The organism is Microbulbifer sp. MI-G (assembly GCF_030440425.1).
Lineage (GTDB): Bacteria > Pseudomonadota > Gammaproteobacteria > Pseudomonadales > Cellvibrionaceae > Microbulbifer > Microbulbifer spongiae.
The window spans coordinates 893,529-1,124,214 of sequence record NZ_CP098023.1; the positions used below are offsets into that span (position 1 = coordinate 893,529).

205 protein-coding genes, 1 other RNA gene, 8 pseudogenes and 1 other annotated feature (1 of these 215 running past the window's edge) are annotated in these 230,686 nt (G+C 53.4%); of the genes and pseudogenes, 137 read left to right on the top strand and 77 right to left on the bottom strand.

All coding sequences use genetic code 11. The features are described from left to right. From M8T91_RS03570 to M8T91_RS03585, 4 genes and pseudogenes are all read left to right on the top strand, one after another. Nucleotides 1-71 carry the end of a hypothetical protein gene (locus M8T91_RS03570; protein WP_301416891.1) on the top strand. It extends 334 nt beyond the left edge of the window, so 71 of the gene's 405 nt are visible here — the last part of the coding sequence; its start codon lies beyond the left edge, outside the window; the stop codon is at nt 69-71. A 70-nt stretch (nt 72-141) separates the two neighbouring features. Beyond that, the gene (locus M8T91_RS03575) at nt 142-1,899 is read left to right on the top strand and encodes a hypothetical protein (protein ID WP_301416893.1); all 1,758 of its coding nucleotides are present in this window, start codon (nt 142-144) and stop codon (nt 1,897-1,899) included. Nucleotides 1,900-2,057: 158 nt separating this feature from the next. Continuing rightward, complete coding sequence (locus M8T91_RS03580) at nt 2,058-2,342, top strand: hypothetical protein (RefSeq protein WP_301416895.1); 285 nt, start codon at nt 2,058-2,060, stop codon at nt 2,340-2,342. A 21-nt stretch (nt 2,343-2,363) separates the two neighbouring features. Next, nucleotides 2,364-2,504 (top strand): annotated as a pseudogene (locus tag M8T91_RS03585) (IS3 family transposase); the annotation flags it as partial. 204 nt (nt 2,505-2,708) lie between these two features. Here the strand turns inward: M8T91_RS03585 and M8T91_RS03590 are convergent. Continuing rightward, nucleotides 2,709-2,903 (bottom strand): hypothetical protein, encoded by a 195-nt coding sequence (locus tag M8T91_RS03590; protein WP_301416898.1) that lies wholly within the window; start codon nt 2,901-2,903, stop codon nt 2,709-2,711. Then, on the bottom strand, nt 2,900-3,424 hold the full coding sequence (locus tag M8T91_RS03595; protein WP_301416900.1) for a hypothetical protein: 525 nt from the start codon (nt 3,422-3,424) through the stop codon (nt 2,900-2,902). Before M8T91_RS03595 ends, M8T91_RS03590 begins: the two co-directional genes overlap by 4 nt. Nucleotides 3,425-4,781: 1,357 nt before the next feature. Here M8T91_RS03595 and M8T91_RS18835 point away from each other — a divergent pair. Next, complete coding sequence (locus M8T91_RS18835; RefSeq protein WP_367317739.1) at nt 4,782-4,904, top strand: integrase arm-type DNA-binding domain-containing protein; 123 nt, start codon at nt 4,782-4,784, stop codon at nt 4,902-4,904. 67 nt (nt 4,905-4,971) lie between these two features. On the opposite strand, the gene M8T91_RS03600 is transcribed toward M8T91_RS18835, so the two are convergent. From M8T91_RS03600 to M8T91_RS03615, 4 genes are all read right to left on the bottom strand, one after another. Continuing rightward, entirely contained in the window at nt 4,972-5,133 is a 162-nt protein-coding gene (locus tag M8T91_RS03600) for a hypothetical protein (RefSeq protein WP_301416901.1), read from the bottom strand. Nucleotides 5,134-5,433: 300 nt separating this feature from the next. Then, nucleotides 5,434-6,209 (bottom strand): IS5 family transposase gene (locus M8T91_RS03605; RefSeq protein ID WP_301413808.1). Its coding sequence is split into 2 segments (ribosomal slippage): nt 5,434-5,894 and nt 5,894-6,209, totalling 777 coding nucleotides; the frame shifts between segments, so codons are not numbered across the junction. A gap of 200 nt (nt 6,210-6,409) precedes the next feature. After that, complete coding sequence (locus tag M8T91_RS03610) at nt 6,410-6,904, bottom strand: DoxX family protein (protein WP_301416903.1); 495 nt, start codon at nt 6,902-6,904, stop codon at nt 6,410-6,412. Nucleotides 6,905-8,092: 1,188 nt separating this feature from the next. Further along, the gene (locus M8T91_RS03615) at nt 8,093-8,461 is read right to left on the bottom strand and encodes a VOC family protein (RefSeq protein ID WP_301416905.1); all 369 of its coding nucleotides are present in this window, start codon (nt 8,459-8,461) and stop codon (nt 8,093-8,095) included. 88 nt (nt 8,462-8,549) lie between these two features. On the opposite strand from M8T91_RS03615, the gene M8T91_RS03620 reads away from it, so the two are divergent. The 10 genes and pseudogenes from M8T91_RS03620 (at nt 8,550) to M8T91_RS03665 (ending at nt 17,740) form a co-directional block, all read left to right on the top strand. Beyond that, nucleotides 8,550-9,230: a helix-turn-helix transcriptional regulator gene (locus M8T91_RS03620; RefSeq protein ID WP_301416907.1), complete on the top strand. Its 681-nt coding sequence runs from the start codon at nt 8,550-8,552 to the stop codon at nt 9,228-9,230. A 1,115-nt stretch (nt 9,231-10,345) separates the two neighbouring features. Then, the gene (locus tag M8T91_RS03625; RefSeq protein WP_301416909.1) at nt 10,346-10,786 is read left to right on the top strand and encodes a RipA family octameric membrane protein; all 441 of its coding nucleotides are present in this window, start codon (nt 10,346-10,348) and stop codon (nt 10,784-10,786) included. Nucleotides 10,787-11,148: 362 nt separating this feature from the next. Next, complete coding sequence (locus M8T91_RS03630; RefSeq protein WP_301416911.1) at nt 11,149-11,484, top strand: PadR family transcriptional regulator; 336 nt, start codon at nt 11,149-11,151, stop codon at nt 11,482-11,484. Then, nucleotides 11,481-11,987: a hypothetical protein gene (locus tag M8T91_RS03635; protein WP_301416913.1), complete on the top strand. Its 507-nt coding sequence runs from the start codon at nt 11,481-11,483 to the stop codon at nt 11,985-11,987. Before M8T91_RS03630 ends, M8T91_RS03635 begins: the two co-directional genes overlap by 4 nt. A gap of 209 nt (nt 11,988-12,196) precedes the next feature. Beyond that, nucleotides 12,197-13,412, top strand: a protein-coding gene (locus tag M8T91_RS03640) for an IS3 family transposase (RefSeq protein ID WP_301416915.1) whose coding sequence is annotated in 2 segments (ribosomal slippage) — nt 12,197-12,480 and nt 12,479-13,412 — 1,218 coding nt in all. Because the reading frame shifts where the segments join, the coding sequence is not laid out codon by codon here. Continuing rightward, nucleotides 12,475-12,590: a sequence feature (AL1L pseudoknot), on the top strand. It overlaps the preceding gene by 116 nt. Nucleotides 13,413-13,807: 395 nt before the next feature. Next, the gene (locus M8T91_RS03645) at nt 13,808-15,055 is read left to right on the top strand and encodes an HlyD family secretion protein (RefSeq protein WP_301416917.1); all 1,248 of its coding nucleotides are present in this window, start codon (nt 13,808-13,810) and stop codon (nt 15,053-15,055) included. 128 nt (nt 15,056-15,183) lie between these two features. Then, nucleotides 15,184-16,342: pseudogene (locus M8T91_RS18840) on the top strand (ABC transporter transmembrane domain-containing protein); the annotation flags it as partial. A 177-nt stretch (nt 16,343-16,519) separates the two neighbouring features. Then, nucleotides 16,520-17,098 carry an ATP-binding cassette domain-containing protein gene (locus M8T91_RS18845; RefSeq protein ID WP_367317755.1) on the top strand — a complete coding sequence of 193 codons (579 nt, stop codon included), beginning with the start codon at nt 16,520-16,522 and terminating at the stop codon, nt 17,096-17,098. A gap of 120 nt (nt 17,099-17,218) precedes the next feature. Next, a complete protein-coding gene (locus M8T91_RS03660) occupies nt 17,219-17,506 on the top strand; it encodes a hypothetical protein (RefSeq protein ID WP_301416921.1) in 288 nt (95 codons plus the stop codon). Nucleotides 17,507-17,572: 66 nt separating this feature from the next. Then, entirely contained in the window at nt 17,573-17,740 is a 168-nt protein-coding gene (locus M8T91_RS03665; protein ID WP_436970317.1) for a transposase, read from the top strand. A gap of 389 nt (nt 17,741-18,129) precedes the next feature. Here the strand turns inward: M8T91_RS03665 and M8T91_RS03670 are convergent, their stop codons facing one another. The 3 genes and pseudogenes from M8T91_RS03670 to tnpA (M8T91_RS03680) form a co-directional block, all read right to left on the bottom strand. Continuing rightward, complete coding sequence (locus M8T91_RS03670) at nt 18,130-18,810, bottom strand: IS4 family transposase (RefSeq protein WP_367317740.1); 681 nt, start codon at nt 18,808-18,810, stop codon at nt 18,130-18,132. Between the two features lie 8 nt (nt 18,811-18,818). Then, nucleotides 18,819-18,989 (bottom strand): annotated as a pseudogene (tnpB, locus tag M8T91_RS03675) (IS66 family insertion sequence element accessory protein TnpB); the annotation flags it as partial. After that, on the bottom strand, nt 18,989-19,279 hold the full coding sequence (gene tnpA, locus M8T91_RS03680) for an IS66 family insertion sequence element accessory protein TnpA (protein WP_301416924.1): 291 nt from the start codon (nt 19,277-19,279) through the stop codon (nt 18,989-18,991). The pseudogene tnpB and the gene tnpA (M8T91_RS03680), both read right to left, overlap by 1 nt. 105 nt (nt 19,280-19,384) lie before the next feature. Here tnpA (M8T91_RS03680) and M8T91_RS03685 point away from each other — a divergent pair. Continuing rightward, nucleotides 19,385-20,107, top strand: a pseudogene (locus M8T91_RS03685) (transposase); the annotation flags it as partial. A gap of 1,248 nt (nt 20,108-21,355) precedes the next feature. On the opposite strand, the pseudogene M8T91_RS03690 reads toward M8T91_RS03685, so the two are convergent. The 5 genes and pseudogenes from M8T91_RS03690 to M8T91_RS03705 all read right to left on the bottom strand — a co-directional run bounded on the left by M8T91_RS03690 (nt 21,356) and on the right by M8T91_RS03705 (nt 27,785). Beyond that, nucleotides 21,356-22,647: pseudogene (locus M8T91_RS03690) on the bottom strand (IS256 family transposase). A gap of 90 nt (nt 22,648-22,737) precedes the next feature. After that, on the bottom strand, nt 22,738-22,923 hold the full coding sequence (tnpA, locus tag M8T91_RS03695) for an IS200/IS605 family transposase (RefSeq protein WP_436970318.1): 186 nt from the start codon (nt 22,921-22,923) through the stop codon (nt 22,738-22,740). Nucleotides 22,924-23,064: 141 nt separating this feature from the next. Then, nucleotides 23,065-23,202 (bottom strand): annotated as a pseudogene (locus M8T91_RS18850) (hypothetical protein); the annotation flags it as partial. Between the two features lie 269 nt (nt 23,203-23,471). Continuing rightward, the gene (locus M8T91_RS03700; RefSeq protein ID WP_301416926.1) at nt 23,472-26,594 is read right to left on the bottom strand and encodes an efflux RND transporter permease subunit; all 3,123 of its coding nucleotides are present in this window, start codon (nt 26,592-26,594) and stop codon (nt 23,472-23,474) included. Between the two features lie 15 nt (nt 26,595-26,609). After that, entirely contained in the window at nt 26,610-27,785 is a 1,176-nt protein-coding gene (locus tag M8T91_RS03705; protein WP_301416928.1) for an efflux RND transporter periplasmic adaptor subunit, read from the bottom strand. A gap of 751 nt (nt 27,786-28,536) precedes the next feature. On the opposite strand from M8T91_RS03705, the gene M8T91_RS03710 reads away from it, so the two are divergent. Beyond that, nucleotides 28,537-29,160, top strand: a complete 624-nt coding sequence (locus M8T91_RS03710) for a MarC family protein (RefSeq protein ID WP_301416930.1) — start codon at nt 28,537-28,539, stop codon at nt 29,158-29,160. A 417-nt stretch (nt 29,161-29,577) separates the two neighbouring features. Here the strand turns inward: M8T91_RS03710 and M8T91_RS03715 are convergent, their stop codons facing one another. Continuing rightward, entirely contained in the window at nt 29,578-30,135 is a 558-nt protein-coding gene (locus tag M8T91_RS03715; RefSeq protein WP_301416932.1) for a hypothetical protein, read from the bottom strand. Nucleotides 30,136-30,441: 306 nt separating this feature from the next. Between M8T91_RS03715 and M8T91_RS03720 the strand changes: the two genes are divergently transcribed. Both M8T91_RS03720 and M8T91_RS03725 read left to right on the top strand, forming a co-directional pair. Next, nucleotides 30,442-30,669: a hypothetical protein gene (locus M8T91_RS03720; protein ID WP_301416934.1), complete on the top strand. Its 228-nt coding sequence runs from the start codon at nt 30,442-30,444 to the stop codon at nt 30,667-30,669. An 825-nt stretch (nt 30,670-31,494) separates the two neighbouring features. Continuing rightward, nucleotides 31,495-31,902 (top strand): hypothetical protein, encoded by a 408-nt coding sequence (locus tag M8T91_RS03725; protein WP_301416936.1) that lies wholly within the window; start codon nt 31,495-31,497, stop codon nt 31,900-31,902. A 397-nt stretch (nt 31,903-32,299) separates the two neighbouring features. Here M8T91_RS03725 and cfa read toward each other — a convergent pair whose 3' ends face one another. After that, entirely contained in the window at nt 32,300-33,445 is a 1,146-nt protein-coding gene (cfa, locus tag M8T91_RS03730; protein ID WP_301416938.1) for a cyclopropane fatty acyl phospholipid synthase, read from the bottom strand. 141 nt (nt 33,446-33,586) lie between these two features. Here cfa and M8T91_RS03735 point away from each other — a divergent pair, with 141 nt between their 5' ends. The 3 genes from M8T91_RS03735 to groL all read left to right on the top strand — a co-directional run bounded on the left by M8T91_RS03735 (nt 33,587) and on the right by groL (nt 36,254). Next, complete coding sequence (locus M8T91_RS03735; RefSeq protein ID WP_301416940.1) at nt 33,587-34,054, top strand: FxsA family protein; 468 nt, start codon at nt 33,587-33,589, stop codon at nt 34,052-34,054. Between the two features lie 215 nt (nt 34,055-34,269). Next, nucleotides 34,270-34,563, top strand: a complete 294-nt coding sequence (locus M8T91_RS03740; protein WP_301416942.1) for a co-chaperone GroES — start codon at nt 34,270-34,272, stop codon at nt 34,561-34,563. A 47-nt stretch (nt 34,564-34,610) separates the two neighbouring features. After that, nucleotides 34,611-36,254, top strand: coding sequence for a chaperonin GroEL (groL, locus tag M8T91_RS03745; RefSeq protein ID WP_301416944.1), 1,644 nt, complete (start codon nt 34,611-34,613; stop codon nt 36,252-36,254). 219 nt (nt 36,255-36,473) lie between these two features. Here the strand turns inward: groL and M8T91_RS03750 are convergent, their stop codons facing one another. Further along, the gene (locus tag M8T91_RS03750) at nt 36,474-37,982 is read right to left on the bottom strand and encodes a M48 family metalloprotease (RefSeq protein ID WP_301416946.1); all 1,509 of its coding nucleotides are present in this window, start codon (nt 37,980-37,982) and stop codon (nt 36,474-36,476) included. Between the two features lie 208 nt (nt 37,983-38,190). On the opposite strand from M8T91_RS03750, the gene M8T91_RS03755 reads away from it, so the two are divergent. Together M8T91_RS03755 and M8T91_RS03760 are read left to right on the top strand one after the other, a co-directional pair. Then, nucleotides 38,191-38,469: a sulfurtransferase TusA family protein gene (locus M8T91_RS03755; protein ID WP_301416948.1), complete on the top strand. Its 279-nt coding sequence runs from the start codon at nt 38,191-38,193 to the stop codon at nt 38,467-38,469. Nucleotides 38,470-38,489: 20 nt separating this feature from the next. Further along, entirely contained in the window at nt 38,490-39,581 is a 1,092-nt protein-coding gene (locus M8T91_RS03760) for an AI-2E family transporter (RefSeq protein WP_301416950.1), read from the top strand. A gap of 81 nt (nt 39,582-39,662) precedes the next feature. On the opposite strand, the gene M8T91_RS03765 is transcribed toward M8T91_RS03760, so the two are convergent. Beyond that, a complete protein-coding gene (locus tag M8T91_RS03765; protein ID WP_301416952.1) occupies nt 39,663-40,250 on the bottom strand; it encodes a DJ-1/PfpI family protein in 588 nt (195 codons plus the stop codon). A gap of 259 nt (nt 40,251-40,509) precedes the next feature. On the opposite strand from M8T91_RS03765, the gene M8T91_RS03770 reads away from it, so the two are divergent. The 5 genes from M8T91_RS03770 to aceF all read left to right on the top strand — a co-directional run bounded on the left by M8T91_RS03770 (nt 40,510) and on the right by aceF (nt 49,448). Continuing rightward, the gene (locus M8T91_RS03770) at nt 40,510-41,613 is read left to right on the top strand and encodes a phosphoribosylaminoimidazolesuccinocarboxamide synthase (RefSeq protein WP_301416954.1); all 1,104 of its coding nucleotides are present in this window, start codon (nt 40,510-40,512) and stop codon (nt 41,611-41,613) included. A 191-nt stretch (nt 41,614-41,804) separates the two neighbouring features. Further along, nucleotides 41,805-44,102, top strand: coding sequence for a marine proteobacterial sortase target protein (locus M8T91_RS03775; RefSeq protein WP_301416956.1), 2,298 nt, complete (start codon nt 41,805-41,807; stop codon nt 44,100-44,102). A 9-nt stretch (nt 44,103-44,111) separates the two neighbouring features. Next, entirely contained in the window at nt 44,112-44,687 is a 576-nt protein-coding gene (locus M8T91_RS03780; RefSeq protein ID WP_301416957.1) for a class GN sortase, read from the top strand. A gap of 442 nt (nt 44,688-45,129) precedes the next feature. Then, nucleotides 45,130-47,799: a pyruvate dehydrogenase (acetyl-transferring), homodimeric type gene (gene aceE / locus M8T91_RS03785; protein ID WP_301416959.1), complete on the top strand. Its 2,670-nt coding sequence runs from the start codon at nt 45,130-45,132 to the stop codon at nt 47,797-47,799. A gap of 17 nt (nt 47,800-47,816) precedes the next feature. Continuing rightward, nucleotides 47,817-49,448, top strand: coding sequence for a dihydrolipoyllysine-residue acetyltransferase (gene aceF / locus M8T91_RS03790; protein ID WP_301416961.1), 1,632 nt, complete (start codon nt 47,817-47,819; stop codon nt 49,446-49,448). Between the two features lie 400 nt (nt 49,449-49,848). Here aceF and M8T91_RS03795 read toward each other — a convergent pair whose 3' ends face one another. Continuing rightward, a complete protein-coding gene (locus M8T91_RS03795; protein ID WP_301416963.1) occupies nt 49,849-50,568 on the bottom strand; it encodes a hypothetical protein in 720 nt (239 codons plus the stop codon). Nucleotides 50,569-51,045: 477 nt separating this feature from the next. Between M8T91_RS03795 and M8T91_RS03800 the strand changes: the two genes are divergently transcribed. The 3 genes from M8T91_RS03800 (at nt 51,046) to M8T91_RS03810 (ending at nt 53,264) form a co-directional block, all read left to right on the top strand. Further along, nucleotides 51,046-52,208 (top strand): IS3 family transposase gene (locus M8T91_RS03800; RefSeq protein ID WP_301416965.1). Its coding sequence is split into 2 segments (ribosomal slippage): nt 51,046-51,301 and nt 51,301-52,208, totalling 1,164 coding nucleotides; the frame shifts between segments, so codons are not numbered across the junction. 72 nt (nt 52,209-52,280) lie between these two features. Next, the gene (locus M8T91_RS03805; protein WP_301416967.1) at nt 52,281-52,661 is read left to right on the top strand and encodes a VOC family protein; all 381 of its coding nucleotides are present in this window, start codon (nt 52,281-52,283) and stop codon (nt 52,659-52,661) included. 141 nt (nt 52,662-52,802) lie between these two features. Next, on the top strand, nt 52,803-53,264 hold the full coding sequence (locus tag M8T91_RS03810) for a YccF domain-containing protein (RefSeq protein ID WP_301416969.1): 462 nt from the start codon (nt 52,803-52,805) through the stop codon (nt 53,262-53,264). A 300-nt stretch (nt 53,265-53,564) separates the two neighbouring features. Here M8T91_RS03810 and M8T91_RS03815 read toward each other — a convergent pair whose 3' ends face one another. Together M8T91_RS03815 and M8T91_RS03820 are read right to left on the bottom strand one after the other, a co-directional pair. Continuing rightward, entirely contained in the window at nt 53,565-53,822 is a 258-nt protein-coding gene (locus M8T91_RS03815) for a hypothetical protein (protein WP_301416970.1), read from the bottom strand. A gap of 640 nt (nt 53,823-54,462) precedes the next feature. Next, complete coding sequence (locus M8T91_RS03820) at nt 54,463-55,053, bottom strand: GNAT family N-acetyltransferase (RefSeq protein ID WP_301416972.1); 591 nt, start codon at nt 55,051-55,053, stop codon at nt 54,463-54,465. A gap of 207 nt (nt 55,054-55,260) precedes the next feature. Between M8T91_RS03820 and M8T91_RS03825 the strand changes: the two genes are divergently transcribed. Together M8T91_RS03825 and M8T91_RS03830 are read left to right on the top strand one after the other, a co-directional pair. After that, a complete protein-coding gene (locus tag M8T91_RS03825) occupies nt 55,261-55,542 on the top strand; it encodes a hypothetical protein (protein ID WP_301416974.1) in 282 nt (93 codons plus the stop codon). A gap of 169 nt (nt 55,543-55,711) precedes the next feature. Continuing rightward, a complete protein-coding gene (locus tag M8T91_RS03830) occupies nt 55,712-56,674 on the top strand; it encodes an AraC family transcriptional regulator (RefSeq protein ID WP_301416975.1) in 963 nt (320 codons plus the stop codon). Here the strand turns inward: M8T91_RS03830 and M8T91_RS03835 are convergent. The 5 genes from M8T91_RS03835 to M8T91_RS03855 form a co-directional block, all read right to left on the bottom strand. Continuing rightward, on the bottom strand, nt 56,671-56,955 hold the full coding sequence (locus M8T91_RS03835) for a high-potential iron-sulfur protein (RefSeq protein WP_301416977.1): 285 nt from the start codon (nt 56,953-56,955) through the stop codon (nt 56,671-56,673). The two genes, M8T91_RS03830 and M8T91_RS03835, sit on opposite strands and share 4 nt — an antisense overlap. Nucleotides 56,956-57,025: 70 nt before the next feature. Further along, nucleotides 57,026-57,361 (bottom strand): hypothetical protein, encoded by a 336-nt coding sequence (locus M8T91_RS03840; RefSeq protein ID WP_301416979.1) that lies wholly within the window; start codon nt 57,359-57,361, stop codon nt 57,026-57,028. A 186-nt stretch (nt 57,362-57,547) separates the two neighbouring features. Continuing rightward, nucleotides 57,548-58,993, bottom strand: coding sequence for a coniferyl aldehyde dehydrogenase (locus M8T91_RS03845; protein ID WP_301416981.1), 1,446 nt, complete (start codon nt 58,991-58,993; stop codon nt 57,548-57,550). Nucleotides 58,994-59,218: 225 nt separating this feature from the next. Then, on the bottom strand, nt 59,219-59,497 hold the full coding sequence (locus M8T91_RS03850) for a PepSY domain-containing protein (protein WP_301416983.1): 279 nt from the start codon (nt 59,495-59,497) through the stop codon (nt 59,219-59,221). A 119-nt stretch (nt 59,498-59,616) separates the two neighbouring features. Then, on the bottom strand, nt 59,617-60,048 hold the full coding sequence (locus tag M8T91_RS03855) for a hypothetical protein (protein WP_301416985.1): 432 nt from the start codon (nt 60,046-60,048) through the stop codon (nt 59,617-59,619). A 151-nt stretch (nt 60,049-60,199) separates the two neighbouring features. Here M8T91_RS03855 and M8T91_RS03860 point away from each other — a divergent pair, with 151 nt between their 5' ends. Genes M8T91_RS03860 through M8T91_RS03870 form a run of 3 tightly spaced genes read left to right on the top strand, consistent with a single transcriptional unit; the run spans nt 60,200 to nt 63,251 of the window. Then, nucleotides 60,200-61,231 carry a Fe(3+) ABC transporter substrate-binding protein gene (locus M8T91_RS03860; protein ID WP_301416987.1) on the top strand — a complete coding sequence of 344 codons (1,032 nt, stop codon included), beginning with the start codon at nt 60,200-60,202 and terminating at the stop codon, nt 61,229-61,231. A 59-nt stretch (nt 61,232-61,290) separates the two neighbouring features. After that, nucleotides 61,291-62,988 carry an ABC transporter permease gene (locus tag M8T91_RS03865; protein ID WP_301416989.1) on the top strand — a complete coding sequence of 566 codons (1,698 nt, stop codon included), beginning with the start codon at nt 61,291-61,293 and terminating at the stop codon, nt 62,986-62,988. A 17-nt stretch (nt 62,989-63,005) separates the two neighbouring features. Then, nucleotides 63,006-63,251: a hypothetical protein gene (locus tag M8T91_RS03870; RefSeq protein WP_301416991.1), complete on the top strand. Its 246-nt coding sequence runs from the start codon at nt 63,006-63,008 to the stop codon at nt 63,249-63,251. A 132-nt stretch (nt 63,252-63,383) separates the two neighbouring features. Here the strand turns inward: M8T91_RS03870 and arsB are convergent, their stop codons facing one another. The 4 genes from arsB to M8T91_RS03890 are packed head-to-tail and all read right to left on the bottom strand — an operon-like array spanning nt 63,384 to nt 65,735. After that, nucleotides 63,384-64,454, bottom strand: a complete 1,071-nt coding sequence (arsB, locus tag M8T91_RS03875) for an ACR3 family arsenite efflux transporter (RefSeq protein ID WP_301419004.1) — start codon at nt 64,452-64,454, stop codon at nt 63,384-63,386. Between the two features lie 20 nt (nt 64,455-64,474). After that, nucleotides 64,475-64,885, bottom strand: coding sequence for an arsenate reductase ArsC (locus tag M8T91_RS03880; RefSeq protein ID WP_301416993.1), 411 nt, complete (start codon nt 64,883-64,885; stop codon nt 64,475-64,477). Beyond that, a complete protein-coding gene (locus tag M8T91_RS03885) occupies nt 64,882-65,355 on the bottom strand; it encodes an ArsI/CadI family heavy metal resistance metalloenzyme (RefSeq protein ID WP_301416995.1) in 474 nt (157 codons plus the stop codon). Before M8T91_RS03885 ends, M8T91_RS03880 begins: the two co-directional genes overlap by 4 nt. A gap of 11 nt (nt 65,356-65,366) precedes the next feature. Beyond that, nucleotides 65,367-65,735 (bottom strand): ArsR/SmtB family transcription factor, encoded by a 369-nt coding sequence (locus M8T91_RS03890; protein ID WP_301416997.1) that lies wholly within the window; start codon nt 65,733-65,735, stop codon nt 65,367-65,369. Between the two features lie 28 nt (nt 65,736-65,763). Between M8T91_RS03890 and M8T91_RS03895 the strand changes: the two genes are divergently transcribed. The 7 genes from M8T91_RS03895 (at nt 65,764) to M8T91_RS03925 (ending at nt 74,339) form a co-directional block, all read left to right on the top strand. Continuing rightward, nucleotides 65,764-66,342 (top strand): hypothetical protein, encoded by a 579-nt coding sequence (locus M8T91_RS03895; protein WP_301416999.1) that lies wholly within the window; start codon nt 65,764-65,766, stop codon nt 66,340-66,342. 20 nt (nt 66,343-66,362) lie between these two features. Then, entirely contained in the window at nt 66,363-66,485 is a 123-nt protein-coding gene (locus M8T91_RS03900) for a hypothetical protein (protein WP_301417001.1), read from the top strand. 856 nt (nt 66,486-67,341) lie between these two features. Continuing rightward, nucleotides 67,342-69,894, top strand: coding sequence for a SpvB/TcaC N-terminal domain-containing protein (locus M8T91_RS03905; RefSeq protein ID WP_301417003.1), 2,553 nt, complete (start codon nt 67,342-67,344; stop codon nt 69,892-69,894). Next, nucleotides 69,843-70,154 carry a hypothetical protein gene (locus tag M8T91_RS03910; RefSeq protein ID WP_301417005.1) on the top strand — a complete coding sequence of 104 codons (312 nt, stop codon included), beginning with the start codon at nt 69,843-69,845 and terminating at the stop codon, nt 70,152-70,154. The genes M8T91_RS03905 and M8T91_RS03910 overlap by 52 nt, the downstream gene beginning before the upstream one ends. After that, the gene (locus tag M8T91_RS03915) at nt 70,151-71,119 is read left to right on the top strand and encodes a hypothetical protein (protein ID WP_301417007.1); all 969 of its coding nucleotides are present in this window, start codon (nt 70,151-70,153) and stop codon (nt 71,117-71,119) included. Before M8T91_RS03910 ends, M8T91_RS03915 begins: the two co-directional genes overlap by 4 nt. Next, on the top strand, nt 71,116-73,644 hold the full coding sequence (locus tag M8T91_RS03920; protein WP_301417009.1) for an RHS repeat domain-containing protein: 2,529 nt from the start codon (nt 71,116-71,118) through the stop codon (nt 73,642-73,644). Before M8T91_RS03915 ends, M8T91_RS03920 begins: the two co-directional genes overlap by 4 nt. Beyond that, nucleotides 73,641-74,339: a hypothetical protein gene (locus M8T91_RS03925; protein ID WP_301417011.1), complete on the top strand. Its 699-nt coding sequence runs from the start codon at nt 73,641-73,643 to the stop codon at nt 74,337-74,339. The genes M8T91_RS03920 and M8T91_RS03925 overlap by 4 nt, the downstream gene beginning before the upstream one ends. A gap of 195 nt (nt 74,340-74,534) precedes the next feature. Here M8T91_RS03925 and M8T91_RS03930 read toward each other — a convergent pair whose 3' ends face one another. Then, nucleotides 74,535-74,732: a hypothetical protein gene (locus M8T91_RS03930; protein ID WP_301417013.1), complete on the bottom strand. Its 198-nt coding sequence runs from the start codon at nt 74,730-74,732 to the stop codon at nt 74,535-74,537. Nucleotides 74,733-75,422: 690 nt separating this feature from the next. On the opposite strand from M8T91_RS03930, the gene M8T91_RS03935 reads away from it, so the two are divergent. Then, the gene (locus M8T91_RS03935; protein WP_301417015.1) at nt 75,423-75,662 is read left to right on the top strand and encodes a hypothetical protein; all 240 of its coding nucleotides are present in this window, start codon (nt 75,423-75,425) and stop codon (nt 75,660-75,662) included. Continuing rightward, the gene (locus tag M8T91_RS03940) at nt 75,655-75,837 is read left to right on the top strand and encodes a hypothetical protein (RefSeq protein ID WP_301417017.1); all 183 of its coding nucleotides are present in this window, start codon (nt 75,655-75,657) and stop codon (nt 75,835-75,837) included. The genes M8T91_RS03935 and M8T91_RS03940 overlap by 8 nt, the downstream gene beginning before the upstream one ends. A 179-nt stretch (nt 75,838-76,016) precedes the next feature. On the opposite strand, the gene M8T91_RS03945 is transcribed toward M8T91_RS03940, so the two are convergent. Beyond that, nucleotides 76,017-76,262, bottom strand: a complete 246-nt coding sequence (locus tag M8T91_RS03945) for a SymE family type I addiction module toxin (RefSeq protein ID WP_301417019.1) — start codon at nt 76,260-76,262, stop codon at nt 76,017-76,019. Between the two features lie 19 nt (nt 76,263-76,281). Here M8T91_RS03945 and M8T91_RS03950 point away from each other — a divergent pair, with 19 nt between their 5' ends. After that, nucleotides 76,282-76,767, top strand: a complete 486-nt coding sequence (locus M8T91_RS03950) for a pentapeptide repeat-containing protein (protein ID WP_301417022.1) — start codon at nt 76,282-76,284, stop codon at nt 76,765-76,767. Nucleotides 76,768-76,778: 11 nt separating this feature from the next. Here the strand turns inward: M8T91_RS03950 and M8T91_RS03955 are convergent, their stop codons facing one another. Continuing rightward, on the bottom strand, nt 76,779-77,120 hold the full coding sequence (locus M8T91_RS03955) for a hypothetical protein (protein WP_301417024.1): 342 nt from the start codon (nt 77,118-77,120) through the stop codon (nt 76,779-76,781). Between the two features lie 161 nt (nt 77,121-77,281). Then, nucleotides 77,282-77,440 (bottom strand): annotated as a pseudogene (locus M8T91_RS03960) (IS256 family transposase); the annotation flags it as partial. A gap of 159 nt (nt 77,441-77,599) precedes the next feature. Between M8T91_RS03960 and M8T91_RS03965 the strand changes: the two are divergent. The 4 genes from M8T91_RS03965 to M8T91_RS03980 are packed head-to-tail and all read left to right on the top strand — an operon-like array spanning nt 77,600 to nt 81,781. Continuing rightward, nucleotides 77,600-78,034, top strand: a complete 435-nt coding sequence (locus M8T91_RS03965; protein ID WP_301417026.1) for a hypothetical protein — start codon at nt 77,600-77,602, stop codon at nt 78,032-78,034. Beyond that, on the top strand, nt 78,031-78,999 hold the full coding sequence (locus tag M8T91_RS03970) for a hypothetical protein (RefSeq protein ID WP_301417007.1): 969 nt from the start codon (nt 78,031-78,033) through the stop codon (nt 78,997-78,999). The genes M8T91_RS03965 and M8T91_RS03970 overlap by 4 nt, the downstream gene beginning before the upstream one ends. Continuing rightward, complete coding sequence (locus M8T91_RS03975) at nt 78,996-81,515, top strand: RHS repeat-associated core domain-containing protein (protein WP_301417029.1); 2,520 nt, start codon at nt 78,996-78,998, stop codon at nt 81,513-81,515. The genes M8T91_RS03970 and M8T91_RS03975 overlap by 4 nt, the downstream gene beginning before the upstream one ends. Further along, nucleotides 81,512-81,781 carry a colicin immunity domain-containing protein gene (locus M8T91_RS03980; protein WP_301417031.1) on the top strand — a complete coding sequence of 90 codons (270 nt, stop codon included), beginning with the start codon at nt 81,512-81,514 and terminating at the stop codon, nt 81,779-81,781. Before M8T91_RS03975 ends, M8T91_RS03980 begins: the two co-directional genes overlap by 4 nt. 68 nt (nt 81,782-81,849) lie before the next feature. Here the strand turns inward: M8T91_RS03980 and M8T91_RS03985 are convergent, their stop codons facing one another. Then, a complete protein-coding gene (locus M8T91_RS03985) occupies nt 81,850-82,074 on the bottom strand; it encodes a SymE family type I addiction module toxin (RefSeq protein WP_301417033.1) in 225 nt (74 codons plus the stop codon). Nucleotides 82,075-82,098: 24 nt separating this feature from the next. Between M8T91_RS03985 and M8T91_RS03990 the strand changes: the two genes are divergently transcribed. From M8T91_RS03990 to M8T91_RS04030, 9 genes are all read left to right on the top strand, one after another. Further along, a complete protein-coding gene (locus M8T91_RS03990) occupies nt 82,099-83,004 on the top strand; it encodes an RHS repeat domain-containing protein (protein ID WP_301417035.1) in 906 nt (301 codons plus the stop codon). A 7-nt stretch (nt 83,005-83,011) separates the two neighbouring features. Next, entirely contained in the window at nt 83,012-83,371 is a 360-nt protein-coding gene (locus M8T91_RS03995) for a hypothetical protein (RefSeq protein ID WP_301417037.1), read from the top strand. Between the two features lie 455 nt (nt 83,372-83,826). Further along, complete coding sequence (locus M8T91_RS04000; protein ID WP_301417039.1) at nt 83,827-84,231, top strand: hypothetical protein; 405 nt, start codon at nt 83,827-83,829, stop codon at nt 84,229-84,231. Between the two features lie 620 nt (nt 84,232-84,851). Beyond that, complete coding sequence (locus tag M8T91_RS04005; protein WP_301417041.1) at nt 84,852-85,292, top strand: hypothetical protein; 441 nt, start codon at nt 84,852-84,854, stop codon at nt 85,290-85,292. A gap of 288 nt (nt 85,293-85,580) precedes the next feature. Then, nucleotides 85,581-85,991 carry a hypothetical protein gene (locus M8T91_RS04010; protein ID WP_301417043.1) on the top strand — a complete coding sequence of 137 codons (411 nt, stop codon included), beginning with the start codon at nt 85,581-85,583 and terminating at the stop codon, nt 85,989-85,991. A gap of 13 nt (nt 85,992-86,004) precedes the next feature. Continuing rightward, nucleotides 86,005-86,484, top strand: coding sequence for a hypothetical protein (locus tag M8T91_RS04015; protein ID WP_301417045.1), 480 nt, complete (start codon nt 86,005-86,007; stop codon nt 86,482-86,484). A gap of 469 nt (nt 86,485-86,953) precedes the next feature. Further along, on the top strand, nt 86,954-87,304 hold the full coding sequence (locus M8T91_RS04020; protein ID WP_301417047.1) for a hypothetical protein: 351 nt from the start codon (nt 86,954-86,956) through the stop codon (nt 87,302-87,304). 61 nt (nt 87,305-87,365) lie between these two features. Further along, nucleotides 87,366-87,656, top strand: coding sequence for a hypothetical protein (locus M8T91_RS04025; RefSeq protein ID WP_301417049.1), 291 nt, complete (start codon nt 87,366-87,368; stop codon nt 87,654-87,656). A 362-nt stretch (nt 87,657-88,018) separates the two neighbouring features. Then, entirely contained in the window at nt 88,019-88,543 is a 525-nt protein-coding gene (locus M8T91_RS04030) for a hypothetical protein (RefSeq protein ID WP_301417052.1), read from the top strand. Nucleotides 88,544-88,619: 76 nt separating this feature from the next. Here the strand turns inward: M8T91_RS04030 and M8T91_RS04035 are convergent, their stop codons facing one another. Next, nucleotides 88,620-88,793, bottom strand: coding sequence for a SymE family type I addiction module toxin (locus M8T91_RS04035; protein WP_301417054.1), 174 nt, complete (start codon nt 88,791-88,793; stop codon nt 88,620-88,622). 121 nt (nt 88,794-88,914) lie between these two features. Then, on the bottom strand, nt 88,915-89,079 hold the full coding sequence (locus M8T91_RS04040) for a hypothetical protein (RefSeq protein ID WP_301417056.1): 165 nt from the start codon (nt 89,077-89,079) through the stop codon (nt 88,915-88,917). A gap of 399 nt (nt 89,080-89,478) precedes the next feature. Here M8T91_RS04040 and M8T91_RS04045 point away from each other — a divergent pair, with 399 nt between their 5' ends. Continuing rightward, entirely contained in the window at nt 89,479-89,838 is a 360-nt protein-coding gene (locus M8T91_RS04045) for a hypothetical protein (RefSeq protein ID WP_301417058.1), read from the top strand. A 353-nt stretch (nt 89,839-90,191) separates the two neighbouring features. On the opposite strand, the gene M8T91_RS18855 is transcribed toward M8T91_RS04045, so the two are convergent. Then, nucleotides 90,192-90,254: a SymE family type I addiction module toxin gene (locus M8T91_RS18855; protein WP_367317756.1), complete on the bottom strand. Its 63-nt coding sequence runs from the start codon at nt 90,252-90,254 to the stop codon at nt 90,192-90,194. 318 nt (nt 90,255-90,572) lie between these two features. Between M8T91_RS18855 and M8T91_RS04050 the strand changes: the two genes are divergently transcribed. The 7 genes and pseudogenes from M8T91_RS04050 to M8T91_RS04080 all read left to right on the top strand — a co-directional run bounded on the left by M8T91_RS04050 (nt 90,573) and on the right by M8T91_RS04080 (nt 98,550). Next, entirely contained in the window at nt 90,573-90,797 is a 225-nt protein-coding gene (locus tag M8T91_RS04050; protein ID WP_301417060.1) for a DUF433 domain-containing protein, read from the top strand. Further along, complete coding sequence (locus M8T91_RS04055) at nt 90,797-91,138, top strand: DUF5615 family PIN-like protein (RefSeq protein ID WP_301417062.1); 342 nt, start codon at nt 90,797-90,799, stop codon at nt 91,136-91,138. Before M8T91_RS04050 ends, M8T91_RS04055 begins: the two co-directional genes overlap by 1 nt. Nucleotides 91,139-91,616: 478 nt before the next feature. Next, the gene (locus M8T91_RS04060) at nt 91,617-92,042 is read left to right on the top strand and encodes a hypothetical protein (RefSeq protein ID WP_301417064.1); all 426 of its coding nucleotides are present in this window, start codon (nt 91,617-91,619) and stop codon (nt 92,040-92,042) included. 259 nt (nt 92,043-92,301) lie between these two features. Further along, the gene (locus M8T91_RS04065; protein ID WP_301417066.1) at nt 92,302-95,994 is read left to right on the top strand and encodes a choice-of-anchor D domain-containing protein; all 3,693 of its coding nucleotides are present in this window, start codon (nt 92,302-92,304) and stop codon (nt 95,992-95,994) included. Between the two features lie 97 nt (nt 95,995-96,091). Continuing rightward, nucleotides 96,092-96,388 (top strand): annotated as a pseudogene (locus M8T91_RS04070) (IS3 family transposase); the annotation flags it as partial. Between the two features lie 826 nt (nt 96,389-97,214). Then, nucleotides 97,215-97,811: a DUF4360 domain-containing protein gene (locus M8T91_RS04075; RefSeq protein WP_301417068.1), complete on the top strand. Its 597-nt coding sequence runs from the start codon at nt 97,215-97,217 to the stop codon at nt 97,809-97,811. Between the two features lie 142 nt (nt 97,812-97,953). Further along, the gene (locus M8T91_RS04080; RefSeq protein WP_301417070.1) at nt 97,954-98,550 is read left to right on the top strand and encodes a DUF4360 domain-containing protein; all 597 of its coding nucleotides are present in this window, start codon (nt 97,954-97,956) and stop codon (nt 98,548-98,550) included. Nucleotides 98,551-98,565: 15 nt separating this feature from the next. On the opposite strand, the gene M8T91_RS04085 is transcribed toward M8T91_RS04080, so the two are convergent. The 4 genes from M8T91_RS04085 to M8T91_RS04100 are packed head-to-tail and all read right to left on the bottom strand — an operon-like array spanning nt 98,566 to nt 104,154. Next, nucleotides 98,566-99,645, bottom strand: a complete 1,080-nt coding sequence (locus M8T91_RS04085; RefSeq protein WP_301417072.1) for an ABC transporter ATP-binding protein — start codon at nt 99,643-99,645, stop codon at nt 98,566-98,568. A gap of 26 nt (nt 99,646-99,671) precedes the next feature. Continuing rightward, nucleotides 99,672-100,943, bottom strand: a complete 1,272-nt coding sequence (bioA, locus tag M8T91_RS04090; protein ID WP_301417074.1) for an adenosylmethionine--8-amino-7-oxononanoate transaminase — start codon at nt 100,941-100,943, stop codon at nt 99,672-99,674. Between the two features lie 38 nt (nt 100,944-100,981). After that, on the bottom strand, nt 100,982-103,432 hold the full coding sequence (locus M8T91_RS04095; protein ID WP_301417076.1) for an ABC transporter permease: 2,451 nt from the start codon (nt 103,430-103,432) through the stop codon (nt 100,982-100,984). Beyond that, nucleotides 103,432-104,154, bottom strand: coding sequence for an ABC transporter ATP-binding protein (locus tag M8T91_RS04100; RefSeq protein ID WP_301417078.1), 723 nt, complete (start codon nt 104,152-104,154; stop codon nt 103,432-103,434). The genes M8T91_RS04095 and M8T91_RS04100 overlap by 1 nt, the downstream gene beginning before the upstream one ends. A 44-nt stretch (nt 104,155-104,198) precedes the next feature. Between M8T91_RS04100 and M8T91_RS04105 the strand changes: the two genes are divergently transcribed. Then, on the top strand, nt 104,199-104,867 hold the full coding sequence (locus M8T91_RS04105) for an arylesterase (RefSeq protein ID WP_301417080.1): 669 nt from the start codon (nt 104,199-104,201) through the stop codon (nt 104,865-104,867). 91 nt (nt 104,868-104,958) lie between these two features. Continuing rightward, the gene (gene ttcA / locus M8T91_RS04110) at nt 104,959-105,873 is read left to right on the top strand and encodes a tRNA 2-thiocytidine(32) synthetase TtcA (RefSeq protein WP_301417082.1); all 915 of its coding nucleotides are present in this window, start codon (nt 104,959-104,961) and stop codon (nt 105,871-105,873) included. On the opposite strand, the gene M8T91_RS04115 is transcribed toward ttcA, so the two are convergent. Continuing rightward, nucleotides 105,761-106,363: a hypothetical protein gene (locus M8T91_RS04115; protein ID WP_301417084.1), complete on the bottom strand. Its 603-nt coding sequence runs from the start codon at nt 106,361-106,363 to the stop codon at nt 105,761-105,763. The genes ttcA and M8T91_RS04115 overlap by 113 nt on opposite strands. 204 nt (nt 106,364-106,567) lie before the next feature. Between M8T91_RS04115 and putP the strand changes: the two genes are divergently transcribed. The 3 genes from putP to M8T91_RS04130 all read left to right on the top strand — a co-directional run bounded on the left by putP (nt 106,568) and on the right by M8T91_RS04130 (nt 109,269). After that, nucleotides 106,568-108,034, top strand: a complete 1,467-nt coding sequence (gene putP / locus M8T91_RS04120; RefSeq protein WP_301417086.1) for a sodium/proline symporter PutP — start codon at nt 106,568-106,570, stop codon at nt 108,032-108,034. A 152-nt stretch (nt 108,035-108,186) separates the two neighbouring features. Further along, nucleotides 108,187-108,699 (top strand): O-acetyl-ADP-ribose deacetylase, encoded by a 513-nt coding sequence (locus M8T91_RS04125; RefSeq protein WP_301417088.1) that lies wholly within the window; start codon nt 108,187-108,189, stop codon nt 108,697-108,699. A gap of 105 nt (nt 108,700-108,804) precedes the next feature. Continuing rightward, nucleotides 108,805-109,269, top strand: a complete 465-nt coding sequence (locus M8T91_RS04130) for an Mpo1 family 2-hydroxy fatty acid dioxygenase (protein ID WP_301417090.1) — start codon at nt 108,805-108,807, stop codon at nt 109,267-109,269. 89 nt (nt 109,270-109,358) lie between these two features. Here M8T91_RS04130 and M8T91_RS04135 read toward each other — a convergent pair whose 3' ends face one another. Beyond that, entirely contained in the window at nt 109,359-109,844 is a 486-nt protein-coding gene (locus tag M8T91_RS04135) for an Lrp/AsnC ligand binding domain-containing protein (protein WP_301417092.1), read from the bottom strand. Nucleotides 109,845-110,044: 200 nt separating this feature from the next. Between M8T91_RS04135 and ald the strand changes: the two genes are divergently transcribed. Continuing rightward, entirely contained in the window at nt 110,045-111,190 is a 1,146-nt protein-coding gene (ald, locus tag M8T91_RS04140) for an alanine dehydrogenase (protein WP_301417094.1), read from the top strand. Nucleotides 111,191-111,465: 275 nt separating this feature from the next. Here the strand turns inward: ald and M8T91_RS04145 are convergent, their stop codons facing one another. The 3 genes from M8T91_RS04145 to M8T91_RS04155 all read right to left on the bottom strand — a co-directional run bounded on the left by M8T91_RS04145 (nt 111,466) and on the right by M8T91_RS04155 (nt 114,726). Then, nucleotides 111,466-112,818, bottom strand: a complete 1,353-nt coding sequence (locus M8T91_RS04145) for a substrate-binding domain-containing protein (RefSeq protein ID WP_301417096.1) — start codon at nt 112,816-112,818, stop codon at nt 111,466-111,468. A 289-nt stretch (nt 112,819-113,107) separates the two neighbouring features. After that, nucleotides 113,108-113,854, bottom strand: coding sequence for a 16S rRNA (uracil(1498)-N(3))-methyltransferase (locus M8T91_RS04150; RefSeq protein WP_367317743.1), 747 nt, complete (start codon nt 113,852-113,854; stop codon nt 113,108-113,110). Nucleotides 113,855-113,880: 26 nt separating this feature from the next. Further along, entirely contained in the window at nt 113,881-114,726 is an 846-nt protein-coding gene (locus M8T91_RS04155; protein WP_301417098.1) for a 6-carboxytetrahydropterin synthase, read from the bottom strand. A gap of 127 nt (nt 114,727-114,853) precedes the next feature. Here M8T91_RS04155 and ffs point away from each other — a divergent pair. Together ffs and M8T91_RS04165 are read left to right on the top strand one after the other, a co-directional pair. After that, nucleotides 114,854-114,951, top strand: an RNA gene (gene ffs / locus M8T91_RS04160) — signal recognition particle sRNA small type. A 227-nt stretch (nt 114,952-115,178) separates the two neighbouring features. After that, a complete protein-coding gene (locus M8T91_RS04165) occupies nt 115,179-117,077 on the top strand; it encodes a M2 family metallopeptidase (RefSeq protein WP_301417100.1) in 1,899 nt (632 codons plus the stop codon). Between the two features lie 124 nt (nt 117,078-117,201). Here the strand turns inward: M8T91_RS04165 and M8T91_RS04170 are convergent, their stop codons facing one another. The 5 genes from M8T91_RS04170 to purM form a co-directional block, all read right to left on the bottom strand. Beyond that, a complete protein-coding gene (locus tag M8T91_RS04170) occupies nt 117,202-118,002 on the bottom strand; it encodes a type IV pili methyl-accepting chemotaxis transducer N-terminal domain-containing protein (protein ID WP_301417102.1) in 801 nt (266 codons plus the stop codon). Between the two features lie 441 nt (nt 118,003-118,443). After that, on the bottom strand, nt 118,444-119,844 hold the full coding sequence (locus M8T91_RS04175) for an OmpP1/FadL family transporter (protein WP_301417104.1): 1,401 nt from the start codon (nt 119,842-119,844) through the stop codon (nt 118,444-118,446). Nucleotides 119,845-120,087: 243 nt separating this feature from the next. Next, a complete protein-coding gene (locus M8T91_RS04180) occupies nt 120,088-120,795 on the bottom strand; it encodes a DUF3108 domain-containing protein (protein WP_301417106.1) in 708 nt (235 codons plus the stop codon). A gap of 98 nt (nt 120,796-120,893) precedes the next feature. After that, complete coding sequence (purN, locus tag M8T91_RS04185) at nt 120,894-121,547, bottom strand: phosphoribosylglycinamide formyltransferase (RefSeq protein WP_301417108.1); 654 nt, start codon at nt 121,545-121,547, stop codon at nt 120,894-120,896. Further along, a complete protein-coding gene (gene purM, locus M8T91_RS04190) occupies nt 121,547-122,608 on the bottom strand; it encodes a phosphoribosylformylglycinamidine cyclo-ligase (protein WP_301417109.1) in 1,062 nt (353 codons plus the stop codon). Before purM ends, purN begins: the two co-directional genes overlap by 1 nt. A gap of 276 nt (nt 122,609-122,884) precedes the next feature. On the opposite strand from purM, the gene M8T91_RS04195 reads away from it, so the two are divergent. The 3 genes from M8T91_RS04195 (at nt 122,885) to M8T91_RS04205 (ending at nt 125,855) form a co-directional block, all read left to right on the top strand. Further along, nucleotides 122,885-123,976 carry a DUF2066 domain-containing protein gene (locus tag M8T91_RS04195; RefSeq protein WP_301417111.1) on the top strand — a complete coding sequence of 364 codons (1,092 nt, stop codon included), beginning with the start codon at nt 122,885-122,887 and terminating at the stop codon, nt 123,974-123,976. Between the two features lies 1 nt (nt 123,977). Beyond that, nucleotides 123,978-124,691: a DnaA regulatory inactivator Hda gene (gene hda / locus M8T91_RS04200; RefSeq protein WP_301417114.1), complete on the top strand. Its 714-nt coding sequence runs from the start codon at nt 123,978-123,980 to the stop codon at nt 124,689-124,691. A 228-nt stretch (nt 124,692-124,919) separates the two neighbouring features. After that, nucleotides 124,920-125,855, top strand: a complete 936-nt coding sequence (locus M8T91_RS04205) for a universal stress protein (RefSeq protein WP_301417116.1) — start codon at nt 124,920-124,922, stop codon at nt 125,853-125,855. A 206-nt stretch (nt 125,856-126,061) separates the two neighbouring features. Here the strand turns inward: M8T91_RS04205 and M8T91_RS04210 are convergent, their stop codons facing one another. The 3 genes from M8T91_RS04210 to M8T91_RS04220 form a co-directional block, all read right to left on the bottom strand. Next, the gene (locus tag M8T91_RS04210; protein ID WP_301417118.1) at nt 126,062-127,099 is read right to left on the bottom strand and encodes an alkane 1-monooxygenase; all 1,038 of its coding nucleotides are present in this window, start codon (nt 127,097-127,099) and stop codon (nt 126,062-126,064) included. 679 nt (nt 127,100-127,778) lie between these two features. Beyond that, complete coding sequence (locus M8T91_RS04215) at nt 127,779-129,662, bottom strand: DUF885 domain-containing protein (RefSeq protein ID WP_301417120.1); 1,884 nt, start codon at nt 129,660-129,662, stop codon at nt 127,779-127,781. A 245-nt stretch (nt 129,663-129,907) separates the two neighbouring features. Beyond that, a complete protein-coding gene (locus tag M8T91_RS04220; protein WP_301417122.1) occupies nt 129,908-130,489 on the bottom strand; it encodes a superoxide dismutase in 582 nt (193 codons plus the stop codon). A gap of 332 nt (nt 130,490-130,821) precedes the next feature. Here M8T91_RS04220 and M8T91_RS04225 point away from each other — a divergent pair, with 332 nt between their 5' ends. From M8T91_RS04225 to M8T91_RS04245, 5 genes are all read left to right on the top strand, one after another. Then, nucleotides 130,822-131,577 carry a hypothetical protein gene (locus M8T91_RS04225; RefSeq protein WP_301417124.1) on the top strand — a complete coding sequence of 252 codons (756 nt, stop codon included), beginning with the start codon at nt 130,822-130,824 and terminating at the stop codon, nt 131,575-131,577. A gap of 151 nt (nt 131,578-131,728) precedes the next feature. Beyond that, nucleotides 131,729-133,237: a fumarate hydratase gene (locus tag M8T91_RS04230; RefSeq protein ID WP_301417127.1), complete on the top strand. Its 1,509-nt coding sequence runs from the start codon at nt 131,729-131,731 to the stop codon at nt 133,235-133,237. Between the two features lie 420 nt (nt 133,238-133,657). Then, nucleotides 133,658-134,344: a sterol desaturase family protein gene (locus M8T91_RS04235; RefSeq protein WP_301417129.1), complete on the top strand. Its 687-nt coding sequence runs from the start codon at nt 133,658-133,660 to the stop codon at nt 134,342-134,344. A gap of 363 nt (nt 134,345-134,707) precedes the next feature. Beyond that, on the top strand, nt 134,708-135,052 hold the full coding sequence (locus M8T91_RS04240) for a 4a-hydroxytetrahydrobiopterin dehydratase (RefSeq protein ID WP_301417131.1): 345 nt from the start codon (nt 134,708-134,710) through the stop codon (nt 135,050-135,052). Between the two features lie 124 nt (nt 135,053-135,176). Further along, nucleotides 135,177-135,644 carry an OsmC family protein gene (locus M8T91_RS04245; RefSeq protein WP_301417133.1) on the top strand — a complete coding sequence of 156 codons (468 nt, stop codon included), beginning with the start codon at nt 135,177-135,179 and terminating at the stop codon, nt 135,642-135,644. Nucleotides 135,645-135,705: 61 nt separating this feature from the next. On the opposite strand, the gene M8T91_RS04250 is transcribed toward M8T91_RS04245, so the two are convergent. Beyond that, complete coding sequence (locus tag M8T91_RS04250; RefSeq protein ID WP_301417135.1) at nt 135,706-136,605, bottom strand: AraC family transcriptional regulator; 900 nt, start codon at nt 136,603-136,605, stop codon at nt 135,706-135,708. 149 nt (nt 136,606-136,754) lie between these two features. Here M8T91_RS04250 and M8T91_RS04255 point away from each other — a divergent pair, with 149 nt between their 5' ends. The 9 genes from M8T91_RS04255 to M8T91_RS04295 all read left to right on the top strand — a co-directional run bounded on the left by M8T91_RS04255 (nt 136,755) and on the right by M8T91_RS04295 (nt 150,190). Then, the gene (locus M8T91_RS04255) at nt 136,755-137,147 is read left to right on the top strand and encodes a hypothetical protein (protein WP_301417137.1); all 393 of its coding nucleotides are present in this window, start codon (nt 136,755-136,757) and stop codon (nt 137,145-137,147) included. A gap of 420 nt (nt 137,148-137,567) precedes the next feature. Next, entirely contained in the window at nt 137,568-138,104 is a 537-nt protein-coding gene (locus M8T91_RS04260) for a gamma carbonic anhydrase family protein (RefSeq protein WP_301417139.1), read from the top strand. Continuing rightward, on the top strand, nt 138,097-138,312 hold the full coding sequence (locus M8T91_RS04265) for a DUF1289 domain-containing protein (protein ID WP_301417141.1): 216 nt from the start codon (nt 138,097-138,099) through the stop codon (nt 138,310-138,312). The genes M8T91_RS04260 and M8T91_RS04265 overlap by 8 nt, the downstream gene beginning before the upstream one ends. Nucleotides 138,313-138,369: 57 nt before the next feature. Then, on the top strand, nt 138,370-141,888 hold the full coding sequence (gene dnaE, locus M8T91_RS04270) for a DNA polymerase III subunit alpha (protein ID WP_301417143.1): 3,519 nt from the start codon (nt 138,370-138,372) through the stop codon (nt 141,886-141,888). 93 nt (nt 141,889-141,981) lie between these two features. Further along, complete coding sequence (locus M8T91_RS04275) at nt 141,982-142,938, top strand: acetyl-CoA carboxylase carboxyltransferase subunit alpha (protein WP_301417144.1); 957 nt, start codon at nt 141,982-141,984, stop codon at nt 142,936-142,938. Nucleotides 142,939-143,955: 1,017 nt separating this feature from the next. Then, nucleotides 143,956-147,006 (top strand): TonB-dependent receptor, encoded by a 3,051-nt coding sequence (locus M8T91_RS04280; protein WP_301417146.1) that lies wholly within the window; start codon nt 143,956-143,958, stop codon nt 147,004-147,006. Between the two features lie 70 nt (nt 147,007-147,076). Continuing rightward, a complete protein-coding gene (locus tag M8T91_RS04285) occupies nt 147,077-148,576 on the top strand; it encodes a tryptophan halogenase family protein (RefSeq protein ID WP_301417148.1) in 1,500 nt (499 codons plus the stop codon). Continuing rightward, on the top strand, nt 148,573-148,734 hold the full coding sequence (locus tag M8T91_RS04290) for a hypothetical protein (RefSeq protein WP_301417150.1): 162 nt from the start codon (nt 148,573-148,575) through the stop codon (nt 148,732-148,734). Before M8T91_RS04285 ends, M8T91_RS04290 begins: the two co-directional genes overlap by 4 nt. A gap of 205 nt (nt 148,735-148,939) precedes the next feature. Continuing rightward, on the top strand, nt 148,940-150,190 hold the full coding sequence (locus M8T91_RS04295; protein ID WP_301417152.1) for a sugar MFS transporter: 1,251 nt from the start codon (nt 148,940-148,942) through the stop codon (nt 150,188-150,190). A 217-nt stretch (nt 150,191-150,407) separates the two neighbouring features. Here the strand turns inward: M8T91_RS04295 and M8T91_RS04300 are convergent, their stop codons facing one another. Further along, nucleotides 150,408-151,256, bottom strand: a complete 849-nt coding sequence (locus tag M8T91_RS04300) for a LytR/AlgR family response regulator transcription factor (protein ID WP_301417154.1) — start codon at nt 151,254-151,256, stop codon at nt 150,408-150,410. After that, nucleotides 151,253-152,425, bottom strand: a complete 1,173-nt coding sequence (locus M8T91_RS04305) for a sensor histidine kinase (RefSeq protein WP_301417156.1) — start codon at nt 152,423-152,425, stop codon at nt 151,253-151,255. Before M8T91_RS04305 ends, M8T91_RS04300 begins: the two co-directional genes overlap by 4 nt. A gap of 580 nt (nt 152,426-153,005) precedes the next feature. Between M8T91_RS04305 and M8T91_RS04310 the strand changes: the two genes are divergently transcribed. The 14 genes from M8T91_RS04310 to rpoS all read left to right on the top strand — a co-directional run bounded on the left by M8T91_RS04310 (nt 153,006) and on the right by rpoS (nt 168,941). Next, nucleotides 153,006-154,280, top strand: coding sequence for a sugar MFS transporter (locus M8T91_RS04310; RefSeq protein ID WP_301417158.1), 1,275 nt, complete (start codon nt 153,006-153,008; stop codon nt 154,278-154,280). Between the two features lie 459 nt (nt 154,281-154,739). Further along, nucleotides 154,740-156,557 carry a carbohydrate-binding protein gene (locus tag M8T91_RS04315; protein ID WP_301417160.1) on the top strand — a complete coding sequence of 606 codons (1,818 nt, stop codon included), beginning with the start codon at nt 154,740-154,742 and terminating at the stop codon, nt 156,555-156,557. Between the two features lie 321 nt (nt 156,558-156,878). After that, nucleotides 156,879-158,189: a tRNA lysidine(34) synthetase TilS gene (tilS, locus tag M8T91_RS04320; protein ID WP_301417162.1), complete on the top strand. Its 1,311-nt coding sequence runs from the start codon at nt 156,879-156,881 to the stop codon at nt 158,187-158,189. Between the two features lie 125 nt (nt 158,190-158,314). After that, on the top strand, nt 158,315-159,949 hold the full coding sequence (gene pyrG / locus M8T91_RS04325; protein WP_301417164.1) for a CTP synthase: 1,635 nt from the start codon (nt 158,315-158,317) through the stop codon (nt 159,947-159,949). A 61-nt stretch (nt 159,950-160,010) separates the two neighbouring features. Beyond that, a complete protein-coding gene (gene kdsA, locus M8T91_RS04330) occupies nt 160,011-160,856 on the top strand; it encodes a 3-deoxy-8-phosphooctulonate synthase (protein ID WP_301417166.1) in 846 nt (281 codons plus the stop codon). A 212-nt stretch (nt 160,857-161,068) separates the two neighbouring features. Then, the gene (gene eno / locus M8T91_RS04335; RefSeq protein WP_301417168.1) at nt 161,069-162,355 is read left to right on the top strand and encodes a phosphopyruvate hydratase; all 1,287 of its coding nucleotides are present in this window, start codon (nt 161,069-161,071) and stop codon (nt 162,353-162,355) included. Nucleotides 162,356-162,606: 251 nt separating this feature from the next. Then, nucleotides 162,607-162,894, top strand: coding sequence for a septum formation initiator family protein (locus M8T91_RS04340; protein ID WP_301417170.1), 288 nt, complete (start codon nt 162,607-162,609; stop codon nt 162,892-162,894). Then, nucleotides 162,891-163,610, top strand: a complete 720-nt coding sequence (gene ispD, locus M8T91_RS04345) for a 2-C-methyl-D-erythritol 4-phosphate cytidylyltransferase (RefSeq protein WP_301417172.1) — start codon at nt 162,891-162,893, stop codon at nt 163,608-163,610. The genes M8T91_RS04340 and ispD overlap by 4 nt, the downstream gene beginning before the upstream one ends. Then, nucleotides 163,610-164,095 (top strand): 2-C-methyl-D-erythritol 2,4-cyclodiphosphate synthase, encoded by a 486-nt coding sequence (ispF, locus tag M8T91_RS04350; RefSeq protein ID WP_301417174.1) that lies wholly within the window; start codon nt 163,610-163,612, stop codon nt 164,093-164,095. Before ispD ends, ispF begins: the two co-directional genes overlap by 1 nt. Then, nucleotides 164,088-165,050 (top strand): tRNA pseudouridine(13) synthase TruD, encoded by a 963-nt coding sequence (truD, locus tag M8T91_RS04355; protein WP_301417176.1) that lies wholly within the window; start codon nt 164,088-164,090, stop codon nt 165,048-165,050. Before ispF ends, truD begins: the two co-directional genes overlap by 8 nt. A gap of 53 nt (nt 165,051-165,103) precedes the next feature. Then, entirely contained in the window at nt 165,104-165,775 is a 672-nt protein-coding gene (locus M8T91_RS04360) for a protein-L-isoaspartate(D-aspartate) O-methyltransferase (RefSeq protein WP_301417178.1), read from the top strand. Beyond that, the gene (locus tag M8T91_RS04365) at nt 165,772-166,734 is read left to right on the top strand and encodes a DUF368 domain-containing protein (RefSeq protein ID WP_301417179.1); all 963 of its coding nucleotides are present in this window, start codon (nt 165,772-165,774) and stop codon (nt 166,732-166,734) included. Before M8T91_RS04360 ends, M8T91_RS04365 begins: the two co-directional genes overlap by 4 nt. 185 nt (nt 166,735-166,919) lie before the next feature. After that, entirely contained in the window at nt 166,920-167,693 is a 774-nt protein-coding gene (locus M8T91_RS04370; protein WP_436970319.1) for a peptidoglycan DD-metalloendopeptidase family protein, read from the top strand. A gap of 201 nt (nt 167,694-167,894) precedes the next feature. Then, a complete protein-coding gene (gene rpoS, locus M8T91_RS04375; RefSeq protein ID WP_301417183.1) occupies nt 167,895-168,941 on the top strand; it encodes an RNA polymerase sigma factor RpoS in 1,047 nt (348 codons plus the stop codon). Between the two features lie 77 nt (nt 168,942-169,018). Here rpoS and M8T91_RS04380 read toward each other — a convergent pair whose 3' ends face one another. The 4 genes from M8T91_RS04380 to M8T91_RS04395 all read right to left on the bottom strand — a co-directional run bounded on the left by M8T91_RS04380 (nt 169,019) and on the right by M8T91_RS04395 (nt 173,450). Continuing rightward, a complete protein-coding gene (locus M8T91_RS04380; RefSeq protein ID WP_301417185.1) occupies nt 169,019-169,345 on the bottom strand; it encodes a YdbL family probable chaperone protein in 327 nt (108 codons plus the stop codon). An 11-nt stretch (nt 169,346-169,356) separates the two neighbouring features. Next, complete coding sequence (locus tag M8T91_RS04385; protein WP_301417188.1) at nt 169,357-169,551, bottom strand: YnbE family lipoprotein; 195 nt, start codon at nt 169,549-169,551, stop codon at nt 169,357-169,359. Nucleotides 169,552-169,754: 203 nt separating this feature from the next. Further along, the gene (locus M8T91_RS04390; RefSeq protein ID WP_301417190.1) at nt 169,755-172,748 is read right to left on the bottom strand and encodes an intermembrane phospholipid transport protein YdbH family protein; all 2,994 of its coding nucleotides are present in this window, start codon (nt 172,746-172,748) and stop codon (nt 169,755-169,757) included. A 519-nt stretch (nt 172,749-173,267) separates the two neighbouring features. Next, nucleotides 173,268-173,450 carry a hypothetical protein gene (locus tag M8T91_RS04395; RefSeq protein WP_301417192.1) on the bottom strand — a complete coding sequence of 61 codons (183 nt, stop codon included), beginning with the start codon at nt 173,448-173,450 and terminating at the stop codon, nt 173,268-173,270. A gap of 323 nt (nt 173,451-173,773) precedes the next feature. On the opposite strand from M8T91_RS04395, the gene pepN reads away from it, so the two are divergent. Beyond that, nucleotides 173,774-176,404, top strand: a complete 2,631-nt coding sequence (pepN, locus tag M8T91_RS04400) for an aminopeptidase N (protein ID WP_301417194.1) — start codon at nt 173,774-173,776, stop codon at nt 176,402-176,404. 107 nt (nt 176,405-176,511) lie between these two features. Here pepN and M8T91_RS04405 read toward each other — a convergent pair whose 3' ends face one another. Continuing rightward, nucleotides 176,512-178,170 carry an acyl-CoA dehydrogenase family protein gene (locus tag M8T91_RS04405; RefSeq protein ID WP_301417196.1) on the bottom strand — a complete coding sequence of 553 codons (1,659 nt, stop codon included), beginning with the start codon at nt 178,168-178,170 and terminating at the stop codon, nt 176,512-176,514. A gap of 958 nt (nt 178,171-179,128) precedes the next feature. Between M8T91_RS04405 and M8T91_RS04410 the strand changes: the two genes are divergently transcribed. The 6 genes from M8T91_RS04410 (at nt 179,129) to M8T91_RS04435 (ending at nt 183,625) form a co-directional block, all read left to right on the top strand. Further along, entirely contained in the window at nt 179,129-179,812 is a 684-nt protein-coding gene (locus tag M8T91_RS04410) for a helix-turn-helix transcriptional regulator (RefSeq protein WP_301417197.1), read from the top strand. 1 nt (nt 179,813) lies between these two features. After that, the gene (locus M8T91_RS04415) at nt 179,814-180,248 is read left to right on the top strand and encodes a CsgE family curli-type amyloid fiber assembly protein (protein WP_301417199.1); all 435 of its coding nucleotides are present in this window, start codon (nt 179,814-179,816) and stop codon (nt 180,246-180,248) included. Continuing rightward, on the top strand, nt 180,248-180,658 hold the full coding sequence (locus M8T91_RS04420; RefSeq protein WP_301417201.1) for a curli assembly protein CsgF: 411 nt from the start codon (nt 180,248-180,250) through the stop codon (nt 180,656-180,658). Before M8T91_RS04415 ends, M8T91_RS04420 begins: the two co-directional genes overlap by 1 nt. 26 nt (nt 180,659-180,684) lie before the next feature. Beyond that, a complete protein-coding gene (locus M8T91_RS04425; RefSeq protein WP_301417204.1) occupies nt 180,685-181,557 on the top strand; it encodes a CsgG/HfaB family protein in 873 nt (290 codons plus the stop codon). 356 nt (nt 181,558-181,913) lie between these two features. Further along, entirely contained in the window at nt 181,914-182,393 is a 480-nt protein-coding gene (locus M8T91_RS04430) for a hypothetical protein (RefSeq protein ID WP_301417206.1), read from the top strand. 53 nt (nt 182,394-182,446) lie between these two features. After that, nucleotides 182,447-183,625 (top strand): hypothetical protein, encoded by a 1,179-nt coding sequence (locus tag M8T91_RS04435; RefSeq protein WP_301417208.1) that lies wholly within the window; start codon nt 182,447-182,449, stop codon nt 183,623-183,625. A 143-nt stretch (nt 183,626-183,768) separates the two neighbouring features. Here the strand turns inward: M8T91_RS04435 and holA are convergent, their stop codons facing one another. The 3 genes from holA to leuS all read right to left on the bottom strand — a co-directional run bounded on the left by holA (nt 183,769) and on the right by leuS (nt 187,992). Next, nucleotides 183,769-184,686, bottom strand: coding sequence for a DNA polymerase III subunit delta (gene holA / locus M8T91_RS04440; protein WP_301417210.1), 918 nt, complete (start codon nt 184,684-184,686; stop codon nt 183,769-183,771). A gap of 99 nt (nt 184,687-184,785) precedes the next feature. Then, the gene (locus M8T91_RS04445; protein WP_301417212.1) at nt 184,786-185,310 is read right to left on the bottom strand and encodes an LPS-assembly lipoprotein LptE; all 525 of its coding nucleotides are present in this window, start codon (nt 185,308-185,310) and stop codon (nt 184,786-184,788) included. A gap of 84 nt (nt 185,311-185,394) precedes the next feature. Next, a complete protein-coding gene (gene leuS, locus M8T91_RS04450; protein ID WP_301417215.1) occupies nt 185,395-187,992 on the bottom strand; it encodes a leucine--tRNA ligase in 2,598 nt (865 codons plus the stop codon). Between the two features lie 159 nt (nt 187,993-188,151). Between leuS and M8T91_RS04455 the strand changes: the two genes are divergently transcribed. The 3 genes from M8T91_RS04455 to M8T91_RS04465 all read left to right on the top strand — a co-directional run bounded on the left by M8T91_RS04455 (nt 188,152) and on the right by M8T91_RS04465 (nt 190,038). Continuing rightward, entirely contained in the window at nt 188,152-188,601 is a 450-nt protein-coding gene (locus M8T91_RS04455; RefSeq protein WP_301417217.1) for a zinc ribbon-containing protein, read from the top strand. Continuing rightward, nucleotides 188,598-189,380 (top strand): YdcF family protein, encoded by a 783-nt coding sequence (locus tag M8T91_RS04460; RefSeq protein WP_301417219.1) that lies wholly within the window; start codon nt 188,598-188,600, stop codon nt 189,378-189,380. Before M8T91_RS04455 ends, M8T91_RS04460 begins: the two co-directional genes overlap by 4 nt. Before the next feature lie 244 nt (nt 189,381-189,624). Then, nucleotides 189,625-190,038: a hypothetical protein gene (locus tag M8T91_RS04465; protein ID WP_301417221.1), complete on the top strand. Its 414-nt coding sequence runs from the start codon at nt 189,625-189,627 to the stop codon at nt 190,036-190,038. A gap of 28 nt (nt 190,039-190,066) precedes the next feature. Here M8T91_RS04465 and M8T91_RS04470 read toward each other — a convergent pair whose 3' ends face one another. The 6 genes from M8T91_RS04470 to miaB all read right to left on the bottom strand — a co-directional run bounded on the left by M8T91_RS04470 (nt 190,067) and on the right by miaB (nt 196,849). Continuing rightward, nucleotides 190,067-190,984 carry a TIGR01777 family oxidoreductase gene (locus tag M8T91_RS04470; RefSeq protein ID WP_301417223.1) on the bottom strand — a complete coding sequence of 306 codons (918 nt, stop codon included), beginning with the start codon at nt 190,982-190,984 and terminating at the stop codon, nt 190,067-190,069. Between the two features lie 130 nt (nt 190,985-191,114). Beyond that, entirely contained in the window at nt 191,115-192,701 is a 1,587-nt protein-coding gene (gene lnt / locus M8T91_RS04475) for an apolipoprotein N-acyltransferase (RefSeq protein WP_301417225.1), read from the bottom strand. A gap of 102 nt (nt 192,702-192,803) precedes the next feature. Continuing rightward, nucleotides 192,804-193,700 carry a CorC family transporter gene (locus M8T91_RS04480; RefSeq protein ID WP_436970320.1) on the bottom strand — a complete coding sequence of 299 codons (897 nt, stop codon included), beginning with the start codon at nt 193,698-193,700 and terminating at the stop codon, nt 192,804-192,806. A gap of 69 nt (nt 193,701-193,769) precedes the next feature. Further along, nucleotides 193,770-194,240, bottom strand: a complete 471-nt coding sequence (gene ybeY, locus M8T91_RS04485) for an rRNA maturation RNase YbeY (RefSeq protein WP_301417227.1) — start codon at nt 194,238-194,240, stop codon at nt 193,770-193,772. Between the two features lie 17 nt (nt 194,241-194,257). After that, a complete protein-coding gene (locus M8T91_RS04490) occupies nt 194,258-195,274 on the bottom strand; it encodes a PhoH family protein (RefSeq protein WP_301417229.1) in 1,017 nt (338 codons plus the stop codon). 207 nt (nt 195,275-195,481) lie between these two features. Further along, on the bottom strand, nt 195,482-196,849 hold the full coding sequence (miaB, locus tag M8T91_RS04495; protein WP_301417231.1) for a tRNA (N6-isopentenyl adenosine(37)-C2)-methylthiotransferase MiaB: 1,368 nt from the start codon (nt 196,847-196,849) through the stop codon (nt 195,482-195,484). Between the two features lie 169 nt (nt 196,850-197,018). On the opposite strand from miaB, the gene M8T91_RS04500 reads away from it, so the two are divergent. From M8T91_RS04500 to olsF, 3 genes are all read left to right on the top strand, one after another. After that, a complete protein-coding gene (locus M8T91_RS04500; RefSeq protein ID WP_301417233.1) occupies nt 197,019-197,354 on the top strand; it encodes a DUF1820 family protein in 336 nt (111 codons plus the stop codon). A gap of 248 nt (nt 197,355-197,602) precedes the next feature. Further along, nucleotides 197,603-197,821: a hypothetical protein gene (locus M8T91_RS04505; protein ID WP_301417235.1), complete on the top strand. Its 219-nt coding sequence runs from the start codon at nt 197,603-197,605 to the stop codon at nt 197,819-197,821. Further along, on the top strand, nt 197,818-199,539 hold the full coding sequence (olsF, locus tag M8T91_RS04510; RefSeq protein WP_301417237.1) for a bifunctional ornithine lipid synthase OlsF: 1,722 nt from the start codon (nt 197,818-197,820) through the stop codon (nt 199,537-199,539). The genes M8T91_RS04505 and olsF overlap by 4 nt, the downstream gene beginning before the upstream one ends. Nucleotides 199,540-199,548: 9 nt before the next feature. On the opposite strand, the gene M8T91_RS04515 is transcribed toward olsF, so the two are convergent. From M8T91_RS04515 to M8T91_RS04525, 3 genes are all read right to left on the bottom strand, one after another. After that, nucleotides 199,549-200,838: an aspartate aminotransferase type Ic gene (locus tag M8T91_RS04515; protein WP_301417239.1), complete on the bottom strand. Its 1,290-nt coding sequence runs from the start codon at nt 200,836-200,838 to the stop codon at nt 199,549-199,551. Between the two features lie 107 nt (nt 200,839-200,945). After that, nucleotides 200,946-201,812 carry a DUF6279 family lipoprotein gene (locus M8T91_RS04520; RefSeq protein WP_301417241.1) on the bottom strand — a complete coding sequence of 289 codons (867 nt, stop codon included), beginning with the start codon at nt 201,810-201,812 and terminating at the stop codon, nt 200,946-200,948. A 197-nt stretch (nt 201,813-202,009) separates the two neighbouring features. Then, nucleotides 202,010-203,098: a LacI family DNA-binding transcriptional regulator gene (locus tag M8T91_RS04525; protein WP_301417243.1), complete on the bottom strand. Its 1,089-nt coding sequence runs from the start codon at nt 203,096-203,098 to the stop codon at nt 202,010-202,012. A 795-nt stretch (nt 203,099-203,893) separates the two neighbouring features. Between M8T91_RS04525 and edd the strand changes: the two genes are divergently transcribed. From edd to M8T91_RS04585, 11 genes are all read left to right on the top strand, one after another. After that, entirely contained in the window at nt 203,894-205,711 is a 1,818-nt protein-coding gene (gene edd, locus M8T91_RS04530) for a phosphogluconate dehydratase (RefSeq protein WP_436970321.1), read from the top strand. Nucleotides 205,712-205,762: 51 nt separating this feature from the next. Further along, the gene (gene zwf / locus M8T91_RS04535; RefSeq protein WP_301417245.1) at nt 205,763-207,223 is read left to right on the top strand and encodes a glucose-6-phosphate dehydrogenase; all 1,461 of its coding nucleotides are present in this window, start codon (nt 205,763-205,765) and stop codon (nt 207,221-207,223) included. Nucleotides 207,224-207,285: 62 nt separating this feature from the next. Next, entirely contained in the window at nt 207,286-207,996 is a 711-nt protein-coding gene (pgl, locus tag M8T91_RS04540) for a 6-phosphogluconolactonase (protein ID WP_301417248.1), read from the top strand. A 21-nt stretch (nt 207,997-208,017) separates the two neighbouring features. Next, the gene (locus M8T91_RS04545; protein ID WP_301417250.1) at nt 208,018-208,647 is read left to right on the top strand and encodes a bifunctional 4-hydroxy-2-oxoglutarate aldolase/2-dehydro-3-deoxy-phosphogluconate aldolase; all 630 of its coding nucleotides are present in this window, start codon (nt 208,018-208,020) and stop codon (nt 208,645-208,647) included. Nucleotides 208,648-208,835: 188 nt separating this feature from the next. Next, nucleotides 208,836-209,870 (top strand): type I glyceraldehyde-3-phosphate dehydrogenase, encoded by a 1,035-nt coding sequence (gene gap, locus M8T91_RS04550; protein ID WP_301417252.1) that lies wholly within the window; start codon nt 208,836-208,838, stop codon nt 209,868-209,870. A 140-nt stretch (nt 209,871-210,010) separates the two neighbouring features. Continuing rightward, a complete protein-coding gene (gene pyk / locus M8T91_RS04555) occupies nt 210,011-211,447 on the top strand; it encodes a pyruvate kinase (protein WP_301417254.1) in 1,437 nt (478 codons plus the stop codon). An 822-nt stretch (nt 211,448-212,269) separates the two neighbouring features. Further along, a complete protein-coding gene (locus tag M8T91_RS04560; protein ID WP_301417256.1) occupies nt 212,270-217,231 on the top strand; it encodes an RHS repeat-associated core domain-containing protein in 4,962 nt (1,653 codons plus the stop codon). After that, on the top strand, nt 217,228-217,560 hold the full coding sequence (locus M8T91_RS04565) for a hypothetical protein (RefSeq protein ID WP_301417258.1): 333 nt from the start codon (nt 217,228-217,230) through the stop codon (nt 217,558-217,560). Before M8T91_RS04560 ends, M8T91_RS04565 begins: the two co-directional genes overlap by 4 nt. A gap of 95 nt (nt 217,561-217,655) precedes the next feature. Next, entirely contained in the window at nt 217,656-217,937 is a 282-nt protein-coding gene (locus M8T91_RS04570) for an AHH domain-containing protein (RefSeq protein WP_301417260.1), read from the top strand. A 1,016-nt stretch (nt 217,938-218,953) separates the two neighbouring features. Next, nucleotides 218,954-219,223 carry a hypothetical protein gene (locus tag M8T91_RS04580; RefSeq protein ID WP_301417262.1) on the top strand — a complete coding sequence of 90 codons (270 nt, stop codon included), beginning with the start codon at nt 218,954-218,956 and terminating at the stop codon, nt 219,221-219,223. A gap of 1,281 nt (nt 219,224-220,504) precedes the next feature. Further along, the gene (locus M8T91_RS04585; RefSeq protein ID WP_301417263.1) at nt 220,505-221,008 is read left to right on the top strand and encodes a hypothetical protein; all 504 of its coding nucleotides are present in this window, start codon (nt 220,505-220,507) and stop codon (nt 221,006-221,008) included. Nucleotides 221,009-221,220: 212 nt separating this feature from the next. On the opposite strand, the gene M8T91_RS04590 is transcribed toward M8T91_RS04585, so the two are convergent. Next, nucleotides 221,221-221,361, bottom strand: coding sequence for a hypothetical protein (locus M8T91_RS04590; protein ID WP_301417265.1), 141 nt, complete (start codon nt 221,359-221,361; stop codon nt 221,221-221,223). A gap of 74 nt (nt 221,362-221,435) precedes the next feature. Beyond that, the gene (locus M8T91_RS04595) at nt 221,436-222,566 is read right to left on the bottom strand and encodes an FG-GAP repeat domain-containing protein (protein ID WP_301417266.1); all 1,131 of its coding nucleotides are present in this window, start codon (nt 222,564-222,566) and stop codon (nt 221,436-221,438) included. Nucleotides 222,567-222,786: 220 nt separating this feature from the next. On the opposite strand from M8T91_RS04595, the gene M8T91_RS04600 reads away from it, so the two are divergent. The 6 genes from M8T91_RS04600 to M8T91_RS04620 all read left to right on the top strand — a co-directional run bounded on the left by M8T91_RS04600 (nt 222,787) and on the right by M8T91_RS04620 (nt 230,667). Continuing rightward, nucleotides 222,787-223,296 carry a GNAT family N-acetyltransferase gene (locus M8T91_RS04600; protein ID WP_301417268.1) on the top strand — a complete coding sequence of 170 codons (510 nt, stop codon included), beginning with the start codon at nt 222,787-222,789 and terminating at the stop codon, nt 223,294-223,296. A gap of 553 nt (nt 223,297-223,849) precedes the next feature. After that, the gene (locus M8T91_RS18860; protein WP_367317757.1) at nt 223,850-223,942 is read left to right on the top strand and encodes an integrase core domain-containing protein; all 93 of its coding nucleotides are present in this window, start codon (nt 223,850-223,852) and stop codon (nt 223,940-223,942) included. 602 nt (nt 223,943-224,544) lie between these two features. After that, nucleotides 224,545-226,158: an FAD-dependent oxidoreductase gene (locus M8T91_RS04605; RefSeq protein ID WP_301417271.1), complete on the top strand. Its 1,614-nt coding sequence runs from the start codon at nt 224,545-224,547 to the stop codon at nt 226,156-226,158. Between the two features lie 61 nt (nt 226,159-226,219). Beyond that, entirely contained in the window at nt 226,220-227,878 is a 1,659-nt protein-coding gene (locus M8T91_RS04610) for an acetolactate synthase large subunit (RefSeq protein WP_301417273.1), read from the top strand. An 807-nt stretch (nt 227,879-228,685) separates the two neighbouring features. Next, nucleotides 228,686-229,573, top strand: a complete 888-nt coding sequence (locus M8T91_RS04615; RefSeq protein ID WP_301417275.1) for an alpha/beta fold hydrolase — start codon at nt 228,686-228,688, stop codon at nt 229,571-229,573. Nucleotides 229,574-229,887: 314 nt separating this feature from the next. Beyond that, entirely contained in the window at nt 229,888-230,667 is a 780-nt protein-coding gene (locus tag M8T91_RS04620) for a DUF1295 domain-containing protein (RefSeq protein ID WP_301417277.1), read from the top strand. Nucleotides 230,668-230,686: the final 19 nt, after the last annotated feature.

Below are 230,686 nucleotides of genomic sequence, written 5' to 3' on the forward strand. Positions count from 1 at the left end.
CTTTAGGTGGCCAAGGTCGAAAAGTTACAAAGCGGATATACCGTTTCACAGGAAAGAGTGAAAACACATAACAAGAAAAGGCAGCCGGACGGCTTCGCCGCCCGCTACTTTTGGCGTTATGCTCAAAGGAAATGACGATTAATGAAGCAAGATTGGATTCTTCAAAAAAAAGAAACGCGCCGAACTTTTTCTAATTCGACTTGGGTGCCTTTGAGAGCATCAATTAATAATGAGCAAGGAAATTGTCATTATACAGGATTCGTTAGCGAGTACTTTGGTTGCGGGTCTGTAGCCTTTCCTCCAAAGCATAGAGAAATAGCAGAGAAAACTAGTTGGAGTGATATTGGAATCGGTTGTACCGCTCAACCCTATGCTTACAAAGATGGTTATTATTCTTCTATTGAACAGTACCAATGGAATGACAAAGAACCAATCGGAATTCACCTTGTTTTTGAACACCCTCAACCAGTAATTGGCGGAAGCTTATGGGTATTAAACCCAGACTTGGTTGTAGCGCTTCGACTTATAAAGGAGGGAAATAACTGGGTAAGACCAGAAGAAAATTTTGTAGTAGTAGCTCGGGAGGTTCTAGATGAAAAAGGTAAGCAGCGTCTGATCGAAATCAAGAGGGAGTTTCTCCTCGACTATTTAGCGGCTAGAAATTTATCACTAAGGCTATCATACTACCGGCAAAGAGTTGAGAACGTAACATCGCTCGAAACTAGTGAGTACTCTGGCTTGAAAGACCATCAAGAAGAGCGAAATGACGGTCGATATGAACTGCTTATTCGCAGTGTAAATGATGTGTTTGGTGGCAGCTGGGCAATGTTTCGTGCTTGGCGCACTGATGTAGATGAAGAGGAAGACGCCCCGGTAATGGGGCCTGAAACAAACGAAAATACTGATCATGAACGCTCTGAAGGAAACAAAGAAGGCTATGATGGCATGCGTGTGGAAGGCGAGTTTTGGCGGGATGAGTGGATTGAACACCAAGGCATAAGCAAGCGTGTCAGAGGGGATGTTGATACAAACTTACCTCAATTTATAGTCGAGACAGATAGTACGCGCATGGCGTCAGCTGAGTTAAACAGTGAAGATGTTGGAAGATGGCTGTGGTTTCGTTCAAACATTGTAAATGAACTGTTGGATCTTCGAGGTTTCTCACTTAAATGGTATACAGCCGAGACAGGTGCTATTCAATCCACTTCCAAATATTTGATCCACTTTGGAATAAATTCAGCCGATCTCATCACCGTATATGCTTATGACATTGCCCGTCTTCCGTCATGGGAACAGCACATATGGGCGGCCCATAATGTTGTCCCTGAAGGAAAGGTTTCCAGTGAATTGTTAGATTCTCAAGTGAAGGCTCAACCAGCATCCACTCATGCTGTAGAGGAGTTACTTTTCGAGATAATGGAAGTGCTCGAGAGCGAGTTTAGGCAAGAGTTTAATGTTTCCCTTTTCTCTCATGATATAGATCGCACGGAAGCCTCAAAGAAGATATCCAGATTCGCAAGTAAGGATCAAGCGTCATTGTTGAGGTTGGCAAAAGAAATTGTACGCGTTTTCTCTGACCGACTTAATGTTCGAGAATTACGGACGTTATCAACACATTCGAATAAAGATAAATTTGGCTCAAACAAGCTCCTACAAGATCTACTATCACAGAAAGTTGGTGATGATACTGCTCGTAAAGCATTTGGGCCAATTGTAGGTGCGTATAATATGCGAGTAGGCGACGCTCATCCGACCAGTTCAACGATTGGCGAAGCCTTAGAGCTTGCTGGAATTGACGATGAAAATTCGTTTTTAGGGCAAGGGCAGCAATTGATTTCCAATTTTGGGCAATCAATTTTGTTGATTAATAAAATGATGTTTGAAAAATCTCAAGAATAACAAGAGTAGAAAGTTGGCATAGCAAGGCGCTGCTGTCGGACAATTTTTCCGCTGCGCTCAAAATTGCTGCAGAGCACGGCGTTAAAGCTTCAATGGAAATGATGTGATATTCAAATACAAAGACTTAGAAGACCTAGAGGACGTAAAAGGGCAACTTGATGACTTGTCTTTTCGGCGTAAAGCGAAGTTTGCTTGGTGGGCTTGATTTTGTTCGTACCTGGCATAGTATTGATAACGCGCTAGGAGAGCGTACGTTTGATCAGCAGATGGCTGAAGCGGGTAAGAAAGCAAAATCCGAACAAGGGGTACGATTATTGGCAATTCCCTCAGATATAGGGAGTGGTGCGGGTATCTTTGATGAATTACATGGGTTTGCTGGTGGTGTTGGTTATCACGTTATATGGTTGAGAAAGCTGAATCACCCCGGGTTTCTCGGAGGCTAACTTTCTTGAGAGAATTAGCCAATGAGCAAACAACCTGGATACTCCCTCGAAGTACGGGAACGTGCAGTTCGCATGGTATTGACCAGCGAACACGAGCATAAATCACGCTGGGCAGCAATCACATCTATCGTCTCCAGGCTCGGCTGTACACCTGAGACTCTATGATCATGGGTCAACAAGATGGAAGTCGATAACGACACTAAGCTCGGCAATAGCAAATGGCTATGTAACATATATTCTTGCTTTTTAACTTAAAAAATACCATATGCTAACTGCAGAGCTTGAGTTCCAAAGTGCAGATTTACCCTTTGGTCCAATTAATACCTAATTTTCGGGGAGGCTATCGAGGCCCCTGTATGAGAGACGCTACTTGACTACCTTCAGGCTTGGCTTCCCATCGGAGTCATCATCACGCATAGTCTCTTTACCACCGCTCAGGAGCCCAGTCTGGTCAACTTCTTCAGCACCAGAAAGCAGCTCTTTAGCGCGCTCCTTAGCCCGCTTTTTCCGCCACTGCTCATATTCTGGAGTGCCCTTTGGGGGCCGCTTTTCATCTGTCATACAATGCTCCTCCAGCAATAGTCGCCACGCGGGTTATAGGTAAAGCCCTTGCTGCTGTAATAGTCACGTACCTTTTCATTCACGGGTTCCATAATCCTAATCTCATGGGCGCCTATCTGTTCCGCATACTCTTCCAGTGCCAGCAAGGTTAGAGCTAGAACCTTTGAGCGGAGTGGGTGGTTATGGGGGGCCGCCTCAAGCGAATCAAGCCGAAGCCGCGCCCCGCTCCAGGTAGGCCGCCCCAGTGATAGCGCGCACAGCTGATGCCGGTGCCAAATACTCAGTTCAAAGCGCTTCGGGTTGGTAAATGAATACAGCTCGTATTCCCTGGACCAGTTCCAATCAACCTTCCGAAGAGGACTGCCCTCCCAGGACTTGGCCTGCACCAGTGCCTGAAATCTGATTTTGTCGAACCTGATTTGGTTCTTTAGCTCCATGGGTATGGCCTCAGCAGCTGAGCGCCTGGCAAGCTCTCTGTAGTGCTCGTATCTCTCTTCTGCTGATCTATGTGTCGCTTTCACTGGACCTCCATTTCCAAGCTCAAAAAACTAACGATACTGAACATTTCTGTTCAGTTAAAAGATTTAGCGCCAGTGTATCGGGAGTGTAATCGCCTTATCAATAGTGATTTAAGGATGGAGGTATACCGAATCTAAAGTTTGGCGGAGAATTGAACAGATAATCCAAGCCTCGCTGGTGTAACACCTTTTTCTGTTACGTTTTTGATGTTACAAAAAGGTGTTACAGCGGAAAGCCAGTAACCACGGGGCCTGCAGCCATGTTGTAACACCTGTACACCTGTAACACCTTTATTTAGGAGGGGTAGAGTTTGGGCGGGCCCCCTACCCCCTGGATTGGGGCAGAGACTGCGAAGCATGAGTGACAATCTGTGTATCAGAGGCGATTGTGGCATACCTCGGCAGTACTTGGATCAGCATCTGGAATATACCGGAAGGGCCTACAGATTGAACAGACCCTTTTCGAAGGGTGGGCACAAGTGTGACTGCGTAAGTCAAACTTACGGGGTGAACGCGCCCTCCCGAGGGGTTATGCACACGGAGAGTTGGGACCGTATGTGCTCAGAAGCTGAGGGAGCAATTGTAGGCAGGGTTCATCCTGAGCTTGGCAGAGGATTAATTACCGAGATCTCGGTATTTCCTTTCAGTGGGTCCTCCTGAAGGAGTATGCACACGGGTAATTCGGACCGTGTGTTTTTTACAGAGATATAATTTTCTCAGGGGGGTTATACCCCCTGGTTACTGTTGCTGAGTGCTACCGTGGTATCCATGGTCAAAGAATGTTGGATACCGCTAAGGGAGGGGTACCTTACATACCTATTGGCTCAATGTATGAACACCGCCGCCCTAAGTCTATTTTTATGTGAGTTGAATTGAATACAAAAAACCCACTCACTGGGGAAATATATCAATCCTCCCCCCTATAGCCCCCCGGTATCTGCTAGCCCTGACCAGCTTCTCTATCTGCTGCTGGACCCAGACCGCCACATTGGCGGCTTGATGTGTATTCAATGGAGGAAACTACACACCTATTACAGGCGACAAAGTGGGATATGTGTCTAGGTTCCTTTTCGCGTCAAAGCTCACCGCTAGAGCGTTCTCAGCAGAGGGCAGGAATAAAAAGTGGTGCTACTTTTGGTGCTACTTTTTATGATCACCATCCTGCAGGCCTTGATATAGCTTACTTTCCGGCCATTTTTCAAGTCCCGCCCTGGCACCACATCAAAGTTCAAAGAAGTCCGAAATCGTCCGCAAAGCCCCGTAAACCGGGGCTATTTGCTCTCTATACAGCCCAAAGTATTCCACTCCCGTTCGTTCTCATCCGATGCTACCTGGTTCAATATAGAATTTGCTAGCACCAATGCCCCTAACAGACACACACATCAAACAGGCTAAGCCGGGTAACAAAGACCAGTGGCTCACCGATGGCCACGGCTTGCGTTTGCTGATCAAATCCAGCGACGCCAGGTACTGGCGACTTTAGTATCGTTTTCAAGGTAAGCAAAAGATACGAGCTGTATGGGTGTAACCCCGAACGAGTCTTGACTATCCTACCGCACCTGATCGCGGTTGGTGGCGATGGAGAGGACAGGAAATAGGGTAACAGGTGGCTTAGAAACACTGCTTACAGGACGATCATCCAGCTTCAAACAGTTGTTAAAAAAGATAGCCAGCAACGGCAAGAAAAGAATGGCATAGCGTTCGACGGTCATCAATGAACAACGTTACACTGAGCGCGCATACTGAGCAGGTTACGGCAAAATCCGCAACCGGGATTAGAACCTCATGGGTAGCGGCTTATATTTGCAAGGAGCTCAAATCTTGCCACCCAATAAGCCTATCCCCGTCACTTTCCTACCCCTTGTCAGAGATACCGGCCACACAGGAAGCTTTTGGTCTGTTGGCCCCGCCCCAGATTGCGGAGAAGCCTGCAGGAGCGGAAGACAGTTTGCAGGGTCAGCTGGTTTGTGTGGGTGCCCATATGGTTCCTGGCTTGTTTGTGTAGAAGCTAACTAGGGCCTGTTCACACTAATTAAAGTATCGGCAATAAGCGCAAAGTGAATAAAAAATGTGAAAACGACATCCAGTTTGTCAAAACGAGAGAAAATTCTTCTGAAGCCCTTCAGGCGTCGAAACAGCCTCTCCACTTCATTTCGTTTTTTGTACGCCTCCACGTCGTATTTCCAGGTGCTCATTCGGTTACTCTTCGGTGGCACGACAGGTTCCATGCCCAGATCGAATACCAACTGCCGGGTTTCATTACCCTCGTAGGCCTTGTCCATGATCACTTTGGCACCATCCCAACCGCAGTTCTCAAGGCTTTTCAGCAGCTTTCGGCCCTCCGGAGCGTCTCCAGCCTGCCCCGGTGACAGAGAAAATACTACGGCGCGGTTGTGGTCGGCTGCAACCATATGAATCTTGGTGGTCCATCCTGCTCGTGATTTGCCGATAGATTGAGGACCGTTTTTTTTAACGCGCCAGTACCATCTGGATGAACTTTAACAGCCGTAGAATCAAGAGAGATATGATCGACCTGGATATTGATCACATTATTTTCCTGGAGGGCCAGAAAGACCCTATCCAGTACACCTTGTTTGGCCCAACGATTCGCCCGCATGTAGACGCTGTGCCAACGGCCGAATTTCATCGGCAGACCTCGCCATTTACAACCATGCTCGGCTATGTAAAGAATGGCGTTCAGCACTTGTAAGTTGGATATTTTCACGTTGCCGCGCTGAAGGGGCAGAAAATCTTCGATAATTTTGTATTGTTGCGCTGTAATTTCCATGAAGGGATTATACAGGATTTAGTGTGAACAGGCCCTAGCCTACAGTCAACTGGTTTCCTTAGCTATTGCCAAGTGTGTCGGTTGTTGTGGAAATCTAGGCTTCGGATAAATACCTTACCCAACCTGCTATAAAGGCAATCACTGCACTAACAATGACAGCAATCCAATGTGCATTTGCTAAGTCCACAATCTTATTTACATTAATTGTTATTATTAATGCCTAATTTATTAGCGATTAGATAATCTAAACTATATCGACCAGGACCCGTAGTCATTAACCATACAAATAAAATAATATATAAAACTTGAGGTAAATAAAGAAACCAGCTCATCCAATCCAATGGCCCAATGCCTTTAGGAATAACATGTTCAATTTCAACAGTGGCGATGGCAACAATCATTGCAATCGTCAATACAATTGCAACAAGTGTCGACAAGAGACCCACGATTAAGAGCAACCCACCAAAAAATTCTACACAAGCCAAAAACAGCGCCATAAGTTCAGGAAAGGGCATTCCTATTTCGCTCATCAAATTTATAAGGTCTGCATGCCTTTCAGGCATAAATAGTTTGTTATACCCAGACACCGAAAAAAACAATCCCAATGATACTCGTGCAACCAAAATAGGTAACCATTCCCAACTACGATTACCAACAAGTAGTTTTTTAATGAAAGGAAAAGATTGTGTAAACATACATACCCTCTTACATGGCTATGTTTTAATTATGAGCTTTATTTCAAATACTTCATATGCCTTTAAGGCCTGTTCTGCACTTTGCATCCAACATTAGCACAACTTCATCTTCACTCATAGAATCATCTGTTGTGACGTCTTTTTTACATTGTAGATAAATCGCATATAAAAAACAGTTAAGCCAATCATTAATAATGCGCCGCCAATAAACTGTGAGTGCATTGGAATTTCATCTAAAACAACAACTGCGGCTCACACCCCTGCTACAGGCGCAAATGATGTTGAAAGTGACACATCGATTGAACGTGGTTTACGCATTCCTGAGCCCCAAATGAGTTGTCCTGTTTAGATGCTCATATTTGAACACGGCAACTAGAGGAGTATCTATATGAACAAAGCACAGCAGAAACGATACAATTCACTATGTCTCAAACATCTTAGCCCACTCAAACGTCAGGGCAAAGCCGAATCGACCATGTTTACAGAGACATGATTTCCCAAGGGGGCTATATCTCCTGGTTAGTATTGCCAGGGGCTGCCATGGTATCTATGGTCAAAGAATATTGGATACTGCTCGGGGAGGAGTCTATTGCATACCCGTGGGCTCAATGTATGAAAACCGCTGTCCTAAGTCTATTTTTATATGAGTTGCATTAAATACAAAAACCCATTCATGGGAGAAAGATATCAATCCTCCCCTCTATAGCCCCCCTGGTGTCTGCTGCTGGACCCAGACCGCCACTTTGGTGATTTGATATGTGCTCAATAGAGGAAAGTACACACTTATTACAAGCGACAAAGTGAATATGTATCTAGGTTCTTTCTCGCGTCAAAGCTCGCTGCTAGAGCACTCTCAGCAGGAGGGATCCTGGGCTGAGAATCATACCGAGCGTGTCTCAGAGCACTGTTGATCCTCACCTTGTCTGGCTTGGTGAGTTGCGCGGTGTGCAATGGGAGGAATTTGATTTTGAGCCCGCTGCCAGGCGTATCCCTGGCTAGCGCATCAAGATGGCAAGGAGCACATCCCGCCTTATCAGGCACTGGCTGTACTTGAAGCGCTGAAGCCTGTGCGTGGGTAGTATTCTTTGATTTTCCTCTCCAAGCCGCTGTATGCCTTTCCGGCCTGTTCAGGAAACGTTAGGTGTTCCAAACTCTGACAGATTTATCAAGACCCGAAGTGATGAGCCATTATTCATCTGGTGTGGACACACGAATACGGTGTCCATCTGGGTCAGTTGCAACAAAGGTTAATCCAAATACGGCCTCATGAAGAGGCTGTTCAATATTGACCGAGTGCGCTTGCCATTTTTCATAAATAGACATAACAGAATCATCACCTTCAACTAAAAATGAGAGTTCAAAACGGTGACCGGTTCCATCCGAGACGAAATTTTTTGCCTTCTTTGACCAGAGACTAAGGTAGAGTCCGTTATCAAACTCAAATGAAACATAATGCGGGAACGTCGTTACGGGGGCACGGTCAAGCAATTTTTCATAGAAAGTAGTGCTTATTTCAAGGTTTCCCACGTATAGGGTTAACAGATTAGGAGTTAACATATCTTACCTCGTTGGCATGCTCTCAAGTATGTGGTTGAGAAGATATTAACCGGTTACACTGTCAGAAAATGGCAGTAGTGTTTCACTTATGCGTACAGAGCGGCTTTTTCACTTGCTACAAATCCTGCGTGGCTACAGTTGCCCCGTTAAAGGACAAGTTTTAGCAGATAGACTCAATATCAGTATTAGAACTTTATATCGTGATATTGCAACCCTCCAGGCGCAGGGTGCTGACATTCAAGGTGAGCCAGGGCTTGGTTATATTTTAAAGCCTGGTTTTTTTCTTCCGCCACTCATGTTATCCAGAGATGAGGTTGAAGCCATGATGCTTGGAATCCGATGGGTGTCAAATTACGGAGACAGCCCTTTGGCTAAAGCCGCAGGGGAAGCATTAGCGAAGATTTCAGCGGTTTTGCCCAAAGAAACGCTGCTTAGTGCAAGCGAGTTGCCTCTGCGTGTTGGGCCTCCCGCATCTGAGGAATTTTCCAGTGAAGATCTCTCTATTTTGAGGCAAGCTATTCGACAGGAACGGAAGATCGAAATTGAGTATCAAACAGGAGATGAAGAAAAAATCCAACATACCATTTGGCCATTTGCAATTGGTTATTTCACGGACTGTCGTATTCTTGTCGGGTGGTGCGAAAACAGTGAGAGTTATCGTTATTTCCAGACCAATAAGTTGCTGAGCATCCATATTTTGCCAGTGGCTTATTCGGGCAGATATAGTCAATTATTCCGGAAATGGAAGTTACAGCAGACCAGTACTTAATCGGGTAAAGGCGGGTTTCTAGCCCGCCCTCGCCATACCACCATACATGTGGAACCGCATAAGGCGCTTATTTAAAGCACGCCGTTCGGATAGTGAAGTATCATCGAGTTACTCCCTACCGAAACAAGTACTGGATACCGGGTGCACGGATTGCTGACGCCTTGGTATACTACAAACCTTTCTGTCAGCCGGTGGGAGCTGAACTCGGTGTCGCTTAAAGCTTCACCTTAAGTGCATCCTTTGCAGATTTACTGGTATAGCACGCAACTGCTAACCCGGCGCAAGCAAAGAATAAATAGATAATAAAGACTACCGCGATCATCATCAACTCGCGCAGTTCCCTGTAACGGAAGCACTCGCGGGAAATCCACAATCACAACGATTCTCTCACAAATCAGAAAGGGCTATCTTCTGCCGCGTCAATGAGACGTAAGCGCGTCAGCGACCCCTACCCGCTCGCCTTATTTTTTCCTACGTTAAGAATGCGGCGTTTGATGACACGGCTATTGTGGTTACGGACGGCAAACACAACACACGTGATCGAATTATGGGGCAAGTGCGTTTTGCAGCACTGCGCCTAACCATTGATTCCTATTGCTTCTAAGGCAGTAATCGGGATAATAGTAGTCACGGTGGCCACTGTATCAAGGCTATGGCGCAGGCCTACCAGATCTCCCCGGGCCTCATCAAACCGAACCTCGTTGTCATAAGTGGGCAGCTCAGCAGAATGAAACAGGCTGTTTTACATTTCAGCAGTTTCGTTCTGGTTCTTTCGTTATAACAAGCAGTATCGGCAACAATATGGTTTTGGCATAGTGTGCCATTAAAAAACGTTAATGGCTACAATTGCGTTATACGTGTGATCATAATTGAGTGGCTGTAGCTTTCTCGGTTGTTCAGGTAAATCAAGAATACGCTTTCCCGTGGCCAAGGTTTAAGCAATTACGCATCAGTTCGAGAAGGCAATAGTAAATCTGCGGATGTATCGCATGCTGGAGATAGAAGGCAGGGAGATTCGATAATGGCTTAAAGTCAGGGAATAACAGACTGTTGGAAAGTCTGGTTACTTTTGGGGGCTGTCCAGATTTTCTATAGTCCGCTAAAGGGATACTAAATTGGAATCTTTTAAATATATTCATAAAGAACTTTCTGATCAGATCGACAGAGAGTTCGATTTGCTTGGGCACAGAATGAACTGGCTTTTAATGAGCAGTGCTTTCCTGTTTACAGTGACAGCCATTGTTTCAGGAAGCAAGCAGGCTGAAATCTACAATGAACAAGTCTTGTCTGTTCTTTCCAAAGCACTTCCAGTTATCGGGCTCATCATCTGTGCGATTGCGTTCATTTCCATCCGAGCTGCTCTCAGAGTAGCAAAGGAGTGGAAAGTTAATCGAAAAACAATAGAGGATCAGCTAAAAAAGGACCTGGAAATCAATTTTGACTTAACCGTTCCCGCAACTTCGAAAAGTAATGATGAAGGGAATATACTGTATCGACTTTTACCTTTATCCATCGGTTTTGTTTGGTGTTTGATAATTTACTATGCATACCGCTAAGACTTGTGGCAGGTCAATCAACTGGATACTTACAGGGCCAATAACCCAAGCGTTGTATGTGAGATTGTATTCCTTGCATGGGCAGAGAAGCATTAGCCGGGATCACTGCACAGGCAGTGTCGCCATTGTGTCGTGTTAAGGGCCGTGATGCTTTAGACGTGGCCCGGCGGCTATTGCAGGATGCGCCGGGCGTTCCGCTGCGCGGCACAGACAGGTCGGATAGCCAATCACTCAACCCCTGACATTCAGTAAAGTGTCCAAAGGGCGCAAGATTAGTAGTGGTCATTTTGGTCATTTAAAGAGGTTGCACAAGGGTTACGTATAACGTACTATATCGCAAAACGTAACTCATGGCCATGCATATGCCGAAACGCAACGACCTTAACCAGTTCGGCCGATTCACCGAACCCGCTGTTCTGATTCTTATCAGTCTGGCGGAGTGTCCTCGACATGGCTATGCGATTGCCCGGGACATTGATCAAGTAACCGGTTACAAGCCGGGGCCCGGGACACTCTACGGTGCACTTGGTCGTCTTGAGACGCGTGGATTTATCCGGCCACAGTCTGAAGATCACATAGATGGACGCTGCGTGTACGAGCTGACCTCGACAGGGCAAAAAGCACTGAGTGAGCGTTTGGATGCAATGGCAGCAGTAGGGCGTATTGGTCGGAATCGACTTGACGGGTGCCCGGTATGAAATGCTTGTTAAGGCTTTATCCACCTGCCTGGCAGCGGCGATACGGCCGGGAACTTGCCGAATATTTAAAAGCTGAACCTGTGAGCTTGCACACTCTATGGGATTTACTTACAGGTGCCCTGGACGCTTGGCTGCATCCTGGTTCAATACCAGTTGCCAGAGAATCACTTGAAATAAACAAGGGGGAAATCACTATGATTAACCATGCCAAAGACAACACGATTGCACTCACCAAAGCGGACGCTCTGCGGGCTGCAGGGCTAATGATAGGGATTACCCTGGTCTTGACAGCCGTTGGAGTCTTCCTTGATAAAACCTTTGGTTCACATCCCCTGATTAATGTACTGCTCCACACATCCTCGATCTTTGCGCTGTTGGTTTCTGGGTGCTACTTGCTGTTTAAACGCCATCCCTTACCAGTACGCCCTCTAGCTATTTTGGGGTTTGTGGCTATTTTCTACTCGCTGTTTTTGACCGCAATTATCGTTGCCGTTAAAACCTAAAGCATGAATTCAGTGATTGGGAATTTTGTCCGTCATTGCCAGTGAATGGTATTTCGGTGGAAGAAATTGAGGGAAATATCCTTAAAGGATATCCATTGGATGAATTGTGGATCTGATTTCTTTACAGAAAACGGCTCTGACAATCCCTTAGTGCCACTTTGAATCCCCCCGGGTTTCTCGGAGGCTAACTTTCTTGAGAGAATTAGCCAATGAGCAAACGACCTGGATACTCTCCCGAAGTACGGGAACGCGCAGTTCGCATGGTATTGACCGGCGAGCACGAGCGCCAATCACGCTGGGCAGCGATCACATCTATCGCTTCCAAGATCGGCTGCACACCCGAGACCCTACGATCATGGATCAACAAGATGGAAGTCGACAATGGTACCAGGCCCGGCACCACCAGCAGCGACGCAGCCCGTCTCAAAGAGCTGGAGCGCGAAGTCCGCGAGCTGAAACGCGCTAACGAGATCTTGCGCAAGGCTGCCGCTTTTTTGCCCAGGCGGAGCTCGACCGCAAACCGAAGTAATGGTGGCATTCATTGACCAGGAGCGTGAGGCGTACGGTGTCGAGTCAATCTGTGAGATTCTGCCGATTGCACCATCGACCTTTTACCGCTGCAAGCATCTACAGGCCAATCCAGAGCAACGCTGTGCGCGCGCTCAACGTGACGATGAGCTGAAGCCTGAGATCCAGCGGATCTACGAAGAAAACCACCGCGTCTATGGTGCATGCAAGGTCTGGAAGCAGCTTAACCGTGAAGACATAAAGGTCACCCGCTGCACAGTTGAACGGCTGATGAAGGTACTGCAATTGGAAGGTGTTCGAAGAGGCAAACGTTGCGTTATGACTATCCCGGATGAGCTGGCCGATAAGCCGCTGGATCTGGTGAATCGCGAGTTTACGGCAGAGCGCCCCAACCAGCTTTGGGTGGCCGACATAACCTATGTCGCAACTTGGTCTGGTTTTGTTTATGTCGCATTCGTTGTCGACGTATTCTCTCGCTACATCGTTGGCTGGCGCGTATTAAAGAGCCTTCAAACCGACATTGTGCTTGATGCTCTGGAGCAGGCACTCTGGGCACGAGGTAAGCCCCGTGGCGTTACCCATCACAGTGATCGAGGTAGTCAGTATCTGTCGATTCGATATACCGAGCGGCTTAGTGAGGCGGGTTTCCATATGTCAGTCGGCAGTGTCGGCGACTCCTACGACAACGCACTGGCAGAAACTATCAACGGTTTATTCAAGGCGGAGGTCATCCACAGGGCAGGTCCCTGGAAAGGGCTGGATGAGGTTGAACATGCAACCTTGACCTGGGTCGACTGGTTTAACCATCGCCGCATTCTTGGGCCAATTGGCGATATGCCTCCAGCTGAATACGAAAACCTGTATTATCAACAAGCCGAGTCTGCCCAAGCGGCATGACTCAAATCAAATTGCCTCCGACAAACTCGGGGTGATCCATAATTCCGGGGCTGTAGCTCTATAAGGGTGTTTATCGCAACTCGCGTCTACCCCAGACTTGTGATAAATACACGTTATTAAAGTGCAGGCTTCGTATTATCAGGGCCTGAACTCAAAAAACTGTCCGAAGTATTGCTTGACAGAGTTTCCATAAAATAATAAAACAATAGTTCGGACAGTTTTTCAGTATGGGTATCGGCGAGCAAGGGGATACTTTCATGTCATTTAGTGTCTACCCGGAGTTTCTATAAATTGACTCTTCCTGTCTGTGGCCAAAGCCCTGTAGGTTCAGGGCTCTAGCACTTTAAAACTATTCTAAGTTTTGATAAAAACTAAGCCATAGTAAGGAGGCTGTAGTGGCAGGGTTGTTCCGTCAGCAAGCCATGGAAAGACACGCAGACCGCCTGCACGGTGAGATTCTGCTCCTGCCTCGCCTTTCACACGGTGTCATTTTGTCATTGCTACTAGTCTGGGTGGCTCTCTCCATCATCTGGCTTTTCAGCAGCAACTATGCTCGCAAGGAAAGCGTAACTGGTTGGCTGGAACCGGCTTCGGGTGTCGTGCGGGTTTACGCTGAGCGCTCGGGAGTTATCAAGCAGGTGCTCGTGCGTGAGGGTGATCAGGTATTGAAGGATCAACCCCTGATTGTGGTCAACGGCGACCGAATATTGGCAGATGGTAAGCACCTCGAGTCCTTATTGTTGGCGGAGTACGAAAGCCAACAAAAATTAGTCACCGAACAGTTGGGGCGTGGCGAGAAAATTTATCGCCAACAACTGCGTGATCTTGACCAGCGCATTGTTGCCAGTGAGGAAGACCTGGCTCTGCTCGAAAAACAGATAAAGACCCAGGTCCGCCGTTACGACTTGAGTGCAGAACAGGCGGGGCGCTATCGACAACTCAAGCGTGAAGGTTATATTTCCTCGGCGGAGCTGGACGCGGTTATTGCCCAGGAATTGGAGCTGCACGCCGAACGTCAGGATCTCGCGCGCAGCCGGGTGAATCTGCGCAACCAGATTCGGCAACTGGAAAGTGATCGCCTGCTGCTTCCCGAAGAGTTTGCCAACAGCGGTGACCAGTTGCGCGCGCGCCTTTCTGACCTCGCCCAGCAGATTGCCCAACTGCATGGTCAGCAGGCCTATATCGTCAAGGCTTCCCGAGCCGGAGTTGTCAGTAATCTGCAGGCGGCTGAGGGCCAGCAGGCACAAGCCGATATCCCGGTTTTATCTTTGGTGCCGGAGAATCACGTACTCACGGCACAGTTGCTGGTGCCGGTGCGCTCTGCGGGTTTTCTCAGTGCAGGCCAGCCCTTGAAAATTCGCTACGATGCCTTTCCCTACCAAAAATTTGGCCTTTACCCCGGTGCCGTGCTGGAGGTATCCGATACCGTACTGCTGCCCGATGAGCTGCTCCGTGTTCCTGTCACAGTGCACGAGCCGGTGTTCAGGGTCACGGCAAAACTGGCACAACCGACGGTTAATGCCTATGGCCGGCACTTTTCCCTCAAGCCGGGCATGACCCTGTCTGCCGATGTGCAACTGGCGGAACGGAGCTTGCTGCAATGGCTGCTGGAGCCCATTTACAGCCTGCGGGGGCGCCTGTGATGGAGGCGACCACGCGCCAACCAGCCGGTCAAGGTCGGCCGGAAAAGCTTCTGCATTTTTCTACAGGCCGCCAACTGCCGGTAATTTTGCAGACTGAGGCTGCGGAATGCGGGCTGGTGTGCCTGGCGATGATTGCCGGGTTTCACGGCTATGATACCGACCTCGCCGGCCTGCGCCGCCGCTTCCATATCTCCAGTCACGGCACCAACCTCAAGACCCTGATGGATATGGCCGGGCGCCTGCACTTGGCCGGCCGCGCCCTGCGCCTTGAGATGGAACACTTGGAAGAGCTACAGCGCCCCTGTGTGCTGCACTGGGATATGACACTTTGTCGTGCTCAAATCCGTACAGCGTAACAAGGTCACCATCCATGACCCCGCAGTGGGGGAACGGGTGCTGACCTGGGAGGAGTTCGGCCAGCACTTTACCGGCGTTGCCCTGGAGCTTACGCCAACGGATGAATTCCAATCGGGGGAAGACCGCCAGCGTCTGAAACTCAGCCATTTCTGGTCGCGTATCAGCGGGTTAAAGCGCAGCTTGATTCAGGTGCTGCTGCTGTCTCTGCTGCTTCAGTTGTTTGCCGTGGTTACGCCATTTTATATGCAAACGGTGGTGGATGACGTCATCCTGCGCGGCGACGCCAACCTGCTGCTGGTGCTGGCGATCGGCTTTGGTCTGTTACTGGTGATACAAACCGGCACCAACGCCTTGCGGGAATGGGTGATCCTGCATATCTCCAGCCGGCTCAATATGCAGATGGCTGCCAACCTGTTCCGCCATCTGATCCGCCTGCCGATGAGCTATTTCTCCACCCGGCATATGGGCGACGTGGTTTCCCGCTTCGGTTCTCTGAACAAGGTGCGCGAGCTGCTCACCACCGGGCTGGTGGCTGCGGTCGTGGACGGTATTATGGCGCTGATCACACTGGCCGCCATGTTTTTTTACGATCTATGGCTAACCTTGATTGTGTTGCTGGTGGTCGTCCTGTACGCAGTTCTGCGTCTGTTACTTTATCGCCCATTACGGCTAATTACTGAAGAACAAATTGTTGCCCAGGCAAAACACGACTCGCACTTTATGGAATCGGTGCGGGCTATCCAGACCGCCAAACTGTTCCAGCGCGAGAACGACCGCCAGGGGCAGTGGCACAACCGCCTCGCCGATGCTATCAACAAGGATATCCGCATTGCCCGCTGGAATATCGGCTACAACACCATCAATCGCCTGTTGTTTGGTTTGGAAAACCTGTTGGTGATCTACTTCGCTGCAACCGCAGTGATGGGAAATATCCTCACCGTCGGTATGCTTTACGCCTTTATGAGCTACAAAACCCGTTTTGTGGGTTCTATGGATGCGCTGATCGCCAAGTGGATCGAGTTAAAAATGCTGGGTCTGCATCTGGACCGCCTGTCCGATATTGTATTTACCCAAGTCGAGGATATAGATCGACCCGACAGCCTGCCAATGAGCGTCGATCAAGCGCATGCGCTGCAGGGCAAAATCGAAGTGCGTAAGCTGGGTTTTCAATTTGGTGAGGCGGAGGCTCCGGCGTTTCAGGATGTCAACTTTACCATTGAATCTGGTGAAACTGTTGCCATTGTCGGTCCCAGCGGCTGTGGCAAGACCACATTGCTCAAATGCCTGATGAGGTTGCTGGAGCCGACCGAAGGGGAAATCCTGATCGATGGCCAACCCCTGAAGAAACTGCCAAATTATCGCAGCCAGATTGCCGGTGTTATGCAGGACGATCAATTACTCGCTGGAACTGTCGGTGACAATATCGCCTGTTTCGAGCCTCAGGTAGATCTCCAACGTATAGTCCACTGCGCGAATATGGCGTGTATCCATGAAGAAATTATGCATATGCCCATGCAATACAACACCCTCGTTGGTGATATGGGCACCAGTCTTAGCGGAGGGCAGAAGCAAAGAATTGTGATGGCGCGCGCCTTATATCGCGCACCCCGCATCCTGTTCATGGACGAAGCAACCAGTCATTTGGATATGGCGAATGAATCGCTGGTTAACCAGCATATTCAGTAGCTTGCTATTACTCGGATATTGGTTGCACATAGACCGGAAACGGTCGCTTCCGCGGGAAGGCGGATTCAACTAACGGCAGGTGAGACTGCCAATCACAATTGATATTTTAGAGAGAAAATAATGCAAGAACTAATTACGAATGAGCTCGAGCAGGTAAATGGTGGTATCCTGACGGTTGCTGGGGGCGCAGTTATTGGCGGACTTGTAACTGGAACTAGCAGTGCTATGAATGGCGAAGGGTTTTGGGGAGGATTTGCCAGTGGAGCAGTAAGTGGCGCGCTGATTGTTGATAGGTTTGGTGGATCAAGGGGAAAATCCTCTACTTCATCAAGCTGCACGGGAGCTTCTGCAACGGCAGTAACAGGGCAGCGCTGTTCAGCTGCGTATGAAGAGTTGGATGCAGCTTAAACTGACTTGAAAAGCTGTCTTGCCAATAGGGTCCACTTAACTCGGCACAGTGGATATCAAGCGAGCATGAAGGTACGCAAGCGAATTGAGGAGGGTTTCGGTTGGGGCAAAACCATTGGCCTGATTCGCCAAGTAAAAGTCCGCGGGTTAGCGCGGGTCAAGGAGGTATTTACCCTCACCTTTATCGGTTGGAATCTAACCCGAATAAGCAATTTACAAAGGGGATCCGCTTAATGGACGGAGAAGCAGCAAAAATAGCGTTAAGGGGGCGTGTATTCAGCCAAAAGCCGATTAAAAATCCATCAAAGTAGAAAAAAGCAGCTTTTCCTCGAGTTTTTTGGCTTGCTAGAAACCTTTTCCAAATAATACTTCCGGATTTCAACAGCCTGCTAGCAGGATGGCCATATTTTCTAATTCTGTCTCTGCTTGACGATCTGGGTTCAGTCAGTAATGGATAAGTTTTTCTCCTTCTCTTCACGCACCGTGGTTCGACCCTGCCTGGTCGGTTGCCTACTACAACGCTCACGAAAAGATCGCAAAGACGATCGAGATCGCTATTATCTCTTCTCGGATCACTGACAAACATCTGCCAGAGCTGCAATGTATGTTTGAAGCTGATATGTTTAGGGTGTATATCTTTTTGTGCTGCTGATCGATTCATTAGCCAGCGAATAAGATTTGTAGGTGAGTAGATATACCCAGATCTCTTTAACAACCATCTCTGGTGTCTTGCAGCGGAGAATATCCATTCCCAGCGTGGTCTTAATCTCTCTCAGATTAAGCTCGACCTGCCAGCGGTTGTTATACAAATTACTCAGCTGCTTGCGAGGTGCTGCTTTATTGGATAATAGCGTGGTAACCAGTACTTTTTTCCCTGCCTGTAGCTCTCGAGCAGGCAGCTTATCTGGAAATTGCTCGTAGTAGTCCCTCTCCATCCACTTGGGTTTTGCTGGCTTGCGCCACTCTACAAGATGATCCCTACTGTCAAGGCGCTGCCCTTTGCAAAAGTCTGTTCGGCGTGTAGCGTGTTGCTGCATAACAATATCAACACCGCGTGACTGTAATTCTGCAATTAGAAAATAGAAGGTGTAATATCGATCAGCAACAACGATGTCACCTTCAGAAAAGTTGTCAAGCATGCTGCGCAGTAGACTGTGCTCTCCAGTCCCCTTGCCTTGAAAAGGGGCGTAAGCCATATCAAGTAAAGCCCCGCTGCCATAAGCTGTGATAGCCACCAACCGCGCAATAGGAAATCCAAGCGCTGCTTCTCCAGGCGTTTGTACCAGACTACGAAGCCGTTGCACTCCCAGTAGAGCAGTTTGATTTTATCGCGACCGCGATTGCAGAACACGAAGAGGATTTCCAGTGCAGGAGAGAGCTCCATCTCTAGCTCGACCAGCGCCGCCAGGCCGTTGATAGACTTGCACATATCGACAGGCTCCATGTACAAGTAGGTCTGCGCGGACTGCTTCGGACGCAGCATCACCTCTGCTCCCGTAGTAGGCGCCAGAGCAAGTGAAGGGTTTGCTCAAGGGCTGATGCTGGTAACTGCATCTGGATACCGCCAGGCAATGCCAGCTCAACCGAGGTTTCCAAAACTGGCATGGGCACCGGTATCAGCTTTGGCTGGAGCCTGTTCTGCTTGTTGCGCCAATAGGTGAAGGTGCTGAGCTTTAGCTCATGCTGCTGGCAGTAGGCTGCTTGGGATAGATCGCTGTTCTTCCAGGCGCTGGTGTGCTGCTGCCAGAAATCGGTTTTACTCTGGGCGGCCATTTGAAAGAGCTATCACCAATTCTGGTGTTTGAGGGTTTGAAAGAAAGCAGCGTATCTGGTTGATTTGTTGTTGCCAAACAGTCAACCAACCAAGTGTACGCCGCTATGGACAAGAATACCGTTGTTGAGTTTACGGATCGACAGGAGATAGCTGACCCACTGACAGAACTACTACGCCAGGGCGCACGAGAGCTGCTTCAGAAGGCAGTGGAGGCAGAGCTGTTGACCTTCATGGAAGAGTTTCAAGGCCGCCACCTGAACGACGGTCGTGCGGCTGTAGTCCGCAATGGCTTCTTGCCGGAGCGCGAGGTTCAGACCGGGATCGGTCCGGTGAAGGTCAGGGTACCGAAGGTCCGGAGCAAGGACGGTAAGCCAGTAACCTTCCGCTCAGCTTTGGTGCCGCCATACGTGCGCAAGACCCACTCGCTGGAGGCGGCGCTGCCGTGGTTATACCTGAAGGGGCAGTGGAAGAATGAATACGATACCTGGCGAACCAAGCGACTTGATAAAGATCGCTGGGTGTACATCTGGGCAGACGGCATATACTGCGGCCTGCGCTCGGTAGAAAGCAAGCTCTGTGCGCTGGTTGTCATTGGCGTAAACGAGCGTGGAGAAAAGCACTTTCTGGCAATTGAAGATGGGGAACGCGAATCGACGCTGAGCTGGAAAGGTGTGCTGGGAAAGCTGAAGGAGCACGGCATGAACACCCCGGAGCTGGCGATTGGCGATGGTGCCATGGGGTTCTGGACGGGACTGGAAGAGACCTACCCGAAGACGCGCCAGCAGCGTTGCTGGGTACACAAGACGGCCAATGTGCTCAACAAGCTGTTAAGAGTTTTAGCGGTTTCTATCTGCGGATTAAGGAGTTTCTTAACATTGGACATTCAAGTGAAAATAGTTTTTACTACATCTGCCATGGGCAGGTTCTGCGTTAATTGGATGTTAGAACCTTATTTTCTCAGCAGCTGCCCATGGTTCCTACCTATTTCGCCTCATAAAATTGTCCGAAGTATTGAGATTACAATGGACCACTGGGACCGCCACCAGCAGCGCTGGTAAACAGTTCACCTATTAGCCCAGGGTGTTCACCTGAATCGATCCGTGCCTGGTTGCTACTTCTGCTTTCCCCTGCAAGCCACCTACCATAACCAATCGCAAGGAATAAGATGCCTCCGTTAACTATCTCTGTTTCATTAACTGACAATTCAGTAATTCCGTTATGCATAATGTATTCCATCTCTTTCGTTTTTGGGTTGGAGCAGGTGAGCCAGTTTAGCAGTCATTCACCTATTTCCTCTGTTTGCAGATACGAACCATTCGTAGCTGCCTTCATGTTGTCACCTGTCTTAATTCCATTGACAACATTGAAGCTCACTAAATTCCTATCTTCTTTAATCGTAACTATACCCATAACGTTTGAAAATTAGGTGTTGAAGACTCTACTTGGTGCAGGTTTTGAAGGCTTTTGTCTCAACTGCCTAAACCTAAATCTCAAACGCTTTGGGTATATTCAGTTCATGCACGAAGCTGATTAAAATTAAGGTGATTTTCTTTTGATTTAAGCACAATCGTGCACATTATATTCAATAAGTGCTATTTCTTAAGCAAAAATTGTGTAATTTGATTGTGTACTGAATAATTATAGTAAATTAAAAAATAAAACCAAAGTCAAGCGTATAACTCTAACTTTATAAATATAAAGTTAGGACTTACGTATTGACAACGTAAATTTCCTATAAATTAGATAGTTACTTTGAATCCTGAAAAATAATAGAGGAAGCCTTTACCTCAGAAAATGATCGATTTGCAACCAAATACACAGCATTGCGCTCAATAAACATCCGGATTCTTAGAACCCGGAATTTCCTTATGCCCCATAAAAGGGGCCTAAAAGCCAGCCCTCTAGAAGGCTGGCCGCAGAGCTGTCCCACTCTATCATTATCGCGGCAAATCCAGCTGTGCTTACCGCTGCTCTAACTTCTCTTGATATTTTACATACTTACGTATCATCACAGCATCAACTCCGATCGTATCTTACGCAGAGTTATTGTCAATTTTGGTGTTCAAAAAGCCAGATTAAGCAGCGCTCTGGTCGGCTGTTGACACCTCCTCTCCATCTTTGAACTTCACTCCGGTGATGACCTTGGCCAGGCAGTCAAAGCCCCGGAGTTTTCTCCACTTTCCCTCTGCACACATTCCCAGCTTGAACAGCATGTGCAGCATTCCTTCTCTCGACAGACAGCCTTTAGAGCGCTTCGTCCTATGTCGTATCGTTCCGAACGTCGACTCGATCGGGTTCGTTGTCCTGATGCTCTGCCAGTGTTTCGCCGGGAAATCGTAGAAGCTCATCAGTTCTTCGTGATCCTTTAACAGGCACTCGGCAACTTTCGGATATTTGGCTTCGTACGTCTTGACGAAAGTGTCGAGTGCCTTCTCCGCTTAAGTGGACCCTATTGGCAAGACAGCTTTTCCAGTCAGTTTAAGCTGCATCCAACTCTTCATACGCAGCTGAACAGCGCTGCCCTGTTACTGCCGTTGCAGAAGCTCTCGTGCAGCTTGATGAGCACATTGGCCGTCTTGTGTACCCAGCAACGCTGCTGGCGCGTCTTCGGGTAGGTCTCTTCCAGCCCCGTCCAGAACCCCATAGCACCATCGCCAATTGCCAGCTCTGGCGTGTTCATGCCGTGCTCTTTCAGCTTTCCCAGCACACCTTTCTAGCTCAGCGTCGATTCGCGTTCCCCGTCTTCAATTGCCAGAAAGTGCTTTTCTCCACGCTCATTTACGCCAATGACAACCAGCGCGCAGAGTTTGCTTTCTTCCGAGCGCAGGCCGCTGTATATGCCGTCTGCCCAGATGTACACCCAGCGATCTTTATCAAGTCGCTTGGTTCGCCAGGTATCGTATTCATTCTTCCACTGCCCCTTCAAGCGAGCCACCGTGCTGGCTGATAGGCCCTTCGCTTCCGGGCCAACCAGTATCGACAGGGCCTCCTCCATCTCACCAGTTGAAACGCCCTTCAAGTATAACCACGGCAGCGCCGCCTCCAGTGAGCGGGTCTTGCGCACATATGGCGGCACCAAAGCTGAGCGGAAGGTTACTGGCTTACCGTCCTTGCTCTGGACCTTCGGCACTTTCACTTTCACCGGGCCAATTCCGGTCTGTACATCACGCTCTGGCAGGTATCCATTGCGGACTACAGCCGCTCGGCCATCATCCAGGCGGCGGTTTTGAAACTCCTCCATGAAGGTCGACAGCTCTGCCTCCACTGCCTTCTGAAGCAGCTCTCGTGCCCCTCGACGTAATAGCTCAGTTAGCGGATCTACTGTCTCATGTCGACCTGCAAATTCAACAACGGTATTCTTATCCATAGCAGCGTATTCCTGGTTGGTTGACTGTTTGGCGACAACAAATCAACTAGATACGCTGCTTTCTTTCAAACCCTCAAACACCAGATTCGGTTATAACTCATCTACTACGCAGTACCCTTTCTCCCAAAAATGATTACCCCAATAGGGCTTCTTCCCGAGATATGGAAATCGTGTGAAAACCCTCAGCGCCGACTTTCTTTTGACCACTCCCAATAACTTCGAGGCCGACACCTTTGGCGGTACTTTCACCAAAAGATGCACATGCTCAGCTTGCACATTCAACTGAATAACAGTACAACGTAATTGGCTACAATAGCCTTGAGGGCACCTCTAAAAATTGCCTAATTTTTGCTAAAATAGGCTCGATGACTCTCAAACCAACAAGATGTAGCTACGTGGACGCATTTCAACAGCCTGCTAAAGGACGAGTATCCCTACGGCCAGACAGCGATACCCCGCCGAAAGAATATTCTCTGCCGCATTTAGGTCGTGGTGATGCTCAACTCCGTATACTGAGCAAGGCCATTTTCTTATTCGCAAGCCTGTTAGTCCTTTCGGACTGCTGTCGGAAAGCGTCCTGCAGCACGAACAGGTTTGGGTGGCGGAGACTGGCTATCAGAGCTTCCCGACAGCAAAGCAAGCCATCAGCGATTACCTCCTTGGCTACTCAACCAGATCCCACCACATCAGAACAACGATGATTGAGCCCCGCACGAGGCAGCAGAAAAACACGGGCAGGCTCAAAAGCCTGTGGCCAAAAATACTTGACCACTACACTATGCGGTGAAAGCCCTGCGCATCCGCTGCCAAAGTGGAACTTCTTTTTATGAAGAATGTGCACGTTGTGTACCGCGCAAAATCAGGTTTCGCAGTCTTGCGCCGAGCGCACTGATATCTTGCCCAATCGCATACAGTGACGGTACCAGCAGCAGGGTGACGAAAAAGGCCACAAAAACGCCCGAGGCCAGCGCTACCACAATGGGTTGCAGAAAGGCGGCCTGGATACTCTGTTCAAGCATCATTGGCAGCAGACCGACAATCGTAGTGACCGTGGTCAGCAGTATCGGGCGGAATCGGGCAACGCCGGCCTCCACAATCGCCTTGAGTGGTTTCATGCCTCCCTCGCGCAGCCGGTTGCAGTGGTCCATTAGTACGAGGTTGTCATTGACCACCACTCCGGCTGCGGCAGCGATGCCAAAGTAGCTAAAGATGGCCAAGGTCATGCCGGTAACTGCGTGGCCAAAGATGGCGCCAATAAAGGCGAAGGGAATGGCGATCAGGATCAGGATCGGCTGGGAGTAACTGCGGAAGGCGATCGCCAGCAGACTGTACATGGCAAAGAAGGCTGTAGTGTAGAGTTTCAGCACATTTGAAATGAATTTCTTTTGGCCCTCCGCCTGGCCCACAGCGCCGCGAATAATGCCTGGATAGCGTTTTTCCCAATTGGGGAAAAAGTTTTCATTCAGGTCCTGCATGATGTCGCCGCGCACATCGTCTTTCAGGTCCGCCATTACCCGCGCAGCGCGATTGCCGTTCCAGCGCTGGATGCGCTTAATGCCCGGTGCGTATTCCAGCTCGGCGATAGCCAGCAAGGGTACCTCGCGCCCGTCTGCGGTGCGCACGCGGAAATCTTTCAGGCTTTCAATGGAGCGACGCGAAGTCAGCGGATAGCGCACCATTACCTTGACGTCCTGGCCGGCACGGGGCAGGCGCTGCACTTCTTCACCGAAGTACGCCTGCCGCACCTGGCGGTTGACCTCCGCCAGCGTCAACCCGAGTTTGGTTGCACCGGGCTTGAGATCAATGCGGATTTCCTCGGAGGCACTTTCGAGATTGTTGCGCACGTCGTAGAGGCTTTCATAAGTGCGCAGCTGAGCCTCCAGGTCGGCGGTGGCGGCGCGCAGCACATCCAGGTCCGGGTGGCGGATGGACAGTTCAAATCCGGGGCCACTGTCATTGAGTGCATAGCGTACTGAAACCTCTTTCGCATCGGGGATCTCGCCGATCAGCTCCCGCAGGCGCAGGGCGGCCTCTTTGGCGGACATATCCCGCACTTCCGGCGGGGCCAGTTGTACTATGGCCATTACACTGTCGCGACGGGAGCGGGTATACCAGTTCTCAATGAGCACACCCTGGCCGTCTGTGCGTTGGTTTACCTCTTCCTCAAGGCGTTTTTCCGCGTCCTGCAGTTGGGCCAGTATTTCCAGTGCACGGCTGTAGGGTGCGCCTTCGGGCATCACGACATTGACAGTCACTTCATCGGATTCAATTTCATGCATAAAGCCTTTCTTCACCCAGCCACTGCCAAACATGCCTATACCGATCATCAGGGTGGTGATAAAAATGCTCAGTGTCAGGTAGCGCCGTTCCACAGCCCACTGGCCAATGCGGCGGTAGTATCTGTGGGCAAAATGGACAATGCCATCGGCAATGCGCTTTTGCACACGCCCAAACCGGCCGAGCCTGGTGCGCGGCTTGAGGTTGCGCAAGTGTGCGGGCAGGATAAACAGGCACTCGACCAGGGAGAATGTTAGTGCAAGGATCACCACCCAAGTGATGTGGCGGGTGAATTCACTGGTGGGACCGGGGAGAAAAATCCATGGCAGGAAGGCAAGGATCGTGGTCACCACGGCAAAAACGACCGGTTTGGCCACCAGCTGTGTGCCCAGTACCGCGGCGCTCAGGCTGCCACCTGGCTTCTGGTGTTCCGGGCGGTGGGATTCGGTATGGATACTCTCCCCCACCACAATGGCGTCGTCGACAACGATACCCAGCACCAGCAGGAAAGCGAAGGTGGATAGCATGTTGAGGGATACCCCTACGCTGGGCAGCAGGACAAATGCACCGGCGTAGGCCGTGGCAATGCCTATCGCCACCCATAGGGCGACTTTTGGCCGCAGGCTGAAAACCAATACCAGCAAGACCAGCAGCAGCCCCTGAAACGCAGAAGTACCTATGGTATTCATGCGGCCTTTGAAGTCCACGGCGTCATCGGTCCACAGGGTCAGTTTGGCTCCGGTGGGCAATGTTTCGCTGCGTTCGGCAATCCACTGGCTGATGGCGTCGGAAGCGGTGACAATATCCATCGTTTCGGTGGTCATCACTTGTAGCAGCACCGCGGGCTCACCGTTCAGTGTGGCGAGGATTTCGTTGTCCACGAAACCGTCTACAACATTGGCGATATCGCCGATGCGAATGGTGCCGCCATCGGCGGTCTGGCGCACGATAATATCGGCAAACTCCCGCTTGGTATCGGCCTGGTTGCGGACTTTGAGTTGGTAGGTGCCCACCTCTGTGCGCACGCTACCGGCGGACTGGTTGAGGGAGCTGGTGCGTATGGCGTCAGCCACTTCCTGAAACGTCATGCCGTAGCGGCGCAGCGCTTGCTCGCTGACCTCAATGGAGACTTCCTCCATGCGGGTGCCGAACAGCTCCACCACCGAGATGGCGGGCAGGGCGACGGCTTCGCGTCGCAATTGCTCAGCCAGGCGCTTCAGCTCACGCTCACCCAGGTTACCGTGTATGGCAACGCGGATGTACTCATCGCGGTTGACCCATTGGCGTACCTGTGGAGGTTCTATGCTGCGGGGGAAAGAGGAGATGCTGTCGACACGGATTTTGACCTCGTTCATAAAACGGGGAAAGTCGACATCACTTTCCGCCAGGATATAGACACCGCCATAGCCTTCGGCCGATGTAGAGCGTACCCAATCGATATTGTCGAGATCGCTGACGGCCTCTTCGATTCGGGCCACAATCTGTTCCTCCACTTCCTGTGGCGCTGCTCCTGGCCAGGAGACTGCGATTTCCAGCCCCGGGAAACGCACCTGCGGGTCCATTTCCCGTTCCATGCTGCCAAAGCTGAGGAGGCCAGTGACAAAAATACCCACCATCATCAGGTTGGCGGCGACGCTGTTGCGCGCCCACCATTCGATCAACTTGTTCATGCGCGCTTTCCGTTTTTATTTTTGGGCCAGTTGGGTGACGGGCTGTACCTGCATGCCATCCACGGCATTGGCAATGGCGGAAGTCACCACTTTTTCGCCGTCGGCCAGGCCGGCGGTGACCACGACGCGATTTTCCGAGGTGGACACTACCTCTACGGTGCGAATATCCAGGCGGTTATTCTCATCTATCACGTATACCGTATCGGCATTGCGCAGAGCCTCCCGGGGCAATACCAACGCCTGGTGAGCCTGTACACCTTCTGCCTGTGCGGTCACAAACAGTCCTGCTGCCAGGGGTACCCCGTCGCTGGCCCCTTTGCCATAGGGGTCGCGCACTTCTGCGATGGCGTATATCAAACGCGTTTGCTGGTCGATGGCCGCCTGGGTGCGCACGATGTGTCCCCGCCACTGGCGCTGGGTCTGACCCACCTGGGCGGACAAGGTGACGATCGGTCCGGGATGGGCCGTCGAGGAGACAAAGCCCATGGGCAGTCCCAGTTCCATCAGTTGGGAATCGGTGAGCGGCAGTCGCACTTCCACAAGGTCAGTGGCAAATACACGCCCGAGCGGCGTGCCGGTACTGACATACTGGCCCACACCTGCGTCGCGGCGGATCACGCGGCCCCGGAATGGCAACTTGACACGGGTACGCGCCAAGTTGCGTGTTGCATCGGCAAGTTCCGCCTTGGCGGAGTGCAGGTTGGCCTCGGCTTCCTTCACCTGGGGTTCATTGACCTGCAAGGGCGTCGGTTCTTTATCCGGGTTGGCAGAAAGCCACTGCTGGCGCTTGATGCTGGCTTGCGCCTGTGCCTGTAGCAGGAGTACTTGGGCCTGCGCTACCCCGGCCTCGGCTCGGGCCAGCGCAAGGCGGTAGTTGGCATCGTCCAGCTGGATCAGGGTTTCACCGGCTTTAAACCCGGCGCCCTCGGCGAAACTGGCGGAAATATGGGTGATGCGGCCGGAAACCTCAGGGGTGAGGTCTATTTCGGTATGTGGGCGCACTACCCCCTGAGTGGTGACGGTAAGCAGAACCGATTCTTCCCGGGCCTCGGTATAGAGTAACGATACCAGGCGTTGCTCCTCCTCTTTTTTTTCCGGCGCCGGTTTGGCGGCAGACATCCATTGTACGACCCCAAAACCCACTGCCAGCACCAGGACCGGTGCCGCAGCTCTCAAGTATTTGTTTTTCATCTATATCTTCTTGTCTGATTGCCAAATTCCACAACGGTCATCGTCGATCGGCCCCGATAACACCACGGAAACCAAAGCCTTGGCCATGGGGTTGGCGCCGGGTTGAGTCCTATCAGCGATGGATGCCGGTTGCCAATGGTTTTATTGACGGATCGGGGAGGGAGTTTGGATGCGGTAGCATAAAATTTTGGTTATTCGGTGTTGCCAGGAAAATCGTTACATGGGTGTCATCATTTTGACTTTCTGATTCACCCGGGTCAATTCTGTACCCGTCCCGGAGAGTTACCTGGTGTGCATCCGCAGTGGCAGGGCTTATTCCGGCTGGCCAGGTTTCCAGTGCCTGTGGTTTGTGCAGCTCTGCAGGCCAGGCAGTCATAGCGCCTTGGCCAGTGCTGCCGCCTTTTCGGGGTACAGGTATGGATTGTGGGCTTTATTGCTGCGGGTGTATGGGTTTCATCGGGAAGGTGCGGTATCAGCGAAGCGGGGTGACTGGCAGGTTTTGCACAACCCCAATACACAGAAACTGTAGGAAGGGCACAGCGAGTCCTGGGCAACTTGCAATGACCAGCCTGTAACCAGGACAACAGTGTGAACAGAGCGTCGCGTTTGAAGAGGAGGAGATTTTTTTGTTCTCAAGGTATGGGCAGCCAGCAGTTTGGGGGTGCGCCTTTACAGAATACGGAGGAATCGGGATAATCAGGCGCACAGCGACCACTGCAGATCTCTTGGTTTTTCGGAAGAGTAATCCCATATGACCCCACTGATTAAACACGCCTTAATAGTTTTTATGGCGTTTTTTGCAATTATGAACCCGATAGCAAATACAACGGTATTTGCGGGGCTGAGCGGGGACAAGGACAAGTTTGAGAAGACTAAAATTGCACTTAAGGCCCTGACCATAACCTTTATCATCATTCTATTATTTGCCCTGCTCGGTAAATCCATCTTTCACATGTTTGGTATCACGCTTCCTGCCTTGCGCATTGCAGGAGGGGTTATCGTCTTTTTGGTTGGCTACCATATGCTCCAGGGAGCAAGTTCCAAGTTACATACGTCTCAAAAGACCGATGGTGCCGATATTGCTGTTTCCCCTATGGCCGTACCGCTCCTGGCTGGGCCGGGCACTATTGCTACAGCAATGAGTTATTCGGCTGCAGATGGATGGCCAGAAATCATTGTGACAATAGTTGTGTTTGCGATTCTGTGTATTATCACTTTTTTCTGTTTTATTTTTAGTTCGAAAATTTTATCGGCAGTCGGTAAGAGCGGACTTGATATTATCACACGTTTAATGGGGCTGATCCTGGCAGTCATTGGCGTGCAAATGATGATAGTAGGTGTTCAGACTGCTATGCAGATCCAGACTCTCAGTTGATACCTGGTTTTATGGTGGTTTGACAGACATTGAAAAAGGTATTTCAGGCCATTGTTCAGTGTAGAGGTTTTTAACCGAACTATCTGTGGAGCAGGGCGCTTTTGCAGACGCTCTGTCAGAAAGGGAGAGCACTGCAGTCGGAAGGGTGTTTTGCCAACCGCTTGGCTGTCTGCTAACCGTTCTCAATATTGCCTGGCAACCTACTTAAACTTGCCATTGCATAGGCCAATTACCTTGCCCCGTGCTGTCGGGCCCCTGAGGTTAAATGCACAGTGTAGAGCTGAAAAAACCACTCGGCCATGCGCGCGATACGCTGGTCGAGTGGGAATCCCACACAACGTTTTACTGCTTGGATATGCACTGCGGGTTTTGTCAGAGTCCGCGGCGGATTGAGGGTCAAGGCTGTGAAAATCCTGCCTACATGACACCGAATGGCGGCGCATAAGCGCGTGTAATGCCCGCACCCATGCGGTATTGTGAGGCGGCACCAGGAAGCACACCGGTCGGATTGGGCAGACAGGGGCCAAAGGGATCCATATAAGCAGCGGCAGGGGGGAGAGGCCCCGCTGGCAAGGGTACAGTTGCCCACTCTGCATTCATCCAAATACCCGCGCGGCCTTCCGCATTCATGGTATCGGCGGGCGCGGGGTCATCCTCGACCACAAAATAAATCGGCCCGCCGCCAGCTGCACAGCCCGCTCCGGTGAAATAGACGCGATTATGGTGGGTGGCCATCATCATATCCGCCACAAACCGGAAGGTGCCGAGCTCGCCCCCCGTGGCAGGATCCACTGCGGTACTCAGCCCGCGTACCCAGCCAGCGGTGGGTGAATTGTGACCCTGACCGCCCACTTTAACTTCTGTAACATGGCCCACCAGAACACCTGCCCCATCAAACACCTCGATCCAGGTGTCTGGCACGGCCAGGGCAAAACCAGGCAGTAATAACGCGACAGTGAGTATTATTTGTTTCATGTTGGTTTCCATTTTTTATTAAATACAATAAGACATCGCATAAGCTCAATTGGCAGTTATGTCCTGACTTTCTTACCTCGAGAAATCAGGCAGGAAGATCGGGCTGCTCGCAATTGTTACGCGACCCCCAGGCAATCCAGACAGCTCGTAAGCAATGGCATATTCCAACCGGTGCCGAATGCTGATTCGCTATTTGGATAACATATCGACAGTCGTTTAGTGCCCACTGGATGGATCGGGCTCAATCGATTGTCAATATCAGTGTGGTTTATACTTGCGAACTGCTGAAAACCACATGTTTCTGAAATGCATCATTTCTTGTTTGATGGCGTTGTCAGTGAAGTTTTTGTCACTCTTGTATTTTTGTTACCTTTTCAGGCCGTCTGGTTTGTTATTTTTCAGCAAACCAATGCACTACAGCCATTCCTGGCATGCTTCAGTTTGCTTGCGTTTTATCTGACTGCTCCGGCAGTTGGTATTGCGGCAGTTCGTCCATCAGCAGCATCGTTTTTCAAGTTGAAGCACTTGGCATAGATACAGGCTTTGAACAGGATACCTTCAACCCCGAAGTGCTCGCGCGATATTCGCTTTTTTATCTTAGCCTGCTGGCCAAGAACATCAAACGTCGACCATCGATAGCATCGATTACTATCCTATTCCAGATTTTTGATCTATACCGTCGAATACCAAGTTTTGGTTTCCGTACTAAAACCAATGAGCCAGCGGAAATTGATGTCCTAATCCGATGGTTTATACGCAGACACTCAGTTTGAAGCTTGAAAGGAATCTGCAAAAGTAGCATTAAATTCTATGGCTTTAATGGCGTAGAACATCTGCCAACACTGGAATACAATTTAAGAGAGGTTATATTCCAATGGCCTGGCACCCAATCAGCGTTTTTCAAATTTACCTGGTTGGATGATTAGGTGCAATGCGAGCTTTCCAATGACTAAAGCTCAACAGTACAGGTTGTTTTGATGATTCGCCAGAAATAATTTTGATTCAGAAAAATGGTGGGAACTATTGTTCCGTTTTTCCGATTTTTCAGTAATTTTCCAGTAGCTCAAGACTGACCATTCTCCCAAAAATGTCATATGGATCCGGCAGTGAGTTCTTCCGGATTAACACCCTATATTGCAATGCCATGCTGGGTCTTGAGAGTGTTGGTTAATGGCGCAGAGGTAAGCTCGTTCGTTTGTACCAGATTAATAGACATTGCAAATAAATGGAGTTCAGATAATCTGTTCGATTGTTCGGTAAATAACGTGATTTAGGATATTCCTCATTGAGGTTCAGTTGGATTTTCAGGTAAGGTTATAGCGCTGTTAAGGTGCTCCATTCATAAAAAGGAAATTTATCATGAAAACTCTATTCAATTTCTTAATCGCTGCTGTTATTTCCGGTTTTTCGATGGCGAGTTTGGCGGATCCTATTCAAGATTTATCCATGAATTTATACAAAGCGGGTTGGTATCCAAACTTTATTCAGGGAGCAGGTCCCTTAACCTGCCCCAGAACCTGTGAAATATGGGTTGGTACCCGGGCTGAGCAGGAAAAAAGCAGCGATATGGACCAGGATAGTGAGCGGGCGGCAGTGTGTAAGGTGACAAGGGATGTATCTATTATTTTCGAAGGGATCAATGACCCTTCTTCCCATTGGATCTATGGAAACCAATTTGATGATGAGCCGGTATGTTATGTGGCCCACCGGAGTGGCTGGGTGGAGCGCAGTGAATACTTTATGTGTCTATGTGTACAACCGGGATAAGGATACACTCTGCTGAATTCCCGGAAATCCGTTTGTGATACTTTGATTTTCCCTTGAGGTACGGATGATACACAATAAACAGTTGTGCACTGACAACCCGTCGGTCGACGGGTTGTCTTTGCCGGAAAACCGCTGAGCATTTTTTTACAGTGGTGTCGCTGATTTCTGCGCAAATACGCATTTACAAGCTGTAAGTCGGCGGGGGATCCTGTCGAGAATGGCAAAACCGGATATCCTGCAGAGAGTAGAAGTTCTTAAGATTGGATTACGGTTACTGCAGACAAGTATTATGTAGGACCGGCACTGGATTGCCTGACGGGTATTTTCTCCTGTGGCGCACCTGCACAGGTTACCCCGGCAATGCGGGTTGCCGGGATAACACAATACCATCTCCCCTTTAGCAGATGCGCTCTACGCCCCGGGACCGGTCATTGGAAAAGATCCACTGCCACAACTGTATTTTTCCCGCGCGGAAGGCACCGGCACAAGAAAGAAGATAGTAGCGCCACATGCGATAGAAGCGTTTGCCGTAGCGGTCGGCAAAGCGCGGCCAGTTTTGTTCAAAATTCCGGTGCCAGGCCATCAGGGTTTTATCGTAGTCCGGGCCAAAATTGTGCAAGTCCTCACAGACCAGCAGCCCCTGTGCAGCCAGGGTAATTTGCCCCGCTGCAGGGATCTCCCCATTGGGGAAGATATATTTGTCGATCCAGGGGTTGTTGGGTGCGGGTTCGATTTTGCCAATAGTATGCAGCAACATAAGCCCGTCTTTTTTCAGGCAGCGCTTGGCGACTTCCATAAAAGTACGATGATTTTTCCGCCCGACATGTTCAAACATCCCCACACTGGCAATACGGTCGAACGACTCGTTGAGATCGCGGTAGTCTTGTAAGTGGACCGCGACAGGGAGATCGGGGTAACGCTCTTTGACATAGGCACTCTGTTCGCTGGATACCGTGACTCCAACACACTCCACCTGGTATTTTTGTGCGGCATAACCGATCAGGCTGCCCCAGCCGCAACCGATGTCGAGCATTTTCATGCCCGGCTGTAAATCCAGCTTGCGACAGATCAGATCGAGTTTTGCCGTCTGCGCATCATCCAGGCTATTGGCACCAGGCCAGTAGCCGCAGCTGTATGTCAGGCGGTTGTCCAGCATGGTGGTATAGAATTCGTTACCGAGATTGTAGTGATGCTCGCCGATCTTGAAAGCGCGGCGCCGGCTCTGCAGGTTGAGTAAATAGCTGCGCAAAACGCGCCAAGCGTTGCGCCAGTTTTTGATACGCCGGCCCAGATCCGCCGCCAAGAGGCGATAAAAGAACTCATCCAGTGCCTGCACATCCCAGTCTCCCCGCATGTAAGTCTCACCGAGCCCCATACTGTGGCGGGCTATGATCTCGTCGAGTGCCTCCTCGCGATGGAGTTGCAAATCCCAAGGTCTGTCCCCGTTTATGCGAATGTCTGCCTCTGCCAGTAAATCGTCCGCCAGATGCCGGCTGCGGCCAACTGCGGGAACATCCAGGCTATTCTGCTGTTCGTTTGCCATCAAACCCTCCTCATTGCTGCTGATGCGATGTTGAAAAAGATGCCCTTGAATTAGTTGCCTGCCCACGCCATTTAATACAGGATGCCAGGGTGCTGAAACCCCTTCGCAAACCCGGTGCCCGGCCAGTTAGGAATTTTTTCTATGCGCCTTTTACTACTGTTATTTATAGTCCTCCCTGTGCTTGAAATGTGGGTGCTCATCACTGTTGGAAAGGAAATCGGCGCCCTACCCACCATCGGTCTGGTACTGTTGACTGCCGTTGTTGGCCTGGCATTGCTGCGTCGTCAGGGGTTTTCAACCCTGATGCGGGCACAAGAGAAGGTGCGCAGCGGCGAAATTCCAGCGCAGGAAATGGCCGAGGGTATCTTCCTTGCCGTGGGTGGCGCTCTGCTGTTAACCCCCGGATTCATTACCGATGCTCTCGGGTTCGCGTGTTTGGTACCGGGGTTGCGCCAACTGCTGCTCGGGCGCTTTCTACGCCATGTAACCATTGTGCGGCCCGGCGGCTTTCAGGGTTCCCATGCGCCCAAACGCGACAGTCATGTTATTGAAGGGGAGTTCTCTCGCAGTGAGCGCGACTCCGGCGAGGATCAGCGCCCGAAACACTAATCTGGCCAAAAAATATACAAAATTGAGTGTCGTCAGTGTTCGCTACAGTTTTTTCACACAAGAGTGTTGAAATCCATTCATGCGCCCATAGATAGGGATCAACTCTGATTTTAGCCCCGGCTCTGCCGGTCAGAGTGGGGGCGAGGTTGCCGGCCAAAGCGGCTGGTACCGCCAATGTTGGAAAACCCTAAAACGACTCAATGGAGAGCTTATCCATGAAAATTCGTCCTTTACACGACCGCGTCGTAGTGCGCCGTAAGGAAGAGGAAGCGATGTCAGCTGGTGGTATTGTGCTGCCAGGTGCTGCTAAAGAGAAGCCGAATCAGGGCGAAGTCTTGGCCGTAGGTGAGGGCAAGCAACTGGACAACGGCGATGTTCGCGCGCTGTCTGTCAAGGTTGGCGACACGGTTGTATTTGGTCGCTATGCCGATAGCAACACCCTCAAGGTGGAAGGCGAAGAGCTGATCATCATGAGTGAAAGTGACATCTATGGCGTGTTGGAAGGCTAATTACGCCTTTAACCTTACTCGCACAAAGAATCTGAGGAATATGAATCATGGCAGCTAAAGACGTAATTTTCGCTGACGACGCCCGTCAGAAAATGCTCAAAGGCGTAAATATTCTGGCCGACGCGGTTAAGACCACTCTGGGTCCGAAAGGCCGCAATGTGGTCTTGGACAAATCCTTCGGTGCCCCCACTGTCACCAAAGACGGGGTCTCTGTAGCGAAGGAAATCGAGCTGAAAGACAAGTTCGAAAATATGGGTGCACAAATGGTGAAGGAAGTTGCCTCCAAAGCTTCCGACACCGCCGGAGACGGCACCACCACGGCAACTGTACTGGCTCAGGCGATTGTAACCGAAGGCCTGAAATCTGTTGCCGCCGGCTTTAACCCCATGGACCTCAAGCGCGGTATCGACAAAGCGGTTGCCGCGGCGGTTGACCATATTGCCAGCCTGTCCACACCTTGTGCCGACAGCAAGTCCATTGCCCAGGTGGGCACCATTTCTGCCAACAGCGATGAGAGTGTTGGTACCATTATCGCCGAAGCCATGGAAAAAGTGGGCAAAGAAGGCGTTATCACCGTTGAAGAGGGCTCCGGCCTCGAAAACGAGCTGGACGTTGTGGAAGGAATGCAGTTCGACCGCGGCTACCTGTCTCCCTATTTCATCACCAACCAGGAAAGCATGACTGCCGAACTGGAAAATCCGTTTGTTCTGCTGGTAGACAAAAAGATTTCCAACATCCGCGATCTGCTGCCGCTGCTGGAGCAAGTGGCCAAAGCCTCCAAGCCGCTGCTGATTATCGCAGAGGATGTGGAAGGGGAAGCGCTGGCCACTCTGGTGGTCAACAGCATGCGCGGGATTGTCAAAGTGGCTGCTGTCAAGGCGCCCGGCTTCGGCGACCGCCGCAAAGCCATGTTGCAGGATATCGCTATCCTGACTGGCGGCACCGTAATCTCCGAAGAGGTCGGTCTGGATCTGGAGGGAACCACCCTGGAGCACCTGGGTACTGCCAAGCGCATCACCCTCTCGAAGGAAAATACCGTGATCGTGGACGGTGCAGGTGAGGTAAAAGATATCGAAGCCCGCGTTGCCCAGATCCGTGCACAGATCGAGGAGTCCACTTCCGACTACGACAAGGAAAAGCTGCAGGAGCGTGTAGCCAAGCTGGCGGGTGGCGTTGCCGTGATCAAAGTGGGCGCCGCCACCGAAGTGGAAATGAAAGAGAAGAAAGCCCGCGTTGAAGACGCGCTGCATGCGACCCGTGCCGCGGTAGAGGAAGGCGTGGTACCCGGTGGCGGCACTGCGCTGATTCGCGCTATCCAGGCCATTTCTGTCACTGGCGCAAACGAAGACCAGAACCACGGCATCGCAGCCGCTCTGCGCGCGATGGAAATGCCCATGCGCCTGATCGTTTCCAATGCCGGTGATGAGGCTTCTGTTGTGGTAGACAAAGTGAAGCAGGGCGAAGGCAACTTCGGTTACAACGCCGCTACTGGCGGGTATGGGGATATGCTGGAAATGGGTATCCTGGACCCGGCCAAGGTCACCCGCGCCGCACTGCAGGCCGCCGCTTCTATTGCTGGCCTGATGATTACCACTGAAGCGATGGTTGCGGAAATGCCGGAAGACAAGCCTGCTGCTGCTCCTGACATGAGCGGTATGGGCGGTATGGGTGGCATGGGCGGCATGATGTAAGCCGGCTTTTACGCCCACCCAAAAACCGCATTTGCGTGAATGCCAGCCAGTTTCTCAACTGGCTGGCATTTTTTTTGAAACAGGGGAAAGTGTCTGAGTTGCTGGCCGCCTGAGGGGTCTCCCACCTAGCGGCAGCGCTGAAGCGGGGCCTTCAGAATGCTTGGCAGCATAGTCTGGCGATTTCCCGCACTTATTGTCGCCGGCTGTGCAGTTTTTTGCTCACAGTTCTTTGGCCTTTTCCTGCATCTTGATGACCTCTTTCATGCGCTGTTCAAGAATCGCGTGGGTCTGATAATCGTTCTTTGTCATGCGGATGCCGTGTCGCAGGTGCTGCAGGGCCTTGTCGAAGACGCCGTTGAGAATATAGTACTCGGCGCGGGCCTCGTGCACACCGACGATATCTCCGGCCAGGCCATGGGTCTCTGCCAGCAGGTACCAGACAGAGGGATCTTTTTTGCGCACGCGGCTGTATTTGGCCAGAATGCGTTCGGCAGCCAGATAGTTGCCAGCCTTAAAGTGCGCATTGGCGAGGCCCATGGTCAGGGCGTGGTCGCCGGGATTTCGGTCGAGGGCGTGTTGCAGGCGCCCCGTGGCGCTGGTGTAGTCTTCACGCATCAGATCGATATCGGTCCGCGCAAGTACAAAAGCCGCTTTTGAAGGTTCATTGTCCAGCAGGGGCTGCAGGGTATCCAGAGCCGTATCCGGTTTGCCGGCGGCGATTTGCGCCAGTGCCAGACCGTAACGGGCGGCGTCGTCGTTATCGCTGATCCCATCCAGTTCCGCCTGGAAGCGTTTGATGGCCTGCTGGGGTGTGGGCTCGGTGGCGAGGCGGATACGGGCGCGCATCAGGTGGAAGTCGCGACTGTCGCTGGGGGGGACATCGGCCATGCGCTGGGAGCGCAGCTTGGCGTCGGCAATCCGCTTTTCGGTCACCGGGTGGGTGAGGAGGAATTCAGGCGGCCGGCGGTAGTAGCGGGTTGCTTTGAGCATCTGCTCGAACATCTCGCCGGCGGCGTTGGGGTCGCGGCCGGATTTGGCCAGGGTTTCAATACCAACCCGGTCTGCCTCCTGTTCATTCTTGCGGCTGAAGCGCAGCTGGCTGTCCAGGGCCGCCGCCTGGGTAGCGGTTATCGCGGCGAGGCCAGCATCGCCGCCAGCGGTTGCGGCAATGACCAGGGCGCCGAGCATTCCGGCGAGCGTGGGAATCGTGCTGTTGCGCTGGGCCTCCAGAGAGCGGGCATAGTGCCGCTGGCTCAGGTGGCCCAGTTCATGGGCGATGACCGAGGCAAACTGGTCTTCATTTTTTGCAAACAGGAACAGGCCGGTGTGCACCCCCATGATGCCACCGGGGACCGCGAATGCGTTCATGGTCTCGTTGTTCACCACAACCACATCGATGTGCTTGTCTTCCAGTGGGCTGTACTCTGCAAGTCCCTTTACGGTTTTTTCCACGTACTGTTGCAGCAGCGCGTCGCTGGAGGTGCGTACCTGGCTGCGGAAGATGCGCAGCCACATCTGCCCCAGTTCCTTTTCGCGCGTGCGGGATACAAGCCCACTGGTGCTGTCCCCCAGTTTCGGCAGGCGGATTTCTTCGCTTTCGGTGCTGGCGGTGATCGGGGTGGCTGCAAGCAGCAGCCCGATGCCCAGTGCCGTGAGGGCGGTGCGAAAGCCGTGCAGAAGGGGCAGTTTATCGCTTGGGTGGGGCAGGGTGGTTTGGGGGTCAGTCATCTCGATTACTGCTCAGTCTGTCCGTGAAGGATCTATAGTCCAACTCTATACGCAACCCCATTGGACTGTCGAGGATTTGACCAAGCGGACCCTATAAGGTTCACCCCAGTGCCATCGGCACGGTAAAAAAGCGTAAAGCGCTGGCGTCTTCTGGCGCGGATTCCGCGCTATAATCCGCAGCAATCCAAAGCCTGTGACCAAGTAACCAATGGCACTGACCCCCGCTGAAACAGCGCCCGCGCAGCCGCCCCCCGAATGGGAAGCGGCTGCGGTTGTGGATGCGCGGGACCTGCCATGCCCGCAACCTCTTTTGGCTCTGCGCCGGGCCCTGGGTGCGTATGAGGCGGGCACCCTGTTGTGTGTGTTGGCCACGGATGAGGCCTCATGGCGGGATTTTCACAGCTTTGCCGCTCTGAGTGGCAGAACCCTGCTGCGCGCCGAGCGGCGTAACGATACGTTTCTATATTGGCTATATGCTGGCAAATGAACAACCAATCCAGAGAGTCTATGTTTTCGATTGTAAAAAGCTGGGTGAACCGCTACTTCAGCCAGGAAGAGGTGGTGTTGCTCGTATTGCTGCTTGCCGTGGCCCTGGTGGTGCTGGCCACTCTCGGGGTGGTACTGGCCCCGGTGCTCACCGCCCTGGTCATCGCTTTTTTGATGCAGGGCATGGTGCAGAAACTGACATCCTGGCGGGTGCCCCACTGGCTGGCGGTGACCCTGTCCTGCGTGGTGTTGGTGGGCACCATTGTGGCACTGCTGTTTGTCGTCCTGCCGATTATCTGGCGCCAACTGGTGCGGCTGGGTGCGGAGCTGCCGAATATGGTGCAGCGCGGCCAGGAGCTGTTGCTGCTGTTGCCCGAGCGCTACCCGCGCCTGATTTCTGCGGCGCAGATAGACGAGATCTTCGATATCCTCGGCAGTGAGCTGGGGGGGATCGGGCAGACATTGCTGGCCTTCTCCCTGACCAACCTGCCAATCTTTGCCGGATTGCTGATTTACGTGGTGGTGGTGCCGATTCTGGTATTTTTCTTTTTGAAGGATTCCGACCAGCTGATCCGCTGGTGTACCTCCCTGCTACCCAAAGAGCGCCCCATGCTGCACCAGATCTGGTATGAGATGAATGACCAGGTGGCCAATTATGTGCGCGGCAAGGTGGTGGAAATCGGTATTGTGGCAGTGGTCAGCTACGTTGCTTTCCTGTTTCTGGGGGTGAATTATGCATTGTTGCTGGCGGTGGCAGTGGGCTTCAGTGTGCTGATCCCCTATATTGGTGCAGCTGTGGTGACCATCCCGGTAGCCGCAATCGGTCTGTTCCAGTGGGGCTGGAGTAACGAGTTCCTCTACCTGATCCTCACTTACGGCATCATTCAGTTGCTCGATGGCAATGTGCTGGTACCGCTGTTATTTTCCGAAGCAGTCAACCTGCACCCGGTGGCCATTATCCTCGCGGTACTCTTTTTCGGCGGCATCTGGGGTTTCTGGGGTGTTTTCTTCGCCATTCCCCTGGCAACCCTGCTCAAAGCCATCATGAGTGCCTGGCCTACCAGTGAACACCAGGCGGAATGGGAGGCCAGGAAGATACCGGAGCAGGGTTGAGCGGAAGCTTGAAACGGCGGGTGCTGGCAGAGACAGGCACCGCTGGCGAACTGGGCTGGATGGTGTGTGAATGGCCGGGCTCTAGCCGGCAAGCTCAGTGGCAGCGTGCTCGGCAGCGAGCATGGCTCTGAATTGCAGCAGCGTGTCCGCTGGCAAACCAGCGGCTTCAAATACCGCTGCGGTAAAGGAAACCGGAGCCGTTCCCGGTGCGGAGATCACCCCCTGATCAGATACGGCAGCGGCACTTTCCCGGTAGTGTTTTTCACCGCGATAGTCCTGGGCGTGTTGCTTTAAGAACGCCGCACTGTTCGATGTGTGGCCTGCGGCATTGAAAATGCCCGCCCTGGCCAGTGCCAGTGTTCCCCCACAAATTCCGGCAACGGTGCCGCCACGTTTATGGTGAGTGCACAGTAGGCTGGTAAGATCAGGTGCTCGTGTGGTTTCCCATAGGGTACCGCCAACCACAACAATGATTGCGGGCTGAAAATCCTTGATCTCGTTCAGTTGGCGGGAGATGACCACTGTCAGCCCGCCCTGGGACAGTAACTGCTCTGCTTGCGGGGCGAAGAACTCAATCTGCATACCGTAAAACGGGCCGCCGGTCCCGGCGATCAGGGCGTATTCCCAATCGGCAAAGCCCTGGGTAAGGATCACCGCAATCTTTGTCATATCCACTCTTCTTCTAAAGGCCCTGCGCACTCGCTGCATGGCATTCCATCGCGATTGAGCGTCTGCTGGATCGTAGCGCTTCCGTTACAGTGTTTCCACGCATTTTTATTACTGTTGTAGATTCGGTCCCAGGTTACCGCAGCGGCCTTATTGCGGAAACTTAGCGCTTGGTGCCGATCTTTTCTTTGTCTGCAAGTGGCGGCATTTGCTAGAATGCCGCGCTTTCCTTTCGTTGGTCCCTTCAAACAGGTGAGCGCCCATGAATCTGGCTGACAAAGTCCTGGCGGTCAATAATGACTTGCCGATCCGTACTGACAAGCCCATCCACAGCGGTAAAGTCCGTTCCGTTTATTGGCTGACCGAGGCTGACAGCCGCCGCCTGATTGAGGAGAAAGGCTACCCGGTAGCGCCGGACGCCCCTCTGGCGGTGATGGTGATTTCCGACCGTATCTCCGCTTTCGACTGTATCTGGACCGGCGAAGGTGGCATGCGCGGTGTGCCCGGCAAAGGTGCGGCACTGAATGCCATCTCCAACCACTGGTTCAAGCGGTTCAAGGAACAGGGCCTGGCTGATAGCCATATCCTGGATATTCCGCACCCGCTGGTGTGGATCGTACAGAAGGCGCGCCCGGTCATGATTGAGGCCATCGCCCGCCAGTACATTACCGGTTCCATGTGGCGCTCCTACCAGAAAGGGGAGCGCATGTTCTGCGGCATCGAGATTGCCGACGGCCTGCAAAAAGACCAGAAGTTGCCCGAGCTGCTGATTACCCCCTCCACCAAGGGAATCCTCAAAGACATTCCCGGCGTACCGGAAGCGGATGATGTGAATATCACCCGCAGGAATATCGAAGACAATGTTGCGGCGTTTAATTTTCACAGCGCCGACGATATCAACCTCTACGAAAAACTGCTGAAAGAGGGTTTCGATGTGATTTCTGCCGAGTTGGCAAAGCTCGATCAGATTTTTGTCGACACCAAGTTTGAGTTCGGTTATGTCACCGATGCCAGCGGAGCGGAAAAACTCATTTATATGGATGAAGTGGGCACCCCGGACTCCTCCCGTATCTGGGACGGGGAGCAGTACCGCGCAGGCAAGGTGGTGGAAAACTCCAAGGAGGGTTTCCGCCAGGCCCTGCTGAATCACTTTGCGGATGCCGATATCCTGCTGAACAAGGACCGTATGCAGGAGCGTCTGGCCCTGGCCCGTGACAACCTGTTGCCAGAGTCCATGCTGATGGATCTCTCCGCCACCTATGTGGGCATTGCGGAAAAGATTACCGGCAGGACGCTCGAACTGTCCGGCAACCCCAAAGCAGAGCTGATCGAGGTTCTGCGCAGGGAGTACGCCCTGGTCGACTGATTTTGTCCCAATCGATAACAACCGGCCTTCGCGCCGGTTTTTTATATCCCAGCATCACCCGCCTGTGTAATCTGCCCCCGCCACAATTCGCCATAATTGTCCCCTGCTTTTGCCCCAATTACTGCCCGGTTTTGCCCGCTTCCCCGGTTTAAATACCTTCTGCAATCAACTAAAAGGATGGAGGGGAATGTGTGAACAGGGTGATATTGTTCGGGCAGCGCTTTCGCAAAGATGACCTGATGTTGCCAGCGGAGGAATACGACCGCCGCCGCCAGCGCAGCGGCGGTCCCGGCCGCTGGCTGTTGTTCATTGTGGTGGTGCTGGCCGTAGTGATCGCGGCCGTTGGTGCAGGGGTGCACGCGCAGGCGCTTACCGGTGAGGTGGGCAATGCTATCGAACCCCCCCTGGAAAGGGTGACCCTGGACGAGGTAAAAGCCGGTGATCTGCTCTTTACCGGTGCAGAATCGGGGCGCTATATCCCCGCGGTACACCTGTCCAGCCGGGTCAAACTGGTCGTTCGTGGTCTGGTTGCAGAAGTGCAGCTGCAGCAGGACTTTCAGAATACCAGCGACAGCTGGCGGGAAGCTATTTACGCACTGCCGCTGCCGGAGCAGGCAGCGGTGACCGGTTTGGAAATCCAGTTGGGTGAGCGCCGTATTGTCGGCAGGGTGCGCGAGCGCACGCAGGCCTCGAGGATATACAGGGCCGCCCGTGCCGCGGGCAGGCGCGCGGCCCTGCTGGAGCAGCAGCGCCCCAACCTGTTTACCAATCAAGTGGCCAATATCGCGCCGGGAGAAACGGTGCAGGTCAATATCCGCTACCTGCAACCGGTCACCTACGATGGGGGGACTTTCTCCCTGCGTATGCCCACCACCCTCACGCCCCGCTATATTCCCGGCAAGCCCCTGCCGCTGCAGGCTCCCGGCGGTGAAGCCTCGGCACTGGTTACGGAACAAAGTGGCTGGGCCCTGCCCACAAGCCAGGTGCCGGATGCAGTGGCGATTAGCCCCTTTATGCAGCCAGCCGGGGAACTGGAGGCTATTGGCAGCCATAAAATTGCCATTGCGGTGGAACTGTACAGTGGCCTGCCACTGGCGCAGATTAACAGTCCGTATCACACCATTGATGTCGACAACAGAGACAGCGGGCACTACTCCATCCAGTTGCGTGAGGGCACTGCGCAGATGGATCGGGATTTTTTCCTGAGTTGGCAGCCGCGTGCTTCCGCATTGCCCCGTGCGGCCCTGTTCAGTGAACGGGTGGAAACGCAAAACAGTGGCGGGGAGAATGCCGGTACCTACCTGCAGGTGATGCTATTGCCACCGGATAGCGGCACCCGCGCTCAACGCCTGCCCCGAGAAGTGGTTTTTGTCATTGATACCTCAGGTTCCATGGCTGGAAATTCCATGCGCCAGGCCAAGGAAGGCCTGGTCCTGGCGCTTGCCCGCCTGCACGCCAATGACCGCTTCAATGTTATCGAGTTTAACAGTACCACCCGGGCTTTCTTTCCGCGCCCGGTAGCGGCGAGCGCGGAGAATATCCACCGTGCGCGCCAGGCAACAGAGCACCTGGATGCAGGAGGTGGTACAGAGATGGTGCCGGCACTGCGCCTGGCTTTGGGGCAACAGTTGCCGGATGACACCAGCCGGGTGCACCAGGTGGTTTTTATCACCGATGGTGCCGTGGGCAATGAGCAGGCCCTGCTTGAGCTGATTCACCAGCACCTGAACAACGCGCGCCTGTTTACCGTGGGCATCGGCTCGGCGCCCAACAGCCACTTTATGCGCAAGGCCGCACAGTTTGGGCGCGGCGCCTTTGTCACCATCGGTGATATCTCCGAAGTGCGCGAGCGCATGCAGGCCCTGTTCACCAGGTTGGAACATCCCATGGCCACCGACCTGCAGCTCAACTGGCCCCAGGGTGTGACAGCCGATGCTTACCCCAAACGCATTCCCGATCTCTACCGCGGCGAGGCGGTGCAGCTGGTAGCGAGGATCGACGGGGATCAGCTGCAGGGGGACATCCAGCTGCGCGGGCGTATAGCGGGTAAGCAGTTTGTGCGCAATCTGGCACTCAAAGCCAATGGCACTGCCGGCTCCGGCGGTCTCGGCAGCCTGTGGGCGCGCAGTAAGATTGAAGCCCTGCGCGACCAGCAACTGCAGGTGGGGGAGGGCAGTGATGCGGGCCGGGTCCTGCGTGCGCAAATCCTGCAGCTCGCCCTGGGCCACCAGCTCGCAAGCCCCTATACCAGCTTTGTCGCGGTCGAGGAAGCCGTGGTGCGCCCCGGCAAAGCGGTGCTCTCGCGCAGTGCGGTGACCAATATGACTGCGAGAGGCCAGCTATTGCAGCGCCAGGCCTACCCCAGTACCGCCACCGGGATCTACGCCCAGCTGCTGGTAGCCGCGGGCCTGCTGGGTTTTGCCGCCCTGCTGGGCGGGGTGGTGCCGGGCCTGCACCGGCGGTGGCATCCGGGCCCGGCCCGGGCCTGAGCAGCCGTGATGCGCACTCTGTGTTGCCTGCTGTGCCTGACGGCGGGCCTGTGGCAGCTGGGATCTGCGGGGTGGCAGCTGGCCAAGGCGCAGCTGGCGCAAATCCTGATCGCCAATGCCTGGGAGGCCCGGCTGCAGGGTGGAGCCGCGCAAAAACCCTGGCCCTGGGCGGATACCTGGCCTGTGGCCAGGCTCCAGCTGGCGGGACAGGCGCCGCTGATGGTCCTCGCCGGTGGCAGCGGCCAGTCCCTCGCCTTCGGTCCGGGCATGCTGGCCGGTTCGGGGCATCCGGGCGAGCTTCGTACCACTGTTATTGCCGCACATCGGGACACCCATTTTGCGGGGCTGGAAAAAGTGCAGCGGGGGAGCGCGGTGTACCTGCAGGATCCCCATGGTCGCTGGCATACTTATCGGGTTGCGGAGATGCGTATCGTGAACAGTGCGCGCGAGCGCCTGCCGATTTTTGCCGAACGCGGCCTGCTGCTGGTGACCTGTTACCCCTTTAATGCCCTCACGGCCGGAGGGCCGCTGCGGTATCTGGTCTACGCTGAATATCAGTCCGCGGGGAAGCCGGTGCAACTGTGACTGATGCCGTTGTTTGGGACTTGATTTTGTAGCTTATTTCCTGCAATTTTCCATAAAATATTCCGGTATTTTTGCAAAATGGCAAATAATTGTTTTGCTTTTTGGTTTTATTTGTTACTAACTGTCCTGTCTGGAAAATTATTTGTAGTAATACTACAATCGCCTCCGCCAACGACCGGGAATGGGGTTTTGTCCGCCATATGGCGTGACGCCCGGCATCGATAATTACAGTCAATGCGAACAATCGCAGCAGCGAAACGGCGCAGCTCCCTCCAGGCTGTGATCAAGTGACGATGCGTACACGGCACTTGCGCCAACGGGACTGACGCATGGGCGGAGCCACCAGAAAGGGCGCGTTTTTGCCTGCAGCCCGGTTTGCCCATATATCGATTGTTCAGACATAGACCGACCCGACGTCGCCTGATTCGCCCAGGAGCACTTGATGCAAGAAGAAACCGATAACCTCGAAACCCAGGAGTGGCTGGATGCGCTGCAGGCGGTGATCCGTTACAGCGGCAAGGAGCGTGCCGCCGCCCTCCTCAAACAGCTGTCCGACCGCGCAACCGATGCGGGCGTGCAGTTGCCCGCGGCAATCACCACCCCCTATCGCAATACCATCCCCCCCGGTGCGGAAAAACGCATGCCCGGCGATCTGTTTATGGAGCGCCGTATCCGCTCCCTGGTCCGCTGGAATGCCCTGGCGATGGTGGTGCGCGCCAACCAGAATCACGACGGCCTGGGAGGGCATATCTCCAGCTTCTCCTCCGCCGCGACCCTGTACGATGTTGGCTTCAATTACTTCTTCCGCGGAGATGACGGTGAGGAGCGCGGCGACCTGGTGTTCTTCCAGGGCCACAGTGCCCCGGGTATCTATGCCCGCTCTTACCTGGAGGGGCGTTTCGACGAAACGCAACTGGATAATTTCCGCCGCGAAGTGAACGGCAACGGCCTGTCTTCCTATCCGCATCCCTGGCTGATGCCGGACTACTGGCAGTTTCCCACGGTTTCCATGGGCCTGGGTCCGATCCAGGCCATTTACCAGGCGCATATCATGCGCTACCTGTCCGCCCGCGGCCTCTCCCCGCGCGGCGACCGCAAGGTGTGGGCTTTTCTCGGCGACGGCGAATGCGATGAGCCGGAAACCCTCGGCGCCATTTCCCTGGCCGGCCGCGAGCAGCTGGAGAACCTGGTCTTTGTGGTCAACTGCAACCTGCAGCGCCTGGACGGCCCGGTGCGCGGCAACGGCAAGATTGTGCAGGAGCTGGAGGGGGTTTTCCGCGGTGCCGGCTGGAATGTCATCAAGGTGCTGTGGGGTCGTCTGTGGGACCCGCTGTTGGAGAAGGACGACAAGGGGCTGCTGCAAAAGGTCATGGACGAAGTGGTCGATGGCGAGATGCAGAATTTCAAAGCCAATGGTGGTGCCTATACCCGCGAGCATTTCTTCGGCAAGTACCCGGAGTTGCTGGAGCTGGTCAAGGATATGTCCGACGACGAGATCATGAAACTCAACCGCGGCGGCCACGACCCCTACAAGGTGTATGCGGCTTACGCGGTGGCTATGGCCCACAAAGGCCAGCCCACCGTGATCCTGGCGCAGACCGTGAAAGGTTACGGCCTGGGTGCCGCCGGTGAGGCGGCGATGGATACCCACTCAGTGAAGAAGCTGGATCTGGATGCCCTCAAGCGCTTCCGCGATCGCTTTGGGATTCCGCTGACCGACAAAGCGCTGGAAGCGGTGCCTTACTACCGCCCGGCCCCGGACAGCCCGGAAATGAAATACATGACCGAGCGCCGCAAGGCCCTGGGTGGCCCGCTGCCGCGCCGCCACACCGAGTGCCCGAAACTGGAAGTGCCGGATCTCGACGCTTTCAGTGCCCTCACCAAAGGCTCCGGCGAACGGGAGATCTCCACCACCATGGCGTTTGTGCGCGCCATCGCCGCACTGGTGAAAGACAAACACATTGGCAAGAACATTGCCCCGATCGTACCGGACGAAGCGCGCACTTTCGGTATGGAGGGGCTGTTCCGCCAGCTGGGTATCTACTCCTCCCAGGGGCAGCGCTATACCCCGGTGGATCACGGCCAGATCATGTATTACAAGGAAGACAAGAAAGGCCAGGTGCTGGAAGAGGGCATCAACGAAGCCGGCGCCATGTCCGCCTGGATGGCCCTGGCGACCGCCTACAGCAACCACGGCGTGGCCATGGTGCCTTTTTACATCTACTACTCCATGTTCGGCTTCCAGCGCGTGGGCGACCTGGCCTGGGCTGCCGGCGACATGCAGGCGCGGGGTTTTCTGATCGGCGCCACTGCCGGTCGCACCACCCTCAATGGCGAGGGGCTGCAGCACCAGGACGGCCACAGCCACGTGCTGTCCTCCACCATCCCCAACTGTCGCAGCTACGACCCCGCCTACGGCTACGAGCTGGCGGTGATTATGCAGCGCGGTCTCAAGGAGATGTACCAAGAGCAGAAAAACCTCTTTTACTACATCACCATTGAGAACGAGAACTATGTCCAGCCGGAAATGCCCCAGGGGGTGGAAGAGGGCATTATCCGCGGAATTTACAAGCTCAAGTCCAATGTTAAGAAGGGCGCCAAAGGCAAGGCCGCGAAGAAACATGTACAGCTGATCGGCGGCGGTGCCATTCTGCGGGAGGTACTGGCAGCGGCGGATATCCTCGCCGACCAGTTCGGTGTGACTGCCGATGTCTGGAGCCTCACCTCCGCGGTGGAAGCGGCGCGGGAGGGCCAGGATGTGGCGCGCTGGAATATGCTGCACCCGCAAGCCGAGCCGCGCAAAGCCTGGATCACCGAGCAGTTTGCGGGCAATACTGCCCCGGTGATCGCCTCCACCGATTACATCCGCGCTTACGTGGAGCCGCTGCGCGAGTTTATCGACGGTGAACTCACAACCCTGGGTACCGATGGTTTCGGTCGCAGTGACAGCCGCGAGCAACTGCGTCGCTTCTTCGAGGTGGACCGCAACTATGTGGTGATCGCCGCGCTGAACGGGCTGGCCAGGCAGGGCGTGATGGATGCCAAAGCGGTTGCAGAAGCCATCGTGAAGCTCAACATCGACGCCGAAAAAGTTAACCCGCGCATCAACTAGGAGAGGGCAGAGTCCTTATGGCAAAACAAGTCATTCAAGTGCCTGACCTCGGTGGCGCCGAACAGGTTGATGTTATTGAAATTGCGGTTGCACCCGGCGATACCGTAGCGCAGGAGGATGCACTGATTGTGGTGGAGGGCGACAAGGCCTCCATGGATGTGCCGGCCCCTGTGGCTGGCAAAATCCTCAGCATCCGCGTAAAGGAGGGCGACAAGGTCTCCGCAGGTGATGTGATTGCCGAAATTGAAACCGATGCGGCGCCAGCTTCCGCAGAGGAACCCCCTGAGCCCCCGGCACAGGCAGCCCAGCCCGAGCCGGTGCAGGCGGAACCCGCAGCCGCTGCTGCCAGTACCGCGCCGCAAGAGGAGCCCATCCTGATTCCGGACCTGGGCGGTGCCGATGCGGTGGACGTCATCGAGATCTGTGTGCAGCCCGGTGACAGTGTTGCCGAGGGCGACTCGCTGATTGTGGTGGAGGGGGACAAGGCCTCCATGGACGTGCCGTCCCCCAGTGCCGGCACCGTGGTTTCCCTCGCCGTTAAAGAGGGCGATAAAGTCTCTTCCGGCGATGCCCTGGGGGTGCTGGCAGTGGTGCCCGCCGCGACCGAAACGGCACCCGCCCCGGCCGCTGCAGAGGCGCCGCCCGCCCCTGACCAGACTACCCCGGAGCCACAGGCGTCCCCTGCCGAGCCCGCAGCGGCCCCGCACAGGGATGACCGGGCGGAGCGGGATCTCACGGCCGGCGACCTGGTGTACGCCGGCCCGGCCGTGCGCAAGCTGGCGCGGGAGCTGGGCGTTACCCTGGGCAGGGTAACCCCTTCAGGGCCGCGCAACCGCGTGACCAAGGATGACCTGCACCACTATATCCGCGACCAGGTGAAAAAGGCCGAGAGCGGTGCGGTTGGTGGCGGCATCGGTATTGCCGAGATGCCGGAGATCGATTTCAGCCAGTTCGGCCCGGTGCGTGTGGCGCCCATGAGCAAGATCCACAAGATCACCGCCGCCAATATGTCCCGCAACTGGCTCAATGTGCCCCACGTGACCCAGTTCGATGATGCGGATATCACCGAGCTGGAGGATTTCCGCAAGTCCATGCAGGACGAAGCGCAAAAGCGCGGCGTGAAATTGACCCCGGTCCCCTTCCTGCTGAAAGCGGTGGCCGCGGCCCTGCGCGCAGAGCCCAGCTTCAATGTGTCCCTGCACAACGATGGCGAGCAGATTGTGCACAAGGAGTATGTGCATGTGGGCATGGCGGTGGATACGCCCAAGGGCCTGATGGTGCCGGTGATTCGCGACGTGGACAAGAAAGGCTTGTACGAACTGGTGGCAGAGGCCAGCGAGTTGGCCCTGAAGGCCCGCGAGGGCAAGCTGAAGCCCAGGGAAATGCAGGGCGCCTGCTTTACCATTTCCAGCCTGGGTGCGATTGGCGGCACCGGCTTCACGCCCATTGTAAATGCCCCGGAAGTGGGCATTCTCGGTATCTCCAAACTGGCGGTGAGGCCGGTGTGGAATGGCGAGACGTTTGCACCGCGGAAACTGTTGCCCCTGGCGCTCTCCTACGACCACCGCGCGGTCAATGGCGGCGATGCGGGGCGATTTTTGACCTACCTGGTCAGCGTACTGGCGGATGTGCGCCGGCTGCTGTTGTAATTGCCCCGGCGGAAAGAAGACCGCCGCTGGGCGCTTTCTGGCTGGCAAGGGCAAAGCCACCGGGGTTTTGCCCCTGAACCGTTTATGTTAATCAGTGCCAGGGGCAAAGACCCAGTTGGCGGTAACGTCATAGAATCCAGCGAAAAATACCCTGCGCCGATCAATGACAGGGTACCGCCAGACGCCCAGCATGGGCATGAATGTATGAGGTGAAAGTCCACTGCAGGAGAGCCTGCTCACCGGTGATCATCACTACTAGACGGCAGCAAAGGTATTATCTTCCCATTTAAACAGCAGTGATAAGTCAGGGTAATACAAGGAATTGTGCGTGTTTACTTTCCTTTGTGGTGGCGAATCTGAGCCCCCTGCACTTGAAGCGCGGCGATGGTGAGAACCCCTTTTATGACTCAATGACCACCTCGAAGCCGATATCCACAGGGCTGGTGCAATACTCAATCATCTGCTTGCTGCTTGCGCAATATCTATAAGTCTCTGCTTCTCTTATGCATTTAGGTGAAAAGCTGACACCATCCGGTATAGTCATAGTCTGGGATCGTTCCCTTACTGCTTCGACCCGAGATTGCTTTTTGCGGGCGTGTGGTGGTCTGTCGGAGACTAAACCGGAGCTATTTTTGAGTACTTCTTGATAATTCGAGCCGCAAATATGGTCTTCTATCAATACTGCCTGTGCTTGAAGCGGCCATGGGTCAACTACAATTATATCGCTTCCTGACTCTACAATGACATATGCATGCTGGAATGATCTGTTGACCACATACTTTACGGATGCGGACTCACTGAAGTGATCTCGACAAAAGCAGTACGCTAAGGAAGCGAGGTCCTGGCAATTTCCAGCTTGATAAGCTATTACCGCGGCGGCCCTCCGTTGAGGTCGGTGCCATTCATTATAAACGCTTTCAAAAGAATTGGGGCCAGTACGCTTCTGCATCCAGGTTGTGTTATTCAAGGTTTTTTGGGTTCGGCATGACGCTTCGCAATCCCCTATATGCGCTTCATGATTATTGCCAGAGCCATATGGCGCGCATTCCTTAACCCAGCCGATAATCCGGTCTCCCAATTCGAGCATTGCCTTCGCGGTTTGACTTACATATTTTGGCATGAAACTTATCTCCTTATGTTTGCTGAAGAGAATTAACACAAATATTTGCCCTGGCAGTATTTAAAGGCTGCAGGCCAGTGTCGTCAATGGGTAAAAATGATAGATCCTGACAAATCACAAAGTGAAAAATTTGGGCAGGAAAAATTGGGGCTCATCGAGTAGAGTGAGATTTCTCCGCCTCATTCCCCCACGGGACCATACGCACGTACCTCGTAGATGGCTTATATCAGTCATTATCCCTTCAAATCACTTGGGCAGAGTTCGCTCTTTGCCAGCTCAGGTCGAAGTGCTCCAGAACATCGTACAACCAGCAATTGGGTATGGCATGATTCACCAATGGACTCTGGGCGTTGCGTCAGATCTGCATGCGGATTGCCTTATGTCTGACTTGTTGCCTAGGGCCTTCTTCTGTAGTGGTCTACTAAACCCGGACACCATTTTAGGTGGTAAAGTCGCCACCTGAGTTAGAGGTGTTCAATGAGTAGACAACGTCGTTCCTTCTCCCTGGAGTTCAAACTGGATGCTGCCCGCCTGGTCGTAGATCAAGGTTATTCAGTACCTGAGGCCGCCCGTTCATTGGATGTGGGTACCACCGCCATCCGCCGATGGGTGAAACAGCTTGAAGCTGAACGTAGCGGGAAGACACCTTCGAGCAAAGCATTTACCTCCGATCAACAAAAGATCCAAGCGCTTGAGGCCCGGATCAATCGCCTGGAACGGGAGAAAGAGATACTAAAAAAGGCTACCGCTCTCTTGATGTCCGACGAGATGAATCGTACGCGCTGATAGACCGATTAAGTGAGCAAGAGTCCGTCGAAGTGGTCTGCAAAGCGTTTGATGTACCTCGATCATGCTACTACGAGTACAAGAGCAGAAAAAATAGCATTGATGTATCGAGGGTTCAGCTTTGTGCCAGGGTCAATGAAGTCTTCAAGCGTAGCCGCAGTGCCGCTGGTAGCCGAACAATTGTGGGGATATTCAACAATCAGGGCATCACAATCGGGCGCTTCAAAGTGCGCAGGCTGATGCGCGAAGCTGGCCTGATCTGCAAGCAGCCGGGCTCTCACAATTACAAAAAGGCAACGGTTGAACGGCCAGATATACCGAATGAGCTTGATCGAGAGTTCAATGTGGAAATGCCAAATCAAGTCTGGTGTGGCGATATCACCTACATCTGGGCTAGCTCTCGCTGGTGCTACCTGGCTACGGTGATAGATCTGTACGCCCGCCGTACCGTCGGTTGGGCGATTTCAGAGCAGCCGGATGCGGCTCTCACGGTGAAAGCTCTGGAAATGGCCTGGGAGCAGCGAGGTAAGCCAAATGGTGTCATGGTCCACTCGGATCAAGGTAGCCAGTATGGGAGCCGTCTTTTCAGGCAGCGGCTATGGCGCTGCCGGATGAGACAGAGTATGAGTCGTCGTGGAAATTGCTGGGACAATGCTCCGATGGAAAGACTGTTCCGCAGCCTGAAAAGCGAATGGGTACCGTCTCTTGGCTACGCCTCCATCGCAGAGGCAAGCCGGGACATCAGTCACTATCTGATGACCTACTACAATTGGGAACGTCCCCATCAGCACAACGATGGTATACCACCCGCAAAGGCGGAAGAAAAACTTAACTTACTGTCCGGAAATAGTTGACCACTACAGTGGATAGCAAAATAGGTATAATTGGGAGCACAACTATCTCTTTTTTGTTTGAAGGAGGAAGATGTGAACCTCAACCAGGTCACTTTACCAGTGAAGGATATGGAATCAGCTTCAGAATTCTATCGAAAACTGGGATTCACACAAATTGTAGATACACCGCATTACGCGAGATTTGAATGTCCTGAAGGCGATTCAACCTTTTCTTTATCACTTATGGCTGAGAATTTTTCGAATGGTGCAGTAATTTACTTCGAAAATCGGGATCTCGATGAATGGGTTTCTGATCTAAAAGCAAAAGGTATAGAGTTCGAACAAGAATTGACTAACGAACCCTATTTATGGCGTGAAGCTATATTAAGAGACCCTTCCGGCAACAAGATCAAACTCTATTGGGCAGGAGAAAACCGCAAAAATCCACCTTGGCGCATCGAAAAACGTGCTTGATAGCGTCAAACTCTAAAAAGGGGCTCTCCTCTTGAGCCTGCAAAACGGTGAAAGTGAGAAGCTTTCGAGGTGATGATGAGTAAGATTATTCCCCGGGTGCCACTCTGGCACAATATACAATTGATTGAAAGAAGGTAACTAATGAGATTAATTGGAAATTTTTTATGGTTTATCCTTGGCGGATTAGTCATGGGTCTTGCATGGTGGGTTGCTGGAATCATCGCGTTTATTACGATTATAGGGATACCATGGGGAAAGGCCTGCTTCGTATTTGGTAAGTTCGCTTTTTTCCCTTTTGGAAGCGAGGCAATCAGTAGAAAAGAACTTACGGGGGAAGAAGATATTGGTACTGGGCCTTTAGGCATTATCGGCAATATCGTCTGGTTTGTTTTTGCAGGAGTATGGCTTGCGATAGGACATTTGATCTCTGCGCTGTTGAATTTTATGATCATTATTGGAATACCATTTGGCATCCAACACTTAAAACTCGCAGGATTTGCCCTTGCTCCAATTGGGAAAACAATTGTCTCTAAAGAAGTCGCCCAAGCAGCAAGAGTCGCGAATGCAGAGTCCACGATCAAGAATATTAGAAAAGGCACCTAGAGGGGGCGATTTCCCAGTTGTTGCTCGGAGTGCGGTATGGCAGGCTACTGAAGCGTCTCTGTCATTCTAATTGTCAAATCAAGTCTGCGGGCAGTTGAAAAACTGCTCGCGGACTTGAACTTACATACAGTACTAGACTTTATTGAAACCTCGAATCAAAACTCACCTTTGAATCAGTGATCAACCGAATTAAGTTTCAATCTTCTCTGTCAAGAACACATCGCGCTCAAAGGGCACTGGCGTTGTTGCCTGGGGCTGCACAGGCTTGCTGGATGCTCACCCTGACCCTCAGGGCCCCGTTTATTTATCGGGTCGCGGCTTGAATGGTCTGATAATGGCTGGGGGCTTTTCGATTGGCCCCTCCTCCAGCGCACAGGCTTCGTCCAGTGGGTAGGTTTCGTCCAACCATTGCAGGAATCGTACAGCCCGCATCACCTGGTTACCGCTACCGGGCGCAATATGCAGGTCTACGGCGTTCTCTTTGATGGCGACCAGCGTGAAGGTAAAATAATCCCCCAGTTCCACTGGCTGAAATAATCGACAGGGTAATATAGGCATTGTTATAGGCTCCTTGAGTCGCCTGTGACGGAAAGGTGCAGAAAAAGCACAGCGCTTTGTGCGGTTTCTCCCGCCGCAGGCGTAGTCCTTGTGGGAAAAAAGCAAAGGGAAATTTTTCGATTGGGTACGCAACCAGAGAGGCGGTGCGCGGCTGAAGTAAAAGACCACACCAATCATCACGCAACGCCACAGCACACTCCGCCGCCGGGGGCCGGAGTGACTCGGAAAATGCGCCTTCAGGGAGACCTTTATTGAAGACGAACGAGTGTATGGCGTATCATTCAAGACAGCCTCGCTAGATACCTTGTTTATCTATTGGGGTTAGCCATTCCTCGGTGTGTGCGCACCGGGGGTGGCGCTTACGCCTTGCTTACACGGTCATGGTGTAGTCCTTGTTTGGTTTTTGTGGTGATGCCCGCAAGCGCTGCGGTTACGGGGCGCTTCGCGGGTTGAGCATTGATCGTTGCGATATTTTTTTATTGTTGATTATTCTTTCACTGCGCCAGTGAAGCAGCTGGGTGCTATGGCAGCACACCTACCGTAATCCCATTTGGCAAGGAATTCAATCAAAGTGAAGCTTTAGGCGACACCGAATTCAGTGCCTCCCAATTGGCGAAGCTGTTTGCCGTGCACCAGGGCATCAGCTTTCCGTGCCCTGGATATCCAGGGCTTGTGTTGGTACCGGTATCTTGTAAATGACTTCATCCAGTGTGCGACCAGAGGCCGTAGTGACTATGGCTTCTTTGAAAATCCTTCCACCAAGGGACTCAGGGATTTTGCGACTGGGTATATTGGATCGATCAACCGGATAAATTGCATACTCAAATACAATGTTTTCCAGCGCCCAGCGAAAAAGACTGGAAACTGCGAGCCGGCCATACCCATTGCCATGGGCTGACTTTTTTACCCAAACCGCCAGTTCCGGTGTGCAACCATGCCCTCTAGCATGTAGCCCAACACAACCCATAAACGCCTCTTGAGTTGAAGTAATGGCTAACACAAGCTCCTGTTGATTGTTCATTCCCTCAGTGGAGCGCGCAATAAAGTCATGGATTTCTGAAATGTTTTTTGCCGGGCTGGGAATCATATAGCGAGTTATTTCTTCCGTGAACTCACGAAAAAGCGCCTCAGCAAATTTCTCGGAGACAGGAACCAACTGAACTGTATCCCCGGGAATCAATAGGTTCTGGAGGTCTATATTTTGATTATTTTTAAACTGGAATTGCTTCATCAATGTTCTCTGGAGGCTGCAAAGTCTTAACCTTTATCAAGTGATCAGCGCGGGCGCTATGATCCTGATTGCCACCCCCGAAAGCCAGTTTGCACCAGCGCTGCAAACTTTCCATGCCATCCGGATCATGACACAGACATGGTTCACTGCGGTAAATCCGATCATCCGGCGCAGCAGCTTACCCGGTCAGTGGATTCCCCCACAATTATGGCAGGACAGCTTCGCTTGCATGCAGTGGGCGTGGCGCGCTTGCGTTCGAGGCGAGGGGCCGCCGATGCCGCTATGGAATCCGGGGTCTCGCTGATCCCCTACTCCAGCTGCGCCGGGCACCCTCTCCCCGATACATTGTGGCAGGGAGCGCGGGCAGGTGGTGGCATCCTCTCACGATTGATTGCCTATTTCTATTGTGCCTGTGCCTGTCGCTTTGAAAGCATCGCTCCGGGAACAGATAAGTTGAACTGTACATATAACGAGGTGTCGATCACATAGGGTCAAAACAGTAGTTGGACGTGAGTTGTACTGATTGTGTGGTTTTGCAGATTACTGCACAGTGATTGCCCAATCCTGCAGAGACCGGTCACGGTTGCCTAAAACTCCATATACTGGCCGCCTTCCAATTTGATGTTGCCCGGTGGGTTACGGGCGTAAAGGGGAATCCATGGGTACAGAACACAGGATAAAAGCGGTATCTAACGGCAGAGACCTGGAATTCACACGCCAGAAGCTGGTCCAGACCCTGCTGCGGGAGGTTCCCGAGCAGGGGATGGTCGATACCGACCTGGATGGCCTGGCCCTCTTTCGCTGCAATGCGCCTGTGACCTGTACTTTCTCGGTCTATACGCCATCGCTCAAATTCATTATCCAGGGCAATAAAATCCTCGAGCTTGGGGACCGGGAAATTGCCTATAGGCCGTTGAGTTACGTGGCCACTTCGGTACACCTGCCCATACTGGGACGGGTGGAGAGAGCCTCGACGGATACCCCCTTTCTCGGCATCAAGCTGGTGATCGATCCCCAGGAAGTGGCGGATCTGGTATTAGAGCTGGGGGATAAAGCCCCAATGGCCGGGGGCTACGACTGCCCGGAGGTAAGCTGCGGGCTCTGTGTCACGCAGATGGACCTGGGCATGCTGGAAGCGGTGAAGCGGCTGGTACAACTGCTGGAAACGCCGGCAGATGCCCCCATACTGGCGCCGTTGGCTCGCCGGGAAATTCTTTATCGCGCCCTGATGGGTGACATCGGCGCACGCATGCGCAAATTTGCCATGACAGACAGCCAGGCAAACCGCGTATCGCGGGTGATCGAGTTGCTCAAAGACCGGTTCTGTGAGCCGCTGCGCATCAGCGAGCTTGCGGAGCGGGCCAATATGAGCGAATCCTCCCTGTATCACAGCTTTAAACAGATCACCCGTATGTCGCCTCTGCAATTTCAAAAGAAACTGCGCCTGCACGAGGCGCGCCGCCTGATGCTCGCGGAGGGATTGGAGGCGGCCTCTGCCAGCTACCGTGTGGGTTACGAGAGTCCATCGCACTTTAGCCGTGAGTACAGCCGAATGTTTGGTTTGCCACCGCGCGCTGACGTCAGTAAATTGCGCGGCGAACAGCGGGGTGTGCCGGCCTAGCCTTGTGTGGCGCCGCCCTGCTTGAGCACGAACAGGCTGCACCAGCCCTCCGGGCTGATATCTCCCTCTACCACAATACAGGCATTGGGCGGCTCGAATAACTGGCAGTCTACGCACTTCTGGCCGTTATTGGGTGTGTCCTGGTAGTTGACCGCCGCCTTCTTTGCCTTGACTTGTGCCCTTGCCCGGTCTGTTGCGATCAGGGCAACAGGCAGTATTGCCAGAGAACAGCCGGTCAGTTTGAGGAATACTCTACGGGAACGATCGTGCTGCTTGTTCATTGGGGCAGAATCCATAAAGTATGGAAAAAGTCTTCTGCCCTTCAGAGTAGCCGGGCTGGCGAGATTTGCTTCAATTGGGAATGCTTCGCATTCCTGCCGGTCGATCGGCAATAATCCTTCCGCTGTCGGGGTCCACTTCCAGGGCTCTCAGCTTCCCGTGATAAACGGCCTGCATCTTCCAGCGCCCTCCCACAAACCGCACGCGGGTCACTGGGCGAAAACCGAGGTAGTGCAGCTTGGCTATGATCGCGGGGAGCGCCAGTGCTATCACGGAAGGCTCGGCTCCGTACAAATCGGGGCTGTCATAGATGGGGGCCGGCTTTCTGGGGTTCAGCCCCGGCGGAATGGGATTGGTCAGGTTACTGGCGAGCAGGATGGTGGCGATAAAACCCATGCGTGGCTCCACAGGATGCCTCCGCTGGGAAACCCGGTTGCGGGGGCATGAAATCGGGTACTCTCTCCAGTGTGGGCGGGGCCTGGTCACAGTGCCAGTGATTGCCCGGCCGGTCTTTTTGAAATGCCGGTTTTGGCGAGTGTATCCGCGCAATCCCGGCAGCATAAAAGCCCGGCAAGGGGATTGCCGGGCGTGGGCCTAACGGGTCAGTTTCAGCATCAGACGCAAGAGTGCATCGGAGCGTTTGCCGTAGGGGGGCTGCAGGAATTTCAGCAGGTTGACCGGGCCCTGGTGGTAGACCGGTCGCAGTTTGGAAAAGGTCAAAAATCCCTCGTAACCGTGGTAGTGCCCCATACCACTTTCCCCCACACCGCCGAAAGGCATATCGTGCTGGCCAACATGTAACACACAATTATTGATCGATACGCCCCCGGACATGATTTTTTCGATATACAACTTCTGCAGGTTTTTATCCTGGGTATAGGGGTAGATGGCCAGTGGGCGGGGGCGCTCATTGATATAGCTGATGACCTCCTCCGGGTGGGAGTAGGGAATGATCGGCAGGAGCGGGCCGAAGATTTCACGCTGCATGACCAGCATATCACTGTGGACATCCACCAGCAGATGCGGGGGAAACCTGCGCTGGTGGCTATCGCGATCCAATTGGCCTGCACTCAGGTCGAAAACCTTTGCCCCCTTCTCCCTGGCGTCGTCCAGGGTGTTCCACAGGCGCTGGTGGGAGGCCGGATCAATAATGGAGGTGTAGTCGGGGCTTTGCCAGTCCGGAAAGCGTTTATTGGCCAGGCGCTGGGCATGTTCAATAAAGGGCTCCAGTGAGTTCTCCGGCAGGAACAGGTAGTCTACGGTGAGACAGATTTGCCCTGCGTTCATCAATTTCCAATAAACCAGCCGTTCTGCCGCCTTTTCAATGGGATAGTCTGGCGCGATGATCGCAGGGGATTTGCCACCAAGCTCCAGGGTGACGGGGGTGAGGTTTTCCGCTGCCGAGCGCATCACGGCGCGGCCGGTGGCACTGGAACCGGTAAAAATCAGGTGATCGAAGTCGAGGCTGGAAAACAGCGGACCGGTATCGCCACTGTCGGGAATAAAAACCAGCTTGTCCTCGGCAAAGTACTGGCTACTCACCGCTTTGAGCAGTTCCGCCAGGTGGCCCGAGTTGGTGGACATTTTCACCATCGCCCGGTTGCCCGCTGCGAAGATATTGGTCAGTGGCGAGAAACTCAGGTTTGCCGGGAAATTCCACGGCACTATCACACCCACCACACCCAACGGCTGGGGGATAACCGTATTTTTTGACAGGGGGTAGGCTTTCAAGTCGGTATGGCGCCGGCGGGGCTTCATCCATTTTTTCAGGCTGCCGATGGTTTCCTTAATGCCCGCGAGTGTGGGATAGATTTCAAACAGCAGCGTCTCTTCACGGGAGCGATTGCCGTAATCGGCGCAGATGGCTTCGATAATGGGCTCCTGCTGCTCGCGCAGCATACGCGCCAGTGCCTTCAAGTCTTTTACCCGCTGGGGGTAGTCGGGTACGGGGTCGGCGTTATAGGCCCGGCGCTGCTGCTCGAGCTGGTTTTGCAGCAGCGCTTTATCCGCTGCCGGTCGGGTGAGGGTCTGGGTGGTCATCTTGTTGTCCTTGGGCGTTAACCGTTGCCCAGAGTAAACGAATTTTTCGCCAAGAGATTGACAAATCGTGTCATCGCGCAGGCCGCTTGTGCATTTTTGCGCTTGTTGCCACGATTGCCCGGGACAGGTCCCCCGGTTTCGGGGCCTGGGCACAAGAGACAATGACCTTACCAGCTTGTGATAGGGAGGGATAGCAGCCGATCCCCTGGGATCGGTTGCGGGGGTTCAGTCGTTATCGTCACCGTGCAGGGGTTTGTCGGAAAGAATTTCCGCGGAGTTGGGGTCCACCTCCAAGCCGTGCTTCTCGTCCCCCTTGTAGGCCTCTACCTTCCAGTGACCCTGCTCCAGGTCGACTTCGACAATGGGGGTATAGCCCTGCTGCTCGAGTTTGGTCAGTATCGTGGACAGCGCCATGGCGCCGGGAGGGGGCTTCTCGCTGGCAATGGCCGGGTGTAGGGCTGTGGCGGCGACTGCGGCCAGCATCAGCTTGCTCAAGGCCTTCATGATCACAATACCTCACTGTATTAACAGGCGATCACTGTTTTCCCGATGGTTAAACAGCCACCCCGAACGAATTGGTCTGCGCCGGCCTGCCATTTGGTGCCGGCCTGTGTCGCCTGGCCTTAAGGCGCCTCTGTCCCATTGGCGGACAGGCGTTTTTGGATCGCCTCACACCACGCAGTGCTGCCGGGCACGGTTCCGTCCAGGTTTGCGCCGGTCAGTGTTGTCACTGCCTCGAACCACTCACTGCTGCCTACAGGGGGCAGGCCGGAAGGATACAATTGTGCCAGGTCACCATTCTGCCGGCTGGCCAACTGGGCCTGCACCCAGGCGAACCACTCGGGCGTACAGAAGCTGGCACTGCCATTGTCCGCTGCAGCGTCTGCGGCACGGGCGTTTTCTGACCCCGGTGCAATGGGATGCTGCATCTCGTCGGCGGCAGTTTCACCGGCGGCGGGTGCCGCCACCGGCTCCGAGGCAATGTGGCGATCGCACTGACGGCCGCAGCCACCAAGGGCAAGTATCAGCGCGAATAGGGGAACCCAGCGGGGCATGGCACCTCTGTAAATGACCGCCTCGCAATTAAGCATAGGTGGGATTTTGCGACTTCGCGCGGTGGGCGCTTGATGGGAAGCTTTGGGTTGACAGGGTTGCCGCTTTAAATGAGAATACTTCTCAATTAAATCATTCGTAAATGGAAGCGCCATGTTTTTCAGAGTCCTGTTACAAAAATGCGTGGTTATCACTGGCCTGCTCGGCACCATCGGCGCCAGTGCCGCTGAGCAGGTGAATATCTATTCCTACCGCCAGCCCTTCCTGATAGAACCGATACTGGCAGAGTTCAGCAACAAAACCGGCATCGAGACCAGGGTGGTGTACGCCAGCAAAGGGCTCAACGAGCGCTTGCAGCGGGAGGGGCGCAACAGCCCCGCGGACCTGGTGCTGACCTCCAACACCAGCAGCCTGATGGACCTGCTCAACAAGCAGCTGACTCAGCCGGTAAAGAGCGACGTGCTGCAGCAAAATATCCCGGCACAGTTTCGCGATGCGGCGGGCAACTGGTTTGGCCTCACCACCCGCGCGCGCCTGATTTACGCTTCCAGGGACCGGGTCAAACCCGGCGAGATCACCCGCTACGAAGAGTTGGTGGAACCCAGGTGGAAAGGCCGTATCTGTACCCGCAGCGGCAAGCACCCCTATACCCTGTCTTTGATCGCGTCCATGATTGCCCACCACGGTGAGGCGGAAACCAAAGCGTGGCTCAAGGGGGTAAAGGCCAACCTGGCGCGCAAGCCCCAGGGCAATGACCGGACCCAGGTGAAGGCCATCAGTGAAGGTGTGTGTGACCTGTCTCTGGGCAACAGTTATTACTTCGGAAAAATGATCACCAACCGGGAGCAGCCCGAGCAAGTGGCGTGGGCCAAATCCGTTAACCTGGTGTTCCCGAACCAGGCCGACCGCGGTACCCATATGTTTATCTCCGGTGCGGCACTGACCAAACACGCACCCAATCGCGACAATGCCATCAAGCTGCTGGAATTTCTCAGTGGCGCCGAAGCCCAGTACGCTTACGCCGAGAAGAACTTTGAATTCCCGGTGCGCCCGCAAACGCCGCGCTCCGAGCTGATCAATAGGTATATGGGAGAGTTCAAGGAGGACAACCTGAGCCTGACCGAAATCGGGGCTCATGTACCGGCTGCGTCGCGGCTGGTAGACGAAGTGGGTTTCGACTTCTAGCGTTTTACTGACCGGCAAAGCGCGGTCCCGCCGGGGAGGTGTGGGCCGCGTTTTTTACCATGACTGTGACTGCCTTAGCCCCCCGTGCAAATCTATCCGGCCTGCGCTGGTTTTTCCTGGTTGCCGGTATTGCCATCCTGGTAGCACTGCCGGTGCTGTCCATTTTCTGGCTGGCCCTGTTCCCCGAGGAAAACATCTGGCCACACCTGCTGGACACCGTGTTGTGGCACTATGTGTCCACAACGCTGCTGCTGGCTTTTGGGGTGGCTGTGCTCACATTGGTGGCGGGGGTGGGCAGTGCCTGGCTGGTATCCATGTGCCGGTTTCCCGCACGGCGTTTTTTTGAGTGGGCACTGCTGTTGCCTTTTGCGGTGCCCGCCTATGTGATCGCCTATGTGTATACCGACCTGCTGGAGTACGCCGGGCCGGTACAAAAGGCCCTGCGCGGCTGGTTTGGCTGGCAGAGTGCGAGGGAGTACTGGTTCCCGGAGATCCGCAGTCTGGGCGGTGCTGTTGCCATGCTGTCGCTGGTGTTTTATCCCTACGTGTATATGCTGGCGCGCGCTGCGTTCCTGGAACAGTGCGGCAGTATCCGCGCCGCCAGCCGCTCCCTGGGGTGTTCGCCCTGGCAAAGTTTCCTGCGCGTTTCCCTGCCCATGGCGCGCCCCGCCATTGCGGTGGGTTTGTCCCTGGTATTGATGGAAACCCTGAACGATTTCGGCACCGTGGACTTTTTTGCGGTGCGTACCCTCAGCGTTGGTATTTACGATACCTGGCTGAGCCGTGGCAACCTGGGCGGAGCGGCGCAGATTGCCTGCAGCACCCTACTGTTTGTGGTTTTACTGATTGCGCTGGAGCGTATCGGGCGCGCGCGGCAGCGGCACTTTGTACAATCGCCAACAGCCAACCGCGACCGCTACCGGCTGGCTGGATGGCGCAGCCTGGCTGCGGTGTTTTTTTGTGGGATACTGCTGCTGGGGGGCTTCGTGATACCGCTGGTGGTTCTGGCAGGCTATGCCCTGGGGAACCTCTCCGGCTACTGGACTGATGCGTTTGTTGAGATAGCCCGCAACAGCCTGTTGCTGTCTGCCGCGGCCGCGCTGCTGTCGGTGCTGCTGGGCCTTTTACTGGCCTATGGCAAGCGCTTGCAACCGCGCAGGCCGGTGCGATTGTTGGTGGGCTTTTCCAAGCTGGGCTATGCCCTGCCGGGGGCCGTGATGGCGATTGGGGTGTTGATTCCCCTGGCAGGGTTCGACAACGCCGTGGATGCCCTGCTGCGGGAGCAATTCGGTATTTCCGTGGGGCTCTTGCTCAGTGGCAGTGTGTTCGCCATTATTTTCGCCTATACCGTGCGCTTCCTGGCGGTTTCCACCGGGGCGATTGAAACCAGCCTGGAAAAAGTGACCCCCTCCATGGACCGGGCCGCGCGCGCGCTGGGGCGCAACAGCTGGCAGACCCTGTGGGCGGTCCATCTCCCCTTGGTGCGCGCCGGACTGCTGACCGGTGGACTGGTGGTGTTTGTGGACTGTATGAAGGAGTTGCCGGCTACGCTGCTGTTGCGCCCGTTTGGTTTTGATACGCTCGCCACCTACGTGTACCAGTTTGCCGCCGACGAGATGCTGGAGCGCTCGGCACTGGGCGCCCTGCTGATTGTGCTGGTGGGTTTGATCCCGGTTGTTTTGCTCAGCCGCGCCATCGGCTGGCGGCGAGGGGATGGCGTTGCTGAACTGATCGAATCGGAGGCCCCGGCCATTTAGCACAAAAGACAAGGCCTGTGGCCAGCCTGGAACACCGCCATCAATCACTGGATATGCAACGTCAACCGGCCGGCGGCATACCGGAACCACCAAATGCTGAAAAACACGGTTGTACACAGGGCGGGTCAGAAAGCGGCGCAGGTGCAGGTTCGCACTGCGTCGAAGAGGGTTCAGGTGACTTTTTAGCTGGCTGGCAGTATCAATTGCGCCATGGCGGCAAAGCCAATGCCGGACAGTTTAATGGACGGATAATGCTTGGTTAAAACTGATCATTGTAGATTGAGGCTACCCTACCGAACGGATGAAGACGAGGCGGTAAGGAGAAGCAGGGCAAGAATTGGTATTTTCATGAACTATACCCTGTTTTCTGCACAGGCTGGTTGACACACTTTCCCTTATATCAATTTTTTCCGCACCGATCTGTGTGAAAAAGTCGAGTCAACGCACTCCTTATCAAACCAATGGCGGGTGCGATTGGCGAAAGCCACCAGTGTGAGCATAACAGGCACTTCTACCAAAACGCCCACAACCGTAGCCAGTGCCGCACCTGACTGCAGGCCAAACAGTGAGATGGCCGCGGCTACAGCCAGTTCGAAGAAGTTCGAAGTGCCTATCATGCAAGCGGGTGCAGCGATGTTGTGAGGCAGATTCAATACTTTAGCCGCCCCATAGCTAATTGCAAAAATTCCGTAAGTTTGTATCAACAGCGGAATCGCAATAAAGGCAATCGCCATGGGTTGTGCCAGGATGGCACCTGCCTGAAGCCCGAAAAGAATGACTACGGTAGCGAGAAGACCGGCAATAGAGAGCGGTTTCAATTTGTGTAAGAAATGGTTCAGGCGTGCGTGATTTGTTGGGGTATCCAATAAATAACGCGTTATAATACCTGCAATGAGAGGGATAACAACATACAGCAGAACCGATAATAGCAATGTATTCCAGGGAACCGTAATATCGGTCACACCAAGGAGCAATCCTGCAATGGGTGCAAATGCAAAAATCATAATGAGATCGTTGACGGAAACCTGCACCAGGGTGTAGTTGGCATCTCCCTTGGTTAAATGACTCCAAACAAACACCATAGCGGTACAGGGAGCGACACCCAGTAAAATCATACCGGCGATAAATTCAGTCGCAGTTTTGGGGTCTACAAAATCTGCGAAAACGATACGAAAGAAAAACCAGCCCAATGCCGCCATTGTAAAGGGCTTTACCAGCCAGTTGATGGACAATGTCAAGAGCAGGCCCTTCGGCCTCTTGCCAACATCCTTAATCGAGAAAAAGTCGACTTGAATCATCATTGGGTAAATCATCACCCAGATGAGTACGGCTACTACAAGATTCACATTGGCATATTGGATGGAGGCTATTGCCTGAAAAGTTTCAGGTGATGTTGCTCCGAGACTGATCCCGATGAATAGACACAACGCAACCCAAAAGGAAAGATAACGTTCGAATAGACCCATTGGAGATGGTGATTCGGTACTCACAACAACTCTTCTTCTATTTTGCTTTTGAGGAAATTGAAGGTTTTTTTAAACGCCGCTTTAATTTCATCCCCTGTGCCTTCTTTTTTGTCAGGATCAGGGGTATTCCAATTCAACTTTTTGTGCTTCCCGAAAAATAAAGGGCAGGGTTTACTGTCATTCTGATCGCAGACGGAAATCACCACATCGAAATGCATGCCCTGGAATTCGTCCCACGATTTGCTGTGAAGCTCTTTGGTATCAATTCCATGCTGTTTTAATACTTCTATAGACTTTGGATGCACGAATCCAACTGGTGCACTGCCGGCACTTTTGGCAATGTACTTTTCTTCGGCAAGCGTATTGATGAGCGCTTCGGCCATGATCGAGCGGCATGAATTTCCTGTGCAAAGCACGAGTACACTTTTCATAAACAGCAACGATCCATTGCTTTTGAGGGGTTTTTGCAGCACTCTGGCTGACCTTTGGGTTGTGACTTGCCATTGGTCTTCTCTGCCGAAGACGCATTACCGGAGAAATAGTGTATGTCTTTCAAGGTTTGGTAGGCTTCCCAGGCAATTCCGGCAGGGTCAGTGACCCAGGATTTGTCTGAGTGGGCGTAGCAACAGAGGGTTTCGCCTTCATCGAAGGGTGACATCTCTGCTTTTTTTAGCCGCTGTCTTATTAACTCCAGTTCACGCTTATCATCCATTTGTAATCCGAGGTGATCGACACCGCTTTTTGCGTAGGTTGAAATTGCAAAGTTGATGCATGGATCATCAAGCAGCCACTTTGCATAGCCATGTTTTATTTTTACAGGTTTGGCATCGAAGAGAGCGCTATAGAACTTAATGCTGTCAGTGATATTTTCCACGCCAATGTGTATATGCAGACGCTTCATAGCAGAACCCTTTATTTCGGCTGGGGCTCACAGCAATAACCAGCCATTTCAATGATTGAACATCCTTTACGTTTGTCTTCACGGATGCTGGCAAGATCAAGGCTGCAGCAGTCTTTGACCATAAACCCGATCAAATCCCGAATTGCATCGTAGTTAGCGGAATAGATCACGGATCTGCCTTCCTTGTGTGAGGAAATGAGCTTTGCGTTGGAAAGGTGATTCAGATGAAAGGACATAGTGTTGTGCGGCGTACCCAGTTTCTCACTCAGGGCTCCTGCAGGCAGGCCATTTGGACCTGCCTGCACAAGCAGGCGAAATGCCCTCAGCCGGGTTTCCTGAGAGAGGGCAGCGAATAGGGGGATAGTGTCTTTTAAGTCCATAAGTCCAGAATAATGGACTTATATTGATATGTCAACAGAAATCGACATAACTGGCAGAATTGCGGGAAAGTTGACTGTTCCCAGAAAAAATCACAGCCATATGGCCATCAATGGCGTGGCCCACAGCCTGCACTACGATGCCAACGGCACCATCGAACCCGAGGATGCCGTCACAGGCGACGACAAATGGATCCGCCTGAATGCGCGACAGTTGCCCAAGGAGATTGTGCTGGGCAGTAGCCAGAACGACAGCACCCCGACCGCCAGGGGCCGCTTCAGATACGGCCCCGATGGGCAGCGTTTTTACCGTGAATCCCACTGGTCGGAAGGCGGCCAGCGTAAAACCGGAAGGGCTTATATTGTTGGCTACTTTGGAGTGGTCTGGCCTGAGCACGACGCATCGTTTTGGAGAGTGCAGCGCATCACCCGCGGTAGTTCAGTGCAGCACCTGGCGCTCACCGATCCCGCCGCCATCTCAGATCCCGCAGGCACCAGCGCTGAGTATCGGTACCTGCACCGGGATCACCTGGGCTCTGTGGAGAAAATCGCCGATGCGGATGGCCTGGAGATTTTGAGCACCGCCCCCTGGTGTGCGCTGGATGGCTGACCGGTGGGCTGGTGGTGTTTGTGGACTGTATGAAGGCGTTGCCGGCTACGCTGCTGTTGCGCCCGTTTGGTTTCGATACGCTCGCCACTAACGTGTACCAGTTTGCCGCCGACGAGATGCTGGAGCGCTCCGCGCCCTGCTGATTGTGCTGGTGGGTTTGATCCCGGTTATTTTGCTCAGCCGCGCCATCGGCTGGGGGCGGGGAGGCGGCGTTGCTGAACTGATCGAATCGGAGGCCCCGGCCATTCAGCACACAAGACAAGATTTGCCGGGCACTAAATAATAAGTTGAGGCACAGGGCGGGTCGGTGAGCGGCGTGGGTGCAGATTCGCTCCAATGGCATTTTGGCCGGGGGTTTTCCGCGCAAGACCTGGCAACTAACGCTGGAAAAGCATAAGGCGAATCAGAAACGGTGTTATACAGTGGTGATAAATATATCTTTAAGATCAAAAGTGACATTTTGTCAGCCCGGCTGTACCTATTTGGTGATGCGGAATAAAAAACCGGGCAGGGTGAAGAAGCGCAGAAAAACACAACAGCCGGTGACCGGCTCAGATTTTGTTAAATGAGGACTGGGTATGCAGGTATCGTAAGTTATCCGTAGAGAGCCACCCAACAGTTGTATTGGCGTGTAATTGATTTTTTTGATGGAACTCGTTTAGGATGGCCGGATAAGTTTGTTTTGGAAAAATAATAATGCCTTTGCGTACTCTTTGGGTGTTTTGCCTGGTGCTGTTTTTGGGGTTTCAGGCCAAGGCCGGTGTGGCGTCATCTTTAACCGGCCCCACTAAAAATAACACAGGTACCTTTTCTCTTACCCATGGCCTCATCAGCGCGCTTCACACTCAGTGGGTCCTTCTCCATGAATTTAAAAACGGAGAGTACACGCGCCAAATTGCCATCAATCAAAGCGATTGGCGGGGGGGCACTAAGGCAATAACCGTTTCTGCTACCGGAAACTACCGCTACGAACTTTGGCGTACTTGGTGCAGGCCGATAGTGATTGAGGATCCCCTCGGCCCCGGCCCCCGCCCCGGCGGACCTATTGACGGCCCTCCGGATCCTTCTATTTGCACCCCCCGTCAAGAGAAAATTGATGAACATGCCATCACTGTGGTACTGAAGCCGAATACGCCTGCCAGTATTGGCTATCAAGCCAACACGGTTGAAAACGGCAGCACCGATACAAACGGCAAATTTACCATTACCTGGGGCGCAGCCACTGAAGGGCCTTTGGTGACTGGCTACCAGTGGTGCCAGGAAGTCAACGGTACCTGGCAATCCACCAGCAGCTGCCCCAGGGTCAGTAAGAGCACCCGTACAAGAGCGCTGCCCACGACCACCGGCGTTATGCCCAGTGGCCAATATCGATACCGGGTGCGCGCCTATGCAAACATCGGAAGTTATTATCAGTACAGCGGCTGGCGTACCTCCTCGACGCTTTCTGTAAAACACTACCCTGCGCGGGTAAGTGGCTGGCAGGAGCCCGGTGGCAGTACACTGCCCGGCCCCAGTTTCCCATTAAAATGGAGTGCTGTGGGTAACCCCGATGCCTCCGACCCTATTACCCATTACCAGCTGCAGTGGAGTGTGGATGGCAGCGGCTATGGCTATGTGCCTTTTGTGGGCAGCCTCGATGGGTCCGATCTTGGAAAAACCACATTGGTTACCATCAGCAAGGCGAATACCGGCCGGGATATCCTTGCCGTTGTCTATAAATTCAGAGCCAGGGCCTGTAACAGCTCCGGCTGTGGCCCCTGGTCGCCGACCAAACAGCTCAATCCGCCCACGCCCCCCACGCCCAGGTTTTCCGACAACCTGCCCAATCACGTTTACAACCTGGACCACACCATCACCTGGGTAGATGTCGGCGCCAGCAGTTACCGGCTGAAGCGGATGCGCCTGGGACAAAATGAGAGTGGCTGTGCTGTGGAGTCCGATGGCAATTGCTGGACAGTAGTCACTACATCGGGCACCAGCTATTTTGCTGGGGCCAGTGCTCCCGGCAGTTACCGTTACAAGCTGGATGCCTGTAATGGTTTTGCTTGCAAATCCGTATTGAGCCCCTGGGTCAAGGTGCACAGTCTGGAGCATACCGATGAGCCTCCGGCAGTAACCACCGAGGCCCCAAACACCCCTGGAACCCTGGCGTACAATGCGGATGTCAGCGCTTCCGGCAGTGCCGAGATCACAGTACCTGTGCAGGCGGCGCCCGGCGTCAACGGGCTGCAGCCGAACCTGTCCCTGCGCTACACCAGTGCCCGCTTCAACAGGCGTATGAATGAGGCCCTGCCGGAGGATATTCTCGGCCACGGCTGGCGTGTGGGCGGCTTGAGCAGTATCCGTCGCTGTGTGGTCAACCGGCCAAAGTACGACCGGGTACGCCTGGCTACCATCGATTCCCTGTGCCTGGATGGCGAACCCCTGGTATTGGTTGCCGGCACCCACTGGCAGGCGGGGGCCAAGTATCGCACCCTGCGCGACAGTTTTTACCTGATCGAATTACAGAAAAACACTGCCAATAAAATCTGGTTTAAGGTAAAAACCCCGAACGGCTCGACCAAAGAGTACGGCGCAACCGCCGACAGCCGCCTGAGAGACGAGGACTCGCCTCATTTCGGCTGGAGCCTGAATAAGGTCACCGATGCCTTCGGCAATACCATGGCCTACAAATACCACCGCGACCTGGTGGAGGGCATCAACTATCCCCTGGAGATCACCTACGGCAACCAGGGCGATGCAAAAATCGAATTCCAGTACGGCACCCGCTCCGATGCGCCGCCGGTTCCCGTGCAGGATATCCAGCAGGAACAGCTGGTGCTGCTGCACCATATCCGCGTACATCTCGATGGAAAGCTGCAGCGGGAGTACAAGCTGATTTCCGAGGAGGAACCCGCGAACTTTGACCCGGGGTATGAGTTCGCGCTCGAGGACGGTGTGCTGGTGCAGGAATTCCGGCCAGCTTCCGAAGAGGCGCCCGAGGACACGGTTCAGGTGCATTACCGCCGCCTCAAACAGATACAGCTGTGCGCCTATAACGCCACTGGCGGCGGCCGCCAGTGCCTGAGCCCGCTGGTGTTCGACTGGGAGCTGATCGATTCCGCCCACCCGGAGGATTTTGCCACGGGTATCGAAACCGTGACCGACGGCCTGGGGGCGCAGATCAGGTTTGAGTTGGAGCGGATCTCCGACAAACCCGGCGAGCAGGCTGTGGGCCGCTTTGATGAGGGCACAACCCTGTTTGGCTCCGTCGGTGCCATTCCCGATGCCAGCCCGGTAGAGGCGGTGGACGGCGACTACCGCACCGTGGTGACGAAGATGCTCCGCTCCAACGGTTACCGCAACGGCTGGCACAGTACCGAGTACGCCTACCAGGGGTGGGCCTCACCAGTGACAAACACTGGGGCTTCCTCGGCTATAGCGCCCAGCGGATTTACGATACCGAAGCCGATATCGTCACCTACCGCCAGTTCCGCCAGGACTTCCCCCACTTTGGCAAAGTGGCACGGCAGCTGCAGTATAAAAACAGCTATAACTTCGGCGAGCTGCTGACGCGCCGGCGTACCAGCCACAGCGCCCTGGCACTGTCATCCGGGGGCAATACCACCTATTACCCCTATGTGGTCCAGAGCCTGGATACCCTGCTGGAGGGCGGGGAGACCCTGGGTTATGCGATTACCGATACCACCCCCAAACCAGCAACTATGGCAGTGCCGGTGAATTGCCCAGTGGCAGTGTGCGCACCAGCCGCACCGTGCAGTCCACCCAGATCAGCGAAAGCCAGAGTGTGTGGGGAGATGTTATCCCCGTGAGTGTCTACGGCAATCCCCGGCGCAGTGTGGAAAGCACCACCCTGCTGGAAAACCGCGTCAACGGCCACTGGCTGATCGGCTTCCCCAGTGCCCAGGAGCAGCGCCACTATGCCGGCGCGCTGACCGGCACACCGGACCAGGTGGCCAGCAGCACCATGACCCCCTACGGCAATACCAACCGGGTGCAGACACTGACCCGGTACCCCGGTGATGCCAAATACCAGCTGGCGGTCACCTATGCCTATGACGCCCACGGCAATATCAAAAGCGAAACGGCCATCGGCAAGGTGGATGCCACCCTCAATGGCACCGGTACCCAGACCCGCAGTACCGTAGTGAACGGTGCCTTTGCCGACCGGCGCTACCCCACCAGCCTCAGCAACAGTCTTGGCCACACCATCACCATGGCGTACGACCACCGCTTTGGCAGCACCGGCCGGATTACCGATGCCAACAACCGCTCCACCCGCATCGAGTACGATCCTTTCGGACGCACAGTGCGCCGCACCAATGCCGACGGCGTGGCCTTTACCAGCCAGTACAATTTCTGCCACGGTAGTTGCCCCACCGTTGGCGACATCGAGGTGCCGTACCGGGTACAGACCGCATCGCCGATCACCCCGACGGCAGAGTACTACTACGACCAGTTGGGCCGCCTGGTGCAGCAGGACAGCCAGGCGTTCTCCGGCAATTACGTCTCCCGCCGCGAGTTCAAGTACGACACACAGGGCCGCCTGGCCCTGGAAACGGCGCCCTTCTTTGCCCAGGATACGACAGCGATTGATGGCATTAAGCCCATCACCAGTTACGAATACGACCTGCGCCACCGCCTCAAAACAATCGACAAGGCCGGCGGCGGCACCGTGGCCATCCACTATGCCACCAGTACCGGCAGCAGTGGCAAGCAGGTAAAAGTCCGTGTGACCGAATCCGTGGTGGGCGAGGGGGCACCAGCACCCAGGTGAAGGAGAGCTACTACGACCTCAACGGCGACCTGGCCAAAACCGTGGACGACGCCACCGGCCTGGCGGTGGCCACCGACTACACCTACTATGGCAGCGGCCTGCCGAAAACCGTGACCGTCACCGGTGACAGCGGCACAATCGCCTCCAGTTTTGTGATGGACCAGGCCGGTTTCCGCACCAGCCTCACCGACCCCAACCTGGGCACGGTCACCAGCGGCTACAACGCCTTTGGTGAAATGGACCGGCAGACCGACAACAAGGGCCAGAGTATCACCTACCGCTACGACCAGCTGGGCCGCCTGCTGCAACAACAGGATGCCCAGGGCCTGGCGCGGTGGGAATATGATGCCACCAACGCCATTGGTGCCCTCAAGAACCGCAGCTATACCGACAGCGGCACCCAGGTATTCCTTGAAGAGTACACCTATCGCACAGACAGCAAGCTGGGTAACATCTGGACCCAGTTGAATGTCAATGGACAGGCCCCCAGCTACCGGTATCGCTATGGCTACGATAGCCAGGGCCGCACCAATAAAATCATTTACCCCAATGGGGTGGAGGGCCATTACCGTTACAACCAGCGCGGCTACCTGCAGAGCCTCAGCAGCGACGCCGCCGGCAACAATCCCCTGCAGACGTTCGATAACATGAATGCCTGGGGCCAGGTGGAACAGGAAACCTACGGTAACGGCCTGGTGACCAACCGCACCTACAACCCGGATACCGGGCGCCTGGAAACCATCAATACCGGCGGTGGCCAGGTGCAGAACAATGCCTACCGCTGGCGCTCCAACGGCACCCTGGAGAGCCGCCTGACCTACAGTGCCTCGCAAACCCTGCAAAAGCGGGAAAACTTTGCCTACGACGGCCTGAACCGCCTGCACAGCGCCACCACCGTGGCCGGTGGCAACCGGGTGCTCAGCACCCGCTACGACGAATTGGGCAATATTCTCTCCAAGACCTCCAGCAATAGTGCCGATACCCAGGTGACCGGCTACCAGTACGGCCAGACCGGCAACGCCGGCCCCAATGCGGTAAGCCGTGTAACCATCGACGGCGTGGCCCACAGCCTGCACTACGATGCCAACGGCGCCATAGAGCGCTACGATGCCGCCACAGGCGACGACAAATGGATCCGTTGGAACGCGCGGCAGTTGCCCACGGAAATTGTGCTGGGCAGCAGCCAGAACGACAGCACCCCGACCGCCAGGGACCGCTTCAAATACGGCCCCGATGGGCAGCGTTTTTACCGGGAATCCCACTGGATGGAAGGCGGCCAACTCAAAACCGAAAAGGCTTATATTATCGGTAACTTTGAAGTAATTTGGCCCACTCACGACGGAATGGTGAGCCGGGTTCAGCGCACCAACCTGAGTGGTTCCGTCCAGCATTTAAGTATCCAGGATCCCTCGGGCACCGTCACCGCTGAGTATCAGTACCTGCACCGGGATCACCTGGGCTCTGTAGAGAAAATCACCGATGCGGATGGCCTGGAGATTTTGAGTACCGCCTTTAACCCCGATGGCAGCCGGCGCCAGGAAGACTGGAGCGGGGATCTGAACCAGCAGCAGCTGGGTGAACTCCTCTCTTTACAGGGGTTTACCACCCGGCGGGGTTACACCGGCCACGAGCACCTGGACAGAACCGGCCTGATCCATATGAATGGGCGGATTTACGACCCGACCCTGGGCCGGTTCCTGAGCCCGGACCCCATCGTGCAGGCGCCCACTTACAGCCAGAGCTGGAACCGGTATAGTTATGTTCTGAACAGCCCCATGAGCCTGGTGGATCCCACAGGGTATATGGCAGAGTATGGCTTCGATGACGACGATGAAGAGGAGAGAAGAAGGGAAGAGGAAAGGAGAAAAAGGGAGGAGGAGAGGCCTCCTGAAGATGTTACCGTTGTCGGAGAACGGCCCAACCTAAGCCCTGAAGATGCACATTATTGGAAGACTCTATTTAGACAGCTTTATCTTTACAATAGAATGCATAATGGTATACATACTTGGCTAGTAGATGGGTGTGGTAGTATAGAGGGGCTTGAATGTATCGTTGTTTATGGGGAAGAAGATGCACAAAAGGGGAGTCTAAGAGAAACGGAAGCGCAAAGAGAACTTCGGTTATCGGGTAATGTTGAAGGGTACTACAAGGCACGGGATGCTGCCGGGGATGCTTACGCGGGAAGAGCTTTGATGGTGGTGCAAAACCAATGTACCTCCTTTGATGCCTGCCTTATGGCTTCTGCTAATTTTGGGTTGCATGGCACAGCGTTTATTAATGGCGTGGATGTCGATACTCGTGACGTGCAATTAAGACTAATGAATGCCCACGCGTTGGCGGTCGAGGCTGATAACCTAGGTTTTCCGGGATTGCTAAATCCAACGCAAATCACGGTGTATCACCATCAGGTTTTTACTGATCTAGGATTGCCCAAGGCTACGTTTGGCGGTACACCACTTACTGGGCAGTTATGGGAGGTTGGTGCCTGGGATGGGCTTTGGTGTAAGGGGTGTGATACGCAATGAAAACACTGAATATCCTAGTTTGCTTTTTCATGCTGGCCTGCGGTGCGATACCGCAAAAAAGCTTTGGTTCCGAAGTGGTTTATAATATAGGCGCTCATAAATTTTCTGTTCCTCAAAAAAATATTCCTGATCTATCTCCGTGGTCTTGGGTGAAGTCGATAGTTGGGCTTGATCAAAATGTAGATAGTTTTATTTTTGAATTTTCGGGTGATGAAGTTAAGTCGCACGTAGGTGCATACACGCGAAAGAACAACTCTCTTGATCAGAAAATTATTGGCGCCGTGTATCACGTAAGTCAGGATGAAAAAGAAAGGTTTGACGTGCCTAGAAAATACTCAAACCTTTGGTATGCGACTAACGGTTATGATTCTAGGGAAGTTTCCTTTGACGAAAGAAGCGGTTATTACTTCGTATATGAGAAAAAAGGATATCGAGGAAAATTTTATGTTTTCTCAAAGCCTCCAGAGGGAGAGCTTCCTGAGAGTATGGATGATTTTTTTGTTGCGATCTGCTCGGGTTCTAGCACAACAGAGTTGAGGCATGTTAGCTGCCCAAAGCAGTTTTTTATTGCAGATGACTTGCTTGTTGATTTCTCTGTTTCTTTAGGTAACTTGGCATCGCTAGTTAATGTTGTTTCTTTTTTGAGAGCAACGTTTGCCGAATGGAAAATTAGTCAACCGGATACTAAAGCGTAGTGAATGCCTTCAGAAGGTCCTTCTCAACGACCTGAATGCAAGCGGCAAGGCTTCGGCTTTAGCCGCTTTCTTTTTGCTAGTGGCCCTAACATGAGTCTCGCAATCGCAATCGCAATCGATAGTCTTCTTTTCTGAGAATTAAAATTATCAAAGCCTCGGCAGAGTAATCTGCCGGGGCTTTGTCGTTATGGCCTATCAAGCCTGCTTCTTCAGCTTGGCATTCTCGATAAACGTATCGATCACCTGAATCACCTGCCGCTTGGTGGCGGCGTCCAGCTTCTCAATCTGCTGCATCCGTCGCAGCAATCTGGAATCCGGCTGCTTGATCTTCTTCACCGGCTTTACATCGAGTAGCTCGTCCGTGCTGACCTTGAGGGCCTGCGCCAGGTCCACCAGCAGGTTGGCCGGCGGGTGTTCGCTCTCGGTCTCGTAAAGGTGGCTGCAAAGGCAAGCTCGCGTCTGTCACTCTGCTTGCAGTAAAAGCGCAAGCAGGGCGCCAGCCGCCATCTTCCCTTAGCGGCCGCTCTCCCAGCCATGCCTCCCCCGGCGCGCAAGCGCGCCTCCCAGCCCGAACAACACCTGCCAGCCGGCACGGGCAAGCCCTGTGCCGGCTGGAGCGAATGGGCTTTGTACGTAGTTTGTGCCAATGTCAGGCGGCTAAAGGCGGTCAGGCCGGGCTGGTCGCAGGGTGTTTGTCCCCCGCGCCTGTCGGCGCGCCCCCAAGGGGGCTGGCTGCGTAGGGGGTTTGCCAGGTCTGCGCGGAATACACTCGGGTGTTCTGCCCACCACCCACCGCCGCGCCCCAGGGGGTAAAGCTGTGACACAATGGCCTGTAAGCCGAAAAGTCGCGTCGGGGCAAAAAAGCTGGTAGTGTCGGTAGTCGTCGGAAAAAATGCTCTTTAAGTTGCTGATCGCATTGGGGAAAATCGGGTTGTAGCTACGATATTGTGTCGGTGTCATGCTGTTGCACAAAAGGATGATGGTACAAACGGATTCATGCAGTGCCGTAATACTTGTTTAAACCAAAACTATGGTGAAACTATTGTGTGGGCCAATAGGGTTAGCCCATTAAGTGTACAGGGCGTGCTTACAAATGAAGCAACCGAAATTCTTTCAGATAGACTGTCTAAAGAAGCTAATCGAAACGCATGGTCGCATAGTAAGGAAGCGTTCGAAACCGGTAAGCGCCAATTAGGTCTTTTAAAGTTTTTTGGGAGGTTCAATGCAGCCATGGCCGTTGCCGGTGCTGGTGCATTTGGTTTTCAGGTTGGGGCTGTTGGGTATTGTTCTGTTGAATGTGTGGGGGAATTTCTGAATGAATAAAATGTTATTTCGGATACTCTCCGGCGTTTTAGGGGTACTTTTTGTTCTTTATGGGATGATAGTTTTTTCTCCGTTTGGAGAGGGGTTAGGGATGCTAGGCGGTTTTACCGGGTTAGCCCTTGGTGGAATATTACTTTATTGCTCTATAACAGGAAAAAAAAGATTATTTCGGTAATGGCTTCACGAAATGCGGAATTCACAGGAACAATAAGAGAAAGGAACAAAAGCAATATTTTTCTTTTGGCTTGTCGTGAGATGAAGTGCTAGGTTGTAGGCATTAAGCCTTATAGCTTAGTAAGCAAAACCACCAAAGCTCCGGTAGAGCAATCTGCCGGGGCTTTGTCCTTGAGACACCTATTCAGCAGTCAACACCAAACACCGCTCCATGACCCTGACCTTGATCGGCGTATCCACCACAAAACCGGCCCGTTCAAGCCAGTGGCCCCTGATTGTGATCCATGGCACGGAGCGGCTGGCAGCATAGGGTGACTGTTTCTTGAGGCGGTACTCATAGTAGGCCTCCTGGACTTTAATGTAGCGCTCCTGACAAATTTTACTGTTGCGCAGGCGCTGGCCCGGCTTATCATTATGTGCAGCCATTTTAACTAGAGAGTTTGTTTTGGTTACAATTAATTTTGAAACGGGGAAAACCCTGAATATTGAAGGGAATAGCCTAAAAGAAATGGTGCTTTCAGGCTATGATTTTCATCGAGCGATTTTTGATGAGTTTGATTTGGAGTCAGCAGATTTTAGAGGTTCTGAATTGAGGGGCACTTCGCTTCGAAATGTTAACGCACACACTGCTAATTTTAGTGGTGTGTCGATTATGACATCAGATTTTTTCGGTTCAAAATTGGTACGAACAGTATTTGTAGATGCTAGAGCAATGTATACGGATTTTGGTGATGCGGATTTGTCTAAGTCTGATATGACTGGCGCTAATGTAACTGGAGCAAATTTTAAGGGGGCTCATTTGAATGGGGCTAAGATGTTATGTCTCGGAATGGGGGAGGCTGAATTGGAAGGTGCATTCTATGATGGTGAAACCTTATGGCCAGATGGTTTCAATCCTCAGTTGAAAGGAGCTGTTTTAGTAGCTGGTTAGTGTTGGCTACTTTATTTTTTTAATTCTTCTTTATAATCATTTATGTCTTTTGAAGCACATGAGTTAGGGTGGATTTGAATTAAGTTTCGCCACTCATTGATGTGCAGGTCATCGATTATAACTTGTGGCTTAGGGAGGAATCCTGAGAATATATTTTCTATATCAAATTCAGCTGCGCTATTACGGGCGTACTCAGCACCGCCAGAACTCCAGCAATATAATACAGCGCCTTGGGCATTCAATTTTTTAAGATGCTCAATAGTTGCAGGTATTGGGATGCGTTTACTCCCATAGCTTCGTACAAATGTATCGTCAACGTCTACAAAAAAAGTGAGCGGAGAAGTCGGAGTCATATACATTTACCTTTGACTATTAGAAAAACTGCTTAGCTTCATTTTAACTACTCCAGAGAATCATGGGTACCCATAAAGTGCATCTCAAAAGCCCCAGCAAGTTAGCTTGCTGGAGGGTGGAGGGTGGAGGGTGTTCAAAATTCTGTGTCAGCCAAGTAGCCTCATAGGCTGATATATTTCTCCAGGCGATCCGGGAAGTGGATCGTCAGCTGTGACAGCGTCAAGTTCCAGTTCTGGATCGGGTGCGTCCAGCGCTCGGAGGCTTTCAGTATACCGGCGTAAAGCAGCTTGAGTAAGCTGTTCTCATTGGTATCAATGCCTCTGGTTCTGTATGAGCCAGTACAGGCCATCTAGGTTCAGCGGTTTATGGTGATAGTGGAGAGGTATGGGCTTACTTTATCAGAAGAAGAATTAGCCCATATTGAGGTGCTTCAAGTAGATTAAACGGTTGGCACAGTACCGAGTACGCCTACCAGGGAGTGGGCCTCACCAGTGACAAACACTGGGGCTTCCTCGGCTATAGCGCCCAGCGGATTTACGATACCGAAGCCGATATCGTCACCTACCGCCAGTTCCGCCAGGACTTCCCCCACTTTGGTAAAGTGGCACGGCAGCTGCAGTATAAAAACAGCTATAACTTCGGCGAGCTGCTGACGCGCCGGCGTACCAGCCACAGCGCCCTGGCACTGTCATCCGGGGGCAATACCACCTATTACCCCTATGTGGTCCAGAGCCTGGATACCCTGCTGGAGGGCGGGGAGACCCTGGGTTATGCGATTACCGATACCACCCCCAAACCAGCAACTATGGCAGTGCCGGTGAATTGCCCAGTGGCAGTGTGCGCACCAGCCGCACCGTGCAGTCCACCCAGATCAGCGAAAGCCAGAGTGTGTGGGGAGATGTTATCCCCGTGAGTGTCTACGGCAATCCCCGGCGCAGTGTGGAAAGCACCACCCTGCTGGAAAACCGCGTCAACGGCCACTGGCTGATCGGCTTCCCCAGTGCCCAGGAGCAGCGCCACTATGCCGGCGCGCTGACCGGCACACCGGACCAGGTGGCCAGCAGCACCATGACCCCCTACGGCAATACCAACCGGGTGCAGACACTGACCCGGTACCCCGGTGATGCCAAATACCAGCTGGCGGTCACCTATGCCTATGACGCCCACGGCAATATCAAAAGCGAAACGGCCATCGGCAAGGTGGATGCCACCCTCAATGGCACCGGTACCCAGACCCGCAGTACCGTAGTGAACGGTGCCTTTGCCGACCGGCGCTACCCCACCAGCCTCAGCAACAGTCTTGGCCACACCATCACCATGGCGTACGACCACCGCTTTGGCAGCACCGGCCGGATTACCGATGCCAACAACCGCTCCACCCGCATCGAGTACGATCCTTTCGGACGCACAGTGCGCCGCACCAATGCCGACGGCGTGGCCTTTACCAGCCAGTACAATTTCTGCCACGGTAGTTGCCCCACCGTTGGCGACATCGAGGTGCCGTACCGGGTACAGACCGCATCGCCGATCACCCCGACGGCAGAGTACTACTACGACCAGTTGGGCCGCCTGGTGCAGCAGGACAGCCAGGCGTTCTCCGGCAATTACGTCTCCCGCCGCGAGTTCAAGTACGACACACAGGGCCGCCTGGCCCTGGAAACGGCGCCCTTCTTTGCCCAGGATACGACAGCGATTGATGGCATTAAGCCCATCACCAGTTACGAATACGACCTGCGCCACCGCCTCAAAACAATCGACAAGGCCGGCGGCGGCACCGTGGCCATCCACTATGCCACCAGTACCGGCAGCAGTGGCAAGCAGGTAAAAGTCCGTGTGACCGAATCCGTGGTGGGCGAGGGGGCACCAGCACCCAGGTGAAGGAGAGCTACTACGACCTCAACGGCGACCTGGCCAAAACCGTGGACGACGCCACCGGCCTGGCGGTGGCCACCGACTACACCTACTATGGCAGCGGCCTGCCGAAAACCGTGACCGTCACCGGTGACAGCGGCACAATCGCCTCCAGTTTTGTGATGGACCAGGCCGGTTTCCGCACCAGCCTCACCGACCCCAACCTGGGCACGGTCACCAGCGGCTACAACGCCTTTGGTGAAATGGACCGGCAGACCGACAACAAGGGCCAGAGTATCACCTACCGCTACGACCAGCTGGGCCGCCTGCTGCAACAACAGGATGCCCAGGGCCTGGCGCGGTGGGAATATGATGCCACCAACGCCATTGGTGCCCTCAAGAACCGCAGCTATACCGACAGCGGCACCCAGGTATTCCTTGAAGAGTACACCTATCGCACAGACAGCAAGCTGGGTAACATCTGGACCCAGTTGAATGTCAATGGACAGGCCCCCAGCTACCGGTATCGCTATGGCTACGATAGCCAGGGCCGCACCAATAAAATCATTTACCCCAATGGGGTGGAGGGCCATTACCGTTACAACCAGCGCGGCTACCTGCAGAGCCTCAGCAGCGACGCCGCCGGCAACAATCCCCTGCAGACGTTCGATAACATGAATGCCTGGGGCCAGGTGGAACAGGAAACCTACGGTAACGGCCTGGTGACCAACCGCACCTACAACCCGGATACCGGGCGCCTGGAAACCATCAATACCGGCGGTGGCCAGGTGCAGAACAATGCCTACCGCTGGCGCTCCAACGGCACCCTGGAGAGCCGCCTGACCTACAGTGCCTCGCAAACCCTGCAAAAGCGGGAAAACTTTGCCTACGACGGCCTGAACCGCCTGCACAGCGCCACCACCGTGGCCGGTGGCAACCGGGTGCTCAGCACCCGCTACGACGAATTGGGCAATATTCTCTCCAAGACCTCCAGCAATAGTGCCGATACCCAGGTGACCGGCTACCAGTACGGCCAGACCGGCAACGCCGGCCCCAATGCGGTAAGCCGTGTAACCATCGACGGCGTGGCCCACAGCCTGCACTACGATGCCAACGGCGCCATAGAGCGCTACGATGCCGCCACAGGCGACGACAAATGGATCCGTTGGAACGCGCGGCAGTTGCCCACGGAAATTGTGCTGGGCAGCAGCCAGAACGACAGCACCCCGACCGCCAGGGACCGCTTCAAATACGGCCCCGATGGGCAGCGTTTTTACCGGGAATCCCACTGGATGGAAGGCGGCCAACTCAAAACCGAAAAGGCTTATATTATCGGTAACTTTGAAGTAATTTGGCCCACTCACGACGGAATGGTGAGCCGGGTTCAGCGCACCAACCTGAGTGGTTCCGTCCAGCATTTAAGTATCCAGGATCCCTCGGGCACCGTCACCGCTGAGTATCAGTACCTGCACCGGGATCACCTGGGCTCTGTAGAGAAAATCACCGATGCGGATGGCCTGGAGATTTTGAGTACCGCCTTTAACCCCGATGGCAGCCGGCGCCAGGAAGACTGGAGCGGGAATCTGGGGCTTCAACAGACGCTGGAGCTACTCGCGGTGCAACACGTGACCAGCAAGCGCGGCTACACCGGCCACGAGCACCTGGACAGAACCGGCCTGATCCATATGAACGGGCGTATTTACGACCCGACCCTGGGCCGGTTCCTGAGCCCCGACCCCATCGTGCAGGCGCCCACTTACAGCCAGAGCTGGAACCGGTATAGTTATGTTCTGAACAGCCCCATGAGCTTGGTGGATCCCACCGGGTATACGGCAGAGTATGGCTTCGATGACGACGATGAAGAGGAGAGAAGAAGGGAAGAGGAAAGGAGAAAAAGGGAGGAAGAGAGGCCTGTTGAGGAAGTGCAGGTAGTTGGAGAGCGGCCCGACCCTAATCGTAAAGATGCACTTGCTCATAAAGCTGAGTTTAGAGAGTATTTGAAGTATATACAGTCGTATAGTGGCATACATACCTGGTTGGTGGATGGATGCGGAATTGATGGGCTAGAATGTGTCGTGGTTTATGGGGAAAAAGATGTACAAAAGACTACATCTCAAAAGGAAGATTATGGTGTTTTTAGCGATAATGCCTGCTCCCCATATTATGCTGGTTGCTACTATGCATATAAAGGTTTGTATGCGGGTGCTGGAGCCAAAAATGCTGCTAGAAAAATAGCAGTGACTTTTAGCCAGAAACAATTAGCTAAAAAGTTTAAGCATGCTGTAGATTTCGGAATTAATACAACGAAAAAGAACCCCAAGACGTTAGCTGAATTTCAAGAAGCAATTACAGCTCACCTTAGAGATGCTGCAACTATACAGGCGGGAACTTACGGACTGCTGAAAGGCTCAAGGGTGTTCTTTAATTCAAGGACAAATAATGCTGTTGTTCTAGATAGATCGGGGAGCTTTGTTACAGGCTTCAAGCTCTCACCAGGAACTAAGCAATTTGAGAATTTTATGAATAATGGTTTGCTGCGATGAGTACCACAATTTTAGCATTGGCTAAGTCGTTCTCAAAAGAAAGATTAACAGCTGATGAGTTTGCAAATGCATATATGGAGTTATGGAGGTTTGAGCGTGATTGCAATCTGCTTCAAGAGGATGAAGATAACTTGAGCGAGTGTCTTTCTAGTATTTTTTGTTTAGCCGATCTATTTAATCCAGATGTTGATCGTGAAGAATATGAACTAGATGAAAAGCAACTTCGCGATAAAGTGATTGAACTTATAGAAAAGTTTAAAGTGTAATAAAGATAACCCCGGGAGGTGACTCTGCCGGGGTTTTGTCTTTAAGACACCTATTCAGCAGTCAACACCTAACACCGCTCTATCACCCTGACCTTAATCGGCGTATCCACCACAAAGCCGGCCCGTTCAAGCCAGTGGCCCCTGATTGTGACCCATGGCACGGAACGGCTGGCAGCATAGAGTGGCTGTTTCTTGAGACGGTACTCATAGTAGGCCTCCTGGACTTTAATGTAGGGATCCTGACAAATTTTACTGTTGCGCAGGCGCAGGCGCAGGCGCAGGCGCAGGCGCAACTGGAGCTACTCGCGGTGCAACACGTGACCAGCAAGCGCGGCTACACCGGCCACGAGCACCTGGACAGAACCGGCCTGATCCATATGAACGGGCGTATTTACGACCCGACCCTGGGCCGGTTCCTGAGTCCCGACCCCATCGTGCAGGCGCCCACTTACAGCCAGAGCTGGAACCGGTATAGTTATGTTCTGAACAACCCCATGAGCCTGGTGGATCCCACCGGGTATACGGCAGAGTATGGCTTTGATGACGATGATGAGGAGGAGAGAAGAAGGGAAGAGGAAAGGAGAAAGAGGGAGGAGGAGAGGCCTGTTGAGGAAGTGCAGGTAGTTGGAGAGCGGCCCAATCCTAATCGTAAAGATGCACTTGCTCATAAAGCTGAGTTTAGAGAGTATTTGAAGTATATACAGTCGTATAGTGGCATACATACTTGGTTGGTGGATGGATGCGGTATTGATGGGCTAGAGTGTGTTGTTGTTGTTGTTGGGGAAAAAGATGCACAAGAGACGAAGCGAGAAAAATTTATAAGGGAAAACTTCCCTGAAGGAAGCCATGGTTCATGTGGTGGGGTTAAAGAATGTTTCGCCTGGTATTGGTATGGGCGGGAGGCACGGAATCAAACACTGGAAACATGGCGTGGGCTTCTCTCGTTTACAGGTAACCAAGCTGATGCGTTTAGGCACGCCTATTTTGCTTATAAATTAACTGAAAGTGTTGGGCCTGAGCCTGCGTTACGCATGCTGCACGAACACGAATTTAATAACTTGACAGTGGATAATTATCCAGTACCAGATACAATAATGGATATACATAATAATAAGGCAGGAGCTCAGTTAGCAATTGATAATCCTGGGCTCAAGGGAGAGAAGCTAATAAACCTTATAAAATGGAATGATACTTTGATGAATAGTCCTCCTAAAGAGTGGTAGCCTCCTTATGAAGAAGTATATTTTTTCCTTGATATTCTTGCTTTTGGTAGGCGTAATTTGGCTTGCTAGTTCTCTCAGTTTGATAGTTGTTGAAAATAAAACTGGGGCAATGGTTGAAGGAGTAAAGATATCTCAACTAGGTATACCAATTTGGAGTGGCCAAATTAAAGAAGATGATTCCGTTTTGATATACTTATTAGAGCATAAAATGTATGGTGTTGATTTAACTTTTTTTTTCGGTGGTGAACAAAAAGAATTTAATATGATTGGATATATGGTGCCTGGAGATGTGTTTGATGGTTACCATGTTATAAAAATCAAAAGCCACGGTTCGTTAGAATATGGTTTTGAATTTTATTGGAATTGACTTGTTGCACAAAAGAAAGATCTTGGAGTAATTGGAAATATTATAAGAGGTAGGCTTGATTCAGATTTTGAGAAAAAGTTATTTTCTAATTACTGGGAAGGTAAAGGCGATTACACTTTATCAAACGAAGAATTCGATTTGATCGTTTCATATGCAGAGACTTTATCTCCCACTTCAATTCATAGTATAGATATATGGGAGATTGACCAACACTATACGGTAAAGCAGTTCAGCTTTTATGGGAATTCGGATTATGACCAAGCTTTGGGTACTGCGACTTTGATATATGATACTTCAAGCGACCATGCAATAGGTTTTTACGATACTTATAACTTTGACCCTAAGCCAATAGGTACTCGATCATATAAAGCAGAATTTCAAACGAGAGCAGTGAAGTATGCTGGTGAAAGTCAAGGAGCTAAATCATTTAGAGTGCGATATGGAGTGGCTAAGTAATGAAACTAAAGAAACTTATTATATTGCTTGCCACACTTTGTATTGTTATATTTCTATCTATTGCTTGGTTTTGGTATAACTCTGGAGAGTACTTCTTTGAGTCAGTGTTTGGGGTAAGCATGCCCAATGGAGCAAGATTGGTTGAACGGAATGAGGATTGGTCAGATCTAGGTAACTCAGGGTATAAGTACTTCATTTATAATATTGAAATGTCACGGGAAAGTGTATGTAAGGAAATTAGTAGTGATATTTCATATGAGAGTAGTGGATACTCGCACCCTGTTTTAGATGAATATATTGATAGGCAAGAAAGCTGTGTTAAAGCGATTACCAATGTAAATGGAGATTTGTTTTTAATTGGTGCGTCTGACAAGTATTTGGTAGGCTTGATTTTAATAAATTAATGCACAAAAGAGCCAGAGTAAACCTCCTCAGCAATGTGGAGCAGGGGTTGTCACCTGCAAAGCAAATGGAACAGGAGGGGCAACAGCTCCTTCCGATCACCCTAAATGGCCGGGGAAAGGGTATACGGATGATGGGCGCAAAATAGCTCTGTATAGCTGTTCAAATAGTGAAGGAAGCTGTTCTTTTTATGCACCGAGTAATAGCAAAAATGTGTATGGTGCAGTTTTGAAAACAACGGTTACACCAAGCGGAGAACTGTCTACTCATGCAGATAGGATAGAGTCATTTACAGTGGATCCTTCACCAGGTTTGTTAGAGAGGTATTTTGGGATAGGGCCTTCTGATTTTGTTACAGAGTTAAGGGCAAATCAGGGAAATCAATAGAGGGACTTATGTGGTATTTATTGGAAAAAATTAGCTTTATTTCACACTTTTTAACGACGTTAATAATTTTAGCTGGAGGTATCTATTGGGTGCGTACATCTAGAAGTTATTTTTCTATCTTTGGCTTGCTCGGCTCTGTTTTGTTGTTCGCCTCTGTTATCTTAAGGTTTTACCTCCCTGAAGTTGAATCCATAGATTTAGGGTATAAGAAGCCAATATCTGACAATGCCATTTTATGGGTGGTATATATGTATGGTTTCAATATTGGGTTGTTCATATTTTCTGTATCTATGTTTTGGAATGCAATAAAAAGGTTGTAAAAAATTTCTTAAAAATGTATGCACAAAAGGATACACAAAGCAATTTTAAGCAATGCATGGCTACCTGCTTGCAAGTTAATTATGGAGAAACATATGATTGGGCTGAACGATTCAGCCCGGTAAGTCTGCAGGGTTTATTAACAAATGAGGCTGCTGAGCTGTTGCAAGATCATGCTCAGAAGCAGGCTAATCGTAATGCTTGGTCTTATGAGAAGGAAACTTTCGAGACTGGCCGAAGACAATTAGGTGTCGTAAAATTTTTCTCGCGATTTAATGCTGCGGCGGCTGTTGCTGGAGCGGCTGGTTTTCAGGCTGGAGCTTTAGGTTATTGTGCGGCGGACTGTTTAAATGAATAGAAAACTAATTTATCGAATCTTGGCTGCGCTATTAGGTTTGGTTTTTTTAATTGCGGGTGTTTTTTTGTTGACTCCGATATTCGATACATTTTTAAATAAACTGAATGGTGTGATTTTTATTTTGTTGGCTTTATACTTAGCTCGCTATTCATTAACTGGTAAGGAAAAGTTTTTCATTAGGTAAGTTTTCTTCAAGGCAATGCAATTCACAATCGCAGTTGATAGATTTCTTTCTGGCCTCCGCTAGTTAAAAGTATTAAAGCCCCCGCAGATTGCTCTGCGGGGGCTTTGCACAAAAGAACGACGGTGGGGGGTTTCCTATCGAATTTTACGCATGGATTTCATCTTAGTTCTTCTACAATAAATCCATTTACTTCTGGTTACGGTAATGTCACTGGGCATTACAATGATCAAGCATTTTTTGATGAAAATGGAGTGATCAAGAAGCAATATACATATGAGGGTAATGGTGTTGGTTTAGATGTTGGTCTTTCAGTCGAGCTAGTCCTAGGGTTTGGTGAAGGAGCTTGGGAAGGTGCTTTTAATTCATTCAATCTAAGTGCAGGTGCATTCTCTGGTTCTGTTTATTGGTCTCCTGGCGGCGGTGGTTGGTGGGGTGTTTCTTTTGGGCCTAGCCTCGGTCTACCAGGTATAGCATTTGAAGAAACCGTTTATACACCTTTAACATCGTCGGATTAGGGTTGTTTCAAATATGAATTTAACAAAATGGGAAAAATATACGATTTTAATTAGCTTATTTGTTGTCTTGACAACGTCAGGAGCTTCGTTATCTAGTATATATACTCCTACTTGCGTAATTTCTTTCCCATCTGAAATTTTGATTCGAAAGAGTATAATTTATAGTGCACTAATCGTGGGCAATATATTTGTTTTAACTATGTTTTTCATAAGAACAAAAATAAACTTTATTTGCACTACATTTGTTTTACTATTTATTGTGTTATCTATCTTTACTTCTACCCAAAGAGAGTTTGAGTTAGAAAGGCTTCACTGGAAGTTTGATGGTGTAGTATCGAAAAAATATAGATCAGATAACCATGGAGCAAGAACAATTAAGGTCAACGGGGTTGATTATGAATATATTGCACCTGACCTTTGGGATTCGATTAACGTCGGTGATAGAGTGAGCAAGAATTCTTGTGAAGGGACTTCTGTAATATCTAAAGAATAATACCTGAAGTAGTCAGATGCACAAAAGAATAGCGCGCAAAAGGAGTTTGAAAATTTAGTCGGCATTTCTAAGAAAGAGTTTATAGGTTTGTCCACGGAAGAACGGATAGCGCATCTTGAAGCAAGAGTTTCATTGCTTGAAACCAGAACAAAAATACAAAAATGGAAAATATAAATTGAACGAGCTCGATTCAGAAGATATGGATATCAAGAGGTCAAGGTTGTGGGTGATTCAAACCTAGATCCTAGATTGGCAGAGATAACACCATATTTTCAGGAAATATCAACAACAATACCGATTCTCGGGAGTGGCCCAGTGTTGGATGCAGTTATAAATTTGGGATTATATCCAACAGTTGAAAGAATTAATACGGATTCTGGTGAGGACTGATAGGCTTATGCGATTAAAATATCATACTTCGAAGATTCAACTTATACTTAACTGTAGAGTTCTGGTTTTCCTGCTAATCATGGTGGTACCTTTGGTTGGAAATTCTGACAATGAGTACCGAGATGCTGATTTTGAAAAAGCTTTTTCTGAATATTTAATATCGTCTGGGAATTATTTTTGTGTTTCTGACCTGTTTCGTTTGTGTTTTGGTAGAGATAAAGTTGAGTGCGGTGGTGAATCAGAAGAATATAAGACATTTTGCTTAAATTCCGTTAAGTCATTGTATTCTTTTGAAAAAAATGAATTTGATCCCAACGTTGCTTTAAATAAATACCTAAGCTGCATTGTGGACAAACAATTAAGTTCACTCCCTGAGTCTGAAATAAAAATTCATAAAAGCTGTTTGGGGCCAAGATTCGAAAATTATTGAATCTTATATATTTATTACTTTCCAGATATTTTTGGGATGATGGGTTGTCAAAGTACTTTCAATGAAGCAAAGAAGATTGAGAAGGCGGAGCAAGTCAAATATTGACTCTAAGGCGGAGGTAGAAGGATTCTTTTCAACCCATCGCAAAATGCTATTTCTGTCATTTTGGACTTGTCTTATTGCCTTGCTTATGGTGATTGACTATCAGGCTGATGGCGTCATTGAGATGAAGGGGGCAAAAGTATCAGGTTTTGTTGCGTTAAGTATGGTTTTTGTATTTTGCTTATTTGCTCTTATTAGTGTTATGGTAACAGTGAAGGATATACTAAATATCAAATCTAAAGGCTGGTAAGAGAGTGCTAAAAGGTCTTTATTGATGCACAAAAGGGGAATGGCAATACAAAAATAATTGATGGGCAAGAAGTTGAAGTACTCTATGGTATTGGTCCGCCCCTAAATCCTGCTGTACTCAGGGCACTGTTTACAAAGCAATTTTGGGGAAAAATATTTGGAAGGGAATTTCCAGTTAAAAAAGGGGCGGGAGGTAAGCCACAGCCTTATGACCCAAAAACAGGCCAGTATTTATCAACTGAAGCAAATCCAGGTCTTGCCAATTCATCTTTAGGGCGATTTACAAGCGGATTTTCTCAAGGATCTGCAGCAGGGGCAGCAGGGGCAACACCTGTTGGAAGGGCAGGAGAGATTGGTCATGCATTGGGTAATGTGAACGGCACAATTGGGGGGGTGGTTTTAATGATTTTTACTATAAGTTTGATCTTCGTTGTGGCGCTTTTGATAACGATTGTCTGGTTTTTGAAGGAGGCATTGAAAGGGCCTAAGAGGGCGTTAGAGCAGCTTCATAGACCGATTTCTGATTTACTTTCAAGAGGTTTCAATGGGGGGTTTTTAATAATAGAGCACTCGAAAACAGGTAAGTTTATCCAATTTAGCAAATACAAAAAAAGTAAAGATAATTTTGGAATTGAATTGGCTTTTCCTAAGGCGAACTGGAGTAAGAGTTATTATTCTAGAGTGAAAAATATCTGTGAAAAATATAATCTTAACATTAGAGAAGATTTTTCTACTGGTGAGGGGGATCTAACGTTTTTATTTGCGGACTTTAATAAAGATGTTGATTCGGCATTTGAATTCAGCAAAACTGTTTTCAAGGACATTTTTAAAATAAACAAAACTGATAAAGTACATGTCAGATTGAGAAATGCTAAGGCAACAGCGTAAGCCGTTTGCTCACAATTTCTTAACCCCAAACAAAGTCCCAGTAGAGCAATCTGCCGGGGCTTTGTCATTAAGACACCTATTCAGCAGTCAACACCAAACACCGCTCCATAACCCTGACCTTGATCGGCGTATCCACCACAAAACCGGCCCGTTCAAGCCAGTGGCCCCTGATCGTGATCCATGGCACGGAGCGGCTGGCAGCATAGGGTGACTGTTTCTTGAGGCGGTACTCATATAAGCGATTCGACATGTATCCCCGGCTTGGTACCTTTCAGCCCAGGACTGTGGCCGAGGATGTAGTCATGGTAGCTTTACACATCACTTGCAGTGAGGTGCTTCAGGTCTTCCACATTGACCATATACGCACTTCCTTAGCGGTTTTTGAGTATATCCAGTGCTTGGGAATATTTGGCCACGAGGCGCTTACTAGTTGCGCTGGCACTTTTCGGGTGCACAACTTTTACTTGACGCCCGTCAATTATTTCAATTTTTGGTGGCGGCTTTTTGGCGCCGGTTGGAATGGTATAGGTAGACATAAGCCCTCCCTTCGTACTCCTTGCATTATATCACTGGAAATTTGTATCCGCGAGAGTAGAAGTTGCATAGGTGGCCCAATCGGTCATCAGCGACTCGCGCTTTTCGAACAGGTCGCCGCGCCGGTAAGCAGCTTGAGTCCCCCCAGGCGGTAGGCTAGAGCCTGCTCGCAAACATCGCGTGGGTGCGGAGTAGCTTTTCCTGCCCAATCGCGGAAACCTGATCGGAATCCGTGCATAGTAAGATCATTTCGTTTCATGTGGCGTAGTGCTATATGGCCATAGTTGACAGAGGGCGTCCCTTACCGTTACAACCAGCGCGGCTAACTGCAGAGTCTCAGTAGCGATGCCGCCGGCAACAACCCCCTGCAGACGTTCGATAATATTAATGCCTGGGGCCAGGTGGAGCAGGAAACCTACGGTAACGGCCTGGTGATCAACCGCACCTACAACCCGGATACCGGGCGCCTGGAAACCATCAATACCGGCGATGGCCAGGTGCAGAACATTGAAAGTAGCTTACCTTTTTGCTCTAATTATTATGGCTGTGGAGATCAAGCCCTGTATCTAGTGGATCAACTCAGTGATCCTAGCTTTTATGATAGATTAAGCACCCAGTGGCGCTTTGAAATTATTTATGAACGGGGAACGATTGATCATCCTCTTCCTCATCAGTGGGTAGAAGGTTATCCGTGGGTTGATGAGTATATACGAATTAAGTTAGATCCATGGTCAAATCAAAGGAGCAGATCAAGTGAGTAAGTCACTATTTAAGAAACTTTTCTTCTGGTGCTTTTTGTTAGGATTTATTGGATTTGCTCTGAGGCAAAAAGGAATAATTGTATCAACTTATAGTCTATTCTTATGGGGTGGTGGTGGAATTTTGTTGGGGGTCATACTAGCAGTGATATTCTATATGTTGGAAAACCGAAGTAATAAAAATTAGGATCTCTTCGCTCAGGCTACGTCAGATTTGGGTGGAGCTGAAATAATGATCCCACAATGCAATTGGAAATATGAACAGACACTGTGGCTTTATAAATCTCAAGCCACCCGCCCAGTTCAGATTCAAAACCCTGGAAATGCAATCTACTGGGGTTTTGTTCTTAAGTTGTTTATTCAGCAGTCAATACCAAACACTCCTCCATCACCCTGACCTTGATCGGCGCATCCACCACAAACCTGGCCCATCCAAGCCAGTGACCCTTGATTACACTGGAGGTAGTTTACTGAAGTTCCTGAGAATCTCTGACTGGTGGATAACGGCCGGAATCAAAGTAAAGGAGGCAGGGGGCCTGATGAATGGATGCCACCCCATGAGCCAGTGCAGGCCATCTATGTCTAGCGTTTTATAGCGGTAGTGGAGAAGTATGGGCTGATGCTGCCAAATGAAGTAAGCGCCATCATCTTACCACTCTCGAAAAGACAGATTAAAAGTCATACAATCAGAGATCGAAAATTATGCAACGTTACGCAAGCAGTGAGGAGGAGGGGGAATGCCAGATAACAGCCAGATCTGGATCGAATGTAAGTCTGATGTGATGGTAGGCAAACCTTGCGTCAAAGGTACACGAATAACGGTAGAGAGCATTTTGCAGATGCTCAGTGCCGGGATGACTTATACCGAAATTATTAATGATTACCCGAGCCTGGATGAAACCAAGATCCGCGCGGCTATCGGATATGCTGCCACTCACCTGAGCAAAGGAAATGCCGCTTAATGCTGTTTATTGATGAGAGTCTCTCTTATCGGCTGGCTGCCCGCCTGGCGACAGAGTTTGCAGGTACGCTCGCTGTGCCCAAAGTTGCGGTCTTGGGCGAAGGCTCCAGAGACTCCAGGGTTTGGGAGTACGCTCAAGAGCACAACCTGGCACTGCTCACCAAAGACAAAGATTTTGTCGATTACTGGCGCCGCTTCGGGCCACCACCCAAGGTGATTCGCCTGGATATTGGCAACAATATGCAAGTGCGTTCCATTGAGACTTTGATGAAAACCAATAAGCGCCGTGTGCTTGAATTTTTGGCCGAACCCAAGGCTGGGTTACTGGTACTCATTGGTTAATCTCTTCATTAGAGTGGTACAGCTTTGGAGGTGGAATCTTGTATATTTGCAGGAAAAATGTGCAGTGTCAAAAACTGCTGATAAAGCTGCGCTTCGGCGCAAAAATACTATAATTACATACAGATTTTGGCACTAAACATCGGTAACTTTTTAATATATAAGCAAGAATCCGGTGCTTGTTTTTGCAGCATCTATATTGCTAATTTATTTCTGTTTTCCTATTGGCACAACATTCTCGATAGGAGCAGTGGTGGTATAGGCGGCCCAATCTGCCATCAGCGACTTGCGCTTCTCGAACAAGTCTCCGCGCCGGTCATCAACTTCTACAGAGTCCCCAAAGCTGTGGCTAGGGTCTGCTCGCAAGCGTCGCGTGGGTGCGGAGTAGCTTCTCCTGCCCAATCGCGGAAACCTGATCGGAGTCCGTGCATAGTAAGGTCGTCTCGCTTCATGTGGCGTAGTGCCATAAGCATGGCCATCTTTGGCAGGGGGCGTCCCTAATCGCTACAACCAGCGCGGCTATCTGCAAGGCCTCAGTAGCGACGCCGCCAGCAACAACCCCCTGCAGACGTTCGATAACATGAATGCCTGGGGTCAAGTGGAGCAGGAAACCTACGGTAACGGCCTGGTGACTAACCGCACCTACAACCCGGATACCGGGCGCCTGGAAACCATCAATACCGGTGGTGGCCAGGTGCAGAACAATGCTGCCTACCGCTGGCGCTCCAACGGCACCCTGGAGAGCCGCCTGACCTACAGTGCCTCGCAAGCCCTGCAAAAACAGGAAGACTTTGCCTACGACGACCTGAACCGCCTGCTCAGCGCCACCACCGTGGCCGGTGGCAACATCCACCTCTCTACCTTTATTTTGGATAGTATTTATATAGAATTCGAATTTCATGCCTAAATTAAGACGCAAAGTCAATAGCCTTTAGGTTTGATTCTTATGCCTATTGATTAAATAGGGACTCTACTGGATACGCTTGTCCTGCCAGAGTATTGCGGCCAATAAAGCCCAGCTTCAGTTGCTCCTAGGGATATCGGATAACTTCTTGATCTGCGCCTCTTTTGCCCTCAGTATGCCTCTAAACTATCAAATTTAAGTAGACCTGTTGATCATTCGTTCAGATGAAGCAGGCAGACAAAAGGCCAAACGGGGATCTCAAATGCGTTATTGTATTGGGCTAGTATTGCCAGTGCTTTTGTTGGTCTTTGGCTTTCATGCTGGTGAAGCTGCTGCTCAGTCTGAAATAGAGGTGACGTCTTCGGAGGGCGGGGCGCTACCCGACGGAGGCACTGACGCGCAGGGCAAGGAGCCAGTGGGCGTTTCCAAGTTGGTTACCTACACCATATCCAATACCGGCCTCACCGACCTGACGCTGATGACGGCCTCCGCTTCTGCCGCCAGCAACGTCACCATCGACTCCATCTCGGCACCGGGCTCGACCTTGGTGACTCCGGGAGGCACAACCAACTTCATTGTCCAATACACGCCGAGTGCAGCCGGGGCCTTCTCGTTCGACCTGAGTTTTGTCAACAACGACGGGAATGAGAACCCATACAACTTCACGGTCAGCGGCACCGCGCCAGGGCCCGAGATAGAAGTGACGTCTTCGGAGGGCGGGGCGCTACCCGACGGAGGCACCGACGCACAGGGCAAGGAGCCAGTGGGCGTTTCCAAGTCGGTCACCTATACCATATCCAATACCGGCGGCGGCGACCTGACGCTGATGACGGCCTCCGCTTCTGCCGCCAGCAACGTCACTATCGACTCCATCTCGGCACCGGGCTCGACCTTGGTGACTCCGGGTGGCACAACCAACTTCATTGTCCAATACACGCCGAGTGCAGCCGGGGCCTTCTCGTTCGACCTGAGTTTTGTCAACAACGATGGAAATGAGAACCCTTACAACTTCAGGGTCAGTGGCACCGCGCCAGGGCCCGAGATAGAAGTGACGTCTTCGGAGGGCGGGGCGCTACCCGACGGAGGCACCGACGCGCAGGGCAAGGAGCCAGTGGGCGTTTCCAAGTCGGTTACCTATACCATATCCAATACCGGCGGCGGTGACCTGACGCTGATGACGGCCTCCGCTTCTGCCGCCAGCAACGTCACCATCGACTCCATCTCGGCACCGGGCTCGACCTTGGTGACTCCGGGAGGCACAACCAACTTCATTGTCCAATACACGCCGAGTGCAGCCGGGGCCTTCTCGTTCGAGCTGAGTTTTACCAACAACGACGGGGATGAGAACCCCTACAACTTCACGGTCAGCGGCACCGCGCCGGCGCCTGAGATCGAGGTTTCGTCTTCGGAGAGTGGAGCCTTGGTCGACGGAGGGACCGACGCACAGGGCGAAGAACAGTCCGGCATGGCCAAGACGGTAACCTACACCGTGTCCAATACCGGCACCGACGACCTGACCATCGCGACGGCTACTACATCCGCCGCCAGCAACGTCACCATCAATTCCGTCTCGGCACCGGGCTCTGCCTCGGTTTCTGCCGGGGGCAGTACCACGTTTACGGTCAACTACACGCCGACTGCAGCCGGGGCTTTCTCGTTTGAGCTGCGTTTTACCAACAACGACGGAGATGAGAACCCCTACAACTTCACGGTCAGCGGCACCGCCAACACGCTAGCACCCGAGATAGAAGTATCATCTTCGGAAGGTGGGGCTGTAGCCAGTGGTGGCACCGACACACAGGGTAACGAGCCAGCGGGCACTGCCAAGACGGTAACCTACACCGTGTCCAATACCGGCACCGACGACCTGACCATCGCGATGGCCACCACATCCGCCGCCAGCAACGTCACCATCAATTCTGTCTCGTCGCCGGGCTCTGCCTCGGTTTCTGCCGGGGGCAGTACCACGTTTACGGTCAACTATACGCCGACTGCAGCCGGGGCCTTCTCGTTTGAGCTGAGTTTTACCAACAACGATGCGGATGAGAACCCTTACACTTTCACTGTTCGCGGCACCACGGTAGCGCCGGAGATAGCGGTGTCGTCTTCGGAAGGCGGGTCTGTGGCCAGTGGTGGAACCGACACGCAGGGCAACGAGCCAACGGGTACTGCCAAGACGATCACCTACACCGTGTCCAATACCGGCACCGACGACCTGACCATCGCGACGGCCACTACATCCGCCGCCAGCAACGTCACCATCGACTCCGTCTCGGCACCGGGCTCGACCACGGTTTCTGCCGGGGACAGTACTACCTTCACAGTTGGCTACACGCCTGATCTGGCAGGGCCTTTCTCGTTTGAACTGAGTATTGTCAACAACGATGCGGATGAGAACCCTTACGCCTTCACTGTCAACGGGATCGCTACGGGTGCAACGGCTGCAAGCTTGCGAATTGTTTCCGGATCAGACCAGTCAGCCGAAATCAACACACAATTTGACGATCCCTTGGTGGTGCAGGTGGTGGATGCCTCGGATAGCGGTGTTGAGGGTGTGGCAGTCACCTTCACCGCTCCAGTCAGTGGAGCCTCGGCAATTTTTGCGGCGAGCGGTACCAGGACTGAAATCGTAACGACAGGGTCTGACGGCACAGCGACCAGTTCGATTGTGACTGCAAATGGTATTGCTTCTCAATACAGGGGTGGAGGTCAGTCATCGTATTCCGTTGAGGCCAGCGTCACTAGCTTGGGAAGCGTTTCCTTCTCCCTGACGAATGAAAGGAACGCGGCTGCCGACATCCGTAAAACACAAGAAGTCATAGCATCCTTCGTGACCAACCGAGCCGATTTGATTGTTTCCAATCAACCCAAACTTGTGTCGCGTTTAAAACGCAGATCCTTGGGCAACCAGTCCGGTGGAAATAGATTGAATTTAAATGCCACCCCCAATGCTCAGTCCGGCAGCTTCCAGTTCAGCCTGAGAGCATTTGAGGACGCCAACAACCAGCCAGGAAATTCGCTTCGGTCTGGGACCACGCGTCAGCGCAGCAGCGGCTCTGCAAAAGGTACTCCATTGCCGCGCCTGATGGGTGTTGCCAGTAGTGCAACTTCGCCCAATGGCAAAGTGACATCGGCGTCAATCGACGCAAATGAGCAGGCTAGTGCGAGTCAAAGTTGGCAATCCGATTGGGATGTTTGGGCATCGGGCACATTCGCACTCAGCCAGAGCGACAATTTTGATACACACTCTGGTCTTTTCTTCTTGGGGGTAGATCATAGCTACAACAGTGATATGGTTGTTGGGTTAATGGCGCAGTTGGACATTGCCGAAGAGGATAACAGCCGGGAAAACACCAGCGCTGATGGATTCGGCTGGATGGCTGGACCCTATACAGTTCTTCGTTTGAACGAAAACTTCTATTTTGACGGGTCAGTTGCCTATGGCCGGTCATATAATTCGGTTAACGCTCTAGGCCTGTTTGAGGATGAATTCCAGACCGAGCGCTACTTGTTACAAGGTGGACCGACCGGCGATATGAAAGTCGGTGATATAACCACAATCAGCCCATTTGCACGCCTCACCTATTATTTTGAGGAACAGGAAAGTTATACAGATTCGCTGGGGCGGGTCATCCCCTCTCAGGACTTTGATCTCGGGCGACTGGAGTTTGGCCCAAGGATATCTTGGAATCTCGCATCAAGCGGGGGTATGCTGCTTACGTCCTATCTATCTGTGTCTGGAATTTATGATTTTAACAAGCTTCAGGATACTGTACCGACGGACGCAATTTTGATATCTGCTGACGAAGATTTCCGCGCACGTCTGGAGCTGGGCGGATCACTGATAATTCCGGACAGCAATACCCATATCTCGTTCAATGGTTTTTATGATGGTATTGGGGTGTCCGGTTTCGAATCGTACGGAGTTACAATCATACTAGATATGGCATTTTAAGGGTTCCCTCCGATATTCCCCATATGAATGTCCGATTCGGCATCCGCTTGCATACCAATTTATTGGACGAGGACAACCCGCTCCGACCCCGAAGCCCGGTGGCGTTACCCATCACAGTGATCGAGGTAGTCAGTACCTGTCGATTCGATATACCGAGCGGCTTAGTGAGGCGGGTTTTCAGACATCAGTCGGCAGCGTCGGGTACTCCTAATACAACGCACTGGCAGAAATCATCAGCGGCTTATTCAAAGCGGAAGTCATCCACAGGGCAGGCCCCTGGGATGAGGTTGAATGTGCAACCTTGACCCGGGTCGACTGGTTTAACCAGCGCCGCATTCTTGGGCCAATTGGCGATATGCCTCCAGCCGGATACGATAACTTTTCTTATCAATAAGCCGAGTCTGCCCAAGCGGCATGGCTCAAATCAAATTGCCTCCGACAAACCCGGGGTGATTCACTTCCCGGTTCTGTTGAAGTTAATTGTGAAATAATTATTTCATAAAATTGATCATATTTGCGCATGTAAAATGGTTTTAACCGAAACGTCATTATTGCCTGTCGAGTTGGCGATTCTTATTTTTCCGTAAAAATAAAATCTCAAGCAAATAATTGATTTCATGAGGTGGCTGCTTCCCTAAGCAGGTGTTCCGTTAGGTTGATTGTGAGGTCAGCCTATTTGAATTTATGCAGCGCCTATTGATTTATATCAATCTCCCGGAGGTTCTCAAAAATAGAGATTTTATTTTTGAGTTTCTGCTAGGCGATTAAACTCGTTTAGAGTAGGGTGAAAGCTGATTAATATGGGAGTTTTTTAAATGAACATAATAGAATTACAGCCATATCCAAAAAGGCAATGGGGAATTAACTGTCGGTTCAAGTGTTTTCAGCAATTCTTGCGCCTTTAAGTAGTCAGGGGTATTGAAATGTTCAGTGGCATTTAATAAGAATGCCTTTTTAGGTTACTCAAAGAATCTACCGAAAACCCATCCAGGTTGGCAGTGGTTTCATAACCAAGTTTTTAACAGTATGGTTGATAGTAAAATATACAAATGCCAGGAATCGCACTTGGCGATACCCTGATTGTCATTGTGTATTCATGAAGCTTGCGGCAGTGTGGATCTGTTCTGGGATAGAATTACCCAGGTTCTTTTCGGTAGGGTATACCGCCATCGTGTTGTGGGAATACCCACCCTGTGGGTGGAAAATATCGGAGAATCTGAATGTGTACTAGAATATTTCCAGTTGTTTTGTGCTTGTTGTTCTCATGTGCTGCCATGGGAAAAACCATCATTATAGATGGTCATGAGATAGAAATAGGGCCTATTGCTGCCAATGGTGCAGGTTGTCCTGATGGTACGGTAACCGCAACTGCGAGCGAAGACAATGCAAGAGTTGCCATATTATTTAATAGCTACAGTGCAATTACCAACGCTGCCAACCCAGTTGCCCAGTCGGATTGCAATATTGCAATACCGTTAAGTATTGATCCGGGTTTTTCAGTGGGTATCCTGGATATTGACTGGCGTGGCACAGTTGTTTCTGCACCGGGGTCCTTTATTAATTTTCATCGAGAGTTTTTCTTTTCCGGCAGTCAGGGGCCCAGCCACGATTTTAACTGGAATAGTGCCGGATTCGAGAATTTTTTATTAAATGATCGTCCACCTTTTGTGCACTACTCCGGCTGTGATGGGGCGCCACTGATTGCTCGTGCAGATACTGTGGCTACCGTCATCGGTGCAGATAGTTTATTCTCTTTGCGAGCCGCTGATGTGGGTTCCAAACTGCTTTTGCATTTGGATGTTATTTCTTGCGGGTAACGTCGGATAAAAATTGAAGCCCTTTAACAGGTGTATCTGGATTTTCACTCTCGGCGGTCTGCTCTGTCCGTATGGCCGCAGAAGCCTTTACCCTTTGGGAAGGGGTTGGATTCACTGCATATAAGGAAAATGGAGAATACAAATGTGCAATAAAGTAATACTGCTGGTTTTAAGTTTATTATTTTCAGGTAATGCCATAAGTAAAACAGTGATCATTAATGGGCATGAAATAGAAGTTGGGCCTATTACTGTGAACGGTTCAGGCTGTCCGGCGGGAACAGTCACCGCCACCGCGACCGATGACAATGAGAATGTTGTTCTTTTATTCAGTAACTATAGGGCCATTACAAATGAGGCGAACCCGGTCGCATTGTCAGACTGTAATATTGCATTGCCGCTCAGTGTGGAGCCCGGATTTTCAGTAGGGATTGTAGATATAGACTGGCGGGGTACGATTGTTTCTGCGCAGGGCTCTTTTATCAACTTCCATAGAGAATACTTTTTTTCAGGGAGCCAGGGTCCCAACTATGATTCCAACTGGAATAGTGCAGGGTTTCAAAATTTCTTCTTGAATGATGATCCGGTGTTTGCCTACTATTCTGACTGCAATGGTGAACCATTAATCGCCCGCGCCGATACGGTAGCCACGGTGGTTGGCGCTGACAGTCTTTTTTCATTACGCTCTGCGGATGTGGAGGCGCGATTGATTTTGCATGTGGAAGTGATTCCCTGTGAGTGAGTATCCACTTGTCGGTTAATCTGCCTGCACTTTTTGGTATGGCGATCGGTCCTCGCTGTGGGTGGTAAAAACCAGGGGCCGGGATAGGCGCAGTGGCACTGTACTGTCTGCTGGGAAATGGTGCGCAGCCTTTAGGGATGTGCTGAAGCTGTTTCCCCCCGGCAGGCGAAACTTGTACACGGCCCGGTCCCCGAGGAAAGTTTTTTCAATAATATGGGCGAGGACGGCATGGGGGTGATCGCCCGGCAGGATATCCTCGCTGCGCACAAAAACCCGTATTTGCTCTCCAGCTGTAAACCCCTGGTGCGGCAGTTCCAGCTTGCCAAGTGGGGTTTCTGCAAGCCCCGTGTGGATAACCCGACCCTCGAACAAGGTGCCATCGCTGACGATACGCGCGACGGCAATATTGGCCGGGTGGCGGTACAGCTGCTGGGGGGTGTCCCACTGCTGCAGTTGCCCACCGCTCAGTACCCCGAGTGTATCGCCGGCAATAAATGCCTCACTGCGGTCGTGGGTAACGATCATTGCCGGTGTGCCCTGTGCGCGCAGAATCTGTCGCACTTCTGCGGCTAGGCTGCGGCGCAGTGCGCTATCCAGATTGGAGAAGGGCTCGTCCATGAGCAACAGGCGCGGCCGCGGTGCCAGGGCGCGGGCCAGGGCAACACGCTGTTGCTGCCCACCGGAGAGCTGGTGGGGAAACTGTTTGGCGTATTCCTGCAGCTGCACCAGCTGCAGCAATTCCGCCACGCGCGCCCGGCGCTCCTGCCCGCCGAGTGACTGGATGCCGAAAGCCACATTGTCGGCAAGATTTAAGTGCGGAAACAGTGCGTAATCCTGGAATACCATGCCGATATTGCGTTTCTCCGGGGGCGTCATGGCGCCTGCAGAGGAGATGGTTTTGCCCTCCAGGGTAATAGACCCGCTGGCGAGCGGCTGGAAGCCGGCAATTGCCTGCAGAAGCGTGGTTTTGCCGCATCCGCTCGGCCCCAGCAGGCAGGCGATCTCCCCCGGCAGCAGGGACAGGGAGACGGATTCGATCACCACCCGGTTGCCGTAGCGGCATTCCAAGTCGTTTGCGGAGAGTATGGGTTGCACAGGGAATCTCGGGCGTATTTGCTCTATCAATCGATTTCGCCGAGTACATCCACCATCGCCGCAGTCAGCTGGGTAAGATCGGCTTCGGAGATAATATACGGCGGCATGGTGTAGACCAGCTTGCCAAAGGGGCGCAGCCAGACGCCGCGCTCGATCAACGCCGCCTGCAGACTGGCCATAGGCACCGGCTCGCGCATTTGCACCACACCGATGGCGCCGAGCGCGCGCACATCTGCGACACCCCCTGCCTGTTCGAGTGGGGCCAGCTGTTCTTTGAGTTGGGCCTCAATGCTTTCAACCCTGTGCTGCCAGGGGCTGCTGAGCAACAGGTCGATACTGGCATTGGCCACGGCGCAGGCCAGGGGGTTGCCCATAAAGGTGGGGCCGTGCATAAAGACCCCGGCCTCGCCGCTACAGATGCCCTGGGCGATGCGGTCGCTGCACAGGGTGGCGGCCAATGTCAGTGTGCCGCCGGTAAGGGCCTTGCCCAGGGTGAGAATATCCGGGCTGACAGCGGCGTGATCGCAGGCGAACAATTGGCCGCTGCGACCGAAACCGGTGGCGATTTCATCGGCGATCAGCAGCAGGTCATATTCGTCGCACAGTGCTTTTACCCGGCGCAGGTAGTCTGCGGAGTAGAAGCGCATACCGCCGGCACCCTGCACAATCGGCTCCAGGATCACCGCGGCCAGTTGCTCGCGGTGTTGCGCCACCAGTTGCGCCAGTTCGCCAATGTCCCCATCGGGGCAGGGCTGGCCGAAAGAGGTTTGCGGGGCGGGGGCGAACAGATGCTGAACGAGCTGCCCGGCAAACAGGTGATGCATACCGGTGACAGGGTCACAGGTGGCCATGGCCCCAAAGGTATCGCCGTGATAGCCGTTGCGCAGGGCCAGCAGTTTGTGTTTGCCCGGCTTGCCTTGAGCATGCCAAAACTGCAGCGCCATCTTGATCGCGACTTCCACAGAGACTGAGCCGGAATCGGCGAGAAATACCCGGTTGAGTCCCGGCGGGGTGATTTCCACCAGCTTCCTGCACAGTGCAATGGCGGGCTCGTGGGTGAGGCCGCCAAACATCACATGGGACATCTGTTCCATCTGTGCGCGCAGGGCGCGGTTCAGCTCGGGCACATTGTAGCCGTGCAGGGCACTCCACCAGGAGGACATGCCGTCAATCAGGCCGCGGCCATCCTCCAGGAAAATACGAACCCCCTCAGCCCGCACCACCGGGTAGACCGGTGGCGGGTTGAACAGGGAGGCATAGGGGTGCCAGATATGCTTGCGGTCGAATTCCAGGTCCATCAACAGCGCTCTCTCTTTTATACGGCCAGCACGGGCGTTCAGGCCAGTTCCCGCAACACTTTCAGTGGCGGCTGGCGCACCGCGCTGTAACAGGCCAGGGTGCCGGCGCTGCCCACCAGCAGGGTGCCTGCCAGCGGGCCCAGCAACCACAGGGTGGGGTGCAGCACCAGGGGCAGCTCGAAAACCCTGTGCGAGAGTACCATCAGGGTGGCCTCGGCGCCGATGGCGGCGAGCAGGCCGGCGGCACAGCCGAGCAGGCCGAATTCCAGCACCAGGCTCTTCAGCAGCAGGCGCCTGCGCCCGCCCAGTGTGCGGATAATTGCCGCTTCCTGCAAACGCTCGGCGATACTGGCGCGCACTCCGGCAATCAAGACCAGCACCCCGGCGACCAGCATCAGCGCCATCACCGATTCGATGGCGAAAGACACCTGGTCGATGGTGTCGCGGATCCGCAGGATAATCTTGTCCAGCTCTATCACGCTGACACTGGGATAGCTGCGCACCAGGTCGTTGACCAGCAGCTTGTCTCGCGGGGGCAGGTAAAAGCTGGTGATATAGGTGGCGGGGAAACCTTCCAGTGTGCCCGGCGCGAACAGCATATAGAAGTTGGGGCGCATGCTGTTCCAGTCCAGGGAGCGGAAGCTGGCCACCGGGGCTTCCACTTCCAGTCCGCCGATGGAAAAGCGCAGGCGGTCGCCGAGGGCCAGATTGAGCTGCGCGGCCAGCTCCACTTCTACCGAGACACCCTTTCGGGCCTTGTCCCACCACTCGCCTTCGAGGATTCGGTTGTCCGGCGCCAGGTTTTCGGTCCAGCTCAGGTTGAGTTCCCGCCGCACACCGTTGGGGCGATCCTTGAGGTCCCTGGTGGGGGTGTCGTTGATGGCGGTCAGGCGGCCGCGCACCATCGGGTAAAATTCGCTGCTGCTGACGCCCGCCTTTTCCAGCATCTGCTGCAGCCCCCCTACATCGGTGGGGGTGATATTCAGCAGGAAGTGGTTTGGTGCCTTCTCTGGCAGTTGCATGCGCCATTCGTCGATCAGCGCGGTGCGGGCAAAGACCAGAGCCAGCATCGCCAGCAGGCCGGTGCCAAAGGCGGCGATCAGCAGGGTGTTGAAGGCGGCGCGGCGCTGCAGGCTGCCCAGGGCAATGCGCCAGGCACCACCGAGGTCAGCGAGCCTGGCGCTCACCAGCAACTGGTTGACCAGGGCGCTGCCGCCTACCAGCAGCCCCATGCCGGCGAGCAGTGCCAGGGTCATCGCCAGGCTCCCCGACAGCCACCAGATCAACAGCAGCATGGCTCCAGGGCCGAGGATCAGCCCCAGCCATTCGCGCTGATCGGGGTTGCTCCAATCCTTGTGCAGTGTCTGCATGGGATCGGTGCGCGCCAGGCGAAACAGGGGCGGCAGGGCAAAGCCGAGGGCGCAGGCGAAACCGGTGGCCAGCCCCACCAGCAGCGGATTCCAGTGGCTGGGCGGTGGCACCACCGGAAAGAAGCCCGCCATCAGGTTGACCACCTGGGCCTGGATAACACTGCCCAGGGCCAGGCCTGTGGCAGTGGCGATCAAGGTCAGGGCCGCCAGCTGCCCCAGGTAGATGGTGAGAATTTTGTTGCGCCCGGCGCCGAGGCTCTTCATTACCGCCACATAGGTAGCGTGGCGCAGGCCGTAGCGGCGTGCGGCCAGACCCACGGCGACACTGGCCAGCAGTACGGCGAGGCTGGCAGCGAGAAACAGGAAACGCTCGGCGCGATTCAGGGCCGAGGCCACGCGCGGCTGGCCCTCGCGCAGATCCAGCACCCGCTGGTGCTCGGTGAGTTGGGGTTTCAGCCAGTCGAAATACTGTCCCAGGGCCCGGTCGTCGCCGGCAAACAGGTAGCGATAGCGCACCCGGCTGCCGGCCTGGATCACCCCGGAGGCCGGCAGGTCATCGATATGGACCAGTACCCGTGCGCCCATATCAAACAGGCTGGTGCCCCGGTCGGGTTCCCGCTCCAGCAGCCCCGTCACTTTGAGCTGCGTGTCCCCCAGGCCGATGGCGTCACCCATGGTGATCCCCAGCAGGGGCAACAGGCGGGGCTCTACCCAGGCCTCTCCCGGAGGCGGGCCCTGTTGGGTGATCTCACCCGGGGCGTCCTCGCCCCTGCGCATTTCCAGGTGGCCCACCAGGGGATAGCCGCCGTCTGCGGCCTTTACCGAGACAAACTGGAACTGATCGTTGGCGGATATCATCGAGGCAAACTGGATGGTCTGCCCCTGCGCCAGTCCCCGCGCTTTCGCTGCATCCAGCCAGGCCGGGTCGACCGGTTGGCTGCTGCGCAGGACCCGCTCGGCGGCCAGGAAGCTGAGGGATTGCTGTTCCATGGCGCGGGTCAGGCGGTCGGTGAAGTGGGCGATGGCGGTGACACAGGTCACCGCCAGTACCAGGGCACTGGCGATCAGGGCCAGTTCGCCACCGCGCCAGTCCCTGAAGAGCAGTCGCAGCGGCAACATCAGGCGGATTCCTCCGGCAGATTGCTTTTATCCGGTACCGATGTGCCGTGCTCGGCACACCCGGCAGCCATATACAGGTGCCTGGTACAGCGCTCGGCCAGGCGCCGCTCATGGGTGATCAGTACCAGCGTGGTGCTGGATTCGGCGTTGAGCCTGAACAACAGGTCAATGACCTTGGCACCATTGCCCGCGTCGAGGCTGCCGGTGGGTTCGTCGGCAAACAGAATGGCATCGTCGGCGACGAAACTGGCGAAAGCGCGGGCGAGGGCGACGCGCTGCTGCTCACCCCCCGAAAGCTGGCGGGGGTAGTGGCGCAGCCGGTGCTCAAGACCGACCCGTGAGAGAAACTCCTGTGCACGCCTGTCGGCGCCGCGCTCCCCGCGCAGTTCACTGGGCAGCATGACATTTTCCAGGGCAGTGAGGCCGGGCAACAGCTGGAAAGTCTGAAATACAAAGCCCACACAGCGGGCGCGCAGGGCCGCGCGCCGCTCTTCGTCCATCGCGGTGATCTCTTCGCCCGCCAGCCAGATTCTGCCTTCACTGGGTTTGTCCAGCCCCGCCAGCAGACCGAGCAGGGTGGATTTACCGGAACCCGAGGCGCCCGTCACCGCAAGGCTTTCCCCGCGCGCCAGTTGCAGGGAGATATTGTTTAATAGGGTCAGTGGCCCTTCGCTGGTGGGGACTCTGTGATACAGGTTTTCTGCCGTGAGAATGGCGGACATACTGTGTTTCCTTTGCGGATCGACGCGTTTTTGGAGAGTATGACATGACGACAGCTTTTTTTCGGCGGCTGCTGGCTCACTTTAGCTTGATATTGCTGCTGTCTGTCCCCGCGGGGATTGCCAGTGCGAACGGTTCGGAGACCCTGCTGGTACTGGGTGACAGTATCAGTGCGGCCTACGGTTTCGATGAGGCGCGGGGCTGGGTACAGCTGCTGCGGGAGCGCTTGCAGGAGCGGGGCCGGACCGTTCGGGTGGTGAATGCCAGCATCAGCGGCGAGACCACTTCCGGTGGTTTGACCCGCCTGCCACGTCTGATGCAGGCACACAGTCCGCGCTGGCTGATTGTGGAACTGGGTGGCAACGACGGCCTGCGGGGCTACCCGCCGCAGACCCTGCAGCGCAATCTGCAGGCCATGGTGAAACTGGCAAAGGATGCCGGCACCGAGGTTCTGTTGCTGGGGATGCGGATCCCACCCAACTATGGCCGCGCCTACACCGATGCATTTGCCGCGGTCTACCCCCGGGTGGCAAAAGCCGAGCAGGTGGCGCTGGTCCCTTTCTTTCTGGAGACGGTGGCCCTGAAGGAGGGCGCCATGCAGTCCGATGGCATCCACCCTACCGCCAAGGCCCAGACGGCGCTGTTGGAACACGTTTGGCCCTGTGTTGAATCCCTGCTGGCGGAGGGCGGCAAAGACGGTTCGTGTACTCCGTGAGTGAAATGCGTACAATCGCGCCCCCGGATACTGAAAGCGCCGCCGGGGCCCTCAGCCCGGTCACCGCTAGCGAATCAGTCAGAGAGACACCATGTCCGCATTGGAAAACCGCCGCGAGCGGCTCGAATTCAACAAGCTGCAGAAACGCCTGCGCCGCCAGGTAGGCCGCGCCATCGCCGACTTCAATATGATTGAAGCGGGTGACAAAATCATGGTCTGCCTATCCGGCGGTAAGGATTCCTATGCCATGCTGGATATCCTGCTGGGCCTGCAGAAAACCGCGCCGGTCGAGTTTGAGCTGGTGGCGGTGAATATGGACCAGAAACAGCCGGGGTTTCCCCAGCATGTGCTGCCGGATTACCTGCGCGCCCTGGGTGTGCCGCACCATATCGTGGAGAAAGACACCTATTCGGTGGTGCGGGAAGTGGTGCCCGAGGGCAAGACGACCTGCAGCCTCTGCTCCCGATTGCGCCGGGGGACTCTCTATGGATTTGCCGAGGAAATAGGCGCCACTAAAGTGGCGCTGGGCCATCACAAGGACGATATCGTCGAGACGCTGTTCCTGAACCTGTTTTACGGCGGGAGGCTCAAGGCAATGCCCCCCAAACTGCGTGCCGACGACGGGCGCAATATTGTGATCCGCCCTTTGGCCTACTGCCGGGAAGCGGATATTGCCCGTTTTGCCCGACACCGGGCGTTCCCGATAATCCCCTGCAACCTGTGCGGCAGCCAGGAGAACCTGCAGCGACAGGCAATCAAGCAGATGGTGCGGGAGTGGGATGGGAAATTCCCCGGGCGCTGCGAAAATATCTTTGCGGCGTTGACAAGGGTGTCCCCGTCACAACTTGCAGACAGGGATCTCTACGATTTTAAAAACCTGGCGCTGGACCGCTCTACGCCGTCGGCTGCCGGGCGCCGCGACCATTCAGACCACCGCTGCCGGGTGAATTCCTGGGTGCCGGAGGATGCAGCTGTGCCCCAGCATATCGAGGCGCTGAATCTGTAGGGTCGGCACCGCTCACCAGTTGGGCGTAGCTGCATTCGAAATCCCGGGTTGTGGCACTGGGTCCGTGGTGGAAGTGCTGGTGCCAGAGCTGCGCCATCAGGGTGACATTGGCGGCGTTCGCCTCTTCGATTCTATGCACATCGGCGGAGCGGTAGATCAGCCAGGCGATCGCCGTGGCGTAGCGGAGGTTGGTGGTCAGCTCGCTGTGGGGGTGGTCGAGGAAGTCCCGCTGGCTGGCGAGACCGCGCACCTTGGAGGCCAGAGGGGGATAATCAATCAGGTAGTGATCCCAGATCTCCCGGTGCGTATGCGGTTGGATTTGATAGATGCCCAATCCATGGCGCCGTCCCTGCTTGAGATGAAAACCCAGTTGTGACTCCTGTGCAGCTGTTCCCAACAGGAGATTTTCCATGCCCAGGTTCCAGGCTTTCAGGTGTTGCAGGGTCGGACGGATGACCTGGAGGCGCAACTCGTCCAGACAGATGCCCATAAGTGTTGTCTTTTTTCTGTAGGTGTCCTCAATATTTAGTTTACGGATTGAGTTGACGCCACCTAATGGGTAGATTTACGCGAAATAAACATAACGATTCCTGAAGTGGTGCCAACTCCGTAGTGCAATGTGCCGAACAGCCAGCGGGGCGTCAGAGGGTTTGCCTTTTGGCCACCACTCCACATTGAGCAAAAGGAACTCCCTATGCCCGCACAGTGGCTCATTGCCCTAACCTTTGTTGCCTACCTGGCCCTGATCCTGGTGATCGGTGCCTACGCTTATCTGCGCACCAAAAATGCCAGCGATTATTTCCTCGGTGGCCGCTCTCTGCCCCCGGCGGTGGCGGCCCTGTCTGCCGGCGCTTCCGATATGAGCGGCTGGCTTTTGCTGGGGCTGCCCGGCGCCGCCTATGCCGCCGGCCTCTCCGCCGGCTGGATCGCCATTGGTCTCTTCTCCGGCATTGTGCTCAGTTGGGTCAGTATGGGGCGCCGGCTGCGTGTGTATACCTATGCGCTGGACGATTCACTCACGGTGCCGGCCTATCTCCATCGCCGTTTCAGGATGGGGCACCCCTACCTGCGCACGGTATGCGCCGTTTTCATTTTGCTGTTTTTTCTTTTCTACGTGGCCTCGGGCCTGATTGCCGGTGGCAAATTATTCGAGACTGTCTTTGGGTGGGACTACCGGTGGGCTGTGATCACTGGTGCCGTGGCGGTGATTTCCTACACACTGTTCGGCGGCTTTCTGGCGGTGTCCTGGACCGATGTCTTCCAGGGGCTTTTGATGAGTGTCGCGCTGATCGCTGTGCCACTGGTGGTTATCTCTGACCATGGGGGCCTCGCAGACAGCTGGAGCCAGCTGCAGGCAAGTGTGCCGGAGTTGACACACTGGATGACGGACAACACGGGCCAGGCTCTGGGCCTGGTGGCGATTTTTAGTTCCCTGGCCTGGGGGCTTGGCTATTTCGGTCAGCCCCATATCCTGGCGCGTTTTATGGCTGTGCGCAGTCCGCGGGATGTGCCCGCAGCGGCCACTGTGGCAGCTCTCTGGTCCCTGATCGGGTTTCTGGGCGCCATGGCTGTGGGCCTCTTTGCCCACCTGCAAATCCAGCAGGGCCTGCCCGACGGTGAAAAGGTGTTTATGGAACTGGTACAGGTGTTGTTCCATCCGATCGTTGCCGGCGTGCTGTTGGCGGCGATTCTCTCCGCCATTATGAGCACTGCCGACTCCCAGTTACTGGTTTCCTCCGCGGCCCTGGCCGAGGATATCTACCACGTCTGGGTTGGCCGCAAGACCAGCCCGGAGGCAATGGTGAAAGTCGGGCGCTGGGCGGTTGTAGCGCTGTCGCTGGTGGCGGTGTGGATCGCTTTGGACCAGGATTCCAAAGTGCTGGATGTTGTGGGCTATGCCTGGGCCGGGCTGGGCGCCGCTTTTGGGCCGACGTTGTTGATCAGTCTCTACTGGCGCCGGATGACCGGCAGTGGCGCGATTGCCGGAGTGATTGTGGGTGGCGTGACAGTCGTTGTCTGGGAACAGTTGTCCGGCGGACTATTTGAAGTCTATGAACTGCTGCCGGGTTTTATTTTCTCAGCAGCTGCTATCTTGATAGTTAGCGCGCTGACAAAATGCCCGCAAGCCGTGTCCTCCCAGTACAAGAGACTGCTTGGGTGAGGCGGTGGGTGATTGCTTGCCAACCCCGCTCTGAATGGGGCGCAAGCCAGGCGGTTGCGCGAAGGGCGTGCCTGGGCCAAGGGCGCGGCAGTTGTGAAGAGAAAAGGATTTCCATCCGCAGCGATTATGCAAATAGCGGTTGGAGATACTGAGTGATCGAAGTTCACCTCGGCGATATCACTCGACTCAATGTCGATGTTATCGTCAATGCCGCCAATACCCGCCTGCTCGGTGGGGGCGGTGTGGATGGGGCCATTCATCGCGCAGCGGGTCCCAAGCTGCTCAGAGCCTGCCGTGATCTCGGAGGCTGTCCTGTCGGCGAAGTCCGTGCCACCGGTGCTTTTTCCATTCCCGTAAAACGTATTTACCATACCGTCGGGCCGGTCTGGCGCGGTGGGCGCCTCGGTGAGTCGGAGCTGCTTGCCAGTTGTTACAGCCATTGCCTGACCCTGGCGAGGCGGGAAAACATGCGCTCCATTGCCTTTCCGGCAATCAGTTGTGGTATTTATGATTATCCTCCCAGGCTCGCAGTGGAGATTGCTGTTCGTCAGGTACAGAGTCATCTCGAGGGGGAGGGTGAGCCCCGCAGCATTGTTTTTTGTTGTTTTGATCGGAAAATAGCCGAACTCTATCACGCCCAGCTGGATACGCACGTACGGCGATGAACAGAATGTTTCAGCGCGTGTCCGGTATTTTGGGCCACGGGAAATGGCCCTGGCTGCGAGAGTGATCAATAGTCCGGAGATCATCGATAAGAACAAGGGGTAGGAATGCGCACTGTGCAGCAGTGGTTTGCCGAATACAGCGAGAGTCACCAGAACCCTGTCAACAAGGCCATCCACTGGATTGCGGTACCGGTGATTTACGCGGCCATTACGGGCCTCCTGTGGGCCATTCCGCAGCCGCAATTCATGAGCGCGCTTCCCTGGTTGAACTGGGCCGTCGTAGCCGCGGTGCCGGTATTGCTGTTTTATGTCGCCCTGTCTTTTCCCATTGCCCTGGGCATGACGGCGCTCACGGTTGCCTGCCTGTGGGCCTGGTCTCTGCTGGAGCGTGTGGGTGTTTCTGTTTGGCAGACGGCCCTGGGCCTGTTTGTGGTGATGTGGATCTTTCAGTTTATTGGCCATGCCTACGAAGGGAAGAAGCCCGCTTTTTTTAAGGACCTGGAGTTTTTACTCATTGGGCCGGCTTGGGTCGTTGCCTTTATTTATCGGGCTCTTGGCATTCGTTACTGACTGATGCCCGCCCTGCAATCAGTAGAGCCCAGCTCTGGCACAAGCCCGTCGCTATCATGGCAAGCGCACAGGCTATAAAAACCTGTGCATCAGCGATTGTAGTGTACCGGCACTTCCAGAGTCTCCTTGACCTCTTCCATAACGACATAGCTGGTGCATTCCTGTACCTCTGGCAAGGTCAGCAGGGTCTCGCCATAAAATTTGCGATAGGCACTCATATCCGCAACACGGGCCTTAATCAGGTAGTCGAAATTACCCGAAACCAGGTAGCACTCCTGTACCTCCGGCAGTGCAGCCACGGCGTTGCGAAATTCCTCGAAGGCATCCTGGGCAGAGCGGTTGAGGCGGATTTGCACGAAAACCACCAGTGCCGCATCCAGAAACTCCGGGTTGATCAGGGCAGTGTATCCCTGGATGACGCCATCATTTTCCAGACGCCTGACCCGTTCTACACAGGGTGTGGCCGTTAAGCCTACCTGGCGGGCCAGCTCCGCGTAGCTGGTGCGGCCGTTTTTCTGCAGAACCCGCAGGATATTGCGGTCCACGGTACTGAGTTCCCCAGCGCGTTTGCGCATGCCTCTGCCTCCCTCCTGGGTGAACAGCTTAAAAACTGAGCTCTGTCCCAATAGTATTGGTGGATTCCATTATTTTTATAGAAAAAACGACAGAAATCCACTCCTTGGGTGGCTCTATACTGGGTAAAACATAGGAATATGGTGCCGATTTTGCAATCTTGCAGAGGGTGTGCCAGAGACAGAGACCGAGGAGCAGAAAAATGCTGATTGGCGTCCCGAAAGAGATCAAGAACCATGAATACCGCATTGGCCTGACGCCGGCGAGTGTGCGCGAACTGGTTGGTCACGGCCACCGGGTGATTGTGCAGAGAGGGGGCGGCGCTGCGATTGGTTTCACCGATGCCATGTACCAGAAAGCCGGCGCCGAAATCCTCGATACCGCGGAGGAAATCTTTGCCACTGCCGATATGATCGTCAAGGTCAAAGAGCCCCAGCCCAATGAGTGCGAGATGCTGCATCCGGGCCAGGTACTCTATACCTACCTGCACCTGGCACCCGACCCCAAGCAAACCGAACTGCTGGTGAAATCCGGTGCTACCTGTATTGCCTACGAGACCGTCACCGACCGCTTTGGCGGCCTGCCTTTGCTGGCACCCATGTCCGAAGTTGCCGGGCGCATGTCCGTGCAGTGTGGCGCGCACCACCTGGAGAAAGCCCAGGGTGGCCTCGGAGTGCTGCTGGGTGGAGTACCCGGTGTGGCTCCTGCCAGAGTCCTGATTATCGGTGGTGGTGTTGTGGGAACCAACGCGGCCAAGATGGCGCTGGGCATGGGCGCAGATGTCACTATTCTGGATCGCTCCCTGCCCCGCCTGCGCCAGTTGGATGATATCTTTGGGGGGGCCGTGCGCACCGAATTCTCCACCAGCGACGCTATTGAGCAGCATGCCCTGAAAGCAGACCTGGTAGTGGGTGCGGTCCTCATCCCGGGCGCTGCAGCACCCAAGCTGCTGACACGCGATATGATCAGCCGCATGAAGAAAGGTGCTGTCGTCGTGGATGTGGCCATTGACCAGGGCGGCTGCTTCGAGACCTCCAAGGCGACCACCCACCAGGAGCCAACTTATGTGGTAGACGGTGTTGTGCACTACTGTGTGGCCAATATGCCCGGCGGCGTTGCGCGCACCTCTACTATGGCGCTGAATAATGCCACGCTGCCTTTTGCGCTAGCGCTGGCCAACAAGGGTGCGAAACAGGCGCTGCTGGACGATGCCAACCTGCTGGAAGGTTTGAATGTGCACGCCGGTATGGTGACTTACAAAGCGGTTGCCGATGTACTGGGCTACGAGTATGTCGATCCGAAGCTGGCCCTGCAGAAAGTGGCCCAGCGGCAAGAAGCCATCGCCTGATCAACCTCGGTTGCCTGGCAGGCTTTTTTAAGACAATAAGGCAATCGCGCGCTTCTTCACTGGTTTGGCGGTTTTCCCCGGAGCGTTTTGTGGCGCTCCACTCTGTGAGACCTGGTGGCCCTATGCCACCAATTGACAGCCGCGTTGTTACGCGGCTTTTTTGCCAATGGGGTTGCAGTGTTGGTCTTTACTGCCCAAGGTGATCGAGCTGTGCAAGCCAGATTGTATTGTCGGGGGCTTTTTCTTTTTGCAGGGGAGAATCCTCCGATAAATGGTTAAAGCAGCCAGACTTCCACTCTGCGGTTTTTGATTTTTGCCCTGGAATTATTTGAGGCGACAGGAAGGTAGGCTCCAAACCCCTGTACCGGTGCTGTGTTGACCTGGTGATGGTGCAGGGCGGAGCGAACTGTTAGCGCACGCAGTTTGGACAATACAACAGAGCGCTCTGCACTGGCTTTTTCGTCCCCAAAACCGATCAACAATAATTGACGATCACGGTTCTCCGGCTTTTTCATATACTTCGCCAGCCTCTGGATATCCTGTTGGGCTTTATTGTCCAGAGTGGCGTTGCCCTCTGCAAAGCGAAAATTGATACTCAGGCGTTCCGCATGTTGGGTTAATGCAAGGTAATCTTCAGGGCCTTCCCGCGTGCTTGCTGGCTTGATGCTGATCGGGGTTTGGGAGATAAACCCGGTTGTCTTTACCTGCTCCTGGCCCGCCTCGCTCTGTACAAAGTACAGAAACTCCTCTGCTGCCGGCTTGAGGGAATGCACCGGCGTGTACAGGAACAGGCGGCGAGAGAGAGGGTAGTCTTCGGTTGCGATGGTGAGATGCACCGGGGCTTGGGGCTGGGTGTCCTGATGGGAAACAGCGATGGCTCTGGCATGGCGAATCGATGCCAGCCCGACAAACCCGATACCGTTTAAATCGGCGGCAACCCTGTCGGAGAGCTGATCGTTGGATTCGAATCGTTCCGCATTTTCAATAAGGCTGTAATCCTTGCCAAGAACCAGGGATTTAAACGTGTCCCAGGTGCCGGACTGGTTGTCGCGGGCGTAAACTCGGATGTGGCCGCGGTGCCCACCAACTTGTGACCAATTGCGAATGTCACCGGAGAAAACGGCTGCAATTTGCTGCAAGGTCAAGTGCTTCACTGGATTGTCCGGATGCACAATAATCGCAATTCCATCAATGGCAATTACATGTTCTGCGCGATTGCTGCGCATATCTCCCAACCGGTTTAATAAGACCCGTTCCGCGGCCTTGATGGGCCGGGAGGCCATGGCGATGTCCGCTTGTGATTGTTCCAGCCCTTTGAAACCGGTGCTGGAGCCGTGTGCGGCAATATCAATAAAAACTGCTTGGTTTCCAACATCCGCCTGGATGCGTTGCTCGTTGATTGTGCCCAGGGGTGTGGATCGGATGTTTTGTGCACCCTTTGTGGCTAGGTATTTGCGAATCAGATTGGGTGCCAGTTGAGCCCCAATAGTGTTGGAACCGTGCAGGGTAAATAAGAGACCGTTTGTGTTTGGATCGAAAGCCGGGACTTCCGCTGCGGCCGCGGAGGTCCAGGCCAGCCCGAATGACAGTATCAATGTGTGGCACAAACGATGAAGAAGCGGGTACATAACAGTTTGACCTTAAGGCAGTAAAATGAGGCCGAAAAATATGTCCTCTTTATGACAAAATGATGAAATGTTGATGAATAAATCACAAATATCCCCACTGCGCGCAGTGAGCATGTTGTGGGCTGCTCGGGTGGGGATTATCGGTGGCGTTGTTGAAGAAATGAAGAAATCTTGATTAACAGTATGTCAAAAAGCGCAGTGCAATGCTTCCTAAAAAGGGATTGAACCCTGCGTACCTCTCTTGGCGACAACTCGCAAGCCAATCCGGGAGAGCGGATATCAGTGGAATTCAGCGGGCGGGAAACAGCCGGCTCACCAGTACCGGCAGCACTGTTTCCACTTTGAGAATACGCGGCCCTAAATGCACTGGGTGAAAGCCTGCCTCCTGCAGTTTTTCCACTTCATAGGGGATAAAGCCGCCCTCGGGGCCAATGGCCAGGGTGGTTGTTTCCCCGATATCAATAGGGCAGTACTCACCGGCAACCGGGTGGGCAAGCAGTTTTCGTGAGCCGGCTGCCAGTTCGGGCAGCTCATCCTCCACAAAGGGCTTGAAGCGTTTGCGCAGAATAATGTCCGGCATCCGGGTATCCATCGCCTGTTCCAGTCCCAGCAGGCATTGTCGGTGAATCTTGTCCCGCCCGAGCCAGGGTGTTTGCCAATAAGATTTCTCCACGCGGTAGCTGTTGAGCAGAATCAGCTTTTTCACACCCAGTGCTGTGACATGCTGAATGACACGCTTTAGCATCTTCGGGCGCGGTAACGCCAAAACCAGGGTCAGGGGTAGTGCAGGGGGCGGGGGATATTGTAATTCCACCTTGAGCTCCACACACTGGTCGGTGAGCGTGGTGATTGTTCCAAAACCGATATCGCCATTCAATAGCCCAACGCGCAACCGCTGGCCGGGCTCGACCCTGTGTACCTGGATAATATATTCCAGCCTGCGACCGCTCAGGCGGACAAGTCCGGCGCTGATGAAATCCGTTTCTTGTAAAACAATCAGGTTCAAGATCGACCAGCCTCGAATTGTTGCACTCAATCACTCCGGGTATGCGATGGCACAGCTTACAGCTGTGCAGTGGCGATGGCCCCTTTGCCCAGCCCCTCGTAAGCGCGCACGGTAATTTCCTTGCCCGGTAATTCCGCGGCCAGGGTATTGGCAATATATTGGGCCAGTTGTTCGACGGTGGTATCGCAGTCAATGACTGCACAACAGCGCGAGGGAAGCGTAAGGGTAAAGCGCCCCTGTTGCGCTTGATAGGCAAAGCGCAGGGTTTTTGCACCGCCCGCTGCCTGTAAATCCTCGCGCGTGCCCAGATAAATATCCCTCCAGCGCTGAGCCCATTGCTGCTCCAGTGCTCTGTTGCGTTGTCCCTCGATGAACACCTGGATACGGGAGCGGTGGCCGTGGGCGATGCGCTGGCAGTTGCCCAGGTGCTTTTTCAGTCCGTGACTGTAATGGTAAAAAGCGCCCTCAATCATCTCTGCATCGAAGCAGAGCTTCAATTGATCGACATGGGTCGGGAAAGCGCCCGCCAGTTGCTGCACACTCCAGCTTGCAACCGCCTGTGGGTGAATACTCTTTGTTTCTACCAGTGCGAAAGCCTGTTCCGGGCCGGACACCGATATTTGCTCTCCGCCGGCCAGTGACCAGGTAAGCGATATCTGGCCGCCGTGGTTTGCGAGCTCCAGGTCGGGGGACAGGGTGGGTACCAGAAGGCGGTGGTCAAGCTGGTCATCGAGCCAGTGGCGAAGAGTTTTTTTGACAATACCAAAATCGCACACCATGCCCTGGCTGTCGAGTGCGCCATCCAGGGTGGCATTTGCCAGCCAGGTTTCCCCTACCAGACCGCGCTGCCGGTCCAGGTAGCTGAAATCAATATTGGTTAAATTGTCGACGAACAGGTGCATATCTCACTCTTCGCATGGGCGGGGTGGTAAGCGAGTATTATAACCTGCTGATGGGACTGGAACTCGTGCCTTTATCCCTCTATAATCGCGCCCTCTTCGGGGACACCGAGGATCGTTGTGGCGGCCCTTCCGGTCCCTTCGCAATGAGAAACTGCGAACCCCGCCAGGCCCGGAAGGGAGCAACGGTAGCAGTGACGTCATGTGCCGAAGGTGTTGCTGGTCGGGCTGCCTCCATCCCCCTTCTTTCACACCCTTGCCGTTACTTGCCGACAGCGATTGCCTGTATTTTGGTGTTGTGCGCCAGACAAACCTATTTTCCCCTGTAAACTGCACAGAAAAAGGGATTTTGTGTCGATCTGGACTGAACCTCGGTGTTCCCATCGAAGAAAATGGATCCCTTGTGCTATAAACGGCGACAGTTTTCACACGGCGGATAATAATGTGAGGGGAAGATGAAAAAAATTGCTTTTGCTATTGCCGCTGCAGTAGCGCTCGCTGCCTGTGACGGCGGTCAAAGGGCTTCGAACCCTGTTGATGAGGCCCAGCCTGCGGAGCACCCTGCAGCAGAGGCCGATACGGCTGCACTCACGGCCCGGGATGCCAAGGCTTTTCTCGAGGATGCCCAGGTCCGCCTGGAAAAGATGGCCGAAGAAGTGAGCCATGCCGCCTGGCTGGCTTCCACCTATATCAATATGGATTCCCAATATGTGGAAGCCCTTGCCGCCGAGCGCTATACGGCGATGGCGGTGGCACTGGCATCCGAAGCGGCAAAATTTGACAACCTTGACCTGGACCCGGACAGCCGTCGCAAGCTCACCATGTTGAAACAGGGGTTGGTGTTCCCCGCCCCTAAAGATCCCGCGCTGACCGCTGAGCTCGCACAGATTGGTTCTAAAATGCAGGGTATGTACGGTGCCGGTAAATACTGCCGGGATGTTGAGGGCGTGGAGAAATGCTATACACTGACCGAAATGGGGCGGGTGATGGCGACGAACCGCGACCCGGAACTGCTGAAGGACCTGTGGGTTGGGTGGCGCAAGGTGTCCCCGCCCATGAAACCCCTGTATGAGCGGCAGGTTGAGATTGGCAATGCGGGTGCGCGGGAACTGGGTTACCAGAATTTGAGTGATTTCTGGCGTTCCAAGTACGATATGGAGCCCGATGCCTTTGCCGCTGATATGGATGTCCAGTGGAACAAGGTCAAGCCCCTGTATGAAGCGCTCCACTGTCATGTGCGCGCCAAACTGAACGAACACTACGGCGATGCGGTAGTGCCCCCCCAGGGCAAGATTCCGGCGCACTTGCTCGGAAATATGTGGGCGCAGGAATGGGGCAATATCTATGACCTGGTCAAAGACAGGGATATGCAGGCCCCCTATGACCTGACGCAATTGGTAGTCGATTCCGGGATGAGTGAGCGGGATATGGTCAAGGTGGGTGAGGAGTTCTTTACTTCCCTGGGCTTTGAGCCGCTACCGCAAACGTTCTGGGAGCGCTCACAGTTTACCCAGCCCCGCGACAGGGATGTTGTTTGCCACGCCAGTGCCTGGAATATGGATGGCCAGGACGATATCCGTATCAAGATGTGTATCAACAAGACCGGCGAAGACCTGGTGACCATTCACCACGAACTGGGGCACAATTTTTACCAGCGCATCTACAAGGACCAGCCTTTCCTCTATAAAGAGGGCGCCAATGACGGCTTCCATGAAGCGGTGGGCGATACCATTGCGCTGTCGATTACTCCGAAGTACCTCAAGGAAATTGGCCTGATGGACGAGGTGCCGGATGAAAGCAAGGATCTCGGCTATTTGATGCAGCAGGCGCTGGATAAGATTGCCTTTTTGCCGTTCGGCCTGATGGTGGACAAGTGGCGTTGGCAGGTATTCAACGGAGAGGTGCAGCCTTCGGATTACAACAAGGCCTGGTGGAAGCTGCGGGAGGAATATCAGGGTATCGAAGCCCCGGTCGAGCGCTCGGAGGCGAACTTTGATCCGGGTGCCAAGTACCATATACCGGGCAATACGCCTTATGCGCGCTATTTCCTCGCCCGTATCCAGCAGTTCCAGTTCCACCGTGCGCTGTGCGAAGCTGCCGGTGAGACCGGACCGCTGCACCGCTGTTCCATTTATAAAAACGATGAGGCGGGTAAAAAGTTGCGCGCCATGCTGGCCATGGGCGCCAGCAAACCCTGGCCGGATGCCATGGAAGCCCTGACAGGGCAGCGCGACCTGGATGCTTCGGCGATTATCGATTACTTCCAGCCATTGATGGCTTACCTGGAGACGCAGAACCAGGGACGCCAGTGCGGTTGGGAGTCGGCAGCGGAGCACGCAAGCCACGCTCGATAAACCTGTTCATCGGGCAATCCAATTCATAGAGCACTCATGGATTGGATAGGTGCTGGCAGAGGGGGTAAGCCCGCTGTATTGCTGACTTGTGCCGGATTGCGCCGGCACATTACTGAATGGTCTATCAATTGGCCGAGTGCGAGTTTTCAATACCCCCTTCTGAATCCAAAAGTGCCGCATACTGTTCAGTGATGATATTCATATTGCGCAACATCAGGTCTGTGGTTCCTGTGATCACATGAATTTGGCGTTTCTCGGATATTTGCATCTTCCCGGTGAAGCCGCGGTTGGCATAGTTGAGGTGATCCAGTGCTTTGCGCAGATTGTGGTTGATCTCAGGGGTATTCAGGGGGCTGTCAAGGAGTTGGTTCAGTCGGTGAGTGTACTCCACCAGATCCTGTTGCAAGCCGATTTCAGCATCGCCGGGGGAGATTCCCCAGAGTTTTGCCGCGTAGTTCTTGGCAATGCGCTGGGACAGCATACGCTGGCGCCCGGCAATGTTGATCAGTTCAGCGCTATTGTGGTTGGCGAGCCGCTCCAGCTTTACCACGTAGGTGTGAGCGGCCGACAGGAGCCTGTTGCTGAGCCTGAATAATTCGGCTGCCGTGTCCCTGCTGGCCGGTTGCCGGGCAATGCGTTCAAATGCTTCCCATTCCTGCTGTACTTTGCGCAACTGAGGGCTGAGTTTCCCGGCTTTGGGGAAGGCCGACAGTTTTCTATGGTTTTGTGCAAACTCCTGTATTGACCGGTTGAAGACTTTTTCATGGCGCTGTATGCCGGGCTGGATACCCTGCAGGATGTAGGTTTGAGCAATGCGCTGCGACAGCATTCGCTGACGGCCGGCCAGGTTAATGGCTTCCCCCATGCCAAAGGCAGAGACATCCAGGCTTAAAACAAACAAGGTGAATATTGCGGGCAGCTTCATGGTTTTACTCTTGTGGTTTTGTGCGTGCACTCTTCTTTACCCAACAATCCAACCGCTAGGGCGTAGTCGGTTGGATTGTCGCTCCAGCAATACAACGGCCACTGCCTGGAGTAAGTCGGCATTGCCGCGGTTTGTCTCGGTCCCCGTCGGTACCACATTGTTCCGGCAACCATTTTGCAGCGGAACTTCATACTCGAAACGAGCGATGTATGTATAACAAATTCTGCCCGTTTTTTATCTAACCTGTTTTCCCCGTATCGGCATTTTGGGGGTATTGACGGGCACGGATTTTTTTCTGATGAACGCTCAAGGTATTGGATCGGCACTGCCCGGTATTCTGCCTTACGGGATTGTTGGTGCGCCCAAGCGTTATGGCAGTACTGCCATAAAAAAGGCCCTACCCCGTTCGGGGTAGGGCCCTGTTTTGGTTAAATTCAGGCGTTAGAAATGGTAGTTGAGGGAGACCCCATACAGCCAGGCTTCGGTCCTGGTGGTACTACCGTCGAAGAAGGTTGGAAACGGAACGGGCGCGAATTCCTGTATTCTCTCGTCATCGCCCGAAAGGTAGGCCACACCGCCATCAATACTCAGTTTTTCGCTGACATGGTAGGTGGCGCCCAGCGTCAACCACTGGCGGTCGCTATCCGGGATGCTCAGTATGCGCCAGGTAATCGGGAGCTCCAAGCCGGTTTGTGCGGCGATCATTTCCGTTTCCTCGCGGTTAAGGCCGTCGCGAGCTGCACTCTCATCAAAGGCGTAACCGGCGCGCAAAGTCAGCTTGTCATTGTAAAAGTACTCCACGCCAATACTGTAGCGAGAGCCGCTCTCGAAGTTTAGCTCTCCGACGAGCAGGGGATTGAATGGTTCACCGGCACCGGGGATAAACGCTTCCAGGCGCTGGAGGTCGTCCCAGTCGGCCCACATATAGCCCAGTGCAATGGCCCACTTGCTATTAAAGCGGTGGTAGAAACCCAGTTCCAGTGTGTCCGGCAGGTCGAGGGACAGGTTGCCGCTGGCATTGTCAAACGGATCCAGTGGGCTTGGCAGCAAGTCGGAATTCACGTTCCCCTTGAGTGTGGGGTCGTATTCCGCATGGTAGGAGATGCCTGCGCGGGTATTCTCGCTGATGCGCCACAGCGCACCCACAGTCCAGCTGACATCCCAATCGTCGCCCTCGATATTGAGGATGGAAGCCCCGGACAGGTCGGTACCCAAAATGGGATCCAGTGCGAAATTTGTGGGGACAGTGGTTCTCAGTCTGGCATCGGCATAAAGAAAGTTAACCGATGCGCCGATGCTCAGGGTGTTATTGATATCGTAGGCAACAGAAGGCTGGATATTGACGGTAATCAATCTGGTTTTGTTGGCGATGGGGGTGCCACGAAAACTGTTGGGAAAATCGGTTTCCAGGCCGAAGTCGGTGTACAGAGCCAGGCCAAAGGACCACTCGTCGTTGATGGGGGCCGCCAGGTAGCCATTGGGGACCCAGGCGGTGGTGGCGTAGTCGTTGGCACGCGCTCGCTCAGTATTCTCCAGAAAGATGGGACTGCCATCCGGACCTACCCCAACCGGTACAAAATAGGTGACATCGCCGGCCACATCGATCTCGGGGTCAACGAAAGTGGCGCCAATGGAAAACGTATAGGTGTCAAACAGCGCAGAGCCCGCGGGGTTGCGACCGAGAATTGCGGCGTTGTCGCCGATGGTATTTTCGCCGGCAAAGGCGCGCCCGAGGCCTGAGGTACTGGTTTCCGAGATATAAAAGGCCGCAGCCATGACACCTTGAGATACGGAGCTGATTGCCGCGGCGAGTACTGCGTGTGGTAGGTATTTCTTGTTCATGGAGGCCTATCTCTAAGTCTGCTGATTACTGAAAACCATAAACGGTATTCAAGTGAATGCCAGGCTGTGGAGGAAGGTCATTAGACTTATGCAAGTGCCTTCCTTAATTTCTGAGCAGGTGTCTTACCTGAAATTCCGGCAATATAAAGTCGTATAAGTCAGGAAAGAGATAACTTTATAAAGAGAAAGCAGGCAAAAATCCATCAAATACCGTAAGTTTTTTTTACTTTCCTGAACAGTGGTTCAATTTTGGCTTGCCGTGACATTTTTTCCATTAATGGATAATTTTGTCAGGCTGATTTGGTACCTTTTGCCATTTTCTTCTCTCTGAACAAGTTTCACCAGAGCATAGTTCCAGCCAGGGGCGAACCACACTGTGGTCTCTCTTGCGGAATCGGCATTTCGAACCCGCCGTACCTTGATGACCTCAATTTCCCCCAGTGGCGTCACCAGGGTTTCAGTGCCCTCCCGGGCGAAGGTGTACTTGCGCACTTTCTTGCCGTCAGCAATTTCATATTGGAGGGTTTCCTTGCCTGCGGCGAGATCCAGCGCCAACTGTAATTGGTAGCTCACTTTATCGAGGATATGGGGCGATACATCCTTCAAATCCCGCTCCGGGTTTGAAACATTGAGCACCATGCCTTTAGTGGGCTCAAAGTTCAGTATGGTGCCGCGATCCCGGCCCAGCCCGGTTCTGCGGTATTCGTAATGGTAGGGGATAATCTGGTCGTCGCGGCGGGTAAAGCGGGAATATTCATTGATATTGGCAAACAGGGTGTTGGTATCAAAATCCAGGCGCCAGTTGTCATCCTGGCCGGTAAGCTTTCGGGTAGCCGTGACGCTGATACCGTTAAAGCGCGCGGTGTAAGTTGCTTTAAAGGGTTCCAGCTGGCTGGCCAGGGATGGGCCGGAAAGCAGGAGAAGAAACAGGAAGGAAACGAAAAAACGCACGGTGAAGCTCCGCAAAAACTGACTTTGCTTGAATATTAGTCGGCGGAACTGGCAAAGTACATGCAAGGGCGTTTGCCCCGACAGCGAATGCGCCGGGTTTAACCGCTGAGCCGGATACCGTTGCGCGGTAGCAAGGCACCGTCAAGCAGGGCGCGCTCGCCCTGCATATGCAGGCGATGCTCCGCGAACCAGGTGACAGCCAGCGGATAAATCACATGCTCTTGCACCTGGACCCGGTTCGCCAGCGTTTCCGGTGTGTCTCCAGCCTGTATGGGCACTGTGGCCTGGACAACGGGCGGACCGCCGTCGAGCTCTTCGGTGACAAAATGAACAGTGGCGCCGTGCTCGCTGTCGCCGGCCTGCAGAGCCCGGCGGTGCGTGTGTAACCCCTGGTATTTGGGTAGCAGGGAAGGGTGAATATTGAGCAATCGGCCCCGGTAATGGCGCACAAATTCCGGGGTCAATATGCGCATAAAACCAGCCAGCACAACCAGGTCTGGTGTTTGGCGGTCGATCGCTTCAATCAGTGCGCGGTCAAAGGATGTCCTGCTGGAAAAGTCGTGGTGATCCACCACCGAGGCGGCGATGCCGGCTGCGGCGGCACGGGCCAGACCATAGGCATCCGGCCTGTTGCTGATGACGCTGCAGATGGAAAATGGTGCTCCGGTTTTGTTTGACGCTGTCAGCAGCGCCTGCAGATTGCTGCCGCTGCCGGAGATCAACACCGCGACTTTGCAGTTTCTTCGAGACATTACAGGCCTGCCAGGGCGACGGTTTCAGCGTTTCCGGCAGCAGCTTCAATATTCCCCAAAACAAAGGCATCCTCACCCAACCCCTGAAGGGTTGCGAGTGCGCTGTCGGCCTGCGCTGCGGGTACGCAGATCACCATCCCGATACCGCAGTTGAAGGTGCGGTACATTTCCCGGGCGTCGATATTGCCGGCGTTCTGTAACCAGCGAAAGACCGCCGGCATCTCCCGCCTGCCGACATCCACGCGGGCGCGACACCCCGTGGGTAGTACGCGGGGCAGGTTCTCCAGCAGGCCGCCACCGGTAATATGGCAAAGGGCGTTGATCTGGCAGTTTCTTATCAGTTGCAGCAGGTTCTTGACATAGATGCGGGTAGGGGCCATCAGCGCCTTGGCCAGGGTGATACCGCCGAAATCCTCCTGCAGGTTGGCGCTGCGTACTTCGAGTACTTTGCGAATCAGGGAGTAACCATTGGAGTGGGGGCCGCTGGAAGCGAGACCGATCAACACGTCGCCACCGGTTACCTTGCTCCCGTCGATGATTTCAGATTTTTCCACAACCCCGGTGCAGAATCCGGCCAAGTCGTAGTCGTCACCTGCGTACATACCCGGCATTTCGGCAGTTTCCCCACCCACCAGGGCGCAGCCCGCCAGCTCGCAGCCTTTCCCGATACCGGAGACCACCTCGGCGGCAATATCCACATTGAGTTTGCCGGTGGCAAAGTAATCGAGGAAGAAGAGCGGTTCGGCACCGGCAACGACCAGATCGTTGACACACATCGCCACCAGATCGATACCGATGGTGTTGTGAATGCCCAAATCCATTGCCAAACGCAGTTTTGTCCCTACGCCATCGGTACCGGAAACCAGTACCGGTTCCCTGTAGCCGGCAGGCAGTGCGCACAGGGCGCCGAATCCGCCCAGGCCACCCATGACTTCTGGGCGGGCAGTGCGCTTGGCGACATGCCGGATACGTTCTACCAGGGCGTTACCTGCATCAATATCGACACCAGCATCCCTATAGGAGAGTGGGGTCTGTGCGGATTGCGGCTTGGGGTTGCTCATGGCTTTTCCTGCGGTGGGGCCTCGGAGGGCGCGTATTCTAGCCGGGTCTCGGTCTGGTAGCTACGCCCAGGTGATCTCGGGAGGTGTGATTCGGGGCTTTTGTCTCGAATAAGACTGTTGAAACCTTCTCATTGTGCGTACTCGGGGCTGAGAGAAACGGATGACGCTGATACAATAGCCCCAATTTTGACACTCTCCGTGTATTTTGCTGTCTTGCCCAACAGGAATGACCTGGTACAAGCGCGCGGGGTGGTGCGAAGTTTGGAGAGAAATTCTATGCACAAGCTGCTCCAGCAGGGGTTGGTATTGCAGTTATCTGCACTGTTGCTCGGCGCTTTCATCCTGCCAGTTCAGGCCCGGGTTATCTCGGACCTGTACGAAGTTGTAGAGCCTGTTTCGAGTCGCGGTAGTACCGATCGAGTGGCAGCTGGCAGCCGGGGCCTAGAGCGGATCTTTGTGCGGGTTACCGGTGATGCCACCATTGGCAACAACCCCGATTTGCAGCCGGTCCTGCAGAAAGCTCAACAGTTTGTGCAGGGTTATCACTACACCAGCGAAGACAACCAGCTCTACCTCCACCTCTCCTTTGATCCCCAGGCTGTCTCCAGGCAGGTACACCAGTTGGGTCTGCCCATGTGGCCCAACAACCGGCCGGGTACGCTGGTTTGGCTGGCGGTGGATACACTGTTGCATGGGCGCAGTGTTTTGCGCGAAGAGGATACGCCGGAACTGTTCTCCGTGCTGGAGGCCATGGCTATTGAGCGCGGCGTACCGCTGGACTTTCCTGTTATGGATCTTAACGACCAGCGCAATATGCCCCTGGGCGCACTTTGGGCGCAGGACGAACAGGCCGCTGAGCGGGCTGGTCTGCGCTATAGCCCCGATGCCACTTTGATGGGGCGCATACTGCAGTCGTCGGGACACCGCTGGCAGGCTGATTGGCTGCTGGTTCACGGCGGCCGCAGTTACGCCTTCGATAGCAGTGGGGGCTCTATGGAAGAAACCGCGCTGCGCGGCGTCAATCAGATGGCCAATGTACTGGCCAGGCGCTATGCAGTGCGCCCCGAAGGGCGGGATGCCCAAATGGGGGCCATTATTATCGAGTTGACTGGCGTGGACAGCTTTGCCGACTATGTGGAGGCCTTGGGCTACCTGCGGGGGCTGGCGCAGGTAAGCAGCACCAACCTGCTCTCCGTAGAGGGAGACCGGATGCGTATCGCTTTGGCCATTTCAGTGGGATTGCCCAATCTGCGCGATACACTGGCTTTGAATCACAAACTGCGTGCGGATGGGGATACCATTGACCTGAACGGCTATCGTGCACCGCTGGGCAGTGCCGATAATCCGCTGCGGTACCGCTGGGATTAATATGCGTATTCCGCAACAGCTGTCACTGGGTGTATCCCTGCAAGATGATGCCACTTTCGAAAATTTCTATCTGGCTGAATCGGACCCCAACAGTCAGGTAGTGGCCCTGCTGCAATTATTTGCCAACGGGGAAAACCCCGAACAGGTGGTTTATATCTGGGGGGAGACCGGCAGTGGTGTGAGTCACCTGCTGCAGTCCGTTTGCCAAAGCGCAGAGAGCAGTGGGCGCAGCTTTCAATACCTGCCGCTGGCGGACTTGACGGCGATGGACCCGGCGGCAATCCTGGACGGACTGGAGCAACTGGACCTGGTGTGTATCGATGACCTGCACCTCCTGGAAAACCAGCCCCAGTGGCAAACGGCACTGTTTCACTTATACAACCGCACCAGGGATAGTGGCAGGCAACTACTGCTGGGGGGGCGCAAGCCTCCCCGCGGGTTGAATCTTGTTCTGGCGGATTTGCAGTCGCGATTCCAGTGGTCTCTGCTGTTCCAACTGAGATCCATGAATGACAGCGACAAGATTGCCGCTCTGTGCAGGCGCAGCCGCCTGCGTGGCTTTGAACTTCCAGAGGATGTAGCCCTGTATATTCTCCACCGCGCACCCAGAGATACTCGCGCACTGTTTTTACTGCTGGAGCAGCTGGACAGAGCGTCTTTGATGGCTCAGCGCAAAGTCACCATCCCGTTCGTCAAGCAGGTGTTGGATATCTAGCATTTTATCCAACCCGCTTTTTGCTTTGCATTAGTGCCCAGCTTGGGCTTTTTCAGCCTTTTTTATCACCTTGCACCTGTTTTTGCCCGCTTTCCGGCTGACCTTGGCGGTGCTTTTTTTGCTTTGAAATACCTTCCGGCCACTGTATCAAGATGTGGCGGCGGAAGGGTTCGTGCGGGGGGTGCCGCCTGTATTTACTTCCAAAGCCCACAGTTTCGGGACCCTGTTATGCTGAATATTCATAAAATCCTCTATGTGAGCCACGCTGCCGACGATGAAAGTAGCGGTTTGTTGCAGGCGTTTGGCGTTGCGCGCAATACCGGCGCTGTCATAAAGGTACTCCTTGTCTGTCCATCGGTGCCCGAGGGGTTTGAGGAGTTCATTGCACTCTGCGAGGAGGCCCTGCTGAAACGGGTCAGAAGCGAGATCGAATCGGCCCAGAAGCGCATGAACCTGAATGAAGACCAGGTCAAACTGGAGATCGAGTGCGACTGCGGCCCCCGCCCCGCAGAGCGGGTGATCCGCAGGGTTCTGTCCGACGGATACGACCTGGTGGTCAAGAATGTGGAGGGGCACAATCAACGCAAAGGGTTCAAGGCCATTGATATGGAGCTGCTGCGCAAGTGTCCCTGCCCGGTGTGGTTGTGCCGTCCGATAGAGCGGCCCCAAAAAGAGATCAGAGTGGCGGTAGCGGTAGATCCAGAATGCGAAGCGGCCGGAACCTATGACCTGGCTATTCGTCTGTTGCGCTGGGCGCGAATGCTGGCGGACAGCTGCAGCGGCACTCTGCATATTGTCTCTTGCTGGGATTTTGATGTGGATGAGTATTTGCGCCGCCACTTCCCGCTGAATGCAACTGAGGAAGAACTGGACGAGGCCACTGAAGTGGCCCGTTCCCGGCACCACTCGAAACTGGAAGTGCTGATACGGGCATCCAATATTGGCGGGGATTTGCAGCTACACCATGTCATCGCTCGCCCGGATAACTATATTCCACTGCTTATCGAGGAAGAGTCGCTTGATCTTCTGGTGATGGGCACTGTGGGGCGGGCAGGGATTCCCGGCTTTATCATGGGCAATACCGCGGAGAATATTCTGCAGAAAGTCAGCTGTTCACTGCTGGCCTTAAAGCCCAGTGACTTCGCCTCCCCGATTAAAGTCTAAACAGCGTACAAACAGGATTTCCCGACGCCTTGGCCATGGTATAGCTGGGAGGCTCCGGGCAGTCAAAAGGTGACGATATCTGAACAATGGCGATGGATAAAAATAATGAAACAATAGCGAAATGGCCTGTTTACTTGCGCACAACGTTTTTATTCTTCGGTTTGAAGCTTTGCGATTGCATGGTGGCAATTTTGACATGGATGTTTTTAACTGCCCAGAGCTGCCAGGCGTGGGTGCATGATCCTGAACCACAGCGCGGGGATACAAGCCAGCAGCATCATACCGGGGTAGCCTGTGGGCATCTGGGGACTGCCCCTATGGTGTCGAAGAATAGGATACTTGCGACTGGCGCGGAAGTGGTGGTCCGAATGGCGCGACAACTCAAACAGGCTCAAGCGGCCAAGGATGTGATTCGAATTCCAGGAGTGTATGGGCATAACCCGTTCGTAACGGCCATCCGGTGTTTGTCGGCGGCTGAGGCCATAATGCTCGATGTAATTGACTGTTTCCAGCAAGAGAATACCAAGTAGCGCCGCCAGGACAAAACAAACTGCAGCTTTGGCACCAAAGAGCCAGCCCATCGAGGCAATGAGCGCAACTTGGATAAGTTGAAATTGCAGCATTTGGTTGCTGGGGCTCCACCAGGATCTGCCGCGCTTGGCCAGCCGCTGCGCTTCCAACCGCCAGGCCGAAACATATCCCTGTGCGATTGAACGCAGCCAAAAGCCGTAGAGGGTTTCTCCATAGCGCGCACTGGCGGGGTCTTGTGGTGTGGCCACATGTCGGTGATGCCCGCGGTTGTGCTCGATATAGAAATGCATGTTGAGAGAAGAGAGCAGCAACAGCTTTGCCAAAGCCTGTTCGAAGCGGCTCGTTCTATGACCCAGCTCGTGGCCGATATTAATGCCAAAGGATCCGCACATCAGACCCATACTGAAGATTGCCCCTGCAAGAGCCCAGGCTTGCAGTGAGGGCACCAGCATCAGGAAGTAGAGAAGAACACCATATTGAACCGGGACAGACAAATACAGCATCCAGTTGAAGAATGGATTGGAGGCAGCGGTATGCTCCTGCGCCGGTGCCAGATTGGCGGTCGGTGCGGGCGCGGCGAGTTCCAGTAGTGGTAGCAGCCCGTAAAGATATAGAAGAGGTACAAACAGCCAGAAGCCCCCCTGCCAGAACCCCAGTAGTACCAGTACCGGCAATATATAGGCAAAACTGTATCGCAATGGGTGCAAACGCATGACCAGACCTCCGCCAGGCGCTGAGCGCCTGTTCAATTCGATTTTTTACTATTTTTATAACCGAAGTGCCTATAAACCCCAGGTAAGCCCGATCCCGGGGACAGCAGAACTGCAGCTGAGTATATCACTCCTGCAGTGATACTTACTGATTGACCTGGGGGTCATAAAATTGTTTCGCTGCTTGCCCAACCAATGTCCTTGCAATGCCGGTAGAGCGCTTGAATGAGTGCAAGGATCTACTCAGGAGGGAAAAAAGAAAAAATAAGCACCCGGCCGCCATCCGCAAATGACAGGGCCAATCCACGTTGCGCTCGCTGAGAGGATTTATTATCTACGCGGAAAAATGACATACAGGGTAGTGAAGACCGGCAGTAAAAAAACCGAAATGACCACTGCAAGTTAAGTATTACTTGTTTTGCCGGTACCGGCGCTGGGCAATCTCTGTTGAGCAGTAGTGCTGTACCCCCGCAGTTCTGTAGTACGGTGGGTGCATGGATTGCCGCGGGAGGGCTGGGTGCGGTGATCGGCAGGTTTTAAGCACTCCCGTGGCAAGCACCGCTTACCGGTAGATATGGGAAAAAACAGGACCGCCCCTAAGGGCAGCCCTGTGTATTGCACAGAGGCTTCATGGCCTGAGCGAACAGCATTGCATGGTGATAGGCCGCTTATCACCGGTCACTCACTGCTGGGCTTTGACTTCCGCCACCCAATCGTCAACCAGTTCTTCCAGTACATCCAGCGGTACTGCGCCGTTGGCCAAAATCGTATCGTGGAAAGCGCGCACATCAAATTTTTCTCCCAGAGCGGATTTGGCTTTCTCGCGCAGCTCGACAATTTTCAGCATACCGATTTTATAAGCGGTGGCCTGGCCCGGTAGGACAATATAGCGTTCAATGGCCTTAACCACATCTCCTTTGGGGTTGGGGGTGTTTTCCACCAGGTAGTTGATGGCATCTTCACGGGTCCACCGTTTGCTGTGGATACCAGTGTCCACCACCAGGCGGCCAGCGCGCCACAGCTCCATGGCCAGGCGGCCGAAGTCGGAGTAGGGGTCCTCATAGAAGCCCAGCTCTTTCGGTACCAGTTCGGAGTAGAGGCCCCAGCCCTCGGTATAGGCGGTGTAACTGCCGTATTTGCGGAACTTGGGAATGTCCGGCAGCTCCTGGGCGATAGACAGCTGCATATGGTGTCCGGGAATACCTTCGTGGTAAGCCAGTGCCTCCATCTGATAAGTGGGCATGTCCTCCATGTTATACAGATTGGCGTAGTAGATGCCAGGGCGCGAACCATCGGGTGCAGGGCGCTGATAAAAGGCCTTGCCGGCGGACTGCTCGCGGAAGGGCTCCACCGCCCGGACATCGAGGTCGGCCTTGGGTTTGGTGATAAATAGTTGGTCCAGTTTGCCCTTCATGGTATTGATAATGGCAGTGGCTTTTTTCAAGTATGCCGCTTTGCCCTCTTCACTGGTGGGGTAGTAGAACTGTTTATCGGTGCGCATGAATTCGAAAAATTCCTGCAGGGTGCCTTTAAAACCTACCTTTTTCATGATCTCACGCATTTCTTCGTGAATACGTGCAACTTCTTTGAGACCGATCTGGTGGATCTCGTCGGCGGTCATGTCTGTTGTGGTGTAGACGCCCAGGCGAAAATTGTAGAAATCCTCCCCATCCGCCAGCTTCCAGGCGCCGTCATCGGTGGTGGCGTCTTTTTCAAGCTGCTGCAGGTAGGCAATCAGCTTTTCGTAAGCCGGCTTTACACGGTTTTTAAGCGCGGCAGTGGCTTGATCGACCAAGGCTTTTTTCTCTTCGACGGCAATATCCAGTTTTTCCACTTTGCCCTTGAAATCTGCCAACAGCGGGCTGTCTGTATCGCCGCCAAAGGGGACGCCGCTGATCAGGTTCTTCGCGTCACTGATGGCATAGGGGAAGGCGAATTTCGGCACAATAGTACCGGCTTTTGCATTTTCCCTCAGTTTCTCTTCCAACTGGGAAAAATACTCGGGCAGCCCATTCAGGCGTGAGATGTAGGCTCTTGCATCGCTTGCGTTGTCAATACGGTGCTGACTGATCAACAGGGAGGCCGCACTGGTGTGGGTGGCATACATCTGATTGACCGGATAACCGTGGTGGCGCCACTTGTAGCCCTCGATATCCTGCTCCAGATTGCGCTTGGCCAGCCGCAGGCTCAGGCGAGTGGCACTGTCCAGTTTTTCGGGGTCAATTGTCTTTAGCTCGGCCAGTTGGCGTTTGTTGATGGTCAGGGTTTCTTCTGCAAACTGTTGGGAGAGATCGTTCCATTTGTCATAGTCCTCTTTTATGCCCAGAAAGGTTTTAAATTCCGGGCTGCGGGACAGGTGTTCCTGAAAAAAGTCCTCGAACATTTGTTTGGTTTGCTTGATGGTCTCCTGGCTCACCTTGGCAGGGTTGTCAGTGGCAGTTTGGGTGACTGTACTCTCCGCGGAAGTCATGGTGTTTTGCTCCGCAGTATTGTCTGTGCCGCGGCTACAGCCGCTGAGAATCAGCGCGCTTATAGCCGTTGCAATCAGGGTGGATTTCACTTTCATGGACATGTTCCCGGGGTTTGGATGGTTGTTGAAAATTTGTGCCGCCAAACGGACATTCTTTAAAAAAATTTTTCTACACAATCCCTATTCCATGCGGGATGATCGCGCAGGTCAGCGGGTATTGTGCGCACTCACGGAGCTTTTGGCCAGAGACACAGCATTGTTGCGGGAAAGGTGGGTCGTAGTTGAATGTGCGGAAATAAAAAAGCGGGCATTGTTGGGCCCGCTATTGGGCGATGTTGCGATCAGGCGAAATTCTGGTTTACAAATTCCCAGTTGACCAGGGCCCAGAAAGCTTCCATGTACTTCGGGCGCAGATTGCGGTAATCGATATAGTAGGCATGTTCCCAGACATCGCAGGTCAATAGGGGGGTGAGCCCCTCTTCGGTCAATGGGGTGCCGGCATTTGAAGTATTTAAGATCGCGATTGAGCCGTCAGCTTTCTTCACCAGCCAGGTCCAGCCAGAGCCGAAATTGTTCACAGCACTGGTGGTGAATTCCTCTTTAAACTTGTCAAAGCTGCCAAAGGTAGAGTCAATGGCTTCGGCAATGGCACCCCCGGCTTCTCCACCGCCGTTCGGGCTCAGGCAGTTCCAGTAGAATGTGTGGTTCCAGACCTGGGCGGCATTGTTGAATACGCCGGCGGAGGAGGACTTGATCACCTCCTCCAGGGACTTGTCGGCGTCGGCAGTGCCTTCCAGCAGGCCATTGAGTTTGTCGACATAGGTTTTGTGGTGCTTGCCGTAGTGATACTCCAGGGTTTCTTCGGAGATGTGTGGTTCCAGGGCATTCTTCGCGTAGGGGAGTTTGGGCAATTCGAAAGCCATGGTGTCTTCCTTCCTTTTGTCTGAGGTTATTGGTGAGGGCATTCTACACGCGCTGAATGCCGGAATTAAGTCAGGGCAGCGGGATAGAGGGAGGTTGGGACAATTTCCTAAAAGTCAAGGGGAGGGATTTTGTGCCGGCACTGCCCGACTGTCGTCTATTCTTACCATTGAGCGCTTACTTTTTCGTCAGTTTTTGGTATAACTGCCGTAGAATTCGACGAATCTGTCTCAAGTTGATTGGCATGAAACGATTGGTTGATCACGACTGGCTGGAGTGATGCCAGACTGACCAGTACTCGACCTACCTGACAAGTCACCGGGTGTAATGATCCATGCAACGCAAAGAGCCCACACTGGACGGCAATGCCGCTATTGAACCATCACTGGACCTCAAATCCTCAGAGCCGCGCGAACAGGTGCCTGAACCCCGGGTTATTGTGGAAAAGCACCGGAGCGGTTTCTCTTTCCTGGGCCTGTGCGCGCTGGTGCTCGCTTTGGGTGGGCTCGCTGCATCCGGCTTTCTCTACCAGCAGTGGCAGGCGGGGCGCACACAACTGACCAATGCAGAAAACCGCATCGCCGATGCGGAAAATCGTATCGCTGAACTGGAGAAGCGCTTCAATCTGTCCGATGAGGAGTCCACAGCTTCTGTAGAGGTGTTAAATGCCAAGGCCAAGGAAAATACCTCTGAAATCCGCAAGCTTTGGGGTGTGGCCTACGATACCAACCGCAAGAGCATCGCCGCAAACAAGACGGCTGCGGCGGCCAACAAAAAACAGGTTGCAGCGCTCAATACGAAGCTGAACGGCCTCGGCGCCAGTGTGAAGAAGATTGCCGCAGTGGAATCTGCCCTGGCAGAGCTGCGCAAGAGCAACACCCAAAGCAAACGCGAGGTGGGTGATAAACTGTCGCGACTGGAGCGTCAGCTGGCATCGGTGCGCAGTGACCTGACCATGCGTGTCGGTGCCAACGAGGAGGCGGTGGAATCCATCGATGCCTATCGCCGCTCGGTCAACAAGGACCTGGTGCAACTGCGCGATGCCATTCGTTCTCTGCAGGCCAGTGAGCCGACGGCCTCCGCCATGTAACCTGAAGCGGGACTTTTGAAAAGGGCGAACCCGGTGTTCGCCCTTTTTTATTGTCATTTATCCAGGTTGCTCAACCGAGCTCTCGGGCCGGGCCAAGACCTCTGTGTTTCGTGTAAAATCGCCGCCCTTGTGACATTAATCGGAGTTGGGTATGACCACTATCTGCCAGGGTGATTTGATCGAAAGCGTGGCCGGCGCGCTGCAATTTATCTCTTACTATCACCCGCAAGACTTCATCCAGGCACTGGACAAAGCTTACCGGAAGGAGGCCAATCCGGCAGCTAGGGATGCCATGGCACAGATATTGATCAACTCGCGTATGTGTGCCGAAGGGCATCGCCCCATTTGCCAGGACACGGGTATTGTCACCGTGAAATTGAAAGTGGGGATGCATGTGCGCTGGGAAGCGGATATGAGTGTGGAGGATATGGTGAACGAGGGCGTGCGTCGCGCCTACCTCAATACCGGGAACCTGCTGCGGGCCTCTATTCTTGCGGACCCCGATGGTGAGCGCAGGAATACCGGTGACAATACCCCGGCTGTGATCCACTACGACATTGTGCCCGGTGATACCGTCGAGGTCTATGTGGCGGCCAAGGGTGGGGGCAGCGAGGCCAAGACCAAGTTTGCCATGTTGAACCCCTCCGACTCCGTGATTGACTGGGTATTGAAGATGGTGCCACAAATGGGTGCCGGTTGGTGCCCCCCTGGCATACTGGGGATAGGCATTGGCGGTACGGCGGAAAAAGCCATGCTGCTTGCAAAAGAATCTCTGCTCGATCCGATCGATATTCAGGACCTGCAGGAACGCGGTGCCGCCAACCGGGCCGAGGCGTTGCGCCTGGAACTGTATGATGCCGTGAACAAGCTGGGTATCGGTGCCCAGGGGCTCGGTGGGCTGACCACTGTCCTGGATGTCAAGGTCAAGGACTACCCAACCCATGCAGCCAATAAGGCGGTGGCAATTATTCCCAACTGTGCGGCTACCCGCCACACCCACTTTACCCTGAATGGCAACGGCCCTGCGCACCAGACGCCGCCCAAGCTGGCAGACTGGCCGGAAATTATCCGTGAGGCAGGCGGCAACACCCGCCGGGTAAATCTGGATTTGGTGACTGCGGAGGAGGTACGGACCTGGCAACCCGGTGAAACCCTGTTGCTCAACGGAAAAATGCTCACAGGCCGTGATGCTGCCCATAAGAAGATGGTGGATATCCTCGCCAAAGGCGGGAAGCTGCCGGTGGACCTGGCTGGTCGTTTTATTTACTACGTGGGCCCGGTGGATCCGGTGCGCGATGAAGTGGTCGGCCCCGCAGGCCCCACCACTGCCACACGTATGGATAAATTTACCCGCACAATGCTTGAGGAAACCGGACTACAGGGCATGATTGGTAAAGCGGAGCGCGGTCCTATGGCGATTGAAGCCATCCGCGATAACCGTGCAGTTTACCTGATGGCTGTGGGCGGTGCCGCCTATCTTGTGGCCCAGGCGATCAAGGCGGCCAGGGTCGTTGCCTTTCCCGAGTTGGGTATGGAAGCCATTTATGAATTTGAAGTGGAAGAGATGCCGGTGACAGTGGCGGTAGACAGCCGGGGTGAGTCGGTTCACACCACAGGCCCACTGATCTGGAAGGCCAAGATTGAAGGAGGCCTGGTGTAAACGCAGCATCTCCTGAGAGAGTTCGGCTCTTCAGGATGTTTGGCCTTTCCCCGGGGGTATTCGCAGAGCTTGTGTATTTTTTTGGCTTTCAAAGGCAGGCGGAGAGACTCCCTGCCCAGTATCAAGCACTGGGCCTAATACTGAATACTGATTCCCGCAGTGACTGGCGAAGTGGTCTGATTTTTCAGCCAGGTACAGTGCAAGTGTTCTTTCCCCGGTCGGTGTGAGGCGGCCAGGGGCTTTGGACAAATTGATCGCTACCAGGTCGAAGGCCGGCTTAAATGGAGGGACCAGGCTCTTATTGTCCCTGTCCATCAAACCACAACGCCCTTTTCGGTGGCGGCATCATTAAAAAGAGCTTCTCAACTCTTCCATTCGTCAATTAAGATTGCATCATGACAAGAAAAAGAGGGGTGGGGCATGTTGCAATTGCATGATGTGATTACTTTCAGGAAGCGATACAGAGAGGCGGTTCGCAGCCATTATAACGGCTGGTTCCACCTGACAGCCATTGTGTTGATCTGTTTGGGAGTTTCTGGTTACTGTATTGTTCTGGTAGATGCACTGAGACTTGGGGAGCTTCTGGCCGTTCCTCTGGGTATTCTCCTCTACAACTTTATGGAATATGCTGCCCACCGTTGGGCAGGACATAAAAAACAAAAGCTGACCCGATTGTTTTACAACCGACACACCGGTGATCACCACAGCTTTTATTCTCCGCCGTTGCTGTCTTTTGCGTCTTCGCGGGACTGGCGTATCGTTCTATTCCCAACCTATTTAAGTGCTTTTTTGGCTTTTATTCTCGCCCCGTTTTGTGGATATCTTCTGGCGTCTCTGTTCTCAGTGAACGCGGGCTATATCCTGGCGGCAGTCATAGTCCTGAGTCACCTGGGTTACGAAGTGCTGCACTTGGCTTATCACCAGCCCGAAGGACACTGGTTTCACAACGTACCGGGGTTGCGGGAGTTGGCCCATTTGCATCGGATTCACCATCGTCGGGAGTTGATGAAAACCAGCAATTTTAATTTGACCCTTCCCCTGTTTGATCTCCTGCTGGGTACCTTTCACTGGGAGCCCAGGGATACCTTTGATGGCCCTGGCAAGTAAAGCTCCGCTGACAGGGTATCACTCGGTTTCCTCAAAGTGCCTGCTTCTCTTTTATAGGTTCAACAGTGATGGAAAAACACTGTTGGTATATTGCCCTTTTCTTGTCGAATCGCTGGCTATTCGCCACGCATGTCATATTCAAATTGAACCGGATCTACCTGTGACAGATACTGTGATTCTTGAGGGCGCGGTGGCACTGAATGTCCCGGTACCCCAGCGCTAATCGCATGCAGTGCCACATTGGTGCCATAAAACCGTATAAAATGCGTTTTTAGGGTGCACGCTTGTTTCACTGAAGTCGCCCGGTTAGAGTGGTGCCCAGATAAAACAAGGGATAATAAGCCAGGTTTTGAGGAAACATCCATGACCGAATTAGCTCAACAACAATGTGAAGCCTGCCGCGCCGATGCACCGCTTGTCAGTGACGATGAACTGCCAGGATTATTGCGACAGATCCCCGACTGGTCGCCGATCACCCGAGATGGAATCCTGCAGCTGGAGCGTGTATTCAAGTTTCGCAATTTCAAACAGGCACTGGCATTTACCAACCGGGTTGGCGCCATTGCCGAAGAAGTGGGGCACCACCCGGCGCTGTTGACCGAGTGGGGCAAAGTGACCGTGACCTGGTGGAGCCACGAAGCTAAGGGCCTGCACAAGAATGATTTTATTATGGCCGCACGCACGGATCAGCAAGTGGACGCGGAATAGGTAAAGCCCTCAGCTATCAATGCAGTAGTGAAATGATCTTCCTGCCTGTGCTCAGCTCTTTTGACCGGAAAGTGGCACAGAGCAGTTCTGTGCCGGCTTGATGCCGGCAGGAAGGAGGCGCAGGTTGTCTGAGTACACTTCCAAAGTTGTCTGGCAGCGCGGTGGCCAGACCTTCACCGATAACCAATACAGTCGCGCGCACACTTGGCGGTTTGATGGCGGCGTGTCAGTGCCCGCTTCCTCCTCCCCGCAGGTGGTCCCGCTCCCCTATTCGGTGGCGGAGCATGTCGATCCTGAAGAAGCCTTTGTAGCGGCACTCTCCAGCTGCCACATGCTGTTTTTCCTCGCCATGGCGGCCAAGCGGGATTTTGTGGTGGATACGTACCGGGATGAAGCGGTGGGCGTGATGGGTACGATTGCGGCAGGCAGAATGGGCGTCACACAGGTCACGCTGCACCCTCGAGCGCTTTTCTCCGGGGACAAACAGCCCACCAGGGCGCAGTTGGAAAAAATGCACCACCTGGCCCACAAGCAGTGCTTTATTGCCAACTCCGTTAAGACTGAGGTGGTCATTGAGATATGCGCGTTTTGAGCCCAAGTTTGAATCACCACAATACCGTGTTTGCCCAGCAGCGGTTCACAGCCTGAACGGGCTATTTGCACTCCTGTTTGCGGTATTGGCCCGGTGAACACCCGGTTACCTGTTTGAATGCCTTTCGGAAAGCGGCTTCAGATTGATAGCCGGCTTCTTCAGCAATAGCCGCAATACTGCGCTGGCTGGTCAAGAGGCACTCCTGTGCCCCGCGCATACGCCATTGCGTCAGGTATTGCATCGGGGTGATATTGACCAGATCGCGGAAGCGGTTGACAAAGGCTGTTCTGCCCATGGCAACGGCATGTGCAAGACTATCGAGCGTCCAGGGTTTTTCCGGCTCATTGTGTATCAGGTTAAGGGCTTTGCCGATTTTCGGATCTGCCAATGCGCCCAACAAGCCGTGCTGTTCTGTTCGGTGCATTTGCAGGCGCAAGACCTCGATAAACAGCAGGTAAGCCAGGTGATTCGCCGCAGCGAAACAGCCCATCTCCCGTGTCTGAAGTTCATTGATTAATAGATCGACAATGGTGCGGATTTGAGGCTGGCAACTCTGTACTTGAAAATCCAGAATGACGGCAGGTGGCATGGCATCCAGCAATGGCCAGGCAATGCGGCTGCTGAATTCGAAAAAGCCACAGACCATGTTGGCAGACGCTGCCTGCTGCTGGTCGATCGGTTGATTGACTTGTTCCTCAGGGGGGGTTTTCGATTCGCTCGACATCACATGCTGGTGGTCATAGGGAAACAACACCAGATCACCGGCTGTCAACAGAGTTGGCTCCTGCTCAGGTCGATGTAGCCAGGCCTTGCCCAATGTCAGCAGATGAAACGGCATACGCCGTGAACCCGAGGTATCAATCGCCCAGTGGCCACAAAAATCCCCATGGGCATAGACATCCACCTTCAATCCAAGGCCCTGCAGAATTTTGCTCAAGGCATCCTTGTTATCCAGATACATAACAGCCCTATAACCAGTAAAGAGTTAAGTATGTACTATTTGATCGAAATTATGAACAAAAAGGCATATTAAGTACATCTTTCTCTACTTTATAGTCTACTTCGCAACCTGGTTGCTAACACAGATCTAACATTTTGGAGTGATGAATCATGTTAATCAGAAAGACCTTAGCCCTGTTCATTCTGGCCACCGGGCTTTTGATGGCTGCGGTAGGTTTTGCCGGTACGCCGCAAAAAAATAGTGAAGGTGTGACCGTGATCCACCTTGATGAATACAATGGCTATTTTGAGGCGAAGGAAACCGTAGCGGGTTTGAAAGCCGGTGAGTACGAATTCGTTGTTACCAATAAAGCCAATAAGCTGGTGGGGTTCCAAATCCAGAATTATAAAACTCATGCCAGGTTAGACATGTTTCCGCTGGAGCCGGGTGAGACACGCACCGCGCGGGTTACCGTTACTGAGGATGGTGTCCGTTTCCGCTGCCCCATCAACCCGACTCCCTGGTACGACCTGGATGTTATCTCACCGGCGGAATCCTCATAAACCGCAATAGAGGCTGAATGGATTCGATAGGAAGAGAGATACCGGTCTAACTTGCTGATATCTATGACATCGGCTGCCCAAGTGGCAGCCGCTGGTCCGCCTATGATGACCAGACAATGGCATGCCGCGCCCGCCTGCAATCGTACTCCCGCAAAAACACCGCTCATGACTGTCCTGCCTGTACAGACCCTGCCCGCCAGTATGAATCAACCGATATAGCCAGGACAGAAAGCCCCAGCAGGAGGATTATTAAAGGATTTATATGGAGATTTGCAACTGAACGGGACATTCACCTGTCTGCAGGATTGACAGCACGCCCGACCGGTATGCGGGCCGAAAAGTACTGGGTGCATGCACTGGCCACAGCCTTGCCGGCGCGGGATAATAAGCCCGGAGCAATCCCATCAAAACGGAGACCGGATGCTGTACAGTTTGGGGAATCAACAACCACTTTTGGTAGGTGAAGGTCACTATATCGCCCCCGGTGCTCATATCATCGGCGATGTGCGCATGCTCAGGCACAGTTCGGTGTGGTTTAATGCGGTGGTGCGTGGGGACTGTGCATCGATCACGATCGGTGAATACAGCAATGTACAGGACGGCGCGGTACTTCACGCCGACCCCGGCAGTCCGCTGACGGTGGGTAGCGGAGTCACTGTCGGTCACAAGGCGATGCTGCACGGCTGTGACATCGGCGACTACAGCCTGGTAGGGATCAATGCGGTGGTGTTGAACCGGGCCGTGATCGGCAGGTATTGTATTATTGGCGCCAATACGCTGGTCTCCGAGGATACCGTGGTGCCTGACTATTCTATGGTAGTGGGCTCGCCCGGCAAGGTGGTGAAGGCCCTGGATCAAGGCATCGGCGAGTTGCTCAAAGCCAGCAGTGATCACTATGTGGCGAATGGCAAATACTTTGCCGAGCAGTTGGTACCCCTTGGGGCTGAAGATGTGTAAACAACCGGTAACAACCCCTGTAGCAGCACAGCACCCGGTCCAGTCCCCCTGTATTTCCGTATGTGCCCTCAATGCCGAGGACATCTGTGAGGGTTGTTTTCGCAGCGCGGAAGAGATCAGTCGCTGGGGTGTCATGAATAACGGTGAGCGCCGTAGAGTGCTGAAGCGCTGCACCGAGCGGGCACGGCAGATGGGCCGTATTTGGTAATTAATCGAATGTGCCCTGCCGGATCCAAGCGCCACAGGGCCCTGAGTAAACGCACACATGACCCAATCTTTTGTCCACTTAAGAATCCACTCTGAATTTTCCCTGATGGATGGCCTGGTGCGTATCAAGCCCGCCATTGCCCGCGCCCGGGAGCTGGAGATGCCGGCTTTGGCATTGACTGATCAGTGCAACCTGTACGGCCAGATAAAATTTTACCGGGCCTGTCTCAGCGCCGGTATCAAGCCGGTGACCGGGGCGGATTTCTGGCTGAGCGAAGGCGGCGAAGGCAAGCCTACGCTGTTCACCCTCTACGCCATGAATGGCGACGGTTATCGCAATATCATTGCGCTGATTTCCCGCGCCTGGATGGAGGGGCAGTATCATGGGAATGCCTATGTAAAGCGCGAGTGGGTGCGGGAGTACAGTGCGGGCGTGTTGATGCTGTCCGGCGCCAAGTATGGTGACGTTGGGCGCGCCCTGGTTGCCGGGCGCCGCACCCAGGCGAAGGAGTTGGCAGGGGAGTGGGCGGCGCTGTTCCCCGATCGCTATTATCTGGAGCTGCAGCGCACCGGTCGTGCCGGCGACGAAGAGTACCTGCACGCAGCAGTGGATCTGGCCCAGGCAATGAATCTGCCGGTGGTGGCCACCAACGATGTGCGCTTTATGGCTGAGAGTGAGTTCGAGGCCCATGAAGTACGTGTGTGTATCCACGAGGGGCGCACTCTCGACGATCCGCGCCGGGAGCGCCGTTATTCCGCCGAGCAGTATTTTCGTACGCCCGAGGAGATGTGGTCGCTGTTCAGCGATATTCCCGAAGCGCTGCAGAACACTGTTGAAATCGCCAGGCGCTGCTCCGCGCCGATTCAGCTGGGCAAGTACTTCCTGCCGGAATACCCGATTCCCGAGGGCATGAGCGAAGACCAGTTCTTTGAAAAAATCTCCAAAGAGGGCCTGGAAAAGCGCCTGGAAAAAACCCTGGACCGCTTTGCCCCAGAGTATACCGAGCGGCGCAGGGTTTATGAGGAACGCTTGCGCTTTGAACTCGACATCATTATCCAGATGGGTTTTCCGGGCTACTTCCTGATCGTGATGGATTTTATCCAGTGGGCCAAGGATCACGATATTCCGGTGGGTCCGGGAAGGGGTTCCGGTGCCGGCTCTCTGGTGGCTTATGCACTGGATATCACCGACCTGGACCCGCTGCAGTACGATCTGCTGTTTGAGCGATTCCTCAACCCGGAGCGGATTTCCATGCCCGACTTCGATATCGACTTCTGTATGGAGAAGCGGGATCGGGTGATCGGCTATGTGGCCGACAACTATGGCCGCCAGGCGGTAAGCCAGATCATCACTTTTGGCACCATGGCCGCGAAGGCCGTGGTACGCGATGTGGCGCGGGTGCAGGGCAAGTCCTACGGCCTTGCCGACAAGCTGTCGAAAATGATTCCGCCGGATGTAGGGATGACGCTCAAGAAAGCCTATGACCAGGAAGATGTGCTGTGTGAGTTTCTCAAAAGCGACGAGGAGGGCCAGGAAATTTGGGAGATGGCCCTGCAACTCGAAGGGGTTTCGCGCAATGTGGGCAAGCACGCAGGGGGGGTGGTAATCGCACCTACCAAGCTTACGGACTTTGCCCCGCTCTATTGTGATGAAACCGGGGCGGGCCTGGTCACACAGTTCGATAAAAACGATGTGGAGGATGCGGGGCTTGTCAAGTTTGACTTTCTCGGCCTGCGTACCCTGACCATTATCGACTGGGCTGTGCATATGGTAGATAAGCAGCGCAGTCGCGACGGGCTGGAGCCGCTGGATATCGCCGCGCTGCCACTGGACGATGAAAAAACCTTCAAAATGCTCAAGCGGGCCGAGACGATTGCGGTGTTTCAGCTGGAATCCCGCGGTATGAAGGATTTGATCAAGCGCCTGCAGCCTGACAACCTGGAGGACATGATTGCACTGGTGGCTCTGTTTCGTCCGGGCCCTTTGCAGTCCGGTATGGTGGACGATTTTATCAACCGCAAACATGGCCGCGCCCAGGTGGCCTATCCGGATGCCAAATACCAGCATGAGAAACTAAAGCCCATTCTGGAGCCCACCTACGGCGTGATCGTCTACCAGGAACAGGTCATGCAGATCGCCCAGGAACTGGCGGGCTACACGCTCGGTGGTGCGGATCTGTTGCGCCGCGCCATGGGTAAGAAGAAACCGGAGGAAATGGCCAAGCAGCGCGCTGTTTTTGAAAGCGGTGCCAAAGCCCAGGGCATCGATCCCACCCTGGCAATGAAAATCTTTGACCTGGTGGAGAAGTTCGCAGGCTACGGATTTAACAAATCCCACTCTGCCGCCTACGCCCTGGTATCCTACCAGACCGCCTGGTTGAAAGCGCACTATCCGGCCCAGTTTATGGCGGCCACTATGTCCTCGGATATGGACAAAACCGACAAGGTGGTGACCTTTATCGAGGAGTGCAGGGCCATGGGGCTGACCCTGGTACCCCCGGATGTGAACCTGGGTAGCTTCCAGTTTTCAGTGGATATGGATAACCGGATTATTTACGGTCTCGGTGCCATAAAAGGGCTCGGTGAGGGCCCGATTGAAACGATAATCGCCGCGCGGGAGCGGGGAGGACCTTTTATCAACCTGTTTGATTTTTGTGCCCGTATAGACCCGCGCAAGGTGAACAAGCGCGCGATGGAAGCGCTGGTACGCTCCGGTGCTCTGGATAGTATCGGTCCGGATTCTGGCGATCGGGAGGACCTGGATTACGCCCGTGCGGTGCTGTTTAACGCCCTGGATGAAGCGACCAAAGCCGCGGAGCAGCAGACCGCCAATGCCAATGCCGGCATGATGGACCTGTTCGGGGAACTGGTACCTCAGAGCGCCGACGGGGATGTATATGAGGATTTTCGCCGCACCCGCTGTTGGAGTATTCGCGAGCGTCTAGAGGGTGAGAAAAATACCCTCGGCCTATACTTGACCGGTCATCCCATCGATGAGTATGCCGATGAACTGGGGTATTTAGTGAAAGCACGTATTGCCGATCTCAAGCCGGGGCGCGAATCGCAAAAAGTGGCGGGGCTGGTTGTCGCCATGCGGGTGATGAAAACCAAACGCGGTGATGCGATGGCGATTGTCAGTCTGGATGACCGCAGTGGCCGCATTGAGGCGGCCCTGTTTAGCGAAGCGTTTGGCGAACACCGCGAAAAGCTCGCCAAGGATGCCCTGCTGGTGCTCGATGGCCCCGTGGCCAACGATGATTACAGTGGTGGTCTGAAAATGACCGTCAACAGCGTCTCCACCCTGGACGAACTGCGTCGCAGCAGCGTGACCGGCGTGCGCTTGCAGATCCACAGTGGCAGCGCGCAGCAGGGGTTGGCGAAGCGATTGGCTGCCTGTCTGCAGCCGTACACCGGTGGCCACAGCAAGGTCAGCCTCGAGGTGCTGCGCAGTGATGCGCGCGGCCTCTATCGCCTGCCGCGCCGGTGGAATGTGGAGGCCAATGACCAGTTGCTCCAGTCGCTGCGGGAACTGCTGGGGCGTGAACAAGTGGCACTGCAATACGCTGAACGGCACTGAAGCCTATCGGGCTCGACTGGTTGGTTCCGGGCAGTTAAGCTATGCCGTTGTCATTGTCCGATGGCGTTGATAAGAGTTAAGGGCACAGATTTCATGAATTTTAATTTTCTCGAGTTTGAGCAGCCGATTGCGGAGCTGGAAAGTAAGATCAAGGAGTTGCAGCTGGTCGGTGACGACAACGCATTGAATATTGCCGAAGAGGTGGCCCGGCTGCGAGAGAAGAGCAGAAACCTGACCGAATCTATCTACTCCGATCTAACGCCCTGGCAGGTGGTACAAGTGGCACGCCACCCGCAGCGCCCTTATGCGAAAGACTATATCGAACGCCTGTTTACTGAGTGGGATGAGTTGCACGGTGACCGCCATTTTGGTGATGACAAAGCGATCATTGCCGGTATTGCGCGCCTTGAAGGCGCGCCTGTGGCGGTAATCGGCGAGGAGAAGGGCCGCTCTGTCAATGAGAAAGTCGCGCGCAACTTCGGTATGCCCAAACCGGAAGGGTATCGCAAGGCGCTGCGCATTATGAAAATGGCGGAGCGCTTCCGGTTGCCGGTGTTGACCCTGATCGATACCCCGGGCGCCTACCCGGGTATCGACAGTGAAGAGCGCGGTATCAGCGAGGCTATCGCCGAAAATCTAGCGGTGATGTCGCGACTGCGCACACCCATTATCTGTACCGTAATCGGCGAGGGGTCTTCCGGTGGTGCCCTTGCCATTGGTGTCGGTGATCAGTTGAATATGCTGCAGTATGCCACCTACTTTGTGATCTCTCCTGAGGGCTGCGCCAACATTATCTGGAAAACCGTGGACAAGGCGCCGCTGGCGGCGGAGGCCATGGGGGTGACTTCAAGTGTGCTGGAGGAACTGGGTATTGTGGATGAAATCATTCCGGAGCCGCTCGGCGGTGCGCATCGGGACCCGGATGCCATGGCGGCGCGTTTGAGGGACAGGCTGAGTCATCAATTAGAGCAATTGCGCACGGTCTCTATTGATACCTTGCTGGAGAAGCGTTACCAACGCCTGATGAGCTATGGCAATAGCATTTCGTAATGCCAAATACTGACGCCTGGCACACCGATTGATTGCTGGGCTGAACGCCAACTGCAACCAGCTGGGATTGCTGGAAAGCGATTGCGGCGGTAGATTGCGCCGGTGGGGATGCTCCCGGCACAAAACGGCCTCCTCCGGTAAGTGTCCAGAAGATGCCATCCGAAAGAGGGGGGTCTTCACCAAGGCGTATACCGTATCCGGCCCATCCATATGGCGCTGGCAGGCTATCTATTAGGATCGCTACAGTAATCCAAAAAAATTTTAACTGCTTCTTTTTTTAAGTTTTGCGATTATTGTTTTTGAAATTTCTTTGGATTTTTTTGTCAGCGAATTTATTTAATTGAGGTATTTACAAGCCTGAGCAGTGTTTCCCGCTGCGAATCTAATTTGCCTGTATCTTCGAGGATGTCAACACGCTTTGCTCCTGGTCGTTGTCGAGCGGTTGTTGGTTTACACCGAGATCGATCCATCCAAGGCCTTTTTGCCAACCTTGCCCTCAGGTGCCTTGCGTGTATTTTGTTCCAGGTATCATGAAACCATATTCGATCTGCCCGCCTGGTCAGGTCAGTAGGGGGACGCGTTACTTCTACTGGTGATGATGGCCTTTGGGATTGAGAAAATCGGGCTGTATAACATATTGGCTCTGGAATTTCTCTCATTGGCAGTATCTCCCATGGCTTGGCGATATTTAAGCACGCCTTGGAAAAATCCGAATCACTACGTAGATTTGCTTTTCATCCCCACCGCTTGAGGGACATCTGTCAACTTGGGTAATAACCATGGCCGTGGGGTCCCTGCGGTAGGTTCCCCGCTATCCCGGATTTAATCCGCAATATCCCGTTTACCCCTCTGGCCTGATGGCAGTTTGAGTGGGACGAGGCACACTGCGGAGGAATTATAAAAATTCTGTTGCTACGGCGCACAACAAGCCCGTTGTTATCGGGGGTGTCATAAACCAATCTGCGGCAACGGATATTCCCCATTAACCTCATCAAACCCCTATTCCGGTAACCAGCCATGAAACAACAATGTTTTCACAGAGACCGCCTGGCATTCACTATTTCTGTCGTCCTGGGAGTGACCGGTATTCCATCAGTGCTGGCGATGGAAGACGAACCCCTTCTTGAAGAGGTAACGGTGACAGGTATCCGGGCCAGCCTGAAGAATTCCATGGATGTGAAACGGGATAGCGCTGGTGTTGTGGATGCGATCTCCGCCGAGGATATGGGTAAGTTTCCGGATTCCAATCTGGCAGAATCCCTGCAGCGTATAAGCGGGGTTTCCATTGACCGCCGCAACGGAGAGGGCAGTCGGGTAACCGTGCGCGGGTTTGGGCCGGACTATAATCTCATTACCTTAAATGGCCGCCAGATGCCGTCCACCTCCCTTGTACAAAATGGCGGCGGGGTAAGCCAGGGCCGTGCCTTTGATATGGATAACCTGGCAGCGGAAAGTGTCAGGGCACTGGAAGTGTACAAAACCGGGCGTGCGGATATCGCCTCTGGGGGGATGGGCGCTACGATTAATATTATCACCCAGCGACCCCTTGACCGTCCTGGGTTGAATATGTCTCTCGGTGCCAAGGTTCTGCGGGATACCACCAATGTCGTTGGCGATGACTATACACCGGAAGCTGCGGGACTGTTTAGCTGGACTGATGAAGGAGAGAAGCTTGGTTTTGCCCTAACTGCCTCCTACCAGCAGCGCGACAGCGGTGCCAGTGGTGCCTATACCAATAACTGGATTACTGAAGCCTATGACGGAACCATTCCCCAGTCACCGGGTGAAAATTCCGGAGAGCCTATTCATATTCTCAATGAACCGGAACTGGGAGAGCTGAGGTCTCTGCCCATAGATCTACGCTATATTCACTCTGATCGTGAGCGCACCCGTATTAATGGGCAACTCACTTTACAGTGGCGACCAATCGATACCTTGACCGGCACTGTGGATTACACCTACGCCAGACAGGATATCTATGAAAACCGTTCGGAGCTGTCCGCCTGGATGGACACCTATAAAAGCGATATTGCCTTTGATAGAGGTCCGGTATACACACCAGCACTCTACTGGGAAGAGCGTCGAGAACAGAATCCCCGGGATATTGGCCTGGCCCTGCAGCAGCAAAATCAGGTCAATACGCTGAAATCTCTCGGCTTGAATCTGCTATGGCAGCCCGGCGATGAGTTTGAGCTGGTTTTTGATGCGCATCAGTCCGAGTCCTCCAGTTTGCCGGATGCGGGTTACGGAAACTGGATTAATATCGGACTGGGGGCGAATATCTCCGCCGGCCAGGGTATCGATTTTACCGGAGATGGCCTGCCCATTCTGCTTGTAGATTTCGATGACGGGGTGTACGGCAATGGTAATGGAAAGCTGGAGGAGGGGGAAGTCGGTTCCTCGGTAAGGCAGATATTTAATGACCGCGCCTTCGCGGAGTTTACCCAGGCCCGTCTGGGTGCCAACTTTGTGTTCAATGAAACACACTCGATTGATTTCGGGATTGAGTCCCGCGATATGGAAACGCGTCTGCAATCCTCCTTTTATCAAGAGTTGCTGGCCGGAGGGTGGGGTATCGCCAATCCCGGTGACGTGCCTGCGGAATATCTGTCTCCCATCAACTATGCCAAGCTTTTCAATGATTATAATTTGTCACTGGGATCTAACAGTCGCGAATTCTTTGATCGTGTCAGTGATGGCCGTGCTGCGCCATTGCTTCTGGGATACACCGGCAATGCTGCCCTTGTCGGCAGGCACCTCTCCAATGCGGTTGGATTGCCCTGGGCGGTTAATCCGGTGGATAACCTGGATCGCACTGTCCACGAAGCGGTCTATGGGGCTTACACGCAATATTATTTCAGCACAGACTGGCGGGCTATGCCGGTAAATCTGGTGGTGGGACTCCGGTATGAGAAAACGGGAGTTGAATCAACAGATCTTGCCAACTTGCCCAGCGAAGTGGTCTGGCAGAGCAACAACGATTTCCAGATTCCTGCCGGTGCTACGGCCACTCCTTATTCTGAAAAGGCGAAATACAATCACTGGCTGCCTAATATGGATTTTGATATCGAATTTATTCCCGGATTGATAGGGCGTTTTTCCTACAGTAAAACGATTGCTCGTGCCAATTATGACCAGATGGGGTCTGCCGCTTCCGGTCTGAGTGGCCCCTCTCTGCCAACCCTGCTTTCAGGTTCGACCCTCGGTACAGCGGGCTCGGGCAATCCGGGTATATTGCCACTGGAATCGGATAATCTGGATCTGTCCCTGGAGTGGTATTTCGATGCGTCCAGTTATGTTTCCATGGGTTACTTTCGCAAGGATGTCGATAACTTTATCGGGACTGCGACTGTGGATGTTAATCTGTATGGCCTCAGCGATCCCACCAACGGTCCGCGCGCCCTTCAGGCAATGGCAGATTTGACAGCACTGGGAGAACCGCTCAACGATACCAATCTTTTTTCAATGGTTGCGGCCAATATACTCGGGGTTGATTTCTACGAATACACTGCAGAAGAATTTGAAAACCTGGTCGATGTTACCGGCAATGCCGATGATGCCCCCATTATTTTCCGCGTATCGCAGCCCAAGAATTCTGAGAGAGCGGTGATTGATGGCTGGGAAGTGGGGGTTCAGCACTTCCTTGGCGAAACCGGTTTTGGCCTGCAGGCAAACTACACCATTGTGAATGGCGATATTGAGTACGATGTTGAACAGGACCCTGCGATCAACGGCGGGGAGCAATTTGCCTTAACAGGACTCAGCGATACCGCCAATGTATCGTTGATTTTCGAACAATATGGGCTTTCTGCCCGGCTTTCCTATAACTGGAGAGATGCATTTCTCGCAGGCGTTGAAGATGGTGGGCGGCGTCCACGTTATACCGAGGAATACAGTCAGGTCGATCTGAGCATTGGCTATGAAGTACATGAAAATCTGAAGCTCAGTCTCGATGGCATTAATCTACTGGGTGAGGACCAGCGTCAGTTTGCGCGTTCAACAAGTCAGCTGTTGCGAATAGAGATGTTGGGTCCGCGCTATGCTCTGAGTGCCCGCTATCATTTTTGAGGGAAGGGCCCACCGGCAGAGTGACAGACAGATTCCCAACACCGATACATCCGACGAGCGTTGAATCAATATGGCCGGGATCCATCAAATCGTTATTGCTGGAGGGGGAACCTCCGGGTGGTTGGCTGCTTCAGCTATTGCCAAACTCTACGGTAAACAGGTTAAGGTTACCCTGGTGGATTCTGCAGCGATTGGGCGTATCGGCGTTGGGGAAGCAACCATACCACCTCTGAGAAATTTTCATCGTCTGCTTGCTATCCGGGAGTCCGAATTTATGTCGGCAACCCAGGCCACTTTTAAGCTGGGCATTGAATTCAAGCACTGGGCACAGCGAGGCGATAGCTACATTCACTCTTTTGGTACTACCGGCAAGGATTGCTGGGCCTGTGACTTCCATCATTTTTGGCTGGCTGGCCGTGAGAAAGCTTTAGCTAGTGATTTTGGTGACTACTGTGTGGAGTTGCAAGCTGCGCGAAAACAGCGCCTATTGCCGGGAGATGCGGGAAAACTCAACTATGCCTATCATGTCGATGCAGGGTTATATGCGGATTTTCTACGCCAACATGCATTAAGGCACGGGTGTAATCATGTCGATGGAAAGATAGAGCGGGTGGAAATTTCCGGAAGCAATGGATATATCAATGCACTGGTACTTGAGGACGGTGCCAGAATTCAGGGGGATCTGTTTATTGATTGCAGCGGTTTTCGTGCGCTACTCATTGGTTCCGCCCTGAACGTTGGCTTTGAGTCCTATGGGGATTTCCTGCCCTGTGATTCAGCGATTGCCGTTCAGAGTGCGACACAGCACCAGTTGCGTCCTTACACCCAGGCGATAGCTCAGGAATTTGGCTGGCAGTGGTATATTCCCCTGCAAAACCGAATGGGCAACGGCCTGGTCTATAGCAGTCAGTATGTGGCTGATACCGTTGCGGGTGAACGCTTGTTGCAGAATCTGCTCAGCGAACCGCTCTCTGAGCCCCGCAGGTTTCGCTATCGGCCCGGGCGCCGCAGGCAGGCATGGCACAAGAATTGTGTGGCCATTGGTCTGTCGGGTGGTTTTCTCGAGCCGGTGGAGTCAACGTCCATACATCTAGCCATGTCAGCAATTCTGCGCCTGCTTAAGTTATTCCCCAGAAATGGAATTTCTGATATGGCGATGGCCACCTTTAATGCGCAGACGCGCGAGGAGACTGAGAGGATCAGGGATTTTATTATCCTGCACTATAAAGCGACGGAGCGCACAGACAGTGCTTTCTGGCGATACTGTAACGCTATGGCGATTCCAGATTCACTGGCGGGTCGCTTGGAGTTATTTCGTGCAACAGGTGTGCTGTCTGGTACCGAGCGAGAGCTGTTTCAAATCGATTCCTGGGTGCAGGTGTTGCTTGGACAGCGTATAGAACCCACCGATTACCACCCCATTGTCGATCTTATGAGTGAGGAGGAACTGGGGGCATTTTTACAGGGTTACAAAAAATTTGTTGAGAACAGGGTTTCAGCTTTTCCCTCACATCGCCAGGCGATAGAGCAATATTGCAAAGGGGGCCCGCAAGTGAATAACTGTGCATGAACAGAGGGATCAACCGGACGATTTTGTTGGCCGGCGGCATTGCGGGCTGGTTGACCACAGAGGTATTCGCTGCGGAGCACTATGGTGCCGATGCCTGTGGTATGCGAGCGGGTTTGATGGAATCCGCAGATATTCCGGGCGAAAACCCAACTGTATGAGCTACAGTGGGTTTGACCTCAGTGAGCACTCTGATCTCAGGCGCCCGTGTTGTCTTCAATTTTTCCCGTTTTGTCGAAAGTCGCTGGGGCACAATGGCGGTAGCGTGATAGAAAATAGCGATATGACCAAATGGCTTGATAGGTAAGTGTTTTCCACTATTCAAACGAATCGACTGCCGAGGCTGTACTCTCAGGATCAATTATTATGACATTGTTGCAAGGTAACACGACATCCAATGCTGCACAGTTACAAGCTGGCGATCATTCCAGGCAGAGATTTGCACTGGTAGCGTTGACCTCTCTGTTTTTTTTGTGGGGGTTCATCACCTGCCTCAACGATATTCTTATCCCCTACCTGAAAGGAATTTTTGCACTGAACTATGCCCAGGCCATGTTGGTGCAGTCTTGTTTCTTCGGGGCCTATTTCCTGGTATCCCTTCCCGCCGGAGTCCTGGTATCGAGAATCGGCTACCAAAAGGGCATTGTGACGGGGTTGGGTATTGCCGTGTTGGGCTGCTTGTTATTTATTCCCGCCGAGCGTATGGAAATTTATGCGCTTTTCCTCGGAGCCCTGTTTGTTCTGGCCTCTGGTATTACCCTACTGCAGGTATCGGCGAATCCCTATGTTACGGTGTTGGGTGACGAACGCACAGCGGCCAGCCGTCTCACTATGACCCAGGCCTTTAACTCCCTGGGCACAACGGTGGCTCCCCAATTCGGGGCAATAATGATTCTGCCGGCGGCAGGGGTAGCGGCCAGTACTGTAGGGGCCTCCGCAGTTGAAGTGCCCTACCTGATACTGGCAAGTTCGCTTGCGGTTCTGGCTATCGTATTTGGAGTACTCCATTTGCCACAGATTACTGCTCACAACATCGCCAAAGGACAGGGGGATTCAGTCTGGAGTTATCGCCACTTGGTGCTGGGCGCGCTAGCCATTTTTCTGTATGTGGGGGCAGAAGTCTCTATTGGCAGCTTCCTGGTGAACTTTATGGCCGAGGATTCCATTGCCGGCCTGGAAGAGTCGGAGGCAGCATTTTTTGTCTCTCTATACTGGGGCGGGGCCATGGTGGGCCGCTTTGTTGGTGCGCTGGTAATGCGATATATCGCTGCCGGGAAGGTATTGGCTGCATGCGCGATGATTTCCTGCATTCTGCTGCTAGCCACAGTAACTGGCGAGGGTTATCTGGCAATGTATGCGGTATTGGCGGTGGGCTTGAGTAATTCCATTATGTTCCCGACGATTTTCAGCCTGGCAGTGGCCAAACTTGGCCGCGCTACCAGCCAGGGTTCGGGAATTTTGTGTCTGGCCATTGTCGGCGGTGCTGTGGTGCCTTTCTTGCAGGGCTTGCTGGCCGATCATGTAGGAATCCAACTGGCATTTGTTCTGCCAGTTTTCTGCTATCTCTATATTCTCTACTATGGGCTCGCCGGGCATCGCCCGGATAAATGCACTTGAGGAGTTGCTTTTTCTCTTCTGAACACTTTGCGCCGGTGTTTGTATGCCAGTTTTTTTGCAACAAGCAGAGTGTGTGTCCTGCATAACACCTAAAAATGAAGAGGGACTAGAAAACTTCCACTGAAATGCGTGCAGGCGGTATTTTTGATACTTTGGGTTGAAACAAGAGTTCAGTATCGACAGCGAAAACAGTTACGTAGTATTCGTTCGGCTATGGTTAAGAGGCTTTTGATGCTGTCTGTTGGGTTGTGTGGTTGGAGTCCAGAAATTCCTTGATTGGCTGGCGATAGTTTCGGCTGACTTTGACCTTGGCACCACTGGTGAGGGTGAGAAAGTACTCGCCTTTAGTCAGCACCTTGATATGCGTGATACAATTCAGGTTTACCAGAGTCGATCTGTGGATACGCTTGAAGTTATCTGGGCACAGCTGCTTTTGCAGGTCCTTGATTGTGCTGCGCATCACATGTGTCTCCCCTTTCACATGCACACACATATAGTCACCGGCTGCGTCGATCCATTCGATATCCTGTTGGTTTACCATAATGATGGTGCCGCGATCCTTGATGGCCAGGCGGTGGGAGAAGGATTGCGCCAGTGCACTTTCACCAGACAATCCGCCTTGCGGGCCGGCATCTGCAATTGAGTTTAGCAGACGACCCTTTTCTCCCAGGCAGTTGCGATCCTGTGCCAAGTGCGTTTGCTGTAGCCGCTGGCGGACCCGCTCCAGTGCGGTTTGCAGGCGCCTGCTGTCCAGTGGTTTCAACACATAATCCACTGCATGAACGTCAAACGCCTTCAGTGCGTATCGGTCGTAGGCGGTCGTGAATACAATAAGCGGCATGGTATCACCCTGTAGGCGACGTACTACCTCGAATCCATTCATGCCGGGCATTTGTACATCGAGGATCAGTAAATCCGGAGCGCTGTCAAATACAGCCTGCAGTGCTTCCCGGCCATTCCGGCAGCAGGCGACTATTTCTAAATCCTTGAATTCCTCAAGCATACTTTTCAGCAGCCGCAGGGCGAGGGGTTCATCGTCTACCAGTGCAACGGTAAGTGTGTTCATAGGGTTCCTCTCTGTGTCAGCTCTGTGGGGGGCGCGGTTATTTCCAGTGGGATATCAATACGCACCAGCATGCCGGAATCAGATTTTTTACACTGTTCTATATGGAAATTCTGTGGATACAGATTGTAGAGTCGCTCGCGTACATTTTTCACACCGACCCCGGTAGAGGAAAAATGGCAGTCCTGCTCATCAGTAAATCTGCTTGAACAGCCGGTATCAGTCACTTCCAGTACCAGGCGCGCACCGGCTTGTTGCGCACTAATCGCGATAGTGCCACCCAGTTCATTGGGAGCAATGGCGTATTTGACCGAGTTTTCCACCAAAGGCTGCAGTAGCATACTGGGCACCTGGGCGTTGCGTACCTGTTCGTCAATAGACAGGTCTACGATCAACCGATCGACAAAGCGGGACTTTTCGATTTCCAAATAGAGCAGTACGGCTTCGATCTCCCGCTCCAGGGCGACTTTCTGTATGGGATCTTCTTTGAGTGACAGACGCAGGAAGTCGCTGAGGCGTACAACCATTTGGCGGGCCTCATCAGCTTGCTCAAAACGGATCAGTGCATTGATGGAGTTCAGCGTATTAAACAGGAAATGCGGGTTGAGCTGGTAACGCAGCATTTTCAATTGGGCCTCACTGGCAATAGCCTCGGCTTGCAGTCTGCGCACTTGTTCGCGTTCGTTCACTGCGGCAACCTCAAGCATTTTATTGTGCTCATCCTGCAACAAAAGGTGGTATTTCACCCCACAATAGAGGGCGCTCCAAAATAAAAATACAAACAGGGAGGCGTAATACCAGCCACCAAATTCAGACCAGATGGAATGCTCGCCACTCAGTCGTATATAGGCTTCCATCCGCACCAGTGTCCATATCCCGGAAATGACCGCCACCGCCAGCAGATAGATGACTGTGCGCACGGCCAGCTCTGAGTCCCAGGCAATGTCGAAAATAGGCTTGAGAAATAGTGACAGGACAAAGGCGATGGTGCACTGAAACAGGGTATTTACCGGTTCAAATTTGGGCCATTCCGAAGGGGAGTGCCACAGGCTGAGTGAAAGAAAAGTGACCAGCAATATCCCCACCCAGCTCACTAGCTGCAACTTCCAAAACCAGCAGGTAGTCTGAATATCGGTGTTCAGGCTCTTTTTCTGACGGGTTGGGTACTGCATGATGTCCCGTTTTTTAATATTATGAAAATGCCGGGATAGACGCTTACCATCGCCTTCATTATTATCCTGCAAATACTACCTTGGCTGGCCCTGTCCTGCCAGGGCCAGCTAATGTCAAGCTTCCGGTTTATCCCCTAAATAGTCCTTTTTGCCGGATTTCGGGGTGAATCGTCAAGTAAATTTCGGCAATCTGGGCTTATATGACTACTTTTCTGTGGTTGTACTGGGTTACAGCAGTCGGTGGTCTTGCCTGTGATTCTCGCACGGATTTTAGTGATAAGACCGCCTTTGTCTGGAGTCGCTGTGTTCTGTTTTAAAGTGATCAGGGCGTGTGACCTCATGATCTTCCGACCTTGGCAGGTGATTTTGAAAGGAGGTAGCTTGTGTATGATTTATTCCTGGCTTATTTGGATCGGATGCATGCGCGCTTTCATGCAGTGAACGCGATAGTGGTCATAGGGTTTGGTATGAGCGGATTGATCGGGATTAATACACTATTGGCTCATGAGATCGGTTTCCAGTGAAACAGATGTTGCCCGAGCCGAACTCTCCAAACGAGATCGTGGTCAAGGATACTGGCATGAAGGGCGCCAAACCAGCAGGCGCTGTCCCCGGTTATTTCAATCTGGCTGCCCTGACCTCTTTATTTTTGATCTGGGGGTTTATTACTGGCCTCAATGATGTGCTGGTACCACACCTGAAAAATGTTTTTGAGCTGAGTTATACCCGGGCCGTTCTGGTACAGTTCTGCTTTTTTGCCGCTTACTTCCTGGTCTCCGTGCCTGCGGGGTTGCTACTGCGCAGAGTGGGTTACCAGTTGGGACTGGTACTGGGCCTGTTGGTTGCCTGTGCCGGTTGTCTGGTGTTTATTCCAGCGGCACGATTGCAAATCTATGAGGTATTTTTATTGGGACTTTTTGTATTGGCCTCAGGAATTACCCTGTTGCAGGTGTCTGCCAATCCCTATGTTATTGCCCTGGGTGGCGCTCGCTCGGCACCCAGTCGGTTGAATCTCACCCAGGCGTTTAACTCCCTGGGAACCACACTTGCGCCTGTGATTGGCGGTGCGGTCTTTTTTACTGCGGTCTCTACCGGCTCTGACCCGGATACCGCTGCGAGTATAACCGAATTTCGCGCCCGTGAGGCGGCATTGGTGGAGGCCCCCTATTTCTGGCTGGCAGTCATTTTGTTGCTGATGGTGGCCTTTTTCTCCTGGATACGCCTGCCGGAAATTCCCAATCACCTGAAAGCCACAGAGTTTGGGGCCAACGAGCAGGAGATCTTTTCTATCTGGCGTTTTCCCAGGTTGACTTTGGGTGCAGTGGGCATTTTTGCCTATGTGGGGGCTGAAGTTGCCATCGGTAGCTTTCTGGTGAGTTTTTTCGGGGAGCCCTCGGTAGCTAGGATGCGACCTTTTGAAGCCGCACACTTTGTCTCCTTGTATTGGGGTGGTGCGATGATTGGCCGTTTTGCCGGAGCACTGTTTCTACGCTATATATCTGCCGGGAAACTGTTGGCGATCTGTGGCCTGGGCTCAGTGACACTGATTTCGGTGGCCATGCATAGCTCCGGTGTTGTTGCCGTGTGGTCGATCGTTGCCGTCGGGTTGTGTAACTCGATTATGTTTCCAACCATATTCAGTCTTGCCCTGCATGGTCTGGGTAGACATACCTGCCAGGGCAGTGGTGTGCTGTGTATGGCAATCGTGGGGGGGGCAGTAATCCCGCTTTTACAGGGCCTGGTTGCAGATAACGCCGGTATCCAGATTTCATTTTCGGTGCCCCTGCTGTGCTATTGTTTCATTGTTTATTATGGAGCCTTCTCGCTGGATCTGCGTGGAGATGTAGAGGAGTGAGGGGGTCGCTTGTAGCAACCGAGTGCCACTCTATTATTCACTTGCAGTAAGGGGCCTGCCAGGTGAGGCTCACACTCTGTCTGGGCAAGCCCCGTTGTTTCCAACTCAACTGATGGTTGCACTACAGTAGATTGTTTGGTGTTGAAACCAATTCTATTGGCAACCCGATCCATCTCCGCCTTATTTTGTGGTACCACTTCCTTGGGTATCTTTCAATACAACTGACACAGTGTTCGGGAGGCGCTGTCCGTATCGCCCCGGGAAAGAACCACTCTAGCGGATTTTTATTGCTCAAAGCCAGAGTGGTATCAATGATAGATTCGCGGTGTAGCGGGCTCTGGGACGCAGGTGCAGTCAAGGAAATCGCACATTCCTATCCGTAGAAATATCCTTTGGGCATAGCAACTGCGCATCGCAAGATGCGATGGTACAAGAATAATTAGCAAAGGAATAAAAGTGATGAGAAAGCAAAGCACAAACAATTGTACTCCCTGCTCGGGGCGTGCCTTTTTGGCGCTTCTGGCAGGCTGGTGGCTGCTGCACTCCACCGGTGTATTCGCAGTAGAACCCCTGAGTGTCAGTGGGAATCGGATCTTGATCGATGGCCAACCGGGCAGTCTTGCAGGCAATAGCTACTTCTGGAGCAATAATGGTTGGGGTGGAGAGAAATACTACAATGCGAGTACCGTTAGTTGGTTGAAATCGGATTGGAAGTCAACACTGGTGCGGGCTGCAATGGGGGTCGAAGACGGGGGCGGATATTTTGAAGATCCGGCCGGTAATGAGGCCAAGGTGCGAGTGGTAGTGGATGCGGCCATAGCCAATGATATGTATGTCATTATTGATTGGCACTCCCACTATGCCCATACCCATGACTGGAGCCAGGCGATCAATTTTTTTAAGCGTATGGCGTCCGATTACGGTCATACAAACAATGTGATTTATGAGATTTACAATGAGCCGAAACAGGTTTCCTGGAGTAGTGACGTCAAGCCTTATGCCGAGTCGGTGATCAGTGCCATACGTGCTATCGATCCAGATAATCTGATTATTGTCGGAACACCCACCTGGTCTCAGGATGTCGACCAGGCTTCTTATGATCCTATTCGGGGCTATGCCAATATCGCCTATACCTTGCATTTTTATGCCGGTACGCATGGCCAATACTTGAGAGACAAAGCGCAAATTGCACTCAATAATGGCATTGCACTATTTGCCACTGAATGGGGAACTGTGAACGCAGACGGCAATGGGGGGGTGAATCATGGTGAAACTGATCGTTGGATGGATTTTCTGAAATCCAACAATATCAGTCATGCAAACTGGTCGATCAACGACAAAAATGAGGGGGCCTCTGCTCTCTGGCCCGGGGCGAATGCAAATGGCGGTTGGCCTGCCTCCAGTTTGACCGAATCCGGGAATAAAGTGCGTCAGATTATTCGAACCTGGGCAGGGAATACACCTCCAAACCCATCCGATTGCGACACAGTCACTTTGCCCGCAAAAATTGAAGCAGAGCATTTTTGTGAGATGTCCGGTGTTCAAATTGAGAGCACTTCGGATACGGGCGGTGGCAGTAGTGTCGGTTATCTCGATACTGGCGACTGGATGAGCTACAACATCACTGTGCCCAGCAGTGGTGACTATACGGTGTCCTATCGGGTGGCTGCGTTGGGTAGCGGCGGCGTATTGCAGTTGGAGAAACGTGGCGGTTCACCGGTATATGGTCAACTGGATATCCCCAATACCGGTGACTGGCAGAGCTGGACCACGATTCAACAGACTGTTCAGCTGGATGCCGGAGAGCAGGAGATAGCCATTGCGGTCCTGGGTCCCGCTTGGAATCTCAATTGGCTGGATATTCAGAGTAGTGACAACAACCCCGACCCGCCTGGTCAGGGCATCGTGATCGAAGCCGAGAACTACACCTATATGAGCGGTGTACAGACTGAGTCCACCAGTGATGTGGGGGGAGGGCAGAACGTCGGTTGGGTTGATGCCGGGGACTGGATGGCTTACCACGATATTGATATCCCTTCGAGCGGGAACTATACAGTAGAGTTCCGTGTGGCGGCCCTGGATGGTGGCTCCCTCAGCTTTGAACGTGCCGGGGGCAACCCCGTTTATGGCACTTTAACAATACCCGATACGGATGGTTGGCAAAACTGGACAACGATCTCTATGACCGTTTACCTGGAAGCCGGAAGGCAGAACTTTGGAATCGGTGTGCCCCGGGGGGGATGGAACCTGAACTGGATACGATTCACCAGGCTCTAGCAGGTTGTGAAAAAGGCCTTTCGTGGCCTTAGCCTGTTCGAAGGGTGCAAAGAGGGATTCACCCCTAGGCTTTTTGCCGGCTGAGTGAATGGGGTAGGTACACGTTTTCTTGCAATGTATTGAGAGCCCGGTAACTTCATCCAGTTGTCGGGTTTTCCAATGCGGCAGTCGAAAGAGCAGAGGTCATACCGGATTGCTTGCCGGGTAAATTGCGATTTCTTCCCGCGCCCACCTGCCTTTTCTGGAGCGCACCCTTCCTTTTCCGCCCAGGTCGCACATTTGGGTATACTGTGGCGAGGTAAATTGCGGGCTTGCCATCCAGTGACAATCACCAACCCAGAGCGGCTTCCGACACTCCTGCAGGTGGCAATGCAGCGCCACCCTGTGCCGGGCCAACTCTGGGTCGGGTTCTCCGGTGGCCTGGATTCCACAGTCCTGCTGCACCTGCTTGCCAGCTGCCAAATTCCGGTGCGGGCGCTGCATCTGCACCATGGCTTGAGTGCGAATGCGGACCACTGGTTGTCCCATTGTCGGGAGTTCGCCTGTCACCTGTCGGTACCCTTTACCGCTGTGCAGATACATGTGGCTACAGGAAAGGGAGGCTTGGAGCAGCGGGCCCGCAGGGCGAGGTATCGGGCGTTTGCCCAGGTGATGTCAGAGGGTGATCAGATCCTGCTCGGCCATCACGGGGATGATCAGGCTGAGACTTTCCTGTTGCGCCTGATGCGCGGTGCCGGGGTACTGGGGCTGGCCGGTATTGCGGAATCGCGCTTCCTGGGTGAGGGCAGGTCCCTTTTGAGGCCCCTGCTGGGAGCTAGCCGTGTCGAACTGGCGGCCTGGGCTGGGGACCATGGGCTTACCTGGATCGATGATGAGAGCAACGCCGATGAGTCCCTCGATCGCAATTATCTGCGCCACAGGGTGTTGCCGTTACTTTCCGCGCGTTGGCCGGCCAGACAACGGGTCGTGCGTGCGGTGGAAAATCTGCGGGAGTCCGCCGAATTGCTGCAGGCGTTGGCACTTGCAGATCTGCACGGCTGTGGATTACGCCGGGAGCGCTTTGGGGAGAGTTTGGCCCTGGAGAGGTTCACCGGTCTAAGTTTGGCCCGGCGCAAGAACCTGTTGCGCTACTGGTGTTTGCAGCAGGGCGGTAAGGCGCCGGAGTGGGCCCCCTTACAGCAGGCTCTGGAACAACTGGGCGCGGCGGCAGCGGATGCCCGGATTGCGGTGCAGCTGGGCGGCAGAGTGGTGAGGCGCTATCAGGGGCGTTTGTATCTGACCCCTGAGTTGGCGCGTTACGCGGTGAAAGAGGGAGGGGACCAAAAGTGCTGGGATGGCATCTCCGAGTTGCCTCTGCCGGGAGGGGGGGTGCTGGCACCCTCACCGGGCTGGCCAGGTTCACAGTATCGGGTGCGCTATCGCCGTGGGGGTGAGCGGGCACAGCCATCGGATCGGGTACATTCCCAGACCCTGAAGAAGTTATTACAGGAGCGGGCCCTGGAGCCCTGGCTGAGAGACAGGGTGCCACTGATCTATCGAGCGGGGGAGCTGGTGGCCGTCGGCGACCTGTTTACCTGCGATGTGGCGGGCCTCGCCCAGACGCCGCCACCCAGATGGTGGTTTTCCGATTGAGTGGAAAAGGGTTTTCTGCTAGTCTGGCCCCCCGTCTCAAAGGCACCGGAACGCGCTGGATTAACCGCCCGGGCCTGCCCTGAAAGCTCGACTTTCATCGAGCACCCAACTGATCAAGGTTTTGCATGACGCGCTATATTTTTGTAACTGGTGGCGTGGTTTCCTCATTGGGAAAAGGTATCGCCTCCGCCTCTCTGGCCGCCATTCTCGAGGCCCGTGGGCTCAAGGTGACCATCCTGAAGCTGGACCCCTATATCAACGTGGATCCGGGCACCATGAGCCCCTTCCAGCACGGGGAGGTCTATGTCACAGAAGATGGTGCGGAGACGGATCTTGACCTTGGTCACTACGAACGCTTTATTCGCACACGGATGTCCAAGCGCAACAACTTCACAACTGGCCGGGTTTACGAAACCGTACTGCGCAAGGAGCGCCGCGGGGACTACCTGGGCGGTACCGTACAGGTGATTCCCCATATTACTGACGAAATCAAACGCCGTGTACTGGAAGGCGGCCTTGATATGGATGTGGCCATCGTTGAGATCGGGGGTACCGTCGGTGATATTGAATCCCAGCCGTTCCTGGAGTCCGTGCGTCAGTTGCGCGTTGAGATGGGCATAAATCGCGCATTACTGATTCACCTGAGTTACGTACCCTTTATCACCACAGCTGGAGAAACCAAAACCAAGCCGACACAGCATTCTGTCAAAGAGCTGCGCTCCATTGGTCTGCAACCGGACATACTGCTGTGTCGCTCAGAGTGCGAGATCCACAAGGATGCCCGCCGTAAGATCGCATTGTTTACTAATGTAGAGGAGCGTGCGGTTGTCCCTCTGCCCGATGCCAAAACCATCTACAGTGTTCCGCGCCTGCTGCACAGCCATAGTCTCGACGATATCGTGGTGGAAAAACTGCAATTGCAATGCCGGGCCCCGGATCTGTCCGAGTGGGATCGGGTGGTGGATGGCAAGCTCAATCCCAACAAAGAAATCAGAATTGCCATGGTTGGCAAGTATATGGAGCTGCTGGATGCCTACAAGTCGCTGATTGAGTCCCTCACCCATGCAGGTATCAAACACCGCTGTAAAGTGGATATTGATTTTATCAATGCGGAAGAGGTTGAAGGGACCGAAGGCATTGACCTGATCTCCGGTGCCGATGCAATTCTGGTGCCCGGCGGTTTTGGTGAACGCGGCCTCGATGGCAAGCTGGAAGCGGTGCGTTACGCCCGTGAAAACGACATCCCCTACCTGGGTATCTGTCTTGGTTTGCAGTCTGTGGTAATTGAGTTTGCGCGCAATGTGCTCGGACTCGAAGGTGCCAACAGTACGGAATTTGATACCAAGACGCCGCACCCGGTGATTGGTCTGATCACCGAGTGGATCGACAGCGAAGGCAATGTAGAGAAGCGCGATGAGCAATCCGATCTCGGTGGTACCATGCGTCTGGGGGGGCAGGAGTGCCGCCTCGCAGAGGGCTCAAGGGCCCGTGAAATTTATGGTGCCAATGTGATTGTGGAGCGCCATCGCCACCGCTATGAAGTGAATAATAATTATGTCGACCGCCTGCAGCAGGCCGGTTTGAAGGTCGGCGGCTTTTCTGTGGATGACTCTCTGGTGGAAATGGTTGAACTGCCCAACCACCCCTGGTTTGTCGCCTGCCAATTTCACCCGGAATTCACCTCCACACCCCGCGATGGACACCCGCTGTTTGAGAGCTTCGTTGCCGCAGCCATGCAGCAGCGGGAAAACCGGGGTTAAAATAAAAAATGCAATTTTGCCACTGGCTTAACAGTCAGGGGGAGAGAACAGGAAGCAGACCGTGAAAACCATTGAAGTCGGAAATATTCAGATTGCGAATGACAGGCCCTTTGTTCTGTTTGGTGGTATGAATGTACTGGAGTCCCGGGAGCTGGCCATGCAAGTGGCGGAACACTTCGTTAAAGTCACCCAAAAGCTGGGAATTGACTACGTTTTCAAAGCCTCTTTTGACAAGGCAAACCGTTCCTCGGTCGATGCCTACCGCGGGCCGGGCATGGAAGCGGGCTTGAGGATTTTCCAGGAAATCAAAGAGACCTTTAATATTCCCCTGATTACCGATATACACGAGCAGTTCCAGGCGGCACCTGTGGCAGAGGTTGTGGATATTATCCAGTTGCCCGCTTTTCTTGCCCGCCAGACCGATCTGGTAGCGGCCATGGCCGCTACCGGTGCGGTGATCAATGTAAAGAAGCCACAGTTTATGAGTCCGCCGCAGGTCAAAAATATAGTGGATAAATTTGCCCAGTGTGGCAATGAAGACATTCTGTTATGCGAGCGTGGGACCTGCTTTGGCTACGACAATCTCGTGGTCGATATGCTAGGCTTTCGCACCATGATTGATGTTTCCGCAGGGGCCCCTGTGATCTTTGATGTGACGCACTCGCTGCAGATGCGCGACCCTTCTGGTGCCGCGTCCGGTGGACGCCGGGCGCAGGTTACAGAGCTGGGGCGCGCAGGTCTGGCGATTGGTATTGCCGGGTTGTTCCTCGAAGCACATCCGCAACCGGACAAGGCCCTGTGCGATGGGCCCAGCGCACTGCCTTTGGACAAGCTGGAGCCTTTCCTTGCACAAATGAAGGCGGTAGATGATCTGGTAAAAGGCTTTGCCACACTGGATACAAAATAACAGTAAACCTCATTCTAGGAGAGCTTCTTTGCCGGGTGCAGTATACCTGTTCCAGTGGCGCTAACCCTGTGAAACAGCTGCCGATACTTCAGCTACGAAAAGATTGTCCGCTGGGGTGCTGCTAGCCGGCGATTTTCCTCGCGCAACAGTTTGGATATCTCTTTTTCTTTCACGACCGATGTTTGAGTAAGTACCATATGGAGCCCGTTTTAATGAGCAAGATTGTCGCTGTTAAAGCCTACGAAGTGCTGGATTCCCGCGGTAACCCTACCGTTGAAGCTGATGTGATGTTGGAGGACGGGTCTATCGGTTCCGCCTGCGCCCCCTCCGGCGCATCCACCGGCTCCCGAGAGGCACTCGAACTGCGCGATGGGGACGAGGCCCGCTACTTTGGCAAGGGCGTTCTGAAAGCTGTTGAGAATATTAATACCACTGTTGCCGACCTGCTTAAGGGTATGGATGCGGCAGATCAGCGTGCACTGGACAAAGCGATGATCGATGCCGATGGTACTGAAAACAAAGCCAGGCTGGGCGCCAACACTATCCTGGCCGTATCCCTGGCTGCGGCCAAAGCCGCGGCGGCGTCGAAAAAAATTCCGCTGTATCAGCATATTGCAGAAGTTAATGGCACTGCCGGTCAGTATTCCATGCCGGTCCCTATGATGAATATCCTCAATGGTGGAGAACACGCCGACAACAACGTGGATATTCAGGAATTTATGATCCAGCCGGTAAATGCCACGACTTTTGCCGAGGCCCTGCGCCAGGGGGCCGAGATTTTCCACAGCCTGAAAAAAGTGTTGTCGAGGAACAAGCTCAGCACTGCCGTCGGGGATGAGGGCGGCTTTGCCCCCAACCTGCCCTCCAACGAAGCGGCCCTGAAAGTGATTGCCGAGGCAGTGGAAAAGGCCGGTTACACCCTGGGTGAGGATATTGCCCTGGCGCTGGACTGCGCCTCCTCCGAATTTTACAAGGATGGCAAGTACAATCTGTCAGGTGAGGGCAAGCAGTACGACAGTGAAGGCTTTGCCAATTACCTGGCTGAGTTGTCTTCCAATTACCCGATCCTGTCCATCGAAGATGGTATGGATGAGAGCGATTGGGATGGCTGGAAAATACTGACCGATAAGATTGGTGAGAAAGTCCAGTTGGTGGGTGATGACCTATTTGTAACCAATACCAGGATCCTCAGAGAAGGTATTGAGAGGGGGGTGGGCAATGCCATCTTGATCAAGTTCAACCAGATCGGCTCTCTGTCAGAAACGCTTGATGCGATCAAAATGGCCAAAGAGGCCGGATATACCGTAGTCATTTCTCACCGTTCCGGTGAGACCGAGGACACCACGATCGCAGATCTGGCTGTCGCCACTGCTGCAGGCCAGATCAAGACCGGCTCTCTGTGTCGCTCAGACCGCGTCGCCAAGTACAACCGCCTGCTGCGTATCGAAGCGGAGTTGAACGGGGCGGCGGCCTACCGCGGCCGGGCTGAATTCACCTGATGGTTCTTACTTGTTGAAAGAGCACAGTATGAGATACCTGCTGCAGTGCATAGTGACCAGGCCATCAGGTCGATCCTCGATGACTTTACTGACTGCCGCCCTTGAAATATGGGGGTAATTGCGCTGAGCTGTTTGTACTTTATGGACTTGTGGTGGCCTGTGGTTGGCGGCTCCGCCCCGGGCCCTATCCCCTGGCAGCCGGTTGCGTTGCCGGGTAAATCTCTTTATCAGCGAAACAATCCTGGTCTCGTATGAAATGGCTGCTGGCAATTCTCACCATCCTACTGCTTGCCACCCAATATCGGCTCTGGGTAGGTCCAGGCAGTCTCGCCGAAATCACCCGTCTCAAGCGTCAACTCGCCGTACAGCGAGAGAAAAATGCCGCTCTTGAGCAGGAAAACCGCCAATTGTTCAGGGAGGTGCGCAGTCTCAAAGTGGGTACCGACGGGATTGAGGCCAGGGCGCGCTATGATTTGGGACTGATCAAGGAAGGGGAAACACTGTTTATCTTCCTGGATACGCAAGAGACCGGGCAGTGATTAGGGATTACTGGGTTGTCGTGCCCGCCGCCGGCACCGGCAAGCGCATGGGTGCCGATCGGCCAAAGCAGTATCTACCGCTCATGGGACGACCGCTGTTATCCCTGACGTTAGAGAATGTTTTAAGCTGGCCGGGGCTTGCGGGAATTGTTGTGGCCCTGTCGAAAGAGGATGGGTTTTTCCCCCACCTCAAAGAGGCCCAAAATCCCAAGGTACACACGGTGATTGGTGGTGCCGAGCGGGCAGATTCTGTGCTGGCTGCACTGACGTATCTCATCGGGCGTGCGGTGGATGATACGCCGGTACTCGTCCATGATGCCGCCCGCCCCTGTATTACTCGGAGGGATATTGGTGCACTGCTCGATGAAGGCGTTTCGCCCATTGCCCTCTTGGCGCGCCCGGCTAGTGATACGGTGAAGCAGAGCCGGACTCTGGATGGGGCACCCTGCGCCGAACAGACGTTGGACCGGAGGCGGATCTGGCTCGCACAAACGCCGCAGCGTGCCCCTTTACACCTGCTGTATTCCTGCCTGAGCCGGGCCCTCAAACAAGGTAAAACGGTCACCGATGAGGCCAGCGCACTCGAAATGTATGGACATTCGCCCCAACTCGTGGCGGTGCAGGGCGATAATCTCAAAGTGACCCACCCCTTCGATCTCTTGGTAGCAGAGGCCATTTTGCGCCTGCGCTACGCCCCTACAGAGGATAAACAGTAGTGAGTTTTCGAATAGGCCAAGGCTTTGACGTACATGCCTTTGGTCCAGGTAATCATGTTGTCATCGGCGGAGTGAAAATTCCGTACGAGCGCGGCCTTGAGGCCCATTCAGACGGTGATGTACTTCTACATGCCCTGGCGGATGCACTGCTGGGTGCCCTGGCCCTGGGAGATATCGGCCACCATTTTCCTGAGACGGATGCCCGTTACGCCAACGTGGATAGCCGCAGGTTATTACGAAAGGTTGTCACCCTGATCAATCACAAAGGGTATCGCCTGGTGAACGCCGACATTACTCTGATTGCCCAGGCGCCGAAGATGGCCCCCTATGTTGAAGCGATGCGCACTACTATCGCCGCAGATTGTGGTGTTGAACGCGGTGATATCAGTGTCAAGGCGACGACGACGGAGAGACTGGGGTTTCCTGGTCGCGGCGAAGGCATCGCAGCCCAGGCCGTTGTGTTACTCGAGCACTCCCATGACTGAAGGCTGGAAACTGGATTGGCCGCGGGCGTTGGGTGCAGTGTATGTGAGCGCAGACTTTCGCACTGAGCCGGAAGACTTTGTTGTTGAAGAACTGGCGTTTCCGCCGCCCTCTGAAAATGGTGAGCATGTTTATCTGCAGATCAGAAAGCGCGGCGCAAACACGGCCTGGGTGGCAAAGCAGTTGGCGACTCTTGCCGGCGTAAACACCTCGGATGTGGGCTATTTCGGTTTGAAAGACCGGCATGGGTTAACTACCCAGTGGTTCAGTGTATGGCTGGGGAAAAAGCTCCAGCCGGACTGGTCGCGACTCAACGGCCCGGAGATCTCTGTGCTGCACACTTTTCGCGGCTCGCGCAAGTTGCGTCGGGGCGAGCACAGCGGAAACCGGTTCAAAATCCGCCTGCGCAGTATTCGCGGGAAGCGAGCTGCTGCCGAGCAGAGACTGGATAAAATTAGCGCCGGTGTGCCCAATTACTTTGGTGAGCAGCGCTTTGGTATCCATGGGAACAACCTGGATTTGGTCCGCCATTTGGCCGAGGGTGGCGGGGGCTGTGGCAAAAGCAAAAAGGCCTTTGCCATGTCCGCAGCGCGCAGTTGGCTGTTTAATCAGGTCCTGGCAGAAAGGGTCGATGCGGGCAACTGGCGGGAGGTGCTCGATGGTGAGCCGGAAGCAAATCCCAGCGGCCCTCTTTGGGGGCGCGGGCGCAATCCGGCATCCCGTGTACAGGAAGAGTTGGAGCAGCGTGCTCTGCTCCCCTGGCAGCCCTGGTGCAACTGGTTAGAGCACTGCGGGCTCAGGCAGGAGCGCCGGGCCTTGGTACTACGCCCTGAGGCGTTTCACTATCAATGGGAAGAAGACAGTCTGGTGCTCGGGTTTTCCCTGTCCCATGGTGAATTTGCAACAGCGCTGTTGAGGGAAGTGGCCCAGCTGGTCAATGTGAAATCAAGCACTTAAAATTTGGTACTGGAAGTGACAGGTGTTTTGCAGGGCATGGAAATAAACCGTATATGGATCATTTAAGACACGAAGGCCTGGGAATGACCTCCCAGCGCACCCGCAACCGTTTGATACAGCGGCTGCGGGAAGAGGGGATTAAAAACGAGCAGGTTCTGGAAGTGATGGCTTCGATCCCCCGGCATCTGTTTCTGGATGAAGCCCTGGCGATTCGCGCTTACGAGGATACGGCTCTGCCCATAGGCTACGGCCAGACCATCTCGCAACCTTATATTGTTGCCCGCATGACTGAGTTGCTGCTGGATCGGGCTAAGTCCCTTCGGCGCGTACTGGAAGTGGGCACCGGTTCGGGCTATCAAACAGCGATTCTCGCTGGCCTGGTCGAACAACTTTACTCCGTTGAGCGTGTCGAACCCCTGTTGGAAAAGGCACGCCGACGCCTGGCAGAGCTGGGTTTGCGCAATGTTGAGTACAAACTCAGTAATGGGGGGTTTGGCTGGCCGGATAGGGGCCCCTACACTGCCATTCTTGCGGCGGCAGCACCGGCAATTGTTCCGGATGAGTTGAAACGGCAGTTGGCACCCAATGGTGTAATGGTTATCCCGGTGGGATCAGAGCAGCAGTATTTGACTCTGTTGGTCCGCCGCCAGGACAGCGATTTGTTTGATGTAGAAAAACTGGAAGCGGTGCGTTTTGTGCCGCTCCTTAGTGGTGTTGTTCGATGAATTTGGTTGAAATCGCCAAGAGCCGATATCCCGCAGTGGTGCTGCGTGGCATGGCAATGGGTGCGGCTGATGTTGTCCCTGGTGTTTCCGGCGGTACCATCGCTTTTATTACCGGTATTTACCGGGAGTTGCTGGACTCTTTGAGTCAAATTGGGCCGCGCTGTATTCCCTTGTTGAAGAATGAAGGGGTCGTGGCGCTGTGGAAATACATTAATGGCAGTTTTCTGCTATCTCTGTTTGCTGGTATTTTGATCAGTATTTTCAGTCTTGCGCGCCTGATCAGTGGCCTTCTCAGCGACTATCCAATTGTGGTCTGGTCTTTTTTTTTCGGCCTTGTACTGGCATCTTCTGTGCCTGTTTTGCGCAAGATACCCAGATGGTCTCCATCGGTGTTTGTATTTCTACTGCTGGGAGCACTTTTGGCGGTAACGGTGAGTGAACTGCGTCCCGGTGATATCCCCGCGACTCCGCTGACCCTGTTTTTTTCCGGTGCCCTGGCTATTTGCGCCATGGTCCTGCCGGGTATTTCCGGTGCTTTCATTCTCTTGTTGATTGGGATCTACCCCAAGGTACTCACAGCGGTGCACGAACTGCAGATTACCAGCTTGTTCTGCTTTGCCGCTGGTGCAACCGTAGGTCTGATCCTGTTCAGTCGACTGCTCTCGTGGCTGATACACAAGTATGTTGCCAGAACACTGGCTTTTCTGGCTGGGATATTGCTGGGCAGTCTGAAAATTCTCTGGCCCTGGAAGTTGCCTATGGAGGGAGAAGTTGCGATGTCCAGTAAACTGGCCCCACTGCAGGCGAATACCTCCCCGGCCAAGTTTGTGGTGCAAAGCGGCGAAGAGTCCTATTTGGGGATGGCCGTCATCGCAGCGCTTGCCGCTATCCTGTTGGTACTTGCCGTGGACTTTTTTGCTGCAGCTCATAGAGGGAAATCCTGTGCCACACCGCAATAAGATCTCGGAAATCTCGGTATGGCAGCTTTTTAAGAGACTTTTACGGGGATTTTTACCGCTTTTCTTTAGACGCTTTTTCCATAAATGCCGCAGTCTGATTTAAAAAGAGAATAATGAAATGTCACCTTTCACAACATCCTCAACACCGTTCTTGGCGGGGCAATAGTTTTGGGCTTGGATACTTTTTGGTTAGGTTGTTAAAGATATTAGGCACAAGTGTGCTAATTTGGGGTTTGTTTTCCTGTGGCAGCCACAGGGCTCCCAGCAGTTCCCTGAAACAGCCCCCCGACATTCGCTTGAACTACCATACGGTGAGCCAGGGAGATACGCTGTATTCGATCGCCTGGCGCTACGGTAAGGATTTCCGACATCTAGCCGCACTCAACGGCATCGCCTCCCCCTATTATATCTATCCGGGCCAGCGCCTGAAGCTGAATGGAAAAGCCCCTGCCAGCACGGTTTCAGTGGCGCGGGAAAAGACTAAAAAAATGCCGAGCAGCAAGGTGGCTAACAAGAAGACTGCTTCAGCATCCAGTAAAAAATCTTTAACGCGAAGTAGCAAGCGCCATGCGAGCCAGGCCCGGCGGGCGGGCTCAATTCGCTGGCGTTGGCCCGCACGTGGAAAAGTGATCAGCCAATTCCGCTCCGGTGATCCCCTGCGCAAGGGAGTTGATATCGCCGGAGAAAAGGGAGAATCTGTATTGGCAGCGGCCGATGGCACCGTTATCTACGCGGGAAACGCATTGAGAGGTTATGGAAAGCTGCTGATCGTGAAGCACAGTGACGAGTATCTGAGTGCTTATGCCCACAACCACCGGCTACTGGTGCGGGAGGGCAGTGCAGTCAAAGCGGGACAGCGGATAGCGGAATTGGGTTCAAGTGGTACCGACCGCAACAAGCTCCACTTTGAGATTCGCAGAAACGGTCAGCCAGTAGACCCTCTTGCCTATTTGCCGTAAGCCGGACGGATGTTCTGCGGCCCTGTAATAAAAATGGACTTTTTATTGATACCACTTGAGGTAGTTACTGTAATCGTGACCACCGCAGGGTCAGCTGATTCAGTGGCTGTCGCCACATGCCCTTAGGGACAGATTGGTGCTTGAGTAGTCTTTGGGGTGTGTTTGGCGGCTGATATTGGCAAAGTACAAGGAGCAGGGGAAATGGAAGCACAGCGGCAAGATCAGTCAATGGCTGGCCAGGCAGAAGACTTTCCTCCTGAGTTGGTTGAAAAAAATGATGAGCAGCAACTGGATCGCAATAAAGGGATAGTTACAGGCCGTACGCGGAAAAAAGCGGCAAAAAATACTGCCGCCGCCTCCTCGGAGAAGAGCCGGGTTCGCAGGCTGAACGGTGATGGTCATTTGCAGAAGAATCTGGATGCCACCCAGCTCTACCTGGATGAAATTGGTTTCTCTCCTCTACTGACTGCTGAAGAGGAAGTCTATTACGCACGCAAGGCGTTGCGTGGAGATGCCGCGGCTAGAAAGCGGATGATTGAAAGCAATCTGCGCCTTGTGGTAAAGATTGCCCGCCGGTACGTCAGTCGTGGCTTGGCTCTGCTGGATTTGATTGAAGAGGGCAACCTGGGATTAATCCGCGCAGTAGAAAAGTTTGATCCGGAGCGCGGATTTCGCTTTTCCACGTACGCTACTTGGTGGATACGGCAGACTATTGAACGCGCGATAATGAATCAGACCCGGACAATCCGCCTACCCATTCATGTGGTCAAGGAATTAAATGTCTATTTGCGGGCATCTCGCGAGTTGGCTCAGAAACTGGATCACGAACCATCCGCAGAAGAGATTGCCAATTTGCTGGAGAAACCGGTAGAGGATGTCGAGCGGATGCTGGGGCTCAATGAGCGGGTTACCTCCGTGGATACGCCGATCGGACCCTCCTCTGAAAAGACCCTGGTGGATACCATTCCCGACCAGCAGGAGTCTGATCCGGCTGAGCTGTTGCAGGACAATGACCTGTTTGAAAGCATCAACCGCTGGCTTGGAGAGCTTCCCGAAAAACAATGTGAAGTGGTTTCACGTCGATTCGGATTGCGTGGTTTTGAAGCCAGTACCCTCGAAGAAGTCGGGCGGGAAATCGGCCTCACCCGCGAACGAGTTCGCCAGATCCAGGTTGATGCACTCAAGCGCTTGCGCGAAGTGATGGAAAAGCAGGGGCTGGACGGGCAATCCCTATTTGGAAACTTTTAAACCTGGCTCGAAGTAAGCACCCCGCGAAGACGGTGTCTTCGCGGGGCTTTCAGTGAAGACACAGGGCCTGGATTTACCTACTTCTGTACCCATCGCCCGAGATTATCCTGGTAATACTCACCCGGGGAGAGACGCGCTTCCAGTTTCTCTGCCGCGCGTGCCGCTACCTGGGCGATATCGATGTTGTTGCGCTTGGCAATCTGGGCATAGGCGGCTTTGCGCTTTGTATTGACCTGTTTTACCAGTTTTTCCAGCTCCGGAGAACTGGTGTCCACGATTGCGATGTAACCGCTGTTAGACTCACCTACCAGCCCCTGACTCTTGGCCGCATTCAGAGAAATCGCCAGTGCCGGCAATGTGATTAGGATACCCAGAAACAGCAGGGTTTTTTTCACCATACTCATGTTTTTCCTCCTCAGAAAATGCCATCCTTACCTTCAAACAAGTTGTCGAGGTCCCGATCCACCTTGACCCGGATTTCGTGTTCAATCTTGACGTTTAGGTTGACCGTAATCGGTTCAGTGGGCGCCTTAACAGCGACGGTTGGCGTGCACCCTGTAACAACCATAGCGTAAAGCAGTCCCACGGAAATCAGCTGTCTGGCTCTCATTTCAAACTCCTAGCAATGCCTGTTGGGCATCTATTGACTTGCGACATCATCAGCGATTGCCGCAACTGATCGGCCAGGTTTAACGATCAGGTCGGGAGTGGCCATAGTTCTATGGTACAGACCCAATCTTAACCGGTTCTGAACTGGCAGGGGCTTACACCCCGAAGTGAATCCAGTACAGGAGAGCCTACTGTATAGGCGAGCTACTGGTCCAGCTGCTTTTCCAGAGCTTCTGCCACGTCCCGGCTGGCTTGCAGGGAATGCAACATGGCTGGAATGTTGTTCTCAAGGTTGAGATTGATAATCAGGTCCCTGTCAATATCCACTGAGTCACTGCGCCCTACTAGCTGGAGTTTCAACAGCAGGTCTCCGCTGGGAGAATACTCCATGTTGCCTTCGAGTGTGTGGAAAAGATAGTCCTCCAGTGCGTTGGCAATCAGGTTCAGTTGCGGGTTATCTGCCAGCATTTGTGGAGAAAAGGCACCGTAATAGCGCAATTGACCACCGGGCGCCAATGCCCTGACATGTCCCTTTTCCACCGTGATCCCATCGGGACCAGTGATCATCGGTATGGTCAGGTTGAGGCGACCTTTAGCCTCAAAGTGTTTGGATTCTGTTACGCGGGCCAGTTCTTCCAGGGAAATATCTTGAGCATACAGCGTGCTCTGTCGCTTCACTTGAGACAGGTTCCATGTCAGTGCCTGCGAAGTCACCTTCCCGCCGAGAAACTCTGCAGCAAAATCCCTCAGAACGAGGTCCATATCCCTATCCAGAAATAGGGAGAAGCGGATTTTTTCCAGGGGAAGGCCCGCGTCCATGGATTGTATTGACAGTGATTGTGGCTCCCCTGTGACCCACTGTCCACTATCCTTTTCAAACAGCAGCTTTGCGTCAATGCCTGTTGCGAAACTATCTGCATAAACAGTGGCTATATCAGACAACGTCAGCCGCAGAGCACTACCTTGTTGTTGGGGCCAGGAGAGTGTTCCGCTGGCTGATACTTGTCCTGAAACCACATCAATTGGTAGTCCCTTCACGGTTTGGCTTAGGGGCTGCATGGGGCTGAAAACAACTGGTGGTAGGGAAAAGAGAATACGGCCTTTTGCCTGTTTCAGACTATGCTGTAAGTGATGCTGTATTACCAGTGGACCAGAAACCAGGTTTCCTTTTCCCTCTAGCACATTACCGGTAAGAGCGACAAATCCAGACAGGCTGGCATCCAGAGCGTAATTTCCCGAGGCCGTTAAATGCAGGTTGTTGCTGTTATATGTGCCGCTAAAATCGGTCTTTCCGTCCTCGATCTGTAGCTTTAGATTACCGAAACTGACATCGCCTGAGAATGAAAGAGACTCATTGACAGTTGCTGTGACGTTACTTTCCCCCTTTGTACTGTTACAACTGGAGGTATGTGCATGAAAGACACAGTGGAGGCCTGGCATTCGGAACTCACTATTCTTCAGATGCAGGCTTTTGTCTTTTATCTCTTTTGCAGTCACTGTGAACGCTTTTATTTGTAGCCAGTACTTATCACCGGTTTTTTGGATACGCACGTTACTATCTGAGAATAGCTGTGTGATGGAGATCCCGGAAATGGGATTGACAATCTCAGGAACCTCAGACTCTATGCCAAAAGTACATTCGGTATTGTCATTAATATTGCAACGGATTTTCCGAAAATGGGCCAGAATTGAATTTCTGCTTTTCTCTCCCTGCATTTTTACAGAAACGGTTCCTCCACTGACTACCAGGTGAATCCGGCCAGATTGAGAGATTGCTCCCGTGATTGTAAGGTTGTCCTCCACACCAACTTGTACCCGACTTTTGTCAAAGCCAAATGGTTGTAATAGAGAGCCCTCTGTACTATTTTGCATATGGGCTGTAATATGCACTTGGCTCTCAGGTGTCAGGGTGAGAGTGAAGCTGTCAAACACCTTTTTTTCTGTAGAAGAGAGTTGGTCCAAGGGCTGTAGGTTGATTTCTCCATAAAAGTTTAATGTTCCATTCTGGTTTTTAATGGATGTGAGTGCTGGAATTGTATTCCAAATAGGAGAGTTGGCTAATATTTTTCCAGAGGCAAGATTAACTGACCCGTTAACGAGAATTCTGGAAATATTTGTTTGAATATGGGATTCAAACTCAGAGTCCAATAGAAAATTCCGCTCAGGGAGATTGCCCGCCGGAAAGAGAATTAACCTGCCAGCTCCAGTGATATACTCGGGAATTAACCGATCTAATCCACTCAATTTTATCTCAATAGGAGTTGTAGTCGATAGTTGGGCTTTCAGTACTGTATCGAGTAATTTACTTTGAAAAGATGCTGTCAGGTTTTCGCTCTCAAATGAAAAAGTGATATTTCGATAGCCTGAAATTGCAGTGATATTGTCGGGTATATCAGATGTCGTACGGATGGCAATAGCCCCGGTTGTGTGTATTTTTGGTGAGAGCCCAGTTGCTGAACCTGTGGCGATATCTACAAATGGTGAGAGACTATCCATAGTTAGCACTGCATTTGTATCTAGAAGCCAGCCACCGTGTATATTTTTTACAATAGTGACATCTGCATATGAAACAGCCTTTCTTATATTGGAATCTATACTGGCATTCAGTTGAATTTTTGCTGGGGTAATATCGGCTTTTAAGGATAAATTGTATGATTCATGTTGAGAGGATGTGTAAGGTAGTTTTGCAGATATATGGCGATTATGACGTGTAATATCCAATGGGCCCATGAGATCATTGTTGTCGAGTACTATCTGGTTGATAAAAACTTTACCCGGCATAAAGTAGATAATAGATTGAAGGGCTTGGCTTAGATCTATGACTGGATAAGCATGCTTTTTATCTGCAGTGTTCAGAGTATTGATCGGCCCTGTCCATCCTCCCGTATGTAGACTCAGCTTCCCCACTGAGATTTCTACCCTTTCACTGCTTTTGCGATTAAGAACAATATGGAAAGGGTGGCTGATGGTTACCTTATCCAGAATAAACATTTTACCCCTGGCAGGTTGCAATCGAATCTGTCTAGCTGAAATTTCACCGAAGCCCAATTCCAAACCGGAGATATTCTGGATAACTGCCTGTCCGTAAAGTAGATTGATTATCCGTGATATGGCTGGTTCCTTCATGTACCAACTGCCAATGAGAAGGGTGATCAGAACCAATGTCAGTACAATAAAAAAAATACGTGATTTGCGCACACCAAACCTCTCGACATCGGGTTAAATCATAAGGTTGTATTATCACCCGTATTTTTTCAATCCGAAAAATATTGCAGGATCTGTTTGATATTGGACCTATAAGAACATGAAAACAAAGGATGCAGTTTGTATATTAACCAATCATGTCATCCCGTGGCAGCATCAGATGCAGGGAGTGCCTGGAATGAGATTGGATAAGCATATCAAATAGACCAGCTGCTGCTAACCGGTATTCTAGCTTTTTACAACCCGTGTGGTAAGCCGCTGCCCTATGAAGAGTGAGGTATCGGTCAGGGTGCGTTGCGAGTAGCTCTGGCGCTGGAGTTTTAGTGATGTTCACATGCCGTCAATGCTAATGCTGTAGACTCTGCTCAAGTCTCATTCTCGACACGAGAAATACACAAGAGGGCAAGCTTAACGGTACTCCCCGGAATACTGTTCACTTCGAACGTTGTATTTTTTCTCCTCTGGGTTACATTAGGGGGTACAGAGTGATAGATATTAGCTATTGAGATGACTTTATTCATTGAGAATATGTTGGTGATATTCGTGCTGCAGGGTATACGTTTTATTTAGCGTATCTGGGTAAACGCCCTTCTGCTGGTTTGTCAGTGATACTGAGGCTGGTGTTCCAATAACTGGAACTCCAATAAAAAGCAGGATACCGATGAAAAGCAGCAAGGCGATGAGTTTGTTACCCATAAGAACATACCCCGTCACCAACAGGATGGTAGCGGCTGAAACTAGCGGGACTGACATCTGCTGTTTGTGGTGCCGTCTGTGGCGAAATGCTAGCCTCAAGTTCGGGCACTGACAACCGTTCCTCTATTTCCTCAAAGGGGTGCACTATCCCGGTTGGGGTTCCAAGCAGTACGATTTGCCTGGATTCAATACCAAGGGGACACTGTTATTCCGGTAAGTTTGATTGCCGGGATAAAAATAACTTTTCTACTTGTTGTTTCTGCTTGTGGCGACGTTCTACGCCTCTTCAGCGTGAACGACTGCTACTGAGGATATGCCTGATAATGCGACATGCCAAGCCCAGTACCATCTATCTGAAGGATTACCGTGCACCTGACTACTTGGTTGACAATACCCACTTGCATTTTGAGTTAAAGCCAAAGGCAACCTTGGTCAAATCGCGGCTTAAGATCCGTCGAAATCCTGCGGCCGGGGAAGGTTTGCCCCCGCTATTTCTGGATGGTGTAGATCTAATACTATTGTCAATCGCCATTGATGGTGCACTGCTTTCACCAGAACACTACGAGAAGATGCCGCAGGGAATTTTGGTGTCTGTGGATAAGCCTGAATTTTTCCTGGACATTCAAACCTGTATCAATCCAGAGGATAACACTACCCTGGAGGGGTTATATCTTTCCAATGGAATGTATTGCACTCAGTGTGAGGCCGAAGGGTTTAGAAGAATCACTTTCTACCCTGACAGGCCGGATATCATGTCGAAATTTACTACCACTATAGTCGCACCCAAAGAGTATCCGGTATTGCTCTCTAATGGTAATGAGATTAGCCGAGGCCCTTGTGAAGGCGACCATCACTATGTGACCTGGGAGGATCCATTTTCTAAGCCCGCTTATCTTTTTGCGCTGGTGGCAGGAAATCTACAGTATTTGGAAGATTGTTTCATCACGGCCAGTGGCAGAAAGGTAAAGTTACAGCTATTTACTGAAGAAAAAAACATCAATAAAGGTGATCACGCTTTACGCTCGCTTAAAAATGCCATGCGCTGGGATGAGGCAGTATATGGCAGAGAATATGATCTTGATATTTTTATGATTGTCGCGGTTGATCACTTTAATATGGGAGCGATGGAAAACAAGGGACTGAATATTTTCAATTCTGCTTGCGTTCTGGCAAGTCCAGAGACTGCAACAGATGCAACTTTCCAGAGAATTGAATCGATCGTTGGCCATGAATATTTTCATAATTGGTCAGGGAATCGAGTCACCTGTCGAGATTGGTTCCAGTTGAGTCTGAAGGAGGGATTCACAGTATTTCGAGATGCTGAATTTTCTGCAGATATGAACTCGCGAGCCGTTAAACGTATTGAGGATGTATCCTTGTTGCGCACCAACCAGTTTGCAGAGGATGCGGGGCCCATGGCACACCCTGTCCGTCCGGATTCCTATATGGAGATTTCCAATTTCTATACACTGACCGTATACGAAAAAGGGGCTGAGGTAGTACGTATGATACACACTCTGCTAGGCCCGAGAGGGTTTCGCAAGGGGAGTGATCTCTACTTTGAGCGCCACGACGGCTGTGCGGTCACTTGTGAGGATTTTGTAAGAGCGATGGAGGATGCTAGTCAGATTGATCTGGTTCAGTTCCGGCGCTGGTACAGCCAAGCAGGCACTCCGCAACTCACTGTGACTGATTATTTCGATGAAACACTGGGTACCTATGTGCTCACTGTCCGCCAATCGTGTCCGCCAACACCTGGCCAGAGAGAAAAACGCCCATTCCATATCCCCTTGAAACTGGGGCTATTGGACAAAAATGGCAACGAACTGGTTCTGGATGGACAGGGTACCACCCAGTGTGTATTGGAGATTACAGAAGCTGAGCAGTCATTTGAGTTCACCGAGCTGTCTGAAAAGCCCCTGCCATCCCTGTTGCGCGACTTTTCAGCACCTGTAAAAATTGATTACCCCTATAGTATTGATCAGTTATTGTTTTTGATGTCTAACGACTCCGATACTTTCAACCGGTGGGATGCTTCCCAGAGGCTGGCATTCTTGGCACTGTCTGATCTGCAGCAGGCGTACCGCACAGGGGGAGTACTACAACTTCAGCCGGAGCTGATAGCGGCTTACAGAAGTGTGCTGCTGAATCGAGACCTCGAGCCGGCACTGGTAGCGGAGTTATTGCAGTTGCCGAGTGAACAGTCTATTGCTGAGGCGTCAGTACACATCGATGCTGAGGCGATAGTGGCCGCTCGGGAATTTGCCCTGCAAACGCTGGCAGAAGCGCTTTTTGGCGAGTTTCGTGCGCAGTATACTGCATTGAATGTGCGAAAATCCTTCAGTCTGAGTGCGAAAGACATTGCTGAGCGAAAACTAAAGAATACCTGTCTGTTATATCTCTGTGCCACAGAAACGGCCGATGCACTGGCTTTGGCACAAGAGCAGTTTGATACAGCGAACAATATGACTGACAAGGCTGCTGCCTTGAGTGTTTTGATTAACCATGCCGGTGACAAGCAAGCGATTGCTGCAATCGAACAATTTTATCAGTGCTGGAAAGAGGATGCGCAAGTTGTCGAACTCTGGCTTGGCCAGCAGAGCAGGAGTTCCCGCAGAGGAAATCTGAGCGCTGTTGAAAAACTCATTCAACACCCGGCGTTTGATTTGAAAAACCCCAATCGGGTAAGGGCAGTGATTGGTGGCTTCGCGAAAGGAAACTTCAGCCAATTCCATAGGAGTGATGGTAGTGGATTTGAATTTCTGGCTGATCAGGTAATCACTCTGGATAAGTTGAATCCACAGATTGCAGCGCAACAAGTGATTCCCATTACCCGTTGGAAGAGATACACAGGCGATCTTGCCAGAAAAATGAAAATTGCGCTAAAAAAGATTATGGACTCTGGAGATCTGTCAGGAGATTTGTATGAAGTGGTGAGTAAAAGCTTGAACTAGTATTCTGGTGGCAAACCGATCAATTGATGGCCGCGACGATACCGGAATTTTTTTGCCTGATCGCCTTACATGGCCACAAGCTGCGACATGTGACTTGTAAGTGCAACTCATACCATCAGTGGATTTGCGCGAATCAGTAGTGTCTCTACATCGACCCCTTTTGGAAGGCTGCCGGTACTGCGCACGCCGCTACTTTCCAGCCGGGATGCCATGAAGGCATCACTGACCGCCTCATTCCCCCCCTGGACTAGAAGATGCGCCTGCATGGTAATAGCCATCTGGTCAACAATATGTCGTGCCCGGTATTCAAACTGGTCAAGGTCTGCAAGCTCGTTTCTCAGTTTTTCGATCGCTTTGTCCAGCCTTGTATCCACGCCAAGGCTTCCCTCCATCTCGTCGAGCCAGTGGTTTACCACGGCAGGCGTTTTAGTGATCGCACGCAGGACATCCAAAGCCTGGATATTGCCTGATCCTTCCCAAATGGCATTAATAGGGGCATCCCGGTAGAGCCGTGCGGTGATAAAATTCTCGATAACCCCATTGCCTCCCAGACATTCCATTGCTTCATAAGCATGGTGGGGGCTACGTTTGCATATCCAGTATTTCCCCACCGCAGCACCCAATCGCAGCAGCATTTTTTCATGTTCCACTTCCTCAAGATCCATGGCTTTGGCTATCCGCATGGTCAATGCAACGGACCCCTCGACTTCCAGCTGCAAGTCGGCCAGGACGTTTTTCATTAGGGGCTGGTCAATCAGCATCTGCCCAAAGGCTTTTCGCCTGGAAGCGTGATATACTGCCTGCACCACTGCTTGACGCTGGCCCCCGGAGGATCCGGTCATACAGTCAAATCGGGTAATTGCCACCATTTTGATGATGGCATTTACGCCGCGCCCCTCCTCGCCCAGCAGCCATCCAAGTGCGCCCCGTATCTCTACCTCCGAAGAGGCATTAGATACATTGCCCGCCTTAACCTTCAAGCGCTGAATTTCCAGTGGGTTTTTACTGCCATCCGGTCGCCAGCGCGGGACCAGGAAGCAGGAGAGCCCCCCGGGAGCCTGTGCAAGGATCAAAAAGGCATCACACATTGGGGCGGACATAAACCATTTGTGTCCTATCAACTCATAAATACCATCACCCACTGGAATTGCGGTGGTTGTGTTGGCGCGGACATCCGAGCCTCCCTGTTTTTCCGTCATACCCATGCCAATTGTCAGTGATGACTTGTCAAAATAGGGGCGGTTACTGCTATCGTATCCCCTATTGAGAATCTTGGGGACCCACTCCTTGGCAATCTCAGGATTCAGTAGAATTGTCGGTACTGAGGCAAATGTCATCGTTACCGGACATCCGTGGCCAGCTTCTAGTTGACTTTGAAGATAGTTTTTTGCCGCCCGTACCACATTGGCACCAGGACCGGCATCAGTCCAAGGCGTACTGTGCAGTCCTTCCGAAAGCGCCAGTTGCATTAATTGATGGTACGAGGGATGGTAGCGCACTAGGTCAATACGGTTCCCTATGCGATCGTGACTTTCGAATATGGGTTTGAATTCATTGGCAGCATACCCGCGTTCGATCATTTCCGGTCTGCCACAGATTTCTCCGTAACGGTGTAAGTCGGCTTCGGCCCATCGCCCTTTATTGATATATACTGCCCCCTGTAACGCCGGATCACCTGCATACAGGTTATGCCCAAACAGGGGTGGTACCTGATTGTAAACCTGGTGAGTGGCAGTGTGTGCAGTTGGGTGAGAGTGATCAATCATAACTTCAGTCTCTGTAGACGTCGATAAGTGAAGAGGAGTCTGCCTGACCTATTACTGCGCCCACAATGGGAATACACTCTGCAGCATCAAGAGTTATCTGCTTAATAATTGACCAGGAGGACCTTTGTTTCGCCTGAGGCAGTACTGAGGCTCGATGGTTGTTGGCCTTGCAGGGTAATGAGCTCGCCTCTTAGTGTATCGTCCCGGCCAGGCAGTTCAAGGTACTCTCAGTAGTAGCCGGACCAACTACTGGGAGTGCCCAGCGAGGCTTACTCTGGAACCGGAGCATAGCCAAATCGCTTCCCGATCACTATTTGACCGCAAGCGATTGATCCAGAAAATTTGAGAATCCCGTCATATACTCTTTGCTGACTCTACATATGGGCTCCTTTTAATAAAATCATGGCCTTTTTGTAACCTCTCATCTATTTTTTACTTGATTGTTTTTGAATAATCGTATCGTCGTCGAGTATGTCGTGCTGACTTTTTTAACATTTTCTCGAAAAATCTGTTTCGGATCATTCAATATGCCTTGCATTCTCTTTCGCTATCCATCTTTACTTTGAGCAAGTTTAGGAGAGAAAAGCAAATTTTTATCATACAGCTTTCTGCCCCTTTTTAACTCATTTTTCCTCAAAATCCATCCGGTAATATTGGGGTTCAAAACACTGCTCTTAGTACTGTCGCTCCCTCAATGTATGAGGAATTAAATGCCAAAAAGCGATTCGTCTGTTTTCTGTCCGGGATAGGGTAATACCTAGGTATTAATAAATGGCTTGCACAAAGGAGATTAATACACTTAAGATTGAAATTGTAGTCTCCAAGTCACTTCCTGTTGCAGGAAAGTGTTTGATCGAATAGATTTAGCTCACAGTGTAAGATGACCGAGAAGTATCAAGAAGAACTGGCAAGGTAAAAAATAAATATTGAAATAGGACTGCACATTGGGGAATCCCAGATGAATTTGCATAAGGATTATGCACGCCTAAAAGTCATAACTGCGAAAGCGGGAGAAAATAGACCTTCCGTCGTTTTCTTAACTTCCTGTATGAACATTCAAACTTCTATTTTTGCTGGAAAAATAGAAGATGAATTTAATATCAAATGTATCATATTTCGTCATTCTGAAATTAATGCCTTTAAAGAGATAGAGGCTGATTATCTTATTCTGGATTGCGCGGGTCTAACGCTGGCAGATCTTGATCAGTTGCTACGAGAGGTGCACGAGATAACAGAACCTCCCAATATTGTGTTGATCAATATCAGTCAGACAGAGGACATTGATTTTGTGCTTTATTGGGAGAGGGTCCTTGGCCTAATGTCCTCGGAAAGTGAGCCCAGGATTATATTGGAAAGATTGAAAAGAATATTTTCTGGTGAGTACTGGTTTCCAAGAGATGTGTTGCATAATTTTCTAAGGCAGAACCGAAAACCAAAAAAATGGTCCGGGAGGACTTATAATTTGACACGGAGAGAGCGACAAATTTTACAGCTCATTTGTGATTGTCATACCAATGCCAATATCGCTGAAGCGCTGTGTGTAAGCGAGCATACTGTTAAGAGTCATCTTTATAAAATATACCGAAAAATAGGTTGTAAAAATCGATTAGAGGCAAGTAGTTGGGCCAGTCAGAATTTGTAATATGATAACCGATTTTCGTATCCGTAAAGTTCTGTCTTTAATACTTCTTTTTTCTTCGCTAACCTTATTTGGTTATTCCCAGGAATTGGAGGAACTGGAAGCAGAGGATTCTCTGCTGACAGGGCTTGTAATCGATGACACTGTAAGTGGTATAGGGCATGAATTTGCCCGCTCCCTCTCTCTCTACCTATCGGCGACATTGTCCGAGTTTGAATATAATCTGACTGTTCATGAGAGACCCTCAGCCAGGTGGGGAAGCGTTGTCTGGGTTACCTATGAGAATAAACAGGTATTTAAAACTATACTATATCCCGGACGAAGAACTTTTGGGGAGATTGTAGAGAGGGCGGCCACACAGATTGACAATAATGTCCGGCAGAAAAGGTTGCAGGAGTTATTCTCTCAAAATCTGGATTTGGCAGGAGAGGAGATCTAATGAGAAGATGGATTTTTTTTATTGTCACCATTTGTTCAATTTCACCATATATAGGTTCGGCTACCGAACTGATTTACACACCAGTAAATCCCTCATTTGGCGGGAATCCGTTAAATGGCAACTATCTGTTGAACAATGCAAGTGCCCAAAACAGTAAGAGAGACCCAAAGGCTGATAAATCACCTTATTCCGGAATCTCTTCTTTGGATAGATTTACGGATACTTTAGAGTCCAGGCTGCTGTCGCAGTTGCTAACCGATGTGGGAAACGGTAATGATGGTACTTTAGTGACGGATGATTTCATCGTCAATATTGTCGATGTGGACGGTACGCTGACCATCACTATTACTGATGCGGTTACAGGAGAGGTTTCCGAGATTGTGGTTGTTGGCCTGGATCCCGGAAACTAGTATGTTTTTTCTGGTGAATGGCGCTTTTGTATTTTCTAAAGGCAGCGATGATGTTGTTAAGGACTATTTTTTTTGTCTTGATTGTTTCTATTGCTGGTTGTAGTTTTTTTCAAAAAACCGGAGAGGCTCTTTTTGGTCCTGGAAAACAGAAAGCAACCCTGACTGACAGGATGAGTACCTATGTGGATTTACTGAGCCTGCCATCCCCCAGAGGAAAGATAGTTGTTGCGGTATATGGCTTTAGCGATCTGACAGGTCAGTACAGGCCGGCTCCAGCCAGTTCGTTCTCCACAGCGGTTACACAGGGAGCTGCTGCGATGCTGGTGCAGGTGCTGAATGAATCTGGCTGGTTTGTAACCTTGGAAAGAGAAGGGCTTCAAAATCTACTGACGGAAAGAAAAATAATTCGTGCGGCCATAAAAGAGCAAGGTAATATCCCACCTTTTGAGCTGCCATCTCTCATGTCGGCAAACATTATGCTTGAGGGTGGGATTGTTGCCTATGATACCAATATAAAAACCGGAGGTGCAGGTGTCAGATATTTTGGTATCGGTATTTCGGAGCAATACCGGGTGGATGAGGTAACCGTTAATCTGCGCGCGGTGGATGTCCGTAGTGGCAGAGTTGTCAGTAGCGTTCTCACCAGTAAAAAAATATTGTCACGTCAGATACAAGGCGATGTCTATCAGTTCGTAGAGTACAAAAGACTGCTGGAAATTGAAGCAGGGACAACAACAAATGACCCTGCACAACTCTGTGTTCTGTCTGCTATTGAGGCAGCAGTAATCCACCTGATTTCCCAGGGAGTGAATGCGAATCTTTGGGCATTACAGGATAGTAAGGAATATCCAGCTTCTGTGTTGAGTGAATATGCTGAAACCCCCGTAAAAATATTATAAACTGGCAAGTCTGTAGTTTTCCAGAATAATGGTTATGGTTGATTTGATTGTATTTTAATTCTTATTTTCCTCCATGCTGGCTGGGATAATAAATTCCATTATCGACATCAGCTTTTTGTTGAATTCTTATGATTAATTTTTCATTGGGTGTTGTTGCACTTTGAAAGGAAATGCTGTCTTTTATCTGGGTGAGAAATTCACGATTAAATTAACCGACACTCATACAAAAGTCGTATTTTTCTCATTCTAAGGGTGCAATAAATACGCTTTTTTCCGATTTATTTCCCCCTCAATTGTTTTATAGTGACGTTGTTGGCGGACTTTTAACGGTGTATTTCTCTTTTTTGGAGTTCTGCGTGAACGCTAGCAATGCGATTGTATTGTCTGTGCTTCTATTCTTGTTTGCTCTGCCCAGTGTGTATGCGGATGACCTGGATCCCCACAATGAATTGCTGTCCGGTCAGGGTGCACTGGATCTTCTTTTGCTTGGAGATGACCCGCTTAAAAGACAGATGGCTCAGATAGTTCAGGTTGGCGATGAGAACTTAGCGGAAGTTTCCCAGTCTGGCCAGTTTAATCAGGTAATTCTGATTCAGGAAGGTTATTCCAATGGAGCGGTCATTCAGCAAGCTGGCAATGTAAACTATGCGGCCATATCCCAGTCCGGGGGCTATAACCAGGCGGCAGCTATTCAATATGGTACGGGTAATATCGCTCTGATTGACCAGGTTGGTCAGAGAAATTCTGCGAATATTATCCAACATGGGGATGGGTTATTTGGATTTGTCGCGCAGTTTGGTGACAACCATGCAGTGCAAATAGTGCAGTACGATTAATGCGCTGTGTTATTTCGTCCGTGATTTCAGTTAATTTAGAGGAAAAACCATCAATGAAAAAATTTTCACTTGCTGCCGCGATTACCCTGCTTGGCGGAACCGGTCAAGTCCTAGCCGATGGTAACGTCGGGGATCAAATGCAGTTTGGCAATGACAATGGGGCAACAATTACCCAGGTGGACCAGTCTACCAATAACGCCGCCTATCAGTGGCAGGAAGGCAATGACAATCGGGCAAACGCCTACCAGTCTTTTGCTGACGGAAACTACCTTGACCAGACGCAAATTGGCAATCGCAATTGGGTGGAAACTGACCAGTGGATGCAGGAGGGCTCTGAGGCTTCCAGTTATCAAGAGGGAGAAGGTAACAGGAGCACTCTGCATCAATGGGAGGGCTCTGGGAATACTGCCTATGCAGGTCAGATGGGCAGTGAGAATACACTGTATATCGACCAGTACAGCCAGTCCAACTTTAACTATGTCGATATGTTGCAAAATGGCAATGATAATATGGCCGCTCTGCACCAGGAAGGCGACGCGAACTACTTCTCCAGTACCCAGACCGGGAATGGCAACGGTGTGTGGAACAGCACCCGGTATACATCTGCCGATGGATTCAATGGCGGCCAGATAGGTGATGGAAACGTGGGTATTGTCTACCAGGAAGGGGCCGAGAACACCGCAAATTTGCTGCAGACCGGTGACTTTCACTACCAGGATCTGGCGCAGGTTGGTGCCAACAACCAGGCCACGATCGCTCAGGATGGCAGCGGGAACTCCAGTGTGGCCTACCAGGTAGGCGCTGACAATGCTGCCACTGTTACTCAGTTTGACAGTTTCAATACCGTTGATATGAATCAGCTTGGAAACAATAATACTGCCACGCTGGTGCAAATGGGGAATGGTAATATGACTGGGTTTTCCCAGAATGGCGACATGAATATGTTGACAATTGACCAGTCCGGAAATAGCAACACCGCACTCGGGTTCAGCGAAGGTGTCTCCAATACCGTGGATATTGATCAAGTGGGGGAGCTGAACATGGCTGAAATCCACCAGGACCTGGGTGCTGACAACTTGATCGCTCTCTCACAGAATGGATTTGAGCAAAGCGCACATCTCGGTCAATCCGGCAATGAGAACGCTGCCTTTGTGGACCAGTCAAATGGTTTCAACATGGTCAGCGTACACCAGGTTGGCACCAGCAATCTGGCCACTGTTGTACAAAACTAATAGCCTCATAATCTGGTGATCACCAACCTCTCCCTGCTCAGGGGAGAGGTTACCTGTCGCTGAGAATAAACAGAAACTTCTTATGCCAGGCACTTTCTATTAATTACTCTGCGGCCTGGGTCAGGGAAGACAAGTTTCAACGGTCACAGGCAGCGATAACCAGATAAATTCAGAGTGAGTTCCAGCAGGCCTGTCCAGGGAGACTGGTGTGCGGCCCCACCCTTGATTGCTGCGTCAATAGCGCGCGCACGTAGAAGCAGGGTTTCCAGTTGGCGGGGACGCAGACGCGCAAGGGCGGACTGTACAAGAGGTTGGCGTTTTTGGATACGTACCAGGCGTACCAGAGGTTGTCCCTGCGCCAGTTTTTCTCCAATGTCCAGCAGTGAGCGTATTTCCCTGGTCAGTGCCCAGAGTACGACCGGGGGCTCTATGCCTTCTGTACGCAGTCCCTCTAAGGTTTGAATGGATTTTTCGCCCTCTCCAGCCAGGGCTCTGTCTATGAGATCGAACACGCTGTAGCGGGCAGAGCTGGTGATACTCTGCGCCAACCGCTCGACAGTAATGCGTTCATCGGAATCCAAAAGTTTCAGCTTTTCCACTTCCTGGCTCGCGGCAAGCAGGTTGCCCTCAACCTGTTCTGCGAGCACCTGTATTGCCTCCGGCTCCGCAGACAGCCCGGCAGCGTTCAGTCGCTGGTGGATCCAACGGGGCATATCCTCGGCACCCACCGGCCAGACTTGTACAAGTACGCCATCCTTCTCCAGGGACTTGACCCACTTGCTATTGAGTTGGGATCTATCCAGCCTGGGGAGCACGATCAGCAGTATTAAATCCCGGCGGGTGTGTTTGGCAAATTCCCGTAGGGCCTTGCTGCCTTTGTCTCCCGGCTTACCGTTGGGTATGCGTGCCTCGATCAGTTTTTTTTCTGCAAAAAGGGACATATTGCCCGCAGAGGCGCGCAGTAACCCCCAGTCGAAATTGTGCTCTGCATGCAGAAGTTCACGCTCACCAAAGCCGTGTTTTCTTGCCGCAGCGCGCACCTGGTCGCAGCACTCTTGCACCAGTAGTGGCTCGTCACCGGAAATAATATAGACCGGGGCAAGCCCCTTGCCGAAATGTTGTTGCAGCTGATGGGGGGATACGCATTGGAGCAGAAACGCCTAGTAGCTTTTGTCTTCTAAGGGCGCATTGGCATCAACGCGACGCAGCCGGTCGATGATTCGGCCGATCAGTTCCCGGCGCATTTCCGCGCGCAGCAAGCGCTCTTCCTCCCCCTTGCTAACGATCTCCGAAACATCCCATACCAGTGCGCGGTAGACGTCAGCCTGGGCCTTATTCAACAGAGTCTCCCCACTGCCAGTGCGAATACTGTAAATAACGCTGGTAATCAGCTCGTATTCTGATGCGCGACCCTCTGAGTCCACAGCGACTGTGAGTTTGCGCTCGGTTTCTGTGTGAATGGTCAGTACATAGTCCGCATCCATAGGTGATGGCGCGATGGCCACACCAGAGTTGTGCAGTAGGCGGCTGAGCTCATCGGCGATATCACTGCGCGGATTTTCGCTGAAAATATAAATAGTGCTGCCCGGAGGAAAATTCTTGGGCACACCGCGCAAGTGCCAACCACAATTGATAATTGTAAAGGCAAACACCAGGATAATAATTCGGAGTGGGATTTTTTTCATAAGCCACCTGATTGCATCGGGTCGATCTTCTGAATTCCTGCCAACAGAGTCGGACACACTGCGTGTCCGGCTTTGATGGCAAATTTATTTGGCGACGATATTGACCAGCTTACCCGGTATCACGATTACTTTGCGCACAGTAGCTTCACCCAGAAATTTCTGCACCTTGTTATCGGCTAGCGCGCGCTGTTCCAAGGCCTTGTTATCCGCATCTGCCGGCGCGTCCAGCTTTGCACGCACCTTGCCATTGACCTGTACTACGAGAGTGATGGTTGAGCGTACCAAGGCCTGTTTGTCCACCTCGGGCCAGGGAGCATCAATCAGATCGATGGTATTTCCCAGGCTTTGCCACAACTGGTGGCAGATGTGGGGGGTAACCGGGGCCAGTAACAGTACGGCGGCCTGCAGGGCTTCGCGTTCAACGGCGAGTCCCTGCTCGCTGTCCCGCTCGGCCAGTTTGCCCACCGTATTGAGCAGTTCCATCACTGCCGCAATGGCAGTGTTGAAGGTCTGGCGGCGGCCGTAGTCATCGCCCACTTTCTGGATGGTTTCGTGTGTTTTGCGGCGCAACTGCTGTTGCCGGTCACTTAAGGCCTGTCGGTCAAATTCGGTATGACTGGGGCCGGCTGTCACATGTGCATACACCGTCTTCCACAGTTTGCGCAGAAAGCGGCTGGCCCCCTCGACACCGGCGTTGTGCCACTCGAATGTCTGTTCCGGTGGCGCCGCGAACATGGTGAACAGGCGCACTGTGTCCGCGCCATACTGCTCTACTGTGGCGTGGGGGTCTACGCCGTTGTTTTTGGACTTGGACATCTTTATCACACCACCGGAGAGAACCGCCTTACCGGTGGCGCGTTCAACCGCTCTGATCGGTTTGCCCTTTTCATCGCGTTCGATATCCACGTCGGAAGGGTTGATCCAGGTCTTGTGACCATTTTCCTCCTGGTAAAAGGATTCCGCTAACACCATCCCCTGACAAAGCAGTTGCTTAAAAGGCTCATCGCTGTCGAGCAGGCCCTCGTCACGCATCAGCTTGTGGAAGAAACGCGCATAGAGCAAGTGCAAAATGGCATGTTCGATACCGCCGACATACTGGTCGACAGGCAGCCAGTAGTTGGCACGATCGGGGTCCAGCATACCCTGCTCAAAATCCGGGCAGGTGTGGCGGGCGTAGTACCAGCTGGATTCCATAAAGGTATCGAAGGTGTCGGTTTCCCGCTCAACCGGAGTGCCGTTGAGTTCATCCTTACGCCACTCGGGGTCGGCCTTAATGGGGGATTGAAGCCCGTCCAGCACTACGTCCTCCGGCAGTAAAATGGGCAGTTTTTCCGCAGGTACCGGGATCTCCCCGCCGTCGGCCAGGTTGTACATGGGGATCGGTGCGCCCCAGTAACGCTGGCGGGATACGCCCCAGTCGCGCAGGCGATAGTTGGTGGTTACGCGGCCCTTGCCGGAGGCGGTCAGTGCCTCGGAGATCGCTCTAAAGGCCCCGTCAAAGTCCAGCCCGTCAAAACAGCCGGAATGCACCAGCCTGCCTTTTTCGGTAAACGCTTCCCTGTCCAGATCGACAAGACGGCCATCGGTGGGTTCAATCACCTGCGCCACAGGCAGCTGGTATTTATGGGCAAATTCCCAGTCGCGCTGATCGTGGGCAGGCACCGCCATAACGGCGCCGGAACCGTAATCCATCAATACATAGTTGGCCACCCATATGGACACTTCTTGACCACTGATGGGATGAATGGCCTTCAGCCCGGTGTCCATGCCTTTTTTATCCATGGTGGCCAAATCGGCCTCGGACAGGGTCTGCCTTTTACACTCGGCGATAAATGTGTTCAATTTCGGGTTGTTTTGCGCCAGCGCCAGGGCGATGGGGTGTTCGGCGGCCAGGGAGAGGTAGGTGACACCCATCAGCGTATCCGGGCGGGTGGTATAAACGTCGAAGTGGTCCATACCGGCCACAGTCTCAGACAGGGCGAAACTCAGCTCCACACCGCGACTCTTGCCGATCCAGTTGCGCTGCATGGTGCGTACCTGTTCGGGCCAGCCTGGCAGCTTGTCCAGATCTCTGAGCAGTTCCTCCGCATAGTCGGTAATCTTGATAAACCACTGTGCCAGTTCGCGGCGCTCAACCGTGGTACCACAGCGCCAGCAGGCTCCGTCCTCCACCTGCTCATTGGCCAGCACCGTCTGGTCGTGGGGGCACCAGTTGACGGCGGCATTTTTCTTGTAAACCAGACCCTTTTCGTACAACCGGGTGAAAAACCACTGTTCCCATCGATAGTAGGAAGGCTGGCAGGTGGCCAACTCGCGGGACCAGTCAAAGCCGAAGCCGAGCGCTTTCAGCTGCCCCTTCATATAGTCGATATTGGCATAGGTCCACTTGGCCGGGGCGGTCTTGTTCTGGATAGCAGCGTTTTCAGCGGGCAGGCCAAAGGCGTCCCAGCCCATCGGGTGGAGGACATTTTTACCCCGCATGCGATGGTAACGGGAAATCACATCGGTAATGGTGTAGTTGCGCACGTGCCCCATATGGAGTTTGCCGCTGGGATACGGGAACATGGACAGGCAGTAGAATTTTTCCCTGTCCGTGTTTTCCTTAACCTCGAAGCTTTTGTGTGCCTCCCAGAATGCCTGGGCGGAAGCTTCGACCGTGGAGGGATTGTACTGCTCTTGCATGAATTCGAGGCCTATACTCTGTGATCAAAATTTACGGGACGTTCAATGCTCCAACGGGTACGGTTGCTGACCGGTATCCGAGGGAGGATGATCGCAATCAAGCCCCGTCCCCGGAGCATCTATTAGGATGTGTAAACGCGGAATTATAGGAGGGATATTGTGACGAAGGAACCGAAGTTACCACCGAAGGCAGATCTGGTCGACGAGTTGCGCGAGGACCTGGAGAATCTGGTGGAAGGAGAGCTGGCTGTTGAGGATCTGACAGCCAATAAAGTCGCATTCCTGCGCGCCTGGTTAAAGGATGACCTGCATCGGGCGGCGGATTATCTGCGTGGTCTCGGGGGGGAGTTGCGCACCCTTGAGGAGCGTGGCGGCAATTGGCTCCTGGATGCGGCAGATCCAACGGAAACTGCCTGGCCCAATCTGATGCGTTGTATCAAAGACGGACAACCCTGGGCCCTGGCTGGCGAATATGTGGGAGCTGATGAGGAGCTGCAGTGCCTGGGTTGTGGTTATCGTGTGCTGCCCCCGCAGCATACCCAGATTACCCCATGCCACCGCTGCGGATATGGCTGCTTTCGCCAGATTAAGGGTGGTCTTGAATATTGATCGAATTTTATCCGATTATGACAAGCCTTTTGATGCCGCCACTGGCACCTCTGCTGGGATTGCTGTTGGCTTTTCTACTGTACTTCCTGCCTTTCGGCTCCCTCTTGGAGCGCTCGGCACTGCCATTGGCCGTTATTTCTTTCGCTGCTCTCTGGGTGAGTGCCACACCCGCGTTTTCTGCCTGGCTTGGAAAGCAGTTGGGAACAGCTCCGGAAATGGCCGGTATCACTCCCCAGGCTGTCGTTATTCTCGGTGGTGGGCGCTACCGTGACCGGATGTCTGGCCATGAGCGCTTGTCGGCAACAAGTCTCGAAAGGGTGGTTTGGGCAGCACAAAAAGCGCCGGATCACCTGCCACTACTGGTCTCCGGTGGCAGGATCTATGAGAATGAGCGGTTGGCAGAATCACAGATGATGGCAGCCCTGCTGGAAGGGGAGCTGTTCCGGCAGGTCAGTTGGCGCGAGGATTGCAGCCGTACAACTGCGGAGAATGCTGTGCACAGCACAGCGATATTGCGCAGTGCCGGTGTGAAAAGTATTGTCCTGGTAACCCACTGGTGGCATATGCCCCGCGCAGCAGAAGTGTTTACCCGCGCTGGCCTGCAAGTGCAGCCACTGTCGGTAGGCAGTGCGGCGGAGCTGTTACCGCAGTCACAGAGCGGCGTATTGCGCTGGACACCCGGTGCGGCGGCGATGCTTCAAACGCAGATTTACTGGCGGGAAGTATTGGCACAGGTATGGTATCGCTGGAGATCGCTGCCACCAATGCACTCCTGTTGAGGAACTTTTAAAGTAAAGGCTTTTCAGAGGCCTACCGGCCAAGAGAGGAGGGGCCGCAGGGTGCCGGACAAGACAGTGACTTGATCACTTCTAGGGCCGGACTTAGGATGAATGGCGTCGCAGGCCGGACCCTTGAAATACCTGCAGCCGGACTCAGATTGCATCTGTGCTTCCGGGACGGCGGCATCAAACAAGACATGGAAGATCGGTTTGACTGCCGGGGTTACCAATAGGCGTAACGGCGGTGGAAAACAACCATAACAACAAGCGAGATAAACCCAAGATGAAGGGCTTCCCGATTTCTTTTACTCCCATCCAGTTACACAACCGTTTAAATCAGACAGTTTGGATTGGTTTCAGGCAAGTGAGGCAGGATGGCAGAACCCTGTTGTTTCTCTATGCGGGTACGGAGGTCGGTGCCCAGCTAAGCAAGAACTTTGAGACATTTGCCGGGCAAATAGTGCGAGAATTTCGTATTGACCCTGCCCAAGTGGAATTTATCGAGTTGCGCAAGGGTGGAGAAGAATCCCATTGGTATCGCTGGCATGCCCGGTGGGTTGGATCTGCACCAATGGAGTGCCATGCAGAGCGGGTGACCAGCGAGGCGGGTTGTCGCTTTTTGGCTGAGGCGCTGGAGAGCGCCATGGCGGCGGCCTGAGACATCTTGTGCGCATGTGGAGGCACTTTCAGGCCTGTGCGCCGCGGGTGGCACTGCCCCCATTGATCAAGTCTGCAAGGGCCTGCGAGAGGGTGGGAAAGTGGAAAGTATAGCCGCTGTCGAGTGCTGTGCGCGGCTCCACCCGCTCGCTTGTCAGAAGCAGTTCCTGTGCCATTTCTCCAAACAGGATGTTCAATAACCAGGCGGGTGTGCGCATCACAGCGGGGCGGTGCAACTGTTTGGCCAGGAGGCGGGCAAAGCTGTTGTTGGTGACTGGCTCCGGTGCACTGGCATTGAATGGCAGGCACAGATGCCGGTCGATAGCGTGCAGCATCAGCCCCACCTCATCCTCTTCGTGAATCCAGCTCATCCAGTGTTCACCAGAACCCATGGGCCCCCCAAGTCCAAGCCGGAATGCCGGCAGCATCTGTGGCAGGGCGCCACCGCGGTTGGAGAGTACAATAGCCGTACGCATAATGCCGACACAGATACCCGCCTGCTGTAGGGGTAGGGTTGCAGCTTCCCAATCCCGACACAGCTGTGCGGCAAAACCTCCTCCGGGGGGGCTGTCTTCCTTTAGCAGATCTCCACCGCGATCCCCATAGTAGCCAATCGCCGAGCCGGACAGGAAGTAACCGGGTCGCGCTCTTTGCACGAGTGTCCAGCGCACCAGCTTCTCTGTGGTTTTCAGACGTGAATTGCGGATCTCAGCGCGGCGCCTCTCGGTCCAGCGACGGGAGATGGGCTCTCCCGCCAGGTTCACCACGACGTCTACTGGCCGCTCTACCTCTTCCGGTTCCCTGCAGGCATCTACAGATTCTCCACAAAGTGCGCGCACTTTATCCCGCTGCCGGCTCAATACAGTGATACTGTCTCCACGGTCCAGCCAGCGCTGGCAAAAGAGCCTGCCGATCAGGCCGGTGCCGCCACTGATTAAACAATGCATAGGTAGGGCGCCCCTGCCGCAGTTTTATTGGTGAAGTGCTTGCAGCATAGCAGTCATCTACAGTCATGACGGGGCCCTGGCGGAGCTGGGGTTGAGCCCGCCAGGTTGCCGGAGCGCTTTTCGGGAGGCTTTACTGGTCGGTGACTTCGCCAGTGGCAGGTGCCTGGGCTTTGGCACTTCCTCTTCGGCGCAGGATGACCGCCAGAGCCAGCATGGGCAGAGCCAGAGCAAATACGATGGGGATACCGGCAAGCATAAATGGGGTGACTCCCCGCATTGCGCGGATATCGCCTGTCATGTTGACTTGTTCAAACTGGGGCAGTTGTTTCACGATATGTCCCTGGGGGTCCACGATGGCAGTCATTCCGGTATTGGTACTGCGGACCAGATAGCGGCCGGTTTCCAGCGCGCGCATTTGCGCCATTTGCAAGTGCTGCAAAGGGCCGATGGACTCCCCGAACCAAGCGTCATTGCTGATCGTGAGGAGCACCTGGGCCGGCAGTGCACTGTTTGACACCAGGCGCGGATAGACAACCTCGTAACAGATGAGCGGTGCCCAGCTGACACCCGCTGCCTTCAGCGGGCGCTGCTCGTCGGGCCCTGAGCGGATAAAGGAGGTGGGCAGGTCGAAAAACTCGATGGTACCTCGGATCAACTGCTCCAGGGGTACGTACTCGCCGAAGGGAACCAGGTGGCGCTTGTGGTAGACACTGGGATTCTGGCCGAACACGGCGGCTGAATTATGTACAATCCGGCCATTGTTGTTGGGATCACGTATATCGTAGAGGATGCCGCTGATCAGGTCGATTCGGGTTTTTTCCGCATTGCGCTGCAGCGCCTGCATCAGGTTGGGGGCCTGCCTGTACAGCATTGGCAGTGCAGCCTCCGGCCAGATGATCACATCCACATCCCGGCTGCTCAGTTCGCGGGTACCGTCCTGGTAGCGGCTTATGGTCTCTCCGCGAAATTCCGGCAGCCACTTTTTCTCCTGGGGAATATTGGCCTGTACCAACCCCACCGTGATGATCCCGCCCTCCGCGTGGGTCCACGCCACGTGAGAAAGCAGGGCGCCTGCGGGCCAGGGGAGTAATGCCGAGACAATCAGGGCGATATGGCTGCGCTGATTCAGTGGCACCAGGCGGCCGCTGAACGCCAGGGCGAGCACGGCGGCGCCAAACGCCAGCAACAGGCCGACACCGTAGACGCTCAGTACCGGAGCCCAGCCGGACAGCCAGGTATCCAAATGGGCATAGCCGGCAAATAACCAGGGGAAGCCGGTCAATATCCAGCTGCGAAACCATTCGCTGATAAACCAGAGGGCGGCGAAGGCCAGGGCAAAGCTGAACCGGTTATCGGTAAAACGGCCGATAACATAAAATGGGGCTGCCAGCAGCATCGCCATTATGGCGACAAAACCCCCGGTAAGCGCGATCCCAAGGGGAACAGAGGCGTTGCCGAAGTTAGTGATCGAGATGTAGACCCAGGAGCCGCCACTGGCGAAAAGTCCCAGGCCGTAGCAGAATGCCAGCCACAGGGCGCTGCGTCCGCGCAGGGTTTGTCCCCCCGAAGCCTGCAGGTAGAGCCAGGCCAGCAGGGCTAGGGACAGCAGGCCACACACCCAGTAGTTGAACGGGGCAAAGGAGAGTGTCATCAACCCGCCGGCGCCAGCGCTGGCGAGAGAAAAAGTAATCTGCGCATAGACTCGCGTGTTCGGCACCCGGCCCTGTGGGCCGCTGTAGCCAGTGATTCAAGCTCCTGGGTCATCGGCTGGCGCGCTGCAAATCTGCGTGCCGGCTGCGGGTGTTAGGGGTGCCCTGTGTCAACTGTCCTCTTCCGGCGGTTTGTGAATATGGGCCACGCGCAACAGGTGAATCTGTCGGTTGTCGGCATAGAGTACGCGGAACATAAAGTCTCCGAGGCGGGTCACCTCATCGCGCCCGGGCAGGTGACCAAAAGACTGCATGATTAGACCACCAATCGTGTCAAATTCTTCATCGCTGAACGCACATTCAAAAAACCCGTTGAATTCCTCGATAGGGGTAAGTGCTTTGACGATGTAGTCATTATCGCCCACCCGGCGGATAAAGCTATCCGCTTCCTCCTCGTCGGTTTCGTCTTCAATTTCCCCGACAATCTCTTCGAGAATATCTTCAATGGTTACGACCCCGGAGACGCCGCCATACTCATCGATAACAATGGCCATATGGTAGCGGTTTTCGCGAAATTCCTTCAGCAGGATATTCAGGCGCTTGCTTTCGGGAATGATATTGGCGGGGCGAATGATATCCTCGAGCTGAAATTCGCCAACGCCCCTGAGGAGCAGAGGGAGCAGGTCCTTGGCGAGCAGTATTCCGCGGATATCGTCGATACTTTCACCGACCACTGGGAAGCGGGAGTGGCCGGATTCGATAATTTTGGGCAGAAAGGTTTCGGGCTTGTCCCTGAGGCCCACCACAACCATCTGGGAGCGGGGAATCATAATCTCCCGCACCTGCTGGGTGGAGACATCCAGAGCGCCTTCAATGATGGACAGCGCCTCTGCGTCCACCAATTGGTTTTCAGCCGCCTCCTTGATGATGTCCAGTAACTCATCGCGGGATTTGGGTTCGGCGGAGAAAGCGCTGAACAGTTTTTCCAGCCAGTTTTTTTCACTGGATCGGGACTTGTTGGATAAGTGACTACTTGGGGGTTCGTCTGTGGTCATGGAAGTGGCCATGCTCCGGATATCTCTCGTCTCGGGGTAATTAGTGGCATTGCTTGGGCAGTTTGGCTGCGCAGTGAGCTGTCATTTCGCCTTCCCGACAGGGGTGTAGGGAGCGGAAAAGCCGAGGCTGGCCAGCAGGTCTGTCTCCAGCTTTTCCATCACCGCTGCATCGGCATCCTCGACGTGGTCATAGCCCAGCAGGTGCAGTGTGCCATGGACCGTCATATGTGCCCAGTGCGCCGACAGTGATTTGTACTGTTGCTCCGCCTCCAACTGTACTACCGGAGCACAGATCACAAGATCCCCCAGTAGGGGAAGATTGAGCTCCGCAGGTAAATCTGCCTGAAAGGACAAAACATTGGTAGGCACATCCCTGCCGCGGTACCGGTTGTTGAGCTGCTGGCTTTCCTCCCTGTCGACAATGCGCACGGAGAGTTCGGCTACTTCCCGATGCCCGGTCAGTGCTTTGGCAACCCAGGAGTGAATGGCCTGGTTGGAGGGCAGGTGCATGCAACGGCTGGCCCGCTGTACATCGAGTGTCAAATCAATCATTACTCGGCAGCTGGGTGTCAAGCGGCATTTTCGCTGGCCTTGCCGGCGGTTATTTCGCGTTCAGCCTCGTGAATATCGTAGGCCTCTACAATGCGTTGGACAAGGGGGTGGCGAACAACATCCTTGGCGCCAAAGTAGGTCAAGCTGATGCCCTTGACCTTGCCCAGGACTTCCACCGCATGGCGCAGGCCTGAAACCTGCCCGCGGGGCAGATCCACCTGGCTGGGATCGCCGGTAATGACCGCGGTGGAACCGAAGCCAATACGCGTCAGGAACATCTTCATCTGCTCGCGGGTGGTGTTCTGGCTCTCGTCGAGTATCACGAAGGCATTGTTCAAGGTGCGCCCGCGCATATAGGCGAGCGGTGCCACTTCTATGACATTGCGCTCGATCAGCTTGCCGACGGTCTCAAAGCCGAGCATCTCGTAGAGGGCGTCGTAGAGCGGGCGCAGGTAGGGGTCCACTTTCTGGCTCAGGTCGCCGGGCAAAAAGCCCAGTTTTTCACCGGCCTCAACAGCCGGGCGTACCAGTAAAATACGCTCGACCCGGTCCTTGAGAAGGGCCTCCACCGCACAGGCCACCGCCAGGTAGGTCTTGCCGGTCCCCGCCGGGCCAATGCCGAAGTTGATATCGCTGGACTGTACCGCACACACATATTTGCGCTGGTTCATACCGCGCGGTCGTACCGAGCATTTTTTGGTACGGATTAAAACCACCTGGTCGTCTTCCCCGGACGCGCCATTGCTGAGCAATTCCTCCACGCCCGATTGTTGCAGGGCCAGGTGAATCTCGTCTGGGGTCAGGTGGTTCCGGGAGCCGGTCTCCCGGTATAGGGCGTTGATTAACTCGCCGGCAGCGCGGGCAGACTGGGGCTCGCCATAAAAGGCAAACAGGTTGCCGCGATTGCGGATCTCAATGTCCAGTCGCTGTTCTATTTGGCGGAGATGTTGGTCAAATTGACCGCAGAGGTTGGCGAGTCGGCGGGCGTCATTGGGCTCGAGGGTGATACTGTGAGCGAGAGTATGTGTTTCCAAACTGTTTCCGGCACCTTAAAGTAAGGGGTTCACTGCTAGGGTATACCTATTTTCCCAGTATGGGAAAGACCTGGGTGTTACAAATAGGTTATATCTAATAGATATTTTAATTACTTATTGAAATATCACTCTTAACCCTTGCCGTTCTGGGCGTCAGGGTTGATTTTCCGGTAGCGTCCTGTCCGGGCACAGGTTGTCCCTGGCTTCTCAGAACAGACTCTTCTCCAGTTCTGATGCGAGTAATGTGCCGCGCAGGGAGTTGGGCAGGGCCTCTACAATCTGTATATCGGCAAATTTTCCGATCAGGGCCAGGTTGCCGGCACGGAAGTTGACCACCCGGTTATTTTCAGTGCGACCCTGTAATTGCCCCGGGTCTTTTTTGGATACCCCGGTAACAAGGACCCGCTCAGTGTTGCCAACCATGCGCCGCGCAATGGCGGAGGCATGCTGGCTAATGCGGTTTTGCAGTAGCTGCAGACGCTGTTTTTTGGTCTCTTGCGGGGTGTTATCGGGCAGGTCGGCTGCCGGTGTACCCGGGCGCGGTGAGTAGATAAAACTGAACGAGATATCAAACCCCACATCCTCGATCAGATTCATTGTGGCTTCAAAATCCCTGTCGGTCTCGCCGGGAAAGCCCACAATAAAGTCCGAGGAAAGGCAGATATCCGGGCGGATCCCCTTCAGGCGGCGAATCTTGGATTTGTACTCCAGTGCGGTATGGCCGCGTTTCATTGCCATGAGGATGCGATCAGAGCCACTCTGCACCGGCAGGTGGAGGTGGCTGACCAGTTCCGGTACCCGCCCATACACATCGATCAGCGCATCGGAAAACTCCACGGGATGGGACGTAGTGTAGCGAATGCGGTCAATACCCTCGATGGCTGCAACATAGGTAATCAGCTCGGCAAAGTCCACTGCGTGGCCATCCTCACCGACACTGTGGTAGGCGTTCACATTCTGGCCCAGGAGGTTCACTTCGCGCACACCCTGACTGGCCAGGTGCACCACCTCCTCCAGTACATCGGCAACCGGGCGGCTCACTTCCTCGCCGCGGGTATAGGGCACCACACAGAAGGTACAGTACTTGGAACAACCCTCCATGACTGACACAAAGGCAGTGACGCCATCGGCCTCGGGTTGGGGCAGGCGGTCGAACTTCTCAATTTCCGGGAAGCTCACATCTACCACCACAGCGCCATTTTTTTGCGCCCGGGTTTCCATCATTTCCGGCAGTCGGTGCAGGGTTTGAGGGCCAAAAATCAGGTCCACGTAGGGTGCGCGTCTGGCGATCGCTTCACCCTCCTGGCTGGCAACACAGCCGCCGACACCGATGACCAGGCCGGGATTTTTTTCCTTGAGGTGCTTCCAGCGGCCCAGTTGATGGAACAGTTTTTCCTGCGCCTTCTCGCGGATAGAACAGGTGTTGACCAACAGTACATCTGCTTCAGCGGGATTGTCGGTGGGAATCATGGCGTGAGATTCCCCAAGCAGGTCGCGCATCCGGGCGGAATCGTACTCGTTCATTTGGCAACCATGGGTCTTGATGTAGAGTTTCTTCACCGGGGTATCGGACATATTCTGCCTGATTGAAATCTGGTCAATTGAATGGGGGGCGCATTATAGCCATACGGTCCGGCACTGCCTAGACGGCTATATTAGCGGTTGTAAACCTGTGCTATTCTTGCGCGCTTTGTCCGCTGCTGACTAATTTGAGTTTCGGGGTAATTCCCATCCAGAGAGACCTATGGCCAACCCGATTTATAAAGTGATTTTTCACAACCAGAACCAGGTGTATGAACTCTACGCTCGGGCCATTTACCAGAGTGATATGTACGGCTTTATCGAAGTCGAAGAGTTTGTATTTGGAGAAAAGGCGCAGCTGGTGGTGGACCCCAGCGAAGAAAAGCTGAAAACCGAGTTCGCTTCGGTTGCGCGCTCCTATATCCCGATGCACAGCATTGTGCGTATCGACGAAGTGGAAAAGGAGGGCACTGGCAAAATCGTAGAGGCCAAGGGGGGGGACAAAGTGGCAAAGTTTCCCTTTGCGCCGCCCATCAGTCGCCCTCAGGATACCGAATAAGGCATCCTTCCTGCCTGAACCAATGCTGCCGGGCTTGGGGTCCGGTGGTTTGGCCGCCATCGTCCCCTTTGCGCCTCTGTCTTCTGTTGCCATATAAGCTTCAAGAAAGCTACACTGCACTGTCATCAAGCCGCTGCACAGTCATTGTTTAGACGACAAACCGTTTTACCGGTTTCGAATTTGACTGTGTCCCGCACAGATCTGGCCGGTGGCCGGGTCAGTTGCCGATCAAAGGCGGAAAGCTTGCTATGAGAAATCGCTACCGCGTACTGTGGATATCAGGTGCCCATCCGGGCAGTAGCGATAGCGCGTCCTGTCGGCCAGTAGATTTTCTGGCGCAAACCTGTGCTGACAGGGATTATCCGGCCAGAGGCAAGTGCGATGGACAGGCACCGTCTCTAGGGCGGAGGACCTGGTGGCGGACACCGAACATCCCCAACTTCACGGCAGAGGTGGTGGCGGCATGATTCGAGTTGAACACCTTCTGCAAAAAAATGCCTGGTACAGCGCAGCGCCACAAAAACCAACCCGCAAACTGGTTTCCGCAACCCTGAAGAAAATCTGTTGTGAAGAGCGGATAGTGGAATTTGGGCGGCGATATCCCCATTTGGGTGGGATCGATTTTATCCGTCAGCTATTCACTGATCTGGACTTCCGCTACGGCCTGGATCCCTCAGAGCTGGAGCGGGTGCCGGCTGACGGACCGCTGGTGATCGTTGCCAACCATCCCCTCGGCAGCCTTGATGGCCTCGCCCTGATCGATATGGTATCCCGGGTGCGCAGAGATGTGCGCGCTGTGGCCAGCCGGTTATTGTGGAGCCTCAAGCCCCTGCGCCCGTTCTTTCTGCCGGTGGATAATTTTCACGGCCGCACTCACCGTGCAGATGTTCAGGGTATTTACGATCATCTCGGGCAAGGGGGGGCCATTCTATTTTTTCCCGCCGGCGAAGTTTCGCGACTGACCCCCAAGGGTGTGAGGGATGGGCGCTGGAACCCGGGCTTTGCGCGAATTGCAGAGAAGGCCGGGGCGCCGATTCTGCCTGTTCAGGTACTGGGCAGAAATTCCTGGTGGTTTTACGGCCTGTCGACCCTGAACAAACCCATCTCGACGCTCTGGCTGGTGCGGGAAATGTTCAAGCAGGCCAGTCGCAGCATAGAAGTCCGCATCGGCCACCCCCTCGAAGCGGAGCACTGTTGCAGCTGGCCCCTGACACCGAGAGCCAAGGCTGCGCTCTGGCGCAAGCATGTCTACCAGCTGCATCGCTCGCCCCCGCCTCTTGGTCCCGAATTGATCGCCGCTGCGGAGCCCCAGGCCCAAGTGATGAAAAGGATCGCGCCCTGTGAGGTGCTTGCCCGGCAGGGTGACCTGTCGGTGCATCTCTACCGGCAGCAAGCCGATTGCCCGGTGATGCGTGAACTGGCACGAGTGCGTGAGGTGGCGTTTCGGGCGGTGGGTGAGGGCACAGGACAGAGCCGGGACTGGGATGCCTTCGATGCGCACTACGACCACTTGTTGCTTTGGGATAGCGGGCGCAGGCGGATTGCCGGAGCCTACCGCCTGGCGTCCACCGAGGCCCTGGCGGAGGACGAGATTTACAGCAGTACCCTGTTTAATTATGCACACCCGCCGCGCGAAAGCCTGCCGGGCTCGGCGGAACTGGGGCGCAGTTTCCTGCTGCCGGAATACTGGCGTGGTTGCGGCCTCGACTTGCTGTGGACTGCCATTGGCCAATGGGTGATGCGCAAGCAGGTGCGTTATCTATTCGGGCCGGTCTCCATGCCGGGAACATTTTCCGTGCGTGCCAAATCCGCCATCGTGCGCTATTTCTCCCACTATTTTGCCCCGGAGCGGCCCCTGGGGGATGCGCGCCTGCCTTTTCCTTGGGACCGGGAACCGCTACCGGAATTAACCGGGGATTCATTGGCGGATTTGCGCCAGCTAAAGCAGGTGCTGCGTGAAGAGGGAGTGATGTTGCCCCCGCTGTTTAAGAAATACGCAGCGTTGACCCAACCGGGTGGAACCAGTTTTCACGCCTTCAATATCGATCCGGGTTTTTGTGATGCCGTGGATGGCCTGGTGGTCGTTGACCTCAGTCTGGCGGATAAGAAATTTGCCAAGCGCTACTTGAGCGGAATGGTTTCCGCTACTACACCGGCCCCAGATATTGGCCCGGCCTCCAAGTAGGGTGCGGGCTTAACCGCTCGCATTTCGGCACTGCGCCAGCCGCTGGCGCACGCTTGCCAGCTGTACGCAGAGCACGAACACCGACATGGCGGTATCCAGTTCTTCCAGTGGTGGAAAGCTCGGGGCTATGCGGATATTGCTGTCTTCGGGATCATTGCCATAGGGGAAGGTGGCGCCTGCGGGTGTGAGTTTCACGCCCGCATCTGCCGCCAGCCCCACCACAGCCTTTGCGCAGCCGGGGCGGGTATTGAAAGAGACGAAATAACCGCCTCGAGGCTTCTCCCATTGGCCCATACCCGAATCGCCCAGGGCATTTTGCAGATGCTCCAGCACACACTCGAATTTTGGCTTGAGAATACTGGCATGCTTGTGCATATGCTCCTCAAGCGTGGTGCATTCGGTGAAAAAGCGCGAATGGCGCAACTGATTCACTTTGTCCGGGCCTATGGTCATCGCCTGCATCTGGAGCTTCAGTGAATCCAGGTTGGCGCTGCTGGCGCTGACGAAAGCAATGCCCGAGCCCGCATGGGTGACCTTGGACGTGGAGGCAAACTGCAGCACGGAGTCCACGGTGTCATTTTCCAGGGTGGCTGCGCGGATACTGGCAAGGTTGATAGATGGTCCCAGGTCATGCACGGCGTAGGCGTTGTCCCAGAAAATCCGGAAACCGGGATTGGCAATCTGCCCCAATTGGGCCAGGCGCTCCACCGTTTCCCTGTTGTAGGTGATGCCAGTGGGATTGGCGTATTTGGGTACGCACCAGATGCCGATAATGTCACCGTCCTCGCGGACGTGCTTTTCGACGCACTCCATGTCCGGCCCCCCTTTCCCCAGAGGGATGGCGAGCATGCCAATACCGAGCTGCTCGCAAATGGTAAAATGGCGATCATAACCGGGCACCGGGCAGAGAAATTTGGGGGATTCCAGTGCCCGCCAGGGGACATTGCCGGCGAAGCCGAATAGGTATCCGGTCAGTACGGCATGGTACATCAGGGTCAGGGAGCTGTTGCCACCGGCCATGACTTCCTCTGTTGGCACCTGCAACAGATCCGCGCCAAGGGCCCGGGCGCAGCTAAGGCCGGTCATACCGCCATAATTGCGCGTATCCGTACCGTCGGCAGCACGGTAATCGGTGGCGAGAATGCCATCGAGTTTGTCGGATAAATGCAGCTGTTCCGCCGAGGGTTTGCCGCGGGTAATATCCAGACTCAGTTCATGCTGGCAGATTCGTTCGTAGTGAACACTCAGTTCCTTTTCCCATTCGACTAATTGGCTGCTGGTGGCGGATTCAATGTGCACGGGGGTTCCCCTGGCTGATTATTTGAGTGTGCGAGCTTGGTAATCTGTCGGTGACTGCGTCCGCAGTAGTTGTCCGTGAAGGTGATCCAATCGGTATTGCTGCGGCTTTACTGGCTTGCCAGTATACGGAAATTCCGGGCATATTCCCGCAGGGCGCGACTCAGGTGATGGCGCTGGGCCGGACTTGTGCTGGCTAATATCTGCTCGGCGAGTTCGCGCGCCTGCTCCTGGCGCCGCTCTTGCGCCTGCCGGTAGTGGGGTGGCCAGAGTTGCTGCGGGTCCACCAGCAGGTTGCGCAATGTTTCCAAATAGCCTGGCGGCTTGCTGCGCAACAGGTCAATGGCTTTCGATTGCCAGCGTTGCCTCTGCGCACTGCGGGACTGGGGATTGTACTCCACCTTGGAAACCCAGGCGGCGATCAGCTGTATCTGTTCTTGTGAGAGGTGACCGAGCCAGCGCTCGCCTTCTTTGCGGATCTGCCGGTTGCGTTTACGCCGGATCTTCTCCGGGGGCTGCTGCCACTCTTCCAAAGCCTGTTGCTGTTTCTTCTGCAAGTTTTTTTGCAACTCGTCAATTTGGTGTTTATCCAGTTGCGCCACAATGGGAAGAAGCAGGTCGTAGGCACTGTCGCTGGCGCTGTGCAGAAACTGCTGCAGCTGCTGTTCCACTGGTTCCAGCCGGGGGTTTTCCAGTGCGCCCTTATCTACCCCGTCGGCCAGGTGGGTGAGAAACTCGGCGTAACGCTGCAACTGGGTCTGTCGATGCCAGCGGAAAAAACTGTCCATGGCAGCTTGCAGCTCAACCGCTTGTGCCCGGTTCAAGTCCACATAGTCGCGGATTTTCCAGCGTATCCAGTAATCGACATTGTTGTAGGCGAACTGGACACTGGAACAGCTGCCAACGCATACAAAAAAGGCAATGAGCGCAACTTTGCGCCAGAAAGGCCTGATCAGCGTGACAGGTGGCTGTGCCATCGACGCTTTCCTGTGGACATTGTTCGGTCGTTTCCGACGGGCAACCCCAAGCATAGATGATAGGGCAATAGCCGACACAATGGCATTTCCCATGTCGATGGGTAAGCCATGCGCGTGGCCTTGGAGGTGAGGGCAGCGACAGTCGGTGTCAGATCCAAAAAAACTGCATTGGCGGTTACCCGGTGTTCGCTCCCCGGTCACCCGGTTTTTTTGTGGGATGCCGGCTGGGCTTTAATGGCTGAAGCCTGCTTCGGTGCCGCTCCTGTAGAATCCCGCACGATCAGCCTGGGCGTGAAGTGGCGGGTGATACTCTCCGGTGGTTTCTCTTTCTCCATGCCCCCCTTGCAGTGAATCCGCTCAAGTGCCAACTCTGCTGCACAGCGTCCGATTTCCTCGTTGGGCTGGTGGGCGGTGGTGAGCTTGGGACAGGTCTGGCGTGAAAAAGGGCTGTCTTCAAAGCCTGCAATGGACAGCTGCTGCGGTACTTCGATGTTCATCATGCGTGCGGCAAAGAGGGCGCCTGCGGCAATTTCATCATTACCGGCAAAGAGGGCGGTGGGGGGGCTGTCGGACTCCAGCAGGGTGGTGGCGCCTGCCACACCTGAATCGAAGGAGTATTCCCCCTCGAGAATGATCTCGTCATCGACGGGCAGTTCCGCTGCTTGCAGCGCCCTCAAGTAACCCTCAAGGCGGCCGAGGGTGGAAAAGTGTTCAATGCCTCCGTACAGGTAGCCGATGCGTCGATGTCCGAGTTCCACCAGATGCCGGGTTATTGAAAAGGCGGCGTCGGCGTCATTCACCTGGATACAGTTGTCCTCCAGCTGGTCGGCAGCCTGGGCGGAGAGAATCCGCACAAACTTCACATCCAGGGCTTCCAGGGTGTCCATAAGCTCGGGGAATTCGGAGAAGGGGGGTGTCAGTATCAGGCCTGCGATCCGGCTTTGTTCCACCAGTTTGTGCAGTTCGTCATGAATGGAGGGCGATTTGGCGCTGCTGGGATGGATCAGCAGTTCATAGCCCCGTGCCCTGCAGGCCGCGAGGATACCGTTTTGCAAATCCATCACGTAGTAGGCATTGGGGTTGTCGTAAATCAGGGCAATGGAATAGGAATGGGTGCCGGCCAGGTTGCGCGCCGCCAGATTGGGCCGGTAATCCAGCGCCTGTATTGCCATGCGGACCCGTGTTCTGGTGGTCGGGCGCACAGAGGGCTCATTGTTGATGACACGCGAGACGGTCTTAATCGAAACGCCTGCACGCTTGGCCACGTCATTGATGGTGACTTTCATAGAGTAACAATATCCGTTTGCCGGAGGCCATTGCAGTTTGAGGCCGCCATGCGTTTGCTCGCCCGCCCGATTTGGCGCCCGCTAAACAGTCTGGCAGCAGTCTGCAAGTTGCTGCCAGTCAACACTGGATTTTATCCGCCTGGCACCTGTTTTCGCAGGGTGGATAAAACGTGACGGCGCCGCTGTCGGGGCTGGTTTGCCCCGCGGTTTCCTTTGTCATAACCAGGCTGTCAACACTGGGTTACCTATATGTAAATTTCTTACATTTCTGAGCCAGATTCTGCTGGGCTGTGAAGTCAAAAATTTCAATATGGAGGTAAAAAGTTCTACTTTCCAGATAAATTTAGAGCATTTGTGAGGTTTATTGTCTGAAAATACTTGGTTGAGTATAAGGCTGCTCATCAGATGTTGAAATTTGTGTAGTTTTACTACATAGTGTTTGTCAGAAAGAGCTGAGCCCTTTCCGGGTGCGGTTGTAGGTGGGCTGGGTGGGGTGCACGTCCTGCCAGCAACCCACTTTTCAGGGAGTCTGGCTGATTTGGTCGGAGGGGCACTGTGTTGGAACAAATGCCCTGCCCTCTACCCAATATGTGCTAAAGCGCCCCCGGTCCAGGTGCTTTTATTGGGTGATAGCCCGCCAACCGCACTACAACCCAAAGGCTGGAGAAGGAATTTTCCACCGCGGATTGGCTTTATCGGGGATGGAGAGTCAGCGGTAGTGGGCGTACCACCGAAATCGGGTGATGGCCAATGGAACCGCGGGGGCCATCCCTGCAGAATTTATACGGAAACGTTATGGTGCACAGTAAGGTTCAGGCAGTTACGGAACGCATTATCCGGCGCAGTGAAGAATCCCGCGCAGAGTATCTGGCGCAGGTAGACAGAGCGCATCTTGAAGGTCCCGCCAGTGCACAGCTGTCCTGCGGAAACCTGGCCCATGCCATTGCCGCCGCCCCGCAAAGGGACAAGCAATTGATTGCCTCCGGGCGCGGGCCCAACCTGGGCATTGTCACCGCCTATAACGATATGCTGTCCGCACACCAACCCTACGGCACTTACCCGGCCCGCCTGAAAGAGGCGGCGGCGCGCCACGGGGCCAGCGCGCAGGTAGCCGGTGGCGTGCCGGCCATGTGTGACGGCGTTACCCAGGGGCGGGCGGGGATGGAGTTGGGCCTGTTTTCTCGCGATGTAATCGCCATGTCCTCAGCGGTGGCCCTGTCCCACGATATTTTTGAGGGCGCCATGTTTCTCGGTATCTGCGACAAGATCGTACCCGGGATGGTGATCGGGGCGCTGGCATTCGGGCATCTGCCCTCAATCTTTGTTCCGGCCGGCCCTATGCCCACCGGCCTTTCCAATGCGGAAAAGGGGCGGGTACGCCAGCTCTACGCCGAGGGCAAGGTGGGCCGTGCAGAGCTGTTGGAAGCGGAGAGCGCCTCCTATCACAGTGCCGGCACCTGTACTTTCTACGGCACCGCCAACAGCAACCAGATGCTGGTTGAAATCATGGGGCTGCAATTGCCGGGCAGCTCTTTTGTCAATCCCGGCACCGGCCTGCGCGATGCCCTGAACGAAGCGGCAGTGGCGCAACTGGTTACAATTACCGAGCCCAGTCAACACACACCGATCGCCAAGATTCTCACGGAAAAGGCCTTTGTTAACGGCATCGTGGGGTTGTTGGCAACCGGCGGTTCCACCAATCACACCCTGCACCTGGTGGCCATGGCCCGCGCCGCGGGTATCCAGTTGACCTGGCAGGACATGGCGGATCTCTCCGAAGTGGTGCCCCTGTTGTGCCACGTTTACCCCAACGGCACCGCAGACATTAATCACTTTGCCGCGGCGGGGGGTATGCAGTTCTTGATTCGGGAATTGCTCAGTGCCGGTCTGTTGCACCACGACGTGCACACGGTGCTCGGTGAGTCGGGGCTCAAGCCCTATTGCTGCGACCCCTTCCTCAACGATGCCGGAGATGGTGTGGTATGGCGACCGGGTCCGGAAGAGAGTGGCGATACCTCCGTAATTCGCCCGGTGAGCAATCCCTTTTCCCACCACGGTGGGCTGCAACTGCTCAAGGGCAACCTGGGTCGCAGTGTGATCAAGGTTTCCGCACTGGAAGCCGGACAGCTCAAGATCAGGGCGCCGGCCATTGTACTGCACAGCCAGGATGAACTGCTGGCGCGTTTTCAGGCTGGTGAGCTGGAGCGGGATTTTGTCGCCGTGGTGCGTTTCCAGGGGCCCCGTGCCAACGGAATGCCGGAGCTGCACAAGCTGACGCCGACGCTCGGGGTACTGCAGGATCGCGGGTTCAAAGTGGCATTGGTCACCGATGGGCGTATGTCCGGAGCTTCCGGCAAGGTGCCGGCGGCCATTCATATATCCCCCGAGGCCGTTGAAGGGGGGGCCATTGCCAGGGTGCGCAACGGCGACCTGATTGAACTGGATTGTGAAGCGGGTGTGCTGCGCGTGCTTGTGGATGAAGAGGTATTCGCCGCGCGCAAAATCGCCCAGTGCGACCTGTCCGAAAGCGCCCGGGGTATGGGCCGCGAACTCTTTGCCAATATGCGTGCCATTGCCAGTGGTGCGGAGACGGGCGCCAGTATTCTGTATTAACCAGAACGGTGCCGTCAGGCATTGCAGGAAAACGATCTCAGAGCGAAACCTATGCTTGATCCTTTTGACATGGTGCTGTTTGGTGGAGTCGGTGACCTTGCGTTGCGCAAGTTGCTACCGGCGCTCTACCGCGCGTTTAGAGAGGGCAGTCTGACGCGGGGTTGCAGAATCCTGCCGGTATGCCGGCGCCGGGAGGACGTCGACCGTTACCTGGAAACCGCGCAGCGGGCCCTGCAGGCGTACTTGCGCGAGGGTGAATACCGCGACTCCAGTTGGCGTGGCTTCAGCGAGCTGCTGTGTCCTGTCGCGCTGGATATCGCCGTGCCCGATACCCGGTGGGAATACCTCGTGGACATCCTGGGTACAGATCCCGGGCGTGTGCGTATTTTCTACCTGGCAATCCCGCCGGGGGTCTTTGGCCTGTGCTGTGAAAACCTCCACAGGAAAGGCCTGATCAGTGAAAAGGCCCGCGTGGTTGTGGAAAAACCACTGGGTTACAACGCTCAGACTTCCTGTGAAATCAACGGCAAACTCGCCAGTTATTTTCCCGAAGACCATATTTTTCGCATCGATCACTACCTGGGCAAGGAAACCGTACAAAACCTGCTTGCCCTGCGTTTCTGCAATGTGTTGTTTGAGCACCTGTGGGATGCAAAAGCCATTGACCATATCCAGATCAGTATCTCGGAAACGGTCGGCCTGGAAGGGCGTGCCGGCTTTTACGATGAGACGGGCGCACTGCGGGATATGGTGCAGAACCACCTGTTGCAGCTGTTGTGCCTGATCGCGATGGAATCACCCAACACCATGTCCGCGAAAAATATTCGCGCGGAGAAAATCAAGGTGCTGGAAGCCCTGCGACCCCTGAGGGCTGCAGAAGTGGATAAGAATGTTGTGCGCGGGCAGTACGTGGCTGGAGAGATCGACGGGCAGCCTGTGCCCGGCTACCTGCAAGAGCTGGAACACAGTGCCAGTGCTACGGAGACTTTTGTGGCAATACAGGCCCATATCGACAGCTGGCGCTGGGCGGGCGTGCCCTTTTTTCTGCGCACAGGCAAGCGTATGGAAAAGCGCTGTGCCGAAATTGTGGTGCAGTTCAAGAAGGTCTCCCATCACGTCTACGATGAGAGTGCCGGCAAAGTGATACCCAACCGCCTGGTGATCCGCCTGCAGCCCGAAGAGAGTATCAAGTTGATATTGATGGCCAAGAAGATGGACAGCCTGGCCACAAAATTGCAGCAGGCGGAACTGAACTTAAACCTGTCGGACACCTACGACAGCTTTCGCAGCGACGCCTATAAACGCCTGATGCTGGATGTGGCGGCCAATAATCCGGCCCTGTTTATTCATTGCGACGAAGTGGCCGCGGCCTGGGCCTGGGTCGACCCGATTATTGAACACTGGCGTGACACCAGCAACCAGCCCAAACCCTACACCGCGGGAAGCTGGGGGCCGACGGTGGCCGGTGAATTACTGGCCCGTAGCGGCCGCCACTGGTTCAACGCCAAGTAATGATTGCCGGAGCTGCCCTGCCTGCAACAGGCGTATCTCCGGGGAAGTGACTGGAAATTTCCATGGCAGAGGAAAAGTTTTATCCCGATCGCGAGCGCCTGGTACAGGTGCTTGCCCATGATTGTGCCTGTGCATTGCAACAGGGCATCAGCGCCAGGGGCCATGCCACCTTCCTGGTTTCCGGTGGCAGCACGCCGGAGCCTGTTTATCGCGCGCTTTCCAAACGCCCCTTGCCCTGGTCGCAGATTACCGCCGCACTGGTGGACGAGCGCTGGGTGGACCCGTCGCAAAGGGGCAGCAACCAGGCCTTTATTCAACAATGCCTGCTACAGGACTGCGCCGCAGAGGCGACACTGTTGGCCATGAAAACCTCTCACGCAACAGCGGCTGAGGGAGAGGCTGAATGTGAGCGCGCCTATGCCCGACTGCCGCGCCCTTTCGATGTCTGTATTCTGGGCATGGGTGCCGATGGCCACACCGCCTCATGGTTTCCCCATGCGCAGGGCCTTGCACCCGCGCTGAATCCGCAGTCTGAAAAACTCTGCAGCGCAATCACTGCCAGGCCAAGCGAGGTAACCGGTGCCTACACCGAACGTATGACCTTGACCGCAAACGCCATTTTGCAGGCGCGACATATCAATCTATTAATCACCGGCCAGGAAAAACTGAATGTTTACCGCGAAGCGTTGCTCGGCAGTGATGAAATGGAAATGCCGGTGCGCGCTGTTCTCAAACAGGCTCTGAAGCCGGTCACGGTTTACTGGGCACCTTAACAAACCATCTGGATGTGACGAATGCAGAAAAATATCGCCGATATTTTACCGGTTGCTGGTGTTGTTCCGGTATTGGTGATTGAACACCAGAAAGATGCACTGCCCCTGGCCGGGGCGCTGCTCGAAGGCGGTTTGCGTGTGCTTGAAGTCACCCTGCGCACCGCGGCTGCCCTGGAGGCAGTGGAGCGAATTGCCGGGCATTTGCCCGAGGTGCAAATAGGTACCGGTACGGTCTTGAATGGTGATGACTTGCGGCGCTCCGTCGATTCTGGTGCCAGCTTTGTGGTGAGCCCCGGTGTGACCGAACGGTTGTTGGTGGCAGCGCAGGATTGCGATGTGCCGCTGCTGCCCGGGGCAGCCAGTGTTTCCGAGGTTATGCGCCTGTTTGAGCACGGCTATCGCTACCAGAAGTTTTTCCCGGCCCAGGCTGCCGGTGGGGTACCGATGCTGAAATCCATTGCGGGCCCGCTGGCGGATGTGCGCTTCTGTCCCACCGGCGGTATCAGCCCGGATAACGCAGCGGACTATCTGGCGCTTGACAATGTGGTTTGCGTGGGCGGTTCCTGGATGGCACCCAGCGCGCTGGTGCGGGAGAAAAACTGGGCGGAGATCACCCGCCTGGCAAAGCAAGCTGCAGTTTTGAGAACTTGATATGCCGGTGGCCGGGGATGGGCACCCACCGTTGCAAAAACTGGCCCGCGGGTAGGGTTGTGGCAGTTGCCATCCGGTCAGTCGCAGAGAGTTGTCTGGGTTAACGGGTTCAGTGCCACAAACATTCGGTAAAGGGTATCCGCACAGGCCAGAAAGTGCGGAAAGCCAAAATAACAGGATAAAGCCAGATGAAAATAAACATTGCCATCAATGGTTACGGTCGAATCGGCCGCAATGTCACCCGGGCCATTTATGAATCCGGCTATCGCGATCATATCCGACTGGTTGCAGTCAACGATCTCGCCCCGGTAGCCACCAATGCGCACCTCACCCGTTTCGACACGATCCACGGCCGCTTTGCCACCGAGGTCACTGTGGATGGCGATGCGCTGGTCATCGGTGGCGATCGTGTACAGGTATGCCAGGAACGGGATCCAGCCAGATTGCCCTGGAAGAAACTGGGGGTGGATCTGGTGCTGGAATGTACCGGTCGCTTTACCGATAGAGCCTCTGCCTGCGCACATATCGCAGCGGGTGCCAGTGGGGTACTGATTTCCGCCCCCTCCAGAGACGCCGACCTTACCGTGGTGTACGGCGTCAATGATGGGAGCTTGAGCGCGGATCACCGGGTGGTTTCCAATGCCTCCTGCACCACCAATTGTCTGGCGCCGGTGGTGCAGGCGTTGCACCGCGGGCTGGGTATTGAGCGCGGCTTTATGACCACCGTGCATGCCTACACCAATGACCAGAACACCCAGGATGCAGTCCATGCGGATATGTATCGGGCTCGCGCTGCAGCCGATAATATGATTCCCACCAAGACCGGCGCCGCCGCTGCGGTGGGCCTGGTACTGCCGGAATTGAAAGGGCGGCTCGACGGTATGGCGGTCCGCGTTCCCGTGAACAATGTCTCCCTGGTAGACTGCCAGTTTATCGCCGCCCGGGATACCACCGTCGAAGAGGTGAACCGCCTGATGCGGCAGGCTGCGGAGGCCAGTAAGGGGGTGCTGACCTATTGCGACCGGCCCCTGGTTTCCGTGGATTTCAACCATACCAGCGCCTCCAGCCACTTCGATGCCAATCACACCCGCGTGAACGGCAATCTGGTAAAAGTGATGGCCTGGTACGACAATGAATGGGGTTTCTCCCAGCGTATGCTGGATACCAGTCTGGCCATGGCCGCCGCGCAGCAGCTGCGCCTGCCGGTTGCTGAGTCCGCCTGATCTGTGTGCAAACCTGTTCCACAGCCGGCAGAACAGATACCGGAATAGCCTCGCACGGTTTGCGGCAAATCAATCCGGTGCCGACAATCGCTGGATTGCCCCCCATGACTTAATGCTTATTGATCAATTCACAGGACTTTATGATTCGCCATACCAAAATCGTTGCCACCCTGGGCCCTGGCACTGACAAGCCCCATATTATCGAGGAAATGATTCGAGCCGGCGTCAATATCGTGCGCCTGAATTTCTCCCACGGCTCCGCGGATGACCACCGCCGCCGGGTACAGGAAGTGCGTGATGCCGCAACCGCACAGGGCAGGACCGTTGCCGTGCTGGGCGACTTGCAGGGGCCCAAAATCCGCATTGCCCGTTTTGCCGAAGGCCACGTGGTGCTGGAGGACAACGACGAATTTGTATTGGACCTGGACTGCCCGCCCCAGGGCGGCGATGCGCAGCGTGTTGGGGTCGACTACCCGAGCCTGATCAGCGACTGCAAGTCCGGCAGTGTGCTGTTGCTCGACGATGGCAAGATCCGCCTGGAAGTGACCGGCACCACCCCCACTAAACTCTACTGTCGCGTATTGCAGGGCGGCCGCTTGTCCAATAACAAGGGCATCAACCTCCTCGGTGGCGGCCTGTCTGCCCCGGCGCTGACGGAAAAAGACTACCGGGATATCGAGCTGGCCGCAGAGCTGGAAGTGGATTTTCTCGCGGTGAGCTTCCCCCGCTGCGCCGAGGACCTGGAAACCGCCCGCAAGGCGATACAGGCTGCCGGTAGCCAGGCCGCCATTGTGGCCAAGGTAGAGCGCGCCGAAGCGGTCGCCGATAGCGCACAGATGGATGCCCTGATCTTTGCCTCGGATGCCATTATGGTGGCCCGCGGTGACCTGGGGGTAGAGATCGGTGATCCGGCCCTGGTGGGGGTGCAAAAAAAACTGATCCATCGCGCCAACGCCCTCAACCGCGGCGTGATCACCGCAACCCAGATGATGGAATCCATGATCACCAGCCCCACACCCACCCGTGCCGAGGTGATGGACGTGGCCAATGCCGTACTGGATGGGACCGATGCGGTGATGCTGTCCGCCGAAACCGCCGCCGGTGATTACCCGGTAGCGGCAGTGGAGTCCATGAGCGAGGTGATTGTGGGTGCCGAGCAATATCTCGGCAGTGTGCCCTACACCCCGCAGGAGCACGGCGCCTCGGACCGTATCGATACCGTGATCGCCCAGGCGGCCATCGATGTGGCGGCACGGGTGGAAAACCTCTGTGCGGTGGCGGCACTGACGGAATCCGGGCGCACCCCGCGCATGATGTCCCGCGCCAATACCCGCCTGCCCATCTACGCGCTTACCCGGCATCCGCGTGTTGCTCGCCAGTTGGTATTGCTGCGCGGGGTTGAGCCGGTCAGCTTTGATCCGGCCACAGTGCCTCTGGGGCAATTGACCGGTGCCGTTATTGAAGTGCTCAGCTCGCGCATTGACCTGCAAAAGGGGCAGCGCATTCTGATCACCCAGGGAGAGCGGGTCAACGTGGGTGGCTACACCAGCTCCATGCGGATAAAGGAAATCGAATAACCGGATCTTTGCTGTTGCCACCGTTGACCCGGCACCGTTGCGGGATTGCGGTGGCAGGGCAGCGGGCGCTACCCTGTCAGCACCGGGTGCTATCCGCGGGTTTTTGATCCACCCGGGCACCCTGCATTTCCTGTCCTTACCCATTCTGTGCACAAGTTCACAGTGAGCCCGCCGCTTTTGGCTGCCAGATCCCGGTCTCAGGAAATTACCCATTCTTATTTTGTTAATAATGGTGCGCACTAACACAAAAGTGCTTGCTGAAAAGGGCATCTGCAGCAGAAATTCCGTTGTAGTTGTATCACACTGTGACAGTGCCCATTTCATTGCTACCATGGCAGAGGCGCGGGAATGCTCTATTAAAAATCAAATAATTTTAATTATTTTGAAGGTTTTTATTTTTCAATAGAGCGTCAATATCGTGTAATGGCATAGCGCTGTTGCCCTTTGCCGAATTGCGTTAATCTCTTCAGGCGGGTAACCATACCGGCTGTTACCCGATGCCAGAGGAGGCCGGGCGGTGCCTGCCGGCATTGCAGTGAAACTATTGGTGAAGAGACATTGCTTAACCCAGGCGGTGCGCAGCCAACACTATTTAAGTTTTCACAAATTGCGTTTACCCTAATTCAACATGCTCTTTGCGGGTATTTCGCCAGGTGATCGCCGTCTGGTGTATTTCGGATTGGTGCACTTTTGTAACAGGGAAGTGGCTGCCCTTGGGGGAGTGACCGCCGCGGTTAAGAAGATGAATGCAATAACTCTTTGCGAATTGTTCGATTACCGTGAACAACAAAAAGCTGGCGCAAAGCAACTGAAGGATCATCCATGCAGCTAAGTGTCGAAAACAGGCAGGGCGTTCGTTATATTGTCAAGTCTGGCAGGGACTATCAGATGGATATTCCCTTGAAGGACAGTGCCACCCAACTGCTGTCAATGTTCGATGACTCTGTGATTCAGGAAATTTACGATCACTTCTTTGGCGTGAACGGTATTTCCAGCAATGGACAAAGTGCCAGTATCCAGTCCAGCCAAGCGGGAACAACGCTCCAGCCCTCGCTTTCCGAAGCACCTGGCCACCTCTCCAGCCAGGAACAGAAAATCTACCTGGCTTTGATTCAAAACCGCCTGATGATCGAGGAAGCCCCGTTTGCGGATGCGGCGCTTGCGGACAAACAGTCCGATCTGACCGCCAGGATTCGCAGGGGCTTACAGCAGATTATTGCCCAGGAACGCGCCGAGGCGGCATTAATCCAGCAACGCCACGAGCAGCGCTCCACCCTGGAAAAGGTGGGGGCTTATATGGATCGCGGTGCCACCGGCGTGGGCAATGCGGCCTGGGGCCTGGCGGTGTGGAGCAAGGATATTCTGGAGGTGGCGGCACTGGTGAATCCCCTCCGCCAGTCCATCGAATACAGTACCGCCACGGTCAACTATTTCCTGCACGACAAGAGTTTTGAGGAATCGGGCAGGGAGTACCTGTCTGCTGTGCAGCGGGAAGTGGTGGATGTACTGGGCTTCGATCCCTCCAAGATCACCAGACAACAACTGGAGCTGGCCCTTGACGTGGCCCAGCTGATCTATGCAGAACCGGCTCTAAGGGACACCATTTACCGCTTCGCCAAGGATTATGTCAAAGCCCAGCACAGTCTGGAAATCACCGAGATGGCCGGCAGCGGCGCTTTCGAGATTATTCTCACCATCGTATTGGCCGCAGTTACCGGTGGTGCCGGAGCTGTAATCTCTCTGGTAAAAAATGCCCGTCTGCTGAAAGCCTTCCGCGGTATTGGCGAGCTGATGCTGGACTTCGCCAAACTGAAAAAACAGCGCAGCCTGCTTGCCAGTAAGCGCGGCGGCAAGGCCAAGGGCAGTGGGGCCAGTTTCTCCGATTTTAATTCTACTGAGGTTGCGGTGCCGTCCAGTGGCAGCGGCCCGTCTTCGAGTAACCCCGGTTCAGCCAGCAGTGGCTCAAGCGCCAATAAAAGTGGCAACCAAAGCAGTAGCAACCATTCCGACGGAAGCTCCGCCAGCGCCCAGAACAGCCAGACTGGCAATAGGAGCAATAGCAGCACATCCAACGAGTCGGATAACACCAATAACCCGACCGGGGAAAACCACAACGGCGACAAAACCCAGCGCAATGCCAGGGCCCGTGAAGGTGGTGAACCGATCAACTTAAAAACCGGTGAAGAGCGCCTGACCCTGGTGGACGCAGTGCTGGACGGCCCGCTGCCATTTACCCTGGCGCGCACCTACCGCAGCAGTAACCCCATGGATTTTGGCCTGGGCCACGGCTGGACCCACACCCTGGGCGAACGCCTGGTATTGCGCCCCGGCAAAGCGGTAGAGCTCCACGATGCCGAAGGCCGGGTGATCAGCCTGCCCGCACCGGGGGGCAGTGGCCGCAGCCACAACGTGGTGGAGCAGCTCAGCCTCAGCCGCGTCAACGACAAGCACTGGATTATCGCTCCCTACGGCGCCCCTAACGGAGTACAGAAACACTTCAAGGCCACCGGTGATAAAGGTGCCCTCAAGCTTGCGGAAATCCGCGATGGCTACGGCAACTTCTACCTGCTCCATTATATCGGCGAACGCCTGATCTGCATCGAGAGCAGTCTTGGCGAAGCCCTGCATATCAGCCCGCCCGCAGGAAAGTCCAACAGCCAGCGTATTGGCGAGCTGAAAAAAGAAACCCGCGACGGCCGTATTAAAGTACTCGCGCATTATGAGTACAGCGATGAAGGCGACTTGATCAAAGCCACCGACGCCGATGGTTACAGTGAGCAGTACCAATACCATCAGCACGTCATTAAGCAGCGCACCCTGAAAACCGGCTACCGCTTCCACTTTGAATGGGATGCCGAAGGTCCTTCTGCCCGCTGTGTGCGCCAGTGGGGCGACCCGATCGATGGGCAGGATACGTACAATTACCAGTTTGCCTGGGATGATGACGGCAAAGGCGTTACCGTCACCGACACCCGTGGTGGTAAAGAACGCTATCGCTTTAACGAGCGCGCCCTGCCCATCTACCACCGCGACCCGGAAGGGGCCGAGACGCTCTATAGCTACAACGACCTGGGTCAGGTCACCAGGGTACAGTTGCCCAGCGACGATGGCAGCCTGCGTGAGGAAATTTACCAATACGATGACCAGGGCCGCCTGGTACAAAAGATCGATGCCGCCGGCAATAGCCACCGTATCGAATACAATGGCGAAGGCCTGCCCGCAAAAGTCACCGATCCCGCCGGTAATAGCTGGCAACGGGAATACAACCACAATGGCCAGATCGTTGCCAGCAAAGACCCTCTCGGCAACAGCACCCGGTACGGCTACAACCCCGTTGGCCTGATCGGCAGTGTTACCGATCCTTTGGGCAATACCACCCGTTACCTGTGGAGCCCCGAAGGCAATCTCGCCGCAGTCAAAGACCCCATGGGCCGTGCCCAACACTACCGCTACGACGGCGCCCGCCGCCTGGAAGCAGTGCAACACGCCCCCGGCCAGGTTACCCGCTATGAATACGACGCCCAGGATCGTATCCATGCAGTGACCACCCCGGACGGTGCCCGCACGCAATACAGCTACAACCCGCAGGGGTTACTTGCCGAGGTGACCGACTCAGCAGGCCACAGTACCTGCTACGCCTACGACGGCCTCAGCCAGGTTAAGACCCGCACCAACCCGGATGGCAGCCGCCTGGAATATCACTATGACGGCGAGCGCAACTTAATCGGCCTCACCAATGAAAACGGCGAGCGCTACCAGCTTAAATACGACCTCAACGAACGCCTGATTGAGGAAGTGGGCTTCGATGGCCGCGTGACCCGCTACGCCTACAATCGCGCCGGCCACCTGCTCAGCTCCAGAGCCGTAACCGACACAGACAGCGGCAAAGGTACCGACACCATCTTCGAACGCGACCCCTTTGGCCGCTTATTGGAAGAGACCACCCCGGATGGCATAACCAGCTTCCGCTACAACCGCAGCGGACAACTCATCAAAGCGGAAAATGCCCACCGTAAATTGCGCTGGGAATACGACGCCAGTGGCCGCGTGACCGCCGACTGGCAGGGCAAAGACAAACTGAGCCACCAGTACGATGCCGCCGGCAACCGTATCGCCACAACCCTGCCCGATGGTGAAGTGCTTAACTTCGCCTTCAACCCCGCTGGCCAGTTCCAAAGCCTGCACCGCCGCCCCTTGGGCAGCGATACGGATCAGCTGATCACCAGTATCAGCCACGACGAACAGGGCAGGGAAAGCCAGCGCCAGCACGGCAATGGACTCGAAAGCCAACGGGACTACGATCCACAAGGTCGCCTGCAAAAATTGCGACTGGGTAAAACCCGCAGTGCAAGCCAGGGCCCGGTGTCTGACCCCACCCAGGGCACAACCCCAATCCTGGAGCGCAGTTACCAGTACAACAAAGCCGGCCAGATCGCCAAAATCGAAGACAGCCTGCGCGGCACCCGCAGCTATCATTACGACGCCCTGGATCGCCTGACCCAGGTAGATGGCCCCAACCCCGAATATTTTGTGCACGACCCCGCACACAATATTCTTGCCGCCGCGGGCTCCGGAGAGGAAGTCAAACAGCAGGCCAGCGCCACCGAAGTCAAGGGCAACCGTTTAGCCTTTCGCGGTGACACCCACTACCGCTACGATATGCACGGCAACCGCATCGCCGAACTGCGCGGCAAAGGGCAAAAACTGCAAACCCGTTATTACTACAACAGCCGCCAGCAACTGGTGCGGGTGGAAAAGCTCAAGGTAGAGAAGGGCACCGAGCAGTTCCAGCAGGTGATCCACTACCAATACGATCCCCTGGGCCGCCGTATTGGCAAGGCGGACCATGGCGAGCAAACCCGCTTCCTCTGGGATGGCGATACCCTGCTGTGGGAAATCAAAACCGATACGCAAACCCGGCAGGAACTCAATACCCGCACCTACTATTTTGAGCCCGGCACTTTCAAGCCTGTGGCCTTAAAGGAAGACAACCAGCTATATCACTACCATCTGGATCACCTGGGCACCCCGGATACCCTCACTAACCAAGAAGGGGAAGTGGTCTGGAGTGTTGCCTATAAGAGCTATGGCAATATTGCCCTGGCCCATGAAAACCGGATGGAGCAGCCTATTCGCTTCCAGGGGCAATATTTGGATGAAGAGACCGGGCTGCATTACAATCGGTTCAGGTACTATGATCCGCAGGTGGGGGAGTTTACCCAACAGGACCCGATTGGGTTGTTGGGTGGGGTTAATAATTATCAGTATGCGCCGAATCCCATTGCTTGGGTTGATCCGTTTGGGTTGAAATCTAAAGACTGTCCTGATGTTCTAAACAAAGTTAGTCCAAGTGCTCAAGTATTACAGGCCCGGCAACGGCAGGTTTTAATGCTTGAAGAAAATGTTGGATTTAATATCAGTCCAACGGCGTGGGACAATTATCCGACTATTGGTAGAAATGGAACATTCATTTCTGATAGACAAGGGATTACTGACATAATCGGCGATTTTTCTGGGCAATCACAGTTGACTCTTGATAAGGCTAAAGTTCTTCAGCTTGAAGAAGCATTTGGCCTCGAAAGAGGGGCGCTACAAGAAGGATTTAAGATTAGACAAGTCGATAATGTTGTTGATCGTATGACCAGAAGCCCGATGGAAGGAAACCAATATTTCTTGGGGCCTGGTAATCATTTGCCAGGTGGAGCGCCAGAAATGGTGATCGATTCTATACCGACTGTAGATACCAACGGTGTGACAACCTTGTTGGAGGTGTTAGTCAAATGAGCGAAGAATTAGTCAAAGCATTCGTAACCAAAGCAGACGGCAAGGTTGTTCGTGTAAAGTCGGTAGACAGTTCGTTTCAAAACGAGCTGTCTAATTTGGGATTCGTATATGACTCGGACTTATCGGAATACATTTTTTCTGTATCAGGAAATCTAGAAAAAGCGGAACTATTTGATAAGTTAAGAACTCTGGAAGTGAGTTTTTCTAGTGGTAAAGAATGGTGTCCAGCGGAAGTTTTTGAATATCTGAGGGAGGCTGGATTGTTAAGCGGCAGCTTTACAAAGATTAGTTGGAGTGGTCCTGGAGATTATCATCTGACGGTTGATTAGTTGTTCCAAACAGTATAGCTCCTGTAATTACTGGTGGTAAATCATCCGTACTTAAAACTAATCTTGCCGAAAGTTTTGGGCTACCACGTTCAACAGTGTTTCCCAATCATCATGCTCACCATTTAATTCCCCCTGCCGTTGGTAAAAATCATCCTGTATTTAAAAAAATAGGTATCGATTTGGATGATGAAGAAAATGGCATTTTGTTGTCTGCAACGAAAGGAGAACGTGTTTCTGCTTTATCGAAACATGTTGGTAGTCATAATGAGTTTATTTCTTTTGTTACTGATAAGTTGGATTCTTTAAATATTGGTGCACACTGGGTCAGCGCTTTTATCATTATTGCTGCTGAATCATCGTTTCTAACATCTCACTGATAAACTTCTGTTTAGAGCGAGACAGCTTGTGAACTTGATCTAATTGAAAAATCGTTACGATGCTATTTGCGGGTGTGAGGCTGTTGATTAAGATGTTATCTCTAAAATTGAAGTGGAATTAGATTTTAAAGGAACATCTCTTTTTTATTCAGGAGGATTTCTAGGGTCTGCTCACACTAATTGAAGTATCGATAATTAGAGCAAAGTGAATAAAAAAACGTGAAAACGACATCCAGTTGATCGAAGCGAGAAAGACCCTATACAGTACACTTTGCTTGGCCCAACGATTTGCCCGCATGTAGACGCTGTGCCAACGGCCGAATTTCTTCGGCAGGGCTCACCATTTGTAGCCATTTGAGGAGTGGGTTGCTGATACCCTGGCGCAAGGCACACGTTTTCACTAGGTAGGAAAATTAAACTTGGTGTCGCCTAAAGCTTCATCTCGATTGAATTCTTGACAAAAAGCGATTAGGGTAGGCCTGCTGTCATAGTACCCAGCCGCTTAGCTGGCACCAGTAAAGAATAATAAATAGATAAAAAAATACCCAAACGATCATCGTTCAGCCCGCGAGGCGCCCTGTAAGGCAGCACTCGCGGGAAAACCCTAACCACAACAAATTTTCAACACACAAAGAAGGACCGCATCATGGCCGCGTAAGTCAGGCGTAAGCGCCAGCCCCCGGTGCTAGAGACACCAGGGGATGGCTAACCCCAATAGATAAACTATCTATCTAGCGAGGCTGTCTTGAATGATACGCCATACACTCGTTCGTCTTCAATAAAGGTCTCCCTGAAGGCGCGTTTTCCGAGTCACTCCTGCCCCCGGCGGCGGAGTGTGCTGTGGCGTTGCGTGATGATTGGTGTGGTCTTTTACTTCAGCCGCGCACCGCCTGTCTGGCTGCGCACCCTGCACATTGCACTTTGCTTTTTTCACTCAAGGATCACGCCTGAGGCGGGAGAAACCGCACAAAGCATTGCGCCTTTCCGCTACAGGCGACATAAGGAGCCTATTCAAGATGCCTATATTACCCTGTCGATTATTTCAGCCAGTGGAGCTGGGGGATTATTTTACCTTCACACTGGTCGCCATCAAAGAGAACGCCGTAGACCTGCATATTGCGCCCGGTAGGGGCAACCAAGTGATGCGCGCCGTGCACCTCCTGCAATGGTTGGACGAAGTCTACCCACTGGACAAAGCCTGTGCGCTGGAGGAGGGGCCAATCGAAAAGCCCCCGGCCATAATCAGGCCATTCAAAAGGCAACCCGATAAAAAGACGGAGCGCTGAAAGGGAGTACGGGCGCCACGAAGGTCCGTGAAGCCCCAAACCGCACCACAAACGCTTACCTTCTCGTGTGCGGGTACTGCGGGGAGGTAAGCGTCGTTAGGGGGCTAACGCAGTAGCCTTGCATGCCGCCGCGGGTGTCTTTACAGGCGGTGCTCTCTCAACTGTGCCGGCTAGGTGTGTCAAAAGGCAAGATACCTTGACGATACGCCGCTCTAAATCCTGCTACCGATTGCCAGGCAATAGAACCAGAGCTGGGCAGCAATGTTGATTACCGAGGTTGTTATTGTTGCAGGAAATCTGTTTTCTCCCTGAAAATCAATCAATACAGGAGATTACAAGCAATGGTCGGTTTGGGATACTGGTCATAACAATCACTGTATCAATACTCGTATTACCGGGCAATAGGATGGATCTTTATAAAAAATCCCTGTTTTCCTGAATAGCCCAGTCCGTATAAGTCATTTATTCATGCTTATTTTGTAGAGACGCAATAAAGCCTGATTTTTATACATAACCCCGTATGTAAGTGAGTTAAATGCTACAAGGTCGCCACGCGCAGCATTCACTGGTTATCCTGGATTTGTCCCTTTCGGGATTTTCTGAATTTCTCATTCTATTTATACGTAATTCAATGCCGGTCAGGTGTAAACAAGGTTGGCATTTGGCTGCTTTTTGCAGAACCGATCGCCTAAAAAGGTCTGTAATTGCGCCACGGGATCCTGGCTGTCCTGCTGCTGGCAGCTTTGGCCAGGTCGTGCTGAATAAATTCAGGTTATTGAGTTACCCATGGAACAGGGATGGTATTGAGGCTGTTTGCGGTTGCGCCTCGATTTACAATCAGTCAAAGCATCCCCTTATGCGTATTGATCGGGATTGTGTTGTTTGTACTTAGGCTTTACAGCGTTTATTTGTCAATCCAGGGTGGGCTGCAACGATTTACTCAAGGGAGTGTATATGGTGTTCTGCTGGTTGCAGCTTGGCAGGTGTTAACCAGAAATAGAAAAAGCCTGGTGAAGCAATATGAACAAATGCATCTAATGGATTAATTTCCACTCCAATCTAATACAATCGCTCATGCGGGTGCTCAGTAATAGACGCAAATTTTTATGGTACAGTATCCATCATTCAGTTACAGTTTCCACTGATTAATAAATGCAGTATTCACTGGATAATTTATCAAAAACTGAGTCACGGAACAATGGAAAGACAAGTTATGGAGGATGCTTCGTAACCGCCATTGAAAGGACAATAAACAACTGGCTAAAAAACAAGGAGTGTTACATGAAATTCTTATATTTAGTATTTCTACTGAATGGCTCGCTTGCGGCGGACAAGGAGATTGCTGCGGCCACTGAAATTGCACAGCAATACATGGCGTCTCAGCACAAGGCGCTACCCACTCTGGTAGAAAACGCACCGCGCCTGTTTGCCCTGAGGACACCCAGCGTTGCCAGGGCACCGCTGGCCTGGGACGCCAATGGCGCCTTGACCGGGTTGGACACTGTCGACACGGTCGAGTTCGCTCCCAAGCAGAACACCACTTTCAAGTACACGGTTAGGGGCGCGGGCTCCGGCTCCAACGTCCTGACCGTCAAGATCCAGCAGAAGAAGGCCGGCGGCGGCTGGCAAACGCGGATTACCAAGGAGCTGAACATGCCCTCTGAGACGAAGTCCGGCAGCTTTAAGGTCAACGATTATCGCGAAGGCGACCAGGAGACGATCCGTTTCCGCTTCTCGCGCAAGGTTGGGACCAAAGCCATCAACTGGTATGTGCGCAGGGACTAGGAATCTATTGAGTTTTTTTATTTTAGGCCCTGTGGGGTGTGATACAGAACGAAAGAAATTTTCGTGTATGGCATTGCCTGAATAAAAAAGGAAATTAAGCGCTGTTATTGGGCCTCAAAAAAATGCAGTGATTCCCTGATACACGCAAAATTTCCTTTAGGCGCCCTGCCTGGTTGGAGAAAACCCACCAAGAAAAGAGCGGTAGAGAGACCTCAGGGCAGTATCCAACAGTGATCACGCACCTCATCTGGACATGCAGGCCATTCAACAATTTCGGGTTGGGCGATGCCCACTGATTTGTTGATGGCTTTTGCAAGCTTCTGCCAGTGATTGATAACCTGTGCATATTCCATCTATTTCCTGCAGCAGTGTTTTATCTGTCACGGCAGAAAGTACCGCAGCGGAGCTTGCTCTGGCCTGCCAGGCATTACTCCGTTTGGCTGACATATACCACAGCCGCTTTGCTGCCTCCATCAGCAATGATCAGGTCGCTTTTTCCATCTCCATTGAGATCTGCCAAGGCCACACCCCATGGGTTAGGGATATTGGCATCCTGGAATCTTATGGTCTCGACCCTGGTTTTATTGCCGAGAACGGCAAGCAGTTCACCGGACCAGTTAGCTACCAGTGCATCTTCAAGGCCATCGCCATTGATATCACCAACGGCTATCTGCTTGGCACCAGGGGGTGTGGTTATTGCCGTTTTGCTGGCTTCATGGAATGTGCCATCGCCGTTTCCTGGGATGACGGTGACAGAACTGCCATTTGAGCCGACCAGCATATCCAGTTTCCCGTCGCCATTCATTTCTGCCAATTCAACAACAAAGGGGGATGCATAGGGGGCTAGCTTTTTCAGGGTAAAAGACGGGGTGTTTGAGCCGGTATGGGTCACAATACCAATCTCCCCCGGGTTTGGAGTCACCAGATCAATGCGTCCATCACTGTTGATATCACCGATAGCAAAGCCTCGATAGGGGTCCCCTCCGGCGTTGATCAGTTGGCCGGGTGTTTTGAAGCTGCCATTGGCCAGCCCCTTAAAGTAACGCAGGCCATGGTCATCGCGGCTATCGACAATCAGGTCTACTCGGTTGTCGCCATCCAGATCAGCCAGCTTAACCATATGTATATGGGGATTCACCTCTATTTTCAGTGGTGATTGAGGCGGTGGTTTAAAGCTCCCCTTTCCATCACCCAGCAGCAGGGTGACATAGGCGGTTTCGTGGTTGGCCACCACCAAATCGACATTGCCGTCTTTATTGAGATCGGCAACTGCCATATCTGCTGGATTCTCACCCACCGGGACACTGCCCACTTTGGCTAGACCACCCCGTCCATTACCCTGAAAAATCACGGCAGTATTAGCGGTATAACTGGAACAAATAACATCCATAGCGCCATCAGAGTTGAAATCCAGCACGGTAATGGCCGATTGGCCTGCACCGACATTCAGCGGAGTGGGTTTGAAGGTGATATGGTCGATTTCGACGGCTTTTGCCTGAAAAATAAATGAATTGATCAAGAGAAGTAGAGAATAGACCACATGCTTATGTTGAATCATATCGCCACCCGGGTTCGATGAACTTTTCACCACTCTATCGCGAAAACGGGGATATCGCTAGCAGGCTGGTGAAACAGGCAGTGCGTCCAGAAGGGAGTTGACCAAGGAGAAAATAGGGCGTTGATGGGGTTTCAATGCCTATTGAGTGGATTATTATAGCCATCACTGTTTGCTGCCGTTCCCCGGGGCATTAGTCTTTGCAACATGGAACACTTACTCAATGATCGAAATCCGTGAAGAAAAACCTGAAGACAGAGACGCGATCCACCGTTTGAACCTGGCCGCGTTCAATAAAGGCCCTGAGGCGGCTCTCGTCGACAGGCTTCGCATCAATTGCGAAGAGTATATCGCGTTTGTGGCTGTCGAGAACGGTACCGTTGTTGGACACATCCTGTTCACTCCGGTGACGATTGATGCATCGGACTCAGTTGGCATGGGGCTGGCACCCATGGCGGTATTGCCGTCACATCAGAAAAAAGGCATTGGCTCTCGGCTCGTTCACCACGGCCTTGCATACTTGCATAAATCCAGTTGCCCATTCGTTATTGTCCTGGGACATGCAGAGTATTACCCGCGCTTCGGCTTTGAAGTGGCATCGAACTACAAACTCCGCAGCCAGTGGGAAGGTGTACCAGACCAAGTATTTATGGCCATTGTGTTCAATAAGGCCGCCTTACCAAAACAAGGCGGGGTGGTAAGATACCGGGAAGAATTCAATGATGCTTTGTAAAGGGAGACTCTGGGAGCGGATATGCCTCAAGCCAAACAGCCCATATTGGCTTTAAAACACTAAATAAAATCGTATTAATCATTTCAGTGCTTTGGATGTAACCACAAGCGGGTGTGTCGGGTCTATTGTAAGCTTGAAGTGATTTCTAGAATCAGGCCCGAATGCCGTTTTAAACGAGAGATGCCGGAGCCGTGTAGCGTGCCGATGGCGGAGAGCCAAGTCTGCTCGATGGAATTTATGCCCAATAGTCTGGGTGACGGAGAAAGTCTACGAACATTTAATCTTATCGACGATTACAATTGTGAGTGCTTGTTTATTATTGCTGATTTGTCGATAACGGCTTTAAGCATTATACCTCCACTGGACAGGTAATTGAATAGCGGAGTAAGCCTGCTGCTTTGCGGTGTGGCAATGGGCCTGAGAATATCTCAGGAGCTTTAATGGAGGTGGACAAGCCGGCAGCAGATTACGCTGCTAGTTATTCAACCTGACAAGCCAACACAGAATATATATAGAGCGATTAAGTTGTGCGGCATGACATCAGTGGCCGGATCTGCATCATCTCGACCGCGTTGGACAGGCGCAACAACTTGTAACTGAGTGGCAATGGCAGTACAACAATGAAAGGCCTCATAAGGCCATATGAGGAATACCCCCAAAACCGCTGCTACGATTGGTTTAATTCTCTCCTCATCGCTGTTGTTTTAAATGGTGGATTACACGCTCACTTGATACTATATCCCTAAAACGCTAGTATCCCTGCTCTATGGCAGTGAGCGCTTAAAATAAAAAAGGCTTAAACACAACGAGTTGCCTACCCAATAATAGAGCTGGCGGGGTAAATAGATCGTCGTTTGTCGCTGGTTTCGAATGTAACTGGATACTGGCCCTCAAGGTACACAATTACAAGATTGGAAGTCTGAACCTCGCACCTCCCGATTTCCCTGAGGTCTTTGCTGGCTTCGGTGAGGATACCCCCGATATTTGCTGGGTAGATAGGTTCCGATCAGGTTGCCTTTTTACAGGTTCCGTCCGGGCAGGGCTTCTCAGATGTTTCCAACCCCAGGTGAAAAGCAACACTGCGCGTTTGAAATCCAAGAGCGGGGAGCAAAGTGGTGCTTATTATAGGGGGAACATCGCCCTGAGCTGTTGTGGCTTGTAAAGTCAATTATCTGGTCTGCTAGGTCAATCGGGCCCTGTTTATAACGTTATATGGTCTACTGCAATAAAGTCATAGGGAAAAGTACCATGCCAAAACCCGTTTGCTCTGATATTTTGATTGCCGGAGGGGGGCTCGCAGGCATTATCACTGCACTGGAGGCGTTAAGGGCAGGTAAAACTGTCACCATAGTGGATCGGGATACCCCACAGCGGTTTGGCGGGCTGGCACTTTGGGCCTTTGGCGGTATGGCACTGATCGGCACAGCGTTGCAGCGACGTATGAACATTCCCGACTCAGCAGAGTTGGCCCTGCAGGACTGGCTGCGCTTTGGCGAACTGGACCCCCTGGATGAATGGCCCATGCAGTGGGCCCGCTATTATGTGGAGCACTCGCGTGCTGAAGTTTACGACTGGCTTATCCGTGAAGGCCTGAAATTTATGCCAGCGGTCAACTGGGTGGAACGGGGTCGTTTTGGCGACGGCAACAGTGTCCCCCGTTACCACATCATCTGGGGCACCTCACGAGAACTGGTCAAGTGCATGGTGCGCGCGCTGCACGATGCCAGCTCTGAAGGCAGACTGACGATTCATCATAACCAGCGGATCACTGGGTTGGACCAGCAGGCTGGAAAAGTCCATGGAGCGACTGCGGTGCATGAGGGCACCGGCAGGGAAGCCCGCTTTGAAGCGCCTGTTGTAGTACTGGCCATGGGGGGGATAAATAGCGGGCACGATCAGTGCCGGGCCAATTGGCCTGTCGACCGGCCGCAGCCCACCGCTATGTTGAATGGTGCTCACCCTTTTTCCGATGGCAAGCTGCATCACTGGACAAAAGACAATCTGGGGGCCTGTATTACCCATGCCGGAGAAATGTGGAATTACGCCGCCGGTTTTCCGCATCCCTTCCCGCATTTTCCCGATCACGGTCTTTCCTCTATTCCCTGTAAGTCCGCCCTGTGGCTGAATCATCGCGGCGAACGTATTGGTCCGGAGCCCCTGGTTACCGGATTCGATACCCACTGGTTATGCCAGCAAGTTGCCGCCCAGGAGAAACCCTGGACCTGGCAGCTGCTCAACAGGCGCATTGCACTGAAGGAATTCGCTATTTCCGGTGCAGAGCACAATGCCCGAATCCGGGATAAACAGTTTCCGCTACTGCTGAAAGAGATGTTATTGGGCAACACACCCCTCGTGGATCAGATGCAGAGCGAGAGTAATCACTTTCTTGTGGACGATACACTGGCAGGGCTGGCAAAAAAAATGAATGCGCTGACCTGTTCACAGGATGTTGACCCGGCAGTGCTCAAAGCCACTGCGGATACCTTTGATGCAAATTTCAGTAAGGGCGACCAGCTAAACAACGACCCGCAAATCCGCCTGATCCGTCATGCCCGCCAATGGGGGCCGGATCGACTGCGTACCTGCAAACCGGCCCCATTACAAAAACCTGGTGCCGGGCCATTTATTGCGATCCAGACGCAACTGACCACCCGCAAGAGCCTGGGTGGATTGCAGACCGATCTGCAAAGCCGGGTGCTGGATGCCAACGGCCAGCCCATCACCGGTCTTTATTGTGTTGGCGAGGCCGCCGGGTTTGGTGGCGGCGGTTGCAATGGTAAACGCTCGCTGGAAGGCACTTTCCTGCCCGGCTGCATCATGACAGCCAAGGCTGCAGCCAGGTCGATCAATACAGGGAATTGATCAAAGCACAACACAAAACCAACACAATAAACAGGTCAAGAGTAGGATCAGGAGAGACAGTATGCCCAATGGCGCCCAAGCTCTGATGAAAACCCTGGTGGATGCGGGGATTGAAGTTTGCTTTAGCAATCCCGGCACCAGTGAAATGCATTTTGTTGCGGCTTTGGATGGTGAGCCCAAGATGCGGGCGGTCCTTGCGCTGTTTGAAGGTGTGGCCACTGGGGCTGCCGATGGCTACGCGCGCATGGCGGATAAGCCCGCTGCCACCCTGCTGCACCTGGGCTGTGGTTTGGGCAATGGCCTGGCCAATCTGCACAACGCCCGTAAAGGAAAATCCCCGATTGTCAACATTGTGGGTGACCACGCCACTTATCATGTCAAGTACGATGCCCAGTTGCAGTCAGATATCGAAACAGTAGCCTGTAATGTGTCGCCCAACTTTGTGCGTACTTCAACGAGTACGGAATCCCTGTGCCGGGATGCTGCCGATGCCATCACCGCCGCCCGGGGGTTACCCGGTCAGGTGGCCACCCTGATCCTGCCGGCGAATGTCTCCTGGGGAGAGGGGGGCCAGCCCTGTGTGGTGCCACCCCAGGCCGAAGCGCCAATAGCGGACAGTACGGCCATTGATGCTGTGGCTGAAGCAATACGCAGCAGCAGGAAAACGGCCCTGCTGCTTGGCGGTCGCGCCCTGCGCGAGCCGGGACTGCTGGCTGCTGCCCGCATTGCCGCCCACAGTGGTGTAGTTGTTTTTGCCGAAACCTTTCCCACCCGTATAGAGCGCGGTGCCGGCCTGCCTGCGGTGGAGCGCATAGCCTACCTGGCGGAACTCGCCTCTTTGCAATTGTCCGAATTCGACAATTTGATTTTGGTGGACGCCAAAGCCCCGGTTTCTTTTTTTGCTTACCCGGGCAAGCAGAGTTATCTGGTACCGGATGGCTGTACCGTTCACACCCTGAGTACACCTGAACAAGACGCCGCGGCCAGCCTGAACGGGCTCGCTGATGCCCTGGGTGCGGGGAGTACGCCACCTGTGCTGCAACCCGCCGGCAGACCCGGCAGGCCGAAAGGCAAACTGACTGCTGAAAAAGTATGCCGGGCTGTGGGTGAGTTGATGCCGGAGAATAGTATCGTTGTGGACGAATCCATCACCTCGGGTTTGTTACTCAACGCCATGACCGCCGGGGCACCAAGACACGATATGATTACCCTCACCGGTGGCGCCATTGGTCAGGGACTGCCCAGTGCTGTAGGGGCCGCCGTAGCCTGCCCGGATAGGCCGGTACTGGCCCTGATCGGCGATGGTACTGCCATGTACACCAATCAGGCACTATGGACCATGGCCCGGGAAAATCTGAATGTGACCAGCATTATTTTCAACAATGCCTCCTATTCAGTTTTAAATATTGAGTTGGAACGTGTGGGGGCTGAAGAAGCCGGAGAGAAAGCCAAATCCCAACTCGATCTCAGTGGCCCGGTCACCAATTATGCCCTATTGGCTCAGAGTATGGGTGTGCATGGTATACGTGTGAAGACATCAGAAGAGCTGTTAAAGGCCCTGGAATATGCACTCGACACACCAGGCCCACACCTGATCGAAGCTGTGGTACCTGAGTCGTTAAATGGTGTGAAACGTAAGGTACTGCCCTGGCTGCTGAAAACCCTCCCGAATATCCCCAGGCCGTTAAGCAAGGCTTTGAAGAAAAAAATCGCACCCTGAGTCCTTTCCCCTGGGGTTCAGGGGAATATAGAACAGAAATAAACACTGCCGGTACGTGCCCCGATCAATGGGGTGGGTATTGGCAAGCGCACTTTCTGCCCGAGTGTCCGCCAATTCAACTGATTGCGCGGGATTTTATTCCGGGGTGGCCACAAATCAACTATAAATGTGCTGGGTTTGTCGTGAAGGGTTTAATGACATCGCCGCACACCCAGGGTGAGAAAGGCCGCAGAGCGCCTTTTCAATAGCCTGCCAGAACCCGTTCACACCCAATCCAAAAAAACCGCTGCATGGAAATGACAGCGCAACAAAAAACTATCGAGGCATTTCTATTCCTTCGGTGCAGTAAGATAACAATACCCAAATGCTCAGTGCCATGCTCTACATAGTCGGGCATGGTTGCCAATGGTGAGGCTTATAAAGGGTTTGATAATACACAAATAATCCCTGGCACTGCTTTCGATAAGTCCAAAGAGAAAAAATCTGGAAATCGTTTCTACACAGGGTTTTCAAGAAATGCTATATCTTTTTTTCTGATGTATTTTCATCTTGAGATGGCTTGATCTGCTTTTGAAACAAATAAATGGATAAATACATACCGGATTTATTTGAGAGTGATTCTCTTACTGTTTGGTATTTCAGGTCTACCTGCAATACTCAATGAATTAAAAAGCAATTTTTGGGTTGTGGAGAAATTGCCAGTGAGTCGGTTGTATAAGATAAAAGTAGTCATATTGATTGAAATATACATGCCTGATAAAATAACCTGATTTTTGGTTTAACAACTTCAACCACCTGGGGGAGAGGATGAGAATACCCAACATTTTAATGATGATGGCCGCAAGCTTATGTCTGTTTACTGATGGTGTGGCTTCAGAAGAAGTTAAGATTGATGAAAATCTCACCATACATTACGAACAGGCAGGTAGCGGCGATACAACCATTATTTTTATCCCGGGTTGGATGATGTCAACAGAGGTTTTCGAACATCAACTCGCACACTTTAAAGGATCAACAAAATACCGCGCACTGGCCTATGACCCCAGGGGCCAGGGCAAATCATCAAAACCCGTTGAAGGCCACACCTATCAACAACACGCGCGGGATCTGGCCCAATTGATTGAAAAGCTGGACTTGAAGAATGTGATTCTGGCGGGTTGGTCATACGGGGTAACGGAGCAATTGGCGTATTTGAACCAGTTCGGCGCTGATAAGCTCAAAGCCATGATCATGATTGATACGGGCCCGGATATAGCCGGTGCAACGCGTGACGAGTGGGTCTGGTACCTTAACGACGATTCCGACGGCTATTCACGATGGTTTACCGAAGGCATCATTGAAGATCGCGATAATGTGATTGCAGAATTTAGCAAATGGATGCTTGAAAAGCCGACACCGGAGAAAATCGCCTGGATAACAAGCATCGCCAACCGCACGTCAAGTAGTGTCGCCTCAATTACAAATGCCACGGGATTTTATCTCGACTACAGTGAGGATCTTAGTGCACTTGAGGGAAAACTGCCTTTGTTGTATGTCGTACGTGATGAAATGAAGGAAGCAGCAGATAAGTGGATCACGGCCAACACACCCTCTGCCACTGTTGTCTATATGGGTAAGCATATGATGTTCTGGGAGAGGCCCAAGGAGTTCAACAGGGTCCTTGATGAGTTCCTTGCAAGCATTGATAGTAAATAAATGACATATTACAGCGTGGGTTCTAGGAATTTGAATTTCCAAACAGTGATCTAACTGGATTTACAGCAGGGATGCACTTTCTTATATAAGCTGGGACCTGTTCAGCCTAATGAAAGAATCGATAATACAATTTGCTAATTTTGGCACTAAGCCGTTTTGATAAGTTGGATGTGATTTTTCGTTTTTTTACCAGCTTTGCGTGGATTACAGGCAGGCTAATTTATATAAACAGGCCCTAACAAACTGTTGAAATTCATTCTTACGGTTACTAACTGTAAAATTTAGGGGCAATCAATTGAAAAGAGCTGGCGCCGATGCGCGGCACTGGCTTAATTCAGGAAGCACTGTTTACAACGGAAACCATAATGGCTATTTGGTACACATTGATCATTATTATGCTAGTTTTATCCCTCTTTGCCGCTGTGGCAACTCGTCGCGCTCAAAGTACGCGGCCGATGTTTGTATGGGGATTTAATACCATGGCACCGGTCACCTTGGCGTATTGCTATTGGGGCTCTGGAGATTGGGCACATAAAAGTCTGTTGTTGATTTTTGTAGGTGTTTATTTGCTGCGGATGAACATAGTTCTCACCGCCTGGTATCAAAATACTGCCGCCTCCAAACTCAATGCGGTGATTCCCGCAAAGCAAAAACCGTTGCTGGCGGTGATAATGGTCAATACCTTTGGCTGGTTGTACTGTCTGCCATTTTATTGGGCCGCTGACTTAAGAGGACCATTTGGTGTAGTGCAATGGGCCGCAATTGTACTGTATGTGCTGGGCACCATTTATCATTTTGGCAGCGACTATCAAAAGCGTCGTTTTAAACAAAATTCAGACAATAAAGGTAAATTGTTAGAGAGTGGGTTTTGGGGCACTTGTCGCCATCCAAATTACTTCGGGGATTTTTTAATTTTCGTCAGCTTTGGTTTACTGGTCAATCATTGGATTGGGCTGGTCGCGCCATTGACCAATATTGGCCAATATTTTGGCGATGCGATCCCAAAAAATGAAAAGATGTCAGAGGAGCGCTATGGCAAGAAATGGCAAGCGTATAAGCAGCGGGTAAAATGCTTTATTCCGTTTGTTTTTTAGTCTCCATCAGGTTCGTTCA

What these genes read in the sequence shown, in the direction of transcription:
- M8T91_RS04565 (WP_301417258.1), top strand. Translation starts at nt 217,228, where the DNA reads ATGAGCGAAGAATTAGTCAAAGCATTCGTAACCAAAGCAGACGGCAAG.
- eno (WP_301417168.1), top strand. Translation starts at nt 161,069, where the DNA reads ATGAGCAAGATTGTCGCTGTTAAAGCCTACGAAGTGCTGGATTCCCGC.
- M8T91_RS04130 (WP_301417090.1), top strand. Translation starts at nt 108,805, where the DNA reads ATGCGCACTGTGCAGCAGTGGTTTGCCGAATACAGCGAGAGTCACCAG.
- M8T91_RS03665 (WP_436970317.1), top strand. Translation starts at nt 17,573, where the DNA reads ATGAAGGTACGCAAGCGAATTGAGGAGGGTTTCGGTTGGGGCAAAACC.
- M8T91_RS03885 (WP_301416995.1), bottom strand. Translation starts at nt 65,355, where the DNA reads ATGAAGCGTCTGCATATACACATTGGCGTGGAAAATATCACTGACAGC.
- M8T91_RS04620 (WP_301417277.1), top strand. Translation starts at nt 229,888, where the DNA reads ATGCGCGGCACTGGCTTAATTCAGGAAGCACTGTTTACAACGGAAACC.
- M8T91_RS04295 (WP_301417152.1), top strand. Translation starts at nt 148,940, where the DNA reads ATGACATTGTTGCAAGGTAACACGACATCCAATGCTGCACAGTTACAA.
- M8T91_RS04415 (WP_301417199.1), top strand. Translation starts at nt 179,814, where the DNA reads ATGATAACCGATTTTCGTATCCGTAAAGTTCTGTCTTTAATACTTCTT.
- M8T91_RS03820 (WP_301416972.1), bottom strand. Translation starts at nt 55,053, where the DNA reads ATGAAGCAATTCCAGTTTAAAAATAATCAAAATATAGACCTCCAGAAC.
- M8T91_RS03855 (WP_301416985.1), bottom strand. Translation starts at nt 60,048, where the DNA reads ATGCCCCGCTGGGTTCCCCTATTCGCGCTGATACTTGCCCTTGGTGGC.
- M8T91_RS04035 (WP_301417054.1), bottom strand. Translation starts at nt 88,793, where the DNA reads ATGTCGAATCGCTTATATGAGTACCGCCTCAAGAAACAGTCACCCTAT.
- M8T91_RS03725 (WP_301416936.1), top strand. Translation starts at nt 31,495, where the DNA reads ATGAAAACTCTATTCAATTTCTTAATCGCTGCTGTTATTTCCGGTTTT.
- M8T91_RS04445 (WP_301417212.1), bottom strand. Translation starts at nt 185,310, where the DNA reads ATGAAAAAAATCCCACTCCGAATTATTATCCTGGTGTTTGCCTTTACA.
- gap (WP_301417252.1), top strand. Translation starts at nt 208,836, where the DNA reads ATGAAAATAAACATTGCCATCAATGGTTACGGTCGAATCGGCCGCAAT.
- M8T91_RS04480 (WP_436970320.1), bottom strand. Translation starts at nt 193,700, where the DNA reads ATGGCCACTTCCATGACCACAGACGAACCCCCAAGTAGTCACTTATCC.
- M8T91_RS04220 (WP_301417122.1), bottom strand. Translation starts at nt 130,489, where the DNA reads ATGGCTTTCGAATTGCCCAAACTCCCCTACGCGAAGAATGCCCTGGAA.
- M8T91_RS03630 (WP_301416911.1), top strand. Translation starts at nt 11,149, where the DNA reads ATGCCGAAACGCAACGACCTTAACCAGTTCGGCCGATTCACCGAACCC.
- M8T91_RS03835 (WP_301416977.1), bottom strand. Translation starts at nt 56,955, where the DNA reads ATGAACAAGCAGCACGATCGTTCCCGTAGAGTATTCCTCAAACTGACC.
- M8T91_RS04235 (WP_301417129.1), top strand. Translation starts at nt 133,658, where the DNA reads ATGTTGCAATTGCATGATGTGATTACTTTCAGGAAGCGATACAGAGAG.
- M8T91_RS04290 (WP_301417150.1), top strand. Translation starts at nt 148,573, where the DNA reads ATGAACAGAGGGATCAACCGGACGATTTTGTTGGCCGGCGGCATTGCG.
- tnpA (WP_301416924.1), bottom strand. Translation starts at nt 19,279, where the DNA reads ATGGCCGCCCAGAGTAAAACCGATTTCTGGCAGCAGCACACCAGCGCC.
- M8T91_RS04005 (WP_301417041.1), top strand. Translation starts at nt 84,852, where the DNA reads ATGGGTGGTATATATGTATGGTTTCAATATTGGGTTGTTCATATTTTC.
- M8T91_RS03700 (WP_301416926.1), bottom strand. Translation starts at nt 26,594, where the DNA reads ATGAACAAGTTGATCGAATGGTGGGCGCGCAACAGCGTCGCCGCCAAC.
- M8T91_RS03945 (WP_301417019.1), bottom strand. Translation starts at nt 76,262, where the DNA reads ATGGCTGCACATAATGATAAGCCGGGCCAGCGCCTGCGCAACAGTAAA.
- M8T91_RS04260 (WP_301417139.1), top strand. Translation starts at nt 137,568, where the DNA reads ATGCTGTACAGTTTGGGGAATCAACAACCACTTTTGGTAGGTGAAGGT.
- M8T91_RS03770 (WP_301416954.1), top strand. Translation starts at nt 40,510, where the DNA reads ATGAATCTGGCTGACAAAGTCCTGGCGGTCAATAATGACTTGCCGATC.
- M8T91_RS03980 (WP_301417031.1), top strand. Translation starts at nt 81,512, where the DNA reads ATGAGTACCACAATTTTAGCATTGGCTAAGTCGTTCTCAAAAGAAAGA.
- pyk (WP_301417254.1), top strand. Translation starts at nt 210,011, where the DNA reads ATGATTCGCCATACCAAAATCGTTGCCACCCTGGGCCCTGGCACTGAC.
- M8T91_RS04165 (WP_301417100.1), top strand. Translation starts at nt 115,179, where the DNA reads ATGAAAAAAATTGCTTTTGCTATTGCCGCTGCAGTAGCGCTCGCTGCC.
- M8T91_RS04000 (WP_301417039.1), top strand. Translation starts at nt 83,827, where the DNA reads ATGAAACTAAAGAAACTTATTATATTGCTTGCCACACTTTGTATTGTT.
- M8T91_RS04385 (WP_301417188.1), bottom strand. Translation starts at nt 169,551, where the DNA reads ATGAGAGCCAGACAGCTGATTTCCGTGGGACTGCTTTACGCTATGGTT.
- M8T91_RS03660 (WP_301416921.1), top strand. Translation starts at nt 17,219, where the DNA reads ATGCAAGAACTAATTACGAATGAGCTCGAGCAGGTAAATGGTGGTATC.
- M8T91_RS04615 (WP_301417275.1), top strand. Translation starts at nt 228,686, where the DNA reads ATGAGAATACCCAACATTTTAATGATGATGGCCGCAAGCTTATGTCTG.
- M8T91_RS04040 (WP_301417056.1), bottom strand. Translation starts at nt 89,079, where the DNA reads ATGTCTACCTATACCATTCCAACCGGCGCCAAAAAGCCGCCACCAAAA.
- M8T91_RS04410 (WP_301417197.1), top strand. Translation starts at nt 179,129, where the DNA reads ATGAATTTGCATAAGGATTATGCACGCCTAAAAGTCATAACTGCGAAA.
- M8T91_RS03710 (WP_301416930.1), top strand. Translation starts at nt 28,537, where the DNA reads ATGACCCCACTGATTAAACACGCCTTAATAGTTTTTATGGCGTTTTTT.
- M8T91_RS04365 (WP_301417179.1), top strand. Translation starts at nt 165,772, where the DNA reads ATGAATTTGGTTGAAATCGCCAAGAGCCGATATCCCGCAGTGGTGCTG.
- M8T91_RS04595 (WP_301417266.1), bottom strand. Translation starts at nt 222,566, where the DNA reads ATGATTCAACATAAGCATGTGGTCTATTCTCTACTTCTCTTGATCAAT.
- M8T91_RS04305 (WP_301417156.1), bottom strand. Translation starts at nt 152,425, where the DNA reads ATGCAGTACCCAACCCGTCAGAAAAAGAGCCTGAACACCGATATTCAG.
- M8T91_RS04545 (WP_301417250.1), top strand. Translation starts at nt 208,018, where the DNA reads ATGCAGAAAAATATCGCCGATATTTTACCGGTTGCTGGTGTTGTTCCG.
- M8T91_RS03810 (WP_301416969.1), top strand. Translation starts at nt 52,803, where the DNA reads ATGAGATTAATTGGAAATTTTTTATGGTTTATCCTTGGCGGATTAGTC.
- truD (WP_301417176.1), top strand. Translation starts at nt 164,088, where the DNA reads ATGACTGAAGGCTGGAAACTGGATTGGCCGCGGGCGTTGGGTGCAGTG.
- M8T91_RS03755 (WP_301416948.1), top strand. Translation starts at nt 38,191, where the DNA reads ATGGCACTGACCCCCGCTGAAACAGCGCCCGCGCAGCCGCCCCCCGAA.
- M8T91_RS03845 (WP_301416981.1), bottom strand. Translation starts at nt 58,993, where the DNA reads ATGACCACCCAGACCCTCACCCGACCGGCAGCGGATAAAGCGCTGCTG.
- M8T91_RS03750 (WP_301416946.1), bottom strand. Translation starts at nt 37,982, where the DNA reads ATGACTGACCCCCAAACCACCCTGCCCCACCCAAGCGATAAACTGCCC.
- M8T91_RS04145 (WP_301417096.1), bottom strand. Translation starts at nt 112,818, where the DNA reads ATGTACCCGCTTCTTCATCGTTTGTGCCACACATTGATACTGTCATTC.
- M8T91_RS04525 (WP_301417243.1), bottom strand. Translation starts at nt 203,098, where the DNA reads ATGAAAGTCACCATCAATGACGTGGCCAAGCGTGCAGGCGTTTCGATT.
- M8T91_RS03600 (WP_301416901.1), bottom strand. Translation starts at nt 5,133, where the DNA reads ATGACCGTCGAACGCTATGCCATTCTTTTCTTGCCGTTGCTGGCTATC.
- M8T91_RS03815 (WP_301416970.1), bottom strand. Translation starts at nt 53,822, where the DNA reads ATGCCTATATTACCCTGTCGATTATTTCAGCCAGTGGAACTGGGGGAT.
- M8T91_RS04240 (WP_301417131.1), top strand. Translation starts at nt 134,708, where the DNA reads ATGACCGAATTAGCTCAACAACAATGTGAAGCCTGCCGCGCCGATGCA.
- M8T91_RS03780 (WP_301416957.1), top strand. Translation starts at nt 44,112, where the DNA reads ATGCGCACTCTGTGTTGCCTGCTGTGCCTGACGGCGGGCCTGTGGCAG.
- groL (WP_301416944.1), top strand. Translation starts at nt 34,611, where the DNA reads ATGGCAGCTAAAGACGTAATTTTCGCTGACGACGCCCGTCAGAAAATG.
- M8T91_RS04315 (WP_301417160.1), top strand. Translation starts at nt 154,740, where the DNA reads ATGAGAAAGCAAAGCACAAACAATTGTACTCCCTGCTCGGGGCGTGCC.
- M8T91_RS04115 (WP_301417084.1), bottom strand. Translation starts at nt 106,363, where the DNA reads ATGGGCATCTGTCTGGACGAGTTGCGCCTCCAGGTCATCCGTCCGACC.
- M8T91_RS04025 (WP_301417049.1), top strand. Translation starts at nt 87,366, where the DNA reads ATGAAGCAAAGAAGATTGAGAAGGCGGAGCAAGTCAAATATTGACTCT.
- olsF (WP_301417237.1), top strand. Translation starts at nt 197,818, where the DNA reads ATGATTCGAGTTGAACACCTTCTGCAAAAAAATGCCTGGTACAGCGCA.
- pepN (WP_301417194.1), top strand. Translation starts at nt 173,774, where the DNA reads ATGCGACATGCCAAGCCCAGTACCATCTATCTGAAGGATTACCGTGCA.
- M8T91_RS03940 (WP_301417017.1), top strand. Translation starts at nt 75,655, where the DNA reads ATGAATAAAATGTTATTTCGGATACTCTCCGGCGTTTTAGGGGTACTT.
- M8T91_RS18845 (WP_367317755.1), top strand. Translation starts at nt 16,520, where the DNA reads ATGAGCGTCGATCAAGCGCATGCGCTGCAGGGCAAAATCGAAGTGCGT.
- cfa (WP_301416938.1), bottom strand. Translation starts at nt 33,445, where the DNA reads ATGGCAAACGAACAGCAGAATAGCCTGGATGTTCCCGCAGTTGGCCGC.
- M8T91_RS04175 (WP_301417104.1), bottom strand. Translation starts at nt 119,844, where the DNA reads ATGAACAAGAAATACCTACCACACGCAGTACTCGCCGCGGCAATCAGC.
- M8T91_RS03705 (WP_301416928.1), bottom strand. Translation starts at nt 27,785, where the DNA reads ATGAAAAACAAATACTTGAGAGCTGCGGCACCGGTCCTGGTGCTGGCA.
- M8T91_RS03825 (WP_301416974.1), top strand. Translation starts at nt 55,261, where the DNA reads ATGGCAGGACAGCTTCGCTTGCATGCAGTGGGCGTGGCGCGCTTGCGT.
- M8T91_RS04500 (WP_301417233.1), top strand. Translation starts at nt 197,019, where the DNA reads ATGGCCAACCCGATTTATAAAGTGATTTTTCACAACCAGAACCAGGTG.
- M8T91_RS04435 (WP_301417208.1), top strand. Translation starts at nt 182,447, where the DNA reads ATGAAAAAATTTTCACTTGCTGCCGCGATTACCCTGCTTGGCGGAACC.
- M8T91_RS04395 (WP_301417192.1), bottom strand. Translation starts at nt 173,450, where the DNA reads ATGGGTAACAAACTCATCGCCTTGCTGCTTTTCATCGGTATCCTGCTT.
- leuS (WP_301417215.1), bottom strand. Translation starts at nt 187,992, where the DNA reads ATGCAAGAGCAGTACAATCCCTCCACGGTCGAAGCTTCCGCCCAGGCA.
- M8T91_RS03635 (WP_301416913.1), top strand. Translation starts at nt 11,481, where the DNA reads ATGAAATGCTTGTTAAGGCTTTATCCACCTGCCTGGCAGCGGCGATAC.
- M8T91_RS04080 (WP_301417070.1), top strand. Translation starts at nt 97,954, where the DNA reads ATGTGCAATAAAGTAATACTGCTGGTTTTAAGTTTATTATTTTCAGGT.
- miaB (WP_301417231.1), bottom strand. Translation starts at nt 196,849, where the DNA reads ATGTCCGATACCCCGGTGAAGAAACTCTACATCAAGACCCATGGTTGC.
- M8T91_RS03715 (WP_301416932.1), bottom strand. Translation starts at nt 30,135, where the DNA reads ATGAAACAAATAATACTCACTGTCGCGTTATTACTGCCTGGTTTTGCC.
- M8T91_RS04100 (WP_301417078.1), bottom strand. Translation starts at nt 104,154, where the DNA reads ATGTCCGCCATTCTCACGGCAGAAAACCTGTATCACAGAGTCCCCACC.
- M8T91_RS04560 (WP_301417256.1), top strand. Translation starts at nt 212,270, where the DNA reads ATGCAGCTAAGTGTCGAAAACAGGCAGGGCGTTCGTTATATTGTCAAG.
- M8T91_RS03865 (WP_301416989.1), top strand. Translation starts at nt 61,291, where the DNA reads ATGACTGTGACTGCCTTAGCCCCCCGTGCAAATCTATCCGGCCTGCGC.
- M8T91_RS04225 (WP_301417124.1), top strand. Translation starts at nt 130,822, where the DNA reads ATGCAACGCAAAGAGCCCACACTGGACGGCAATGCCGCTATTGAACCA.
- rpoS (WP_301417183.1), top strand. Translation starts at nt 167,895, where the DNA reads ATGGAAGCACAGCGGCAAGATCAGTCAATGGCTGGCCAGGCAGAAGAC.
- M8T91_RS03720 (WP_301416934.1), top strand. Translation starts at nt 30,442, where the DNA reads ATGCATCATTTCTTGTTTGATGGCGTTGTCAGTGAAGTTTTTGTCACT.
- M8T91_RS03615 (WP_301416905.1), bottom strand. Translation starts at nt 8,461, where the DNA reads ATGTTAACTCCTAATCTGTTAACCCTATACGTGGGAAACCTTGAAATA.
- M8T91_RS04585 (WP_301417263.1), top strand. Translation starts at nt 220,505, where the DNA reads ATGAAATTCTTATATTTAGTATTTCTACTGAATGGCTCGCTTGCGGCG.
- M8T91_RS04600 (WP_301417268.1), top strand. Translation starts at nt 222,787, where the DNA reads ATGATCGAAATCCGTGAAGAAAAACCTGAAGACAGAGACGCGATCCAC.
- M8T91_RS03740 (WP_301416942.1), top strand. Translation starts at nt 34,270, where the DNA reads ATGAAAATTCGTCCTTTACACGACCGCGTCGTAGTGCGCCGTAAGGAA.
- M8T91_RS04255 (WP_301417137.1), top strand. Translation starts at nt 136,755, where the DNA reads ATGTTAATCAGAAAGACCTTAGCCCTGTTCATTCTGGCCACCGGGCTT.
- M8T91_RS03830 (WP_301416975.1), top strand. Translation starts at nt 55,712, where the DNA reads ATGGGTACAGAACACAGGATAAAAGCGGTATCTAACGGCAGAGACCTG.
- M8T91_RS03955 (WP_301417024.1), bottom strand. Translation starts at nt 77,120, where the DNA reads ATGACTCCGACTTCTCCGCTCACTTTTTTTGTAGACGTTGACGATACA.
- M8T91_RS18835 (WP_367317739.1), top strand. Translation starts at nt 4,782, where the DNA reads ATGCCCCTAACAGACACACACATCAAACAGGCTAAGCCGGGTAACAAA.
- M8T91_RS04105 (WP_301417080.1), top strand. Translation starts at nt 104,199, where the DNA reads ATGACGACAGCTTTTTTTCGGCGGCTGCTGGCTCACTTTAGCTTGATA.
- M8T91_RS04015 (WP_301417045.1), top strand. Translation starts at nt 86,005, where the DNA reads ATGAATTTAACAAAATGGGAAAAATATACGATTTTAATTAGCTTATTT.
- M8T91_RS04580 (WP_301417262.1), top strand. Translation starts at nt 218,954, where the DNA reads ATGCCTATATTACCCTGTCGATTATTTCAGCCAGTGGAGCTGGGGGAT.
- M8T91_RS03735 (WP_301416940.1), top strand. Translation starts at nt 33,587, where the DNA reads ATGCGCCTTTTACTACTGTTATTTATAGTCCTCCCTGTGCTTGAAATG.
- pgl (WP_301417248.1), top strand. Translation starts at nt 207,286, where the DNA reads ATGGCAGAGGAAAAGTTTTATCCCGATCGCGAGCGCCTGGTACAGGTG.
- M8T91_RS04170 (WP_301417102.1), bottom strand. Translation starts at nt 118,002, where the DNA reads ATGAAGCTGCCCGCAATATTCACCTTGTTTGTTTTAAGCCTGGATGTC.
- M8T91_RS04505 (WP_301417235.1), top strand. Translation starts at nt 197,603, where the DNA reads ATGAGAAATCGCTACCGCGTACTGTGGATATCAGGTGCCCATCCGGGC.
- ttcA (WP_301417082.1), top strand. Translation starts at nt 104,959, where the DNA reads ATGTCCGCATTGGAAAACCGCCGCGAGCGGCTCGAATTCAACAAGCTG.
- M8T91_RS03580 (WP_301416895.1), top strand. Translation starts at nt 2,058, where the DNA reads ATGACTTGTCTTTTCGGCGTAAAGCGAAGTTTGCTTGGTGGGCTTGAT.
- M8T91_RS04280 (WP_301417146.1), top strand. Translation starts at nt 143,956, where the DNA reads ATGAAACAACAATGTTTTCACAGAGACCGCCTGGCATTCACTATTTCT.
- M8T91_RS03590 (WP_301416898.1), bottom strand. Translation starts at nt 2,903, where the DNA reads ATGACAGATGAAAAGCGGCCCCCAAAGGGCACTCCAGAATATGAGCAG.
- M8T91_RS03765 (WP_301416952.1), bottom strand. Translation starts at nt 40,250, where the DNA reads ATGACAAAGATTGCGGTGATCCTTACCCAGGGCTTTGCCGATTGGGAA.
- M8T91_RS04420 (WP_301417201.1), top strand. Translation starts at nt 180,248, where the DNA reads ATGAGAAGATGGATTTTTTTTATTGTCACCATTTGTTCAATTTCACCA.
- M8T91_RS04020 (WP_301417047.1), top strand. Translation starts at nt 86,954, where the DNA reads ATGGTGGTACCTTTGGTTGGAAATTCTGACAATGAGTACCGAGATGCT.
- M8T91_RS04610 (WP_301417273.1), top strand. Translation starts at nt 226,220, where the DNA reads ATGCCCAATGGCGCCCAAGCTCTGATGAAAACCCTGGTGGATGCGGGG.
- M8T91_RS04195 (WP_301417111.1), top strand. Translation starts at nt 122,885, where the DNA reads ATGCACAAGCTGCTCCAGCAGGGGTTGGTATTGCAGTTATCTGCACTG.
- M8T91_RS04050 (WP_301417060.1), top strand. Translation starts at nt 90,573, where the DNA reads ATGCCAGATAACAGCCAGATCTGGATCGAATGTAAGTCTGATGTGATG.
- M8T91_RS04405 (WP_301417196.1), bottom strand. Translation starts at nt 178,170, where the DNA reads ATGATTGATCACTCTCACCCAACTGCACACACTGCCACTCACCAGGTT.
- M8T91_RS04470 (WP_301417223.1), bottom strand. Translation starts at nt 190,984, where the DNA reads ATGCATTGTTTAATCAGTGGCGGCACCGGCCTGATCGGCAGGCTCTTT.
- M8T91_RS04075 (WP_301417068.1), top strand. Translation starts at nt 97,215, where the DNA reads ATGTGTACTAGAATATTTCCAGTTGTTTTGTGCTTGTTGTTCTCATGT.
- M8T91_RS03860 (WP_301416987.1), top strand. Translation starts at nt 60,200, where the DNA reads ATGTTTTTCAGAGTCCTGTTACAAAAATGCGTGGTTATCACTGGCCTG.
- aceE (WP_301416959.1), top strand. Translation starts at nt 45,130, where the DNA reads ATGCAAGAAGAAACCGATAACCTCGAAACCCAGGAGTGGCTGGATGCG.
- M8T91_RS04210 (WP_301417118.1), bottom strand. Translation starts at nt 127,099, where the DNA reads ATGCGTTTGCACCCATTGCGATACAGTTTTGCCTATATATTGCCGGTA.
- M8T91_RS04520 (WP_301417241.1), bottom strand. Translation starts at nt 201,812, where the DNA reads ATGGCACAGCCACCTGTCACGCTGATCAGGCCTTTCTGGCGCAAAGTT.
- M8T91_RS04360 (WP_301417178.1), top strand. Translation starts at nt 165,104, where the DNA reads ATGGATCATTTAAGACACGAAGGCCTGGGAATGACCTCCCAGCGCACC.
- M8T91_RS03895 (WP_301416999.1), top strand. Translation starts at nt 65,764, where the DNA reads ATGTCAACAGAAATCGACATAACTGGCAGAATTGCGGGAAAGTTGACT.
- M8T91_RS03760 (WP_301416950.1), top strand. Translation starts at nt 38,490, where the DNA reads ATGTTTTCGATTGTAAAAAGCTGGGTGAACCGCTACTTCAGCCAGGAA.
- ybeY (WP_301417227.1), bottom strand. Translation starts at nt 194,240, where the DNA reads ATGATTGATTTGACACTCGATGTACAGCGGGCCAGCCGTTGCATGCAC.
- M8T91_RS04310 (WP_301417158.1), top strand. Translation starts at nt 153,006, where the DNA reads ATGAAGGGCGCCAAACCAGCAGGCGCTGTCCCCGGTTATTTCAATCTG.
- pyrG (WP_301417164.1), top strand. Translation starts at nt 158,315, where the DNA reads ATGACGCGCTATATTTTTGTAACTGGTGGCGTGGTTTCCTCATTGGGA.
- M8T91_RS04215 (WP_301417120.1), bottom strand. Translation starts at nt 129,662, where the DNA reads ATGAAAGTGAAATCCACCCTGATTGCAACGGCTATAAGCGCGCTGATT.
- purM (WP_301417109.1), bottom strand. Translation starts at nt 122,608, where the DNA reads ATGAGCAACCCCAAGCCGCAATCCGCACAGACCCCACTCTCCTATAGG.
- purN (WP_301417108.1), bottom strand. Translation starts at nt 121,547, where the DNA reads ATGTCTCGAAGAAACTGCAAAGTCGCGGTGTTGATCTCCGGCAGCGGC.
- M8T91_RS03610 (WP_301416903.1), bottom strand. Translation starts at nt 6,904, where the DNA reads ATGTTTACACAATCTTTTCCTTTCATTAAAAAACTACTTGTTGGTAAT.
- M8T91_RS04300 (WP_301417154.1), bottom strand. Translation starts at nt 151,256, where the DNA reads ATGAACACACTTACCGTTGCACTGGTAGACGATGAACCCCTCGCCCTG.
- M8T91_RS03995 (WP_301417037.1), top strand. Translation starts at nt 83,012, where the DNA reads ATGAAGAAGTATATTTTTTCCTTGATATTCTTGCTTTTGGTAGGCGTA.
- dnaE (WP_301417143.1), top strand. Translation starts at nt 138,370, where the DNA reads ATGACCCAATCTTTTGTCCACTTAAGAATCCACTCTGAATTTTCCCTG.
- M8T91_RS04155 (WP_301417098.1), bottom strand. Translation starts at nt 114,726, where the DNA reads ATGCACCTGTTCGTCGACAATTTAACCAATATTGATTTCAGCTACCTG.
- M8T91_RS04590 (WP_301417265.1), bottom strand. Translation starts at nt 221,361, where the DNA reads ATGGAATATGCACAGGTTATCAATCACTGGCAGAAGCTTGCAAAAGCC.
- M8T91_RS04285 (WP_301417148.1), top strand. Translation starts at nt 147,077, where the DNA reads ATGGCCGGGATCCATCAAATCGTTATTGCTGGAGGGGGAACCTCCGGG.
- M8T91_RS04275 (WP_301417144.1), top strand. Translation starts at nt 141,982, where the DNA reads ATGAATTTTAATTTTCTCGAGTTTGAGCAGCCGATTGCGGAGCTGGAA.
- M8T91_RS03880 (WP_301416993.1), bottom strand. Translation starts at nt 64,885, where the DNA reads ATGAAAAGTGTACTCGTGCTTTGCACAGGAAATTCATGCCGCTCGATC.
- M8T91_RS03925 (WP_301417011.1), top strand. Translation starts at nt 73,641, where the DNA reads ATGAAAACACTGAATATCCTAGTTTGCTTTTTCATGCTGGCCTGCGGT.
- M8T91_RS03850 (WP_301416983.1), bottom strand. Translation starts at nt 59,497, where the DNA reads ATGAAGGCCTTGAGCAAGCTGATGCTGGCCGCAGTCGCCGCCACAGCC.
- M8T91_RS04380 (WP_301417185.1), bottom strand. Translation starts at nt 169,345, where the DNA reads ATGAGTATGGTGAAAAAAACCCTGCTGTTTCTGGGTATCCTAATCACA.
- M8T91_RS04065 (WP_301417066.1), top strand. Translation starts at nt 92,302, where the DNA reads ATGCGTTATTGTATTGGGCTAGTATTGCCAGTGCTTTTGTTGGTCTTT.
- M8T91_RS04230 (WP_301417127.1), top strand. Translation starts at nt 131,729, where the DNA reads ATGACCACTATCTGCCAGGGTGATTTGATCGAAAGCGTGGCCGGCGCG.
- M8T91_RS04265 (WP_301417141.1), top strand. Translation starts at nt 138,097, where the DNA reads ATGTGTAAACAACCGGTAACAACCCCTGTAGCAGCACAGCACCCGGTC.
- bioA (WP_301417074.1), bottom strand. Translation starts at nt 100,943, where the DNA reads ATGGACCTGGAATTCGACCGCAAGCATATCTGGCACCCCTATGCCTCC.
- M8T91_RS04340 (WP_301417170.1), top strand. Translation starts at nt 162,607, where the DNA reads ATGAAATGGCTGCTGGCAATTCTCACCATCCTACTGCTTGCCACCCAA.
- M8T91_RS04095 (WP_301417076.1), bottom strand. Translation starts at nt 103,432, where the DNA reads ATGTTGCCGCTGCGACTGCTCTTCAGGGACTGGCGCGGTGGCGAACTG.
- zwf (WP_301417245.1), top strand. Translation starts at nt 205,763, where the DNA reads ATGCTTGATCCTTTTGACATGGTGCTGTTTGGTGGAGTCGGTGACCTT.
- M8T91_RS03890 (WP_301416997.1), bottom strand. Translation starts at nt 65,735, where the DNA reads ATGGACTTAAAAGACACTATCCCCCTATTCGCTGCCCTCTCTCAGGAA.
- aceF (WP_301416961.1), top strand. Translation starts at nt 47,817, where the DNA reads ATGGCAAAACAAGTCATTCAAGTGCCTGACCTCGGTGGCGCCGAACAG.
- M8T91_RS03795 (WP_301416963.1), bottom strand. Translation starts at nt 50,568, where the DNA reads ATGCCAAAATATGTAAGTCAAACCGCGAAGGCAATGCTCGAATTGGGA.
- M8T91_RS04055 (WP_301417062.1), top strand. Translation starts at nt 90,797, where the DNA reads ATGCTGTTTATTGATGAGAGTCTCTCTTATCGGCTGGCTGCCCGCCTG.
- M8T91_RS04605 (WP_301417271.1), top strand. Translation starts at nt 224,545, where the DNA reads ATGCCAAAACCCGTTTGCTCTGATATTTTGATTGCCGGAGGGGGGCTC.
- M8T91_RS03620 (WP_301416907.1), top strand. Translation starts at nt 8,550, where the DNA reads ATGCGTACAGAGCGGCTTTTTCACTTGCTACAAATCCTGCGTGGCTAC.
- arsB (WP_301419004.1), bottom strand. Translation starts at nt 64,454, where the DNA reads ATGGGTCTATTCGAACGTTATCTTTCCTTTTGGGTTGCGTTGTGTCTA.
- putP (WP_301417086.1), top strand. Translation starts at nt 106,568, where the DNA reads ATGCCCGCACAGTGGCTCATTGCCCTAACCTTTGTTGCCTACCTGGCC.
- hda (WP_301417114.1), top strand. Translation starts at nt 123,978, where the DNA reads ATGCGTATTCCGCAACAGCTGTCACTGGGTGTATCCCTGCAAGATGAT.
- ald (WP_301417094.1), top strand. Translation starts at nt 110,045, where the DNA reads ATGCTGATTGGCGTCCCGAAAGAGATCAAGAACCATGAATACCGCATT.
- M8T91_RS04135 (WP_301417092.1), bottom strand. Translation starts at nt 109,844, where the DNA reads ATGCGCAAACGCGCTGGGGAACTCAGTACCGTGGACCGCAATATCCTG.
- M8T91_RS04205 (WP_301417116.1), top strand. Translation starts at nt 124,920, where the DNA reads ATGCTGAATATTCATAAAATCCTCTATGTGAGCCACGCTGCCGACGAT.
- M8T91_RS03575 (WP_301416893.1), top strand. Translation starts at nt 142, where the DNA reads ATGAAGCAAGATTGGATTCTTCAAAAAAAAGAAACGCGCCGAACTTTT.
- M8T91_RS04250 (WP_301417135.1), bottom strand. Translation starts at nt 136,605, where the DNA reads ATGTATCTGGATAACAAGGATGCCTTGAGCAAAATTCTGCAGGGCCTT.
- edd (WP_436970321.1), top strand. Translation starts at nt 203,894, where the DNA reads ATGGTGCACAGTAAGGTTCAGGCAGTTACGGAACGCATTATCCGGCGC.